The sequence below is a fragment of the Mesorhizobium sp. 1M-11 genome (genome assembly GCF_001303895.1).
Taxonomy (GTDB): domain Bacteria; phylum Pseudomonadota; class Alphaproteobacteria; order Rhizobiales; family Rhizobiaceae; genus Mesorhizobium.
This window is the reverse complement of sequence record NZ_LJSD01000011.1, coordinates 226,595-450,244: the sequence shown is the minus strand read 5'-3', so window position 1 is coordinate 450,244 and position 223,650 is coordinate 226,595. Positions and strand designations below refer to the sequence as shown.

234 protein-coding genes, 2 tRNA genes, 1 pseudogene and 1 riboswitch (2 of these 238 only partly in view) are annotated in these 223,650 nt (G+C 60.9%); of the genes and pseudogenes, 141 read left to right on the top strand and 96 right to left on the bottom strand.

Annotated elements, in window-relative coordinates; translation table 11 throughout:
• Positions 1-22: the 3' end of a class I SAM-dependent methyltransferase gene (locus tag AO692_RS05970; protein ID WP_054309105.1), read on the top strand. The gene continues 995 nt to the left of window position 1, outside the view; the window shows 22 of its 1,017 coding nt (coding positions 996-1,017); its start codon lies beyond the left edge, outside the window; it ends in the stop codon at positions 20-22.
• A gap of 38 nt (positions 23-60) precedes the next feature.
• Here the strand turns inward: AO692_RS05970 and AO692_RS05965 are convergent, their stop codons facing one another.
• From AO692_RS05965 to fabA, 4 genes are all read right to left on the bottom strand, one after another.
• A complete protein-coding gene (locus tag AO692_RS05965; RefSeq protein WP_054309104.1) occupies positions 61-1,620 on the bottom strand; it encodes a bifunctional diguanylate cyclase/phosphodiesterase in 1,560 nt (519 codons plus the stop codon).
• 206 nt (positions 1,621-1,826) lie between these two features.
• Entirely contained in the window at positions 1,827-2,639 is an 813-nt protein-coding gene (fabI, locus tag AO692_RS05960; RefSeq protein ID WP_054309103.1) for an enoyl-ACP reductase FabI, read from the bottom strand.
• Between the two features lie 11 nt (positions 2,640-2,650).
• Entirely contained in the window at positions 2,651-3,874 is a 1,224-nt protein-coding gene (fabB, locus tag AO692_RS05955) for a beta-ketoacyl-ACP synthase I (protein WP_054309102.1), read from the bottom strand.
• 34 nt (positions 3,875-3,908) lie between these two features.
• Positions 3,909-4,424 (bottom strand): 3-hydroxyacyl-[acyl-carrier-protein] dehydratase FabA, encoded by a 516-nt coding sequence (gene fabA / locus AO692_RS05950; protein WP_054309101.1) that lies wholly within the window; start codon positions 4,422-4,424, stop codon positions 3,909-3,911.
• 278 nt (positions 4,425-4,702) lie between these two features.
• On the opposite strand from fabA, the gene irrA reads away from it, so the two are divergent.
• On the top strand, positions 4,703-5,104 hold the full coding sequence (irrA, locus tag AO692_RS05945; RefSeq protein WP_054309462.1) for an iron response transcriptional regulator IrrA: 402 nt from the start codon (positions 4,703-4,705) through the stop codon (positions 5,102-5,104).
• Between the two features lie 77 nt (positions 5,105-5,181).
• Here the strand turns inward: irrA and AO692_RS05940 are convergent, their stop codons facing one another.
• The gene (locus AO692_RS05940; protein WP_054309100.1) at positions 5,182-5,739 is read right to left on the bottom strand and encodes an SH3 domain-containing protein; all 558 of its coding nucleotides are present in this window, start codon (positions 5,737-5,739) and stop codon (positions 5,182-5,184) included.
• A gap of 162 nt (positions 5,740-5,901) precedes the next feature.
• Between AO692_RS05940 and AO692_RS05935 the strand changes: the two genes are divergently transcribed.
• The gene (locus AO692_RS05935; RefSeq protein WP_054309099.1) at positions 5,902-6,903 is read left to right on the top strand and encodes a D-glycerate dehydrogenase; all 1,002 of its coding nucleotides are present in this window, start codon (positions 5,902-5,904) and stop codon (positions 6,901-6,903) included.
• Positions 6,904-6,974: 71 nt separating this feature from the next.
• On the opposite strand, the gene AO692_RS05930 is transcribed toward AO692_RS05935, so the two are convergent.
• The 9 genes from AO692_RS05930 to AO692_RS05890 form a co-directional block, all read right to left on the bottom strand.
• Positions 6,975-7,457, bottom strand: a complete 483-nt coding sequence (locus AO692_RS05930) for a GNAT family N-acetyltransferase (RefSeq protein ID WP_054309098.1) — start codon at positions 7,455-7,457, stop codon at positions 6,975-6,977.
• Complete coding sequence (locus tag AO692_RS05925) at positions 7,454-8,212, bottom strand: molybdopterin-synthase adenylyltransferase MoeB (RefSeq protein WP_054309097.1); 759 nt, start codon at positions 8,210-8,212, stop codon at positions 7,454-7,456. Before AO692_RS05925 ends, AO692_RS05930 begins: the two co-directional genes overlap by 4 nt.
• 31 nt (positions 8,213-8,243) lie before the next feature.
• Positions 8,244-9,419: a DNA replication/repair protein RecF gene (recF, locus tag AO692_RS05920; protein ID WP_054309096.1), complete on the bottom strand. Its 1,176-nt coding sequence runs from the start codon at positions 9,417-9,419 to the stop codon at positions 8,244-8,246.
• Between the two features lie 22 nt (positions 9,420-9,441).
• Entirely contained in the window at positions 9,442-10,560 is a 1,119-nt protein-coding gene (gene dnaN / locus AO692_RS05915) for a DNA polymerase III subunit beta (protein ID WP_054309095.1), read from the bottom strand.
• A 198-nt stretch (positions 10,561-10,758) separates the two neighbouring features.
• Positions 10,759-12,225, bottom strand: a complete 1,467-nt coding sequence (gene dnaA / locus AO692_RS05910) for a chromosomal replication initiator protein DnaA (protein WP_200911709.1) — start codon at positions 12,223-12,225, stop codon at positions 10,759-10,761.
• A gap of 891 nt (positions 12,226-13,116) precedes the next feature.
• A complete protein-coding gene (gene rpsT, locus AO692_RS05905; protein ID WP_054309093.1) occupies positions 13,117-13,383 on the bottom strand; it encodes a 30S ribosomal protein S20 in 267 nt (88 codons plus the stop codon).
• Between the two features lie 167 nt (positions 13,384-13,550).
• Positions 13,551-14,324, bottom strand: coding sequence for an enoyl-CoA hydratase (locus tag AO692_RS05900; RefSeq protein WP_054309092.1), 774 nt, complete (start codon positions 14,322-14,324; stop codon positions 13,551-13,553).
• 36 nt (positions 14,325-14,360) lie between these two features.
• Entirely contained in the window at positions 14,361-15,251 is an 891-nt protein-coding gene (mutM, locus tag AO692_RS05895; RefSeq protein WP_054309091.1) for a bifunctional DNA-formamidopyrimidine glycosylase/DNA-(apurinic or apyrimidinic site) lyase, read from the bottom strand.
• The gene (locus AO692_RS05890) at positions 15,244-16,479 is read right to left on the bottom strand and encodes a phosphopentomutase (RefSeq protein ID WP_054309090.1); all 1,236 of its coding nucleotides are present in this window, start codon (positions 16,477-16,479) and stop codon (positions 15,244-15,246) included. Before AO692_RS05890 ends, mutM begins: the two co-directional genes overlap by 8 nt.
• A gap of 156 nt (positions 16,480-16,635) precedes the next feature.
• Here AO692_RS05890 and AO692_RS05885 point away from each other — a divergent pair, with 156 nt between their 5' ends.
• On the top strand, positions 16,636-17,571 hold the full coding sequence (locus AO692_RS05885) for a PhnD/SsuA/transferrin family substrate-binding protein (protein ID WP_054309461.1): 936 nt from the start codon (positions 16,636-16,638) through the stop codon (positions 17,569-17,571).
• A 10-nt stretch (positions 17,572-17,581) separates the two neighbouring features.
• Here AO692_RS05885 and AO692_RS05880 read toward each other — a convergent pair whose 3' ends face one another.
• The 3 genes from AO692_RS05880 to AO692_RS05870 all read right to left on the bottom strand — a co-directional run bounded on the left by AO692_RS05880 (position 17,582) and on the right by AO692_RS05870 (position 19,392).
• On the bottom strand, positions 17,582-18,196 hold the full coding sequence (locus AO692_RS05880; protein WP_054309089.1) for a TadE/TadG family type IV pilus assembly protein: 615 nt from the start codon (positions 18,194-18,196) through the stop codon (positions 17,582-17,584).
• Between the two features lie 30 nt (positions 18,197-18,226).
• Positions 18,227-18,832 carry a TadE/TadG family type IV pilus assembly protein gene (locus AO692_RS05875; protein WP_054309088.1) on the bottom strand — a complete coding sequence of 202 codons (606 nt, stop codon included), beginning with the start codon at positions 18,830-18,832 and terminating at the stop codon, positions 18,227-18,229.
• 140 nt (positions 18,833-18,972) lie between these two features.
• Complete coding sequence (locus AO692_RS05870) at positions 18,973-19,392, bottom strand: pilus assembly protein N-terminal domain-containing protein (RefSeq protein WP_054309087.1); 420 nt, start codon at positions 19,390-19,392, stop codon at positions 18,973-18,975.
• A 225-nt stretch (positions 19,393-19,617) separates the two neighbouring features.
• Between AO692_RS05870 and AO692_RS05865 the strand changes: the two genes are divergently transcribed.
• The 8 genes from AO692_RS05865 (at position 19,618) to AO692_RS05830 (ending at position 28,249) form a co-directional block, all read left to right on the top strand.
• A complete protein-coding gene (locus tag AO692_RS05865; protein ID WP_054309086.1) occupies positions 19,618-20,136 on the top strand; it encodes a prepilin peptidase in 519 nt (172 codons plus the stop codon).
• 121 nt (positions 20,137-20,257) lie between these two features.
• Positions 20,258-21,073: a Flp pilus assembly protein CpaB gene (cpaB, locus tag AO692_RS05860; RefSeq protein WP_054309085.1), complete on the top strand. Its 816-nt coding sequence runs from the start codon at positions 20,258-20,260 to the stop codon at positions 21,071-21,073.
• Positions 21,070-22,614, top strand: a complete 1,545-nt coding sequence (locus AO692_RS05855; RefSeq protein WP_054309084.1) for a type II and III secretion system protein family protein — start codon at positions 21,070-21,072, stop codon at positions 22,612-22,614. The genes cpaB and AO692_RS05855 overlap by 4 nt, the downstream gene beginning before the upstream one ends.
• A 79-nt stretch (positions 22,615-22,693) precedes the next feature.
• Positions 22,694-23,347 (top strand): CpaD family pilus assembly protein, encoded by a 654-nt coding sequence (locus AO692_RS05850; RefSeq protein ID WP_244483264.1) that lies wholly within the window; start codon positions 22,694-22,696, stop codon positions 23,345-23,347.
• Between the two features lie 28 nt (positions 23,348-23,375).
• Entirely contained in the window at positions 23,376-24,659 is a 1,284-nt protein-coding gene (locus tag AO692_RS05845; RefSeq protein ID WP_054309082.1) for a CpaE family protein, read from the top strand.
• Between the two features lie 29 nt (positions 24,660-24,688).
• Positions 24,689-26,182, top strand: a complete 1,494-nt coding sequence (locus AO692_RS05840; protein WP_054309081.1) for a CpaF family protein — start codon at positions 24,689-24,691, stop codon at positions 26,180-26,182.
• Positions 26,183-26,211: 29 nt separating this feature from the next.
• Entirely contained in the window at positions 26,212-27,225 is a 1,014-nt protein-coding gene (locus AO692_RS05835) for a type II secretion system F family protein (RefSeq protein ID WP_054309080.1), read from the top strand.
• Between the two features lie 4 nt (positions 27,226-27,229).
• A complete protein-coding gene (locus AO692_RS05830; RefSeq protein ID WP_054309079.1) occupies positions 27,230-28,249 on the top strand; it encodes a type II secretion system F family protein in 1,020 nt (339 codons plus the stop codon).
• 52 nt (positions 28,250-28,301) lie between these two features.
• Here AO692_RS05830 and AO692_RS05825 read toward each other — a convergent pair whose 3' ends face one another.
• Positions 28,302-29,138: a tetratricopeptide repeat protein gene (locus AO692_RS05825; RefSeq protein WP_054309078.1), complete on the bottom strand. Its 837-nt coding sequence runs from the start codon at positions 29,136-29,138 to the stop codon at positions 28,302-28,304.
• Between the two features lie 119 nt (positions 29,139-29,257).
• On the opposite strand from AO692_RS05825, the gene AO692_RS05820 reads away from it, so the two are divergent.
• From AO692_RS05820 to AO692_RS05810, 3 genes are read left to right on the top strand one after another with little or no spacing between them, the layout of a single operon-like run.
• Positions 29,258-30,616: a leucyl aminopeptidase family protein gene (locus AO692_RS05820; RefSeq protein ID WP_054309077.1), complete on the top strand. Its 1,359-nt coding sequence runs from the start codon at positions 29,258-29,260 to the stop codon at positions 30,614-30,616.
• 48 nt (positions 30,617-30,664) lie between these two features.
• Positions 30,665-31,015: a MarR family winged helix-turn-helix transcriptional regulator gene (locus AO692_RS05815; protein WP_054309076.1), complete on the top strand. Its 351-nt coding sequence runs from the start codon at positions 30,665-30,667 to the stop codon at positions 31,013-31,015.
• Between the two features lie 24 nt (positions 31,016-31,039).
• Complete coding sequence (locus tag AO692_RS05810; protein WP_054309075.1) at positions 31,040-31,900, top strand: NlpC/P60 family protein; 861 nt, start codon at positions 31,040-31,042, stop codon at positions 31,898-31,900.
• 12 nt (positions 31,901-31,912) lie between these two features.
• Here the strand turns inward: AO692_RS05810 and AO692_RS05805 are convergent, their stop codons facing one another.
• From AO692_RS05805 to AO692_RS05775, 7 genes are all read right to left on the bottom strand, one after another.
• Positions 31,913-32,341, bottom strand: coding sequence for a hypothetical protein (locus AO692_RS05805; protein WP_054309074.1), 429 nt, complete (start codon positions 32,339-32,341; stop codon positions 31,913-31,915).
• Positions 32,342-32,472: 131 nt separating this feature from the next.
• On the bottom strand, positions 32,473-33,021 hold the full coding sequence (moaB, locus tag AO692_RS05800; RefSeq protein WP_054309073.1) for a molybdenum cofactor biosynthesis protein B: 549 nt from the start codon (positions 33,019-33,021) through the stop codon (positions 32,473-32,475).
• The gene (locus tag AO692_RS05795) at positions 33,008-33,934 is read right to left on the bottom strand and encodes a 4-(cytidine 5'-diphospho)-2-C-methyl-D-erythritol kinase (RefSeq protein WP_244483263.1); all 927 of its coding nucleotides are present in this window, start codon (positions 33,932-33,934) and stop codon (positions 33,008-33,010) included. The genes moaB and AO692_RS05795 overlap by 14 nt, the downstream gene beginning before the upstream one ends.
• Positions 33,931-34,116, bottom strand: coding sequence for a hypothetical protein (locus AO692_RS05790; protein ID WP_054309072.1), 186 nt, complete (start codon positions 34,114-34,116; stop codon positions 33,931-33,933). The genes AO692_RS05795 and AO692_RS05790 overlap by 4 nt, the downstream gene beginning before the upstream one ends.
• A gap of 82 nt (positions 34,117-34,198) precedes the next feature.
• A complete protein-coding gene (locus tag AO692_RS05785; RefSeq protein WP_054309071.1) occupies positions 34,199-35,062 on the bottom strand; it encodes a S49 family peptidase in 864 nt (287 codons plus the stop codon).
• Between the two features lie 173 nt (positions 35,063-35,235).
• The gene (locus AO692_RS05780) at positions 35,236-36,027 is read right to left on the bottom strand and encodes a methyltransferase (RefSeq protein ID WP_054309070.1); all 792 of its coding nucleotides are present in this window, start codon (positions 36,025-36,027) and stop codon (positions 35,236-35,238) included.
• Positions 36,024-36,248 (bottom strand): DUF2007 domain-containing protein, encoded by a 225-nt coding sequence (locus AO692_RS05775; RefSeq protein WP_054309459.1) that lies wholly within the window; start codon positions 36,246-36,248, stop codon positions 36,024-36,026. Before AO692_RS05775 ends, AO692_RS05780 begins: the two co-directional genes overlap by 4 nt.
• Positions 36,249-36,401: 153 nt before the next feature.
• Between AO692_RS05775 and AO692_RS05770 the strand changes: the two genes are divergently transcribed.
• From AO692_RS05770 to AO692_RS05760, 3 genes are all read left to right on the top strand, one after another.
• Positions 36,402-37,418, top strand: a complete 1,017-nt coding sequence (locus AO692_RS05770) for a polyprenyl synthetase family protein (protein WP_054309069.1) — start codon at positions 36,402-36,404, stop codon at positions 37,416-37,418.
• 277 nt (positions 37,419-37,695) lie between these two features.
• Complete coding sequence (locus AO692_RS05765) at positions 37,696-39,462, top strand: tetratricopeptide repeat protein (RefSeq protein ID WP_054309068.1); 1,767 nt, start codon at positions 37,696-37,698, stop codon at positions 39,460-39,462.
• 174 nt (positions 39,463-39,636) lie between these two features.
• Positions 39,637-40,581 carry a glycine--tRNA ligase subunit alpha gene (locus AO692_RS05760; RefSeq protein ID WP_054309067.1) on the top strand — a complete coding sequence of 315 codons (945 nt, stop codon included), beginning with the start codon at positions 39,637-39,639 and terminating at the stop codon, positions 40,579-40,581.
• Positions 40,582-40,583: 2 nt separating this feature from the next.
• Here AO692_RS05760 and AO692_RS05755 read toward each other — a convergent pair whose 3' ends face one another.
• Entirely contained in the window at positions 40,584-40,766 is a 183-nt protein-coding gene (locus AO692_RS05755) for a hypothetical protein (protein ID WP_054309066.1), read from the bottom strand.
• A 204-nt stretch (positions 40,767-40,970) separates the two neighbouring features.
• Here AO692_RS05755 and glyS point away from each other — a divergent pair, with 204 nt between their 5' ends.
• A complete protein-coding gene (gene glyS / locus AO692_RS05750) occupies positions 40,971-43,142 on the top strand; it encodes a glycine--tRNA ligase subunit beta (RefSeq protein ID WP_054309065.1) in 2,172 nt (723 codons plus the stop codon).
• Positions 43,143-43,288: 146 nt separating this feature from the next.
• Entirely contained in the window at positions 43,289-43,561 is a 273-nt protein-coding gene (locus AO692_RS33095; protein WP_161808044.1) for a hypothetical protein, read from the top strand.
• Between the two features lie 61 nt (positions 43,562-43,622).
• Here AO692_RS33095 and AO692_RS05740 read toward each other — a convergent pair whose 3' ends face one another.
• Positions 43,623-44,213 (bottom strand): hypothetical protein, encoded by a 591-nt coding sequence (locus tag AO692_RS05740; RefSeq protein ID WP_152979732.1) that lies wholly within the window; start codon positions 44,211-44,213, stop codon positions 43,623-43,625.
• Between AO692_RS05740 and AO692_RS05735 the strand changes: the two genes are divergently transcribed.
• The 3 genes from AO692_RS05735 to AO692_RS05725 all read left to right on the top strand — a co-directional run bounded on the left by AO692_RS05735 (position 44,200) and on the right by AO692_RS05725 (position 47,353).
• Positions 44,200-45,171, top strand: a complete 972-nt coding sequence (locus AO692_RS05735; RefSeq protein WP_054309062.1) for an L-threonylcarbamoyladenylate synthase — start codon at positions 44,200-44,202, stop codon at positions 45,169-45,171. The two genes, AO692_RS05740 and AO692_RS05735, sit on opposite strands and share 14 nt — an antisense overlap.
• Positions 45,172-45,180: 9 nt before the next feature.
• On the top strand, positions 45,181-46,605 hold the full coding sequence (locus tag AO692_RS05730; RefSeq protein ID WP_054309061.1) for an FAD-binding oxidoreductase: 1,425 nt from the start codon (positions 45,181-45,183) through the stop codon (positions 46,603-46,605).
• Between the two features lie 181 nt (positions 46,606-46,786).
• A complete protein-coding gene (locus tag AO692_RS05725) occupies positions 46,787-47,353 on the top strand; it encodes a DUF6101 family protein (RefSeq protein ID WP_054309060.1) in 567 nt (188 codons plus the stop codon).
• An 11-nt stretch (positions 47,354-47,364) separates the two neighbouring features.
• Here AO692_RS05725 and ubiA read toward each other — a convergent pair whose 3' ends face one another.
• Positions 47,365-48,348, bottom strand: coding sequence for a 4-hydroxybenzoate octaprenyltransferase (gene ubiA / locus AO692_RS05720; protein WP_054309059.1), 984 nt, complete (start codon positions 48,346-48,348; stop codon positions 47,365-47,367).
• A gap of 57 nt (positions 48,349-48,405) precedes the next feature.
• Complete coding sequence (locus tag AO692_RS05715) at positions 48,406-48,945, bottom strand: GNAT family N-acetyltransferase (protein ID WP_054309058.1); 540 nt, start codon at positions 48,943-48,945, stop codon at positions 48,406-48,408.
• A 215-nt stretch (positions 48,946-49,160) separates the two neighbouring features.
• Between AO692_RS05715 and purD the strand changes: the two genes are divergently transcribed.
• Both purD and arsC read left to right on the top strand, forming a co-directional pair.
• Positions 49,161-50,438 (top strand): phosphoribosylamine--glycine ligase, encoded by a 1,278-nt coding sequence (gene purD / locus AO692_RS05710; protein WP_054309458.1) that lies wholly within the window; start codon positions 49,161-49,163, stop codon positions 50,436-50,438.
• Positions 50,435-50,848, top strand: coding sequence for an arsenate reductase (glutaredoxin) (gene arsC, locus AO692_RS05705; protein WP_054309057.1), 414 nt, complete (start codon positions 50,435-50,437; stop codon positions 50,846-50,848). Before purD ends, arsC begins: the two co-directional genes overlap by 4 nt.
• 5 nt (positions 50,849-50,853) lie before the next feature.
• Here arsC and AO692_RS05700 read toward each other — a convergent pair whose 3' ends face one another.
• Positions 50,854-51,996, bottom strand: a complete 1,143-nt coding sequence (locus AO692_RS05700) for a GH25 family lysozyme (protein WP_054309457.1) — start codon at positions 51,994-51,996, stop codon at positions 50,854-50,856.
• Positions 51,997-52,118: 122 nt separating this feature from the next.
• Positions 52,119-52,334 carry a hypothetical protein gene (locus AO692_RS05695; protein ID WP_054309056.1) on the bottom strand — a complete coding sequence of 72 codons (216 nt, stop codon included), beginning with the start codon at positions 52,332-52,334 and terminating at the stop codon, positions 52,119-52,121.
• 221 nt (positions 52,335-52,555) lie between these two features.
• Here AO692_RS05695 and AO692_RS05690 point away from each other — a divergent pair, with 221 nt between their 5' ends.
• Positions 52,556-54,325 carry an acyl-CoA dehydrogenase gene (locus AO692_RS05690; protein ID WP_054309055.1) on the top strand — a complete coding sequence of 590 codons (1,770 nt, stop codon included), beginning with the start codon at positions 52,556-52,558 and terminating at the stop codon, positions 54,323-54,325.
• Positions 54,326-54,351: 26 nt separating this feature from the next.
• Positions 54,352-55,107: a crotonase/enoyl-CoA hydratase family protein gene (locus AO692_RS05685; RefSeq protein WP_054309054.1), complete on the top strand. Its 756-nt coding sequence runs from the start codon at positions 54,352-54,354 to the stop codon at positions 55,105-55,107.
• Positions 55,108-55,226: 119 nt separating this feature from the next.
• Here the strand turns inward: AO692_RS05685 and AO692_RS05680 are convergent, their stop codons facing one another.
• A complete protein-coding gene (locus tag AO692_RS05680; RefSeq protein WP_054309053.1) occupies positions 55,227-55,673 on the bottom strand; it encodes a BA14K family protein in 447 nt (148 codons plus the stop codon).
• Between the two features lie 194 nt (positions 55,674-55,867).
• Complete coding sequence (pdxH, locus tag AO692_RS05675; RefSeq protein WP_054309052.1) at positions 55,868-56,485, bottom strand: pyridoxamine 5'-phosphate oxidase; 618 nt, start codon at positions 56,483-56,485, stop codon at positions 55,868-55,870.
• 36 nt (positions 56,486-56,521) lie between these two features.
• Between pdxH and AO692_RS05670 the strand changes: the two genes are divergently transcribed.
• The 5 genes from AO692_RS05670 to AO692_RS05650 all read left to right on the top strand — a co-directional run bounded on the left by AO692_RS05670 (position 56,522) and on the right by AO692_RS05650 (position 60,183).
• Positions 56,522-56,989 carry an RT0821/Lpp0805 family surface protein gene (locus AO692_RS05670; protein WP_054309051.1) on the top strand — a complete coding sequence of 156 codons (468 nt, stop codon included), beginning with the start codon at positions 56,522-56,524 and terminating at the stop codon, positions 56,987-56,989.
• An 85-nt stretch (positions 56,990-57,074) separates the two neighbouring features.
• Positions 57,075-58,013: a DnaJ C-terminal domain-containing protein gene (locus tag AO692_RS05665; protein WP_054309050.1), complete on the top strand. Its 939-nt coding sequence runs from the start codon at positions 57,075-57,077 to the stop codon at positions 58,011-58,013.
• 117 nt (positions 58,014-58,130) lie between these two features.
• Complete coding sequence (locus tag AO692_RS05660; protein ID WP_054309456.1) at positions 58,131-58,592, top strand: GNAT family N-acetyltransferase; 462 nt, start codon at positions 58,131-58,133, stop codon at positions 58,590-58,592.
• A 131-nt stretch (positions 58,593-58,723) separates the two neighbouring features.
• Positions 58,724-59,542: an enoyl-ACP reductase FabI gene (fabI, locus tag AO692_RS05655; protein WP_054309049.1), complete on the top strand. Its 819-nt coding sequence runs from the start codon at positions 58,724-58,726 to the stop codon at positions 59,540-59,542.
• Between the two features lie 50 nt (positions 59,543-59,592).
• Positions 59,593-60,183, top strand: a complete 591-nt coding sequence (locus tag AO692_RS05650; RefSeq protein WP_054309048.1) for a histidine phosphatase family protein — start codon at positions 59,593-59,595, stop codon at positions 60,181-60,183.
• Positions 60,184-60,215: 32 nt separating this feature from the next.
• Here AO692_RS05650 and AO692_RS05645 read toward each other — a convergent pair whose 3' ends face one another.
• Entirely contained in the window at positions 60,216-60,464 is a 249-nt protein-coding gene (locus AO692_RS05645; RefSeq protein WP_054309047.1) for a DUF1344 domain-containing protein, read from the bottom strand.
• A 272-nt stretch (positions 60,465-60,736) separates the two neighbouring features.
• Between AO692_RS05645 and aroC the strand changes: the two genes are divergently transcribed.
• Together aroC and ribB are read left to right on the top strand one after the other, a co-directional pair.
• A complete protein-coding gene (gene aroC / locus AO692_RS05640) occupies positions 60,737-61,834 on the top strand; it encodes a chorismate synthase (protein ID WP_054309046.1) in 1,098 nt (365 codons plus the stop codon).
• Between the two features lie 85 nt (positions 61,835-61,919).
• Positions 61,920-63,023 (top strand): 3,4-dihydroxy-2-butanone-4-phosphate synthase, encoded by a 1,104-nt coding sequence (ribB, locus tag AO692_RS05635; RefSeq protein WP_054309045.1) that lies wholly within the window; start codon positions 61,920-61,922, stop codon positions 63,021-63,023.
• 43 nt (positions 63,024-63,066) lie between these two features.
• Here ribB and AO692_RS05630 read toward each other — a convergent pair whose 3' ends face one another.
• Both AO692_RS05630 and AO692_RS05625 read right to left on the bottom strand, forming a co-directional pair.
• Positions 63,067-64,275, bottom strand: coding sequence for an MFS transporter (locus tag AO692_RS05630; RefSeq protein WP_054309044.1), 1,209 nt, complete (start codon positions 64,273-64,275; stop codon positions 63,067-63,069).
• A 100-nt stretch (positions 64,276-64,375) separates the two neighbouring features.
• Positions 64,376-65,596 (bottom strand): MFS transporter, encoded by a 1,221-nt coding sequence (locus AO692_RS05625; protein ID WP_054309043.1) that lies wholly within the window; start codon positions 65,594-65,596, stop codon positions 64,376-64,378.
• 157 nt (positions 65,597-65,753) lie between these two features.
• Between AO692_RS05625 and AO692_RS05620 the strand changes: the two genes are divergently transcribed.
• A complete protein-coding gene (locus AO692_RS05620; RefSeq protein WP_054309042.1) occupies positions 65,754-66,365 on the top strand; it encodes a TetR/AcrR family transcriptional regulator in 612 nt (203 codons plus the stop codon).
• A 6-nt stretch (positions 66,366-66,371) separates the two neighbouring features.
• Here the strand turns inward: AO692_RS05620 and bluB are convergent, their stop codons facing one another.
• The gene (bluB, locus tag AO692_RS05615) at positions 66,372-67,088 is read right to left on the bottom strand and encodes a 5,6-dimethylbenzimidazole synthase (RefSeq protein ID WP_054309455.1); all 717 of its coding nucleotides are present in this window, start codon (positions 67,086-67,088) and stop codon (positions 66,372-66,374) included.
• A gap of 44 nt (positions 67,089-67,132) precedes the next feature.
• Positions 67,133-67,320, bottom strand: a riboswitch (cobalamin riboswitch).
• Between the two features lie 215 nt (positions 67,321-67,535).
• On the opposite strand from bluB, the gene AO692_RS05610 reads away from it, so the two are divergent.
• From AO692_RS05610 to AO692_RS05575, 8 genes are all read left to right on the top strand, one after another.
• Positions 67,536-68,462, top strand: coding sequence for a histone deacetylase family protein (locus AO692_RS05610; RefSeq protein WP_054309041.1), 927 nt, complete (start codon positions 67,536-67,538; stop codon positions 68,460-68,462).
• A 3-nt stretch (positions 68,463-68,465) separates the two neighbouring features.
• Entirely contained in the window at positions 68,466-68,717 is a 252-nt protein-coding gene (locus AO692_RS05605) for an exodeoxyribonuclease VII small subunit (protein WP_054309040.1), read from the top strand.
• A 163-nt stretch (positions 68,718-68,880) separates the two neighbouring features.
• Entirely contained in the window at positions 68,881-69,168 is a 288-nt protein-coding gene (locus AO692_RS05600) for a DUF2277 domain-containing protein (protein ID WP_054309039.1), read from the top strand.
• A 173-nt stretch (positions 69,169-69,341) separates the two neighbouring features.
• Positions 69,342-70,262, top strand: a complete 921-nt coding sequence (locus AO692_RS05595; RefSeq protein ID WP_054309038.1) for a pirin family protein — start codon at positions 69,342-69,344, stop codon at positions 70,260-70,262.
• A gap of 90 nt (positions 70,263-70,352) precedes the next feature.
• Positions 70,353-72,266 (top strand): 1-deoxy-D-xylulose-5-phosphate synthase, encoded by a 1,914-nt coding sequence (dxs, locus tag AO692_RS05590; protein ID WP_054309037.1) that lies wholly within the window; start codon positions 70,353-70,355, stop codon positions 72,264-72,266.
• Positions 72,267-72,454: 188 nt separating this feature from the next.
• Positions 72,455-72,712, top strand: a complete 258-nt coding sequence (locus tag AO692_RS05585; RefSeq protein ID WP_054309036.1) for a hypothetical protein — start codon at positions 72,455-72,457, stop codon at positions 72,710-72,712.
• Between the two features lie 59 nt (positions 72,713-72,771).
• Positions 72,772-73,536, top strand: coding sequence for a TlyA family RNA methyltransferase (locus tag AO692_RS05580; protein WP_054309035.1), 765 nt, complete (start codon positions 72,772-72,774; stop codon positions 73,534-73,536).
• Between the two features lie 7 nt (positions 73,537-73,543).
• Entirely contained in the window at positions 73,544-74,785 is a 1,242-nt protein-coding gene (locus AO692_RS05575) for a class I SAM-dependent RNA methyltransferase (RefSeq protein ID WP_054309034.1), read from the top strand.
• Between the two features lie 12 nt (positions 74,786-74,797).
• On the opposite strand, the gene AO692_RS05570 is transcribed toward AO692_RS05575, so the two are convergent.
• The 4 genes from AO692_RS05570 to AO692_RS05555 all read right to left on the bottom strand — a co-directional run bounded on the left by AO692_RS05570 (position 74,798) and on the right by AO692_RS05555 (position 77,976).
• Positions 74,798-75,505, bottom strand: a complete 708-nt coding sequence (locus tag AO692_RS05570; protein ID WP_054309033.1) for an NAD-dependent deacylase — start codon at positions 75,503-75,505, stop codon at positions 74,798-74,800.
• A 26-nt stretch (positions 75,506-75,531) separates the two neighbouring features.
• Positions 75,532-75,858, bottom strand: a complete 327-nt coding sequence (locus AO692_RS05565; protein WP_054309032.1) for an antibiotic biosynthesis monooxygenase family protein — start codon at positions 75,856-75,858, stop codon at positions 75,532-75,534.
• 102 nt (positions 75,859-75,960) lie between these two features.
• On the bottom strand, positions 75,961-77,373 hold the full coding sequence (tldD, locus tag AO692_RS05560; protein WP_054309031.1) for a metalloprotease TldD: 1,413 nt from the start codon (positions 77,371-77,373) through the stop codon (positions 75,961-75,963).
• An 81-nt stretch (positions 77,374-77,454) separates the two neighbouring features.
• Entirely contained in the window at positions 77,455-77,976 is a 522-nt protein-coding gene (locus AO692_RS05555; protein WP_054309030.1) for an invasion associated locus B family protein, read from the bottom strand.
• Positions 77,977-78,341: 365 nt separating this feature from the next.
• Between AO692_RS05555 and coxB the strand changes: the two genes are divergently transcribed.
• The 11 genes from coxB to rnhA all read left to right on the top strand — a co-directional run bounded on the left by coxB (position 78,342) and on the right by rnhA (position 87,497).
• Positions 78,342-79,208 (top strand): cytochrome c oxidase subunit II, encoded by an 867-nt coding sequence (coxB, locus tag AO692_RS05550; RefSeq protein WP_244483262.1) that lies wholly within the window; start codon positions 78,342-78,344, stop codon positions 79,206-79,208.
• A gap of 38 nt (positions 79,209-79,246) precedes the next feature.
• Positions 79,247-80,896, top strand: a complete 1,650-nt coding sequence (gene ctaD / locus AO692_RS05545; protein WP_054309029.1) for a cytochrome c oxidase subunit I — start codon at positions 79,247-79,249, stop codon at positions 80,894-80,896.
• A 75-nt stretch (positions 80,897-80,971) separates the two neighbouring features.
• Positions 80,972-81,916 carry a heme o synthase gene (locus tag AO692_RS05540; RefSeq protein WP_054309028.1) on the top strand — a complete coding sequence of 315 codons (945 nt, stop codon included), beginning with the start codon at positions 80,972-80,974 and terminating at the stop codon, positions 81,914-81,916.
• Positions 81,913-82,083, top strand: a complete 171-nt coding sequence (locus tag AO692_RS33365) for a hypothetical protein (protein ID WP_054309027.1) — start codon at positions 81,913-81,915, stop codon at positions 82,081-82,083. Before AO692_RS05540 ends, AO692_RS33365 begins: the two co-directional genes overlap by 4 nt.
• 8 nt (positions 82,084-82,091) lie before the next feature.
• On the top strand, positions 82,092-82,721 hold the full coding sequence (locus AO692_RS05530; RefSeq protein WP_054309026.1) for a cytochrome c oxidase assembly protein: 630 nt from the start codon (positions 82,092-82,094) through the stop codon (positions 82,719-82,721).
• 1 nt (position 82,722) lies between these two features.
• A complete protein-coding gene (locus AO692_RS05525; RefSeq protein ID WP_054309025.1) occupies positions 82,723-83,610 on the top strand; it encodes a cytochrome c oxidase subunit 3 in 888 nt (295 codons plus the stop codon).
• Between the two features lie 106 nt (positions 83,611-83,716).
• Positions 83,717-84,106, top strand: a complete 390-nt coding sequence (locus AO692_RS05520) for a DUF983 domain-containing protein (RefSeq protein ID WP_054309453.1) — start codon at positions 83,717-83,719, stop codon at positions 84,104-84,106.
• Positions 84,106-84,858: an SURF1 family protein gene (locus AO692_RS05515; protein WP_054309024.1), complete on the top strand. Its 753-nt coding sequence runs from the start codon at positions 84,106-84,108 to the stop codon at positions 84,856-84,858. The genes AO692_RS05520 and AO692_RS05515 overlap by 1 nt, the downstream gene beginning before the upstream one ends.
• A 187-nt stretch (positions 84,859-85,045) precedes the next feature.
• Positions 85,046-86,056, top strand: coding sequence for a 4-hydroxy-3-methylbut-2-enyl diphosphate reductase (ispH, locus tag AO692_RS05510; RefSeq protein WP_054309023.1), 1,011 nt, complete (start codon positions 85,046-85,048; stop codon positions 86,054-86,056).
• Entirely contained in the window at positions 86,056-87,018 is a 963-nt protein-coding gene (locus tag AO692_RS05505; RefSeq protein WP_054309022.1) for a homoserine kinase, read from the top strand. The genes ispH and AO692_RS05505 overlap by 1 nt, the downstream gene beginning before the upstream one ends.
• Positions 87,015-87,497 carry a ribonuclease HI gene (gene rnhA, locus AO692_RS05500; RefSeq protein WP_054309021.1) on the top strand — a complete coding sequence of 161 codons (483 nt, stop codon included), beginning with the start codon at positions 87,015-87,017 and terminating at the stop codon, positions 87,495-87,497. Before AO692_RS05505 ends, rnhA begins: the two co-directional genes overlap by 4 nt.
• 17 nt (positions 87,498-87,514) lie before the next feature.
• Here the strand turns inward: rnhA and aac(3) are convergent, their stop codons facing one another.
• The 3 genes from aac(3) to AO692_RS05485 all read right to left on the bottom strand — a co-directional run bounded on the left by aac(3) (position 87,515) and on the right by AO692_RS05485 (position 89,726).
• Entirely contained in the window at positions 87,515-88,330 is an 816-nt protein-coding gene (gene aac(3), locus AO692_RS05495; protein ID WP_054309020.1) for an aminoglycoside 3-N-acetyltransferase, read from the bottom strand.
• Between the two features lie 17 nt (positions 88,331-88,347).
• A complete protein-coding gene (locus AO692_RS05490; RefSeq protein ID WP_054309019.1) occupies positions 88,348-88,833 on the bottom strand; it encodes a peroxiredoxin in 486 nt (161 codons plus the stop codon).
• 89 nt (positions 88,834-88,922) lie between these two features.
• Positions 88,923-89,726 (bottom strand): protein-disulfide reductase DsbD domain-containing protein, encoded by an 804-nt coding sequence (locus AO692_RS05485; RefSeq protein ID WP_054309018.1) that lies wholly within the window; start codon positions 89,724-89,726, stop codon positions 88,923-88,925.
• A 149-nt stretch (positions 89,727-89,875) separates the two neighbouring features.
• Here AO692_RS05485 and AO692_RS05480 point away from each other — a divergent pair, with 149 nt between their 5' ends.
• The gene (locus AO692_RS05480) at positions 89,876-90,484 is read left to right on the top strand and encodes a YqgE/AlgH family protein (RefSeq protein WP_054309017.1); all 609 of its coding nucleotides are present in this window, start codon (positions 89,876-89,878) and stop codon (positions 90,482-90,484) included.
• 165 nt (positions 90,485-90,649) lie between these two features.
• On the opposite strand, the gene AO692_RS05475 is transcribed toward AO692_RS05480, so the two are convergent.
• From AO692_RS05475 to thrC, 4 genes are all read right to left on the bottom strand, one after another.
• Complete coding sequence (locus AO692_RS05475) at positions 90,650-93,487, bottom strand: EAL domain-containing protein (RefSeq protein ID WP_054309016.1); 2,838 nt, start codon at positions 93,485-93,487, stop codon at positions 90,650-90,652.
• A 156-nt stretch (positions 93,488-93,643) separates the two neighbouring features.
• On the bottom strand, positions 93,644-94,240 hold the full coding sequence (locus AO692_RS05470) for a GNAT family protein (protein ID WP_054309015.1): 597 nt from the start codon (positions 94,238-94,240) through the stop codon (positions 93,644-93,646).
• 15 nt (positions 94,241-94,255) lie between these two features.
• The gene (locus AO692_RS05465; protein ID WP_054309014.1) at positions 94,256-95,548 is read right to left on the bottom strand and encodes a pitrilysin family protein; all 1,293 of its coding nucleotides are present in this window, start codon (positions 95,546-95,548) and stop codon (positions 94,256-94,258) included.
• Between the two features lie 14 nt (positions 95,549-95,562).
• Positions 95,563-96,960, bottom strand: coding sequence for a threonine synthase (thrC, locus tag AO692_RS05460; RefSeq protein ID WP_054309013.1), 1,398 nt, complete (start codon positions 96,958-96,960; stop codon positions 95,563-95,565).
• A 140-nt stretch (positions 96,961-97,100) separates the two neighbouring features.
• Here thrC and AO692_RS05455 point away from each other — a divergent pair, with 140 nt between their 5' ends.
• Entirely contained in the window at positions 97,101-97,883 is a 783-nt protein-coding gene (locus AO692_RS05455; RefSeq protein WP_200911708.1) for a hypothetical protein, read from the top strand.
• Positions 97,884-97,953: 70 nt separating this feature from the next.
• Here the strand turns inward: AO692_RS05455 and AO692_RS05450 are convergent, their stop codons facing one another.
• Positions 97,954-98,643 carry an HAD family hydrolase gene (locus AO692_RS05450; RefSeq protein ID WP_054309452.1) on the bottom strand — a complete coding sequence of 230 codons (690 nt, stop codon included), beginning with the start codon at positions 98,641-98,643 and terminating at the stop codon, positions 97,954-97,956.
• 146 nt (positions 98,644-98,789) lie between these two features.
• Between AO692_RS05450 and AO692_RS05445 the strand changes: the two genes are divergently transcribed.
• The gene (locus AO692_RS05445) at positions 98,790-99,923 is read left to right on the top strand and encodes a site-specific DNA-methyltransferase (protein ID WP_054309012.1); all 1,134 of its coding nucleotides are present in this window, start codon (positions 98,790-98,792) and stop codon (positions 99,921-99,923) included.
• A 70-nt stretch (positions 99,924-99,993) separates the two neighbouring features.
• On the opposite strand, the gene AO692_RS05440 is transcribed toward AO692_RS05445, so the two are convergent.
• From AO692_RS05440 to mutY, 3 genes are read right to left on the bottom strand one after another with little or no spacing between them, the layout of a single operon-like run.
• Positions 99,994-100,356: a nuclear transport factor 2 family protein gene (locus AO692_RS05440; protein ID WP_054309011.1), complete on the bottom strand. Its 363-nt coding sequence runs from the start codon at positions 100,354-100,356 to the stop codon at positions 99,994-99,996.
• The gene (locus tag AO692_RS05435; RefSeq protein ID WP_054309010.1) at positions 100,353-100,964 is read right to left on the bottom strand and encodes an HAD family phosphatase; all 612 of its coding nucleotides are present in this window, start codon (positions 100,962-100,964) and stop codon (positions 100,353-100,355) included. Before AO692_RS05435 ends, AO692_RS05440 begins: the two co-directional genes overlap by 4 nt.
• Positions 100,961-102,085: an A/G-specific adenine glycosylase gene (gene mutY / locus AO692_RS05430; RefSeq protein WP_054309009.1), complete on the bottom strand. Its 1,125-nt coding sequence runs from the start codon at positions 102,083-102,085 to the stop codon at positions 100,961-100,963. Before mutY ends, AO692_RS05435 begins: the two co-directional genes overlap by 4 nt.
• Before the next feature lie 51 nt (positions 102,086-102,136).
• On the opposite strand from mutY, the gene AO692_RS05425 reads away from it, so the two are divergent.
• From AO692_RS05425 to AO692_RS32695, 6 genes are all read left to right on the top strand, one after another.
• Complete coding sequence (locus AO692_RS05425) at positions 102,137-102,634, top strand: DUF721 domain-containing protein (protein ID WP_054309008.1); 498 nt, start codon at positions 102,137-102,139, stop codon at positions 102,632-102,634.
• A gap of 142 nt (positions 102,635-102,776) precedes the next feature.
• Positions 102,777-103,517: a DsbA family protein gene (locus tag AO692_RS05420; protein ID WP_054309007.1), complete on the top strand. Its 741-nt coding sequence runs from the start codon at positions 102,777-102,779 to the stop codon at positions 103,515-103,517.
• A 60-nt stretch (positions 103,518-103,577) separates the two neighbouring features.
• Positions 103,578-107,039, top strand: coding sequence for a chromosome segregation protein SMC (gene smc, locus AO692_RS05415; protein WP_054309006.1), 3,462 nt, complete (start codon positions 103,578-103,580; stop codon positions 107,037-107,039).
• A gap of 104 nt (positions 107,040-107,143) precedes the next feature.
• On the top strand, positions 107,144-108,121 hold the full coding sequence (locus AO692_RS05410) for an NAD-dependent epimerase (protein ID WP_054309005.1): 978 nt from the start codon (positions 107,144-107,146) through the stop codon (positions 108,119-108,121).
• 345 nt (positions 108,122-108,466) lie between these two features.
• Positions 108,467-109,123 (top strand): class I SAM-dependent methyltransferase, encoded by a 657-nt coding sequence (locus AO692_RS32165; protein ID WP_082407226.1) that lies wholly within the window; start codon positions 108,467-108,469, stop codon positions 109,121-109,123.
• Between the two features lie 199 nt (positions 109,124-109,322).
• The gene (locus tag AO692_RS32695) at positions 109,323-110,702 is read left to right on the top strand and encodes a hypothetical protein (RefSeq protein WP_152979729.1); all 1,380 of its coding nucleotides are present in this window, start codon (positions 109,323-109,325) and stop codon (positions 110,700-110,702) included.
• A gap of 83 nt (positions 110,703-110,785) precedes the next feature.
• Here AO692_RS32695 and AO692_RS05400 read toward each other — a convergent pair.
• Together AO692_RS05400 and AO692_RS05395 are read right to left on the bottom strand one after the other, a co-directional pair.
• Positions 110,786-110,860 (bottom strand) — tRNA-Gln (locus AO692_RS05400).
• Between the two features lie 124 nt (positions 110,861-110,984).
• Complete coding sequence (locus AO692_RS05395; RefSeq protein WP_054309003.1) at positions 110,985-111,329, bottom strand: VOC family protein; 345 nt, start codon at positions 111,327-111,329, stop codon at positions 110,985-110,987.
• 335 nt (positions 111,330-111,664) lie between these two features.
• On the opposite strand from AO692_RS05395, the gene ppdK reads away from it, so the two are divergent.
• Together ppdK and AO692_RS05385 are read left to right on the top strand one after the other, a co-directional pair.
• Positions 111,665-114,325 carry a pyruvate, phosphate dikinase gene (gene ppdK / locus AO692_RS05390; RefSeq protein ID WP_054309002.1) on the top strand — a complete coding sequence of 887 codons (2,661 nt, stop codon included), beginning with the start codon at positions 111,665-111,667 and terminating at the stop codon, positions 114,323-114,325.
• A 93-nt stretch (positions 114,326-114,418) separates the two neighbouring features.
• Positions 114,419-115,177 (top strand): polysaccharide deacetylase family protein, encoded by a 759-nt coding sequence (locus AO692_RS05385; protein ID WP_054309001.1) that lies wholly within the window; start codon positions 114,419-114,421, stop codon positions 115,175-115,177.
• Positions 115,178-115,215: 38 nt separating this feature from the next.
• On the opposite strand, the gene AO692_RS05380 is transcribed toward AO692_RS05385, so the two are convergent.
• Positions 115,216-115,947 (bottom strand): SDR family oxidoreductase, encoded by a 732-nt coding sequence (locus tag AO692_RS05380; protein WP_054309000.1) that lies wholly within the window; start codon positions 115,945-115,947, stop codon positions 115,216-115,218.
• Between the two features lie 35 nt (positions 115,948-115,982).
• The gene (locus AO692_RS05375) at positions 115,983-116,468 is read right to left on the bottom strand and encodes a VOC family protein (RefSeq protein ID WP_054309451.1); all 486 of its coding nucleotides are present in this window, start codon (positions 116,466-116,468) and stop codon (positions 115,983-115,985) included.
• Between the two features lie 109 nt (positions 116,469-116,577).
• Here AO692_RS05375 and AO692_RS05370 point away from each other — a divergent pair, with 109 nt between their 5' ends.
• Positions 116,578-117,471 carry a transcriptional regulator GcvA gene (locus tag AO692_RS05370; RefSeq protein WP_054308999.1) on the top strand — a complete coding sequence of 298 codons (894 nt, stop codon included), beginning with the start codon at positions 116,578-116,580 and terminating at the stop codon, positions 117,469-117,471.
• A 46-nt stretch (positions 117,472-117,517) separates the two neighbouring features.
• Here the strand turns inward: AO692_RS05370 and AO692_RS05365 are convergent, their stop codons facing one another.
• Both AO692_RS05365 and AO692_RS05360 read right to left on the bottom strand, forming a co-directional pair.
• Positions 117,518-117,907 carry a DUF427 domain-containing protein gene (locus AO692_RS05365; protein ID WP_054308998.1) on the bottom strand — a complete coding sequence of 130 codons (390 nt, stop codon included), beginning with the start codon at positions 117,905-117,907 and terminating at the stop codon, positions 117,518-117,520.
• 80 nt (positions 117,908-117,987) lie between these two features.
• The gene (locus AO692_RS05360) at positions 117,988-118,344 is read right to left on the bottom strand and encodes a hypothetical protein (protein WP_054308997.1); all 357 of its coding nucleotides are present in this window, start codon (positions 118,342-118,344) and stop codon (positions 117,988-117,990) included.
• A gap of 191 nt (positions 118,345-118,535) precedes the next feature.
• Here AO692_RS05360 and AO692_RS05355 point away from each other — a divergent pair, with 191 nt between their 5' ends.
• Together AO692_RS05355 and AO692_RS05350 are read left to right on the top strand one after the other, a co-directional pair.
• On the top strand, positions 118,536-120,164 hold the full coding sequence (locus AO692_RS05355; RefSeq protein WP_054308996.1) for a fatty-acid--CoA ligase: 1,629 nt from the start codon (positions 118,536-118,538) through the stop codon (positions 120,162-120,164).
• A 207-nt stretch (positions 120,165-120,371) separates the two neighbouring features.
• Positions 120,372-121,160, top strand: coding sequence for a DUF1499 domain-containing protein (locus tag AO692_RS05350; protein ID WP_054308995.1), 789 nt, complete (start codon positions 120,372-120,374; stop codon positions 121,158-121,160).
• A 29-nt stretch (positions 121,161-121,189) separates the two neighbouring features.
• Here AO692_RS05350 and AO692_RS05345 read toward each other — a convergent pair whose 3' ends face one another.
• From AO692_RS05345 to AO692_RS33630, 3 genes are all read right to left on the bottom strand, one after another.
• Positions 121,190-122,095, bottom strand: coding sequence for an MBL fold metallo-hydrolase (locus tag AO692_RS05345; protein WP_054308994.1), 906 nt, complete (start codon positions 122,093-122,095; stop codon positions 121,190-121,192).
• Between the two features lie 130 nt (positions 122,096-122,225).
• Positions 122,226-124,166 carry a nucleoside-diphosphate sugar epimerase/dehydratase gene (locus AO692_RS05340; protein WP_244483261.1) on the bottom strand — a complete coding sequence of 647 codons (1,941 nt, stop codon included), beginning with the start codon at positions 124,164-124,166 and terminating at the stop codon, positions 122,226-122,228.
• Between the two features lie 325 nt (positions 124,167-124,491).
• Positions 124,492-125,265 carry a hypothetical protein gene (locus AO692_RS33630; protein ID WP_244483260.1) on the bottom strand — a complete coding sequence of 258 codons (774 nt, stop codon included), beginning with the start codon at positions 125,263-125,265 and terminating at the stop codon, positions 124,492-124,494.
• 386 nt (positions 125,266-125,651) lie between these two features.
• Here AO692_RS33630 and pseB point away from each other — a divergent pair, with 386 nt between their 5' ends.
• The 3 genes from pseB to AO692_RS05315 are packed head-to-tail and all read left to right on the top strand — an operon-like array spanning position 125,652 to position 128,818.
• Positions 125,652-126,677: a UDP-N-acetylglucosamine 4,6-dehydratase (inverting) gene (gene pseB / locus AO692_RS05325; RefSeq protein ID WP_054308991.1), complete on the top strand. Its 1,026-nt coding sequence runs from the start codon at positions 125,652-125,654 to the stop codon at positions 126,675-126,677.
• A 10-nt stretch (positions 126,678-126,687) separates the two neighbouring features.
• Positions 126,688-127,899 (top strand): UDP-4-amino-4,6-dideoxy-N-acetyl-beta-L-altrosamine transaminase, encoded by a 1,212-nt coding sequence (pseC, locus tag AO692_RS05320; RefSeq protein ID WP_054308990.1) that lies wholly within the window; start codon positions 126,688-126,690, stop codon positions 127,897-127,899.
• A 16-nt stretch (positions 127,900-127,915) separates the two neighbouring features.
• Positions 127,916-128,818, top strand: a complete 903-nt coding sequence (locus tag AO692_RS05315; protein WP_054308989.1) for an aldo/keto reductase — start codon at positions 127,916-127,918, stop codon at positions 128,816-128,818.
• A gap of 64 nt (positions 128,819-128,882) precedes the next feature.
• Here AO692_RS05315 and AO692_RS05310 read toward each other — a convergent pair whose 3' ends face one another.
• The 3 genes from AO692_RS05310 to AO692_RS05300 are packed head-to-tail and all read right to left on the bottom strand — an operon-like array spanning position 128,883 to position 131,342.
• Positions 128,883-130,217 (bottom strand): aminotransferase class III-fold pyridoxal phosphate-dependent enzyme, encoded by a 1,335-nt coding sequence (locus AO692_RS05310; RefSeq protein ID WP_244483259.1) that lies wholly within the window; start codon positions 130,215-130,217, stop codon positions 128,883-128,885.
• A gap of 7 nt (positions 130,218-130,224) precedes the next feature.
• Complete coding sequence (locus AO692_RS05305) at positions 130,225-130,611, bottom strand: GNAT family N-acetyltransferase (RefSeq protein WP_054308988.1); 387 nt, start codon at positions 130,609-130,611, stop codon at positions 130,225-130,227.
• The gene (locus tag AO692_RS05300) at positions 130,608-131,342 is read right to left on the bottom strand and encodes a glycosyltransferase family protein (protein ID WP_054308987.1); all 735 of its coding nucleotides are present in this window, start codon (positions 131,340-131,342) and stop codon (positions 130,608-130,610) included. Before AO692_RS05300 ends, AO692_RS05305 begins: the two co-directional genes overlap by 4 nt.
• Positions 131,343-131,483: 141 nt before the next feature.
• On the opposite strand from AO692_RS05300, the gene pseG reads away from it, so the two are divergent.
• From pseG to AO692_RS05275, 5 genes are all read left to right on the top strand, one after another.
• Positions 131,484-132,512, top strand: a complete 1,029-nt coding sequence (gene pseG / locus AO692_RS05295) for a UDP-2,4-diacetamido-2,4,6-trideoxy-beta-L-altropyranose hydrolase (RefSeq protein ID WP_054308986.1) — start codon at positions 131,484-131,486, stop codon at positions 132,510-132,512.
• A 162-nt stretch (positions 132,513-132,674) separates the two neighbouring features.
• Positions 132,675-133,721 carry a pseudaminic acid synthase gene (gene pseI / locus AO692_RS05290; RefSeq protein WP_054308985.1) on the top strand — a complete coding sequence of 349 codons (1,047 nt, stop codon included), beginning with the start codon at positions 132,675-132,677 and terminating at the stop codon, positions 133,719-133,721.
• Positions 133,722-134,040: 319 nt separating this feature from the next.
• Positions 134,041-134,994 carry a UDP-glucuronic acid decarboxylase family protein gene (locus AO692_RS05285; RefSeq protein ID WP_054308984.1) on the top strand — a complete coding sequence of 318 codons (954 nt, stop codon included), beginning with the start codon at positions 134,041-134,043 and terminating at the stop codon, positions 134,992-134,994.
• A gap of 23 nt (positions 134,995-135,017) precedes the next feature.
• The gene (locus tag AO692_RS05280; protein WP_054308983.1) at positions 135,018-135,782 is read left to right on the top strand and encodes a glycosyltransferase family 2 protein; all 765 of its coding nucleotides are present in this window, start codon (positions 135,018-135,020) and stop codon (positions 135,780-135,782) included.
• A gap of 74 nt (positions 135,783-135,856) precedes the next feature.
• On the top strand, positions 135,857-137,200 hold the full coding sequence (locus AO692_RS05275; protein ID WP_054309448.1) for a UDP-glucose/GDP-mannose dehydrogenase family protein: 1,344 nt from the start codon (positions 135,857-135,859) through the stop codon (positions 137,198-137,200).
• A 12-nt stretch (positions 137,201-137,212) separates the two neighbouring features.
• Here the strand turns inward: AO692_RS05275 and AO692_RS05270 are convergent, their stop codons facing one another.
• The gene (locus AO692_RS05270; RefSeq protein ID WP_054308982.1) at positions 137,213-137,767 is read right to left on the bottom strand and encodes a sugar transferase; all 555 of its coding nucleotides are present in this window, start codon (positions 137,765-137,767) and stop codon (positions 137,213-137,215) included.
• 336 nt (positions 137,768-138,103) lie between these two features.
• On the opposite strand from AO692_RS05270, the gene cysD reads away from it, so the two are divergent.
• Genes cysD through cysQ form a run of 3 tightly spaced genes read left to right on the top strand, consistent with a single transcriptional unit; the run spans position 138,104 to position 141,786 of the window.
• Positions 138,104-139,027: a sulfate adenylyltransferase subunit CysD gene (gene cysD, locus AO692_RS05265; RefSeq protein WP_054308981.1), complete on the top strand. Its 924-nt coding sequence runs from the start codon at positions 138,104-138,106 to the stop codon at positions 139,025-139,027.
• Between the two features lie 2 nt (positions 139,028-139,029).
• Entirely contained in the window at positions 139,030-140,967 is a 1,938-nt protein-coding gene (cysN, locus tag AO692_RS05260) for a sulfate adenylyltransferase subunit CysN (protein WP_054308980.1), read from the top strand.
• Positions 140,968-141,012: 45 nt separating this feature from the next.
• Positions 141,013-141,786 carry a 3'(2'),5'-bisphosphate nucleotidase CysQ gene (gene cysQ, locus AO692_RS05255; protein WP_054309447.1) on the top strand — a complete coding sequence of 258 codons (774 nt, stop codon included), beginning with the start codon at positions 141,013-141,015 and terminating at the stop codon, positions 141,784-141,786.
• A gap of 133 nt (positions 141,787-141,919) precedes the next feature.
• Here cysQ and AO692_RS05250 read toward each other — a convergent pair whose 3' ends face one another.
• The 4 genes from AO692_RS05250 to AO692_RS05235 form a co-directional block, all read right to left on the bottom strand.
• Positions 141,920-143,059 carry a DegT/DnrJ/EryC1/StrS aminotransferase family protein gene (locus tag AO692_RS05250; RefSeq protein ID WP_054308979.1) on the bottom strand — a complete coding sequence of 380 codons (1,140 nt, stop codon included), beginning with the start codon at positions 143,057-143,059 and terminating at the stop codon, positions 141,920-141,922.
• 228 nt (positions 143,060-143,287) lie between these two features.
• Positions 143,288-144,232: a carbohydrate kinase gene (locus AO692_RS05245; RefSeq protein WP_054308978.1), complete on the bottom strand. Its 945-nt coding sequence runs from the start codon at positions 144,230-144,232 to the stop codon at positions 143,288-143,290.
• A 4-nt stretch (positions 144,233-144,236) separates the two neighbouring features.
• Positions 144,237-144,674 carry an RbsD/FucU domain-containing protein gene (locus tag AO692_RS05240; RefSeq protein ID WP_054308977.1) on the bottom strand — a complete coding sequence of 146 codons (438 nt, stop codon included), beginning with the start codon at positions 144,672-144,674 and terminating at the stop codon, positions 144,237-144,239.
• Between the two features lie 2 nt (positions 144,675-144,676).
• Positions 144,677-145,903: an ROK family transcriptional regulator gene (locus tag AO692_RS05235; protein ID WP_054308976.1), complete on the bottom strand. Its 1,227-nt coding sequence runs from the start codon at positions 145,901-145,903 to the stop codon at positions 144,677-144,679.
• A 218-nt stretch (positions 145,904-146,121) separates the two neighbouring features.
• Between AO692_RS05235 and AO692_RS05230 the strand changes: the two genes are divergently transcribed.
• The 8 genes and pseudogenes from AO692_RS05230 (at position 146,122) to AO692_RS32685 (ending at position 158,555) form a co-directional block, all read left to right on the top strand.
• Complete coding sequence (locus AO692_RS05230) at positions 146,122-147,153, top strand: sugar ABC transporter substrate-binding protein (RefSeq protein ID WP_054308975.1); 1,032 nt, start codon at positions 146,122-146,124, stop codon at positions 147,151-147,153.
• 162 nt (positions 147,154-147,315) lie between these two features.
• Positions 147,316-148,398 carry an ABC transporter permease gene (locus tag AO692_RS05225; RefSeq protein WP_054308974.1) on the top strand — a complete coding sequence of 361 codons (1,083 nt, stop codon included), beginning with the start codon at positions 147,316-147,318 and terminating at the stop codon, positions 148,396-148,398.
• On the top strand, positions 148,395-149,180 hold the full coding sequence (locus AO692_RS05220; protein WP_054308973.1) for an ATP-binding cassette domain-containing protein: 786 nt from the start codon (positions 148,395-148,397) through the stop codon (positions 149,178-149,180). The genes AO692_RS05225 and AO692_RS05220 overlap by 4 nt, the downstream gene beginning before the upstream one ends.
• Positions 149,181-149,377: 197 nt before the next feature.
• Entirely contained in the window at positions 149,378-151,846 is a 2,469-nt protein-coding gene (locus AO692_RS05215; RefSeq protein WP_054308972.1) for a glycogen/starch/alpha-glucan phosphorylase, read from the top strand.
• 56 nt (positions 151,847-151,902) lie between these two features.
• Positions 151,903-154,101: pseudogene (gene glgB, locus AO692_RS05210) on the top strand (1,4-alpha-glucan branching protein GlgB); the annotation flags it as partial.
• Positions 154,102-154,208: 107 nt separating this feature from the next.
• Positions 154,209-155,474 carry a glucose-1-phosphate adenylyltransferase gene (glgC, locus tag AO692_RS05205; RefSeq protein WP_054308971.1) on the top strand — a complete coding sequence of 422 codons (1,266 nt, stop codon included), beginning with the start codon at positions 154,209-154,211 and terminating at the stop codon, positions 155,472-155,474.
• 3 nt (positions 155,475-155,477) lie between these two features.
• Complete coding sequence (gene glgA / locus AO692_RS32690) at positions 155,478-156,923, top strand: glycogen synthase GlgA (RefSeq protein WP_054308970.1); 1,446 nt, start codon at positions 155,478-155,480, stop codon at positions 156,921-156,923.
• Positions 156,924-156,926: 3 nt separating this feature from the next.
• Positions 156,927-158,555, top strand: a complete 1,629-nt coding sequence (locus AO692_RS32685; RefSeq protein WP_054308969.1) for an alpha-D-glucose phosphate-specific phosphoglucomutase — start codon at positions 156,927-156,929, stop codon at positions 158,553-158,555.
• A gap of 147 nt (positions 158,556-158,702) precedes the next feature.
• Here AO692_RS32685 and AO692_RS05190 read toward each other — a convergent pair whose 3' ends face one another.
• Positions 158,703-159,143: an SRPBCC family protein gene (locus AO692_RS05190; RefSeq protein ID WP_054308968.1), complete on the bottom strand. Its 441-nt coding sequence runs from the start codon at positions 159,141-159,143 to the stop codon at positions 158,703-158,705.
• Positions 159,144-159,302: 159 nt separating this feature from the next.
• On the opposite strand from AO692_RS05190, the gene glgX reads away from it, so the two are divergent.
• A complete protein-coding gene (gene glgX, locus AO692_RS05185) occupies positions 159,303-161,297 on the top strand; it encodes a glycogen debranching protein GlgX (protein WP_054308967.1) in 1,995 nt (664 codons plus the stop codon).
• Entirely contained in the window at positions 161,294-162,922 is a 1,629-nt protein-coding gene (locus AO692_RS05180) for an alpha-glucosidase family protein (protein WP_054308966.1), read from the top strand. Before glgX ends, AO692_RS05180 begins: the two co-directional genes overlap by 4 nt.
• Before the next feature lie 68 nt (positions 162,923-162,990).
• Here the strand turns inward: AO692_RS05180 and AO692_RS05175 are convergent, their stop codons facing one another.
• Together AO692_RS05175 and AO692_RS05170 are read right to left on the bottom strand one after the other, a co-directional pair.
• Complete coding sequence (locus AO692_RS05175) at positions 162,991-164,769, bottom strand: pilus assembly protein TadG-related protein (RefSeq protein ID WP_244483258.1); 1,779 nt, start codon at positions 164,767-164,769, stop codon at positions 162,991-162,993.
• The gene (locus AO692_RS05170; protein WP_082407222.1) at positions 164,769-165,230 is read right to left on the bottom strand and encodes a TadE/TadG family type IV pilus assembly protein; all 462 of its coding nucleotides are present in this window, start codon (positions 165,228-165,230) and stop codon (positions 164,769-164,771) included. The genes AO692_RS05175 and AO692_RS05170 overlap by 1 nt, the downstream gene beginning before the upstream one ends.
• 378 nt (positions 165,231-165,608) lie before the next feature.
• Between AO692_RS05170 and AO692_RS05165 the strand changes: the two genes are divergently transcribed.
• The 4 genes from AO692_RS05165 to AO692_RS05150 all read left to right on the top strand — a co-directional run bounded on the left by AO692_RS05165 (position 165,609) and on the right by AO692_RS05150 (position 171,036).
• Positions 165,609-167,204 (top strand): peptide ABC transporter substrate-binding protein, encoded by a 1,596-nt coding sequence (locus tag AO692_RS05165; protein WP_054308964.1) that lies wholly within the window; start codon positions 165,609-165,611, stop codon positions 167,202-167,204.
• 167 nt (positions 167,205-167,371) lie between these two features.
• A complete protein-coding gene (locus tag AO692_RS05160) occupies positions 167,372-168,295 on the top strand; it encodes an ABC transporter permease subunit (RefSeq protein ID WP_054308963.1) in 924 nt (307 codons plus the stop codon).
• Positions 168,288-169,415: an ABC transporter permease subunit gene (locus AO692_RS05155; protein WP_054308962.1), complete on the top strand. Its 1,128-nt coding sequence runs from the start codon at positions 168,288-168,290 to the stop codon at positions 169,413-169,415. Before AO692_RS05160 ends, AO692_RS05155 begins: the two co-directional genes overlap by 8 nt.
• Position 169,416: 1 nt before the next feature.
• The gene (locus AO692_RS05150; RefSeq protein ID WP_054308961.1) at positions 169,417-171,036 is read left to right on the top strand and encodes an ABC transporter ATP-binding protein; all 1,620 of its coding nucleotides are present in this window, start codon (positions 169,417-169,419) and stop codon (positions 171,034-171,036) included.
• 182 nt (positions 171,037-171,218) lie between these two features.
• Here AO692_RS05150 and AO692_RS05145 read toward each other — a convergent pair whose 3' ends face one another.
• The 18 genes from AO692_RS05145 to AO692_RS05060 all read right to left on the bottom strand — a co-directional run bounded on the left by AO692_RS05145 (position 171,219) and on the right by AO692_RS05060 (position 181,771).
• The gene (locus AO692_RS05145; RefSeq protein WP_054308960.1) at positions 171,219-171,533 is read right to left on the bottom strand and encodes a YMGG-like glycine zipper-containing protein; all 315 of its coding nucleotides are present in this window, start codon (positions 171,531-171,533) and stop codon (positions 171,219-171,221) included.
• A gap of 146 nt (positions 171,534-171,679) precedes the next feature.
• Positions 171,680-172,036, bottom strand: a complete 357-nt coding sequence (locus AO692_RS05140) for a hypothetical protein (RefSeq protein ID WP_054308959.1) — start codon at positions 172,034-172,036, stop codon at positions 171,680-171,682.
• Positions 172,037-172,568: 532 nt separating this feature from the next.
• A complete protein-coding gene (locus tag AO692_RS05135) occupies positions 172,569-172,928 on the bottom strand; it encodes a GIY-YIG nuclease family protein (RefSeq protein ID WP_054308958.1) in 360 nt (119 codons plus the stop codon).
• A 107-nt stretch (positions 172,929-173,035) separates the two neighbouring features.
• On the bottom strand, positions 173,036-174,283 hold the full coding sequence (locus AO692_RS05130; RefSeq protein WP_054308957.1) for a site-specific integrase: 1,248 nt from the start codon (positions 174,281-174,283) through the stop codon (positions 173,036-173,038).
• Between the two features lie 190 nt (positions 174,284-174,473).
• Positions 174,474-174,866, bottom strand: a complete 393-nt coding sequence (locus AO692_RS05125) for an HNH endonuclease signature motif containing protein (RefSeq protein ID WP_082407220.1) — start codon at positions 174,864-174,866, stop codon at positions 174,474-174,476.
• Complete coding sequence (locus AO692_RS05120; protein WP_054308956.1) at positions 174,863-175,093, bottom strand: hypothetical protein; 231 nt, start codon at positions 175,091-175,093, stop codon at positions 174,863-174,865. Before AO692_RS05120 ends, AO692_RS05125 begins: the two co-directional genes overlap by 4 nt.
• Complete coding sequence (locus tag AO692_RS05115; RefSeq protein ID WP_054308955.1) at positions 175,090-175,968, bottom strand: MazG-like family protein; 879 nt, start codon at positions 175,966-175,968, stop codon at positions 175,090-175,092. The genes AO692_RS05120 and AO692_RS05115 overlap by 4 nt, the downstream gene beginning before the upstream one ends.
• A gap of 1 nt (position 175,969) precedes the next feature.
• Positions 175,970-176,332, bottom strand: a complete 363-nt coding sequence (locus AO692_RS05110) for a hypothetical protein (protein WP_054308954.1) — start codon at positions 176,330-176,332, stop codon at positions 175,970-175,972.
• Complete coding sequence (gene ssb, locus AO692_RS05105) at positions 176,332-176,871, bottom strand: single-stranded DNA-binding protein (RefSeq protein ID WP_054308953.1); 540 nt, start codon at positions 176,869-176,871, stop codon at positions 176,332-176,334. Before ssb ends, AO692_RS05110 begins: the two co-directional genes overlap by 1 nt.
• A complete protein-coding gene (locus tag AO692_RS05100; protein ID WP_054308952.1) occupies positions 176,871-177,116 on the bottom strand; it encodes a hypothetical protein in 246 nt (81 codons plus the stop codon). Before AO692_RS05100 ends, ssb begins: the two co-directional genes overlap by 1 nt.
• On the bottom strand, positions 177,116-177,376 hold the full coding sequence (locus tag AO692_RS05095) for a DUF2312 domain-containing protein (protein WP_054308951.1): 261 nt from the start codon (positions 177,374-177,376) through the stop codon (positions 177,116-177,118). Before AO692_RS05095 ends, AO692_RS05100 begins: the two co-directional genes overlap by 1 nt.
• Positions 177,377-177,388: 12 nt before the next feature.
• The gene (locus AO692_RS05090; protein WP_054308950.1) at positions 177,389-178,540 is read right to left on the bottom strand and encodes a hypothetical protein; all 1,152 of its coding nucleotides are present in this window, start codon (positions 178,538-178,540) and stop codon (positions 177,389-177,391) included.
• Complete coding sequence (locus AO692_RS05085; protein WP_054308949.1) at positions 178,537-178,950, bottom strand: hypothetical protein; 414 nt, start codon at positions 178,948-178,950, stop codon at positions 178,537-178,539. Before AO692_RS05085 ends, AO692_RS05090 begins: the two co-directional genes overlap by 4 nt.
• Positions 178,950-179,606, bottom strand: a complete 657-nt coding sequence (locus AO692_RS05080; protein ID WP_054308948.1) for a hypothetical protein — start codon at positions 179,604-179,606, stop codon at positions 178,950-178,952. The genes AO692_RS05085 and AO692_RS05080 overlap by 1 nt, the downstream gene beginning before the upstream one ends.
• The gene (locus tag AO692_RS05075; protein ID WP_054308947.1) at positions 179,603-180,193 is read right to left on the bottom strand and encodes a hypothetical protein; all 591 of its coding nucleotides are present in this window, start codon (positions 180,191-180,193) and stop codon (positions 179,603-179,605) included. The genes AO692_RS05080 and AO692_RS05075 overlap by 4 nt, the downstream gene beginning before the upstream one ends.
• On the bottom strand, positions 180,193-180,429 hold the full coding sequence (locus AO692_RS05070) for a hypothetical protein (RefSeq protein WP_054308946.1): 237 nt from the start codon (positions 180,427-180,429) through the stop codon (positions 180,193-180,195). Before AO692_RS05070 ends, AO692_RS05075 begins: the two co-directional genes overlap by 1 nt.
• On the bottom strand, positions 180,429-180,938 hold the full coding sequence (locus tag AO692_RS32680) for a hypothetical protein (RefSeq protein WP_152979725.1): 510 nt from the start codon (positions 180,936-180,938) through the stop codon (positions 180,429-180,431). Before AO692_RS32680 ends, AO692_RS05070 begins: the two co-directional genes overlap by 1 nt.
• A gap of 89 nt (positions 180,939-181,027) precedes the next feature.
• A complete protein-coding gene (locus AO692_RS05060) occupies positions 181,028-181,771 on the bottom strand; it encodes a S24 family peptidase (protein ID WP_152979724.1) in 744 nt (247 codons plus the stop codon).
• A 5-nt stretch (positions 181,772-181,776) separates the two neighbouring features.
• On the opposite strand from AO692_RS05060, the gene AO692_RS33495 reads away from it, so the two are divergent.
• The 4 genes from AO692_RS33495 to AO692_RS32150 all read left to right on the top strand — a co-directional run bounded on the left by AO692_RS33495 (position 181,777) and on the right by AO692_RS32150 (position 183,725).
• On the top strand, positions 181,777-182,079 hold the full coding sequence (locus AO692_RS33495; protein WP_054308943.1) for a hypothetical protein: 303 nt from the start codon (positions 181,777-181,779) through the stop codon (positions 182,077-182,079).
• Positions 182,076-182,585, top strand: a complete 510-nt coding sequence (locus AO692_RS32670; RefSeq protein ID WP_152979723.1) for a hypothetical protein — start codon at positions 182,076-182,078, stop codon at positions 182,583-182,585. Before AO692_RS33495 ends, AO692_RS32670 begins: the two co-directional genes overlap by 4 nt.
• Positions 182,586-182,691: 106 nt before the next feature.
• Positions 182,692-183,189 carry a hypothetical protein gene (locus AO692_RS05045; RefSeq protein WP_054308941.1) on the top strand — a complete coding sequence of 166 codons (498 nt, stop codon included), beginning with the start codon at positions 182,692-182,694 and terminating at the stop codon, positions 183,187-183,189.
• On the top strand, positions 183,186-183,725 hold the full coding sequence (locus tag AO692_RS32150) for a hypothetical protein (RefSeq protein WP_152979722.1): 540 nt from the start codon (positions 183,186-183,188) through the stop codon (positions 183,723-183,725). Before AO692_RS05045 ends, AO692_RS32150 begins: the two co-directional genes overlap by 4 nt.
• On the opposite strand, the gene AO692_RS05040 is transcribed toward AO692_RS32150, so the two are convergent.
• The gene (locus AO692_RS05040) at positions 183,668-184,996 is read right to left on the bottom strand and encodes an ISL3 family transposase (RefSeq protein ID WP_054308940.1); all 1,329 of its coding nucleotides are present in this window, start codon (positions 184,994-184,996) and stop codon (positions 183,668-183,670) included. The two genes, AO692_RS32150 and AO692_RS05040, sit on opposite strands and share 58 nt — an antisense overlap.
• Positions 184,997-185,061: 65 nt before the next feature.
• Here AO692_RS05040 and dcm point away from each other — a divergent pair, with 65 nt between their 5' ends.
• The 10 genes from dcm (at position 185,062) to AO692_RS04995 (ending at position 193,112) form a co-directional block, all read left to right on the top strand.
• Positions 185,062-185,904, top strand: a complete 843-nt coding sequence (dcm, locus tag AO692_RS05035; protein ID WP_244483257.1) for a DNA (cytosine-5-)-methyltransferase — start codon at positions 185,062-185,064, stop codon at positions 185,902-185,904.
• Between the two features lie 162 nt (positions 185,905-186,066).
• Positions 186,067-187,233: a CHC2 zinc finger domain-containing protein gene (locus AO692_RS05030; RefSeq protein WP_054308938.1), complete on the top strand. Its 1,167-nt coding sequence runs from the start codon at positions 186,067-186,069 to the stop codon at positions 187,231-187,233.
• Positions 187,233-187,694 carry a hypothetical protein gene (locus AO692_RS05025; RefSeq protein WP_054308937.1) on the top strand — a complete coding sequence of 154 codons (462 nt, stop codon included), beginning with the start codon at positions 187,233-187,235 and terminating at the stop codon, positions 187,692-187,694. The genes AO692_RS05030 and AO692_RS05025 overlap by 1 nt, the downstream gene beginning before the upstream one ends.
• Positions 187,691-189,088, top strand: coding sequence for a DEAD/DEAH box helicase (locus AO692_RS05020; protein ID WP_082407218.1), 1,398 nt, complete (start codon positions 187,691-187,693; stop codon positions 189,086-189,088). Before AO692_RS05025 ends, AO692_RS05020 begins: the two co-directional genes overlap by 4 nt.
• The gene (locus tag AO692_RS33090) at positions 189,085-189,261 is read left to right on the top strand and encodes a hypothetical protein (RefSeq protein WP_161808041.1); all 177 of its coding nucleotides are present in this window, start codon (positions 189,085-189,087) and stop codon (positions 189,259-189,261) included. Before AO692_RS05020 ends, AO692_RS33090 begins: the two co-directional genes overlap by 4 nt.
• Positions 189,261-189,626: a hypothetical protein gene (locus tag AO692_RS05015; protein WP_054308936.1), complete on the top strand. Its 366-nt coding sequence runs from the start codon at positions 189,261-189,263 to the stop codon at positions 189,624-189,626. The genes AO692_RS33090 and AO692_RS05015 overlap by 1 nt, the downstream gene beginning before the upstream one ends.
• Positions 189,626-190,648, top strand: coding sequence for a DNA methyltransferase (locus AO692_RS05010; protein WP_054308935.1), 1,023 nt, complete (start codon positions 189,626-189,628; stop codon positions 190,646-190,648). The genes AO692_RS05015 and AO692_RS05010 overlap by 1 nt, the downstream gene beginning before the upstream one ends.
• Positions 190,648-190,989, top strand: a complete 342-nt coding sequence (locus tag AO692_RS05005) for a DUF2116 family Zn-ribbon domain-containing protein (RefSeq protein WP_054308934.1) — start codon at positions 190,648-190,650, stop codon at positions 190,987-190,989. The genes AO692_RS05010 and AO692_RS05005 overlap by 1 nt, the downstream gene beginning before the upstream one ends.
• The gene (locus tag AO692_RS05000; protein WP_200911707.1) at positions 190,986-191,339 is read left to right on the top strand and encodes a DUF2493 domain-containing protein; all 354 of its coding nucleotides are present in this window, start codon (positions 190,986-190,988) and stop codon (positions 191,337-191,339) included. The genes AO692_RS05005 and AO692_RS05000 overlap by 4 nt, the downstream gene beginning before the upstream one ends.
• Positions 191,340-193,112, top strand: a complete 1,773-nt coding sequence (locus AO692_RS04995) for a phage/plasmid primase, P4 family (protein WP_054308933.1) — start codon at positions 191,340-191,342, stop codon at positions 193,110-193,112.
• Positions 193,113-193,120: 8 nt separating this feature from the next.
• Here AO692_RS04995 and AO692_RS33920 read toward each other — a convergent pair whose 3' ends face one another.
• Positions 193,121-193,291 carry a hypothetical protein gene (locus tag AO692_RS33920; RefSeq protein ID WP_348271445.1) on the bottom strand — a complete coding sequence of 57 codons (171 nt, stop codon included), beginning with the start codon at positions 193,289-193,291 and terminating at the stop codon, positions 193,121-193,123.
• Positions 193,292-193,456: 165 nt separating this feature from the next.
• Here AO692_RS33920 and AO692_RS33915 point away from each other — a divergent pair, with 165 nt between their 5' ends.
• From AO692_RS33915 to AO692_RS04845, 32 genes are all read left to right on the top strand, one after another.
• Entirely contained in the window at positions 193,457-193,828 is a 372-nt protein-coding gene (locus AO692_RS33915) for a hypothetical protein (protein WP_348271444.1), read from the top strand.
• 118 nt (positions 193,829-193,946) lie between these two features.
• The gene (locus AO692_RS32665) at positions 193,947-194,219 is read left to right on the top strand and encodes a hypothetical protein (protein ID WP_152979720.1); all 273 of its coding nucleotides are present in this window, start codon (positions 193,947-193,949) and stop codon (positions 194,217-194,219) included.
• 237 nt (positions 194,220-194,456) lie between these two features.
• A complete protein-coding gene (locus tag AO692_RS04985; protein ID WP_152979719.1) occupies positions 194,457-195,560 on the top strand; it encodes a hypothetical protein in 1,104 nt (367 codons plus the stop codon).
• Between the two features lie 96 nt (positions 195,561-195,656).
• The gene (locus AO692_RS04980; RefSeq protein WP_054308931.1) at positions 195,657-196,187 is read left to right on the top strand and encodes a phage tail protein; all 531 of its coding nucleotides are present in this window, start codon (positions 195,657-195,659) and stop codon (positions 196,185-196,187) included.
• 116 nt (positions 196,188-196,303) lie between these two features.
• The gene (locus AO692_RS04975) at positions 196,304-196,933 is read left to right on the top strand and encodes a hypothetical protein (RefSeq protein ID WP_054308930.1); all 630 of its coding nucleotides are present in this window, start codon (positions 196,304-196,306) and stop codon (positions 196,931-196,933) included.
• A 3-nt stretch (positions 196,934-196,936) separates the two neighbouring features.
• Positions 196,937-198,919, top strand: a complete 1,983-nt coding sequence (locus AO692_RS04970; protein ID WP_054308929.1) for a terminase gpA endonuclease subunit — start codon at positions 196,937-196,939, stop codon at positions 198,917-198,919.
• On the top strand, positions 198,919-199,116 hold the full coding sequence (locus tag AO692_RS04965; protein ID WP_054308928.1) for a hypothetical protein: 198 nt from the start codon (positions 198,919-198,921) through the stop codon (positions 199,114-199,116). Before AO692_RS04970 ends, AO692_RS04965 begins: the two co-directional genes overlap by 1 nt.
• On the top strand, positions 199,116-200,591 hold the full coding sequence (locus tag AO692_RS04960; RefSeq protein WP_054308927.1) for a phage portal protein: 1,476 nt from the start codon (positions 199,116-199,118) through the stop codon (positions 200,589-200,591). The genes AO692_RS04965 and AO692_RS04960 overlap by 1 nt, the downstream gene beginning before the upstream one ends.
• Positions 200,588-201,220, top strand: a complete 633-nt coding sequence (locus AO692_RS04955; RefSeq protein ID WP_054308926.1) for an HK97 family phage prohead protease — start codon at positions 200,588-200,590, stop codon at positions 201,218-201,220. Before AO692_RS04960 ends, AO692_RS04955 begins: the two co-directional genes overlap by 4 nt.
• Positions 201,221-201,298: 78 nt before the next feature.
• A complete protein-coding gene (locus AO692_RS04950; RefSeq protein ID WP_054308925.1) occupies positions 201,299-202,795 on the top strand; it encodes a hypothetical protein in 1,497 nt (498 codons plus the stop codon).
• 87 nt (positions 202,796-202,882) lie between these two features.
• Positions 202,883-203,215 carry a DUF2190 family protein gene (locus AO692_RS04945; RefSeq protein WP_054308924.1) on the top strand — a complete coding sequence of 111 codons (333 nt, stop codon included), beginning with the start codon at positions 202,883-202,885 and terminating at the stop codon, positions 203,213-203,215.
• On the top strand, positions 203,215-203,631 hold the full coding sequence (locus AO692_RS04940) for a hypothetical protein (protein ID WP_054308923.1): 417 nt from the start codon (positions 203,215-203,217) through the stop codon (positions 203,629-203,631). Before AO692_RS04945 ends, AO692_RS04940 begins: the two co-directional genes overlap by 1 nt.
• Positions 203,631-204,371: a hypothetical protein gene (locus AO692_RS04935; RefSeq protein WP_054308922.1), complete on the top strand. Its 741-nt coding sequence runs from the start codon at positions 203,631-203,633 to the stop codon at positions 204,369-204,371. Before AO692_RS04940 ends, AO692_RS04935 begins: the two co-directional genes overlap by 1 nt.
• Positions 204,364-204,567, top strand: coding sequence for a hypothetical protein (locus tag AO692_RS04930; protein WP_054308921.1), 204 nt, complete (start codon positions 204,364-204,366; stop codon positions 204,565-204,567). The genes AO692_RS04935 and AO692_RS04930 overlap by 8 nt, the downstream gene beginning before the upstream one ends.
• Positions 204,554-206,068: a phage tail sheath subtilisin-like domain-containing protein gene (locus AO692_RS04925; RefSeq protein WP_082407217.1), complete on the top strand. Its 1,515-nt coding sequence runs from the start codon at positions 204,554-204,556 to the stop codon at positions 206,066-206,068. The genes AO692_RS04930 and AO692_RS04925 overlap by 14 nt, the downstream gene beginning before the upstream one ends.
• 67 nt (positions 206,069-206,135) lie before the next feature.
• Positions 206,136-206,507 carry a phage tail tube protein gene (locus AO692_RS04920; protein WP_054308920.1) on the top strand — a complete coding sequence of 124 codons (372 nt, stop codon included), beginning with the start codon at positions 206,136-206,138 and terminating at the stop codon, positions 206,505-206,507.
• Positions 206,507-206,833 carry a phage tail assembly protein gene (locus AO692_RS04915; RefSeq protein ID WP_054308919.1) on the top strand — a complete coding sequence of 109 codons (327 nt, stop codon included), beginning with the start codon at positions 206,507-206,509 and terminating at the stop codon, positions 206,831-206,833. The genes AO692_RS04920 and AO692_RS04915 overlap by 1 nt, the downstream gene beginning before the upstream one ends.
• Positions 206,834-206,948: 115 nt before the next feature.
• Positions 206,949-209,096: a phage tail tape measure protein gene (locus tag AO692_RS04910; RefSeq protein WP_054308918.1), complete on the top strand. Its 2,148-nt coding sequence runs from the start codon at positions 206,949-206,951 to the stop codon at positions 209,094-209,096.
• Positions 209,096-209,557 carry a DNA circularization N-terminal domain-containing protein gene (locus AO692_RS04905; RefSeq protein WP_054308917.1) on the top strand — a complete coding sequence of 154 codons (462 nt, stop codon included), beginning with the start codon at positions 209,096-209,098 and terminating at the stop codon, positions 209,555-209,557. The genes AO692_RS04910 and AO692_RS04905 overlap by 1 nt, the downstream gene beginning before the upstream one ends.
• Entirely contained in the window at positions 209,554-210,135 is a 582-nt protein-coding gene (locus AO692_RS04900; protein WP_054308916.1) for a hypothetical protein, read from the top strand. Before AO692_RS04905 ends, AO692_RS04900 begins: the two co-directional genes overlap by 4 nt.
• Position 210,136: 1 nt before the next feature.
• Complete coding sequence (locus tag AO692_RS04895; protein WP_054308915.1) at positions 210,137-211,201, top strand: hypothetical protein; 1,065 nt, start codon at positions 210,137-210,139, stop codon at positions 211,199-211,201.
• 4 nt (positions 211,202-211,205) lie between these two features.
• Positions 211,206-211,685 carry a phage baseplate assembly protein gene (locus AO692_RS04890; RefSeq protein WP_054308914.1) on the top strand — a complete coding sequence of 160 codons (480 nt, stop codon included), beginning with the start codon at positions 211,206-211,208 and terminating at the stop codon, positions 211,683-211,685.
• 45 nt (positions 211,686-211,730) lie between these two features.
• On the top strand, positions 211,731-212,231 hold the full coding sequence (locus tag AO692_RS04885; RefSeq protein ID WP_244483255.1) for a phage GP46 family protein: 501 nt from the start codon (positions 211,731-211,733) through the stop codon (positions 212,229-212,231).
• Positions 212,232-212,235: 4 nt separating this feature from the next.
• Positions 212,236-213,249 (top strand): baseplate J/gp47 family protein, encoded by a 1,014-nt coding sequence (locus AO692_RS04880; protein ID WP_054308912.1) that lies wholly within the window; start codon positions 212,236-212,238, stop codon positions 213,247-213,249.
• A gap of 60 nt (positions 213,250-213,309) precedes the next feature.
• Positions 213,310-214,026, top strand: coding sequence for a putative phage tail protein (locus AO692_RS04875; protein WP_082407216.1), 717 nt, complete (start codon positions 213,310-213,312; stop codon positions 214,024-214,026).
• Positions 214,023-215,375 (top strand): DUF2793 domain-containing protein, encoded by a 1,353-nt coding sequence (locus AO692_RS04870; RefSeq protein WP_054308910.1) that lies wholly within the window; start codon positions 214,023-214,025, stop codon positions 215,373-215,375. The genes AO692_RS04875 and AO692_RS04870 overlap by 4 nt, the downstream gene beginning before the upstream one ends.
• Positions 215,368-215,934 (top strand): DUF4376 domain-containing protein, encoded by a 567-nt coding sequence (locus tag AO692_RS04865; protein ID WP_054308909.1) that lies wholly within the window; start codon positions 215,368-215,370, stop codon positions 215,932-215,934. Before AO692_RS04870 ends, AO692_RS04865 begins: the two co-directional genes overlap by 8 nt.
• Before the next feature lie 35 nt (positions 215,935-215,969).
• Positions 215,970-216,644 (top strand): TIGR02594 family protein, encoded by a 675-nt coding sequence (locus AO692_RS04860; protein WP_082407244.1) that lies wholly within the window; start codon positions 215,970-215,972, stop codon positions 216,642-216,644.
• Positions 216,645-216,695: 51 nt separating this feature from the next.
• Positions 216,696-216,956, top strand: coding sequence for a hypothetical protein (locus AO692_RS04855; protein ID WP_054308907.1), 261 nt, complete (start codon positions 216,696-216,698; stop codon positions 216,954-216,956).
• 61 nt (positions 216,957-217,017) lie between these two features.
• Positions 217,018-217,320 (top strand): hypothetical protein, encoded by a 303-nt coding sequence (locus AO692_RS04850; protein ID WP_054308906.1) that lies wholly within the window; start codon positions 217,018-217,020, stop codon positions 217,318-217,320.
• 53 nt (positions 217,321-217,373) lie between these two features.
• Complete coding sequence (locus AO692_RS33360; RefSeq protein WP_162839655.1) at positions 217,374-217,544, top strand: hypothetical protein; 171 nt, start codon at positions 217,374-217,376, stop codon at positions 217,542-217,544.
• A gap of 47 nt (positions 217,545-217,591) precedes the next feature.
• The gene (locus tag AO692_RS04845) at positions 217,592-217,930 is read left to right on the top strand and encodes a hypothetical protein (RefSeq protein WP_054308905.1); all 339 of its coding nucleotides are present in this window, start codon (positions 217,592-217,594) and stop codon (positions 217,928-217,930) included.
• Here AO692_RS04845 and AO692_RS32660 read toward each other — a convergent pair.
• The 3 genes from AO692_RS32660 to AO692_RS04830 form a co-directional block, all read right to left on the bottom strand.
• The gene (locus AO692_RS32660) at positions 217,922-218,401 is read right to left on the bottom strand and encodes a hypothetical protein (protein WP_152979718.1); all 480 of its coding nucleotides are present in this window, start codon (positions 218,399-218,401) and stop codon (positions 217,922-217,924) included. The genes AO692_RS04845 and AO692_RS32660 overlap by 9 nt on opposite strands.
• Positions 218,402-218,419: 18 nt before the next feature.
• The gene (locus AO692_RS32145) at positions 218,420-218,887 is read right to left on the bottom strand and encodes a thermonuclease family protein (RefSeq protein ID WP_244483281.1); all 468 of its coding nucleotides are present in this window, start codon (positions 218,885-218,887) and stop codon (positions 218,420-218,422) included.
• A gap of 98 nt (positions 218,888-218,985) precedes the next feature.
• Positions 218,986-219,062 (bottom strand) — tRNA-Pro (locus tag AO692_RS04830).
• A gap of 211 nt (positions 219,063-219,273) precedes the next feature.
• On the opposite strand from AO692_RS04830, the gene AO692_RS04825 reads away from it, so the two are divergent.
• Positions 219,274-220,794 (top strand): phosphomannomutase/phosphoglucomutase, encoded by a 1,521-nt coding sequence (locus AO692_RS04825; RefSeq protein ID WP_054308902.1) that lies wholly within the window; start codon positions 219,274-219,276, stop codon positions 220,792-220,794.
• A 16-nt stretch (positions 220,795-220,810) separates the two neighbouring features.
• A complete protein-coding gene (locus AO692_RS04820; RefSeq protein WP_054308901.1) occupies positions 220,811-223,063 on the top strand; it encodes a mannose-1-phosphate guanylyltransferase/mannose-6-phosphate isomerase in 2,253 nt (750 codons plus the stop codon).
• Here the strand turns inward: AO692_RS04820 and betB are convergent.
• Positions 223,060-223,650 carry the 3' portion of a betaine-aldehyde dehydrogenase gene (gene betB, locus AO692_RS04815; protein ID WP_054308900.1) on the bottom strand. Its footprint extends 873 nt past the window's final position, so 591 of the gene's 1,464 nt are visible here — the last part of the coding sequence; its start codon lies beyond the right edge, outside the window — the gene reads right to left on this strand; the stop codon is at positions 223,060-223,062. The two genes, AO692_RS04820 and betB, sit on opposite strands and share 4 nt — an antisense overlap.

Genomic DNA, 223,650 nt, shown 5'->3' with positions numbered 1-223,650 from the left:
GGTGCTGCTGGCGCGCCGCTGACCGGATGATACGATGAGAGATAGGGCGATGTCTGCCTGTTAATGCAGGTTCGCCACGCCGCGTTGATTCTGGGCGAACTGGCCGACGCTCTGCGCCTGTCCGCCAATGACCCGCAGAGGCGCCGGCTTACCGAAGAGGTAGCCCTGAACCACCTCGCAGCCCGCAGCTTTCAACATCGTCGCCTGGCTTTCGGTCTCCACGCCCTCGGCGATCGTCGAAACGCCGAGTGCCCGCGACAGACCGACAATGGTCGAGACAACCGCGCCGGAGCCGGAATCGGTATCGATGCGGCTGACGAAGGAGCGGTCGATCTTCAGCTTGTGGAACGAGAAGTCGATCAGGTAGCTGAGGTTGGAATAGCCGGTGCCGAAATCGTCGACGGCCACCGAAATGCCCATGTCCGACAGCTCTTTCAGAATGGCGGCGGCGCGTTCCTTGTCCTGCATCATCGCCGTTTCGGTCACTTCCAGCTCCAGCCGCGACGGCTTGATACCGGTGCTGACGATGGTGTCGCGCACCATGGCCAGGAAATCCCTGGTCATGAACTGTACCGGCGAGATGTTGACGGCAACGAAACAGTCCTCCGGCAAATGACGGGCGTCACTGCATGCCTTGCGCAGTACCCATTGACCGATCGGGCCAATCATGCCGGTTTCTTCCGCCAGTGGAATGAATTCCATCGGTGGGATAGAGCCGCGTTCCGGATGATTCCACCGGATCAGCGCTTCATAGCCGACAATCTTGCCGGCGGCGAGATCGAGCTGCGGCTGATAATGCAGGTCGAAATCGCCGCGCTCGAACGCCGTATGCAATTCTGACTCCACCCACTGCCGATGATCCGCGACCTTGCCCATTTCCGGCTGGAAAATCGACCAGGTGCCGGCTGCGTTGGTCGCCCGGGCGTTTTGCAGGGCGAGATTGGCGCGGCGCAGTACCAGCACGGGATCGATACCGTCCTTTGGCATGGCGACGACACCGACTGAAAGGCTGACCGACTGCTGATGCGTTTTCAACTGATAGGGAGCGATCAGGTCATCGATCAGCTTCTCGACCAGTGCCTCCATCGAACCCAGCAGACGCTTATCCGGGTAGAGAACGGCGAATTCGCCGGGTCCGACACGGCCGATCACGGCTTCGCGCGGCAGAAGCGCTTTCAGGCGCTTGGCAAACAGACGCAGGAGATCGTCAACCTGCGCGTAGCCGATGGCGTCGTTTATCTGGCTGAAGCGATTGATGTCGATGTCGAACAGATAGACAGGCTCGCCGGTCTTGAGCGTGGAGGAAGCAGCTTCTGCAATTTTTCCCACCATCGCGTGCTTGGCCAGCGTCTCCGTCAGCTTGTCGAAATTGGTTTCGGAGAAAACATAGTCAGCTGATTCGTCGACGCCGGCGAAAAAGGACATCGCCGCGCACGCGGCCGCCAGGGCGCAAAGCCCGGCAACGATGGCAACAAGCGTGTTGAGCGGAAGTTCCGTCAAGCTGTCGCCGAGACCGACCTTGAGACCCCACAAGCCAAGGATGAAGCTGCCCATGCCGGCGCTGGCGATGGTGATCAGCCGGAAAAGTGGCGTTCGGCCAGGGTTCTTGTCAGAGGGCATGCGCAGGTTCCCAATCTGCAGGATGTTCTAACCGCCATCCCCTTAAAATAAGTTTCCTGCGATCCGTCGCATTTTACCGGCGACAAAAGTTGACTAACGTTTCATGAAAGTTAGCCAAAAGGCAAGAGCCCACCCTTCGCGGTGAACGACAGGCTCTTTATACTTTGGTGAGGTTAGTCGACGGGGCTAGCGTGAGCCTTGCGGCTTCATTCCTTGCCGCCATCCTGCCGCTTCAGCTCGTCGAGCGTCGGCATCGAGACCACATGATAGCCGGAATCGACATAGTGGATTTCGCCGGTCACGCCCGACGAGAGATCGGAAAGCAGGTAGAGCGCCGAGTTGCCGATTTCGTCGATGCCGACGGTGCGCCGCAACGGCGCGTTGCGCTGTTGATAGGAATACATGTAGCGCGCATCCGAAATGCCGGCGCCTGCAAGGGTGCGCACCGGGCCGGCCGAGAGCCCGTTCACGCGGATGCCGCGCGGGCCATAGTCGTTGGCGAGATAGCGCACGCTGGCCTCGAGACCCGCCTTGGCAACCCCCATGACGTTGTAGTTGGGCATCACCCGCACGGAGCCGGCATAGGTGAGGGTGACCATCGATCCGCCGTCCTGCATCAGCGCCGCGGCGTGGCGGGCGACTTCCGTGAAGGAGTAGCAGGAGATCACCATGGTGCGCACGAAGTTGTCGCGCGTGGTATCGGCATAGAGGCCCTTCAACTCGTTCTTGTCTGAGAAGCCGATGGCGTGGACGATGAAATCGAGCTTGCCCCACTCGCTTTTCAGCGTATCGAAGGTGGCGGCGACCGATGCGCTGTCCTCGACATCGCAAGGCACCACCAGCGAGGCGCCGATCTTTTCGGCCAGCGGTTTAACACGGCGGCCAAAGGCTTCGCCCTGATAGGTAAAAGCCAGTTCGGCGCCCTGTTCAGCCAGTTTCTGAGCGATGCCCCAGGCGATGGAATGATCATTGGCAACGCCCATGATCAGGCCGCGCTTGCCCTTCATCAAACCGTCCATGTGAAAAATCCCTATGCGGAATGGCGCTGGAAGACGAGCGTGGCGTTGGTGCCGCCGAAGCCGAAGGAATTGGACAGAACCGTGTCGATCTTGGCGTTGTCGATACGCTTGCGTACGATCGGCACGCCATCGAATTCGGGGTCGAGTTCCTCGATATGCGCGCTTTCGCCGATGAAACCGCCTTGCATCATCAGGATCGAATAAATCGATTCCTGCACTCCGGCCGCACCCAGCGAATGGCCGGTCAACGACTTGGTGGAGGTAATGTTCGGCAATTTGTCGCCGAAAACTTCGCGGATCGCGCCGATCTCCTTCGAGTCGCCGATAGGCGTCGAGGTGCCATGCGTGTTGATGTAGTCGATCGGTTCTTTCACCGTCGCCAGCGCCTGGCGCATGCAGCGGATAGCGCCTTCGCCGGAAGGAGCGACCATGTCATAGCCATCGGACGTGGCGCCATAACCGGTCAGTTCAGCATAGATCTTGGCACCGCGCGCCTTGGCGCGTTCAAGCTCTTCCAGCACCAGAACGCCGGCGCCGCCCGCGATGACGAAGCCGTCGCGGTTGACGTCATAGGCACGCGAAGCGGTCGCGGCGCGATCGTTGAACTTGGACGACATCGCGCCCATGGCGTCGAAGAGGTTGGACATCGTCCAGTCGAGGTCTTCGTGGCCGCCGGCGAACATGATGTCCTGCTTGCCCCACTGGATCATCTCGGCGGCATTGCCGATGCAGTGCGCCGAGGTCGAACAGGCAGACGAGATCGAATAGTTGACGCCGTGGATCTTGAACCAGGTGGCCAGCGTTGCCGAAGCCGTGGACGACATTGCCTTCGGCACGGCGAACGGCCCGATGCGCTTGGGGCTGCTGTTCTTCAGCGTGATCTCCGAAGCCTCGACGATGGTGCGCGTCGAGGGGCCACCGGAGCCCATGATGATGCCGATGCGCTCATTACCCGAAATCTCGTTTTCTTCGAGCCCGCTGTCGGCGATCGCCTGCTTCATCGCGACATGGTTCCACATGCCGCCTTGCGACAGGAAACGCGCGGCACGGCGGTCGACAAGTTCGGACGTGTCCAGGTTCGGTGCGCCCCAGACCTGGCACTTGAAGCCGTGTTCGGCGAAATCGTTGGAGAAACTGATGCCGGATTTGGCATCGTGGAGAGAGGCGCTGACCTCCTCGGCATTGTTGCCGATGGACGATACGATGCCGAGGCCTGTGACTACGACCCGTCTCATGTTGCGCTCCTCGTTTATCCGTTGAGTGCAGGTGTCAGGCAGCTGACTGTTTTGCCAGGCCCACCCGCAGGTCCGTGGCCGCGTATATGGGTTCGCCGTCGGCCTTCAACCAGCCGTCGGCGATGCCGAGCACCAGTCGGCCACGCATGACGCGTTTGAAATCGACGCCGTACTCCACCTTCTTGACCGAAGGCGTGACCATGCCCTTGAACTTCACTTCACCTGTCGACAACGCCATGCCTTTGCCCGGTTCGCCGAGCCAGCCGAGGAAGAAGCCGGTGAGCTGCCAGAGCGCATCGAGACCCAGGCAACCAGGCATCACGGGATTGTCGATGAAATGGCAGGGAAAGAACCAGAGATCGCGGTGGATGGCGAATTCGGCGCGGACGAAACCCTTGTCGAAAGCGCCGCCGGTCTCGCTGATCTCGGTAATGCGGTCGAACATCAGCATTGGCGGGTAGGGAAGCTGGGCATTGCCGGGGCCAAACAATTCGCCCTTGGCGCAAGCCAGCAGATCGTCGTAGTCGTAACTCGATTTCCGATCCGCCATGTAGTCCTTCCCAGTCGTTGGCCAGGCGATGTGATGCCCATGCCCATTTCTAGTAACACAGTCCGCTTCACGCCGGAAACCGACGCCGGAGATATCGCGCTGGCTCTAGCCTGCCCATTCCCCGGGGTCAATGCGCGCTATTGATCGGATTTGGCCTACAGAATATATCTGGCATAATAAGGGACGTGGATTTCCGCCTGATTTTTGCCGCTGTCGGCGGGCAGTGGCGGGCGGAACATGATGGTGAGTTGGTCGGTTTGGACGATCGGAAAGACGGCATGACTGTGGACAAGCGGGTACGCGAAGCCGGCCTGAGGCCGACTCGTCAGCGCATTGCGTTGGCCGACCTGCTGTTTGCCAAGGGCGACCGCCACCTTTCAGCCGAAGAACTGCATGAGGAAGCGCTGGCTGCGGGCGTGCCGGTTTCTCTGGCTACCGTCTACAATGCGCTGCACCAGTTCACGGAAGCCGGTCTTTTGCGCATCCTCGCCGTCGAGGGCTCGCGCACTTATTTCGACACCAACACCTCCGACCACCATCACTTCTTTGTCGAAGGCGAGAACCGCGTCTTTGATATCGAAAGCGGGCCAGTGACGGTCGGCAATCTTCCGGAACCGCCGGAAGGCATGGAAATCGCGAATGTCGATGTGGTGGTGCGGCTGCGCCCCAAGCGCGACTAGTCTGAACCCGATGCGAGTTTAAACGATCGCGCGCAGTTCAAGCTGCGCGGTGTCGCATCGTGCATCTGACTTGGCGACTATTCGTTGATCTTTTCACCGGGATACGCACCCCACACCAGCGACTGGTTGATCCAGCCGGTGTGGCCGCTCAGGCTCATCTCGCACCATTGGCCGTCACAGGACTTGATCGACCCGATGGCTCCGGGCTCGATCACCGCGACCACGCTGGCGTCCTTGGCTGCGCTCTTCACGAGATTGATGCGTACATCCTTGCCGCGCTGCCATGGTGCGATGATCGCGGTGCGCTTGCCCGAAAGCAGCGCCTGGCTTACCCAGCCTTCGGAACCGTCAGCGTCGCGCACGCGCCGCCAGGTATCGTATTCCTGCACGATCTCCATCGGCAGCCCGGCCCTGGTGTACATCCAGTCGACGGAATAGTTGACGCCCGGACCGACGCGTGAATTCACCCGCGCCGATTTCAGGCTGACGAAGCGCGGCAGCGGCAGGCCACTGGGCCCAAGCGTCACCGTCTGGGCCGGCGCTGCGGCATTTTGCGCGGTCGCGACCGGAGTGAGTGTGAGCAGGCCAAGCATTGTCGCGGAGAGAATCAGACGTAGCGACGCGAAACCAGACACGTTCGTTCCTTTTTCCGGCGCCGTCGGCAATCCTGTGCGCGCCCTTTTTCTTTGTCTTCGGCGGCGCTGCTTGTTACATGAGGCATGGCTACCGAGACCAGTTTGCAGTTTCGCCGGTCTTGGTTAAAGAGGTCTCAACAGCATCCCGGAAACGAGGAAACGATGGCCGGCAAAAAGAAGCCTCTCGTTGTGATCACGCGCAAATTGCCGGACCCCGTCGAGACGCGGATGCGCGAACTGTTTGACGCCCGCCTGAACGTCGAAGACAAGCCGATGTCGCGCGAGGAGCTTGGCGCTGCGCTGCGCGAGGCCGATGTGCTCGTTCCCACCATCACCGACCGAATCGACGCCGAATTGATCGAGCAGGCCGGCCCGAATTTCAAGCTGATCGCCAGCCTTTCCAACGGTGTCGATCACATCGACGTCGCCGCCGCCTCGAAAAAGGGCATCGCCGTCACCAACACGCCGAATGTGCTGACCGAAGACACCGCCGACATGACCGTGGCACTGATGCTTGCCGTACCGCGGCGGCTGGCCGAGGGTTCCAACGTGTTGACCGGCGACAAGAAATGGACCGGCTGGTCACCTACCTGGATGCTTGGCCGGCGTATCTGGGGCAAACGGCTGGGCATCGTCGGCATGGGCCGCATCGGCACCGCGGTTGCCCGCCGTGCCAAGGCTTTCGGCCTCTCCATCCACTACCACAATCGCCACCGTGTCTTGCAAAGCGTCGAGGACGAACTCGAGGCCACCTATTGGGAAAGCCTCGACCAGATGCTGGCTCGAATGGACATCATTTCCGTCAATTGCCCGTCCACGCCGGCCACCTTCCATCTCCTTTCCGCTCGACGGCTCGCGCTGCTGCAGCCCACTGCCTACATCGTCAATACGGCGCGCGGCGACATCATCGACGAGGATGCGCTGATCAAGTTGCTGCAGGAAGGCAAGATCGCCGGCGCGGGTCTCGACGTCTACGAGAACGAGCCGGCCCTGAATACCAAGCTGCTGAGGCTCGCCGCCAAGCACAAGGTCGTGCTGTTGCCGCATATGGGCTCGGCGACCCTGGAAGGTCGCATCGACATGGGCGAGAAGGTCATCATCAATATCCGCACCTTCTTCGACGGACACCGGCCGCCGGATCGCGTGCTGCCATCCCGCGCCTGACCGTCGCACCAGGCTGGCACTCACTCCATCCGGCATCGCGGACCGAGGCGACCGCCCTTGCGTCGACAGGCCTATGACAGCGCCTTGCGCATGGTCACCGATGTCGGCCGGTCGTAGCCGGGATGGGCCGTGCGTTCCGTTTCGACAAAACCCAGGCGGCTGAAAGCCGTCTGATTGCCGGTCAGTTCCACGCGCGCCTGCAATTCGAGCACAGGCTTGCCGGCTGCGCAGGCAAGGGTCTCGGCGGCGCTCATCAATTCGCGCCCGATTTTTCTACCTTGAAGACCCGGCTCGACCGCCAGCTTGCCGACATAGAAGTGCTGCGCGTGTTCGGCAGCGAAAATGCAGCCGACGATCTTGCCGTCCTGCATGGCCAGGAAGCCGGTTTCCTTGCCTGCCTTCTCACGCAAACCATCCACCGTCAGCCGGTGCGCCGAGGAGGGCGGGTCGATCACGCCATCCATGTAGGCGAAGGCGCGCATGATCAAGGTGAGCAGTTCGTCCCAGCGTTCGAAATCGGCAGGCAGGCTGGTCACTGTAATATCGGCGCTCATCCCTGGCTCCGGTAGCGAATGATATCGAAGCGCGCTGCCAGGCCATCGTAAAGCAGCAGGCGTCCGACCAGCGGCTCACCAATGCCTGCGATCAGCTTGATCGTCTCCATCGCCTGCAAGGTGCCGATGACACCGGTCAGTGCTCCGAGCACACCGGCAACCGCGCAGGAAGGCACAAGGCCGGGTGGCGGCGCTTCCGGGAAGAGGTCACGATAAGTTGGGTTCGGACGTCCGTCCGGTCCGGTCTCGAACGGTTTCAGCACGGTGACGGAACCGTCGAAGCGACCGACCGCGGCATGCACCAGCGGCTTCTTCTCGGCTGCGCAGGCGTCAGCGAGCGCATAACGGGTTTCGAAATTGTCGGAACCATCCACCACCACATCGTAGCCACGCACGATATCAGCCGCGTTCTCGGCGGTCAGGCGCAGATCGTGCAACTCCACGGCCACATGCGGATTGATCCGAACAATCGCGGCTCTGGCACTCTTGCCTTTCGAAGTTCCAACGGTGCCCGTGTCATGGATGACCTGGCGCTGCAGGTTGGACAGCGAAACGACATCATCGTCCACGATGCCTAATGTACCGACACCAGCCGCCGCCAGATATTCAAGCACCGGTGCGCCGAGCCCGCCAGCGCCGAGGACGAGCACTCGAGCGCGCTTCAGCTTCTGCTGGCCCGGTCCACCGATTTCCGGCAAAACGACATGGCGCGCATAGCGTTCGAGTTCTTCGTCGGAGAGGGCAGGGGTGCTCATGCGCGGATCATACCGTCCTGCTTGGCAGTTGTCAGGCACCGGCGGTTGGCACAACAGCGCCATGATCGACACTGAGAAACTGCGCGCGACCGCTCAGACTGGAAAACAAGGTGGCGTCAGTGCCGGTCATGAAGGTCTGGCAATTCAAGTCTTCCAGGATGGAAAACAGCGCCGCGCGTCGGCCGGCATCGAGATGTGCTGCGATTTCGTCGAGCAGCAGAATCGGCGTGAGGCCGGACATTTCGCTGGTAAGGCGTGCATGCGAGAGCACCAGTCCAACCAGCAATGCCTTTTGCTCCCCGGTTGAGCAGAGCTCGGCCGGCATGGCTTTCGGGCGATGCCGTACCAGCAGATCCGACCGATGCGGTCCGTCCAGCGTACGGCCGGCGGCGCGGTCGCGGTCGCGACCGTTGGCCAAGGCACGGCGGAACTTTTCCTCGAGCTCCACCGCTGGCATGGTGCCGATTTCGGCTTCCAGCTCTCCGGCCAGTGCGATGTCGGCCTGCGGGAACGGCCCGTCATTGGGCAGTTTCTCGATCATCGCCGACAGAAGCCGCGCCATTTCGCTGCGGGCGGCCGCGATGGCCACGCCGGTTTCAGCCATCTGCGTCTCGATGGCTTCGAACCATGCGCTGTCGCGCGTGCCTTCGGCGAGCAGACGATTGCGGCCGCGCATGGCCTTTTCATAGTCCAGCGCGCGCTGGCCGTGGCTGCCGTCGATCGCCAGCACCAGCCGATCGAGGAAGCGGCGGCGGTCACCGGCGGCGCCCGTGAACAGCGCATCCATGGCCGGTGTCAGCCAGACGACACGCAGCCATTCCAGCATATCTTCGACGGAACGGGCCGTGGCGCCATTGATACGTACGCGCCGCCCACCTTCGCCGGGCGTGTTGCCGCCCGCGATGCCGGTACCGATTTCAGCCTCGCCAGAGGGGCCATCGAGGCGCACATGCAGCGCGAAGCCGCCATCGCCTCCTTCGCGGGCAACATCACCATAGGGGGCGCGGCGTAGGCCGCGTCCCGGTGTGAGAAAGGAAATAGCCTCGAGCAGGTTGGTCTTGCCGGCGCCATTGTCGCCTGTGAAGACGACCGCGCCCGGCTTCAGCTCGAGCGACAGCGCTGCGTAGTTGCGGAAATTGGTGAGCACAAGCCGGGTGAGATGGGTCTGTGCGCGGCTTGCGCCTTCCCGGCTCTCTTCGCTTGTCATGTGATCAAGGCAATGCGCGCGGCTACACGCGCATCGGCATCAGCACGTAGAGCGCGTTCTCGTCGCTGGTGTCGTGGATCAGGGTTGGAGAACCGGCATCCGCCAGCATGAACTTGGCTTCGCCGCCGCTGAGTTGTGCTGCAACATCGAGCAGATAGCGCGCGTTGAAGCCGATCTCGATTGGATCGGCAGTGTAGTCCGCTGCCAGTTCTTCAGTGGCACTGCCGGAATCGGGATTGTTGACCGCCAGCGTCACCTGGCCGTCCGAGATCGTGAGTTTTACCGCGCGTCCGCGCTCGGACGAGATGGTGGAAACACGGTCGACGGCGGCTGCGAAACTCTGCCGGTCGATGACGAGCTTCTTGTCGTTGCCGGTCGGAATGACGCGCTGATAGTCGGGGAAGGTACCGTCGATCAGCTTGGAGGTGAGGACCACGCTACCGATGGTGAGACGTATCTTGGTGTCGGAAAGCTCGGTCGTTACCGCCACATCCGGATCGTCGACCAGCTTCTGCAATTCGCTGACGGTTTTTCTCGGGATGATGATACCTGGCATGCCTTCCGAACCCGCGGGCGCATCCATCTCTGCACGCGCAAGACGATGACCGTCGGTCGCCACCGAACGCAGCTTTAACTTGCCACCCACCTCGTGTGTGTGCAGGAAGATACCGTTCAGATAGTAGCGGGTCTCTTCAGTCGAGATCGCGAACTGGGTCTTGTCGATCAGGCGCTTGAGTGCGGTCGAATCCAGCCGGAAGATGTGCGAGAAGGATCCGGCCGACAGTTCCGGGAAGTCGGCCTGCGGCAGGCACTGCAGCCGGAAGGAAGAACGGCCGGAGATGACGGTCATGGCGTTGCCGTCCTCATCCGTCTTCAGCATCACTTCGGCGCCGTCAGGAAGCTTGCGAACGATGTCGTAGAGCAGATGCGCCGGCACGGTAGTGGCGCCTGACTGTTCCACCTTGGCGGATGCCGCTTCGGTCACCTCCAGATCAAGATCGGTCGCCTTCATTTCCAGGCTGCCGCCCTCTGCCATCAACAGCACGTTGGACAGGATCGGGATGGTGTTGCGGCGCTCGACCACGCGATGAACGTGGTTGAGGGATTTCAGGAGATTGGACCGTTCGAGGATAACACGCATGACGATGAAGGCTCGCTTGAAAGACTTTCGAGGTTCCGCGACGCGGCGCCCGCGAAAGGTCTGAACACATTCAGATTCTGGCCAAGCTGACAGGAAAAACCCCTTGAGCGCAAGTCCGCGGAACCGGCAACAAGCGGTTCCGCGGGCTTTGTCGGGGATAACGGCGGATGCGGGGCGGCTTCGTTGCCGCCCGGCTCGTCAAGCCTGGTCGTTGATCAGCCGGCGGAGCAGTTCGAGCTCCTGCGCCAGCGTGTTGTCGGCACCCGACAAGTCCTCGATCTTGCGGACAGCGTGGAGAACCGTGGTGTGGTCGCGGCCGCCGAACCTGCGGCCGATTTCCGGCAGCGAGCGTGGAGTGAGCACCTTGGAGAGATACATCGCCACTTGCCGCGGCTTGACGATGGTGCGGGTGCGCCGGTTCGACAGGAGTTCCGTCTTCGAGACATTGTAGTGACGCGCCACGATGCGCTGGATGTCCTCGATGCGCACGCGTTTGGGCTCGCCTGTGCGGTAGATATGGCCGAGAATCTCGTCGATGCGGTCGATGGTGATCTGAGGCTCGAACGACTGCCGGAAAAGCAACTGGTTGAAGGCGCCCTCCAGCTCACGGCCGGAGCCTGTCACGGTGCGGGCGACATGGTCGAGGATCTCGTCGGCGATGTTGAGCGAGGTATCGTCCTGCTTGGCGGTAGCCAGACGCTGCTTCAACATGGCGAGCCGCATGGTGTAGTCGGGCGCGGCCATTTCGAGCGCTACCCCGCCATTGAGGCGCGAGCGAACGCGCGGCTCCAGCGATTCCAGCTCGGACGGCGGCCGGTCGGCGGCAACAACCACCTGTTTGGCGCTGTCGAGCAGCATGTTGATGAGGTGGCAGAATTCGTGCTGGATCGATTTGCCCTGCAGGAATTGCATGTCGTCGATGATCAACAGGTCGATATCGCGCAGTTGCTCCTTGAGGGTGAGCGCATTGTTGTCGCGGATAGCGGTGGCGAAACGCCACATGAAATATTCGGCGGTCAGATAAACGACGCGCGACTTCGGATTGTGGCGCAGCGATTCCGCTGCGATCGCTTGCAGAAGATGTGTTTTACCCAGCCCCACGGTGGCATGGAGGAACAGTGGGTTGAAGCGCACGGCACTCGAAGCGGACTCGGCAACGGCACGCGCCGCGGCGAAAGCCACGCGGTTCGACGGGCCTTCGACAAACGAGCCGAAAGTGTAGCGAGGGTCGAGCGGGGAGCCGAGCACGTTCTGGCGGAAGTCCGGCTCGGCAGCCGCGCCGCGCGCCAGCGGGGCACGTTCCTGCTTGCCGGCGCCCAATGTGGTGCCGGAAGACAGCGTGGTCTGCGCTTGTTTGGCGACCTTGCGCAGTGGCGCGGTTTCCAGTTCCGGGGCGGTGTGGCGCGTGGCACTGCGCACCACCACCTCGACCTTGAGGATACCGGCTTCCTCCTGCTTCCACAGCTCGGTGATGACGTCGAGATAGTGGCCGTTGATCCAGGAGCGCAGGAAAGCAGTCGGCACCGACATGCGGGCGACGCCCTTGGAAAGCTCCACAAGCTTCATGCGGCCGAACCAGCTCGAATAGACCTCGCTGCCGAGGCGCGCCTTCAACTGTGCCCTGATGCGCTCGAAACGTTGCTCTGCCTCGTTACCTGCAGCCATGGCGCCTTCTCCGACGATGTCCCCGGAAAAAGGAAAGCCGCCGAGCTCCCTGTTTGTGCCACCGTGTATCATTTAGATCCTCGTTCCTTGTCTGACTTGCACCGGCGGGCCGATCTTCGCAGCCTTCTCCCGGCATCTATACCTCCCACGGTTCCAGCCGCCGCTGGCCGGAAACGCGGTCTAGCGCAGGAGAGGGGCAAACAGCCCCCAGCAATGCAATCCGAGACGACAAGACAAACGAACCCATCTGGCTGAATGCCAGTTACGTCCGACCTGCCATGCCCTGTTAACCCCGGTCCCCACTACGCATCGAAAGGACAGACCTAGCCGTTCGCGGAATTGCTCCCGCGTTGCAGATTTTGCCTGTTTTTGGGCTAGGTCGAGAGCCTAACGGCCCGCCCCTCTCGATGACCAGACATTACAGAAATCGCTGTGGAAAGGGCAAGGCCGCGTCTAACGGATTTTTAACGAATCTGGTTACCATCGAGGGGCATTTCAGCGCCCTTACGCGTGCCTCCCTAGGCAAAGTTCTTGTGATTCAAACCCTTTTCCGGCGAATATGAAAAAGGGTAGCTGGCGCGAAATAATTTTTAAAAAATCGCTTGACATTGAGTTCTTCCTGAAGCCCGGCTGACGATGTGGACAAGCTGTGGAAAATCCCGCCCGGATCTTTGCTAACACACTGAAGTTAAATGATTATTTATGCCGAGAGGAATGAGGCTGCGGTAAAAGTGGCGTATCCGGAACAAAGATGCCGGCAAAAGTTCCCGTCATGTTCAATAACTGCCGTTGCGGCAGTTATCGAACGTTCATTTCAAGTCATTGCCGGCAAACGAAAAAACCCGACGCATGAGCGCCGGGTTCTCAGAATTTCGTGACGCCTAGTGGGGCTTAGGCCGACAGCGTCTTCAGGCGCTGAGCAAGGCGCGAAACCTTGCGGGAGGCCGTGTTCTTGTGCAGCACGCCCTTGGTGGCGGCGCGCATCAATTCCGGCTGAGCGTCCTTGAAAGCGGCCTCGGCAGCAACCTTGTCGCCAGCGGCCAGCGCTTCTTCCATCTTGCGCACATAAGTGCGCACGCGCGAACGGCGGTTCTTGTTGATCGCCGCACGGCGGGCGATCTTGCGCGTAGCCTTCTTGGCCGACGAGGTATTGGCCATACTGCCTCTCTTTTATCTATGTATCTCTATGGTGAGCGCTTGCGGTATACTGCAGGGCGCAAAAAATAAATGGGCAGCCATGGGGCCGCCTCAGTCGTGGCGGCTTATAGTTCAGCTTTTCCTGCGCGTCAACGCCGCCATTACGCATTTTCCATGCATTTGCGGCTTCAGCGGTTGGTGAAATTGGCCTTTCGCTTCTCGGCGAACGCGGCCATGCCTTCCTTTTGGTCATCGAGTGCGAACATCGAATGGAAAACACGCCTTTCGAATCGCAGACCTTCGGCGAGCGTCGTCTCGTAGGAGCGGTTCACCGCTTCCTTTGCCATCATCACGGCCGGCAGGGAGAAATCGGCGATCCTGGCTGCAGCCTTCAATGCCTCGTCGACGAGTTCAGCCGCCGGCACGATGCGTGAGACGAGGCCGCAGCGCTCTGCTTCCGCGGCGTCCATCATGCGCCCCGTCAGCACCATGTCCATGGCCTTGGACTTGCCAACGAAACGCGTCAGCCGCTGCGATCCGCCCATGCCGGGCATGACGCCGAGCGTGATTTCCGGCTGGCCGAACTTGGCGTTGTCGGCGGCGATGATGAAATCGCACATCATGGCAAGCTCGCAGCCGCCACCCAGTGCGTAGCCGGCCACCGCCGCGATGATCGGCTTGCGGGCGCGCGTGAGTTCCTCCCAGCCCACGAAAAAGTCCTGCGTGAAGGCCTCGACATAGGTCTTGGTCTGCATCTCCTTGATGTCGGCACCGGCGGCGAAAGCTTTTTCGGACCCGGTGATGACCACGGCGCCGATATTGGTATCGGTTTCGAAGACCTTCACCGCGTCGAGGATATCGGCGAGCACCTGCGAATTCAGCGCATTCAGTGCCTTCGGCCGATTCAGCGTGATCAGCCCGACCTTGCCGCGGGTTTCGGCGATGATGGTTTCATAGGCCATGGCTCGGTCTCCTCGTTGCGGTGAGACCCGTCTAACCTACTCCTGGCAGGAGCGGCAATAGAAGGTGGAGCGGCCGCTTTGTACGATCCGTTCGATATGGCCGCCACAGCCCGGCTTGGAACACGGTTCGCCCTCGCGGTCATAGACCGCGAAGGAATGCTGGAAATAACCCAGGGAACCGTCGGTCTGTACATAGTCTTTCAGCGACGAGCCGCCGGCGGCAATTGCGTCCGCGATGACCGAGCGCACCGCCTCGGCCAGCTTCGCGCTCCGCTCCTTCGCTTTCCTGCTGGTGCCGGCAATCGTGCCGGCGGCGCGCGTCGGCAACAGGCTGGCACGCCACAACGCTTCCGAGACATAGATATTGCCGAGGCCCGCAATCAGCCGTTGATCGAGCAGCGCTGCTTTAAGCGGCGTTTTGCGGCCTTCGAACAAGGAAGCAAGCAGGGGACCGTCCAGTGCATTGCCGGTTGGCTCGATACCGAGGTCTTTGAGCATGGGGTGCTCGCTGGCGGCACCTTCGCCGAACAGCATGAAGCCGAAGCGACGTGGATCATTGAAAACGACACGAGCCTCGCCGCCGGCGGCCGGCTCGAGATGGAACACGACATGGTCGTGCGCAGCGGCCTTCGAGCGTACGTGGTGAAAGTCGCCGGGGGTCTCTGCGCCGTCTGGCTGTTCGATGCGGAAAGAGCCGGACATGCCGAGATGGCAGATCAACACCGGACCGTCCTCGACATGCACGGTGAGGTATTTGGCGCGTCGGCCGAGCGCGGTGATACGCCTGCCTTGCAGCCGTTCAACGAAACGCTCGGGAAACGGAAAGCGCAGATCCGGGCGGCGGGCTTCCACAGTCGTGATACGGGCGCCTTCCATGACCGGCTGCAGTCCGCGCCGGACGGTTTCGACCTCGGGAAGCTCAGGCATGGCCACCAAGCTCGGCCAAGAAGGATGTGCCATGGCGGCCGGGCGCCAGGCCGAGATGTTCAGCCACCGTCTCTCCGATGTCGGCAAAAGTTGGCCTGAGCCCGATGTCGCCACCCTTGAGGCCGGGAGCAATGCCAATCACCGGGATTCGCTCGCGCGTGTGGTCCGTGCCCCGCCAGGTCGGATCGTTGCCGTGGTCGGCGGTTAGGATGAAGAGGTCGCCGGGCTGCAGCTTGGCCAAGGCCTCAGGAATGCGTTTGTCGAAGGCTTCCAGCGCTGCTGCATAGCCGGCCACGTCACGGCGATGACCGAACTCGGTATCGAAGTCGACGAAATTGGCGAATACAAGATCGCCGTCTCCGGCATCGTCGATGGCGGTAAGTGCCTTGTCGAACATCGCCATATTACCGGCGGCCTTGCGCACTTCCGAAACGCCGCGATGGGCAAAGATATCGCCGATCTTGCCCACGGCGAGGACCTGGCTGCCGCGTTCCGTCAGCCGGTCGAGAAGCGTGTATTCGGGCGGGGGTACGGAAAAGTCGCGACGGTTGGGCGTACGGCTGAACGTGGCTGCCGTTTCGCCGACAAAGGGGCGGGCTATGACGCGCCCGATATTCAGCGGATCGACCAGTCGCCGCACGACCTTGCAGAATTCATAAAGTCGTTCGAGCCCGAAATGCTCTTCATGCGCGGCGATCTGCAGCACGGAATCCACGGACGTGTAGCAGATCGGCATGCCGGTGCGGATGTGTTCCTCGCCAAACTCTTCGATCACGCCGGTACCCGATGCGTGCCGGTTGGCGAGGATGCCCGGCACCTTACCTTCACGGATCATCGCTTCGGTCAGCGAGGCGGGGAAGGTCGGTATGGTGTCTGGAAAGTAGCCCCAGTCGAAACGGACGGGCAGTGCGGCAATCTCCCAATGGCCGGACGGTGTGTCCTTGCCGCTGGAAACTTCCTGCGCTGCGCCATGGAAAGTGCCCTCGTTGGCAGCCGCTTCTGGGAAGGTGAAGCCGGTAGCCGTCCTGGCGGCGCGACCGAGGCCGAGTGCAGCCATGTTGGGCACCGCGAGGGGGCCGCTGCGCAAGCCTTCGCGGTCGGCTTTGCCCTTGGCGCAGGCCTCGGCGATATGGCCGAAAGTATCGGCACCGGCATCGCCGTATTTCTCGGCGTCGGCAGCACCGCCGATGCCGAAGGAATCCAGAACGAAGATGAAAGCGCGCGCCATTCGAGCCTGTCGGTTTGTTTGTCGGCCAAGACATAGGATTGCACAACGGCGTTGGCAATTCGGAAACCAAACGGCAACGGCTTGCGTCGACAATAGCCGACAACGGCTTCCTGGCGAAGCCGGTCGAAACTTTGGAAGATGATCGGTTCCACGTCGATGTCCCGTTATTCTTGCGTCTTGAGCCTTTGGAAGACGGCGGTCGTCACCGTGGCTCTGGCGACCGCCATCTCGTACGCGCGCGCCGATTGGCGTGACGACATCGGCACATTCCGCATCGGCATGATCGCTGAACCAGGCGCCGGAAACACGGTGCCCGGCCTCTCAGCCTTGACCAAGGCTTATTCCATGGCGCTTGGCATGAACGTCGAGTTTCTGGTGGCGCCGGACTACGCGACCCTGATCGAGGCGCAGTCAGCCGGCCGTGTCGAATATGCGATCTATTCCGCGCTCGCCTATACGACTGCATCCGAACGTTGCGGTTGTGTGGAGCCTCTCGTCGCGCCGACGGATGGCGATGGTGCTGTCGGCATCCGTTCGCTCCTGATTACGCGGGATGGGAAGGTGCCATCGCTGCAAGCCATGACCGCGCATCGTATTGCGGTCGGTCCTGCGGAAAGTGTTGCGGGCTGGCTGCTGCCGCTGGCGGACCTCACGCCGAACCAGGTTTCCCTTTCGCAAGCCAGTCCATTTCTCGAACGCGTGTCATCCGTCTCGGCTGCGGAAGCGATGCTGGCGGAGAAAAAGGTCGATGCCGTATTCGGTTGGGCGACGTCTCGCGCTGATGACAGCGAGACCGGCGGTACGATCGCAAGACTGAAAGAAGCTGGCGTGCCGGAAAGCTCACTGCAGGTGATCTGGAGATCCAATCTGCTGCGCTACGGCCCCCATGCCGTGCTGAAAAGTCTCGATCCGGAAGCCAAGCGGAGGCTCCGTGTCTTTCTGGTCAATCTCAAGGGCCAAACGCCTGAAACGTACAATCTGCTGGAACCCTGGCATTCGGGTGGGTTCGTGGCTGTGGCGCATCAGGATTATGAGGCGGCGACACGGATCATGCGCGCCAGCTTGCGGGATCCCGTGCGGGGCCGGGAATGATGGTCCAGGCCTAGCAGTCCGAGCAGGTGAGCTGCGAGACCGTGCGCGGACGCAGCAAATAGGTTTCGCCCATGTTGATGGTTTTGAATGTATTGAGCAGGCCCAGTTGCTCGCCGCCCGCTACCCAGACGATCAGTGGTTCATAGGTCAGATTGCTGTCCACTTTGACCAGGAATGTGCCTTCAATGGCCAGTGCTGATGGTATCGGGAGTTTGTTGTCTTTGGCGAGGCCGGGACCGAAAGTGCCGTTGTTCAGTTTGCGTGACCAAACAACCGTAGCTTCCGGTGCCGAGGATTCCACTCGCAGGCCAGTGACAGTGATCGTAGGCTTTGATCGGGCGTATGGCAGCAGCGTAGTTTGCCCAATATCCATAATGCTTTGGATGGCGGCTTTGTCGATGCTTCCGGGATTTTGCGCGACAAGATCGGCAACCATGCTGCCGAGACGACTGACCTTCTTATTGGTCTCGATTGCCTGCGACGCCTCCATGGTCAGGAAATACATCATCAGCAAGATGGGGGCCAAAAAAGCAAATTCGACGGCCGCGACGCCACGTCGATCCTTGCAGAAGCGGGCTGCTCTCAGTCGCAGCATTCCGAGTCGTTTCAGTGCCTGAGGCAGCATCTCTTTTCCTTTGCGGGTCGCAGTGCCCGATCAACTGCCGTAAGGTTCGTTGAACCAAGTGTTGGTGGCGAAATGCAGCGTGGAATTGCGGCTGCCCTTGAAGTCCAGGCCGGCCATGGATTTTGCCAGGAAGTCGGTGATGACCGGCCATTTGTAGAAGACGCGTAACATGTTGATCGTCTCGGCTCCGCCGGGCTCGGCGACAAACTGTTTCTGGTCTTCCGAAGTGCCCTTCATCAGCACGATCTCACCGTTGGCGATCTTGTAGCTGTAACCGGCGGCCTCGACGTAAGAATCATACTTGCGCAGGTCGACCTTGAGACGGTCTGTGCACTCGTTCGCCATCAGGATTTCGAGTTCGTGGCAGATTTTCTGCTTCAGGGAATCGACGGTGACAACCTTTAGTTGGCCGGTACGCAACTGGCGTGCGATGTCGTCCGTCGCGTTTGTCAGCACCTCCTGGCCGGCGAAGGAAAGGCAGCTTTCCAGGATCGCGAACACGAGCAATGCGAAAGGAATGGCGAGAGCCGCGAACTCGATCGCTGTGCTGCCACGCCGGTCGCGTGCGAAACGGCCCAAAAACCCACGACGTCGCGCCGCGCGCTTCTCGCTGCCGCGTTTGCCTGCCTGCCCCATGACGCCTGGAACCCCTAAGCCGAACCCGCTGGAAGCCTAGACGAAACCCGTTGAGGGCTCGTTTTATTGATCCTTAAAGTAACGGATGAAGTCTTTACCCGCGCTTAACCAGCCTGGACACCGGACGCCGTCCGAGATGTCTATTGACCGGCGTTCATTTCCGACTCGGAAACCTTCTCGGCGTCGGTCTTCGTCGCGCTCTCGCAATAGGGAGTGCACGACATGGTCTGCACTTGCGAGCGCCGATAGATGCGCACGGAACTGACAGCCTGTCGAACGACTGTAACCTGCTCGTCGAGGATAGGGCTGCCCTGATTGTCGAGCGCCACGATATTGGTGACACCGAAACCCTTGCCGGTGAGCACGATCGTCGAGGCATCCTGTACGGCAGCGTCGGCGATGGCAGAATTGCCGATGACAACCGTGTCAGCCGCGCGCGGGAGCTTCACGATCCTGGCCTGGTTCATGGTAACCTCGATGCCAACCTCGGCCTTGCTGGGCAAGGCAAAGATCGCGGCGGCAAATGCCGCGGCCACGATCAGCGGTTTCGACACGGACATCTCGGTCTCCGGCACGGCAAAAAGTCAAAAAGAAGATGAACGAGATTGGTGAACCAAGGGTTAAGTGCCTTCCAGCGCCACCCAGTTGCGGTAGAGCACTAGCCCGCAGACAAGCCGAACTGGCTCCATTCTCATAGAAGGCTGCATTTTCCGGATCTGGCTCATCGATCCTTAACGCAGTTGAAGTAGGTATTGCCGCATCGAAGTTACTTTGTGCGTCAGGCCATGCTCATAGCGCTGATCTTTGTCGTCTTTCCTTTTTGCATGCTGTTCGCTGCGATCTCGGACATTTTGTCGATGACGATCGCCAATCGCGTCTCGGCGTTGCTGGTGGTGACCTTTGTGGCCGTCGCGCCGCTGACCGGCATGGATTGGGCAGCCTTTGGTCTGCATCTCGTGGCCGGCCTTCTTGTTTTAAGCGTGACCTTCGCGCTCTTTGCGCTCGGCGGAATGGGCGGCGGCGACGCCAAGCTGCTCGCTGCCACGTCGGTCTGGATGGGGTTTAATTTTACCCTTCTGCAGTATCTGGTGATTGCATCCATCCTTGGCGGCATACTGACGATCGCCATTCTCGCCTATCGGAAATCGCCCTTGGCAGCGATAACGGGTCAGAATGCGTTCCTGCGCCATTTCGCTGACGAAAAAGTCGGTGTGCCCTACGGTATCGCGTTGGGTTTGGGCGGATTGATCGCATTCCCCGAATCGCCGCTTGCAATGTGGGCGCTGGAAAGGCTTTCGGCTTAATTTATCGGCGCTTTGAGCTCTTCCGCCAGACCAATAAATTAGAACTCCATTAACCATAATTTGACGATTTCCGACGCACAGTCCGACTTGGCTAGGTGGTTTGTCAGGGTGGTATGGGGCGATGCCGGCATCCCGGTTGATTATTTTGAGCGTGGCTGTTGCCGCTGCGGGCGGTGCTGGCTATGTCGCCAAGAACATGGCGGTTCCGCCGGTGCCTCAGATCGTCGAGGCCGGACCCCAGCAGCCGGCGATCGCGCTGGAAGATGTGTTGGTTCTCAGCGCCGATGTTTCAATGGGAAGCCCGTTGGAAACCAGCATCAAGTGGGAAGCATGGCCCGCTGACGGCGTGAATCCCAATTTCATCACCCGCGCTGCCGATCCCGAGGCCGTCGATAAGCTCAAGAGTTCCGTCGCCCGCGTTGCCATGTATGCGGGCGAGCCCGTCCGTCGTTCCAAGCTGATCGGCGAGGGACAGAGTTTCATGTCGTCTATCCTGCCTCCCGGCACACGAGCGGTCGCAACGGCGATCGCCGCGGATACATCCGCGGGCGGCTTCATTCTGCCGAACGATTATGTCGACGTGATCATGACGCGAAAGGCCGATCCGGCGAATGGCGGGGGTGGCGGCTTCACCACCGAAACCATCCTGAAGAACATCCGGGTCCTGGCGATCGACCAGACCATCCAGGAAGACGAGGAAGGCAAGAAGACCCGTGTCGGCCAGACGGCTACGTTGGAGCTGACGCCGCAACAGGCCGAGATCATCACCGTGGCGCAACAGATGGCGGACCGGCTGACGCTTGCGCTGCGCTCGATCAAGGACACTCAGGAGAAGGTGGCGGCTGAAGCCGACTACCTCGTCTCGGGCAACGGACGGCGCGGCACGGTGCGTCTCATCAAATCCGGGGAAGTTTCCGAAGTGGGAGCAAGGAAATGAGGGTGAACGCCAAATCCCGGTTTGCCGCCATCCTCGCCGCCGGCCTCATGCTTGTCGGCGCCGAAGCGATGGGCCCGATTGATGCGCAGGCTGCCGGCAGCAAGGCACGCGTCGGCAACACGGCCGCCGGCCAGCGTGTCAAACTTGGCCTCAACAAATCGATCGTCATCGACTTGCCCAACGACGCTTACGATATCCTCGTGGCCAATCCGGCAGTGGCCGATGCCGTGACGCGAACGTCCCGCCGCATCTATCTTTTCGGCAAGGCGGTCGGCGAGACCAACATCTTCGTCTTCGGTCCGAATGGCGAGCAGATCGTCAGCCTCGATCTGGCTGTCGAACGCGACGTCGCCGGTCTCGAGGATTACCTCAAGCGGTTCATTCCGAATTCCGACGTCAAGGTGGAACTGCTCAACGACAACGTCGTTCTGACCGGCACCGTCGACACACCGCTCGACGCCAAGCGCGCGGTCGATCTGGCCACCATCTTCGTGACGGGCGGTGAGGCGACGACAGGCCAATATTCGCAAACCGCAGTGGGCGGTTCTCGCGACGGTGGGGTGGATATCGATAATCCCGATCAGACCCGCCAGAAGAGCCAGATCGTCAATCTCATCCAAATCATCGGCGATGACCAGGTGACGCTGAAAGTGACGGTCGCTGAGGTGAGCCGAACGGTCATGAAGCAGCTCGGCGTCAATATGGTGGGCAGCGGCGGCTCCAATGGCATCAGCTGGAGCGCGATCGGCGACCCCCTTTCAGGTCTTGGCAAACCCCTCAGCCAATCCAGTCTCGCAATCGGATCGTCATCGCTGCAGGCCTACATCAATGCGATGGAACAGGCGGGCGTCATGAAAACGCTGGCTGAGCCGACCCTGACCGCAGTTTCGGGCGAAAAGGCAACATTCAGGGTTGGTGGCGAGTTCAATCTCGTCACAGGCCAGGATGTCACTGCTGTCGACAATGAGGAGCGAGCAAAAGGAAAGAGGGATAACATTAAGTACACGATCGAGAAACTCGAATACGGAATAGGGCTCGAGTTTCAGCCCGTCGTGCTTTCCCCCGGTCGTATCAGTCTGAAAGTCAGGACTTCTGTTTCTGAACCGACGACGGAAGGTTCCGTCGGTCTTCCGACGGGGCTGAATTATCCAGGCGCCAATTTGCTTTCCATCCGTAAGCGGTTAGCCGATACCACCGTCGAACTGCCGTCCGGTGGTTCGATGATGATCGCTGGCCTTGTGCGTGACGACATCCGCCAGGCGGTCAACGGTTTGCCGGGTCTTTCAAAAATCCCGGTGCTCGGCGCTTTGTTTCGCAGCCGGGATTTCGTCCGCAACGAGACCGAGCTGGTCATTCTCATTACGCCTTATCTGGCTCGGCCGGTCGCGCGCAACGACCTCGCTAAACCTGACGACAATTTCAACGCCGCCAGCGATGGTGCCGGCATGTTCCTTGGTCGCGTCAACCGTGTCTACGGCACCATGCAGACCGACAAACCCGCCGGCCGCTATCATGGCGTCGTCGGTTTCATCTACAAATAAGCGGGGAACGGTTATGTCTCACTCGGCTATCATCGAGGCCCCGCAACCGGCGCTTCGAAGCAGTGTAACGAAGTTGGCGATGCCGGCCTTGCTGGTCGCGGCGGCATTGCTCAGCGGCTGCGCCAACCGCGACAGCATCACGGTGGGCGCGATCCCCGACGACTATCGCACCAATCACCCGATCATGATTTCGCAGCAGGACAAGACGCTGGATATCCCTGTCGGCGCCAGCGACCGCGGCATGACCCGTGCGCAAAGCCAGTCATTGCTCGGATTCCTTGACGGTTACGATCGCAACGCCGCATCGGTGCTGACCATTTCGGTGCCGTCCGGCTCAGCCAACGAGATCGCGGCGCAGTCGGCCGCGCGCGGTTTCGCCAAGGTCGCTGCCGCCAACGGTGTCCGCCGCGACCGCATCGCCTTCATTTCTTATGACGCCGGCGCTGCCGACGTCGCGGCACCCGTGCGCGTGACCTATTCGGCGATGCGGGCGCATACCGACAAATGCGGCCGCTGGTCGGCAGATATCGCAGATACGGCCGAGAACAAACACTACACCAATTTCGGCTGTTCCTATCAGAACAACCTCGCCGCCCAGATCGCCAATCCGACCGACCTCCTGGGACCGCGACAGCAGACACCGGTCGATGCGACGCGGCGCGGAGCGGTTATCGACGGATATCGCAAGGCGCCGTTCTACACGCCGGCGCCGCGCACCGAAGTCAACTACTGATGGTCGAGGATCGCGGAGGGCAAAGAACATGACCAATCTCGCCTACGATCCATCGGCGGATGACGGTGACGTCTCGTATCAGGACATCTCCGCCATGCAGTCGTTGCGGCCTGTTCCGCGTATTTCCGTCCAGGCTTTCTGCGAGACGGACGGGGTGGCCAATCCGATCGAACGCGCCGGCCAGGACCGGCGCATGGCCAAGGCCCATCTGAAAGTCCATATGGGTGGCATTTCGACAGCGATCGACTTCTATCATTCGGCGCCAACCCCCAATCTGATCATTCTGGAAACGCGTGCCGAGCCCAAGGAAATGCTCGAGCAGCTCGGCCAGCTCGCGGAATACTGCGATCCATCGTCGAAGGTGGTCGTGATCGGCCACTACAACGATGTCGGTCTCTATCGGGAACTGATCCGTTCAGGCATTTCGGAATATGTCGTCGCTCCTGTCTCGATGGCCGATGTCGTTGCCGTCATCGCCTCGATCTTCATTGATCCGGAAGCGGAGCCGATCGGCCGTTCCGTCGCCTTCGTCGGCGCCAAAGGCGGCGTCGGCTCTTCCACGATCGCCCACAATGTGGCCTGGGCCGTGTCGTCGCTGTTCAAATCGGAAGTCGTCGTGGCCGATCTGGACCTTGCCTTCGGTACGGCAAACATCAATTTCGATCAGGATCCCGCTCAAGGCATCGCCGAAGCGGTGTTTTCGCCCGAACGTATCGATGAGGTCTATCTCGATCGTCTGCTTGCGCAATGCGCCGAACACCTCTCCCTGCTGGCGGCGCCCTCGACCCTGGACCGCGTCTACGATTTCGAGCCCGAAGCTTTCAGCCAGATCATCGACACCGCGCAGCGCACTGCACCACTTCTGATCCTGGATGTGCCCCACATCTGGAGTGGCTGGAGCAAGAACACGCTGATCAAGGCCGATGAGATCGTCATCACCGCGACGCCGGAACTGGCCAACCTGCGCAACGCCAAGAATATGGTGGACATGCTGAAACGGCTGCGGCCGAACGACCCGGCCCCAAAGCTGATCCTCAATCAAGCTGGCGTTCCCAAGCGCCCCGAAATCTCGGCCAATGACTTCGCCGAGCCGCTCGGCATCACACCGATGGCGGTCATTCCTTTCGAGCCGTTGTTGTTCGGCAATGCTGCCAACAACGGCCGTATGCTGGGCGAAATGGATGCCAAGAATCCGGTCGTCGCCACGATCAAGGAGATCGCTCACGTGCTGACGGGCCGCAGCGAACTCAAGACGAAGAAAAAAGCGAGCCTCGGCAGCATTCTTGGCAAGCTCAGACGTAACAAGAAGTAACCGCCTTGGGGCGGAATGGGTAGCGGATCATGTTCGGTAAGAGAGGCAGTGACGACGGCAGCCGGGCCACGCCGGAATTCCGGCAGCTCGCGCCCGCACCCGCGGAGGTTGCGGTGGCGCCCCGTCCATCCGCGCCGATCGCGCCGCAGCAGACACCGATATCGGCAGCCGCTCCGGTGCGCCGAACGATAGAAGCCCCATCCATCGCGGCGGAAGCCAAACGGGCACCGCGTGAGCGCAGCGAGAGCTATTACGACACCAAAAGCCAGGTTTTCTCGGCACTTATCGATACGATCGATTTGTCGCAACTGGCCAAGCTCGACCCCGAAAGCGCGCGCGAGGAAATCCGCGATATCGTCAACGACATCATCGCGATCAAGAATTTCGCGATGTCGATTGCCGAGCAGGAGGATCTGCTCGAGGATATCTGCAACGACGTCCTGGGCTACGGTCCACTCGAGCCGCTGCTGGCGCGTGACGACATCGCCGATATCATGGTGAACGGCTCCCGCAACGTCTACATCGAAGTCAACGGACGGGTGGAGACGACCGGCATCCGTTTTCGCGACAACCAGCAGCTCCTGAACATCTGTCAGCGCATCGTCTCTCAGGTCGGTCGCCGTGTCGATGAATCCTCGCCGATCTGCGATGCCCGCCTGCCGGACGGCTCGCGCGTCAACGTCATCGCGCCGCCGCTCGCGATCGACGGCACCGCGCTGACGATCCGCAAATTCAAGAAGGACAAACTCACCCTCGACCAGCTCGTCCGTTTCGGCGCGATTTCGCCGGAGGGTGCGGAGGTCCTTAAGATCATCGGCCGCGTTCGGTGCAATGTCGTCATTTCCGGTTCGACGGGTTCAGGCAAGACGACGCTGCTCAACTGCCTGACCAACTATGTCGACCGCGAAGAGCGGGTCATCACCTGCGAGGATTCTGCCGAGCTCCAGCTCCAGCAACCGCATGTGGTGCGGCTGGAGTCCCGCCCGCCCAACCTCGAAGGGGAGGGCGAAGTGACCATGCGCGATCTGGTCAGGAACTGCCTGCGCATGCGGCCAGACCGCATCATCGTGGGCGAGGTGCGCGGGCCGGAAGTCTTTGACCTGCTGCAGGCCATGAATACCGGCCACGACGGATCGATGGGCACGATCCACTCCAACAGCCCCCGCGAATGTCTGAACCGCATGGAATCCATGGTTGCGATGGGCGGCTACACGCTGCCGCAGAAGACGGTGCGCGAAATCATCGTAGGTTCGGTGGATGTCATCATCCAGGCGGCACGCCTGCGCGACGGTTCGCGCCGCATCACCCACATCACCGAAGTGATCGGCATGGAGGGAGACGTGATCATCACGCAGGATCTCGTCCTCTACAACATCAAGGGCGAAGACATGAACGGCAGGCTCATCGGCGAGCATGTGTCGACCGGTATCGGCCGCCCGCATTTCTGGGACCGGGCGCGCTATTACGGAGAGGAACAGCGCCTGGCGGCCGCGCTCGAGGCAATGGAGAAGCGGGCCGAGTAAGGATTCCAGAAGCGCGAGGAAACTTGCCGATGTTCGGTATCGACAGCACCGTTCTGATCTTCATCATTCTGGCTGGCACAAGTGCCGGCGCGATCGCCTATGCCTTGATGTTCAACCGCATGAGTGCCGAGAAACAGGTTGGCAAGCGTCTGGAGGTCATCAAGGCGGCGGAGAGCGACCGCGCGGTCGTAAAAGCTGCCCGCGATAAGATGAACGAGGCTGCCAAGCGCCGCAAATCCCTGCAGGACACGCTGAAGGATCTCGACGAGAAGCAGAAGACAACCACGCGTACGATCAAGAGTCCCCCTCTGCGGATACAGATCCGCCAGGCGGGGCTCACCATGACGATGGAACGCTTCTACGTGTATTCGGCGATCTGTGGTGTCGTGCTTGGCCTGTTGGTTTTTGTCGCCGGCGCACCGCTCTTTGCGGTGCCTGCCGCGGTGCTGGTCGGTGGCCTTGGCCTGCCGCGCTGGTTTATCTCGTTCCGTCGCGCACGCCGTGTCAAAGCCTTCCTCAACGAATTTCCCAATGCGCTGGATGTCATCGTGCGCGCCGTAAAATCCGGCCTGCCGCTCAACGACGGCATTCGCCTGATCGCCAATGAAGCGGCCGAACCTGTGAAGAGCGAGTTCCGTCGCATCGTAGACGCGCAGCAGATGGGCCTGTCGATCCCGGATGCTGCCTCGCGTATGCCCGAGACCATGCCTTGCGCGGAAGCGGGTTTCTTCGGAATTGTCATTCAGATTCAGGCGCAGGCTGGCGGCAACCTCTCCGAAGCACTCGGCAACCTGTCGAGGGTTTTGCGTGATCGCAAGAAGATGAAAGCCAAGGTCCAGGCATTGTCGATGGAGGCCAAGGCTTCTGCAGCAATCATCGGCGCATTGCCTTTCATCGTCGCCTTCCTCGTCTATCTCACCAGCCCGAACTATCTGATGCCGCTGTTCACCACCAGCACGGGTCATTTGGTGCTGGGCGTCTCCGCTGTCTGGATGTCGTTTGGCATCCTTGTGATGCGGCGGATGATGAACATCGAGGTGTAAGACGATGACCGGACAAACCATAAAGACCCTTACAGATCCGGCATTCCTGATCGCCATCCTTGTGGCGATCGCCGTCTTTGCCACCGTATTCACGCTTCTGCCGGCCTTCGCCCGCGACCCTCTCAAGGCGCGAATGAAATCGGTGGCGTTGGAGCGTGAGGAACTGCGCGCCAAGCAGCGCGCCCGGCTGGCCGCGGAAGCTGATCGGCGCCGAAAGGGACTGCGTGAAGAACAGTCGATCGGCATGCGCAACATCGTCGAGCGATTGGACCTGAAGCGTGCATTGGCCGACGAGAGCACGCTGCAGAAACTCAAGATGGCGGGCTTCCGTGGGCAGAACCCACTGACCAAGTTTCTGTTCTTCCGTCTTGTCCTGCCTTTCGCCGGTTTGGTGCTGGCGGGCTTCTACGTTTTCGTGCTCGGCAGCCTCGGAGAGCAACCTTTCGTCGTGAAGTTGTTCGTTTGCGTCGTTGGTGCCTATGTCGGGTTCTATATTCCGGTCCTTTATGTTTCCAATCGCGCCACCAAGCGCAAGCAATCCATTCAGAAAGCCTGGCCCGACGCGCTCGACCTGATGCTGATCTGCGTGGAATCCGGCATGTCTGTCGAAGCCGCGATGCACAAGGTTTCGGACGAGATCGGTTCGCAATCAGCGGAACTGGCCGAGGAGTTCGTGCTCACCAATGCCGAGCTCTCCTATCTGCAGGAACGTCGCCAGGCATACGAGAACCTCGCCGGCCGTACCGGGCTGGATTCGGTGAAATCGGTTTCCCAGGCACTTATCCAGGCCGAGCGCTACGGCACGCCTGTTGCCCAGGCGCTGCGCGTACTGGCCTCGGAAAGCCGCGACATGCGTATGAATGAGGCGGAGAAGAGGGCGGCTGCCCTGCCGCCGAAGCTGACCGTTCCGATGATCCTCTTCTTCCTGCCGGTACTTTTCGCCATCATCCTCGGCCCAGCCGGCATTACCGTCAGCGAGCGTGGCATCTTCGGCGACAAGCAGCAGTCGAGCGAACGGCAGTAGCCGCCGCGTTCGGGAAGCTATTTCTCGAAACGAGTCCGGGCTCGCGACGCGGTCAGTTGACTGCGGTTGCGGTCTGCTTCTTGCCTTTGTCCTGTGCCTTCAATTGGCTCCAGGCATTCTGCTGGGAGAGCATCTGGCGCAGATAGGCGACGTTGGCTTGTGCCTGTTCGGGTGACAGTTCCTGCGAGGCGATCTTTTCCGCCTCGTCGAAACGGCCTTGCAGGCCCACCGCCAGTGCCAGGTTCTGTCTTACGCGGCTGTCCGCATTTGGCTGTGAGGTGGCCGAACGCAGATAGGTTTCCGCCGTGCGCAGATCGCCTTCGAGCAGATAGGACATGCCAAGATTGGACAGGATCGTCGGCTCGTTCGGTTTCAGGTCCTGTGCCTTGCGGTAGAGTTGTCGGGCTTCGTCGCGTTGACCGAGCTGGTCGAGGATAGCACCCTCGGCGGAGACCAGTTTCCAGTCCGGATATTCCGGCGTCTGCGCGCGCCGCACGGCATCGAGCGCCGGCTCGAGCTGGCCGTTGGCGGCGAGCGCCTTGCCATAGGCGGCGAGCACGTCGCGGTCCTTCGGATAGGCGATGGCCAGTTTGCGCATCACCGCCAGCGACTGGTCGGCATCGCCATTCATTTGCAGCACAATGGCATATTTCAGCGCGATGTTCTTGTCATTGGGATTGCGGGCGTAGGATTGGCCGAGCCGCCCGGTCGCATCGCGCAGTTCGCCGGAGGACATCAGTTCCAACGGCTTGCCGGTGCCTCGCCCGATCGAGCCGGTCGACATGCGGTCGGTGGTGCCGCAGCCGGCGACGCTCGCCGCGAGCATGACCAGCAACGCGGCTGTCATCGACCGCTTGCCTGTCCTGCGGGCGGGGAGGGTGATGGGCATGGGGCGGGCTCCATTCTTCCGGGGGCCGTGCGCCGGCCGTCTTCCCTAGCCGAGAAATATTCTGTTAACCCTAACGGATGGTTAAGAGCGCCGAGTCGAGGCGCCTTCGGAGCTAGCAAATGCCGGTCGAACTCGTCGCAAAGAAATCCCGCAAGGCGCTGCCTGTGCACCTCGTTCGCAAGGAAGGGCTGGACGCTGCCCAACTACCGCCCGAGGCGTTCGCCTGGGCCAGGGCCAACGGGTTCTCGGGTGAAGCGGGGCGCACCCTCGTGCTGCCCGGAAAGGATGGCGAAATCGGTGGCGCGCTGTTCGGCTCAGGCGAGGGCGCCCTGCAGACAGGCTCGCTGGCAAAAGCGCTGCCGGCCGGCGATTGGCACTTCGCGCAAACGCCCGCGAATCCGGAACTTTCCGCCCTGGGCCTGGTGCTTGGAGGCTATGTCTTCACGCGTTACGGCAAGAAGCCAGGCAGGGCGTTGCGTTTCGCGTTGCCGGCCGGCGCGGACGCGGATCGCATCGGCCGCGTTGCCGAAGGCGTCTTTCTGGTTCGCGATCTCGTCAACACGCCGACCAGTGATATGGGGCCGGAGGCACTGGAAAAGGCCGTCCGCGTGCTGGCAAAGCGGCATAAGGCAGATATCTTGGTCACCAAGGGCGACGACCTCATCAAGAAGAATTTCCCGATGATCCACGCCGTCGGCCGCGCCTCGGCGGAGGCGCCGCGCCTCATCGACCTTACCTGGGGGCCGAAAGGCGCCCCGAAAGTGACGCTGGTCGGCAAGGGCGTGTGCTTCGACACCGGCGGGCTCGACATCAAGCCGTCGGCCTCGATGCTTCTGATGAAGAAGGACATGGGCGGCGCCGCCAATGTGTTGGGTCTCGCCTCGATGATCATGGCCGCCAACCTGAAGGTCAGGCTGCGTGTTCTGATCCCGGCGGTCGAGAACTCCATCTCGGCCAACGCCTTCCGTCCGGGTGACGTGTTGACCAGCCGCAAGGGCATCACTGTCGAGATCGGCAACACCGACGCCGAAGGCCGCCTGGTGCTGGCCGATGCGCTGGCGCTGGCGGACGATGAGCAGCCGCAGCTGCTGGTGGACATGGCGACGCTGACGGGTGCTGCGCGCGTTGCGCTGGGGCCGGACCTGCCGCCTTTCTATACGGATGACGAAACGCTCGCGGCAGAGCTTTCAGCCGCTTCGGTTGCGGTGGAGGATCCGCTATGGCGCATGCCGCTTTGGAAGCCGTACGATGCCAAGCTGTCGTCCAAGATCGCCGATATGAACAATGTCACCGCCGATAGTTTCGCCGGCTCGATCACGGCGGCTCTGTTTCTCAAACGCTTTGTCGAGAAGACCACGGGTTGGGCGCATTTCGACATCTTCGCCTGGAATCCAGCCGAGCGTCCATATGGTCCGGCTGGCGGCGAGGCGCAGGCCATTCGCGCGTTGGAACAGGTAATCATCGGTCGCTTTGGCTGAGGAGGCGGCTGAAACGGACGCGAAACGATTTTCCGTCATGCTGGACGGATGTCGATCGCTCTGCGTCCCAGCCAGGCCCTGCGACTGTGGCAGCAAGTCATGCTCTCGCAGGTGCGCGGCGATGCCCCCGATCTCACGGCGCGACAACTGGCGATCCTGCTCACCGTGTATCTCGACCCGCCGCCGCACACGGTTCGCGGCCTGGCCACCCGGCTTGACGTCACCAAGCCGGTCATCACGCGTGCGTTGGACACGATGGGGGCACTCAAGCTTGTCTCGCGTCACCGCGACGCACTCGACAAGCGCAACGTCCTGGTCAAACGCACCGTGGAAGGTGCGCTCTATGTCGAGCGGCTTGGCGATGATATCATCGTCAAAGCCCATGATTTGCCACTCTGATTTCCAAAGAGCCGAGTTGCCGCTTTGACTGCCCACGATGCCCGCTTGCATGCCTTCCGCACCGACCTTGCCGATATCCGCCTGAAAGGTGAAGTGACGGCCGAGCGCTTCGTTACCGGCAGGCCGGCGCGGATCGCGGCGTCGGTCGTCGATCTGCGCCGTGCGCCGCGCGCCGATTCCGGAATCGATACGCAATTCCTGTCCGGCGACGATGTTCTGGTGTTCGACGAGGTTGATGGCTGGGCCTGGATACAGGGCGAGCGCGATGGCTATGTCGGCTATGTCCTGGCTGGGGAGCTGGGCGCACGAGCCACGCCGCCCACCCATATCGTCTCGGTGCCGCGCACCTTTGTTTATCCGGGGCCGGACCTGCGCTTTCCACGCAGCGGGCAGTTGTCGATGGGCTCGACCGTAACGGTCACGAGCGCCGCTGAGACCCGCGGCACGCACTATGCCGTGCTGACCTCGGGCGAGGCTGTTATCGCTGGCCATCTGCGACCGGTTGGCGAGCATGCGCCGGATTATGTCTCGGTCGCCGAGACTTTCCTGGGCACGCCTTATCTGTGGGGCGGTGCTTCCGGATTCGGCATCGACTGTTCCGGCCTCGTGCAGCTTTCGATGCGCATGGCCGGGCGCGACGCGCTTCGCGACACCGACATGCAGGTTTCGTCGTTGGGTGAGCTTCTCGAGATCGGCCCGGACCATTCCGGCTTGAAGCGCGGTGACCTCGTATTCTGGAAAGGTCATGTCGCGATCATGACCGATCCCGAAACGATGATCCATGCCAATGGTCACACCATGACGGTGGCGCGAGAGGGATTGAAGGATGCGATTGCCCGCATCGGCTATCTCTATGGCGGCCCTACCGCCTTTCGGCGACCATAACGTCCCAAGAGATTAGAGTATGTCGGCCCAGTTTACCGGCATCCAACGGCTCTGGCGCCTGGCTATGCGCTCGTCGCGGGTTTCGGCATCATAGACTGTGGGTAGCGGCTCTCGCGTGAACTGCTTGCGCTCGTCCAGTGCGTTGACGATGATGATCGCCCGCTGCTCGGCGCTATCGGTGGTGACGGCCGCGACATAGACGCCGCAATCGCGGCAGACCAGATATTCGGCTGTCCTCATCCCGAAAGCATAGCGTGAGAGCAGCGTCTCATTCCCAACGGAGATGGTCAGCAAGCCGTTGGGATCGGAGGCCGCGAGCGAATTGTGCTTGCGGCAGAACGAACACTGACAGGCGCGGAGTTCGGTTTCATCCGGCGCTGTGGTGGTCGTGAACGTCAGTCGGACATTGCCGCAATGGCAGCCACCTTCATGCGTGATCATCGCTGCCTCCCATCCACATGGAGAAGCACGCAGAATAGTCGTTTGATCCCTGTTTAGGAATGTCGATCCAGAGGCCAAACGTCACAAGTGACTGTGAAACGAAGGTACGAATCTGCAACGGCCGTTGAGGCCTATTTACCGCTCCGCCGCAGATGCTCATCCAGCCTGGGCATGATCTCCACGAAATTGCAGGGCATGTGCCGATAGTCGAGCTGGGCTTTCAGGATGCCGTCCCAGGCATCCTTGCATGCGCCGGGCGAGCCCGGCAGCACGAAGACGAAGGTGGCGTTGACGACACCGCCGGTGGCGCGGCTCTGGATCGTGGATGTGCCGATTTTGTCATAGGAGATACGGTGGAACACCTCCGAGAAGCCGTCCATGCGTTTCTCGAAAATCGGCTCCAGCGCTTCCGGCGTGACGTCGCGTCCGGTGAAGCCGGTGCCGCCCGTGGTGATGACGACGTCGACATCTTCGTCCTTCGACCAGGCGAGGACCTTGTCGCGGATCTTGTTCTTGTCGTCGGTGACGATGTCACGGGCGGCCAGGACATGCCCCGCTGCCTCGATGCGGTCGGCCAGTGTCTGGCCGGACTTGTCGTCTGCCAGCTTGCGTGTGTCCGATACGGTCAGCACCGCGATGCGGATGGGAATGAAGGAGCGGCTCGTCTCAGGCGTATTCAACTTCGTGAACCTCCGATGCCATCGACCGCGTTGCGGCGACGAACCAGTCCGGATGCCGCGCGCGGATGCTGGCCGCTGCGCGCTTGGCGACGTTGCCTGTCTCGAACAGGCCGAAACAGGTGGCGCCCGAACCCGACATGCGGGCGAAGGCCGCATCTGCGCGCAGCAGCGCGGCCCGGGCTTTGCCGATCAGCGGCGAGATCGTCTCGGCAGCGGGCTCGAGGTCGTTGCGTGTCGCCTCAAGCCAATCCAGCAGGCTGTGGAAGTCGATGACGTCCGGCAGCGGTGGCAGAACCTCGTTGTCGCGGCGGGCAAGCGATCGGAACACATCGGCGGTAGCGACCGTAACGCCTGGATTGACCATGACCAGTCCGAGCGCCGGGAATTTGGCTACGGTCGAAATCGTCTCGCCCGCACCATGGGCAAGGAGCGGTTGTGCCTTGAGGCACATTGGCAGATCGGCGCCGAGCGAGAAGCCGATCTGCGCCAATTCCATCTCATCGATGTCGAGCTTCCAGATCGAGGCAAGAGCGCGCAATGCCGCCGCAGCATCGCTTGATCCGCCGCCGATACCGGAAGCTACGGGCAGGTTCTTTTCGAGCGAAATCGCTACCGCTGGTGCATTCTTCGGGTCGGCGTGGCGGCGCAACGCGTCGCGTGCCTTGAGGATCAGGTTGGTTTCGTCGGTCGGCACGAGCCCGGCAAAACGGCCCGAGACGATGAAACGATCCTCATCCGCCCTGTGTGCTTCGATACGATCCCCAAAACGGGTGAACACGGCGAGACTTTCGATCGTGTGAAAGCCGTCGGCTCGCAAGCCGGTGACATGAAGGGCGAGATTGACCTTCGCGGGCGCCAGGCGGGCGTCCACGGCATGGTCGGCAGATTCGGGGTCGAGTGCCGTGGAGCTCAATCCTTGGCCAGCCGGTATTCGCCGGTCTTGGGGTCTTTCACCAGCGTCCCCATCGTACCGTTGGCGCGTTGCTGCTCGGTGCGCCGCACCTTGGCGGTCACGCGTTCAGCCTCCTTGATGAAGGAGCGGTATCCAACATAAGCGACGACGCCGATGACGATGAAGAAGATGATCTGTGGCATATCGAAACTCCTCCCTCAATGGTCCTCGGTGGCAGACGTTCGGGTCGGGCAAGTCATCATCGTAGACCGTTCTCGTGGCTTTTCAAAGACCGAAACGGCTCCACAGAGCGCGTTCTTCCGCCGCATCGAAAAGCGCATCGACACCGGCGGCGGCCAAAGCTGGAGCGGTGAAGCCGCCGGATGAGCCGAACAGGCCGAAACGGCTGAACAGCCCGCGTGACTGGGTGACGAGCTTGAGTTGCGTCTTCGGGCCGAAACGCTCCCTGAGCGTACTGCGCATGTCACCGAGCCCGTCGACGAGACCCAGTTCAAAGCCCTTCTTGCCGGTCCAGAACAAGCCGGTGAACAGATCCGGGTCATCCTTCAACCTTGCGCCGCGCCGTTCCTTGACCAGATCGATGAACGTCTCGTGCAGTTCCAGCATCAGCATTTTCAGCCGTTCGACGTCTTCCTTCTTTTCGGGCTGGAATGGATCCATCGAAGATTTGTTTTTGCCGGCGGTGTGCACACGGCGCTCCACGCCGATCTTCTTTATCAGGTCGGTGAAGCCGAATGTGCCGGAAATGACACCGATCGAACCGACGATCGAGGAAGGATCGGCGATGATCTCGTCGGCGGCGACGGCGATCATGTAGCCGCCGGAAGCAGCCACGTCCTCCACGAACACAAAGACCTTCTTGTTTTTCTCCGTGGCCAGGTCACGAATGCGCTTGTGGATCAGCCGCGACTGCACGGGGGAACCGCCGGGTGAGTTGATCGAGATCGCAACGGCGGGGCCAGAAAAGGAAAAGGCCTTTTCGATCAAGCCGACCGTGGAAGCCAGCGAAAGGTTCTGCCTGAGCGGGCTGCCGCTGGCCATGATCGTGCCATGCAGCCGGATAACGGGTACGACGACATCGGTGGAGCGCCAGGATCTCGGCAGGATGCGGTTGAAAAGGCGACGCACGGGATGTGGTTCTCCGGTTGGGCTAGCGCATGACCCCGAAAATCGGAACCGATTTTCGGAAAGGATCATACGCAAATTCAAAGTGTTAGAGCGTCCTTTGCGCGTCCAAAAGGACGCGCGGCGCTCTAATGGCATGTAGGCATTCGCCGCAAGACGGCAATGGTGAATGAAGGTCAATCTCCGAAAAGCGTGGCGGTTCCGTTGCTGATGGCGTCGGCCCGCGGCAAAAGACCTTTGGCAGTGGCCTCGTGCAGGATGAGCGGCGGCCTTAACGCCAGCTTGCCGCGCGCGCCGAGAAAGCCACGGACGACGATACGGATGGCCGGCTGATCGGCGCGCGGATGCACCGGCACGATATCCGCGTTGCCGAAACGGCCGGCCAAGGCCTCGAGGATCGCTGCCAGGGATTCTGGCCGCGCGATGATCGCGATGCCGCCACGCGGCTTGACCACGGCGGCGGCGCTACGCACCCAGGCTTCAAACAGTCCGTCTGCCATGACATGCGCCTCGCGCCGCAACGCATTGGGCGTCGCGCGGTCCTCGCCGGCATTGAAGGGCGGATTCATGATGATGAAGTCGAATCGATTGTCGGGGAGCCCGGCAGCTCCTCTCTCTTTGCCGGTCAGCGTGACGTCGGCGCGCAGCACTGTCACCCGGTCGCTGAGATGCTGGTTGGCCGGATGCGCCAGGGATGCTTCCGCGAAGGCTGCCATTTCGGGCGAACGTTCGACCAAGGTCGCCTTCGCGCTCTCGCAACGCGAAACAACAGCGAGCCCGGCAGCGCCGGCACCGGCGCCGAAATCGGCAAGCAGGCCGGCAAAACCTGTCGGCACGGCGGCGGCCAGCATCATGGCGTCCATGCCGGCGCGGTGTCCGCCATCGGCCGGTTGCACCAGCCAGAAGCGGCCGCGATGGAAGGCGTCGATCGTATGCCTGGGCGCGGCCGCCGGTTCAGCCGCTGTCATGTCCGGCGGATTTCGTGGGCGATGCCGGCGTCAGTAAGGATGCGGCGGGCTTCCTCGATCTGCTCGTCATCGACCAATATCCGACGAGGCAGGATGCCGATCGAACCGTCCAGCACACTCATGTTCTGATCGGCGGTGAGAAAGCCTATGCCGGCATCGCGCATCAGCGATTCGACAAAGGAGATGACAACGGCATCGTTGGTGCGGATGAGCTCGATCATGGCGGCAAAATCGCAGCTTGGATCAACGATGTAAACGGTTTGCTCGAGCACCCTCTTGCGCAATCCGCGCCAATTCGCCACTTGCCGTATGCGCTCGCGCCGCTAGAGTCCAATCAAGGCAGCGTGCGTGACGCGGCGGACGGGAGTTTTGGCGTGGGTGTTGTTCTCAACCTCGAAGGCGGAAAGCGGGAAGCTGCTTCGATCAAGGACCTGATTGATCTGACGGCGTCGGACATGGGTCGCGTCAACGAGTTGATCCTTTCCAAGGCCGGCTCCGACGTGCAGATGATCCCGGAGGTTGCCAATCACCTGATTTCGTCAGGCGGCAAGCGGCTGAGGCCGATGCTGACGCTCGCCGCAGCCCAGATGTTCGGATATTCCGGTGACGGTCACGTCAAGCTGGCGACCAGCGTCGAGTTCATGCACACCGCCACCCTTCTGCACGACGACGTTGTCGACGAAAGCGGCATGCGGCGCGGCAAGAAGACGGCGCGCATGATCTGGGGCAACCAGGCAAGCGTGCTGGTCGGCGACTTCCTGCTCGGCCAGGCTTTTCGCATGATGGTCGATGTCGGCTCGCTGGATGCGCTTGATATCCTCTCCTCGGCGGCTTCGATCATCGCGGAGGGTGAGGTCATGCAGCTTGCTGCCGCCAAGAATCTCGACACCACCGAGGACGAGCATTTCTCTGTCATCAAGGCGAAGACCGCCGCGCTGTTCTCGGCCGCGGCCGAGGTCGGTCCGGTGATCGCAGGAGCTTCGCGTACCGATCGTGCCGCGCTGCGTTCCTATGGCATGAATCTCGGGCTTGCCTTCCAGCTTATCGACGATGCGCTGGACTATGGCGGCTCCTCGAAGGACCTCGGCAAGAATGTCGGCGACGATTTCCGCGAAGGCAAGGTGACGCTGCCGGTGATCCTTGCCTATCGGCGGGGTACCTCGACCGAGCGAGCCTTCTGGAAGCGCGCCATCGAGGAGAACGTGGCTGACGATGCCGGTCTCGAAAAGGCGATCGGTCTGATGACACGCCATGGCGCTATCTCCGACACGATTGGCCGCGCCCGTCACTTCGGCGAGATCGCCCGCGATGCGCTGGCGCCGCTTGAGGAAACCCCTCAGAAGACGGCGCTGATCGACGTCATCGATTTCTGCATCAGCCGCGTGAATTGAGCCGACGGTTGAATTGACGGCCCTGAAGGCTGCGAACAGAGCCTCACGTGATTTATTTCATGGTAAGCGCGGCAACCGCATGCGACGATCGCCGGCGCGGCAGCCATTCCTCAGTACGAGCGACCTCATCGGCAGCCATGCTTTGTTAAGGCGATGTCCGCATTGTGACCGCGATCCGGATTGATGCGCGACCCCAAAAAGGCCATGCTTTGCCGGAAAGAAGGATTCTTGGCGATCCCCGCTTAAGCAGGGGAGGCGCCCGCCAGAAAGGAATACGATGCGGCAAAGACGTGCTCGCTGGCTTTCGAGCCTGGCCATTCTCGCTGGCCTTGCGGCCCAGACGCAGTCCGGGTTTGCTGCGCAGGCATCGGCACCTGTCGAAATCAACTCCTTTTCCGGGGCCTATCTGTCGGCCAGGGTCGCCGAAAACGACAACGATCTCGACAACGCCATCAACTATTACAAGCAGGCGCTGGCCTTCGCGCCCGAGGATACGCAGCTTCAGCAAAGCCTGATGCTCTCACTGATCGCCCAGGGCCGCTTCGAGGAATCGCTGCCCTATGCCGACAAGCTGAAGGAAGTGCCGGACATCGAGCGCTTCTCACGTCTGGCGCTGGCGGTCGACAGCTTCAAGAAGAAGGACTTCGCCAAGGCACAGTATTGGCTGAAGCTTTCGCTTGGCGCGGATCTCGACAAGCTGATCTGTGGCGTCATGACCGGCTGGGCCATGCAGGGTGCCGGCCAGGGCACCGACGCCATGGACTATGTCGGCAAGCTGGAAGGGCCGGAATGGTTCGACCTGTTCAAGGCCTATCATCGTGCGCTGATCGCCGACGCGGCAGGGCAGACCGATAAGGCTGACGCCGCCTACGCCGAGGCGATCGGCAACACCTCTGCCGGGGGAGCCGCACCTGAAACCTGGATGCGCGCTGCGCAGGCCTACGCAACCTTCCTTGCCCGCAAGGGTGACAAGGACAAGGCGCTTTCGGTGCTGAAACAGGCGGAAGAGTTCGGCCCGGGCAAGATCGAGATCGTCTCGCTGCGCGACAAGATCAGCAAGGGCGAGAAGCCGGAGCCGCTGGTTGCGAATCCGTCGGAAGGCTCATCCGAGATCCTGCTCAACCTGGCCACCGCGCTCAACCGCGGTGGCGGCGAACCTTTCGTGCGCCTGTATCTCGAATATGCGCTGGCACTGAAGCCCGACAGCGACGTGGTTCTGGTGCAATTGGCCGCTGTGGCCGAGCAACTGAAGGACGGCGATCGCGCCATCGATTTCTACCGCCGCATCCCCGCTTCCTCGCCGCTGAAGGAAGTCTCGGAGCTGCAGACCGGCCTGAACCTGGCCGATCTCGGCCGCAATGACGAAGCGATCAAGCAACTGAAGGTTCTCGTCGAGGCCAATCCGGAAGACATGCGCGGTTATCTGGCTCTGGGCGGCGTTTACGCTTCCAAGCAGGATTTCCGATCGGCCGCGGAGCTCTTCGACAAGGCGGTCGCGGTATTGAAAACGCCGACCAAGGCTGACTGGAACATCTTCTATCAGCGCGGTATCGCCTATGAACGGATCAAGGAATGGCCGAAGGCCGAGCCGAATTTCCGTAAGGCGCTGGAGCTCTATCCGAACCAGCCGCAGGTGCTGAACTACCTGGGTTATTCCTGGGTGGACATGGGCACCAACCTCAAGGAAGCGCTGAACATGATCAAGAAGGCCGCGGAACTGCGGCCGAGCGACGGCTACATCGTCGATTCTCTGGGCTGGGCGTACTACAAGCTTGGCCGCTACGACGACGCCGTGCGCGAAATGGAGCGCGCCGTGCAGCTGAAGCCGGAAGATCCGGTGCTGAACGACCATCTGGGCGACGTCTACTGGCGTGTCGGCCGCAAGCTGGAAGCGACCTTCCAGTGGCGTCACGCGCGCGACCTGAAGCCCGAGCCCGATGTGCTGGCCTCCGTCGAGCAGAAACTGCTCAAGGGCCTGCCGCCGCTCGAGAACAAGACCGCCCAGGAAGCGCCGAAACCCAAGCCGATAGCCCCGAAGGGCTGAGCTGGGTCGGCACAGCGAATTGGAAGGCCTCGTGCGGGCCTTCCAAGAGGTGGCCCTGTTCCGATCGCATCGTCTCTTTGACTTCCAGTGTCTTGTAACTGGCTCGTCGCCTTGACGCCCTCCCCCCTCGGCACTAGGGAGTGGCGCATCCTGCAGCTCCCTGTCGAGGCCGCCGTGACCGCCGAACTTCCCGCCAATCTGGACCCCAAGCGCTCGTTCCAGGGTCTGATCCTGACGTTGCATAACTATTGGGCTGCGCATGGCTGCGTCATCCTGCAGCCATACGACATGGAAGTGGGGGCAGGTACCTTCCATCCGGCCACGACACTGCGTGCGCTCGGACCGCGCCGCTGGAATGCCGCCTATGTGCAGCCGTCGCGTCGCCCGAAGGATGGCCGTTATGGCGAGAACCCGAACCGGCTGCAGCATTATTACCAGTATCAGGTCATCCTGAAGCCGAATCCGTCGAACCTGCAGGAGCTCTACCTCGGCTCGCTGAAGGCGATCGGCATCGATCCGCTGCTGCACGATATCCGCTTCGTCGAGGACGATTGGGAAAGTCCGACGCTGGGCGCCTGGGGGCTCGGCTGGGAGTGCTGGTGCGACGGCATGGAAGTGTCGCAGTTCACCTATTTTCAGCAGGTCTGCGGCATCGAATGCGCGCCGGTCGCCGGCGAACTGACCTACGGGTTGGAGCGGCTTGCCATGTATGTGCAGGGCGTCGACAACGTCTACGACCTGAACTTCAACGGCATGGAAGGACCGGAGCGCGTTTCTTATGGCGAGGTCTTCCTGCAGGCCGAGCAGGAATATTCGCGGCACAATTTCGAGCATGCCAATACGGCCATGTTGCTGCGCCATTTCGAGGATGCGGAAGCCGAGTGCAAGGCGTTGCTGGACGCCGGCGCGCCTGGCGCCAACGCCAATGTCGCCATGCACAGGATGGTGTTCCCGGCTTATGATCAATGCATCAAGGCCAGCCACGTCTTCAACCTGCTCGACGCGCGCGGCGTGATCTCGGTCACCGAACGCCAGAGCTACATCCTGCGCGTGCGCAATCTGGCCAAGGCTTGCGGCGAGGCGTTCCTGCTGACCGAGGCTGGAGGGCTGGCCGCCTGATCTTACATCTCGTCGACCAGCTCGGCATCGACGACTGCTGCAAATAGCGACTGGCGATCCGGCCCGGCGATGGTTTTCAAGGCTTGGCGCACGCCGGGCATCCGGAATTCGGCTGGCGCTTCGACCTGATTGACGAAGCAGGCGCTGAGCGCGATGACCTGAAGCAATGTCGATGCCGTTCTCATGGTTTTCGGCCAATAGTTTCCCGTCTGAGCGTCGACCGCTTCAGCGCTGTGTTTCGATGATGTCGTTGTGCTCCTAGGACGGGTGAGTGGGCCGCATCCCGACATGGCCATCGAAATTTTCATTCGCCCGTTGTTTCGTACTAAGGGTGACAGCGCGCGGGCGACTTGCTATTGCCGCGCCAGCTTTCCCGTTTGAGACCGACCATGCCCGATCTGCTTCTTGAACTACGTTCCGAGGAAATCCCTGCTCGCATGCAGAGGAAGGCCGCCGGTGATCTGAAGAAGATGCTGACCGACGGTCTGGTCGAGGCGGGTCTCACCTATGAGGCGGCACGCGAATATTGGACGCCGCGACGTCTGGCGCTCGACATCCGTGGGCTCACCGCGCGCTCCAAGGATGTGCGCGAGGAGATCAAGGGCCCGTCCACGAAGGCGCCGGAACAGGCAATCCAGGGGTTCCTGCGCAAGGCGGGCCTGGCCTCTGTCGCCGACGCGCATGTCCATGCCGATCCGAAGAAGGGCGATTTCTATGTCGCCCATATCTCCAAGCCAGGTCGCGCCGCGGAAGAAGTGATCGCCGAGCTGGTGCCGGCAATCATCCGCGGCTTTCCCTGGCCTAAGTCGATGCGCTGGGGACCAGCATCGGCCAAGCCCGGTTCGCTGCGCTGGGTTCGCCCGTTGCAGTCCATCGTCTGCACCTTCGGGCCGGAAACCGAGGAGCCGGTGGTGGTCGATTTCGAGGTCGACGGCATCCGCTCCGGCAATATCACCTACGGCCACCGCTTCCATGCGCCCGGGGTCATTACGGTCAAACGCTTCGACGACTATTCGGCGAAGCTTGAGAGCGCCAAGGTCGTCATCGACGCCGAACGCCGCAAGGAGATCATTCTGGCCGATGCCCGCAACCTGGCCTTCGCCAACGGGCTGGATCTGGTCGAGGACGAAGGGCTGCTCGAGGAAGTCTCGGGCCTGGTCGAATGGCCGGTCGTGCTGATGGGCGCATTCGAACAGGCTTTCCTGGCGATCCCACCCGAGGTGATCCGCCTGACCATTCGCGCCAACCAGAAGTGTTTCGTCACCCGTCCGCAGGGCGAGGCGGAAAACCTCTCCAGCCGCTTCATCCTCACCGCCAACATCGAGGCGAAGGACGGCGGTGCCGAAATCGCGCATGGCAACGGCAAGGTGGTGCGCGCGCGCCTGTCGGACGCGCTCTATTTCTGGAACACCGACCAGGGCGACCTGCCGGACCTCGGCGCCCTGGAGGGCTCGGCAGCGAAGTTCGCTCTCGATTTGGCCAAGCCGCTCGACCAGCGCATGGCACGACTGGACCATCTCGATGTCACCTTCCATGCCAAGCTGGGCACGCAGGGCGAGCGCGTCGCGCGCATCCGCAAGCTTGCGCGCGAAATAGCACCGGCGGTCGGCGCTGACCCCGCGTTGGCCGGGCGTGCTGCCGTTTTGGCCAAGGCCGATCTGCAGACCGAGGTGGTGGGCGAATTCCCTGAGCTGCAGGGTGCGATGGGGCGCAAATACGCACTGCTGCAGGGTGAGAACGCCTCCGTCGCGGCAGCGATCGAGGAGCACTACAAGCCGCAGGGACCGTCCGACCGCGTGCCGATCGACCCGGTTTCGGTTTCGGTGGCGCTGGCCGACAAGCTCGACACGCTTGTCGGGTTCTGGGCTATCGACGAGAAGCCGACGGGCTCCAAGGACCCTTATGCTTTGCGCCGCGCAGCTCTGGGCGTAATCAGGATTCTGATCGAAAATGGAGCACGATTGGGACTTCGCAAGGCCTTTGCGGAAGCTAACAGAGCCAGGGCAACTGGCACGACGCCGGATTTGGCTGACAACTGGGCCTCGGACCTTCTTTCCTTCTTCCACGACCGCCTGAAGGTCTATCTGCGTGACCAGGGCGCACGGCACGATCTGATCGATGCCGTCATCACGCCGGATGCCGACGACCTGCTGACCGTCGTGCGCCGTGTCGAGGCGCTCGGCAAGCTGCTCGACACCGAGGACGGCAAGAACCTGCTCGCCGGCACCAAGCGCGCCGCCAACATTCTCGCCGCCGAGGAAAAGAAGGGCACGGCTGTGGCTGCTGCCGTCGATCCGACGCTGTTCCGCGACGATGCGGAGAAAACACTGTTCGGCGCGATCGGCCAGGCCGAAGCCCAGGCTGGCGAAGCCATTGGCAAGGAAGACTTTTCCGGCGCCATGGTGGCGCTGAGCACCCTGCGCGAGCCGGTCGACACCTTCTTCGATAAGGTGCTGGTCAATGATGACGACGCGGCCGTCCGGGCGAACCGGCTGGCGCTGCTTTCGCGCATACGCGCGGCCACGGATCGCGTCGCCGATTTTTCGAAGATCGCCGGCTGATCGCCGAAATTGGAGCGCCTAAAACGCGCTCCAACGAACTATTTCAGGGGCTTGTGAAATAGCCGGTCGAGCCGGCTTACAGTCATATGGCGATGATGTCGACGTGGGACAAATCGGGTGTTCACTCGAACTCCACGGAGGCTTTCATGACATTCGTTGCCGAACCCGAAATGATTGAAGACACCCTGGCCTCTGACGAGGCGCTGCTTGAAGCAACTCCCGAATACGAACTCGAAGCCCGTGATGATGACGAGGTCGTGCTTTCGGACGACGAAGACGAACAGGACGACGACGGCGAGGAAGCCGAAGACGAGTCCGACGATGAAGATGAATCCGAGGATGGTGAAGAGACCGCCGAGGATGAAGAGTCGGACAATGAGGACGACGGCGAGGAAGACGAAGCCAAGGCCGCGGCCTGAGCCGGTTTTGCCGCGCGGGCAGGGCGGCTGTTGCCGTCCTGCCCGCGCGGACGGCTGGTTTTTAGCGCGCCGTGTCGGGTTTCGATCCTTTCGCCAGGCCGTCCTCTCCAGCTTTCGCGGACACTTCCGTTGCCGGTTGTTTGCCGTTTGCCACCACCGGCTTGGCCATGTGGCGCGGCAATGCAGCGCCCACCACACCATCGCGGATCACCATCGTCGCACGTGCCGGCCCGCTTCGATCCGGAATGGCCGAAACCTTTTCTTGGGTCACCGGCATCTCGGCTTCACCCGCCAGAATGACTGAAGCGCCCCGCATCTGGCCGGCAGCCGATTGCACACTTGGATCCACGTTTTGTCCGGCTGCTGCGGGCGCGACCACCGAAGGTGTCGACGCCGGTTCGACATCGCTGAAATAGATCAGTGACGATGCCTGTGCGGTGCCTGCCATGCACAGGCCGAAAAATGCCATCACCATGCTACGCATGAAGATATCCCCTTGCCCGATTTTCCCATTCGGCACTTTAGGGCAATCGTCTTGATGCCGGCTTACGGCGGTCACGGGCATTTTAGCGATCGCGCTTGAGGCTTGCCCACGGCTGCGCAGCGTATTACGCAGCCGCTTCAATAAGGTTGTAACCGTGGCCGACATCATACCCGCACCTGAAGCGCTGGAACCGGCGCTGGCTTTGCTTGAAGCCGGCGAGGTCGTCGCCATTCCGACCGAGACCGTCTATGGCCTCGCCGGCGATGCCACCAACGGCCAGGCAGTTGCCCGGATCTTCGAAGCCAAAGGCCGGCCGCGCTTCAACCCGCTGATCGCCCATGTCGCCGATATGGCGATGGCCGAGCGTATCGCGATTTTCGACCCGCTGTCGCGCAGGCTGGCCGAAGCCTTCTGGCCGGGGCCACTGACCCTCGTGTTGCCGTTGCGCCAGGAAGCCGGCATCCACCCGCTGGTAAGCGCCGGTCTGGATACGATCGCGCTGCGTATGCCCAAGGGGTTCGGTGGCGAACTGATTCGTCGCCTCGGTCGCCCCTTGGCAGCACCGTCGGCCAATTCGTCGGGCAGGATCAGCGCCACGACCGCGCGTGCGGTGGCGGATGATCTGGGTGCCCGCATAAAGCTTGTCGTCGACGGCGGCGCAACGCCCGTCGGGCTGGAATCGACCATCGTCAAGGTGGAGCAGGGAGGCCTGCGCCTCCTGCGTCCCGGCGGTATCGCTGCGACCGACATCGAGGCCGTTGCTGGTGTTCTGCTCCTGCGCGGTGCCGTGGGCATCCAGGCTCCGGGCATGCTGGCCTCGCACTATGCGCCGGGCGCGGCAATGCGGCTCAGCGTCGAGAGGATAGTGAAAGGTGAGGCGCTGCTTGCCTTTGGCCCGAAACGCACCGCAGGCTGGCAAGATGCCGTTGCCGTGAAAAACCTGTCGGAGCGTGGCGATCTCACCGAAGCGGCAGCCAATCTGTTCTCTTTCATGCAGGCACTCGACCGCTCGGGCGCTGCGGTCATTGCCGTCGAACCGGTGCCTCAGGATGGGCTCGGCGAGGCGATCAACGATCGGCTTGCGCGCGCCGCAGCACCGCGTGACAAACCTCTCGTGGAGACCTAGTCCTTGGCCATGACCGACACCGATCTTTCGCCTGACCTTCTCCAGCGCTTTGCCGATATCGTTGGCGACAGATATGCGTTGCGCGATCAGGCCGACATCGCTCCTTACCTGATCGAGCGGCGTGGGCTGTGGCATGGCCACACCCCACTGGTGCTGCGGCCCGGCAGCGTCGAGGAAGTCAGCCGTATCCTGCGGCTTGCCACCGAAACGCGCACTCCGATCGTGCCGCAGAGCGGCAATACCGGCTTGGTCGGCGCGCAGGTGCCGGATGCTTCCGGACATCAGATCGTGCTTTCGCTGTCGAGGCTGAACCGCATTCGTGAGATCGACGTGCAGTCGAACACGGCAACTGTCGAAGCCGGCGTCATCCTGCAGACGCTGCAGGAAGCGGCCGATGCCGCCGACCGGCTGTTTCCGCTGTCGCTGGCCGCCCAGGGGTCATGTCAGATCGGCGGCAACCTTTCTTCGAATGCCGGCGGCACGGGCGTTCTCGCCTACGGCAACACGCGCGAGCTTTGCCTCGGCGTCGAGGTCGTGCTGCCGACCGGCGAGGTCTTCGACGATCTGCGCAAATTGAAGAAGGACAATACCGGTTACGATCTGAAGAACCTGTTCGTTGGTGCCGAAGGCACGCTGGGTGTCATCACCGCCGCCGTCATGAAGCTGTTTCCGAAGCCGAAGGGGCGCGAAGTCGCTTTTGTCGGCCTGTCGTCGCCGCAAGCAGCTCTCGATCTTTTCAATCTGGCGGAAGATCGCGCCGGCCCGGCGCTGACTGCCTTCGAGCTGATCGCCAGGACACCTTACGATTTCACGCTGCGCCACGGCGCCGGTGTGATCCGCCCGTTAGCCGATGACTGGCCCTGGTATGTGTTGATGCAGGTTTCCTCCGGCCGCTCTGCCGAGGACGCCAGGGCGCTGATCGAGGACATCCTGTCGGAGGGGCTGGAAAAAGGCCTTGCGGATGACGCGGTGATTGCCGCTAGCCTTGGCCAGGCCGATGCCTTCTGGAACTTCCGTGAAACGCTGCCGGAAACGCAGAAGGCCGAAGGCGCTTCGATCAAGCACGACATTTCCGTGCCGATCGCCGCGGTCCCTACGTTCATCGAAAGCGCCGCCAAGGCTGTGGCCTCGGTCAGTGCAGGCGCCCGTGTCGTCTGCTTCGGTCATATGGGCGACGGCAACCTGCACTACAACATTTCCCGGCCTGTCGATGGCGACGACAAGACCTTCCTCGATCTCTACCGCCCCATGAACAAGGCCGTGCACGATGTCGTGCGCTCGCTGAACGGCTCCATCTCGGCTGAGCACGGCATCGGCCAGTTGAAGCGCGACGAACTGATCGCTACGGCGCCGCCGATGGCCATCGACCTGATGCGCCGGGTGAAGACTGCTTTCGATCCCGCCGGAATCATGAATCCTGGTAAGGTTATCTGATCGTTTCGAAAGTCCCCGCTGGTGGGATTCCGATAACCATCTGGAAGATCAGCAAAATTTAACCGACTTTTTTAAGCGGGCCGGTAAGGAGCCGCCGCTAGTCTTTCCCCATAACGAGGCGGGAAAACCCGCACGGAGAAGACCGGGATACCCGGCTCTCAGGAGAGACAGGAAGGCATCCATGAACACCGGACTGAAGCCAGTCTGGGCTGGGCGCAACATGCGCCTCGACCCGTTTCGCCTGCCGCAGGTGGTGAGCTACGCCGCCCGCGACGATTCTGGCGACATCACCCTCACCATCGATCGGCGCGGCGCTATCATGCGCCGCAAGCTGCAGATGAGTGGCATGCCCGTCGTTATCGCCCTCCCGGCCAAGGCGTTCAGCGGCGTTGCCGCACGCGCCATGGAGGACGAGGACGGCAATGTCACGGTGACGCTGGAACTGCTGCACACGGATCCGATGTTGTCGGTACCGCTGCTGGTTGCCGACGACCTCGACGACATCGCTGCCGACTGGCGTGCCTGGGCGGAAGCGTTCGGCCTGCCGATGCTGCTGGTCGAGGCGGACGGCGTCGCCCGTACGCTGGAAGAGTCGCTCGGTGCTGCGATCAAGACGCAGCCGCCGCGCGCACGCCGCAAGGGTCGCATTTCCACAACCCGCCGCCCACGCTTCCTGGCCCGCCGCCGCACCGGCGACCTCGGCCTCAGGCTGGTCATCGGCGGCGAGGAGATTATCGCGCGAGAGTAGAAAGAAGTCGCCTAGAGCAGCGGCTTCACCGCTACCCAGACAGCTCCGCCGATCAGGCCGATGAAGATCAGCCAGCCGACCTGGTTGTTCGATCTGAACAGCTTGAGGCACTGCTCCGGATTGTCGATGTCCAGCGTCACGATCTGCCTGGCCATGTGCGCGCCGGCGGCGATCAAGCCCGCCAGCGCCACGACTGGCGCCTGCGCCGAGGCAAAGGCAACGGCGAAGCACATCAGCGCGCCGGCATAGAGACCGGCTAGCCAGGACTTGGTGTGTTCGCCGAAAAGGCGGGCGGTGGAGCGCACGCCGACGATGGCGTCGTCTTCCTTGTCCTGGTGGGCATAGATGGTGTCGTAACCGATCACCCAGAGGATCGAGCCGATATAAAGCAGGAAGGCCGGTGCATCGAGATCGGCGAACTCGCTTGCCCAGCCCATCAGCGCGCCCCACGAGAAAGCGAGGCCGAGCCCGAACTGCGGCCAGTTGGTGAAGCGCTTCATGAATGGATAGATCGCCACGACCGCGAGCGAGCAGATGCCGAGCAGGATGGCGAAGCCGTTGAACTGGACGAGCACCACCAGCCCGACGAGAGCTTGCAGGATGAGGAAGGTCCGGGCCTGCCTGCGGCTGACCTTGCCGGATGGCAGCGGGCGTGAGCGGGTGCGCTCCACCTGATTGTCGATGTCGTGGTCGACGAGATCGTTGTAGGTGCAGCCGGCGCCGCGCATGGCGATCGCACCGAGCAGGAACAGGATCAGCGTCGAGGGCAGGGGCAGCAGCGAAAGCAGGCTGTCTTCGGGCCGGGCATAGGCGCTGGCTGCAAGTGCGGCCGACCACAAGCATGGCCACAGGAGCAGTTGCCAGCCAATCGGCCGGTCCCAGCGCGCGAGCTGCGCATAGGGCCATAGCCAGCGCGGCAGCACGCGATAGACCCAGTGCCCGCTCGGCGCGTCGGCGACACGTCCCTGGGCCGATTTCGACTGTATGGTTTCCATGGGCTTGGAGTGGCAGGCCGCGGCGTGGGCGTCAAGCAGACATGGTGTCCCGCCAGCTCAGATTTGTGGCGCGAACGGCAGGTACCAGAACAGCGCGATCTCGCGGGTGCCGGGATGAAGTCCGCGATAGAAGAAGCGGTCGATGCCGCCGAGCTGGAAACCCTGCCGTTCATAGAAGCGGCACGCGGTGAGATTGTTGTTCTGGGTTTCCAGCGAAAGCCCTGGCAGGCCTTGCTCCCGCGCCCAACCTTTGGCGCGGTCGAGCAATCGGCTTCCGATGCCGGCAGCTCTGTGCGGGCGGTCGACACCGAAATGGTCGAGCAAGCCATAGCCGTTCCAGTTGCGAGTGACGGAAAGCCGCCCGATGGGCGCGTCGTCCAGCATGGCGACGAACAAAGCGCTGTCCTCGTCCCATTCTCCGGCGTCTTCGTCGGTCTTGCCGTAGCTTTTCACATAGGGCTCAGTCGTGATGCGCTGCCATTCGCAGACCGGTGTGTCGAAAGCGGGTTCCAGATAGGCATCGACCTCGAAGCTGAAGTCGGCTTTGCCGGCTGCGTCGAAGAGGAGGGGGGCGGCGCGTTCGATGGTGACGGTCATGACAAATCCTGCAGCAGCTTGGCCCCGAACCGAAGGTCAGCGAAGCAAAAAGTTGAAAACTTTTCGGACAAGGATCAAAGACTCTTCGGGTCGCAGATAGGCAGCCGTCTGCCAGCCCGCAATGCCGTAGCGGTTGATATGGGTGATCTCGCCTTGACCTGTCGCGTCATCGCCAATAGCCAGAGCTGGCTATACGGATGGGCGAGGTTTCCGACATGAATGTTCTTCTCCTCGGTTCCGGTGGGCGCGAACATGCGCTGGCCTGGAAGCTCGCTGCCTCGCCTTTGCTCACCAAGCTTTATGCTGCGCCTGGCAATCCAGGCATTGCCGAACAGGCGGAGCTCGTCGCGCTCGACATCGCCAACCATGCTGCTGTTGCCGCCTTCTGCCGCGACATGAAGATCGATCTCGTCGTTGTCGGTCCGGAAGCGCCGTTGGTCGCCGGTATCGGCGATGATCTGCGCGCCGCCGGCATCCGCGTTTTCGGGCCATCCAAGGCGGCGGCGCGGCTGGAGGGATCGAAGGGCTTCACCAAGGATCTGTGCGCCCGCTTCAACATCCCGACCGCCGCTTATGGTCGTTTCGACAATCTGGCGGCAGCGCGCGCCTATGTCGAAAAGGTCGGGGCGCCGATCGTCATCAAGGCCGACGGGTTGGCTGCGGGCAAAGGCGTTACGGTTGCTATGACGCTGCCGGAGGCGCTGGACGCGCTGAGCGCCTGTTTTGACGGCTCTTTCGGCAGTGCTGGCGCCGAAGTGGTTGTCGAGGAGTTCATGACCGGTGAGGAGGCCAGTTTCTTCTGCCTGTGCGATGGCACGACGGCGCTGCCCTTTGGAACAGCGCAGGATCACAAGCGCGTCGGCGACGGCGATGTCGGCCCCAACACCGGCGGCATGGGCGCTTATTCGCCGGCCCCCGTGATGACGCCTGAAATGGTCGATCGCACCATGCGCGAAATCATCGAACCGACCATGCGCGGCATGGCCGAACTCGGTTCGCCTTTCGCGGGTGTGCTCTTTGCCGGGCTGATGATCACCGACCAGGGACCCAGGCTGATCGAATACAACACCCGCTTCGGCGATCCCGAATGCCAGGTGCTGATGATGCGGCTGAAGGACGATCTGCTCGTGCTGCTGAATGCCGCCGCTGATGGTCAGCTCGGTCACATGTCGGTGCGCTGGCTGGACGAGGCAGCGCTTACCGTGGTGATGGCGGCGGCCGGGTATCCAGGCGCGCCGGAAAAGGGATCGGTCATTCGCGGCATCGATGCGGCTCGCGCCGAGGGCGCCGAGGTTTTCCATGCCGGCACTGCGGTCAATGCGGGCGCCTTGGTTGCCAATGGCGGGCGCGTACTCAATGTCTCGGCCACCGGCCGTACGGTGGGCGAGGCGCAAAAGCGCGCCTATGCCGCGGTCGACCGTATCGACTGGCCGCAGGGCTTCTGCCGCCGTGACATCGGTTGGCGTGCGGTCGAGCGCGAAGAGGGGCGATGAGCGTCACCATCTACCACAATCCCGGCTGCGGCACCTCGCGCAACGCGCTGGCCATGATCCGCGCTTCCGGCGAGGAGCCCGAGATCATCGAATATCTGAAGACGCCTCCGTCGCGCGCCAGACTGGTTGAATTGCTCCGCCTCATGGGCATGAAGCCAAAGCAGCTGCTGCGCCAGAAGGATACACCCTATACGGAGTTGCGGCTCTACGATCCGCGCTTCAGCGACGAGGAAATCCTCAATTTCATGATGGAGTACCCAGTCCTCATCAACCGGCCGATCGTGGTGACGAAAAAGGGCGTCGTCCTGGCCCGGCCTTCTGAGCGTGTGCTGGAAGTGCTCGCCAATCCCGACATTGGTGATTTCATCAAGGAAGACGGCGAGGTGGTGCACACCTCCATCCGCCGTTAGAACGATCAGCGGTCTGCCAGAGTGGTGGTGGCCCGGACCGGCTTGATCGATCCTGTTGCAACAGGATCGATGCCAGGCGGTGGCGTGCCCTGCGATACCAGCACAGCCTGAGTTTTCTGCCGGACAGCGGCTACATAGCCGGCAATGCCGCGCATCTGTTTGGCCACCAGCAAAGGCGGACGGCGGAAGGCGTTGCGCAATGCAACCCAGCGCGCCTTCAGCGCAGCCCCCAGTTCGTCCAACGTTGGTGGCGCAGCGACCGCGGCATAGGTGACGCGTTCTCCGCGCATGCCGGCTTCCCGCGACAGCGGTACCGGCACACTTGCCAGATAGTCGACTGGCACGTCGATGAGGGCGCCGAAGGGCCATTGGCTACGCAGTTCGGCCGCATTCATCGGCGCGACATTGATGTCGATGTCGTTGGGCGTGCCTGCAGCGCGATAGGGACAGGAGAGGCGGCCGCAATTGGCCTGCGCGGCGAATTGCCAAAGCGCATACCCGCTCCAGTGGCCCTTGGGAAAGCTGGCGCCGACCTCCGGCTTGTAGCGCGCATACCAGAGCGGCAGCCGGGACAGGAGCCGGTAGCGATAGCGGTTGGCGGCGATATGGCTGGCCGTGACCTCATTTGTGTAGAGGATGGGGAAGCGGCCGACACGGCGGTGCACCTGCCGCACGAACTCTTCGGCGTCCTCCAGCGACATCCATTTCTCGGGGTCGTTGTCTTCGATATCGAGCGCAAGCAGGTCGTCAGGTCCCGGTTCGACGAAATCGACGAAATTGTCGGCTTGCTCGACGGGATTGCCCGGACGGGCGAGATGATAAGCTCCCCATTCCAACCCCAGTGCCTTCGCAACCACCTTGCGCGTCTGGAACAGTTCGCGCGTCACGGCATGGCGCTTCCATAGGGCCTTGCAGAGCCGCTGCTCGGTTTCTGTTCCGTTGCAGGAGTAAGGTGGTGGTATGCCGTCCGAGGCTTTGTTGATGAAGCCGACAATGCGCTTGTCGGAAGCAAGCGCATTCCAGTTGATGGGATTGTATTCATAAGCGTCGATGACAAGCGCGCGGTCTTCTTTTTTCCATGGCTCGGAAAAGTCAGATGCCGCGGCCACACCCGTCACCGCCGCCAGGCCCGCTGCCAGCGTTGTCATGCGGAAGAACTGTCGCGTGCGGCCGTTCAAGGGCGTATCCCGCTCAATAACCGTCGATCCTGAACGGCTATGGTTAATGAACGGTTTTTGCCGGCGAGATCGTTTCTTGGCTGAGCCTGCTATCAGATAAACGGATCCGGCGCTGGTTTCTCCGGCAGCGTGCCCTCGGCTTCGCGGCGCCGGTAGTGGGCAAGCGAACATTGCGGCGAGCACAAAACGCCACGGTCCGACCAATAGGCCGCGCCATGCTCGATCCTGCCGCTATGGTAGTGAAACCCTTCGTCACGATAAGGCAGGCCGCATTCGATGCAGCGAAAGGCGTCGGGTCCGGCCAGCATTCGAGTGCTCCTTTGCAGTGTTCTTATACCTGCAGCAGTGAAAATGTCAGGCCTAAGCCTGTATCGCCTTCGCGGCAGGGGCTATTTCGAATGTCTGCAAAATCCACGTGACAAAATTTGACGTTTACGTAAAAGTATATTTATCGGCGTTGCACCATCGCACTGTTGCATTGCAATAGCGGCACGCGGCAGGATCGCGCGGTAGCAGAGGAGGAGACGGCATGTATCGGGCACCGGTCGCGGATATCGCCTTTACGCTGAAACATGTCGCCGGGTTGAAGCCAGCTCTCGATGCGGGGGCATTCGGTGAACTCGGCGAGGATCTGGTCGACGCGGTGCTGGAAGAGGCGGGTCGTTTCGCAACCGACGAGGTCGCGCCGCTGTACAAGATCGGCGACGAGACCGGCGCGGTGCTGAAGGATGCCGTCGTGACCATGCCCGCCGGCTGGAAGGATCTCTATCGCCGTTGGATCGAAGGCGGCTGGAACGGCCTGTCGGCCCCCGAGGAGTTCGGCGGCCAGGCGCTGCCGACCATGCTGGGGGTTGCTGCGCTCGAAATGTGGAACTCGGCCGCCATGGCCTTCGGCATCGGCCCGACGCTCACCATGGGCGCGGTCGAGGCGCTGCACAAACATGCCTCCGACGAGCTCAAGGCAAAATATCTCGCCAGGCTGGTATCAGGCGAATGGATGGGCACGATGAACCTGACCGAGCCTCAGGCGGGTTCCGATCTTGCGGCTCTGCGCTCCCGCGCCGAGCCGGCTGGAGATGGCACCTACCGCATCTTTGGCCAGAAAATCTTCATCACCTATGGCGAGCACGATTTCACCGACAACATCGTGCATCTGGTGCTGGCGCGCCTGCCTGACGCGCCGGCCGGCACGCGCGGCATCTCGTTGTTCCTGGTGCCGAAGTTCCTGGTCAACGACGACGGTTCGCTTGGCGCCCGCAACGATGTGTTCTGTTCCGGCATCGAGCACAAGCTCGGCATCCATGCCTCGCCCACATGCACCATGATTTACGGTGACGGCTTTGGTGATGCTGCACCCGGCGCCATCGGCTGGTTGATCGGCGAGGAGAACAAGGGCCTCGCCTGCATGTTCACCATGATGAACAATGCCCGTCTCGCTGTCGGCATGCAGGGCGTGGCGGTGGCCGAAGCCGCGTACCAGAAGGCACTCGCCTATGCCAATGAACGCAGGCAAGGCAAGGCGGCCGGCTATGCCGGCGATGGTATGGCACCGATCGTCCATCACGCCGACGTGCAGCGCAACCTGCTTAGCATGAAGGCGTTGACCGAGATCGCGCGCTCGATCAGCTATTCCTGCGCGCATGCGCTGGATATGGCGCATGTCTCGGAAGGCGAGGCGGCCAGTCATTGGCGCGATCGCGCCAATCTGCTCACCCCGCTGGCCAAGGCCTTTTCCACGGATGCCGGCGTCGATGTCGCTTCGCTCGGCGTTCAGATCCACGGCGGCATGGGCTTCATCGAGGAAACGGGGGCTGCAGCCTATTATCGCGATGCCCGCATCGCGCCGATCTATGAGGGCACCAACGGCATCCAGGCGATCGACCTGGTGACACGCAAGCTGCCGCTGGGCGACGGCCGGCATGTCCATGGCTATATCGATGAGCTGAAGGCGGTGGCCGCCGATGTGCGGGCATCGAACCGTCCCGGTTTCGGCCGCACGGCCGACCTGCTCGACCGCGCGCTGACCGATCTCGCGGAAGCGACGAATTTCCTGCAGGCGCGCCTGGCCGATGGCGAGCAGGAAGCAGTTCTGGCAGGTGCCACGCCCTATCTCAAGCTGATTTCGCTTGCCGCCGGCGGTGCCTATCTGGCGCGCGGTGCGCTCGTCTCCGAGCAGCGCCTGCCGCTTTGCCGCTTCTATGCCGAGAACATGCTGGGCGAGACCGCCGCGCTCAAGGAACGCGTGCTCGGTGGCGCTGAAAGCCTGGCTGAAGCCGGCAAGGCGCTGATCTCGGCCTGACCATTCTACAACGAAGGAAGAAAAGCGTGACGGATCACATCGTAGTCGAGCGCAGGGGCGCGGTTCAGGTCATCCGCATGAACCGGGCCGACAAGAAGAACGCGCTGACACGCGCCATGTATGCGGCGATGGCGGCGGCGCTTACCGAGGCGGATGCCGATCCGCTGGTGCGTGCCACTGTCTTCTTCGGCCTGCCCGGCGCTTTTTCGGCTGGCAATGATCTCGCCGACTTCCTGACCGTTGCCACCGGCGGCGAGGGCGGCCGCGAGGTGTGGGACTTTCTCCTGGCTCTGGCGCGGGCACAAAAGCCGTTGCTGTCGGGGGTCGATGGCATTGCGGTGGGCATCGGCACCACGCTCAACCTGCATTGCGACCTGACCTTCGCCACGCCGCGCACCATCTTCCGCACGCCTTTCGTCGATCTCGGCCTGGTGCCGGAAGCCGCATCCAGCCTGCTCGTGCCGCGCATCGTCGGCCGCCAGGATGCGTTCGCGCTGCTCGGACTGGGCGAGGGCTTCTCGGCGGAACGCGCCAAAGCCGCTGGATTGATCTACGCGATCGTTGCGGAGGATACTCTCGAGCCGGCGGTGCTTGCCAAGGCCGAGGAGATTGCGGCCAAGCCGCCAGAGGCGCTGAAGATCGCACGGGACCTGATGCTGGGTTCGCGCGAGGAAGTCGTCGCACGCATCGAGGAAGAGGGGCGGCATTTCGGCGAACGCCTCAAGTCCGACGAGGCTCGTGCCGCTTTCGTGGCCTTCATGAACCGCAAGAAGGCGGGCTGACCGCGCTGCACATCGGAGCGCAAAGACAGCCTGACATTTTGGATCCACGTTGAATCTACGCATCGGCCCGAAAATCGATTCCGATTTTCGGGCCGATGCGTAGACATCAGATTGTCTGCTTACCGGTAGGGCGAGATGCACTGCTGACGCGGCCCGTAGTTGGGCTGGAAGGTGTTGTCCGACACGCGGTAGGAGCGGTAGCGGTCGTAGCACCAGCGCACATGCGCATTGCTGAGCCGCACGGGATAGGCCGGACGATAGGCAGGCCGACCCTGATTGGCGATCGCGCCGCCGACGATGGCGCCGGCAATGAAGGCCGCTGGCGGGAACCAAACACCATTGTGGCGCTTCCAGCCCGGCCGTGCGTGGCGGTAGCCGCGGTGGCCGTTGTAGTAATAACGGTCGCCATTGCGATAGAAGCCACGCCGGTTCTGTACCTGCACGATATCGCTGCTCGTTTCGACGGTTGGCCTTGGCATCGGAGCAGCCTGGCCGGGCGTCACCGAAGTGGCGACGCTGGTGAGCACGGTCGCTGCCGCGCAAAGGGTGGAAAGAAGCTTTTTCATCGCATTCCTCGTTTTGGTTGAAAACTTCGGACGCAGCGAGCTTCGCAGTCCAGGCGTGAACCGAAACTGAACGATTGCATTAAATATTTGTAATGTCAGGACAAACCGGAGCGCCAAATCAAGGTGCCGGAGCGTCCTTTGCGTGTGACGCAAACGGGCGCGGTGCCCAGTCGATTCGCTCCGCCGGCCGCCGGTTAAGGATAAAGGCGGGTCTTGTCCCAACCGCCTTCGGCGTTGCGGCTGAACACGATGCGGTCGTGCAGGCGGAACGGACGATCGTGCCAGAATTCGATCGTCTGCGGCAGGATGCGGAAGCCGGACCAATGGCTGGGGCGCGGAATATCGCCGATGGCATAGCGGGCGGTGTATTCCGCGACCGCCTTTTCCAGGGCGAAGCGGCTTTCCAGTGGGCGTGACTGCTTCGAGGCCCAGGCACCGATCCGGCTGCCGCGCGGGCGTGATGCGTAATAGGCATCGGCTTCCGCGTCGGAGACGATCTCGACCGGCCCGCGCACGCGCACCTGGCGGCGCAGCGACTTCCAGTGGAAGCACATCGCCGCCTTCATATTGCCCAGGATCTCCCGGCCCTTGGCGCTTTCGAAATTCGTGTAGAAGACAAATCCGTGCTCGTCGAACCCCTTGAGCAGCACCATGCGTACGTCCGGCATGCCGTCGGCGTCGACGGTGGCCAGTGCCACGCCATTGGGGTCGTTGGGTTCGGACTTGGAGGCATCGTCCAACCAGGCGGCGAACAGCCGGAAAGGCTCCGCGCTCTCTGTAAAGTCACCTGTTGTTAAGACTGTCTCGTTCATAGTTTTTCCGATGTGAACTGGCCGAGGATTTGCCGATTGTCGCGCATCGCGCACCGTTTTGACAGCCGGCCAGTGGGCACTTTCGTTTCGTCCTGTCTCAGGGCGGCGGCACCCTGTGTGTTGCTTGTCCTTGCTGGCTGTGGCGCGGGTGGCTTCAGTCTGGAAAAGGCCGAGGTCGACCGTTCCATCGTCACGGGTTCGATTTCCTCGGGCGCGAGCAACAATACCGATGCCGGCATGGCTTCCGACGAGACAACGATCCGCAACGCCGCGTCTTCCGCCGATTTGCAGGGCCTGGCCAATCAGGCTGTTCCCTGGGCCAATTCCGCCACCGGCTCGCGTGGCGCCATCACCGCGCTGGCGGAGACCGGTGACACAATCAGGGGGCGCTGCCGCCAGTTCGACGTTTCGCGTGAAAGCTATGATGGCGTGACCATGTACAAGGGGTCGATTTGCATGACGCCAACCGGTGCGTGGAAGACGCAGGATTTCAAGGCGCTCTGATTTTCCCCGCCGCCACTGGAATTTCTTCCTATCAAGGCGCATATAGGAAACAACTCTGAATTTACCCATTCGATGAGCAGGATTGATGCGCGACCCCTATGAGGTGCTGGGAGTTGCCAGGAACGCCTCGTCCAAGGACATCAAGTCGGCGTTTCGGAAACTCGCCAAGAAGCACCACCCGGACCAGAACCCGAATGACCCCAAGGCCAAGGACCGATTTTCCGCGGCCAATCAGGCCTATGAGATTCTCGGCGACGAAAAGGCCCGTGCGGCCTTCGACCGTGGTGAGATAGACGCCGATGGTAAGCCGCGCTTCCAGGGCTTCGAGAACGCCGGCGGCGATCCCTTCGCCGGTTTCCGTCGCCAGCAGGGGCCGGGTGCATCGCATTTCGAGTTCCGTTCGTCCGGCGGTGGTCCGTTCGGGGATGGTGCAGGCGACATCTTCAGTCAGATATTCGGCGACGCCTTCAGCCAGCAGCGTCCGGGCGGCGCGGGCACGGGTGGAATGGGTGGTGAGCGTCGCAGGCAGGCACCGGCCGGCGGAGATATCAACGTGACGTTGGATGTCACGATCGAGGAAGCTGCGACCGCCGAAAAAGTGACGGCCATCTTCCCTGACGGTCGCAAGATCGCGGTGAAATTGCCGACCTATGTGGAAGACGGCCAGACGATCCGTCTCAAGGGCCAGGGGGAGCAGGGATACGGTCAGCCGGGCGATGCGCTGGTCAAGGTCAGGTTCCGCCGCCACCCGCGCTATCGCGTGGAGGGACGCGATCTGCACGCCGACCTCCCGGTGTCGCTGCATGATGCGGTTGTCGGCGCCAAGGTGGCGGTCGAAACCCCGACCGGTCGTATCGCGCTTAATGTGCCGGCCTGGTCGAGCTCCGACAAGGTGCTCCGCATCAAGGGGCGCGGGCTGCCGGAAAAGGCCGGTGGTCACGCGGATCTCTATGCTCATGTCCGCATCATGCTGCCGGAAGGTGGCGATCCGGAACTGGAAGCACTCGTCAAGAAGCAAGGCTGAGCGCGGCTTTTCTGCGACGGCATTCGTCTGGCCCAAAGGATTGGGTCAGGCGATCCATTGCCGGGACCGTGCCTGTGGGTAGCAATGCCGCTGTCATTCACAGCAGCGGCATCTGTCATGTCTTCGCAAATCATCATCCGCCCGGTCGTTCGCCAGGATTTCGACCGCTGGCTGCCGCTCTGGGACGGCTATAACGCTTTCTACGGACGTTCCGGTCCCACCGCGCTCGCCGAAGCCGTCACGCAGATGACCTGGTCGCGGTTCTTCGATGCCTATGAGCCGGTTCATGCAATGGTTGCCGAAAGCGGTGATCGATTGCTTGGCTTGACGCATTATCTTTTCCATCGCTCGACCACGGCCATCGAGCCGAACTGCTATCTGCAGGATCTGTTCACCTCACAGGATGCGCGCGGCAAGGGGATAGGCAAGGCGCTGATCGAAGGGGTCTACGACCGCGCCCGCGAAGCCGGCTCGAAGCGGGTGTACTGGCAAACCCACGAAACCAACCAGACGGCGATGCGGCTTTACGATCAGGTCGCGGAACGCTCCGGCTTCGTGGTTTATCGCCGGCTTTTCTGATCCGGACAGATTTGCCTGCCGGTTAAACGTGACCGGCAAGTACAGCCGGCCCATGTCATCATCGCTTGAAGGCATCAAGCGCCTGTGCGATAGGGCAGTTCAAAGCGGATCAGTATGCGGAGAGCGCTCATATGGTGGGTGGACAAGGCCTGATGGCCGGCAAGCGCGGCCTTATCCTGGGTGTCGCCAACAACCGTTCGATTGCCTACGGCATTGCCAAGGCCTGTGTGGATCACGGCGCCGAGGTTGCGCTGACCTATCAGGGCGAAGCGTTCAAGAAGCGCGTCGAGCCATTGGCGGCCGAACTTGGCGCCGAGGTCGTCGGCCATTGCGACGTCACCGATCCGGAAAGCCTGGACACGGTGTTCGAAAATGTCAGCAAATTGTGGGGTCGGCTCGACTTCCTGGTGCATGCCATCGCCTTCTCCGACAAGGAGGAACTGACGGGCCGTTATGTCGAGACGACACGCGACAATTTCCTGCGCACCATGGATATCTCGGTCTTCTCCTTCACCACCGTTGCCAAGCGCGCCGAGCCGCTGATGACCAATGGCGGTTCGCTGCTGACGCTGACCTATTACGGTGCCGAAAAGGTGATGCCGCACTACAACGTCATGGGTGTCGCCAAGGCGGCGCTCGAGGCTTCGGTGCGTTATCTGGCAGTCGATCTCGGTGCCAAGGGCATCCGCGTCAACGCCATTTCAGCCGGCCCGATCAAGACGCTCGCGGCGTCCGGCATCGGCGACTTCCGCTACATTCTGAAGTGGAACGAATACAACGCCCCGCTGAAGCGCACGGTGTCACCTGAGGAAGTGGGCGATTCGGGCCTCTATTTCCTGTCGGACCTGTCGCGCGGCGTCACCGGCGAAGTCCATCATGTCGATTCGGGTTATCACGTCGTCGGCATGAAGGCTGTCGACGCCCCGGACATCTCCGTTCTCAAGGACTGAGGCTGCCGCCCGGCATTTTCCCGCATCGTACCGGAGGTCGTTCGCGCACCATGTCTGCGCTTATCTATGTCGTGCGCCACGGCCAGACCGATTGGAATGCCGAGCATCGTCTGCAGGGGCAGGCCGATACTGATCTCAATGACGTCGGTCGCCGCCAGGCGTCGGAGAATGGGCGCAAGCTCGCGGGTCTCATCGGCGACGCGAAGGCTACCTTCGATTATGTCTCCAGCCCGATGCTGCGCACGTGCGAGACCATGGAACTGCTGCGCTCAGCCATGGGGCAGGACCCGGCCGGCTACCGAACCGACGATCGTCTGGTCGAACTTAATTTCGGCGACTGGCAGGGTTTCACCTATCCCGAACTCGAAACCCGCTATCCGGGGGCGAGCCGTGCGCGTGGCGAGGACAAATGGGATTTCACCCCGCCGGGTTCCGGCGCGGAAAGCTACCAGAAGCTGCTATCCCGCATCCAGCCGGTGTTCCAGGCTATGGAACGCGACACGATCTGCGTCACTCACGGCGGCGTGGTGCGCTGCCTGTTTCGGATGATTGCGGGTTTTTCGAAGGATGAAGCGGCTTCACTGGAAATTCCGCAAGACCGCGTCCTGAGGGTGCAGGGTCGCCGTCTGGAATGGCTGTAGAGCCTCACGGCGGCGACCATCGTTGACTTGCCTTACTGCGGCAGTTCCATGTCGGTGATGACATTCTCGCCATTGCTGACGTCGTAGGCAATGACGATGTCCGTGCCAGGCTTCAACGCTTCAAGGTCCATTTCGGCATTCAGCTTGTAGGCCTTGCCGTCATCGAGCGTCAGCGTCAGCGTTTCCTTGTCGACCTTCTTGATCTTGCCCTCTGCCTGGCCCGCGAAAGCGGCGGTAACGATAAGCATAGTGGCTGCAATGGCGCCGAGCAGGGTACGCATTGATGGTCCTCATTGTTTGTTGTTCTGCGCCGTTCCCATGCGGCGGCCGTATGCGGCGACGGAAACAAACAGAAACCAGCCGAATGTGTCAAACCTAAGTCACCTCCCGTGGACAACAGGGGCGTAACCTCCCTCGGAGGGCTCCTTCTGTCGGTCTGATGCTTGTAATCGAAGCGTGTATCAGCACGGGTTTGCCCCTGTTTGACCACTGCGGAAAACGCTAATAGAAGGCAGGCCATGCCGGGGTCAGACCCGTGCGAGGGCTGCTACAGATGTCGCATAATACCTTCGGTCATCTTTTCCGGGTAACCACCTGGGGCGAAAGCCACGGTGCGGCCTTGGGCTGCGTCGTGGATGGCTGTCCGCCCGGCATCCGCTTCACCCGAGAGGACATCCAGGCCGAGCTTGACCGTCGCAGGCCGGGCCAGTCGCGCTTCGTCACGCAACGCCGCGAGCCGGACGAGGTCAAGGTATTGTCGGGTTTCGTCATGGACGAGGACGGCGTTACCATGATCACCACGGGCACGCCCGTGTCGATGCTGATCGAGAATGTCGACCAGCGCTCGAAGGATTATGGCGAGATCGCTCGCCAGTACCGGCCGGGTCATGCCGACTATGCTTATGAGGTCAAATACGGCATCCGCGATCATCGTGGTGGCGGCCGTTCCTCGGCGCGCGAGACCGCGGCCCGCGTCGCAGCCGGCGCGCTTGCCCGCAAGGTCGTTCCGGGCCTTGTCGTGCGCGGCGCATTGATCTCGATGGGCGAGAAGGAAATCGACCGCGCCAACTGGAACTGGAATTTCATCGGCGATGCCGAAAACCCGTTCTTCACGCCGGATCCGCAGTCAGTGCCTGTGTTCGCGGCCTATCTGGACGGCATCCGCAAGGCGGGTTCGTCCGTGGGCGCGGTGATCGAGGTCGTTGCGGACGGTGTGCCGGCAGGGCTGGGGGCGCCGATCTATGCCAAGCTCGATCAGGATATTGCTTCGAACCTCATGTCGATCAACGCAGTCAAGGGCGTCGAGATCGGCAATGGTTTCGAAGCCGCCAGGATCACAGGCGAACAGAACGCCGACGAGATGCGCATGGGCAACGACGGCAAGCCGGTGTTCCTCTCCAACAACGCCGGCGGCATCCTTGGCGGCATTTCGACAGGTCAGCCGGTCATCGCACGTTTCGCCGTCAAGCCGACCTCGTCGATCCTCAATCCGCGCAAATCCATCGATCGCGACGGCAAGGACGTCGATGTCGTCACCAAGGGCCGCCACGACCCCTGTGTCGGCATCCGTGCCGTGCCGATCGGCGAAGCGATGGTGGCCTGTGCCATTGCCGACCACTATCTGCGCCATCGGGGCCAAACGGGAAGATGAGTGAATAGCGAGTAGTGAGTAGCGAATAGAGTGAAAAAACACTACTCACTATTCGCTACTCACTATTCGCTACCGAAAGAGCCCCATGCCTTACGATCAGAAGAGAATTGTCGAAGCCTTGCGCGCCTTCGAGCGCGGCGAGATCGTTGTCGTCATGGACGATGACGGTCGCGAGAATGAGGGTGACCTGATCGTCGCGGCCGTTCACTGTACGCCGGAGAAGATGGCTTTCATCGTGCGCCACACCTCCGGCATCGTCTGCACGCCGATGCCGCGCGAGGAAGCCAAGCGGCTCAATCTGGCGCCGATGGTGGCCGACAACGATTCCGCCCATACGACCGCCTTCACGGTCAGCGTCGACTTCAAGCATGGCACGACGACCGGCATTTCCGCAGAGGATCGCACGCTTACCGTGCGTAACCTGGCCAATGGCAACGTCGCAGGCAGCGATTTCGTGCGGCCCGGCCACATCTTTCCGCTGATCGCACGGGAAGGCGGCGTGCTGATGCGCTCCGGCCATACGGAAGCCGCGGTCGATCTGTGCAAATTGGCCGGCCTGCCGCCGGTCGGGGTCATTTCCGAACTGGTCAATGACGATGGCACCGTCAAGCGCGGGCCTGAAGTGGCAGCCTTCGCCGAGGAGCATGGGCTGAAGCAGGTCTCGGTGGCCGATCTCATTGCCTACCGCCAGCGCAAGGAAACGTTGGTCGAGCGCGTCGCCTGCTCGGACATCGACACGCCTGGGGGCAAGGCAACCGCGATCGCTTATTCGCTGCCCTGGGAAGCGATGCATCATCTGGCAATCGTCTACGGCGACATTCGTGACGGCGAGGAAGTGCCGGTGCGCCTGCATCTGGAAGATGTCACGACGGACGTCTTCGGCACGCACACAGTTCTTGCCGACATCATGAAGGCGCTCGGAGAGCGCAAGCGCGGGGTCATCGTTTATCTGCGCGAGGGATCCACCGGCGTCGGTAGCCATGGTGGCCGCAACCGGCAGGCAGGCGCAGAGCGCGAGGACCACGAGGAAGCGCGCCGGCGCGAGAACGAATGGCGCGAGATCGGACTTGGCGCGCAGATACTCAAGGATCTCGGCATTTCATCGATCAATCTGATTGCTTCGCGCGAGCGGCATTATGTCGGCCTGGAAGGCTTCGGCATCCGCATCGCCAGGACGGAAATTCTCTGATCGGCAACAGGGCGCCATATCGCGTCCGTTTCGATGAAGCCGCTCAAGCCAAAACCGGGGCGGTCGTGTCGTGCACAGAATGTTGCAGGTTGCGCTGACCGGCCAGTGCGACAATCAAGGCGACAACGCCAGCCGTGATCGAAACCAGGAAGCCGCTGGTCGGACCGTAGGCGTCGATCACCCAGCCTGCGGCCGCTGAACCTGCGGCCATGCCGATACCGATGCCGGTGATCGCCCAGGTCATGCCTTCGGTGAGCTTGGAGGACGGTACCAGTTTTTCAACCAGCGCCATCGAGGTGATGATGGTCGGCGAAACGGCGACGCCCGCGACGAAAAACACCAGTGAAAGCATGGGGATGCTGCCCACGATGAGCAGCGGCAAAGTGGTGAGGGCCGCCAGCGCTATCGTGACGAGCAATTGCCGGGCAAGCGGCAGCTTGAGCTTCAACATGCCGAAGGCAAGGCCGGCAACGAGTGAGCCGGCCGCATAGGCCGACAGGGTAAGGCTGGCGGCCGCTTTGTTGCCTTGGGCTTCCGCGAAGGCGACTGCAGCCACTTCGGCCGTGCCGAAGATCGCGCCGATGGACGCCAGGGTCAGCACGATGATCTGCAGCGAACCGAGGCGGATGACGGAGCGACCGCCGTTGCTCTCCCGCGCATGGATTGGTGGCTCGGTGGATCTCTGGGCAGCAAACAGCAAGCTGCCGACAAGAAGAAAGATCGTGGCGGCCAATGGTCCGGCTTCGGGGAAGATGGTGACGCTCAGACCGATCGCGAGGATCGGACCGACCATGAACATGACTTCGTCGACCACGGATTCAAAGGCAAACGCCGCGTGCAGCTTCGAGGTGCCGCGGTAAAGCTCGGTCCACCGCGCCCTGACGAAGGAACTGAAGCTCGGTATCGCGCCGCTGAGGATCGCGAAAAGAAACAGCGTCCAGTTGGGCGCCTTCAAATGGGTAGCCACCATCAGGCCAATCAGTGCCGAAACGGCGATCAGCGTCGCGGGCACAAGAACACGGCGCTGGCCGTGCCGGTCGACAAGCCGTGACACCTGCGGCGCGATCAAGCCGCTTGCCAGCGCGAAGGTGGCCGAGACTGCGCCAGCAAGCCAGTATTCGCCATGTGTTTCCGACAGCATCGTCACGATGCCGAGCGTGATCATGGAGAGCGGAAAGCGGGCAACGAAGCCGGCCGCGGAAAACGCCTTGGCGCCGGGTGCCTGGAAAATTTCGCTGTAAGGGTTACGCATGGCCGTCACCGGGAATAGTTGAGATTTCAAAGACAGTCGAGCCGCCTGAGAAGGCGGCTCGTTGGTCCTGTTGGGTCGTTGTCCTGAAGGTCGGCGAATGTCACTCCGCTGCCTGCGGAGCAGCTTGCGATAATTCGCTTTCCGTCTCGCCGGCGAGCGCCTTCTGGCCGAGAAGCACGATCACGAAGGCGATCGTGCCAGCCGCCACCGAGACCCAGAAACCGTTCTGTGCGCCATAATTGTCGACCACCCAGCCCGCCACGAATGCACCCAGCGCCATGCCGATGCCGATGCCGGTCATCACCCAGGTGATGCCTTCGGTCAGCATGGCTTCGGGTACGCGCCGCTCGATCAAGCCGAAGGCCATGATGAAGGTGGGCGAGATCGCCACGCCGCTGACGAAGACAGCGAGCGCCAGCAGCGGAACGGTGTTGGCGACGAGCAACGGCAGAGTGGTCAATGCAACGATGGCGATCGAAAGGGCGAGCAGGCGCTGTTTCGGAGCCTGAAGGTTCAACGCGCCGACGATGAGACCGACGATGAAGGAACCGGCCGCGTAGACACCGATGACGAGGCTGGCGGCGGTCGGCTGGCCGAGTTCCTTGGTGATGGCCACCGAGCTTACCTCGGCCGTGGCGAAGATCGCGCCGACGAAGACAAGCGCCAGCGTTATGATCTGGACGGGACGCAGCATGATCGCCGAGCCGCCACTGCCGTGTTCGGGCTGTCTGATCTTGGGTTCGCTGGCGCGTTGCAGGATGAAGGCGGCCATGCCGAAGGCCAGGAGAAGCGTGCTGGCCAGCATGCCGGCTTCCGGGAAGAGAGCCACGCTGAGGCCCACCGAAAGCGAGGCGCCGGCGATATAGACCAGTTCGTCGGCAACCGACTCGAAAGCGAAGGCCGTGTTGAGTTCCGGACGATCGCGGAACTTTTCCGTCCAGCGCGCCCGCACCATGGCCGGCACGCTGGGCATTGCAGCCGCCAGGAATGCCGAAGCGAACAGCGTCCAGCTCGGCCAGTCATAGTGGGTGGCTGCGAGCAGGGCGATGAAGGCGATGACAGAGATGATCGTCGTGGGAGCCGCCACGGCGGTCTGACCGAGCCGGTCGATCCATCGCGAGATCTGCGGGGCGGCAAAAGCGTTGGTCAAGGCGAAGGTAGCTGATACCGCACCCGCCAACCAATATTCGCCGCGTGCCTGGGAGAGCATCGCGACAATGCCGATGGGCGCCATGGCGATAGGCAGCCGGGCAATGAAGGCCGCGGCGGCGAAGCCCTTGGCTCCGGGGACTCTGAAGATTTCACCATAAGGATTGCGCATGGGAGCACTCCTGGAAATTTGAGGGTGCGCCACTTACATACGTGGCGTATGCGAATGAGATAATTGCATACGCCACGTATGTCAATTAATATACGGTGCGTATGTAAAAAAATATACGCGACGTATGTGGAAAGCGAAGCGGCAAAAGGAAAAAACGATGAGGACTGCCCACAAACCTCGTAGCGAGATGATTGCCGAAACGCGGGCAAAGCTGATCGCGGCTGCGCGCCGGGCGTTTGCGACGGTCGGTTATGCGAACGCATCGATGGATGATTTCACCGCGGAGGCAGGGCTGACGCGGGGCGCTCTTTATCACCATTTCGGCGACAAGAAGGGGCTGTTCGAGGCCGTCGTCGCCCAGATCGACACTGAGATGTGCACGCGCCTCAATGCCATCTCGGCCAAAGCCAAGACACGCTGGCAAGGCTTCCTGGACGAGAACATCGGCTATGTGGAAATGGCGCTGGACCCGGAAGTCCAGCGCATCGTCCTGCGCGACGGCCCGGCTGTACTCGGCGACCCGGCGCTTTGGCCCAATGCCAATAACTGTATCTCATCCCTAACAAGGAACCTTGCTGCCTTGAAAGAGGAGGGGGTTGTCCGCGAGATGGATCCGGAAGCCATGGCTCGACTGATCAGCGGTGCCTCGCTCTATGCCGCGCAGTGGGTTGCCAACTCCGACGATCCTGGCGCGACCTCCATCAAGGCGATCAAGGCCTTCCGCGCGCTCATGGAAGGCTTGCTGGCGGACGGCAAGGTTTCCGCCTGAACTCTTTTACCCTTGGCTGGCACTGGCCGCAGCTTTCAGGGCATCCTCGCCGACGCCAGCATAAGTCTCGCTCATGATGAGGTCTGAGAGTGGCAGGCGTGGTGCCCAGCCTTTGCGCTCGAGATCTGGCCTTGCGGCGAATTCCGAGACATGGCCGACGCAAAGATAGGCGACGGGCACGACATGATCGGGAATACCGAGCAATTGTTTGAGCGCGTCGGCGTCGAGGATGCTCACCCAGCCAACTCCGATCCCTTCAGCCCGCGCGGCGAGCCAGAAATTCTGTACGGCGCAGACCGTGCTGAAGATATCCATCTGGGGGTTGTGCCACCGGCCGAGCGGCGAGCCTTCGCTGCGCCGCCGATCGCAGGTGATGCATAGGTTGAGCGCGCTTTCGCAGATGCCCTCCAGCCTGAGCTTACGGTAGAGCGCCTGCCGTTCCTCTGCGATATGAGGCAGTTCCTGGGATCGGGCAGTCAGGAAAAGATCACGCACGGCTTCGCGTCGTGCCTGATCCCGAATGACGATGAAGTTCCAGGGCTGCATGAAACCGACCGATGGGGCGTGGTGCGCAGCGGTAAGCAGGCGGGCAAGCACCGCGTCGTCTATCGGATCTGGCTGGAAATGGCTGCGTACGTCGCGGCGCGTGAAGATGGCGCGGTAAATGGCTTCGCGTTCAAAGTCGCCGAAGGCATGGCAGGTATGGTTGCGGACGGCGTCCATCGCGTTCCCCTTGCGATCGAAACAGCATCTCCGCCCGTCCATGCGGATGACCATTCCTGCCTGGCCGGTCTTCTGGCTTGGGTTCATCCCGCTTGCCGGCGCCTTCCCGTCCTACTTGCGGACAGTGGCTCTTGCCGAGCGGTCCCCCTTACAGCGTTGGGCACGCCACGGATTTTCACCGTGTTCCCGATTCTCCCGCCTCGTGGCAGGCACCTGACAGTGCGGCGAACATAGCCCGGTTCGAGAGCAAAGGCAGCCCTGATCCCGACGTCGGATGCCGTCTTTTCCCCAACAGGCTGGCGCAATTCCAGCAAAAGTGCGCAGCGGTTTTGCGTCCGGAATTGCGTTAAAACAAAAAATCGGAGCGTTTCCGTATTTCCGTGAAAAACGGAAATGCTCCAATGCTTGTCGCGTGGCCATCATCGCCATTGCTGATAAGGTGGCTCCATGACGACCCGCCTCTACACGCATCCGATTTTCCTGGAACACATCACGCCCGCCGGCCATCCGGAGCGGCCGGACAGGCTGCGTGCCATCGAGCGGGTTCTGGATGACGAGGCCTTCGTCGCTCTCGATCGGCGCGAGGCGCCGATGGGCGACGAAGCGACCATTCTCTATTGTCACCCGAAGGATTTCGTCGAGCGCGTGCGCAAGGCAATCCCGAAAGACGGCATTGCCGTCATCGATTCCGACACGGTAGCGAGCCCAAAAAGCTGGCAAGCGGCGCTGACCGCCATCGGCGCGGCCAATGTGGCTGTCGACGATGTCTTTGCCGGCCAGGCCGACAACGTCTTCGTGGCGGCACGCCCGCCGGGGCATCACGCCGAGAAAACCACGGCCATGGGGTTCTGCCTGTTCAACACGGCGGCCATAGCCGCACGCTACGCGCAGGAGAGGCACGGCGCCGAGCGTGTCGCCATCGTCGACTGGGATGTGCATCACGGCAACGGTACGCAGGACATCTTCTGGGACGATCCATCGGTGCTCTATTGTTCCACGCACCAGATGCCGCTTTATCCGGGCACGGGCGCCAAAAGCGAGACCGGTGCCGGCAACATCGTCAACGCGCCGCTGGCCCCGGCGACAGGCAGCGACATCTTTCGCGAGGCGTTCAACACACGTGTGCTGCCGGCGATTGATTCTTTCGCGCCAGACCTGATCATCATCTCGGCCGGCTTTGATGCGCACCACCGCGATCCGCTGGCCGAGATCAATCTTGTCGAGGACGATTTCGACTGGGCGACCGGGCAGTTGATGGATCGCGCCCGCCGCCATAGTTCAAACAGGCTGGTCAGCCTGCTGGAAGGCGGTTACGACCTGCACGGATTGGCATTTTCGGTCGCAGCGCATGTCGGCCGCCTGATGAAAGGATGAGCCATGGCTGAGGAAGCGAACGAAGACGTCAAGGCGATGAGCTTCGAACAGGCGTTGGACGCGCTGGAGAAGATCGTCGATGACCTGGAGCGCGGCGACGTGCCGCTCGACCAGTCGATTCGTATCTACGAGCGCGGCGAGGCGCTGAAGGCGCACTGCGACCGCCTGCTGAAGGCGGCCGAGGACAAGGTGGAAAAGATCAGGCTCGCCCGCGACGGCAAGCCGGTCGCCACCGAACCACTGGATGGGGAATAAGGGCCGCGAGGCCCCTGGAGCGTTTCCGGTTTTCCGAAACGCGGAAACGCTCTAACTTTTGTTTTCGCGCAATTCAGGACGGTAAACTGCTACGCACCTTTCCTGGAATTGCTCCAACCGGAACGAGGGACAAAGCCGGACATACCAAACGGGAGAAATATCCATGTGTCGCAACATCAAGCCGCTCTTCAACTTCGAACCGTCGGCGACGGATGCCGAAATTCATGAGGCGGCGCTGCAGTTCGTGCGCAAGATCAGTGGCTCCAACAAGCCCTCCATGCGTAACAAGGACGTTTTCGACCACGCGGTGCGCACCATCGCCCATGCCGCGCATGACCTGCTTGTCGCGCTCGAAACCACTCAGCCGCCGCGCAACCGCGAGGAGGTGGCGGCAAAAGCTCGCGCCAAATCGGCCCTGCGATTTGGACCCAAGCCGGTAGCTGCCCAATAGTCTTGTGAGAGCTGATCGGCCAGGCGTGCCGAAATCCGCAGGCCGCGGCGTTGAACCATTGCTTCGTGAATTGAGGTGATCGGTGAACGGATCGTCGCCGCATCGCCGGTTTGCCGGAAGGGAACGGAGGTATAACTTCCGATCTGCAAGTCATCAGCAGATGGAGCAGTCCGATGAGCTTCTTTCCCGGAAACGATCCCGAACCCGGTGACGCCTTTTCCTGCGACGCCATCGAGTTGATGGTGGTCGCCAACGCCAAGGACATCGGCGGGTTCGAGGTGCGTCGCGCGTTGCCAACCGCCAGGCGCCGGCTGGTTGGTCCCTTCATCTTCTTCGATCGCATGGGACCGGCCATCCTGCGTGCCGGCAAGGCGCTGGACGTACGCCCGCACCCGCATATCGGTTTGTCCACTGTCACCTACCTGTTCGACGGCAGGATCAGGCACCGCGATTCGCTCGGCACCGAGATGGTGATTTCACCGGGCGACGTGAATTTGATGACAGCCGGTCGTGGCATTGTTCATTCCGAGCGCACGCCGGAAGAATTGCGCGGCGCACCGATGTCGATGTCCGGGCTGCAGACGTGGATCGCGCTGCCAGACAGGCAGGAAGAAATGACGCCGGTCTTCGAAAACACCGCGAGCGCCGAACTGCCGGAGTTCAGCGCCGATGGCGTTTCGGGCCGTCTCATCATCGGTGAGTTGGAAGGCCGCCGCGCGCCGGTGACCACCTATCACGATACGCTTTATGCCGACATCCGGCTGGAGCCCGGCGCGAAGTACCGCATTGCAGCCGAAGCCGAGGAGCGCGCCATCTATGTGCTCGACGGGCTTGTCACCATTTCCGGCGACAGTTTTCCCGAGAACCGCCTTCTGGTGTTTCGCCCCGGCGACGAAATAGTCGTTTCGTCGGAATCGGGTGCGCATTTCATGCTGTTTGGCGGCGCTTCGCTGGGGTCTCCACGTTACATCTGGTGGAATTTCGTTTCCTCGTCGAAAGAACGCATTGAACAGGCCAAGCAGGAATGGAGGACCGGTCGCTTCGACATCGTTCCGGGCGATGAAAAGGAATTCATTCCATTGCCCGACAAATGAACGTGTCATTGCGGCACATTTACTTTCCGTGGTCGGAGGCCTATTCGATTTTTTGAATATTCTTGAACGCGAGCTTGAACGGGCCAGCCATTGATCGCCAGACCCCAGACGCCGCTTCTCGACAAGGTCCGCATTCCTGCGGATTTGAAGAAGCTTTCCGAAAGCGACCTGCCGCAACTCGCGGAAGAGTTGCGCACCGAACTGGTCGACGCCGTCTCGCAGACGGGCGGGCATCTCGGCGCAGGTCTCGGCGTGGTCGAGCTGACGGTGGCGCTGCACTACGTTTTCGACACGCCGGACGACAGGATCATTTGGGATGTCGGCCACCAGGCCTATCCGCACAAGATCCTGACAGGCAGGCGCGACCGCATTCGCACATTGCGCCAGGAGAACGGGCTTTCCGGTTTCACCAGGCGGACCGAGAGCGAATACGATCCGTTCGGCGCCGCTCATTCCTCCACCTCCATCTCGGCCGGTCTCGGCATGGCCGTGGCGCGCGATCTTTCCGGCGGCAAGAACAATGTCATCGCCGTGATCGGCGATGGCGCGATGTCGGCTGGCATGGCCTTCGAAGCATTGAACAACGCTGGGGCGCTTGATGCGCGCCTCATCGTCATCCTCAACGACAACGACATGTCGATCGCTCCGCCGACCGGCGCCATGAGCGCCTATCTGGCTCGACTCGGCTCGGGCAAGGCCTATCTTGGCCTGCGCGATTTCGGCAAGAAACTGACGTCCTACCTCGGCAAGCGCGCCGACCGCGCCATCACCCGCGCCGTCGAGCATGCAAGGGGCTATGTCACCGGCGGCACGCTGTTCGAGGAGCTCGGTTTTTTCCATATCGGCCCGATCGATGGCCACAATCTCGAGCATCTCATCCCGGTACTCAAGAATGTGCGCGACAACGGCAAGGGCCCGGTCCTGATCCATGTCGTTACGCAAAAGGGCAAGGGCTACGCGCCTGCCGAGGCGGCCGCCGACAAATATCATGGCGTCAACCGGTTCGATGTCATCACCGGCGCGCAGGCGAAAGCTCCGGCCAATGCGCCGACCTATACCAATGTCTTTGCCGAAAGCCTGATCCGCGAAGCCTGCGAGGATGACCGTATCGTCGCCGTCACCGCCGCCATGCCGACCGGCACCGGACTCGATCTGTTCGGCGAAGTGTTCCCGAACCGCACCTTCGATGTCGGTATCGCCGAACAGCATGCGGTGACCTTTGCGGCGGGACTCGCGACAGAGGGCTACAGACCGTTCGCGGCGATCTACTCGACCTTCCTGCAGCGCGCCTACGATCAGGTCGTGCACGACGTCGCCATCCAGAAGCTGCCGGTGCGTTTTCCGATCGACCGCGCCGGCTACGTCGGTGCCGACGGCGCAACCCATTGCGGCGCCTTCGACACCACCTTCCTTGCCTCGCTGCCAGATTTCGTCGTCATGGCGGCAAGCGACGAGGTGGAACTGCGCCATATGGTGCGCACCGCTGCCGAATACGACGAGGGGCCGATCTCCTTCCGTTATCCGCGCGGCAACGGTGTCGGTATCGATATGCCCGAGCGCGGTTCGCCGCTGGAGATCGGCAAGGGCCGCGTCGTGCGCGAAGGCACCAAGGTGGCGCTGCTTTCCTTCGGAACGCGCCTGCAGGACTGCCTTGCGGCGGCTGATGAACTGACCGCCGCCGGTCTCTCGACGACCGTGGCCGATGCGCGTTTCGCCAAGCCGCTCGACCATGACCTCATCCGCCGTCTGGCCCGTTCGCACGAGATCCTGGTGACCGTGGAAGAGGGCGCCATCGGCGGTTTTGCCACGCAGGTGCTGCACTTCCTCGCCCATGAAGGCCTGCTGGAGAGCGGGCTCAAGGTGCGCCCGCTGGTCCTGCCGGATGCTTTCACCGACCACGCCAAGCCGGAGAAGATGTATGCCGATGCCGGACTCGATGCGAACGGCATCGTGCGTACGGTGTTTGCAGCACTAGGCCATGTGGCCAGCGCGCAGCGCGCCTGAGTCAAAACATCAACAACTTGAATCAGCCTGTGAACGGATTGAATCGCCGTCTCAACATGCGGAATCTCTTTGTCGAGAAGCCCTGTTAACCTATTGTTCAGGTTGCTTTTTGGCGCTTCGCTTACCTTCTCTCTTGCCCCTTTCTCAACGGCGCACTGCTAGGAAAATCCCAGGCAGGGAGAACAACAATGAGAGCGCTTCTGTTCAGCGCGACCAGCATGCTTTTGCTGGCTGGCCGGGTGACGGCCGAACCGCAATATGACCGCGTTCTCGAACAGGCGGCGATCGACATCGTGGCGGCCAACATCGGGACATTGCGCGGTGGCTTCGCATACAATCAGGTACCGCAGATGATTGTCGCGCAGGAAGCGCCGCCGCCGCGCCGGGCCCCCGCCGATGGGCTGGTGCCTGCCGTCGAACGTCCGCCGGCCAGCCAGCTTTTCTAGGACAAGGCCTCTATCAGTCCCGACTTGCCTTCGGGCGCGGCTTTCGCCAATGAAGGCAGATGCGTTCCCACCAGCCAGCCAATCAGCGCCAGCGGCTCGACGACCTGCTCGTCGTGCGTGGCCTGTTCGCCAGCCGCTCGCGCGCCCGCGATGCGGTTGAGCGTGGCACTGTCTCGGTTGATGGAACGGTGGTGACGAAACCCGGCCAGAACGTATCCTCTGGTGCCGAGTTGGTGGTGGACGATCCTGCACGCGGCTATGTCTCGCGCGCAGCGCTGAAGCTGATCGCCGGGCTCGACCATTTCGGGCTTGATCCGTCCGGTTTGGAGGCGCTCGACATTGGCGCTTCGACAGGTGGCTTCACGCAGGTGCTGCTCGAACGGGGTGCCACCCACGTCACCGCCATCGATGTCGGCCATGGCCAGATGCACGCTTCGATCGAAAGCGATGCGCGTGTGACTTCAGTCGAGGGCTTGAACGCGCGGGATCTTTCGATGGCGAATCTCGGCGGTCGCGTGCCGGATTTCATCGTCTCCGACGTTTCCTTCATCTCACTGAAGCTGGCGCTGCCACCTGCTCTCAGCCTGGCGAAAGCCGGCGCATATGCGCTGTTGCTGGTCAAGCCGCAATTCGAGGCCGGCCGTGAAGCGATCGGCAAGGGCGGGTTGCTCAGAAACCCCGCCGAGGCCGAGGCCGTCGCCGCTGATTTGTATCGCTGGCTGGATGGGCTTCCCGGCTGGCGCGCGCTTGGCCACCACCCGTCGCCGATCGAAGGTGGCGACGGCAACCGCGAATTCCTCCTGGCCGGAATGAAGGACAAGTGAAAGATCGATGAGCGCTCGTTTTCAGATCGCACGGCTCGGCGCCCAGGGGGATGGCGTCGTCGACGCCGATGGCAGCCATGTTTTCATCCCCTTTGCGTTGCCAGGCGAAGTGGTGACGGCTGCGCGCGAAAAGGACCGGGCACAGCTGCTTGCAGTGCTGGAGCCGTCGCCTGAGCGCATCAAGCCGGCCTGCAGGCATTTCACCGAATGCGGCGGCTGTGCCATCCAACATCTCGAAGAGGGGGCTTATCGTGCCTGGAAGCGCGGTCTTGTCGTCCATGCGCTGAAGGCTAGGGGTGTCGAGGCAGATGTCGCCGATCTCGTTGCCTGTGCGCCGCACAGCCGTCGCCGCGCAGCCTTCACGGCCCGCAACACCGACACCGGATTGCATCTCGGTTACAACCAGGCGTTCTCCAACATCCTTGTCGATATAGAGGAATGCCCGGTTCTCCTGCCGGCCATCGTCGAGGCGGCCGGTGTCCTGCGGCATCTTGCCAGCATCGTCGCAAACACCTCGAAACCCTTCAGGTTCCTGGTCACCGCCACGGCGTCGGGATTCGACGTTGCAGCCTCCGATTGCGGCAAGCCTACCGAAGCAATCCGCCGTGCCGCCACGGATTTCGTCATCAAGTCTGGCATCGCCAGACTTTCCATCGATGGCGAGATCATCGTCGAGGCTATCAAGCCGACGCTCAGCTTCGGCTCGGCAACTGTGACGCCTCCACCAGGAGCCTTCGTTCAGGCCGTCGCCGAAGCTGAGGTTGCCATGGCAAACCTTGTCACCGCGCATGTGCGCAAGGCAAAGAGGGTTGCCGATCTCTATTCAGGATGCGGAACCTTTGCGCTGAGGCTAGCGGCCAATGCCGAGGTTCTCGCTGTGGAAAATGATGGGCCGGCGCTCGCGGCACTCGACAGGGGCTTTCGTTTTGCCGGCGGCCTGAAGCGCGTGACGGTTGAACGCCGCGATCTCGATCGCCGGCCGCTGACCTTCAAGGAGTTGGCCGCCGTCGACGCTGTCGTGTTCGACCCACCGCGCGCCGGTGCCGAGGATCAGTCCAAACAGATCGCCCGTTCGGACGTGCCGCTCGTCGCTGCCGTTTCCTGCAATCCCGTCACGCTGGCGCGTGACCTGCGCATTCTGATCGATGGTGGCTATCAGTTGAAGAGCGTGACACCGATCGACCAGTTTCTGTGGTCGCCGCATGTCGAAGCTGTGGCGCTGCTGGAGAAGCCGCGGAAGCGGCGCTGAAGTTGGCGGTACTCAGCGGCCTGCGAGCATTCTATCGACAAAGGCCGGGACGATTTCCGTCGCTTTGCCGAGCACGGCCTCGTCGAAGCTGCTGTGTCCGTCCGAGGGTTCGAGGTTGAGCTCGACCGTATGTGCGCCATTGAGCTGCGCCTCTTCGACGAACCCGGCCGCCGGATAGACATTGCCGCTGGTGCCCACAGAGACGAACAGGTCGCAGTCGGTCAGCGCTGCATAGATGCGGTCCATCTGGTAGGGCATCTCACCGAACCAGACGACGTCAGGGCGAAGATAGCCGACGGCGCCGCAGGCTGGACACTGCGAAAGCGCCGACATGTCCTTCGACCAGGGCGAACGTTGTTCGCAGGCCTGGCACAGGGTCTTGCCGAGTTCGCCATGCATGTGGATGAGATTGGTCGAGCCCGCCCGCTCGTGGAGATCGTCGATGTTCTGCGTGACCAGCAGGACGGAGCCGGAAAATTCCCGCTCCAGCCGTGCCAGCGCGAGATGGGCGGCGTTTGGCTTCACCTTGGCCATGCCCTGCCGACGCTGGTTGTAGAATTCATGCACCGTGGCGGCATCGCGCATGAACCCTTCCGGCGTTGCCACGTCGCGATAGTCGACCTTCGACCAGATGCCGTCCTTGTCCCGGAACGTGTCCACGCCCGACTCCGCCGAAATGCCTGCGCCGGTGAGGATGACGATGGATTTGTATGGGGGCATGATGGACGGACTGGGGATGGGATTTCTCAATTGTCGGTGTTCGAGAGGGTATGCACGACCTCATACTGGCCCGGTGTGACGGTGCCGAGTTGCGTGTTGCGCTGGATATAGCCTCCGGCCAGCAGGTGGCGCGTCACCCGTTGCGCCGCATCATGGCTTTCGAACTGCACGTAATTCACGACCTGCCGGCCGTCGAAGCTGCGATGGATGCTGGCCGAGATCCAGCCCGGTACTTCGCTGGCCGCCCGCACCGTCTCGGCGAGTGAATCGACCAGAGCCTGCTGTCTCTCCGGCGTTGTCGTGAACATGTTGATATGGGTGACGATGCCGTTGCCGGCTTCGATGATCGCCATGGCTCCCTCCCATTTGTCGGCGGGGAGGGACGTTAGGCCCTTCTGCGACATCCGGGCAAGCTGCCTGCCCGGTCAGGCAGGCCGGCGTTTTTACAAACATGCCTAGACCTGAGTGCCGCCGACCGTCATCTGGTTCATGCGCAGGTGCGGCTGGCCGACGCCAACGGGTACGCCCTGGCCGGCCTTGCCGCACATGCCGATGCCGGTGTCGAGCTTCATGTCGTTGCCGACCATGGTGACGCGATGCATCGCATCCGGCCCGTTGCCGATCAGCATCGCGCCCTTGATCGGTTGGGTGACCTTGCCATCCTCGATCAGATAGGCCTCGGTGCAGCCGAACACGAACTTGCCCGACGTGATGTCGACCTGGCCGCCGCCGAAGGAAACGGCATAGACGCCTTTCTTCACTGAAGAGATGATCTCTTCCGGCGTGTGGTCGCCTGCGGTCATGTAGGTGTTGGTCATGCGCGGCATCGGCTGGTGCGCATAGGATTCGCGCCTGCCGTTGCCCGTGGCGGCCATACCCATCAGTCGTGCGTTCTGCCGGTCCTGCATGTACCCCACCAGCTTGCCGTCCTCGATCAGCACGGTGCGGTTGGTTGGCGTACCTTCGTCGTCTACGGTCAGTGAGCCGCGCCGTTCGGCGATCGTGCCGTCGTCGACGACGGTGACACCCTTGGCGGCGACCTGCTGGCCAAGCAGACCTGCGAAGGCCGACGTCTTCTTGCGGTTGAAGTCGCCTTCCAATCCGTGGCCGACCGCTTCGTGCAGCATCACGCCCGGCCAGCCGCTGGACAACACGATGTCGAACGTACCGGCTGGTGCGGGAATGGCCTCGAGGTTTACCAGTGCCTGGCGCAGCGCTTCCTTGGCGGCGTATTTCCAACTGTGTTCGACCAGGAATTCGCCGAAGCCGGTTCTGCCGCCCATGCCGTAGGAGCCGGTTTCCTGCCGGTCGCCATCGCCGACCATGACGGAGATGTTGAGACGAACCAGAGGCCGGATGTCTCGCACCAACTGCCCGTCTGCGCGCAGGATCTCGACCTGCTGCCAGGAGGCGGCCAGCGATGCAGTCACCTGCCGCACGCGCGGGTCTTCGGCGCGCGTCCAGGCATCGATCTCCTGCAGCAGCTTGGCCTTGGCTTCGAAGCCGGGTGAGGGGATCGGGTTCTCGTCACCGTAGAGACGGCGGTTGGTGCGCGGCGGCGCATCCGCCAGCGTGCCCGAATAACCGGCCTTCACCGTCGCGACGGCACCGGCGGCACGCAGCAGCGCCGCTTCCGACAGATCGCCGGCATGAGCGTAGCCGCTTGCCTCGCCGGCAACCACACGCAGCCCAAATCCCTGGTCGGTGTTGAAATTGGCCGTCTTGAGCCGGCCATTGTCGAACATCAGCGCTTCGCTTTCGCTGTATTCGAGGAAAAGTTCGCCGTCATCCGCACCCTTGATGGTGTCTGCGACGATTTTCTTGATCCGCTCTTCGGAAATGTCGAATCGGCCGATGAGGCTGCTCATGGTGCGCATCCTTGAAAGAAGTGTTGATCCCGATGTAGGCGCCGGAGCGCCTTTCGGCAATGCGCGACAGGTTCCCTTGGATCAGGGCAGGGCGTTGAAGCCGTCGGCGAAGCCCTTGAGATCGACCGGAATGCCGATGCCTTCCTCCGGGGTCTGGAAGACGATGAAGGTCGCGGCCTTGCCTGATTTCAGCGTGTCAAGCAGCGGCTTTTCCAGGATCACTTCGGCGTAGCAGCCATCCTGGAAACAGCGCACGAAATAGGCGCGGCCGATATCCTTGCCGTCGACATTGAGGCCAAGGCCATTGGGAAGCAGGACGCCAAGCGGCGCCAGCACGCGCAGGATCTCGGCCTTGTTGTCGGCGGTGCGCAGCACGACGACTGAAAGGCCCATCTCGGGACGGTCTTCAGCCACGACGTTCTGCATCATCACGCATTGTTCGGAGGTCGCGCCTGCCGGCGTGTCGCAGATGATCGACCAGGCGCCATGGGTGGACTTTACATTGCCGCTCGGCTGCTGCGCAGCGGCCATTGCCTGTCCGGCACTGGCAAGGGTGGCGAGAAAGATGACCTTCGCCAAGGTTCTCGAAACCCAAAAGTTCATGTCGGCTCCATTCCCGAATCACGCCACTTTAAGCCCCGGCACCGCTTAGGAAAAGCGTGAGGGCGACGCGCAATCCCTTTCAACTGCGGCAACAATACGATTTTCAAGCGCAAATAGCTCAATTTGCCACGATTGTCTCTGGCACGGCTATGCGACAGCAGCTTGATTGTCGTGCTGCCTGTGCATGCGGCTGCAATCAATCAAGGCGCGCGCAAAAATGCCGCATGGTTTTGACCGCTCCTTTCTTGCGGCGGGAAAGAGAGTATGGTTTGAACCAATCTGGACCGTCCGGGATTCCCTGTCCCGGCGTTATATCGTATTCCTGCCACCTGTTGCAGGACGGGGACTGGGAGATGAAGAGGGCGATGAAGAAGTTTCTTGCTGGCGCTGGTGCCGCATCGATGGTTTTCGCCGGGTCTGTCGCCCAGGCCGCGCAACCGCAGCCGTGGGAAATGACCTTCCAGCCGGCCGCGACCGCAATCATGAGCCAGATCACCTGGTTCGAGCGTTATACGCTCTGGTTCATCGTGCCGATCACGCTGTTCGTGCTCTTCCTGCTGGCCTGGTGCATTCTGAAGTACCGCGCAAGCGTCAATCCGACGCCGTCCAAGACCAGCCACAACACGCTGATCGAGGTTGCCTGGACGCTGGGTCCTGTTCTGGTGTTGCTGGCCATCGCCGTGCCGTCCTTCCAGCTGCTGACCGCTCAGTACAGCCCGCCGGAAGAGCCGAAGCTGACCGTCAAGGCCACCGGCAACCAGTGGAACTGGGACTATGAGTATCAGTTCGCGGAGCCGTTCTCCTTCAACTCGGCGATCCTTGCTGACGGTGACCGTGCCGGTCTGGGCAAGGAAGACAAGGCGAAATATCCGCGTCTCCTGGCGGTCGACAACGAGATGGTCGTGCCGGTCGGTGTCGTGGTGCGCGTCCTCGTTACTGGTGCGGACGTGATTCACGCTTATGCCATGCCGGCCTTCGGCATCAAGGTCGACGCCGTGCCGGGCCGCATCAACGAGACCTGGTTCAAGGCCGAGAAGGAAGGCCTCTATTACGGCCAGTGCTCGGAACTGTGCGGCAAGGATCACGCCTTCATGCCGATCGCCGTGCGTGTCGTATCGGAAAAGCAATATGAGACTTGGCTGGCTGCGGCCAAGACCGACCTGCCGGGTGCCAACAAGGCACTGATGGCCGAGGTCGATGGTACCAACAAGGTTGCGTCCGCCGGCAACTGATGCCGCGGTCGAAACAAGGATAGGGAACGGAGCGGAACATGGCGCAGGCAGCGGCTCACGACGATCACGACCATAAGCCTAAAGGCTGGGTCCGCTGGGTCTATTCGACCAACCACAAGGACATCGGTACGCTGTACCTGATCTTCGCGATCATGGCCGGCATCATCGGTGGCTTCCTGTCGATCATGATGCGTTGGGAGCTCGCCGAGCCGGGCATCCAGATTTTCCCGGGTCTTGCATCCATGGTTTACGGTGTGAACGGCGATGCCGCGCTCGATGCCGGCAAGTCGATGTTCAACGCCTTCACCACGGCCCACGCGCTGATCATGATCTTCTTCATGGTCATGCCGGCGCTGATCGGTGGCTTCGCCAACTGGATGGTGCCGATCATGATCGGTGCACCCGACATGGCGTTCCCGCGCATGAACAACGTGTCCTTCTGGCTGCTGCCGCCGGCATTCATCCTGCTGCTCACCTCGATGTTTGTGCCGAGTGCGCCCGGCGCCTACGGCGTCGGTGGTGGCTGGACGATCTATCCGCCGATGTCGACTTCCGGTCAGCCCGGCCCGGCCATGGATCTGGCTATCCTGTCGATCCACATCGCCGGTGCTTCCTCGATTCTCGGTGCCATCAACTTCATCACCACCATCTTCAACATGCGTGCTCCGGGCATGACGCTGCACAAGATGCCGCTGTTTGCCTGGTCGGTTCTGGTCACCGCCTTCCTGCTGCTGCTGTCGCTGCCGGTTCTGGCTGGCGCCATCACCATGCTGCTCACCGACCGTAACTTCGGCACCTCCTTCTTCGTGCCCGAAAATGGTGGTGATCCGATCCTGTTCCAGCACCTGTTCTGGTTCTTCGGTCATCCGGAAGTGTACATCCTGATCCTGCCGGGCTTCGGCATTGTCAGCCACATCATCGCGACCTTCTCGCGCAAGCCGGTGTTCGGTTATCTCGGCATGGCCTATGCCATGGTCGCGATCGGTGCCGTCGGCTTCGTCGTGTGGGCGCACCACATGTACACCACCGGTATCTCGCTCAACGCGCAGCGCTACTTCGTGTTCGCCACGATGGTCATCGCTGTGCCGACCGGCATCAAGATCTTCTCGTGGATCGCCACCATGTGGGGCGGCTCGATCTCCTTCCGCACGCCGATGCTCTGGGCTGTGGGCTTCATTTTCCTGTTCACGGTTGGCGGCGTCACCGGCGTCCAGCTCGCCAATGCCGGTCTCGACCGTTCGCTGCAGGACACTTACTATGTCGTGGCGCACTTCCATTACGTGCTGTCGCTCGGCGCCGTCTTCGCGATCTTCGCCGGCTGGTACTACTGGTTCCCGAAGATGACCGGCTACATGTACTCGCCCTTCATCGCGCGTGCCCATTTCTGGATCATGTTCGTGGGCGTGAACCTGGTGTTCTTCCCGCAGCACTTCCTTGGTCTCTCGGGTATGCCGCGCCGTTACATCGACTATCCTGATGCGTTCGCCGGTTGGAACTACGTCTCGTCGGTCGGTTCCTACATCTCCGGCATCAGCGTCCTGATCTTCCTCTACGGCGTCTTCGAGGCGTTCCGGAAGAAGCGTGTCGCCGGCGCCAACCCATGGGGCGAAGGCGCCACCACGCTGGAATGGCAGCTGCCTTCGCCGCCGCCTTACCATCAGTGGGAACAGCTGCCCAAGGTCAAGTAAGGCAGCTTCAAGTTCGAAACCGCCGGCCCGGCCGGCGGTTTTGGCCAAACGGAATGAGTGGACTTCAAGTACGCAATGGCCCTGGTTGACAATTCACACATGGAGCAAGTGGGCTCCCGCATGTCGGAAGCGACAGCGGGTGATTATTTTGCGCTGCTCAAGCCGCGTGTGATGTCGCTTGTGGTCTTCACCGCCTTTGTTGGGTTGGTGGCGGCTCCCGTCACCATCAATCCGCTGATCGCGGTCATCGCCATCCTGGCAATCGCTATCGGCGCCGGCGCATCGGGCGCGCTTAACATGTGGTACGACGCCGACATTGACGCCGTCATGACCCGCACTGCCAGCCGCCCGGTTCCATCCGGCCGGGTCTTGCCCGGCGAGGCATTGAGTTTCGGCCTTGTGTTGTCAGCGCTTTCCGTGATGACCATCGGCGTGCTGGTCAACTGGCTCTCGGCCGCGCTTCTCGCCTTCACCATCTTTTTCTATGCTGTCATCTACACAATGTGGTTGAAGCGCTGGACACCGCAGAACATCGTCATCGGCGGCGCTGCCGGTGCCTTCCCGCCGGTGATCGGCTGGGCGGCTGCGACCGGCACTGTCAGCCTGGAAAGCATTATCCTCTTCCTCATCATCTTCCTGTGGACGCCGCCGCACTTCTGGGCGCTGGCGCTGTTCAAGTCGGGCGACTATGAGCGCGCCGGCATCCCGATGATGCCGAATGTCGCCGGCGAGGCTTCAACTCGCCGTCAGATCTTCGCTTATGCCGTCATCCTGGCGCCGATCGGCGTGCTGCCCTGGGCACTCGGCTATACGTCGGCGATCTACGGCATTCCGGCTACGCTTCTTGGCGTCGGGTTCGTCTGGTATTCCTGGGTAGTGCTGCGCATGCCCGACAGCGATCGTGTCATGAAGCCGGCCAAGGCGCTGTTCGGCTACTCGTTGCTTTATCTGTTCGCCATCTTCGCCGCTTATCTTGCCGACAGCGTTTTTGCCCGTGTTCTGGTTCTGGGTGGGGCATGAGTGCGATGGATGAAAAGCTCGAACTGGTCACGCTGACCGAACGCCAGAAGAAGGCGCGCCGCAGCCGTTCGGTTGCGATCGCGGTGGCGCTTGGCGTGCTTGTCGTCATCTTCTACGTGGCGACGATCGTGAAGTTCGGTGCTCCTGTCATCAATCGGCCGATGTGAGGCTGATGATGGACCAGCAAAAGACAGTCGCCGATGAGAAGAAGCACAGAACCAACCTGGCTGTGGCCGGTGCTTGCGTGGCTTTCTTCGGCGCCATGGTCGGCATGGCTTATGCGGCAGTGCCGCTCTACGCCATGTTCTGTCAGGTCACCGGTTACGGCGGCACCACGCAGCGCGTAACGCAGTATTCCAATCGGGTTCTGGACCGCGAGATCACCATCCGCTTCGACGCCAACACCGCTGGTGTTCCCTGGGAATTCGAGCCGGTGCAGCGCGAAGTCACCATCAAGCTCGGCGAAACCAAGCAGGTTGCCTACAAGGCCACCAACAAATTCAGCGCGCCGACCACCGGCCGCGCGACTTTCAATGTGACGCCGGAACTGGCTGGCGCATATTTCAACAAGGTGGAATGTTTCTGTTTCACCAACCAGACGCTGAAGGCGGGCGAAACGGTCGATATGCCGATCGTCTTCTACGTGGATCCGGACATTCTCGATGTGCCGGAACTGAAGAACATCAAGACCATCACGCTTTCCTACACCATGTTCCTGGCTGACAAGAACAAGCCGGTCGCGGCCGTGGAGACCAGGGAAAGCGGCAAGGCAATTTCCAATACCGAAGCAAATCTCGGGGGATGACATGGCAGACGGACACGCCAAACCAAACCACGACTACCACATCATAGATCCGAGCCCGTGGCCCTTCCTGGGTTCCGTCGGCGCTCTGGTCATGGCGTTCGGTGGCGTCTTCTACATGCAGTACCTGAAGGGTACGCCATTTCATCTGTTTGGCATCGACGTTGCCAAGGCGCACTTCTGGGTGCTGCTGATCGGCTTGGTGATCGTGCTCTACACCATGTACGCCTGGTGGTCGGATACCATCAAGGAAGCGCATGAGGGGCATCACACCAAGGTGGTGTCGCTTCACCTGCGCTACGGCATGATCATGTTCATCGCCTCCGAGGTGATGTTCTTCGTGGCTTGGTTCTGGGCTTATTTCGATGCCAGCCTGTTCCCGAACGAGGCTGTGCAGGCGGCGCGCGCCACCTTCACCGGCGGTGTCTGGCCTCCCAAGGGCATGGAAGTCCTCGATCCTTTCCACCTGCCGCTGTACAACACCGTCATCCTGCTTCTGTCGGGCACGACGGTGACCTGGGCGCACCATTCGCTGATCCATGGCGACCGCAAGGGCCTGATCAACGGACTCGTGCTGACCGTCGGTCTCGGCATGCTGTTCACGATGGTGCAGGCCTACGAGTACATTCACGCTCCGTTCGGCTTCAAGGACTCCATCTACGGCGCCACCTTCTTCATGGCGACCGGCTTTCACGGTTTTCACGTCATCATCGGCACCATCTTCCTCCTGGTCTGCCTTGTCCGCGCGATGAAGGGTGACTTCACCCCGAAGCAGCATTTCGGCTTCGAGGCTGCCGCCTGGTACTGGCACTTCGTTGACGTGGTGTGGCTGTTCCTGTTCGCCTCGATCTATGTCTGGGGCTCTGCCGGCGCAGTCATTGAAGGCCACTGACTTCTTCGGCAACCGGTTTCGAAAAGAGGCGGCTGCGGCAACGTAGCCGCCTCTTTCTTTTGGGGCAGGCGTTCAATTCGCTCCTGAAACGCTCTAAAAGATGAACATGAGCGAAGATGAAGACAAGGCAATCTGGCCGCCGGTCGATCCAATCCAGGCTGGCCTGAAGGGGCGCTGCCCGCGGTGCGGTGAAGGACGCCTGTTTTCGGGTTTCCTGACGGTCGGCAAGCGCTGCTTCAATTGCGGCCTCGACTATTCCTATGCCGATGCCGGTGACGGGCCAGCGGTTTTCGTCATCCTCATCATCGGGTTTATCGTCGTTGGCCTTGCACTGTGGCTCGAGGTCACTTTCGCACCCTCGCTCTGGGTCCACTTCCTGTTGTGGATACCGTTGACGCTGGTCCTGTGCCTGACTGCGCTGCGGCTCATAAAAGGTGTCCTGCTCACCTTGCAGTACCGCAACAAGGCCGCAGAAGGCAGGCTGGACCGGCCGTAATGACTGCCGCTTCACATCCGGCCCGGAGTGGTGCGCCGCGCAAGGCGCTGGCGCTTGGTCTTGGCCTGATTGCTTTCCTTGCGTTGATTGGTCTTGGCACCTGGCAGGTGGAGCGACTGGCTTGGAAGGAAGGGTTGATCGAGACGATCGACCGCCGCATGAATGCGACCCCTGTGCCCCTGGCGGAAGTCGAGGAGCAGTTCGCGGCCTCCGGCGATGTCGACTATGTTGCCGTGACACTGAACGGCACCTTCCTGCATCAGGGCGAGCGTCATTTCTTCACCACATGGGATGGCAAGACGGGCTACAGCGTCTACACGCCCTTGAGGCTCGCCGACGGGCGCTTTGTCTTCGTCAATCGAGGTTTCGTGCCTTACGAATTGAAGGATCCGGCAAAGCGGGCACAGGGCGAGATCCCCGGCGACGTCACGGTCACCGGTCTCGCCCGTAACCCGTTGCCTGGCAAGCCGTCGATGATGGTTCCGGACAACGACATCGCGAAGAACATCTTCTATTGGAAGGACCGCGATGCCATGGCCGCGTCCGCCGCGTTGCCTGCCAACGCCGTGGTGCTGCCTTTCTTCGTTGATGCCGGCAAGACGCTCAATCCGGGGGGGCTACCGGTTGGCGGCACAACCATGGTCGACCTGCCCAACAACCATCTGCAGTACGCGCTGACCTGGTACGGTCTCGCGGCGGCGCTCGTCGGTGTCGTGGCGGTGTGGCTGCGGAAGAACCGAAAGGCTGGCTGAGAGAGTTCGTTCGAACCGGTCCACGCCCTTGACATACAGGGGTGGCGGACATCATGTCCGCACAGGAGTGCCGCGCGTCCATTCGGACGCGCAAAGGACGCTCCAGCACTTTGGTCCTGCGCATCGTGCTTTCCGAAAATCGATTCCGATTTTCGGGCCGGTGCGCGTGTCCAGCCAATGGGAAAGCATGTTGAACAAAGCCGTAAAACCACCGCTCACGATCAGGCTCTGCCAGCCGCGCGGCTTCTGCGCCGGTGTCGACCGGGCCATCCAGATCGTCGTGCTGGCTCTGAAGAAATACGGCGCGCCGGTCTATGTCCGCCACGAGATCGTGCACAACCGCTATGTGGTCGAAGGGCTGCAGAACCTTGGCGCCGTCTTCATCGAGGAGCTTTCCGAGATCCCGGAAGAGCACAAGCAGTCTCCGGTGGTCTTTTCTGCGCATGGCGTGCCGAAGTCGGTGCCGGCCGATGCCGTGGCGCGCAATCTCTTCTACCTCGACGCCACCTGTCCGCTGGTTTCCAAGGTGCACAAGCAGGCCATGCGCCATCAGCGCCTGGGTCGCCATGTGCTTCTGATCGGCCATGCCGGCCACCCCGAAGTGATCGGCACGATGGGGCAACTGCCCGACGGCGCGGTGACACTGATCGAAACCGAGGCCGACGCCGCTTCGTTCCAGCCAGCTGATCCCGAGGCTCTGGGTTTTGTCACCCAGACGACGCTCTCGGTGGAAGATACCGCCGGCATCATCCGCGCCCTGGGGGAACGGTTTCCAGCGCTGCAGGCGCCCGCTGCCGAATCGATCTGTTACGCGACGACCAATCGGCAGGATGCGGTGAAGGAAACCGCGCCCGGCTGCGATCTCTATCTGGTCGTCGGCGCGCCCAATTCCTCCAATTCGCGTCGTCTTGTCGAAGTGGCGGAGCGCGCGGGAGCCGCGATGTCGCTTCTCGTGCAGCGCGCTTCCGAAATTCCGTGGGATGAGATCGGCTCGATCTCGACGCTCGGCCTCTCCGCAGGGGCCTCTGCACCGGAGATCATTGTCGATGAGATCATCGATGCCTTCCGCCAGCGCTTCGACGTCTCGGTCGATCTGGCGGTGACGGCGACGGAAACGGAGGATTTCCCGGTGATGCGGGCGCTGCGCGATGTCGAACTGACCCCGGCCGACATGGCCTTCGTTAACGGGACCGTGTGATGGCGGTCTACACCGATGTAGGTGAGGGCGAGCTTGCAGCTTTCCTGAAGGACTATCCGGCCGGCGAATTGCTCTCCTACAAGGGCATCGCCGAAGGAACGGAAAACTCCAACTTCCTGCTGCACACGACGGCGGGCTCCTTCATCCTGACGCTCTACGAAAAGCGTGTGGAAAAGGCGGATCTGCCTTTCTTCCTCGGACTGATGGATCATCTCGCCAAGAAGGGTATCTCCTGTCCGCTGCCTGTGCAGCGCCATGACGGTTCCATGATCGGCACGCTGGCGGGCCGTCCGGCTGTCATCATCACCTTCCTGGAAGGCATGTGGCTGCGCAAGCCGGGCGTCGCGCATTGCCGCGAAGTCGGCAAGGCACTTGCCGAGCTGCATCTGGCCGGCGCCGATTTTACCATGCATCGCGACAACGCGCTGGCGATCGACGGCTGGCGCAAGCTTTGGGAGGCGTCACGCGCCCGCGCCGATGAGGTCGAGCCGGGCCTTGCGGCCGAGGTGGACGAGGATTTCGCCGATTTCGAGCGCAACTGGCCGAAAGGCCTGCCTGCCGGTATCATCCATGCCGATCTCTTCCCGGACAATGTTTTCTTCCTCGGCGAGAAGCTGTCCGGCCTGATCGACTTCTATTTCGCTTGTGACGACTTCTACGCCTATGACCTCGCCACCTGTCTCAATGCCTGGTGCTTCGAAAAAGACTTTTCCTTCAACCTCACCAAGGGCACGGCGCTGCTGGCCGGTTACCAGAGCGTGCGGCCGCTGCACGCAACGGAGCGGGAAGCTCTGCCGATGCTGGCACGCGGTTCGGCATTGCGTTTCATGCTGACGCGTCTCTACGACTGGCTGACCGTCCCCGACAGTGGTCTGGTCATCAAGCGTGATCCAACCGAATATATCCGCCGCATGCGCTTCCATCGCGCTATCGGCTCAGCTTCCGAGTACGGCCTGAAATGAAGCATGTCGAGATTTTCACCGATGGTGCCTGTTCCGGTAATCCTGGACCAGGCGGTTGGGGTGCTATCCTGCGCTTCAATGGCTCAACCAAGGAGTTGTCGGGTGGTGAGGCGGATACCACCAACAACCGCATGGAGTTGCTCGCGGCGATCTCCGGCCTGAATGCGCTGAAGGAAGCGTGCAAGGTCGACCTTCACACCGACAGCAAATATGTCATGGACGGCATCTCCAAATGGATCCATGGCTGGAAGCGCAATGGCTGGAAAACCGCCGATAAGAAGCCGGTGAAGAACGGCGAGCTCTGGCAGGCCCTGGACGAGGCCAACCGGCGCCACGATGTGACGTGGCATTGGGTAAAGGGGCACGCCGGCCATCCGGAAAATGAGCGGGCCGACGAACTGGCGCGCGAGGGCATGGCTCCCTTCAAGAGGAAGTTTTCAGGTACCGCCGCATTGAAGAAGGAAATAGCCGGCGGCTGATGCAGCTTGATCGGAATTCAGCGTTTCGCGTTGCCGAATCGCGCTTCGAGCCAGTCCACGCCATGACGGACAATCTTCGGTGCTGAAACCAGCACGGAATCGGCATCGCCGACCCTGCCGCGATGACCTCCGCCCGCTTTGAGAAAGTCTTCGACAACCGTTGCGAAATAGTCGCCCGGCAGCCCATCGACGATCGGCTCCGTTGTGTCGAACTCCTCCCAACAATGCCATTCCGTCCGGCCGTCGATCAGGAGCGGCGCTTCAAAATGCGCTATGCGCTTGCCGGACAGGTCAGCCAGATGTTCGGCATGATGCAGAATGGACATGGCCTCGAGCGGCGCACCTATCAACAACACCTTGCCGTTGACTTCGACAAGTTTGTCAAAAGGAGATCCAGCTCCATAGCCGTATTCCAGCGGATGGTCGCTGGTAAGCCACGGGGCTTTTGCACCGACGGCCGCGCAGGAAGCGCCGGGGTTCGCGCTGCGCACCGCGCCTGGAAAGGTGCGCACGAATTCGGCGATCGCGCCATTGTCACGTCGCGCCCGTGACGACGCAGGATCAAAGGGCACGATGTGTTCGCGCAACGCCGCCGGGATGCGGCCATCGTCGTCCAGCAATTCGTGATAATCGTCGTCCCAGTCCGTGTAGACCATCACGGTCCCGCCGGAACCGGTTGTATCGAGCAGGGCGCGGATAAGGCTGTCGGGCCCGCCGAGAATGTGCCCGACCGACCGCAGCCCTGCATGGACCATCACCGTATCGCCCGCCACCAGACCGAGCGCGCGTAGCTGCGCGCCCAGACCCGTTCTGGTGTGGAATTGCCGAAACATCGATCCGGCGCGCGCTGTTACAGCTGTTCGAGCAGCTTTGCGGCGCCAGAATCCACAGCCTGGCCCGGGTTGCCTTCGATGTTGAGTGTCGTCACCGCGCCATTTTCGACGATCATCGAAAAGCGCTTGGAACGCAGTCCGAGGCCGTTGGCGCTGAGGTCGATATCAAGGCCTGCCGCCTTTGCGAAATCGCCGCTGCCGTCAGCCAGGAACAGGATCTTGCCTTCGCCACCGGTAAAGCGTGCCCAGGCGCCCATCACGAACGGATCGTTGACCGCCACAACCGCGATCTGGTCGACGCCGCGCGACAGGATGGCATCGCGGTTCTCGAGATAACCCGGCAGGTGATTGTTGTTGCAGGTCGGCGTGAATGCGCCCGGAACGCCGAACAACACTACCTTCTTGCCGGAAAAGACGTCGGCGGTGGTCAGCGCCTTGGCGCCGTCGTCGGTCATGGTCTTGAAGGTGGCCTCAGGCAGCTTGTCGCCAACGGCAATGGTCATGGCAGTCCTCTTTGTTTGGGAGGGAAGGAAGAGTGCAAAGCGATAGCGCCTTCCTTGGCACCTCGCAATGTAGCCAGCCCCTGCAATTGTCACGGATAGGGCAATAGACCTTCAACCGCTCCGGACGAAGTGGTCAGCGTATAGGGAAGGCCGTGGCCTTCAGCTGCCTTGCCGGGACGTCCGAGGATCGGGATCGAAAAGACGACTTTGCCGTCCTGTTCGGCGCGTGTCGGCGCGCCGAACAGATAACCTTGCTCGCCGGCAACGAAGAGGTCGATGCTTTTGGCTTCAGCCGGTGCGGTCGCCTCGACAACCAATTTGTCCTTCTCTCCCGACAGCGTCTTCGCACCGAAAGCGTCGGTTGATTTCTGTGGCAGGGAAGCCAGGGCAGCTTGCACCAGTTGGGCATCCTCGGCATTGCCCGCGTCTTCGGCCGGATCGACCTTCAGTTGTGCCTGCAGCGGAATGCAGATCGTCTGGCAGATTCCGAGAAAGACGCCAGCATCGATGACTGCGTTTTCCTGGGGCTTTGCCAGCGTGAACTTTATCGGCAGCGCGACTGTATGATCATAGCCGGCCCATCCGCCATAGCCATCATCATGGCGGCCGGGAGCAGGGTAGGACAATTCGGCCTTGGCGACGTTGATCGCCTTAGTGACATCGATCTGCGGCGGTACGCCGCTGGCGCCGGGATCGCGCCAGTAGGTTTTCCAGCCGGGCTTCAATTCGATATGAAGTGCCCCGGTGAGTTGGCCGGAAGCGTCAGGAATCCCGGTGGTTACCAGCCGCACGCGCCCGCCCTCGCTGTCCGCCCAGACGGATGAGGACGCGGAAGCCGGCATGGAGGTGGTCATCAAGACGGCAAGGCAGAGCGAAAGTCTCAAGCGATCCATGCCGCTGATTTGAAGGGTCAAATGTGGCTACGCAACCGCTTTCGGGCGATGTGATCCATCATTTTTGCGTGAGTCCTACGCACTAAGGCACCCGCGAATTGCACCAATGGCATCTTTCAAGCGTCCCGGAAACGCGTTACCCTTTGCTTATGGACCTTTTACGCCACAAAAATGCGGCCGGTAAAAGTGGCTTTCTCGACGACCAGTTCGTGATCGCCATGCCTGGCATGAAGGACGAACGATTCGCGCGTGCGGTCATCTACATCTGTGCGCACTCGGACGAAGGTGCGATGGGGCTGATCATCAACCAGACCCAGCAGATGCTGTTCCCCGACCTTCTGGTGCAACTTGGCATCATGAACGAGCAGGAGGCGATCCGCCTGCCGAGGCAGACCCGTGACTTCATCGTGCGCAATGGCGGACCGGTGGACCGCAGCCGCGGCTTTGTCCTGCACACTGGCGACTACCGCGTGGAATCCTCACTGCCGGTCTCGGACGACATATGCCTGACTGCAACGGTTGACATCCTGCGTGCCATTTCTGCTGGGCGCGGACCTCGCCAGGCGCTGATGACGCTCGGTTATTCTGGCTGGGGTGCCGGCCAGCTTGAAGGCGAAATCGCTGAGAATGGCTGGCTCACCTGCCCGGCGACGCCGGAGCTTCTGTTCGATCCCGACATCGAAGGCAAATATAGCCGGGCTCTCGCGTCGATCGGCATCGACCTCGCGCGTTTCAGCCAAGCCGCCGGCCACGCCTAGTCATTCTTTCCTCGCCCCGCTTGCGGGGAGAGGATGTCGGCGAAGCCGACAGCTGAGGGGCTGCGCCATCGTCGGCGGGAATACCCACGTCCCTTCAAACATCGAGCCGCCCCTCATCCGCCCTTCGGGCACCTTCTCTCCGTGAATGGGAGAAGGGAAGTAGGCCTATGCCTGCGTCAGCGGATATTGTTCGCGCAGCAGCTTGACCACGGCTTCGCCGTTCATCGGTGCGCCGAACATGAAGCTCTGCACATATTCGCAGCCCATCTGGCGCAATTCCAGCGCATCGCTCTGGTCAGAAATGCCTTCGGCCACCACGGCGAGACCCAGTTCATGCGCCATGTTGACCATGGAACGCAGCAACACAGCGCGTTTGGGCGACGTGTCGTCGATGAAGCTCTTGTCGATCTTGATCGTGTCGAAGGGGAAACGGGTGAGGTACGACAGTGACGAGTAGCCGGTGCCGAAATCGTCGAGCGACAGGCCGATACCCAGCTGTTTCAGCTTGGTCAGCACATGGGCGGCTTGTTCGGGGTTGTCCATGACCAGCGATTCGGTGAGCTCGAGGCGCAGGCATCGCGGCTTCAGGCCGGCGCGTGCAATCACCGAGCGAACATCTGTGACGAGATCGCGGCGGATAAGCTGGCGGCTTGAGAGGTTGACCGAAACCGATAGCGGCGTGTCGCCGATGTGCTTCTGCCAGCCTGCCAGGTCTTCTGCCGCTTTCTGCATCGCGAACAGTCCGAGCTGCACGATGAGACCGCAGCTCTCTGCCACCGGAATGAAGTCGGCGGGCGGGATCATGCCGCGGCGGGGATGATCCCAGCGTAGCAAGGCCTCGAAACCGGCGACACTATAGTCTTCCAACCGAACGATCGGCTGATAGGCGAGGGTGAATTCGCGCCGCTCGATGGCCCGGCGCAGATCGGATTCGAACTGCAGCCGATCGGTGCCGACGGTGCGGAATGCAGGGCGGAACGGTTCAATACGATCGCCACCGAAGCGCTTGGCCTGATGCATGGCGAGTTCCGCATCCTTGACGAGGTCCTCGGCGGAGGTCTGGTCGGATGTCCAGGTGATCAGCCCGACGGAGGCGGTCAGCACGATCTCCCGCTTGGCGAAGGTGATCGGCGAGCTGATCGCATGTTTGATGGCATCGGCCATGGCGGCGATACGAGCCGGGTCCTGCTCGGAGAGCAGCATCAGCGCGAACTGGTCGCCGGCGAAACGCGACAGTGAGTCCTTCGGCTTGAGCAGGCGGTGCAGACGCCGCGCCACGGTCAGCAGGATGGTGTCGCCGGCTGAAATACCCAACCCGTCATTGACCTGCTTGAAGCGGTCGATGTCGATGACGAAGACCGTCGGCCGGACCTTGTCCTCGGTGCGGGCGATCGAGATGATCGCCTCCAGCCGGTTCATGAACAGTTCGCGGTTCGGCAGACCGGTCAGGTTGTCGTGCACGGCGTCGTGCAGAAGGCGTTCTTCCGATTTCTTCTGCTCGGTCACGTCGACCATCGTGCCGACGCAGCGGATGACCTCGCCGTCGGAGCCGATCACCGGCCGAGCCCGCAAAGCGAACCAGTGATAGTGGCCGTCGGCGCCGCGAAGGCGGAAATTCTGTGCCACGCGGCCGCGTCGATGCTCCAGCACCACGTCAAGCGTCGTGCGGAATGTGTCGCGATCGTCCGAATGCAGAACCGGCAGCCAGTTGCGGGCCGCGCCGCCGAGGCTGCCAGGGGCAAGGCCGAGCTGCAGGCTGACGTCGGGGCGCGTGACGATACGGTCGCGCAGGACATCCCAGTCCCAGACCGTGTCACCGGAGCCGGCGACTGCCAGTGCCTGGCGCTCGAGATCGGAGAAAAGACCCTGATGCAGCGCGCCGCCGGCAAAGGCATGCTGCATGACCGTAAAGCCGATCAACAGGATCACCAGGATCAGCCCGCCGCCGAGTGCTGGCTGCACGATGTCGTTGTCGAGCAGGCCGGTGATCGCCATCCAGGAACCCGTGGCCCAGAGCAGCACCATCACCCAGCTTGGGATCAGCATGATGGCGCGATCGTAGCCGCGCAGGCCAAGGAAGACGATGAGGCCAAGGCCGGTGACGGCGGTAGCGGCAAACGAGATACGGGCAATGCCGGCCGCGATCGCCGGATCGATGATGGCGATGCCGGCAATTGCGGCAAGACCCAGCACCCACACCACCGCGCCATAACTGAAATGGCCGTGCCAACGGTTGAGGTTCAAATAGGTGAACAGGAAGACGACGAAGGTCGTTGCGAGTGCAACTTCGGCGCCGGCGCGCCAGACCTGCTCGGAACCTGGTGCTACCTGAATGATCTTGGCCAGGAAGCCGAAGTCGATGCAGATATAGGCAAGCACAGCCCACGCCAATGCCGCTGTTGCCGGAAACAGTGAAGTACCCTTGACCACGAACAGGATCGTCAGGAACAGCGCCAGAAGTCCGGCGATGCCGATGACGATGCCGCGATAGAGCGTGTAGGAATTGACGGTGTCCTTGTAGGCCTCCGGTTCCCACAGATAGACCTGCGGCAGCTTCGGCGAGGCGAGTTCGGCGATAAAGGTAACGACCGAGCCGGGGTTCAGCGTCACGCGAAAAACGTCAGCATCCGGGCTCGCCTGCTTGTCGAGCGCGAAGCCCTCCGACGGGGTGATCGCGGTGATGCGCGTCGAGCCGAGGTCCGGCCAGAAGATGCCTGATTTCACCAGCCGGAAATGCGGCGCGACGATAAGGCGGTCGATGACGTCGTCGGTGGTGTTGGCAAGCGCAAAGACGGCCCAATCGCCGGTCGAGCGGGCATCGTTGGCCTCTACCTCGATGCGCCGGACGATGCCATCGGAACCGGGGGCCGTCGATACCTGAAAATTCTCGCCCTGGTTGCGGTAGATTTCGACCGCACCCGAAAGGTCGAGCGCGACGTCGTCGCGGGAAATCTTGATCGGTTCCACGGCGTAGGCGGAAGCGGCGGCGAAAAGGGTCACCATCGTCGCAACGACGAAAGCGAGAGCAATTCCAGGAAAAGTGTGTAACGGTTTTCCGTCCGGAATTGCGTAAAAACAAAGAGTTAGAGCGTTTCCGCGTTTCCGTGAAAAACGGAAACGCTCTAACATCGATCCGTTTCGCGGGAATTTCGTCAAAAATCAGCCCTTCGTAGCGGATGCCGGCGGATCGTCGGCGATCCGGGCATAAAGATAGTGGTCTTGCCACGCTCCATTGATGCGAAGATAGGAGCGCGCCAGTCCTTCACGCTGGAATCCGGCTTTTTCAAGCACACGGATCGAACGAATGTTGTCGGGAATACAGGCTGCTTCGATCCGGTGCAACTTGAGTGTGTCGAAGGCGAAACGCACCACGAGGTTAACGGCGTCGGTCATCATGCCGCGACCGGCATAGCGCTCCCCGATCCAGTAGCCGATGTGGCCGCTTTGCGCGACACCATGACGGATATTGCCCAGCGTGATGCCGCCCGCCAGCTTGCCGGAGCTCCGGTCGAAGATGAAGAAGGCGATCGCCGTGCCTTGCGCGTAGTCTTCACGGTAACGGCCGATACGATGGCGCCAGGCGGAGCGGTCGAGTTCGTCTGGCGCCCAGCGCGGTTCCCAGCGCTCCAGAAACGCCCGGCTTTCTCCACGCAGTGCCGCCCATTCGCGATGATCGTTCGCCATGGGCACGCGCAACAGGACTTTCTCGCCCTTCAGCGCCGGCAGATCTCGCCGAAAGAAAGGGAGCGCGAACACGGCTGTCGGCCAGGATCAGACGGCAAGCTTCCGGGCTGTAACCTCGATGCCCGGGAGCTGGTCGAGAACGGCCTCGTAGGGCGCCAGCGTGCCGACGGGGCCAACGGCGGCCAGTGTCGGCCGCGTTGAGAACAGGCGTGACGACAGGTCGGTCAGGCGCTCCGTGGTCAGAGCTCCGAGCCGTTCCATCAGTTCCTCCTTCGGGATCGGCCGACCGAACAAGAGCAACTGACGTGCGATCTGGGATGCCCGGCTGGCCGGGCTTTCCGCAGACATGATCAACCCCGCACGGTACTGCGCCCGAGCTCGGTCGAGTTCTTCCTGGGAGATATCCTCACCCGCGCGCTGCAGTTCGCGCACGATCACCGGTACCAGTTCGGCGATATCGTTCTGACCGGTGGCGGCATGGACACCGAACACGCCCGTATCCGAGAAGCCCCAATGAAAGGCATAGACCGAATAGCAGAGACCGCGCTTTTCGCGCACCTCCTGGAACAGGCGCGACGACATCCCGCCGCCGAGGATCATCGACAGCACCTGCGAGGCGTAGAAGTCACGCACGTGATAGGCGCGGCCCTCGAAGCCGAGCACGATCTGCGCGTCCATCAGGTCGCGGTCCTCGCGGAAATCGCCGCCGACATATTGGGCATATTGCGGAGCGGTGTTCTCGGCCTTTGAACGGAAGGAACCGAGTTTATTTTCCACCTCTCGCACGAAATCGTCATGTTTCACGTCGCCGGCCGCAACCATGACCATGCGCTCTGCGCCGTATTGGCGCTCCATGAAATTGTGCAATTGCTTGGAAGTGAAGGATTTTACCGTTTCCGGCGTTCCCAGGATCGAGCGGCCGATGGTCTGGTGACGAAAAGCGGTTTCGGTGAACCGGTCGAAGACGACGTCGTCGGGCGTGTCATGAGCGGCGCCGATCTCCTGCAGGATGACGTTTTGCTCGCGCTCCAGTTCCTCGGGATCGAATTCCGATTCCTGCAGGATATCGGCCAGGATATCGACCGCCAGCGGCACGTCGTCGGACAAGACACGGGCGTAGAAGGATGTCGTCTCGACGCTGGTGGCGGCGTTGATCTCGCCGCCGACATTCTCGATTTCCGAGGCGATCTCGAAGGCCGAGCGCCTCTTCGTGCCCTTGAATGCCATGTGTTCGAGCAGGTGGGCCATTCCGTGCTCATCATCGCGCTCGTTACGGGCCCCGGACTTGACCCAGGCGCCGAGAGCAACGGATTCGATGCTTGGAAGGGTTTCGGTGGCGACTGTCAGGCCGTTCGACAGACGGCTTACCTCAACACCCATATAGCTAAAACTCCCTAACGCGCCGCCCGGGAGCGGCGACGAACATAATCTTCCACCATTTTCAGGTCCGATGGAAGTACCGCATATTTTTCCTCCGAATTCATTAAGTCGGCAAGCCATGAAGGCAGTGCAGGGTGGATTCCGCTTGCTTCTTCGACGGCGGCCGGGAATTTCGCGGGATGCGCGGTACCCAGAACGATCATCGGGGTGTTGCTGGCAGATTGCAAGGCCGCGACATGAACACCTGACGCCGTATGGGGATCGAGCAGGTAGTTCGAACGGGCCAGCGTGGCGCGGATTGTCTCTGCGAGGTCAGCCTGAGTCGCACGCCCAGCGTCGAACTCGGCACGGATGCGGGCAAGCCCTTCCGTCTCGATGGTGAAGGCACCGGACTGCTTCAGCGAATTCATGTAGCGACGCACCGTCTCGGCATTGCGTCCCGAGACCTCGAACAGCAACCGCTCGAAATTCGAGGACACCTGGATGTCCATCGACGGCGAGGTCGTCGCGACGACCCCTTTCATGCGGTATTCGCCGCTGGAAAGCGTACGCGCCAGGATATCGTTGTCGTTGGTGGCGATCACCAGGCGCTCGATCGGAAGACCCATCCGCTTGGCCGCGTATCCTGCGAAGATATCGCCGAAATTACCGGTCGGCACGGTAAAGGACACCGGCCGATCAGGCGCGCCGAGCGACAGTGCCGACGAGAAGTAATAGACGATCTGGGCCATGATGCGCGCCCAGTTGATCGAATTCACGCCCGACAACGAGACCGCGTCGCGGAAGCCGTGGTCGTTGAACATGTCTTTCAGCAGGCCCTGGCAGTCGTCGAAATTGCCCTCGATTGCCAGCGCATGAACGTTGGCGGCGGTTGAAGTCGTCATCTGCCGCTGCTGCACGGGTGAAACACGCCCGTTCGGAAACAGGATGACGATGTCGGTACGCTCGCGTCCGGCAAAGGCCTCGATGGCTGCACCACCTGTGTCGCCCGATGTGGCGCCGACGATGGTTGCACGATCGCCGCGCTCCGAAAGCACGTGGTCCATCAGCCGGGCGAGCAACTGCATGGCCACATCCTTGAAAGCGAGCGTCGGGCCATGAAAGAGTTCGAGCACGAAAGTGTTGGAACCGGTCTGGACCAGCGGGCAAACCGCTTCGTGACGGAAGGTCGCATAAGCCTCGCGCACCAGCTTCTCGAACACGGCAGGCGCGATTTCGCCGCCGAGGAAGGGTGTCAGCACGCGAATGGCGAGATCCGCATAGGAAAGGCCACGCATGGCTTTGATTTCGGCGGGCGAGAAATGCGGCCAGGTTTCGGGCACATAAAGTCCGCCGTCGCGCGCCAGGCCGGCCAGCACGGCATCCGAAAATCCGAGCTCGGGGGCCTCTCCGCGGGTACTTACATAGCGCATTGTAGACTTTCCATTTCAGCTGCCATTTCGCCCGATTGCCCTCGTTTTGGGCTAAGGCGTGGATTTGTGCGCGTCCTCAGTCGCATTTTTGCCGTCTCGTTGCTATAGGTCGCCTGCTTCGCGTGAGGGAACTGCTTTTTATGGTGTTTCGTTCGTCCAACAACCGCCTTGTCGCGGGTTTCATGTCCATGGGCTTTATGCTGATCGTCGCAGGCTGCCAATCGAGCGACGGCAGTGGTTCCGGTGGCGGTTTCCTGGGGGTGGGCAAGAAGGATGATGCCGCCATCAATGCCGATGTCGCCAAGGCAAAGGCTTCCGATTTGAGAGCCTATTGTCCGAAGGTGACCCTGCGTGAAGGCACTGCCGTCTACAACACCTACGGTAAGGCCGGAGCAAAGCCGAAGGCTCCAAAGGACCAGGATCCGGCCCTCGCAACTGATACGGCGCAGGATGATTCAGCCCGCCTTTCCTACCAGGCCTCGATCGGCGACGTGACGCGCGACTGCAACCGCGACAACGGCATGCTGAACATGAAGATCGCCGTGGCCGGGCGCATCGTTCCAGGCCCGACAGCGGTACCGGGCACCGTCACCCTGCCGATCCGCGTGGCCGTGGTTGAGGGCGACAAAGTGCTCTATTCACAGATCTATCAGCACAAAGTGCAGATTTCCGACACGTCCACAGCCACCCAGTTCGTGTTGAACGATTCCAACATCTCCATCCCCCAGCCGTCTGCCGCGACCTACCAGGCCTTTGCCGGTTTCGACGAGGGGCCGAAGAAGGTACAGAAGTCGGATGAAGATCAGCCAGTGAAGCGGCGTGTCCGCAGGCCTAAGCCGAAGGCGGCTCCGGTGGCGAATGCGCCGGCCGCTCCTGCACCTGCAAAGGGGAGCCAGACGACGATCTCGGATATCCCGCGCTAAGGCGCGGGTCCAAAAGAGAGGCATTAAAAAGGGGCGTACGCCCCTTTTTCTTTTGGCAGGGACGCCGGTCTCAAGCGTCCTGCGACCATTCCGATAGCGCTGCAAGCACGCCCTTCAGATCCGACCAGCGGTTGATCACCGTTTCGGCGCCTGCCTCGGTCAGGATGTCGGCGTGGCCGGGATAGCTGTGCGCCGCGCCAGTGAAACCGATCACGCGCATGCCGGCCGCGCGGGCGCCATGGATGCCGTGAGCGGAATCCTCGATCACGAAGGTGTTCGCGGGATTTGCCTTCAGCACCTGCGCTGCATGCAGGAAGACGTCAGGCGCCGGTTTGGTTTTCTTCGTCGGTGTTTCGAGTGCTGAGAAGATGCGACCTTCGAACAGCGGCAGGAGCCTTATCTTCTCAAGCATGAAGGCAATGCGCTCCGAGCGTGAATTGGAGCAGATGCAGCGCGGCGCCGTGACCGACGCGACGGCCTGGTGCACGCCGTCGATGGCGCGAACGTCGGAGCGCAGCTTGCGGTCGACCAGTTCTTCGGCGCGTGTGATCAGCGATGCCTGGAAGGGAATGTTCGCCTTGTGCTCGATCGCCATCATGATGTCTTTGAAGGTGAGACCGGCGTAGGTTTCGGCGATCTCCTCGGCGCTGATTTCGAAGCCCGCTTCGGTGATCAGCTCGGCCTCGACGCGTGCGGCGATGATTTCGGAATCGACGAGCACGCCGTCGCAATCGAAAATGACAAGGTCTGGTTGGGGCATTTCGGTCCATCTACGGAAGGGGAGGGCCGGCGCGGCATACACCAAGCACCGGCGAGCGGCAAATCACGCCTCCGCTTCATCAAATATTTACTGAGAACGGTAACCATAACGGCTGGTAAATGTAACGCGTATCCTGGGTAATCAGCATGTCTGCCGTGCGTCTTCTCGACGAACTTTCCCAAACTCCCCAGCAGTCCGAATGGCTGGATACGATCCTCAAGGGCGATTGCGTTGCCGCGCTCGACCGGCTGCCGGAAAAATCGGTGGACGTGATCTTTGCCGATCCGCCCTATAATCTGCAGCTCGAAGGTACCCTGCATCGGCCCGACCAATCCAAGGTCGACGCAGTGGACGACCATTGGGACCAGTTCGAGAGTTTCGAAGCTTACGATGCTTTCACTCGCGCCTGGTTGCTGGCCGCGCGCCGTGTTCTGAAGCCGAACGGCACCATCTGGGTGATCGGCTCCTATCACAATATCTTCCGCGTCGGTGCCAAGATGCAGGATCTCGGCTTCTGGATCCTCAACGATGTCGTCTGGCGCAAGACCAATCCGATGCCGAATTTCCGCGGCCGACGCTTCCAGAATGCCCATGAGACGATGATCTGGGCATCGCGCGACCAGAAGGCCAAGAGCTACACCTTCAACTACGAAGCGCTGAAAGCCGCCAATGACGACGTGCAGATGCGCTCGGATTGGCTCTTCCCGATCTGCACCGGCGGGGAGCGGCTGAAGGACGATAACGGCGACAAGCTGCATCCGACGCAAAAGCCGGAAGCCTTGCTGGCGCGCATCATGCTGGCTTCGACCAAACCGGGTGATGTCGTGCTCGACCCATTCTTCGGCTCCGGCACTACGGGCGCCGTGGCCAAACGCCTCGGACGCCACTTCGTCGGTATCGAACGCGAGCAGTCCTATATCGACGCGGCCTATGAGCGTATAGCCGCGGTAAAGCCGCTCGAAGGCACGGATCTGACGATCCTTGCCGGCAAGCGGGCGGAGCCGCGCGTCGCCTTCATCAGCCTGATAGATAACGGGTTGGTGAAACCCGGCACCACGCTTTACGACGCCAAGCGCCGCTGGTCAGCCAAGGTGCGCGCCGACGGCACGCTTGCCATCGGTCAGAGTGCCGGTTCCATCCACAAGGTCGGCGCCGAAGTGCAGGGGCTCGACGCCTGCAACGGCTGGACCTTCTGGCACTACGAGCGTGCCGGCGGACTTACCCCGATCGACGAACTGCGCAAGATAGCGCGGCTCGGTATGGAACGCGCCGGAGCGTGATCCCGAACCGAAGGTCAGCAAAAGCTGCGGACTTTCGGGCAAAGATCGTGCGACGAAACAAAAAGAGGGCTTAGCCCTCGACGTCCACTCGGATTATCAGGCCATCATCGTCAAGGGTGATGGTCTCGGCGCCGTGCCGTTCCCGCCACACGCCGGTCTTTGTGCTGGTTCCGGTGAGCGACCATTCGGAACGCGCGCTGTTGGGCGACAGCGCTTCCAGCTTCTTGTCTTTCGCGTCCTGGTCCGGATATTCCTCGAAATAGGTGCGGAAGGCCGCCATGACGGCATCCCGGCCTTCGATGCGTCCGCCAACTCCTTGCGAAACATAGACAACTTCAGGCGCGAACATCGCCTCGATTGCGGCGAAGTCTTGCGCGTTGGTTACTTCGTGGAATCGGGCGAGTGTCTTGGCCGGCTCGTGAATGACGCTCATGCTTTTATTCCCCGCTCCGCCAGATCGCGTTTCAGCGTCGCGGCATCGGTGAACAGCACCGCCTCCCAGCCAGCCTCCTTGGCGCCGTCGACATTCTTCTGGCTGTCGTCAATGAACAGTGTTGCCGACGGCTCAAGATCGAAAGATTTGATGTGATGGTCGTAGATGGCACGGTCGGGCTTGATGAGTTTCACGTCGCCCGAAACAGTCACGCCGCGCGGCCGTTTCAGGAAGATGAAACGCTCCTGTGCTTCCCGGAACGTGTCGGAAGCGAAGTTGGTCAGCATGGTGACGTCATGGCCGTCATCGATCAGGCCTTCCATCAGCGCGACGCTGTCATCATAGGCGTGCGGCACCATCTCATGCCAATGGCGGCGGAAATTGCGGATGTTCTCGGCATGATCCGGGTGTCGGTCGAGCAGCAGGCCTTCCGCCTCTTCCCATGTGCGGCCGCGATCCTGCTCCACATTCCAGTCGCTCGTGCAGACATTGTCGAAGAACCACTGACGTTCCGCTGCGTCCGGGATCAGCCGGTTGAAAGGCAGATTGGGGTCGTAGTGCAACAGCACCTTGCCGATGTCGAAGACTATGTGGCGGATTTCGGTCATGCTGTCCTCTTGTGCGGACCTTTTTGGGTCGAGCCGGGCATAGCTGCTTCGATTGCCTTTTTCATGACAGTGGGCAAGGCCTCGTCATTGATCCAGCCGGGTCGCGACCAGAAGAAACCTTGCGGGGCGGCGGTGATATCGACGCTCGCCATATAGACGCTGAGTTCCAGCGCAAAATGCGTGAACACGTGGTTGATGGTGCCACAAGGGCGCCAGTTTGCTGGAAACGGCGCGGCATCCGTGCCGGTTGCGCCGTCCACACGCGCGGTCCAGCCTGTAGTCGGTACCTCGCTCATGCCGCCGAGCAGGCCTTTTTCAGGGCGCTTGCGCAGGAGGACAGCGCCATCGTTGCGGATCGCGACGAAGGCGGCACCGCGCCGTGACGGCTTTTCCGGCTTGGCGAGTTTCACCGGATAGAATTCCGGATCTCCGGAAAGGATCGCACTGCAGTCCTGCCGCAGCGGGCACAACATGCAGCGGGGCCTGCGCGGCGTGCAGATGGTGGCGCCGAGATCCATCATTGCCTGAGCGAAGTCGCCGGGCCTGCCTTGCGGCACCATTTTTTCGACATGGGCGCGGATTCCCGGCTTTGCCAGCGGCAAGGGAGTATCGATCGAAAACAGCCGTGAAACGACGCGCTCGACATTGCCGTCAACGACCGCGGCAGGACGGTTGAAGGCGATAGCGGCAATCGCCGCGGCGGTGTAGGCTCCAATGCCGGGCAGGGCGCGCAGGCCATCCTCGGTGTCTGGAAAGCGGCCGCCTTGCGCTGCGATCTGGTCCGCGCAAGCTTTCAGGTTGCGCGCTCGCGAATAATAGCCGAGCCCGGCCCAGGCTTTCATGACGTCGTCGGCATTCGCCGCGCCGAGTGCCTGTATGGTGGGCCAACGCTCCAGGAAAGCCTGGAAATAGGCTTTGACCGCCTCGACGGTGGTCTGCTGCAACATTACTTCCGAGAGCCAGATGCGGTAAGGGTCTGGTTGAGTGCCTCTGGCAAGGTCGCGCGGCGCCACGCGCCAGGGCAGATCGCGATGATGCGCGTCATACCAGCCAAGCAGGCGGGAGGCGATGTCGATCCCGCTGTCATATGCGGGCTTGCGGGTCTGGTCGGGCGGTGTCATTGATCGTTTCGGGATGCGGTTCAGCCGGTCCTGCTGTCTGACGGAGAACGCATGACAGGGAAAGCCCCTTACAGCAATCCCGTGCCGGTCAGTGATCTTGCAACCGGCATCTTGGACCCGGTACTGCGCAAGCGCGCCGGCATCTCGATCGGTCTCGTCCAATCCTGGGAGGAGATCGTTGGACCGCGGCTCGCCGGCACATCGAGGCCGGAGCGGATCCAGTGGCCACGACGCATGCATGAGGATGATCCGTTCGAGCCCGCCGCCCTCGTCGTTGCTTGCCAGGGGGTGGCAGCACTTCATCTCCAGCACCAGGCCGACGAGATCATCGGTCGCGTGAATGCGTTCCTGGGTTTCCGGGCCGTCGGCCGCATCCGCATCGTGCAGAAGCCGCTGACGGAGACCAAACGCCGCACTGCCCAACCGGCCAGGCCGTTGACGCCGCTGGAGAAGTCACGCCTCGAACGCGTAGTCGGCGGCGTGGAAGACGAGGCATTGCGTGCTTCGCTGGAGAGATTGGGCGCCACCATCATCGGTCAGCGCAAATAGACTTCACCACGCTCTCGCGTTTTCGTGATCGTTTCAACCGGTTTTCGCGATTGGACTTGGGCCCCGCAATGCCTTAATTCCCGCGAACTCTCGCTTTTCCTTGGCTATCCATTGCAAAATCAAATCCTGATCAGGTGATTCGATGAACCGTCTTCTGTCCCGCAGATCCATTCTGACCACGCTGGCCGTCGCACCGGCGGCGCTGGCGCTCGCGGCCTGCAATAAGGTGGGTGAGGCCGAAGCCGAGACCGCCAAGCCGGCAGAGACCACCAAGCCTGCAGATGCGATGAAGCCGGCTGGGGCCGACAAGCCGGCGGCGGCTGCGCCGCAGTCGTCCGGATCCGTCGACATGACAGCGCTCCTGAAGCCTGGCGAGTTGCCGGAAAGGCAGCTTGGCGAGGATGATGCCAAGGTCACTATCGTCGAATACGCTTCCATGACCTGCCCGCACTGCGCGCATTTCCATGAAACGACGCTGCCGGAGCTGAAGACCAAATATATCGATACAGGCAAGGCGCGATTGATCTTCCGCGAGTTCCCGTTTGATCCGCGTGCCGAGGCCGGTTTCATGCTGGCGCGCTGTGCCGGCGACAACTATTTCCCGATGGTGGATGTCCTCTTCAAACAGCAGCAAAACTGGGCCGTGGCAGAAAACGTCAAGGATGCCATGTTCCAATTGTCCAAACTGGCCGGTTTTACACAGGAGAGCTTCAACGCCTGCTTGACGGACCAGAAACTTCTGGACCAAGTCAGATCAGTGCAGAAGCGCGGCGCGGACGAATTCAAGGTCGACTCAACGCCGACCTTCTTCATCAACGGTCAAACCTACAAGGGTGCGTTGTCGATTGAGGAACTGTCGGCCATCATCGACCCTCTGCTCTGACGTTCCGGCAGCGCCGGGGCGGCAGCGGCTCGGCGCGAGCCCCCGTACGGGGCTGCGCGAATGAAATTCTCGCGGCTGCGCCTGCTCGGTTTCAAATCCTTCGTCGAACCCGGTGAGTTCGTTATCGAACGCGGCCTCACCGGTATCGTGGGGCCGAACGGCTGCGGCAAGTCCAACCTGGTGGAAGCGCTCCGCTGGGTGATGGGCGAAAGCTCCTACAAGAACATGCGCGCGTCCGGCATGGACGACGTCATTTTCTCGGGCTCCAACACGCGGCCGGCCCGCAACACCGCCGAAGTCACGCTTTTCCTCGACAATGTCGACCGTACCGCGCCATCCGCCTTCAACGATGCCGACGAACTACAGGTTTCGCGCCGCATCGAGCGCGAGGCAGGTTCGGTCTATCGCATCAACGGCAAGGAAGCGCGCGCCAAGGACGTGCAGCTTCTCTTTGCCGATCAGTCTACCGGCGCTCGCTCACCCTCGATGGTCGGGCAGGGCCGCATCGGCGAACTCATCCAGGCCAAACCCCAGGCGCGTCGCGCTTTGCTGGAAGAAGCGGCAGGCATTTCCGGCCTGCACACACGCCGCCATGAAGCGGAACTGCGGCTGAAAGGTGCCGAGCAAAATCTCGAGCGGCTGGACGATGTCGTCGGTGAGCTGGAAAGCCAGATCGAGAGCCTAAAGCGTCAGGCGCGTCAGGCTTCGCGTTTCAAGAACCTCTCAGCCGATATCCGCAAGGCGGAAGCCACCCTGCTGCATCTGCGCTGGACGCTTGCCAAGGCGCAGGAAGCCGAGGCGCGCTCGGCACTGGCAACGGCGACCGCGCTCGTCGGCGACCGCGCCTCTTCCCAGATGAATGCCGCCAAGGAACAGGCGATCAGCGCGCACCGCTTGCCGGATCTGCGCGATGCGGAAGCCAAGGCCGCGGCTGCCTTCCAGCGCCTGTCGATCGCCAAGTCGCAGATCGAGGAAGAGGCAGGTCGTATCAGTGCCCGCCAGACGGAACTCGACCGGCGCCTGCAGCAGCTCGACGCCGACATCGAGCGCGAAGAGCGCATGGTGCGCGACAATGCCGCCGTGCTGGAGCGGCTGGCGGCGGAAGAGACGACACTGAATGCTGAAAACGCTGGCGCGGCCGAGCGGGAAGCCAACACCCGCGCTGCCTTCGAGCAGGCGACGGCCACACTGGCGGCCAGCGAAGAAAAACTGGCCAAGCTGACAGCGGAACGCGCGGAGGCCGCCGCCGGACGTAACCAGATCGAGCGCACCTTGCGTGAGGCCGCTGAACGGCGTGACCGTTTCGCCCGCCAGCTTGCCGATGCCGATCGCGAACTCGCTGAAATTGGTCAGCGCATCGCCGCCCTTGCCGATCCGGCGGAGAAAAAGATCCTGGTCGAGGAAGCGACCGAAACGCTTGCTACCACCGAGACGGCAGCGCTCGAATCCGAGCAGCGGGTGGTCGAGGCGCGTGGGGCAGAGGCTGCAGCGCGTGGTCCGCTGCAGGAGGCCAAGGCAGAACTTGCCCGGGTCGAGACCGAAGCACGCACACTGGCCAAGATCCTGAACTCAGTCGGTGGCGGAGACCTTTTCCCTGCCGTCTTGGAACAGATCAGCGTCGAACGGGGCTTTGAGACGGCGCTGGGTGCGGCTCTTGGCGAAGACCTCGACGTGCCGCTCGACCGCAGCGCTCCCGTACACTGGGGAGATGGTGAGGTGCAGGCCGGCGACCCGGCATTGCCGGAAGGCACGTGCAGCTTGGCCAGCGTCGTCAAGGCGCCGGGACAACTGGCGCGTCGCCTGGCGCAAATCGGCATCGTCGAAGCGGGCGACGGCAAGCGGTTGCAAGCGTTGCTGCTGCCCGGCCAGAGGCTGGTGAGCCGCGAAGGAGCTCTCTGGCGTTGGGACGGTTTCACGGCGAGCGCCGATGCGCCAACGCCGGCCGCGCAACGCCTCGCACAGAAGAACCGGTTGGCCGAACTCGACGCCGAGGCGATTGCCGCAACGCGTGTCGTGCGGGCGGCCGAGGAGGCCCTTGCCAAGGCGGAAGCTGGGCTGCGTGCCGCTGTCGAGGCCGAAAAGGGAGCACGCCAGGCCTGGCGCGAAGCGCAGCATGCGCTCGATGCGGCGCACAATGCGCTGGTTCAGGCGGAAAGAGCGGCTGGTGAGTTCACGACGCGGCGGGCTGCCCTGACCGAATCCCGTGCTCGGGTGGTCGAGGCCCATGAAGAAGCCTCCGCCATCCACGTCGAGGCGGAAGAGCAGTTGAAAGATGCTCCCGATCTTGCCGACCTGCAGTCCAGGCTCGAACAGGCAGCCGCCCATGTGTCGCGCGATCGCGCAGCACTTGCCGATGCCCGCGCCGTCCATGAGGGGCTGAAGCGCGAAGCGGAGGCGCGCATACGCCGCCTGGAAGCCATTCAAGGAGAGCGCAACAACTGGCTGTCGCGGGCTGAGAATGCGTCCGCCCAGATAGCCTCGCTTGGTGAACGCAAGGCCGAGGCTGCCGCCGAACGCGAGCAACTGGCCGATGCGCCCGATGAACTCGACCAGCGCCGTCGCGCTTTGCTGTCGCAGCTTTCGGAAGCCGAGACGCTGCGCAAGAACGCTGCCGACCGCTTGCAGGAAGCCGAAAACCGCCAGGCCGAGCTCGACAAGGCGGCCACCGCCGCCATCACCACGCTTGCCGAAGCACGCGAGGCACGCGTGCGCGCCGAGGAGCGGCTGACCGCCGCCGACGAGCGCCGGCTGGAAGTCGAAGCCCGCATCCAGGAAGCGCTCAACACGCCGCCGCATCTGGTCATCCGCCACACCGGGCTGGAGGCTGACAGCCCGATGCCCGACATGGGCGAAATCGAGCGTCAGCTGGAGCGGCTGAAGATCGAACGCGAGCGGCTCGGTGCCGTCAACCTGCGCGCCGAGGAAGAGCAGCGCGAGCTGTCGGAGCGGCTGGAGACCATCGTTTCCGAGCGTGAAGACGTCATCGAGGCGATCCGCAAGCTGCGCCAGGCCATCCAGAGCCTCAATCGTGAAGGCCGTGAGCGGCTGCTTGCCGCTTTTGACGTCGTGAACAGCCATTTCCAACGGCTGTTCACGCATCTGTTCGGGGGCGGTACAGCCGAACTGCAATTGATCGAGTCGGAAGATCCTCTTGAGGCCGGCCTCGAGATTCTTGCCCGTCCACCCGGCAAGAAGCCGCAGACCATGACGCTTTTGTCTGGCGGCGAGCAGGCGCTGACTGCGATGTCGCTGATCTTCGCCGTTTTCCTCACCAATCCGGCACCGATCTGCGTGCTGGACGAGGTCGATGCGCCGCTCGACGACCACAACGTCGAACGTTTCTGCAACCTGATGGATGAAATGTCGGCGTCGACGGAGACGCGCTTCGTCGTCATCACCCACAATCCGATCACCATGGCGCGCATGGACCGCCTGTTCGGTGTCACCATGGCTGAGCAGGGTGTCAGCCAGTTGGTCTCGGTCGACCTGCAGGCTGCGGAAGCGATGCGCGAGGCAAGCTGACCTTCGTCGCCATCTGTGCTGTTGAACTTTCCACGATCTCGGTGATAGCACTCAAATCGCCGGCCGGCTTGCTTGGTCGCAGTCTGCGGTCACGGAGAACGCCCTTGCCCATACTCGTCACCGGCGCAGCCGGCTTCATCGGCAGCCATGTCTGCCACCGCCTGCTCGACCGGGGTGAGGAGGTTATCGGCGTCGACAATCTGAATGACTATTACGATCCGGCGCTGAAGCAGGCGCGCCTTGAGCGGCTTTCCCCGCGCAGCCACTTCTCGTTCCACAAGCTCGACATAGCGGATGAGAACGCACTGTCTTCACTGTCGAGCCGTGGCATCAAGCGTATCGTGCATCTCGCGGCTCAGGCCGGCGTGCGCCACTCGCTCGACAATCCACGCGCCTACATACGCTCCAACATTGCGGGGCATCTAGAAGTGCTGGAGTTCTGCCGGGCGCAGCCTGGTTTCGAGCACTTGGTCTATGCCTCGTCGAGTTCGGTCTATGGCGGCAACCAAAAGGTACCGTTTTCGGAGGCCGACAAGGTAGACACCCCGGTTTCGCTTTATGCGGCCACCAAGAAGGCCGACGAGCTGATGAGCCACACCTACGCTCATCTTTACTCCATTCCACTTACGGGCCTGCGTTTCTTCACGGTTTACGGGCCGTGGGGCAGGCCAGACATGGCCTATTGGCTTTTTACCAAGGCCATCCTTTCCGGCAAGCCGATCCGTGTTTTCAACCAAGGCGAGATGTGGCGCGATTTCACCTATGTCGATGACGTCGTGGAAGCCGTGGTGAAGGTATTGGACAATCCGCCGGCCGGCGAGACGCCGCCGGTACGGCTCTACAACATAGGCAACAACAGTCCGGTCCGGCTGGGTGATTTCATCGACACGCTGGAGCATCTGATCGGTATTGAGGCCAGGCGGCAATACGAGCCGATGCAGCCTGGCGATGTCGAGCGCACCTTTGCCGATGTCACCGAACTCGACCGTGCCATCGGCTTCAAGCCCAACACCTCCATTGAGGATGGGTTGCGAAAGTTTGTCGACTGGTATCGTGATGAGTGGCAGGGGCGAGATAATTAGCGAGCCCGGAAGCGGCGGTTGCCCCGATGTTTGCTGGAGATGAGATCGGGATGGTGCGCTGACCTATCCACGATCGTTGCGCATGGCCCCTAAACGGCGTCCAAATGACACTGCCTTGATTGCTGTCGGCAACAATGTATTACGTACTTTCCGCTAAGGTGCAGAAGCTGCCGTATCTTAGCAGGGCGGAAAAGCTAAATTTGATCCACGGGCCTGGCGCAAGATTTTGAAACACAGGCTTTGTGTGGTTGACTCAGCGAGCTAAGAGAAAGTGCTTCTGGCCTCTGACGGTGGCTTGCCTGCGTAGTTATATCCGACTCAACTTTACAACCGAGCCCGTTCAACATGACTTCTCAAAAATCGATTTTTCTCTCTGGAGAAGGTGACGCTTGGTTCGAGCGCAATCTTTCAGCGCTTAGACGCAAGGAACAGGATCTCGTTGTAAATGAGTTGCTGAGCCTGCAGGTTCAGCCAAAATTTGTTGCGGAAGTTGGTTGTGGGGAAGGGGAGCGCCTGTCACTTCTTCGTAAGAAATTCGGATCGACGTGCTGGGGATTTGATCCGTCGACCAAGGCTGTTGACCATGCTCGCTCAACATATGCCGATATTACGTTTGAAATCGGAACGGCCGATAAAATTGACCTTCCGGATTCCAGTATTGATACCCTTATTTTTGGGTTCTGCTTGTATTTAGCAGATCCAAAAGACTATTTTAAGATAGCTGCAGAGGCAGATCGCGTTCTGGTTGATGGTGGTCTAGTGGTTATTTTGGATTTTAGTCCGAGACACTTTTTCAAGAACCCATATTCCCACAAGCCTGGGGTATTTGCTCATAAAATGGACTTCTCTGGGCTTTTTACTTGGAATCCAGCGTATCGGCTAATTAATCGGCGATATACAGAGCATGGTCCTAAATTTACGTACGACGAAAATGAATCAATTTGTCTCGATTTTATAAAGAAAGATTGGACGAAAGCGTTCCCAAAATCCTTGCAGTATTGAGGTAGACGTGCGCGTCGGCTTCTCATCGATATATTCGTGGCGCCCTCACGTTGAGCATTTGATCTTTCTTGCAAGGTTGATGCGGTCGGCAGGGCACGAGGTTAGGTTTCTCACTTGCGATTCTGACCTGCCCACCTGTTACACTCGCGAATTGCGCCCTTATGCGCGGACAAATTGTCTTAGTTGTCGAGCCGGCGGAGTGCGTTCTTTCGAGCGTCTCGATGTTTCATCTATACATTCATTCGCAAAGACCATTCAGGATCAGAACTCATCAGAATGGGCAAGATCGAGCGCTAGCACCATTGGTCGCTTCGAGTCTAATGCAGATTACGATAGTCAACATTACAAAGAGCTAGTCGCTAAAATCGCTCCTGCGGTGGCGGTTGCATATTCGGCAGCCCTGTCGTGGATCGAACGTGAGAAACTTGATGCTGTTTGTGTCTTTAACGGGCGCATGGACGCCACAAGGGCTATCTCTGAGGCTGCGAAAGCGGCTGGAATTCGATTTGTATCGCTTGAACGAACTTGGTTCGGAGATGGCCTGCAACTTCTGCCGGATGAAAGCTGCCTTGGACTCGCGTCTGTGGATCGAATTGTAGCTGAGTGGCGGGATGTACCGCTATTGTTGAACCAGGCCACCCGGGCAGCCGGCCATGTTGCTTCCCGGTTTCTTCACAGCAATGTTAAAGAATGGCAGGCGTACAATGTTGGCGCCACTACTCTCCAATGGCCAGCGAGCGGTCATCGGCGCGTGCTAATCCTGCCGAGCAGCCGAAACGAATTTTACGGCCACCCGGATTGGGAGAGTGCTTGGCCGGAAGTGACAGCTGCCTACGACGCGCTCATTGATCGTCTTTGCCTCAAACCTGAGGATATCGTACTCCGATGTCATCCAAACTGGGCGCGATACATTGGGCAAAACGATGGAAGTTTGTCCACGAGCTACTATCGCGAATGGGCGAAACGACGAGGGGTAACGTTTATTGAGCCGTCTGCGCCTGCCAGCACACTCGACTTGATTGAGCAAGCGGAAGTTATCGTCGTCGGAGGTAGCAGCGCGAGCTTGGAAGCAGGCATATTGGGAAAGCAGGTGGTCGCAATTGCTCCATCGACCTATCAAGCTGCCGGTTTCCAAATCCGCGCCTATTCTCAGGAGGAGGTGGATAGGTTGGTTCTCCCCTCGGATCCTGGCGAGTCTGATCGCGTTGCTCGCTTAACATTGCGGTATGCCTATTCGATGTTTTACCGGCTTCCTCAGTATGTTCCGTTCGTACGCAGTCAGACGACAACAAGATACTTATATCGCAATGGTGCAGACCCTGATCGTTTCGCCGATCTCTGCAGAAATGGTGTGCTGAAGCCTGATGATTTATCTTTTGCCAGCAATGATGCCGACGAGGACGCAGTGCTCTCACTCATCAAGCGTGGCCAATGGGAGAATCTAATCGATCGGTTCAGAGTTCTTGAAACTCAAGACCTGGGCGAAGAGCTGAGCAGACGTCCATTCTTTCAGGCAATTGATCGTATGCGTAACCTCATGCCCTTGGGGCATGATTGGCGCAAGATTGCAGGCAATTAGTTGTGAATTGGCTCTTGCGAGATCGCCGCGCAGGTTGGTTTCAGCACTCCAGTCTGGAATGAGGCGGCTACCGATCTTGCCTATGGCTGGGGCGCCAGGATTCGAACCTGGGAATGTCGGTACCAAAAACCGATGCCTTACCGCTTGGCGACGCCCCAACAATCGATCGCGTGAATCGAGCGTGAGCGGCCTTATAGGCAGAGCCGGCCAAAAGCACAATCGCCAATAGCAGACCAAAATCCACGCACGGACCCCAGAAAGGCTCGGGCCGTCGAGCAGCCGCTATTCGCCCCAAACCGCCAGTTCATTGCCGGCCGGATCGGCGAAGTGAAAGCGCCTGCCGCCGGGAAACGAGAAGATCGGCTTCACGATTGTGCCGCCGGCGTTGGTTACTGCATCGAGTGTCTCTTCCAGGTTTTCCGAATAGAGCACCGGCAGCGGCTTGGCCGCGGCTGCAGAGGCGTCGGCGTCAAAACCACCATCCAGCCCTTCGCTGAAAGCCGAATATGTCGGGCCGTAGTCCGTGAACGACCAGGAGAAAGCCGCGCTGTAGAAAGCCTTGACGTTGTCGAGCTTGCCATTCGTGGCCGGCATTTCGATATAGTCGAGCTTGCCCGTCTTCCGCATCGCTGTGCTCCTTGTTCTTTGTATGTTCTCTTTATCGCACAAAACCCGGCAAAGGCTCAAGGGGCGGTATACTGAGCCCCGAGAGCCGTTGGCAGCTCGGTTGCTGATTCCCCTCTCGCTTCAAGACGGGGTCCGGATACACCGCTCGGCCATCCTTATGGGTGGGATGTTCTGCCCGATTTCCGACACATCGCTCACCCCTAAAATGGCTTAATCGATTGTAGGCACGGGCGAATGTTTCAAGCGCTTGCCTTTCGCAGCGCAGCATCCTAGGCAGGCCGCGAGGCTTACCCTGGGGCAAGAGCCCTGAGGCAAAACCAGGCTGAGGAGCAAGCATGACCAAGTGGGTCTACACCTTTGGCGACGGAGCGGCCGAGGGCCGCGCCGGAGATAAAAATCTGCTGGGCGGCAAGGGAGCCAATCTGGCCGAGATGTGCAGCCTGGGCCTGCCGGTGCCGCCAGGTTTTACGATTACCACTGATGCTTGCAATCACTATTATGCCAATGGCCGCGCCTATCCGGACACGCTCGAAGCCGACGTGGATGAGGCATTGGGACATATAGGCCGGATCACCGGCCGCAGCTTCGGCGATCCCGCCAAACTGCTTCTTGTTTCGGTGCGTTCTGGCGCCCGCGCGTCGATGCCCGGCATGATGGATACGGTGCTCAACCTTGGGCTCAACGACGAGACGGTCGAGGCACTGGCGACCGATTCCGGCGATGCGCGTTTTGCCTATGACAGCTATCGCCGCTTCATCCAGATGTATTCCGATGTCGTCATGGGGCTCGACCACGAGGTCTTCGAGGAAATCCTGGAAGACCAGAAAGCAAGCTTGGGCTACGAACTCGACACGGAACTTTCGGCCATCGAATGGCAAGGTGTGATCGCACTCTACAAGGCCAAGGTTGAGGAAGAACTCGGCAAGCCGTTCCCCCAGAATCCACGCGAACAGCTCTGGGGCGCTATTGGCGCCGTCTTTTCCAGTTGGATGAATGCGCGCGCCATCACCTACCGCCGGCTGCACGATATTCCTGAGGCCTGGGGAACCGCTGTTAATGTCCAAGCCATGGTTTTCGGCAATATGGGCGAGACCTCGGCCACCGGCGTTGCCTTCACCCGCAATCCTTCGACCGGCGAGAAGGTGCTTTACGGCGAGTTCCTGGTGAACGCGCAGGGCGAGGACGTGGTGGCCGGTATCCGCACGCCGCAGAACATCACCGAAGCTGCCCGCATCGCCGCCGGCTCGGACAAGCCCTCGCTGCAAAAGCTGATGCCCGAGGCCTTCGCCAACTTCGTCGCGATCTCGGACAAGCTCGAAAAACACTACCGCGATATGCAGGACCTCGAATTCACGATCGAGCGCGGCAAATTGTGGATGCTGCAGACGCGCTCCGGCAAGCGCACTGCCAAGGCCGCGCTGAAGATCGCGGTTGATATGGCTCATGAAGGGCTGATCACCAAGGAACAGGCTGTGGCTCGTATCGATCCGGCTTCGCTTGATCAGCTCCTGCATCCGACTATCGATCCCCGTGCCGAGCGCAACGTCATCGGCGTCGGCCTGCCGGCATCGCCCGGTGCAGCCACCGGCGAGATCGTGTTCTCTTCCGATGAGGCCGAGGAACTGAAGTCTCAGGGGCGCAAGGCGATCCTGGTGCGCGTCGAAACCTCGCCTGAAGACATCCATGGCATGCATGCCGCCGAAGGCATCCTTACCACTCGCGGCGGCATGACCAGCCATGCTGCGGTGGTGGCACGCGGCATGGGCAAGCCTTGCGTCTCGGGCGCCGGTTCGCTGCGCGTCGACCACAAGGCCGGCGTTCTGATTGCACTCGGCGCTACCTTCAAGAAAGGCGATGTCATCACCATCGATGGCGGCAACGGCCAGGTGCTGAAGGGTTCTGTGCCGATGCTGCAGCCGGAGCTTTCAGGCGATTTCGCCGCCATCATGGAATGGGCTGATGGCGCGCGCCGCATGAAGGTGCGTACCAATGCCGAGACGCCGGCCGATGCACGCATGGCCCGGTCGTTCGGTGCCGAGGGTATTGGGCTCTGCCGCACCGAGCACATGTTCTTCGACGGCGCCCGCATCGTCGCCATGCGCGAAATGATCCTGGCCGATACCGAGAAGGACCGTCGTGCCGCGCTTGCGAAGCTTCTGCCGATGCAGCGCTCGGACTTCCTGGAACTGTTCGAAATCATGGCCGGCCTGCCGGTGACCATCCGTCTGCTCGACCCGCCGTTGCACGAGTTCCTGCCCAAGACCGAGGAGGAGGTGGCCGAGGTTGCTGCTGCGATGAATGTCTCGGCAGACAAGCTGCGGCAACGCACCGAAGCTCTGCACGAATTCAACCCTATGCTCGGCCATCGCGGTTGCCGCCTGGCGGTTTCCTATCCGGAGATCGCCGAAATGCAGGCTCGCGCCATCTTCGAGGCGGCGGTCGAAGCCGGTCGCAAGGCCGGTGCGCTGGTGGTGCCGGAGATCATGGTGCCGCTGGTCGGAATTGTGAAGGAACTCGACTATGTCAAGGCGCGCATCGACCAGGTGGCGAAGGCCGTCATGGATGAGAGCGGTGTCAAGATCGACTATCTCACCGGTACCATGATCGAGCTGCCGCGAGCGGCGATCCGCGCCCATGTCATTGCCGAGACTGCGGAATTCTTTTCCTTTGGCACGAATGACCTCACGCAGACCACTTTCGGCATTTCTCGCGACGATGCTGCCTCCTTCCTGGAAACCTATCGCCAGAAAGGCATCATCGAGCAGGATCCGTTCGTGTCGCTCGACAGGGACGGCGTTGGCGAACTGGTGCGCATGGCCGCTGAAAAGGGCAAGGGCACGCGTCCGTCGATCAAGCTCGGCATCTGCGGCGAGCACGGTGGCGATCCGGCCTCGATCCGCTTCTGCGAGGAAGTGGGGCTGGACTATGTATCCTGTTCGCCCTTCCGTGTGCCGATCGCCCGTCTGGCGGCGGCACAGGCGGCGGTCGCAAAGTAACAGGGGAACGTCCGGCGATCTTGTGTCTGTCGTCGCAAGATCGCCGTTTTCGCCATCCAGGGACAGCGAAAAACAAGTTCCCCGAAAGTTGCGATGCGTATTTTTGCTGCCTTTGCCCTGACGGCGACGCTACTGACCGGTCAAGCCCTGGCTGTCCCGTCCGAACACCTTGTCGAACCAACCTTGCACATTGCACCGGGCGGCAAGGAAACGCCACGTGTGGCGCTGACCTTCGACGCATGTATGGGCAAGGCTGACCGCCGCATCCTGTCCGTGCTGATCGACAACCGCGTGCCGGCGACGATCTTCGTCACCAGCCGCTGGCTGAAGCACAATAAAGATGTGCTTGCCGAGTTGCAGGCGCATCCGGATCTGTTCGAAATCGAGGATCACGGCGCCATGCACGTGCCGGCGGTCGATCGGCCGACCCGTATCTTCGGCATTGCCGCCGCCGGCTCGCCCGCGGCGGTCGACCAGGAGGTGCGAGGTGGCGCTGAAGCGATCGAGGTGGCCGGTGTGACGGCGCCACGCTGGTTTCGCGGTGCGACAGCGCGTTATAGCAAGAGCGCCATCGAGCAGATCCGCAAACTCGGCCTGCGTGTCGCCGGCTACTCTGTGAACGGGGACGGCGGTTCGTTGCTCGGCGCAGCAACAACAGAAAAGCGCATTGCCGCTTCCCGTGATGGGGATGTGATCATCGCTCATATCAACCAGCCGACCCACATGGCTGGCGAAGGGGTGGCCAAAGGTATCCTCGCGCTCAAGGCCAAGGGGTTTTCCTTCGTGAAATTGTCGGATGTGCCTGCTGAGGGGTCGGACGGCACAACCGTTGAGACGGTTGCAGGTTACTGAAAGCCTTCCTCGGCCTGAGTGGGATTTGCGCTAAATCGCTAGATCAGCCGTTGTCCGCCGTCGATGTGTAATGTCTCGCCGGTCGTGAACTCGCTTTCCATGAGGTAGAGATAGGCAGGTGCGATGTCAGCCGGCGTCGCGACCTTTCTTGCAGGCAATCGAGAACCGATATCGGCAAAGAAGCCGGATTTGGCCTCTCCGACGAGTTCGTCCCACATTGGCGTATCGACCCAACCCGGGGATACGATATTGACGCGCGTCGGCGCGAGTTCCAGCGCGAGCGCCTTGGAAAAATAGCTGAAAGAACCGGCGATGGCGGACACGACCGAACCTCCGGGAACTGGCGGCCGATCTTTGTTGATACCGGAGGTGAAGGTCATGGACCCTCCGCTGATCAGCGTTCGAGCTGCATGTTTGGCGAGCATGACCGCACCGATAAGCTTGTTGTCGACGAAGCGTCGTACGAAATCCATATCAGTATCGTTGATCGGGTAATTCGGCGGCGGTGTCCCAGCGGTCGAAACGAGATGGTCGAATGGTCCGATGTTCCCGAACAGCCGGCTGACCTCTGTTTCCTCTGTCATATCGGTCGCAATGCTTCTTACGGTGCTGCTTGCACCAAGTGATCGTAGTGCAGCCTGTAGTTTTTCATGCGAACGGCCGACGATTGTGACACTGGCGCCATTTTGAAGGGCCGCCGCCGCGACACCGAGCCCGATGCCGGAACTGCCTCCGACGACGACGACCTTCTTGCCCTGGAGCGATGCCATGGGAGCCTCTGCTTCTCGATGATTGCTGTAAGGGATCACGCCTTTCCGGCGTAGGCTGCTTCCAGGTCCGAGACGATGATCTTGTTCATCTTGTACATGGCCTGTCTTGCCCGATGCGCTTTTTCGCGATCCGGGTCGGTCATGAGTTTCAGCGCGATCTCGGGAATGACCTGCCAGTAGACGCCGAATTTGTCCTGCAGCCAGCCGCATGGCTTTTCAGAGCCCCCGTCTGCGGTGAGCGCGTTGTAATAGTAGTCGGTCTCTTCCTGGTCTTTGGTCTCGATGTAGAGCGAAAGCCATTCATTGAAGTGCGGCATCGATCCGGCGTTGAGCGCCGTGAGCTTCAGGCCTTCGAGTTCGAAGTCGAAGATGGCATGTGGAACGGTTTCGCCCGCTTTCGAAAAACCGTCGGTGAATTGCCGGGTCCCTAGCGTTTTCGAATTCTTGAAAACGGACAGGTAGAAATCCCGTGCGTCTTCCGAATTTCCATTGAACCAGAGGAAAGGGTGAATGGTCGCCATGCTGACCTCGTGAGCGTTGATCACATATTCCATGGAATTTGATCAGCAATGGCTTGACGTACAAACCATTAGTTGGCACCAATTTGTGAAGATTGCTCACAAATTGGCCATGGCCCGAAAGCTTCCTCCACTCAATGCATTGCCGAGTTTCGAGGCTGCGGCGCGGCACTTGAGCTTCACCAGGGCGGCTGAAGAGCTCAATGTCACGCACGGGGCCATCAGCAGGGCGATCAAGAATCTCGAGGATCAACTCGGCGTTCTGTTGTTCGAGCGAGCAACGCGGTCGGTACGGCTCACTGCTATTGGCGAGCCTTATGCGCGGGCCATCCGAGACGTGCTCGATCAACTGGCGGTAGCCACGGCTTCTGCAACGGCCCGCCATTCGAACACGACGCTGAATGTCAGCACTTCTGACGGTTTCGCCGGCAGATGGCTTGTGCCGCGGCTCTACCGCTTCCACCGCGCTCACAGCGATATCGACGTGCGGGTTTCAACGACCGGCAAGCTGACCAACTTCCGCGGTGACGGCATCGATATCGCCATCCGCTACGGCAGCGGTAACTATGCTGGCTTGACGTCCGAATTCCTGGCCGGCGAAGAGGTTTTTCCCGTGTGCAGCCCCAAGCTTCTGGCGGGCGATCATCCGCTTCGCAAGCCGGAGGATCTCAGGTACCACCCACTGATCCATGACGGTTATCCGATCGACTGGGCAACCTGGCTTGCCAGTGCTGGCGTGGCAGGCGTGGATCCGAAAAGTGGATTGACATTCGACTCTGCCAGCTTTGCGATCGAGTCCGCCGTACAGGGGGAGGGGGTCGTGCTCGGTCGCTCGATGCTTGTCGCAGCCGATCTGGCCGCAGGGAGGCTGGTGCGGCCTTTTGAGCATGCATTGAAGTCGGTCTCCAGCTTCTACGTCGTCTATCCCACGGACGCTATTCGCCAACGCAAGGTGAAAGCCTTTCGAGACTGGCTCCTTTCGGAGATCGAACCACTCAGGACTTGAAGGGTTGCTTCTGGCAAAGCAGAGGTAGGCGCACCCAAGGGCCTAATCAGGCCGGCGTTGCTTCGATGGCGACGCGGTCGGGATAGAAGGCACCGTGATCCCTGATCACGAGCATTTCGTCATAGGGCGCTTTATAGGCCCACATCACGTCCTTGCGTGTTTCGCCGCCGGTATCGGCGCTCCAATAGCTGGCGTCGCCCTTGTAGGGACAATGGGTGGATGTGTCACTCGGCTTCAGTGCTTCGAAGCGGATGTCGGCGAAGGGCACATAAAGCACCGGTGGATAGCTGGCTTCCTGCAGAAGCTGCGCGCGGCTGGAGGCCGCGATCACAATGCCGCCGAAACTGACGGTGACCGTACCATCGAACGGTTGGATGGTAATGGTGTGGGCTGGGTTGCGTTTGAAACCGGGCGCAGGGTTGGCTTTCTGGTCCATGAGGCTTCTCCGTTGCTGATCCCAATATAGGATCAGCAGCGCCTATGGCCAGCAGCCTGCTGACAAACTGACCCGTGTGGCTAGGCGGCGACCTTCAGCGCATCCATCAGCCCGGCATAGGCTTCAGCGATACGGGCGGCCGGGTTGCTGCTTTTGGAGGCGGTTTCCACTTTCAGGGAGCCACCTGCGGCGGGCAATGACAGCAGCAGATATTGGCGGTTCTCGCCATCGCCGACCGACGCGGCGGCAACGTACTCATCGGCGCCCTCATTCAGCACACACATGCTGAACAGCAGTTTGCCGCTCACGGCTTCCAATGCGCCGTCAACAACGGTTGCGAATTCTTCCCTGGAGACTGCCTTGGCTACCGGTGTCAGCTCGCCGAGGCTTTCCTCAAGCGCGGTTTCAAGGGCTTCATCGTCGATCTGCGGGTCCATCGCGAACCTCATCCATCTCGCCTGTCACACCCCGCCATCTTGAAAATATGCAGACTTTGGTCGGCTTGACAATGGTTGGTTGCAGATTCGCCGCGCAATGCGCGTACAAAGGGTCTTTCCTCACCTTGCGGTAGTCTGGACTTTCCTGGCGTTCCTTTCAGAATGCGAAAAAATACAAGAGGAGGAACACGATGCTCGGACTGATGCAGCAATGGCCCTTGCTGTGCCACAAGATCCTGGACAATGCCGCGATCCAGCACGGCAGACGTGAAGTCGTGTCGCGCTCCTGCGAGGGGCCGATCGTGCGCCTGAGCTATGCCGAACTCAGGCAGCGTTCGTTGAAGGTCGCGCAGCGCTTGGAGCGAGACGGCTTCAAACTGGGTGACCGTATCGCAACGCTCGCCTGGAATACCGCCCGCCACCTCGAGGCCTGGTACGGCATCATGGGCATCGGTGCTGTCTACCATACGTTGAACCCGCGCCTTTTTCCCGAGCAGATCGTCTGGATCATGAACCACGCCGAGGATCAGGCCGTCTTCGTCGATCTCACTTTCATGCCGCTGGTCGAGAAGATCGCGAGTGCGGTTAAATCGCTGAAGAAGATCATCGTCCTGACTGACAAGGCGCATATGCCGGAAACCAGCCTGCCCAATGTCATAGCCTATGAGGAATGGCTGGCCGAAGCCGATGGCGACTTCAATTGGGCAAGCGTCGACGAGAGCACTGCCGCTGGCATGTGCTACACGTCCGGCACAACGGGTGACCCTAAAGGAGTGCTCTACAGCCACCGTTCCAATGTGCTTCACGCCATGATCGCCGCCATGCCCGATGCGATGGGTATTTCTTCGCGCGACGTCGTGCTGCCGGTGGTGCCAATGTTCCACGCCAATGCCTGGGGACTCGGTCAGTCCGGGCCAATGATCGGCGCCAAGATGGTGATGCCCGGCGGCAAGATGGACGGCGCCTCCATCTATGAACTGCTCGACACCGAGCAGGTGAGCTTCACCGCAGCGGTTCCGACCGTGTGGCTTATGCTGTTGCAATATCTGGAGGAGACCGGCAAGAAACTGCCCTATCTGAAGAAGGTGGTGATCGGCGGTTCGGCCTGTCCGCGCGCCATCACCCAGAAATTCCAGGATGATTACGATGTGCAGGTCATCCACGCCTGGGGAATGACCGAAATGAGCCCGCTCGGAACACTGGGCACACTGAAGCCGGAATACGCCGGACTGACCGGGGATGCACGGCTCGACGTGCAGCAGACACAAGGTTTCGCGCCCTTCGGCGTCGAAATGAAGGTCACCGACGACAATGACAACGCTCATCCTTGGGATGGCAAGACCTTCGGTCGCTTGAAGGTACGCGGCCCGGCAGTCGCCAGCGCCTATTATGGTGGCGCGGGAGCCGAGCAGTTCGACGCCGCCGGCTGGTTCGACACCGGTGACGTCGCCCATATCGACCCCAACGGCTACATGCAGATCACCGATCGCGCCAAGGACGTCATCAAGTCCGGTGGCGAATGGATCTCCACCATAGAACTCGAGAACCTGGCTGTTGGTCACCCGGATGTGGCGGAAGCCGCGGCGATCGGTATCCGCCATTCCAAATGGGATGAGCGGCCGTTGCTTGTGGTGGTGAAGAAACCGGGCAAGGAGCTCTCGCGAGACGATGTCCTTGGTTTCATGAGCGGCAAGATCGCCAAATGGTGGATGCCGGACGACGTCGCCTTCGTAGCTGAAATCCCGCACACAGCGACCGGAAAGATCCAGAAAAGCGCGTTGCGCGCGCAGTTTCGCGACTATCGCCTGCCGACGGACTAGCGCATGCCCCGAAATCGGAATGATTTTCGGAAAGGATCATGCGCCAATCGAAAGTGTTAGGGCGTCTCTGCGCGTTCGAATGGACGCGTGGCACTCCAAAAGGCCATCAATTCCGCAGCCGAAAGGCGGCGGTGATTGCCGCCTTTCGGCTTCAATCCAACGTCGAAACACTCTAATGCTTTGGCCGGACTTGGGAAATCGGTGGCGATGACGGTATATCCCGAACGGCAGGTGGCAAGAGCGGCGGGCTGGTCGCGGCGAACAGGCGCTTTCTCGGCGGTGCTTCTGTTGACGGCATGGATCGGCCATCACTATGGCCTTGTCGAGACTGGCGGCTTTCTTTGGGTGCTGGCATTGGTGGCTTTGCTGGCGCTTCTTGCTTTGCTGTTTTCAGGATTTGCACTGGCCAGGCTGTGGAACCATGGCGCTATCGGCGGGCGTGACGTTTCCGTCGGCGCGCTTCTGGCCGTTCTGGTGCTGGTGCCTTACGGTGTCGTCGGCTACGGCATCGCCGCCTATCCGGCGCTGCGTGACATCTCAACCGATCTCGACAATCCGCCCCGGTTCGAGGGTAGCTCCCGCACGACCGGCATGAATGTTCTTGCTCCCCTGACACCGGGGGAGGAGCGCCTGCAGGCCCAAATCTATCCCCTGGTGACCGGCCACCGCTACGACTTGCCTCTCGATGAGACCTTGGCGGCTGTACACACCGTGCTCGACCGCCGCGGCTGGACGGTCGTCGGCGACACGGCTGAGCCGCAGGAAGGACAGAACGAAACGACCATCACTGTGCTGGCCACGTCCTTCGTGCTGGAGCTGCCCGTCGATGTGGCGATCCGTGTCACCACCGACGGTGAGACGACGCTGGTTGATATGCGCTCTGCTTCGCGCTACGGCCGCCATGATCTCGGCGACAATGCTGAGAGGATCATCGCGTTCCTCGCCGAACTTGACCAGGAAGTTTCAGCGCAGATCGGCACGACAGCCGCGCAGTAGGTCCTTCAGGCGGCTAGTCTGGAGTCACTCTAAGCGGGAAAGAACACACCGTCGATCGAAGGCTCGCCCTCGGTGCCGGCCAAGCCCCGCGCAACGAGATCTTCGAGATGCGCCAGAACCGAAAGCCCTGCGGCCCCGTGCAGTCTCGGATCGGTCTCGCGATAGATAGCCTCAACGATCGTCTTGATGTTGCGGTCGCCGAGTTTCAGTCGCTCCAGCACGGCGCGCTCGCGCATCTTGCGGTGCGCCTTCAACCCGCGCATGAACGTTTTCGGCGCGGTCACCGGCCCGCCATGGCCGGGCAGCAAAATACGGTCTTCGCGCTCCAGCAGCCGGTCGAGCGAGCGCATGTAGTCTGCCATGGCGCCGTCGGGCGGCGCCACGATGCTGGTCGCCCAGGCCATGACATGATCGGCTGAAAAGAGGATGCCGCTGCCTTCCAGTGCGAAGGCGGCATGATTGGCGGCGTGGCCAGGCGTGAGCACTGTGCGGATCGTCCAGCCGTCGCCGGTGATGAGGGAATCGTCGGGGAGGGCGATATCGGGACGAAATTCGGTGTCAGCGCTGGCATCGAGCGGATTGGTCTCGCCGATCCTGAGCGGCCGGGCGGGGCGATGCGGCCCCTCAGCCAGAACAGTGGCCTCCGTAGCCGACTTCAGTCTGGCGGTGAGTGGCGAGTGATCGCGATGGGTGTGACTGACAAAGATATGGCTGACCGGTCGCCCGGCAATGGCCGCGATCAGCGTGTTGAAATGCGCCTCGTTTTCAGGCCCAGGATCGACCACCGCCAACGTGTCGTGGCCAATAATGTAGGAATTGGTGCCGTGGAAGGTGAAAGGGCTCGGATTTTGCGCCGTGACACGCAGGACGCCCGGCGCCATTTCAATTGCTGAACCGTAGGCAGGTTCGAACCGAGCATCGAATTTGAGGGTCATGATGATGCATGACTCCGTTTTATGTTCGCCAAAGGTGTTTGCTGGTGAGTTCAGATGGCGGTCGATAGAAAAAACGAAAGGTGCAGAACCATTTCTTCGACGCCCTAAGTCGCGCGAACCGTTGAAATAACTAGCTCTCCTCCACGAATTCCGCTTCTACGTCCATGTCATCCGCGGATTTGTATTCAGGGACAATTTTTGAGAGCAGCGTCAAAGCCTCGACGTCATCTTCCGCTTCGATTGCACGTTCCAAGGCAGCCAGCGTCAAGTTAAGCACGTCTTTATCGATGATACGCGGGGAAGCCACTACATATCCATCCCCGGTTCTACCGTCTTGCACTTCAGACGGGTCGAACAGTTCTTCATATAATTTCTCCCCCGGGCGTAATCCGGTGAAGACGATTTCAATATCCGTACGTGGTTTATAGCCGGCAAGCTGAATCATGCGCTCTGCCAGGTCGACGATCCGGACAGGTTTGCCCATATCCAGTACCATGATCTTGCCGCGTTGGACGTGATCGCGCTGACCGTGAGCGGTGGCATTCAAAACCAGCCGAACTGCTTCTGGGATGGTCATAAAAAAACGAACGATATGGGGGTGAGTGACGGTGACAGGCCCCCCTGCTGCTATTTGCTCCTGAAAACGTGGTACCACCGATCCGTTTGAGCCGAGTACATTGCCGAAACGGACAGTCTTGAAGCTCGTCCGCTGGTTCTCAAGGTCGAGGGTTTGACAGTAAGCCTCCGCGGCGCGTTTGGTTGCTCCCATTACATTTGTTGGATTTACAGCCTTGTCGGTCGAGATCATAACAAATGTTGCGGCACCATTGTGTAATGCCGCATTGGCAACATTGCGAGTTCCAAGGACATTCGTCTTTACACCCTCACAGATATTGTACTCGACCAAGGGCACATGCTTAAGTGCAGCGGCATGAAAAACGACGTGGGGCCTGAATTCTTCGAAAATCGAATTAACGCGAAATAAGTCACGAACGTTCATGATCCGCGTGACTATGGGTAAATCGGGATGGTCGGCCCTCAGTTCCTTATCGAGCATATAGATATTATGTTCGGAACTGTCGGTAATGATGAGTTGCTGCGGCTTTAGCATGGCTATTTGCCGGCACAGTTCTGAGCCGATCGAACCGCCAGCTCCAGTCGCCAGAACGACCCGTCCCTCTATCAAATGAGAAACGCCGCTGACATCAGCGGTCACCTCTGGGCGCCCGAGCAGGTCCCCGAGTTCAATTGGCTTTGGTTCCAGAAGAAAGTTCGAAGTAATTGATGATGTCGACGTTACCTCGGGAATCCTGGTAACACGCACGCCAACAGTGGTTGCTACTTCGACAATGTCACTGAGCCTTTTCCGGCTTGGCATATGCTCGGTAACAATCAACTCGTCGATCTGGCTGCCATGTAGTCGGCTGCGCTCGCAGAATTTGGGTAATTGATCAAGACCGCCGATAATCTTCACACCTTGTATGAGACGGGATCGATTGAGTTCGGTCTCATCGATGATGCCCGCGACAAAGATGTCCTTTGAAATGCGCTTCGCAGCGCGGATGTAGCTCTCTGCCCCGTGTGAAAGGCCAACAAGGACGACATTGCGTCTGTCTTTGCCTGATCTCGAAATGCCAGGGATAAGCCCCATGTCCCAGCCGCCATCGATGACGATGCGATAAGCAAGCCGGATTGCGCATAGAAAACCGACGAGAAAGAGCAGGGTGAGAATGGGCACACTGCGCGGTACATTGTCGCCGCGTGAAACAAGAAAGGCAGCGAGTAGATAGATGATGACAGCGGCCACCGAAGCTTTGATTAGCGCGACCAGGTCGGGGATCGACGCATAGCGCCAAGAGGCTCGGTCGACCCCAAAGAACAGGATGCAGGCGCCGCAGATTGCGGTAAATGCGCCTGTCTTCTGATAAATGCCGGGTACGTAAGTAAACTGAGGATAACCATGAACGATTGCATAGGCCGCAAGGAAGGCGGTCGAGGCTGCCAACAAGTCCACCAGTAGCGCTGCGAGACGCCGCAGCACCATAAGGCTTGTTGGGAGGTCTCCAAACATCTACTGATTTCCATGATTCCGAGTTGGCCGCTTGATACAGCGGCGTTTGATGTTCCGCAAACCTATTCTCATGTGGCCAAATACCCATGTCATCCTTGCGTCACCTTTGCCAGAATGACTGTCGTTCCGCCTTATTTGGACAGCGGAAGGCCCCAGAACAGTGAGGATTCTCGTTACAGGCAGTACCGGTTTCTTGGGCAAGCCAATCGTTGAGCGCCTCATACAAGAAGGACATCACGTCGTGTCCTCCCACCGCGCTGCATACAGTGGTGGCGGACGAGCTGAGGTTGCCGTGGTAGGCAAGATTGACAGCGCGACTGACTGGTCAGCTGCGCTGCGTGGATGCGAGGCGGTGATACATCTTGCCGCCCAACTGCCTGCCCGAGGTGTACCCGATGATGTTTTCGTCGAAACCAATGATCGTGGAACTGCTCGGCTTACCGAGCAGGCCGCTGCCGCCGGTGTAACGCTTTTCATTTATGTATCGAGCATCGGCGCCGTCGTAGGTCATTCTGCACAAGGCCCAATTACCGACGATGCCACAACAATCGGTCCAACCATTTATGGGCGCAGCAAATTGAGGGCGGAAATTCATGTTTCGGATTTTGCGGCGGCGGGGCGATGCGGGATCAGTTTGCGGCCGCCAATTTTGTACGGGTCTGGCGCTAAGGGGAACTGGCATTTGATGCTCCGCTTGGCTGCGTCCGGACTGCCGTTGCCGTTTGCTTCCGTGAACAATTGTCGCCACATGATGGCGGCTCACAATCTGGTTGAGGCAATCTGTCATTTGATTGCCAAAAATCCACCTGCCGGGTTCTCGGGTGCTTACGGGATTGCCGATCGGGAGGCGGTTGGTCTTGCCCACGTTCTGCGCGTTCTTCGGGTGGAAATGGGGTTGAGTTCGCGACTTTTTCCCGTGCCGGTCCGCCTTCTTCAGGCGGCATTTCGAATGATTGGTCAGAATAGCATAGCCGATAGCCTCTTGGGAGATCTTGAGATTAACTCCCAGCGGTTCTGCGAAACTTTCGACTGGCAGCCGGCTTTGAGTGTCGAAACGGCTGTGCGGCAGTCGGCTCGAGATTTCATCGATCGAAAACATCTATCTGGATGAGTGTGTGGCTGGATGGTTTGTAAAGATATTTTAAAATACATCCTTCTTGAGCTTTTTGAGTTTCAGGTATATACTTAATATCTTATAGATACATTGAATAATGGGGTAAATCAGGTTGATAGATTTGATTCATTCAAAATCAAACTTACGCCTTTACACCCTGGCGTCATTCCAGTATGGCACGCCTGCGTTGAGATCGCCGTCACTCTCCTCGGGGAGACGTTCGCCAATTTTTGACCACATGTCGTCGTTCTAGCCGGCATTTCGTAGGGATTGGTCGAGCGAGCTGCGATTGAAAAGTCGGTACGCGATATGGTGTCTTAGCTTCGGCCCGAAATCTCCATCTCAAAGACAATTTCCTGGAAACATCTAAAATGATCCGCAGTTTTCTTGAGCCCGCGCCGAATCTGGACGGCAAATCGATCCTCATTACCGGTGGCACCGGCTCTTTCGGCAAGGCTTTCGTGCGTACGGTTCTGCAGCGCTACAAACCTGCCCGCCTTGTTATCTTCTCACGCGATGAGTTGAAGCAATATGAGATGAATCAGGAGCTCAATGATCAAGAGCATCCTTGTCTACGCTATTTCATCGGTGACGTCCGCGACCAGGCTCGGTTGGAAATGGCAATGGCAGGCATCGACTATGTCGTCCATGCTGCAGCCCTCAAACACGTTCCGATTGCCGAATACAATCCTTTCGAATGTGTACAGACGAATATCATCGGTGCAGAAAATGTGGTGCGTGCAGCCTTGAACAAGGGCGTAAAGAAGATTGTGGCCTTGTCTACGGACAAGGCTGCCAACCCGATCAATCTTTACGGCGCTTCGAAGCTTGCCTCGGACAAGATCTTCATCGCAGCGAACAACATTTCTGGCGCTTCCGGTCTCCGAATCTCAGTTGTCCGCTACGGCAATGTCATGGGGTCGCGCGGCAGTGTCTTGCCGTTCTTCCGCAAGCTGGTTGCAAACCAGGCGGACCGGATCCCTATCACTCATCCCGAAATGACCCGTTTCTGGATTACCCTAGAGCAGGGCATCAACATGGTGCTGTCCTCGTTTGACCTTATGAAGGGCGGCGAGATTTTTGTGCCGAAAATTCCGTCGATGAAAGTAGTCGATCTTGCCAATGCGATAGCACCAGGCATCCCGCATGAGATCGTCGGCATTCGCCCCGGCGAAAAGCTACATGAGGTCATGGTGACTGGCGATGATGCACGTATGACAGTTGATCTTGGCGACCGCTATGCGATCCTGCCCGTCTTCCGTTTCTGGGCGAAAGATGAGGATACCTCAGCCGGTGTGAGAAGGGTGCCCGACAATTTCAGCTATTCGAGCGATATCAATGATGAATGGCTCGACGAGGTCGGTTTCAACGAATTGGTGGCACGCACTGGCATCTGAGGCCCAAGTTATGCCCGAAAGCTTTCTGCCTTACGGCCGCCATTGGATCGATGAGGACGACATCGCTGCAGTTGCGGAGTGCCTGCGCGGTGACTGGTTGACCACCGGTCCAGCGGTCGAGGCATTCGAAGCAGCGTTCGCTGAAGTCGTTGGTGCTCGTTATGCTGTTGTCGTCTCCAATGGAACCGTGGCTCTGCATCTGGCTGCGCTGGCCGCGCATGTGGGCGCGAGTGACGTTGGCATTGCGCCGACCATGTCCTTTTTGGCCTCTGCCAACGGTATGCGTTATACGGGCGCCCAGATCGTCTTTGCTGATGCAAATCCGAGAACTGGCCTGATCACGCCCGAAACCTTCAGAGTAGCCATTGAGCGTGCCGCAAAGCCTGTGAAAATGGCTGTTGTTGTGCATCTCAACGGTAATCCCGTGAACATGCCCGAAATCGCCCGCATCGCTGCGGAACGCAACATCATCCTGGTGGAAGATGCCTGCCACGCTTTGGGGACAACTTATCGGGGCGAGACGGGCGACGCGGTCAAGGTTGGTGCCTGCCGCCATTCAGCGATGACGGTTTTCTCGCTTCACCCGGTAAAGACGATCACCATGGGCGAGGGCGGCGTTGTCACCACCAGTGATCCGGCTCTCTATGAACGATTGAAGCTGTTGCGCTCACACGGAATGGTAAGGTCTCCAGAGAAATTCCTGGATAGGGATCTCGCTTTCGCAAGTGCCGGCGACGCCAATCCTTGGTACTACGAGATGCAAGAGTTGGGCTTCAATTACCGGGCACCGGATTTTGCCTGTGTTCTCGCCCATTCGCAGCTCAAAAAATTGTCAATGTTTGCTGAACGGCGCGCTCGGATCAAGGAAATCTACGACCTGCATTTCGGGGATGTTGGTGATCTTGTGGAGCCGCTTCGGATCGAAACTTCCATAGAGCCAGTGTTGCATCTGTATCCGCTGCTCATTGATTTCGCCGCGCTAGGCAAGGAGCGGGCACGCGTCATGGCTGATCTGCGGGAACAAGGGGTCGGTACGCAGGTTCACTATATTCCAATTCATCGCCAGCCCTATTATGTCGAACAGTCGGGAGCTGTCGATCTGCCGGGGGCCGACGCCTACTATGCTAAAGCACTTTCTATCCCCTATTATCCGCTGATGACCGATCGCGACGCTGAACGTGTAGCCAAGACGATCAAAAGCGTTTTGGGTATTAACGGCTAGCGGGAACCGGGCCTCCATGCTTTCCGCTGCAACTCGTCTTGGCCTAGGCACTGTTCAGTTCGGACTTGCATATGGCGTTACCAATCAGGGTGGCCAGGTCGGCGTGGAGGAGGCTGCTTCCATCCTTCGCTTCGCGCACGACAACGACATCACCACGATCGATACAGCCGCCCTCTACGGTAACAGCGAGGCCACCATTGGCCAGGCGGCCGCAGGAACTGCGTTCGATATTGTAACCAAGACAGTCAAAGTCAGCAGCGAAATGAGCGCAGACACTGCTGTGGACGCCATCATTTTGCGTTTCGAACGATCGATCCGCGATCTCCGGGTCGCTCATGTCGACGCTCTTATGGTTCACGATGCTGGAGACTTGCTCGGCCGCTATGGTGACAGGGTGTGGCGGTGTCTGCACAGCATCAAGGCGTCCGGATTGGCCCACAAAATCGGTGCCTCGGTCTATTCCGGCAAGGAGGTCGACGAACTGCTTGATCGCTATGATATCGATATCGTCCAGCTTCCCATCAATGCCCTGGATCTGCGGCTGGTGGATGGTGGGCAACTTGATCGCTTGGCGACACGCAAGGTCGAGATTCACGCTCGCTCGATCTTTCTCCAAGGGTTGCTATTGTTGCCGCCGGAACAACTGCCAGCGAAGTTCGCGGGGCTTGCGCCATCTCTGCTCCAGATGCGGCAAGCCTTTGCTCAAGTCGGTCTGACTGTCATGGAGGGGCTTTTTGCCTCTGTCTTTCGGCATGAAATGATCGATCGCGTGATTGTCGGGGCCGCGAGTCTTCGTGAGTTTCGGGAAATCGTTTCAACGATAAACCGGTCAGATGCGCGCCAAATCGACCATGCCTCTTGGCGTTGGCCGATTTCGAATGAGCGCCTGTTAAATCCAGCACTATGGGGGAGCTTGTGAAAGACGCTCCCTTTGATGGACAGCCAAGGCTCCGGCGCTAAGGTCTCAGTCGAAGCGTCTATGGTTACCTCAACCGAAACAGCGGCACTAACGGTTCGCAGCGAAGATATTGCCGGATAGCCTTGTTTTCCACGGCGTCGCGCAAGAGCGGAAATATCTCGTCATACGCGTTGAGCAGCTTTGCAACATCCGCATCGCTGTGCGCGAAGCTGACATTGTGTGTGCCGACCGAAATGAGGCCTCGCGCCAGGATTTCCTGCATCCAAAGGGTTTTGATCTCAAACGACGTGCTGCCGTTGGCATCATTCATGGTCAGGAATGACCATGTCGGATGCCCTGCGAAACCGAGGAAGTTTTCGCAGCCGTGCTTGACGATCAAGGCCTTGACGCCGTCGGCAATCTTATTGCCTGTCGCGTTGAGTTTTTCGATCACATTGTGGCTACGGATCTTCTTCAAGCTGGCTTGGGCCGCAGCCAGTGACATCGCCTCTCCGCCCATGGTGAAGGAGAAGAATATCTCGGCAAACTCGGCCATGACATCCGCTCGTCCGGCCACCGCTGAAAGTGGATAGCCGTTGGCCAGACCCTTGCCGAAACAAGCGAGATCAGGTTTCACGCCGAAGAGCTGCTGTGCGCCGCCTTCGCTATAACGAAAACCAGTAATGGTCTCGTCAAAGATCGCAATCGCACCGTGTTTGTGAGCCAGGTCGATCATTCCCTGGAGGTAACCCTCCTTCGGGAAAGTCGTATTCATCGGTTCGAGGATGACCGCTGCAAACTCACCGGGGTGGGATGAGAGTACTTTGTCAAGCGCTTCCAAGTCATTGTACGGGAAGACGTGGGAGAGCTCGCGGATCGCCTTCGGCACTCCTTTGTTGCGGGCGGTTGACCCGATATACCAGTCCTGCCAGCCGTGATAGCCGCACATGGCAACACGCTCTCTTCCGGTGAAGGCCCGCGCCGCCCTTATGGCGCCCGATGTCGCATCGGACCCGTTCTTGCCGAAGCGCACCATCTCAGCCGACGGCACCATCTCGATGATGAGTTCTGCCACTATCGTCTCGAGCGGATGCGCCAATGGGAAAGAGATGCCATCCTTCAGTTGCTCAAGGACGGCGGCGTTTACGTCGGCATCGGCGTGGCCGAGCGTGACGGAGCACAGGCCGTTGTTGAAATCGGTATAAGAGTTGCCGTCGACATCCCAGACGACGGAGCCATCGCCACGCTGTATGAAGAAGGGCGAGACGCCGCGCGGGTATTGGGTCAGGCTTTTGGAAAAAGTCTGCGAGCCAAGCGGAATGATCCTGAGTGCCTCGTCCAGCATCTCCTCGGAAGTCCGATAGCGGCCGCCTGCGGTGTGAGAGGGGCTCATTTCCTGTCTTGGGCTGGCATTGGACATTGCGACTTCAATCCTTGATATATTCAACTGTGTGGCCGGCGGCAGTTGCGGCTTTCGCCGAAGCTTCATTGCCCCGTTTTACCTTGGCGCGTTTCGGGCCGAAATGGTGTCGTGCCAGTACCAGCATTTTGGTAGCCAAGCCCTTGCCCCGAAAGTTTACGTCGACGATATAGCTGATTTCGTCATCGTCGATACGCACCATGCCGCACAGGCTGCCGTCATTTTCGCAGATGTATAGCCCGGGCTCTGACCGAGCCAATCTTGCCGACAACCATTTCAAGTGGATTTCCCACCCGACCGGTTCGGTATTTACCGACATCGCTCGGGTAAGCGGTTCGTTACGCCAATCGAGCAGCAACTGCGCGTCGTCGATAGTCGCAGGCCGCAGCTTCATTCGCTTTTGAACCCTTCGTTTCGTGCGAATCCCGAGTTAAGCGAGGAAAGCGCGGGATTCTTTCCCAGATAGGCGAGAATAGCAGCGCTATCGAAGGCGGGGTTTTCCGGATAGAGGGCTTCATAGACGGATTCTACAAATGTAAAATCCGCAGCTTCGTCAACCGTCCAGCGCAACGCGGACAGATCCTCTGCATTTCTATAGTTTCCCAGCTTGAAACGATCCGACTGGCGGTGAAGGAACGGCATCACATGTTCTCGGTCGGATTTTGTTGTCGCCTCCTTCCAGGCGGTTTGAAGTGCTTGGAAGGTAGCAACCTCGACATCCAATCCATCTGGGAAGGTTGGTTGAATTGTGTTCGAAGCATAATCGTAATTGCCATCGATCCCGAAGCGGGCAACTTCATCAATGATACTCGGATCCGCCAGTGGGCAGTCGCCGGTCAATCGCACCACGTGTGACGGCGTGAACGGTTTGGCTGCGTGGTAGAAGCGATCAAGGACATCTTCAAGGCTGCCACGATAGACATCGATGCCTGCATTTCGGCCGATATCCGCCACTGCGTCATCGTCGGGGTTGCGGCTGGTTGCCAATACCAACCGCTGAGGCACTCTCGCGCGTTGGATGCGCTCGATTTGGTGATGCAGCATCGGCTTTCCGAGAATGGGTTTGAGCACTTTGCCTGGAAGTCGGCTGGAGGATGCTCTTGCTTGCAGCACTACAATAATCATCTGTGGGTCCGGTCAGCGCTGTAAGATTGCCCGATCTGTTGCGCTTCTATAGTGAATGGGCACCAGAGCGGCAATATCCAGCTGCCTTATCAAGGCCTTTGCCCCTCTCTTATGCAATTAAAACGTCAATGGGGATGTTGGATGCAGGCGGTGATCCGATGCGATGCGGGATCAGTCATTGGGGGAGGGCATCTGGTCCGTTGTGGTGCGTTGGGAGCGGCACTAAAGCGAGAGGGTGTCGATGTTGCCTTTGCAGTCTCTGATGAAACCGTGACGACCCTCCCACGACTGTTCGTCGATTTTCCCGACGTTCTAAAAGGCATGACAACTGCTGAAGGTGACGTCGACCGCATGATCTCGCGGTGGCCGTCCGGCGTCGAACTTGCTGTCGTCGATCACTACAGCCTAGGCGAAGATTTTGAAAAGGCGCTGGCAGGCTGGGCCAGGAAAGTGCTGGTTATTGATGATGCGCCTTTGCGACGTCACATTTGTACCCATTTGGTTGACACCACTTTTCGACGGCGCTCGGAGGAATATCGCGAGCAGGTCGATATTGGCACCATGCTGCTTTGCGGCAGCGATTTTGCGATGCTGCGCCAAGCTTTCCAGACAGAACGACATGGTGCGCTTGAACGAGCGCCAAGTGCGGTACGGCGCATTTTGATCTCCATGGGATTAAGCGACAACGTGAATGCTACCCAAGCTGTGTTGAAGGGGATTTTTGACGCTGGGGGCGAGTTTGAGGTGGATTGCGTTCTCGGTTCGGCAGCTCCCCATCTCCACGCTGTACGAACCGCACTTTCTGCCGGTGGTCGCAGATGGCGCCTTCACACCGACGCCGACGCTGAGATGATGGCTGCGCTCACAGGAAAGGCCGATATAGTCGTGGGCGCACCGGGCAGTGCCAGCTACGAACGCTGCTGTCTGGGCCGGCCAACCCTCTTGCTCGTCGTTGCCGATAATCAGCTGCACAATGCGGCGGCTTTGCAGGACGCTGGTGCTGCAATCGTCATCGGAAAGTTCTCGCACGATACGTCTGGCCGTGTGGCCAACTCTATACGGGGGATGGTTGAAGACCCATCCAAACTGCACGACATGCATCTCGCGGCTGCGGCTATATGCGATGGGGGTGGTGCCAACCGTGTCGTGCGAGCGGTGCTGGACTCCTGAGCGCGGGCAGCCTCGCCGACAAAGAAGCCGAGCGGCGTACCTTGACATATTCAGTGAAGTTCAGGAGATGACCTGTCGACTTCGTTTCTCAATGCTACGAGCAGTCTGAATTCTACCGCGGCCAGTGCAGGCAAGAATTAGGCTGTCGGAAAGGAAGATGCTGTGAAAATCGGCAATCGTGAAATCGGTCTCGGTCATCGCCCCTATTTGATCGCGGAAATGTCCGGAAATCACAACCAGTCGCTCGACAGAGCGCTGGAAATTGTGGATGCAGCTGCTCGCTCAGGCGCGGATGCCATCAAGCTCCAGACCTACACCGCTGATACGATGACGTTGAACATCCGCGCGCCTGGCTTCGTGATCGAAGACAAGGGAAGTCTCTGGGCCGGCCGGCAACTCTACGAACTCTATCAAGAAGCGCACACGCCTTGGGAGTGGCACAAGCCGATCATGGAGCGCGCGGCCAGCCACGGCATTCACTGCTTTTCGACACCCTTCGATGATACTGCTACGGATTTCCTAGGATCACTTGACGTCCCCGCTTTCAAGATCGCGTCATTCGAATGCACGGATCTGCCCTTGATCCAGAAGGTGGCGGCCGCAGGCAAGCCCATGATCATCTCCACGGGCATGGCTACGCTGGCCGAAATTGACGACGCCGTGCGTACCGCTCGGCAAGGGGGCTGTAAGGATATCGTGTTGCTCAAATGCACAAGCACCTATCCCGCAACGCCAGAAAATACCAATGTTCTCACCATTCCACATTTGCGAGAAGCGTTTCCCGGCTGCGAGATCGGCCTTTCCGACCATACGATGGGATGCGGGGCTTCAGCCGCTGCGGTAGCACACGGCGCGGTACTCATTGAAAAGCATTTCACGCTGCGTCGAAGCGACGGTGGCGTCGATTCGAGTTTTTCGCTCGAACCGGAAGAGTTCATGCAACTCCGTGTCGAAACCGAGCGGGCGTGGCAGTCTTTGGGCGTTGTCAGGTATGGAACACAACCGGCGGAAGAGAAGTCTACTGCTTTCCGACGCTCTCTCTACATTTCGAGTGATGTGAAGGCCGGCGATGTACTTTCCACGGAAAATGTCCGCATCATTCGTCCAGGTTTCGGACTGCCCCCCAAATTCTACGATGTCGTGATTGGCAAACGAGTGAGCCGGGATGCCCCGATGGGCACGCCAATCGGCTGGGATCTTGTTGGTTGACTTAACTGCTCGGATTGCAAATCGACTACGTGAAATGCGGCTATCTGAATTACCAACCGTGTCCGTAATCAGCTGCCGCCTTTAATGTTTGCTTGCTCCTGGTTGTGGGTAGGAGTTGGACAGGTCGCATCCCTTTCCGCAAGCGTGATGATGCCAGAGGCGATTGAGTTATTGATCAGCCTTTGTGGCAAAAGTAATACAACGTACTGTGTCATCGGTTGACTTTTGTAGCAGCTCAATTGAGAACGCCCGCCATCCGGCCAAATTTCGTCTACTAAGGCCGATGTGAACGTAAGAAGTGCTATCGTGGGACGATCGAGTGAAGAATTATTTTCAGAAGAATCGTGTTCTTGTTACCGGTGGCGCCGGATTTCTTGGTTCTCATCTATGCGAAAGGCTTCTCGAGCGCGGTAGTGTCGTTATCTGCCTCGACAATTTTTTCACTGGCTCGCGCGCAAACGTCGCGCACCTCATGCAGAATCCTGACTTCGAAGTGATCCGCCACGATGTTGTCGATCCGATCCGATTGGAGGTCGATCAGATCTACAATTTGGCATGTCCGGCATCGCCAGTGCACTATCAGCATGATCCCATCAAGACGCTGCAGACGAGCGTATGGGGCGGCCTCAATATGCTGGAATTGGCTTTGCAAAATGGGGCTCGCATCCTGCAAGCTTCCACCAGCGAGGTCTATGGCGACCCATCCGTGCACCCTCAGCCGGAAAGTTACTGGGGATACGTGAATCCTATCGGTCTTCGCAGCTGCTACGACGAGGGCAAACGCTGCGCCGAAACCCTGTTCTTCGACTATCATCGTCGCAAGGGCGCCGATATTCGCATCGTGCGCATTTTCAATACCTACGGCCCGCGTATGCATCCCAATGACGGGCGTGTGGTCAGCAACTTCATCGTTCAGGCATTGCGTGGCCAAGACCTGACTGTTTTCGGCGATGGTACTCAGACGCGTAGCTTCTGTTATGTGGATGACCTGATTGGCGCTATGATCGCGGTGATGAATCACGAGCGTCAGGAGGAGCCGGAACCTTTCAACATCGGCAATCCAGAAGAGCACACGATGCTCGATCTCGCGGAGATGGTGATCAAGTTGACCAAGTCGTCAAGTCGTATCTCATTCCTGCCACTGCCGTCGGATGATCCACGTCAGCGCCGCCCTGACATTTCCGCTGTTGGTACCAAGGTGGGCTGGAAGCCCGTGGTTGATGTCGAAAGTGGCCTTAGGCGTTCCATAGAATACTTCCGCACCATCATCTGACACCCTCAACTGGTGTGATAACGATGAGCGGCTTCGAAAACGAACTGGTGTCTATTGTAACGCCCGCTTTCCGGGCGGAAGCCCTAGTTGGCGACACGATCCGTTCTGTGATCGATCAGACCTATCCGCATTGGGAAATGCTGATTGTTGATGACTGCTCGCCTGACAATACAAGAGCAGTCATAAGGGAATGGTGCGCACAGGATTCGAGGGTCAAGCTGATCGAGCATGTCACGAACGGCGGGCCCGCCGCCGCGCGTAATACAGCCATCAATGCAGCGAGAGGACGTTGGCTCGCTTATCTCGATAGCGATGATCTCTGGCTATCGGAAAAACTTGAGCGCACGCTTGCTTATGCAAAAGCCAATGAAGCACCTCTAATCTTCACGGGTTTTCGCCGTATAAGCGCTGACGCTCAGGATGTTGGCCGCTACATTGGTGTGCCGAAACATGTTTCTTACAACCAGCTTCTGCGCAACAATGTCATTGCCACCTCCACGGTGGTGATCGATCGCACCAGGGTCGGCCCTGTCGTGATGAAGAAGACCTACTATGATGATTTCGCCTGCTGGCTGGAAATCCTGAAATCTGGTAGACGAGCTCATGGACTCGACGCGGATCTCATGCGCTATCGTGTTGTCAACAATTCGGTTTCGCGCAACAAGAAGAAGTCTGCGATGAGGGTGTGGCAGAGCTACCGTGAAATCGAGAAATTGAGCCTACCTGTTTCTGCCTGGAACTTCATGCACTATGCAGTAAACGGTATAATGAAATACCGTCAGTTCTGACGGATGAGCCCGCAAGACCAAGGCATATGGTTGCCTCAAGCGTCAGGCGGCGATCGATGGGATTTCTGCCAATCATGAAGGTCACTGTTGTCGGCACGGGTTATGTCGGGCTGGTTGCCGGTACATGCTTCTCGCACATCGGCATAGATGTGATGTGCCTGGACGTTGATGCCAGGAAGATCGATCTCCTCAGCAGTGGCGGTATTCCGATTTTTGAACCGGGTCTGGATGCACTGGTTCGAGACGGCCGGGAAGCTGGCAAACTGCATTTCACGACCAGCTACGACGAAGCAGTTGAGCACGGCGAGATCGTTTTCATCGCAGTCGGCACGCCGCCTGGCGAAGACGGTAGCGCCGATCTGCAATATGTGCTCGGGGTCGCTGGAGAGGTGGGGAGGCGGATCACCCGTCCGACTATCATTGTCAACAAATCCACAGTTCCCGTCGGCACGGCCGAAAAGGTTCGCCAGGTGGTCTCGGATGCACTGAAAGAGCGCAACCTTTCCATGGAATTCGCAGTGGTTAGCAACCCGGAGTTCCTGCGGGAGGGGGTGGCTATCCGCGATTTCATGGAACCAGACCGCATCGTTGTCGGTGGTGATGTTGATTGGGCGGTCGAGAAAATGCGTCGTCTATACGCGCCGCTGAATCATGATCGCGACAACATCATGGTGATGGATACCAAAAGTGCAGAACTAACCAAATATGCCGCCAATGCCATGTTGGCGACGCGCATCAGCTTTATGAACGAACTGGCAGGTCTTTCGGCCAGACTTGGTGCGGATATCGAAGCCGTCCGGCGTGGCATCGGTAGTGATCCACGCATAGGCCCGCATTTCCTCTATCCTGGTTGTGGCTACGGGGGCAGCTGCTTCCCGAAAGACGTTCAGGCCCTGATCCAAATGGCGGGCCAGAACAATGTAGACTTGGGTATCCTTGAGGCGACCGAGCGCGCGAACGAACGGCAGAAACGCGTGCTGTTTGAAATGCTATCTTCGTTCTACAAGGCAAAGGGCGGATTGAGCGGACGTACGATCGCTGTTTGGGGAATTGCGTTCAAGCCGAACACCGACGACGTACGAGAGGCACCGAGTCGGGTCCTGATCGGCGAATTGATCCAGGCTGGGGCAAAGGTTCGGGTCTATGATCCGGAAGCAGGCGGGCAGGGGGAACTTTTGTTTCCGGACCGTAGTTCGGTAGTGATCGCCAGGTCTGCGGAGGATGCCATAGAGGGCGCCGACGCTCTCGCTATTGTCACGGAGTGGGCAGAATTCCGGAACCCGAGCTTTGCAGGCCTTGCACGTACATTGAGGGACCGCGCGATCTTCGATGGTCGCAACATGTATCGCCTCGAGGAAGTAGAAGCAGCTGGTTTATCTTATTTCCAGATTGGACGCGGCCCTCGCATCGCGGCTTGAGCGAGAAAGCGGCTATCGGATGCGGTCACCACTGCCTTCTCCGCGGAAAACGGTTCGGAAGATGATGGCGAAGTCGCCAAAAAAAGTACGTGTCTGGAGGTACTCAGCGTCCTTGTCTGCCAGCCTTATCGGATCCGACATGTCGATGTCGTTGATTTGCGCAAGGCCGGTGATGCCGGGGCGCAAAGTCATGACGCCACGGCGCCGGCGTTCTTCGACCAACTCGATCTGAGACGGCAGGCAAGGGCGCGGGCCTACGAAACTCATTTCGCCCTTAAGTACGTTCCAGAGCTGCGGCAATTCATCGAGCTTGGTCTTGCGAATGAAATGTCCAACTGGCGTTATCTGCCCCGCGGTTGCGTGATGAGATGGGACGTTGGGGGTATCGGCGCGCATCGAACGAAGTTTGTGGCACCGAAACGGCTTGCAATCTCGGCCAACGCGTACTTGCGAGAATATCCCGGGGCCTTCCGAGCCGCGTTTAATGATGAAAACCAATATCAGCAATACCGGCCATAAGACCGCCAGGCCAAGGGCGGCGGCTACAAAATCGAAAATTCTCTTCATCGGGCCGAATGTGTCTGGAAATCTGAAATAGTCTTAGACGTGCGTGCGGGATATCTGCATTTTCGTAACCTGTCCACAGCGCTCAACAAGTTGGACTCAAAGGGCGAACCGCTCGATAGATATAGGTGTGATTGACACTTTCCCAGGAAGGGCTCGGACACTAAGAACCCTCACTGGGAGAATATGATGTCGGGAAATGGCGTTTTGCTGGAAGTTTCATCCCGTTCGCCCGGGTTGATTGGAGGCACCCCTCTTGAGTTCGAGCGGAAACAAGACGATTTTGTGCGCCGCAACCAGATGCAGCCGGCTCCTGCAGCAACAATGTGTGCTCATTAGATGTCCCAACTCCAAATCCGTTCGGCCACGCTGACCCACCTCCAGCGGTTGGAAGCCGAGTCCATTCATATCTTCCGTGAGGTTGCGGCCAATTTCTCCAAGCCGGTGATGCTCTATTCCGTCGGCAAGGACTCCTCTGTGCTGATGCATCTGGCGATGAAGGCCTTCTATCCGGCCAAGCCGCCGTTTCCGTTCCTGCATGTCGACACCACCTGGAAGTTCCGCGAGATGATCGCGTTTCGTGATCAGATGGCGGAGAAGCTGGGCTTCGACCTTTTGGTGCACGTCAACGAGGACGGCGTGCGCGACAACATCAACCCATTCGACCACGGCTCGAATGTGCACACCCATGTCATGAAGACGGTGGGTCTGCGCCAGGCGCTCGACAAATATGGTTTCGATGCCGCTTTCGGTGGTGCCCGTCGCGATGAGGAGAAGTCGCGCGCCAAGGAACGCATCTTCTCCTTCCGCAATGCGAGCCATGCCTGGGATCCGAAGAACCAGCGGCCCGAGATGTGGAATATCTACAATACCCGCATCGCCGCCGGTGAATCGATTCGCGTCTTTCCGCTCTCCAACTGGACCGAGCTCGATATCTGGCAGTACATTTTGCAGGAAGACATCCCGATCGTGCCGCTCTACTTCGCCAAGGAGCGACCGGTGGTCGAGCGCGACGGCATGCTGATCCTGAAGGACGACGACCGCATGAAATTGCGCTCCGATGAGGTGGTCGAAAACCGGCTGGTGCGCTTCCGCACGTTGGGCTGCTACCCGCTCACCGGTGCCATCGAGTCCAGCGCCGACACGCTGGAGGCTATCGTCGGCGAAATGCTGACAGCGCGCACGTCAGAGCGGCAAGGTCGGCTGATCGATCGCGACGAAGCCGGTTCGATGGAAAAGAAGAAGCGCGAGGGATATTTTTGAGAATGCGCCATGTTCCGGCAAAGACCCTCGAGCCGAGCAACGAGGTGCGCGACTATCTGGCCGCGCAGGAGAAGAAGTCGCTGCTGCGCTTCCTCACCTGCGGTTCGGTCGACGACGGCAAGTCGACGCTGATCGGCCGGCTGCTGTCCGATACCAAGCAGATATTCGAGGACCAGCTGGCAGCTCTCGAACGCGATTCCCGCAAGCACGGCACGACTGGCGAGGACGTCGATTTCGCGTTGCTGGTCGATGGTCTCGAGGCTGAACGCGAACAGGGCATCACCATCGACGTTGCCTATCGCTTCTTCGCCACGCCGAAGCGCAAGTTCATTGTCGCAGACACGCCGGGCCACGAGCAATACACCCGCAACATGGCGACCGGCGCTTCCACCGCCGATCTTGCCATTGTGCTGATAGATGCGCGCCAGGGCGTTCTGCGTCAAACAAGGCGCCATTCCATCATCGCTTCGCTTCTCGGCATCCGCCACATCGCGCTGGCCGTGAACAAGATCGATCTGGTTGGCTTCGACCGGGTTACTTTCGACCGCATCGTTGCGGAGTATCGGGATTTCGCGCGTGATCTCGGCTTTGAAAGCGTCGTGCCGATCCCGATGTCGGCGCGCTACGGCGACAATGTCTCGGTGCGTTCGGAGCGCCTGGCCTGGTATCAAGGTCCGACACTGATCGAACATCTGGAAACCGTTCCGATCGACAGCGCCTCTGTCGAACGGCCATTCCGTTTCCCCGTGCAGTATGTGAACCGGCCGAACCTCGATTTCCGCGGCTTTGCCGGCACTGTCGCATCGGGGTCGGTGTCGCGTGGCGACGAGGTAGTGGTGGCGAAGTCCGGCCGCTCCGCGCATGTCAAACGCATTGTCTCCCATGGCGGCGATCTTCAGACGGCCGTTGCAGGCCAGGCTGTAACGCTTGTGCTGGACGAGGAAGTCGAGGTTTCGCGGGGCAATATGCTGGTGCAGCCGGATGCCCGCCCGCAGGTGTCTGATCAGTTCGCCGCCAAGCTGGTGTGGTTCGACGAGCAGGCGCTGTTGCCAGGCCGCTCCTATATCCTGCGCACGGAGACGGACGAGGCGAGCGCGACCATCACCGAACTGAAGCACCGTCTCAACATCAATGATTTCGCGGAGGAGGCGGCGAAGTCGCTGGAGATGAACGAGGTTGGTGTCGTCAACATCTCGACCCGAACGCCGATCGCCTTCGATGGGTTTGCTGAAAACCGTTCGACCGGCGCCTTCATCCTGATCGATCGCATCACCAATGCGACGGTTGGTGCCGGCATGATCCAGCATGCGCTGCGCCGCGCCGAGAACATCCACTGGCAGTCGCTCGACGTCGACAAGCGTGCGCGTGCCGACATGAAACATCAGCGGCCGGCTGTGTTCTGGTTCACCGGCCTTTCAGGCTCGGGCAAGTCGACGATCGCCAACCTGCTCGAAAAGAAGCTTGCCGCTACCGGTCGCCACACCTATCTGCTCGACGGCGACAATGTGCGCCATGGCCTCAACCGCGATCTCGGCTTCACCGATGCCGACCGCGTTGAGAATATCCGCCGCGTCGCCGAGGTGGCCAAGCTGATGGCGGATGCCGGCCTGATCGTGCTGGTCTCCTTCATTTCACCCTTCCGCGCAGAGCGGCGTTTGGCGCGAGAGCTGATGGCCGGTGGTGAATTCGTCGAAGTGTTCGTGGATACGCCGTTCGAGGAGTGCGCGCGCCGCGATCCGAAGGGCCTCTATGCACGGGCATTGCGCGGCGAGATCAAGAATTTCACCGGCGTCGATTCCCCCTACGAGCCGCCGGAGAACCCGGAGATCCGTCTCCAAACGATCGGCAGAACGGTCGAAGAGATGGTGGATATTCTGGACGACTGGTTGGCCGAGCGCGACAAGGCAGAGACGCAGTACGAAAGCGGTGGCGGCATCTAGATGAGTGTCGCCCAGATCCCGGCGGATATGGCCGCTGATGCTGCAATGGTTGCCGTTTTCGAAAAGCTGTCATTGGCTGCCGGCAGCGCCATCATGCGCATCTTCCACGAAGGCTGTGCGGTAGATGCCAAGGCGGATGCCTCGCCGGTAACGGAAGCCGACCGGCAGGCTGAGCGGATCATCCTGGCTGGCCTTCGTGAAATCTATCCACATATCCCTTGCGTTGCCGAAGAGGAGGCCAGTGCCGGCATCCTGCCGGTCTCGCTGGGCGAAGCCTTCTTCCTGATAGATCCGCTCGACGGCACGAAAGAGTTCGTCAAACGTGGTAACGACTTCACCGTCAACATCGCGCTCGTGCGCCAGGGTGTGCCGGAGGTCGGCGTTGTCTTTGCTCCATGCTCCGGGAAGCTCTATTCAGGGTGGCCGGGTAGGGCAGAAGCCGCAGACGTCGATGCCAGTCTCGGCGTGGTTGCACGCAGGGCGATTACGACACGCATAGCCGTTTCCCCACTCGCCGTCGTCGCCAGCCGTTCACACCGTACAGTGGAAACTGACGACTATATTGCGACGCTCGGTCAGACGGAGATCGTCTCGATTGGCTCGTCGCTGAAGTTCTGCCTGCTGGCGGAAGCCGTAGCCGATATCTATCCGCGTTTCGGCCGCACCATGGAGTGGGATACGGCGGCGGGCGACGCTGTGTTGCGGGCCGCCGGCGGCAGCACCTCGACGCTTGATGGTGCGCCGCTCACCTATGGCAAGCGAAACCAGGCGCACGACGCCGATTTCGCCAATCCGTTCTTTATTGCCAAGGGCAGGTGAGGGGGCTTTCCTTCTCCCGTTCACGGGGAGAAGGTGCCCGAAGGGCGGATGAGGGGCTGACCAATCGATAGCAAATAAAGGCGCGCCGCCCGTGACGCCTCACTTTCCCCGTATAAGCGGGGCGAGGGTAGGCTTACTCCGCCGCCTGGGCCGAGTTCGAGCCGATGTAATTGCGGATCGTCTCAATCACGCGATCCTGGTCTTCTTCGCTGAGATAGGGGTGCATCGGCAGGCACAGGATCCGATTGGGCAGGCCTTCCGACACTGCCAGACCCGTGGGTGTGCGCGGGAAATGGCGATAGGCAACCTGCCCGTGCAGTGGCTTGACGTAGTAGATGACGGATGGAATGCCCTTTTCCTGCAGATGCGCCTTCAGTCCATCGCGTTTCGGCGTCTCGATGGCGTACTGCGCCCACGCCGAACGGGTACCGTCGAGGTTGCGTGCTGCGGTGACAATGTCGCCAAGGCCGTCGGCATAACGCGCAGCCACCTTCTGGCGGGCAACCATCTCATCTTCCAGGATCGCCAGCTTCTCGATCAGGATCGCTGCCTGCAGCGTGTCGAGGCGCGAATTGATGCCGACATGGACGTTGTCGTACTGCGTCTCGCCCTTGCCATGGAAGGCGAAGGAACGCAGCTTTTCCGCAAGCGCCGCATCATTGGTGAACATCGCGCCACCGTCACCATAGCAGCCCAGCGGCTTCGCCGGGTAGAACGAGGTGCCGGCTACATGGCCGAAAGCGCCGCATTTGGCGTCGTTGGTGGTGCCGCCGATTGATTGGGCCGCGTCCTCGATAACCAGCAGGTTCTCGCGCTTGGCGATCGCCATGATGGCGTCGTAGTCGGCGGCAAGGCCGAACAGATCGACAGGGATGATCGCCCTCGGCTTCAGGCGACCCTCGGCCTTGACCATGGCGATGGCCGCTTCAAGGCTGTCGATATCGATGTTGTAGGTCTTGGCATCGACGTCGACGAAGATCGGCTCGGCCTTGGCCAAGGCTACAACTTCTGCGGTGGCGGCGAACGTGAAGCTTGGTACGAACACTGCATCACCGGGCCCGATGCCGGAAGCATAGAGCGGCAGCAGCAGCGCATCGGTACCGTTGGCGCAAGCCACGACATGTTTGACACCGACATAGTCGGCCAGCTTGGCTTCGAATTCGGCCACCTGCGGTCCCAGGATATAGCGGCCTTCCTCGACGACGCGGTCCATGGCCGCTTTCAACCTGTCGTGGATGCGTGCGCGTTGCGCGCCTAGATCGATGAACTGCATGTCGGCCCCGAATTTTGCCTGATAACGCGCCGCTGGTACCAGAGTTGCAAGGCAGGCGAAAGATTTGCAGCCAGACTGCGGCCTTAGGCAGCGGAGATCCTCGTTACCGACAACTATCGATTGGCTTGCAGGAAAAGCCGCAAAGCCAAGCTTTTGCTGTGTTTTTTCTGCTGTTGGCCGCGCCGACGTCGCAACCGGCGAAACATAATGTGATCGTGATGGTGCCCGTTAGCCGGCAATGGCGGCTGTCCCAGCCAGCTCACTTCGCCAGGGTGGATTGGCGCCTGCGCGGGAAACGGTGATGGCGGCGGCCTCGGCGCTGAAGGCGAGCACCGCGCGGATCTGACTTTCGGAAAGGCCGGCAATCGCCTGCTTCGAGAGCAGCCCCTGGTCGCGCAGCGAGGCAAGGATCCCGGCGTTGATCGTGTCGCCGGCACCAACGGTATCGACAACCTTCACTGGTGGGGCTGGCACAGAAACCGTATGTTTCCTGGAGAGGGCCACCAGGCCCTTGGCGCCCTGCGTCACCACCATCAGGCTCGGGCCGAGATCGAGCCACCGTTCTGCTATGTCGTGCAGGGAACCCGTTTCGCCGAACCAATCCAGATCCTCATCCGACAACTTTACGATGTCTGCGAGCGCCAGCATGCGCTTCATGCGGGCAAGGTGCTTTGACTTGTCTGCGATGAAATTCTTGCGGATGTTGGGGTCGAACATCATCACCCGTTTGCCGTGTTCGCGGCGCATCAGCGCTTCGTATGTCGAACCGCAAGGTTCGGGCACGAGGCTCATGCAGGAGAAATGCATCGCTTCGACATCATCTCCGACAGCGGGGTGATCCGTCTCGTAGAGCATGCGTCCGGCAGTGTTTTCATCATAGAACAGATAGCTGGCATGACCCTCGACCAGGCGCACCAACGCCAGCGTTGTCGGCAGCGGTGAAAATTTGATGAGGTCCAGTTTGACGTTGCTGTCTGTCAGCGCCGCGCTCAGCATACCGCCGAAAAAATCCGTCGACAGGCCCGTGAAAAAACTTACAGGAAGGTTGAGCCGCCCGAGCGCTACGGCTGTGTTGAACACCGCGCCGCCAACATAGGGGGCAAACGCGGCCTCGCCTGCGGTTGTCTCGCGCGGCAACATGTCGATCAGGGCTTCGCCGCAGCACAGGATCATGGTTTCAGGCTCCTGCCGGATAGATGACGCCCTTGCGGACGATGATGTTGGCATAGAGCCGGGGTTCGGATGTTTGCACGATGGCGTGGGCGGCCTTCACCTTGGCGTAGAAGTCAGCGCCGGGCAGGGCAACCACCTTGCGGCCAGGTGCGCGCTTGACGCAGATCGCCTCGATCTCTCCATGTACGGGGTCAACCAGTCTTGGGTCGCCCTTTTTCGAGGAACGGAACAGCGCTTCGTCGACAAAATCGTCCACCGGGAGAACCGAAAGGACAGCATCCAGCATCGGTACCAGGTCGACACCGTCGGCACGGATCAGACGTTTGGCCTGTTCTTCCGCGGGATAGTTGCCGTCGACGATGGCGATTTCGTCGCCATGACCCATGGCGCGCAGCACGGCGAGAAGTTCAGGTCCAAGCAGGGGAGAAATGCCGATCAGCATGGTCAGAGCGTTCCGGATGCGGACGTGGGGCCGACGAGGAAGCGGTCGGAGAGTGGCAGGCTGGCGCCGCCAAGAGCACGGGCGTGGATGCCGACCGTGCCTTCGCGCACGGCGGGTAGTTTGAGCCCTTCGGCGTCGACCTCATCCAGAGCGTTGGCGACTGCTTTCACGAGGCGGGCGCGGATCGCGATGGGCATCCAGCCGTCGATCACCGCATCTTGGAAATCGATTACTGACGATGCCGCGACGATGGCGTAGGCCAGTGCGTTCGCCGCGTTCGTGATCCAGCGGTCGAGCTCCGGTCCGATGTCGCCCCACTCCTCGGGTGAAGTCCAAAGATGTTGCGCGTCGACGCCGCGTTCGGCCAGCGCCTTTTCCAGCGCAGCGATCGAGGCGACGTCGATGAGCTGGATTGGCCTGCCGTCCGGTCCGGGCACGGGCATCGAACCGAGCGCGCCGGCATTGCCGGTCGGCCCGCTGTAGATGCGGCCGTTGAGCACGATGCCGCCACCGGCAAAGGCGCCGATGTAGAAATAGACGAAGTCGCGCACGTCCAGCGCATTGCCGAAGACAAGCTCGGCACCGCAGGCCGCGGTCGCGTCATTTTGCAGATAGACAGGGAAATCACACAGTGCCTGGATGTCGGCGCGGATGTCGCGGTGGCGCCATTCCTCCATGATCGAGCGCGGTGCGCCTGCGGCGTCGGCCCAGCTCCACAACTCGAATGGCACGGCGATGCCGAGACCGGCGACGCGTCGGTCTTGCGCAGGCGTCAGCTCTGATCTCAGCTTGGCGACGCCGGCAGCGACAAAATCCACCGTCTCCGATGGCGCTGGATAGCGATAGGAATGGTGCAGCATCGCCCGCACCTTGCCGAGGAAGTCGATAAGCACCAGTTCGGCACTGCGGCGGCCGATCTTGAGGCCGATGAAGAATGCTCCCTCCGGGTTGAGCGCCATGGGAATGGAAGGCTGGCCGATGCGTCCACGCAGCGGCTCACGCCTGAGCAGAAGGCCCTCGTCTTCCAGTTCGCGCATGATGACGGAGACGGTCTGTGCCGAAAGGCCGGTCATGCGGGCAATGTCCGATTTCGCAAGGCCGCCATGCTGGCGCACGAGCGAAAGCACGAGCCGCTCATTGTGGTCGCGCATGCCACTCTGGTTCGTGCCACGGTGGAGACGGCTGGCCGCCGGCTCGCCCGAACCGTGCTTTTGAACGCCGTCGTCCAACAGCTTCCTCCCTCCCATGATTTCTTGTCTGACTTTTGGCCGAGAATGAGCCGGCTCCGCAAGTGTGTCAATAATAAATAAGAGTGATTTAATTATTGACACAAGATTGCGATTGGTGTTTCGTTTGTGCCGAGGTGCTCACCGGGAAAAGCAGACGGGCACTTCGGCGGAAGGCAAGCTGGCCGGCCGCGATCTTTGGTTCTGGGAGGAGTACCTCGATGCGATTTTCTGTTCTCAAGACGTCCGTATTCGGTGCTGCTGTCGCGGCACTCGCAAGCTTTGCCGCGCCTGCTTCGGCAGCCGACGTCGGCGCATGCCTGATCACCAAGACCGATACCAATCCGTTCTTCGTCAAGATGAAGGAAGGTGCCACCGCCAAGGCGAAGGAACTCGGCGTCAGCCTGAAGACTTACGCCGGCAAGATCGACGGCGACACCGAAAGCCAGGTCGCGGCGATCGAGAGCTGCATTGCCGACGGCGCCAAAGGCATCCTGATCACGGCTTCGGACACCAAGGGTATCGTGCCGACCATCAAGAAGGCGCGCGATGCCGGCATCCTGGTGATCGCGCTCGACACGCCGCTGGAGCCGGCCGACGCTGCGGATGCCACCTTCGCCACCGACAATCTGCTGGCTGGCAAGCTGATCGGCCAGTGGGCCGCTGCCACGCTGGGTGACAAGGCGAAGGACGCCAAGATTGCTTTCCTCGACCTTACCCCTTCGCAGCCAACCGTCGATGTGTTGCGGGACCAGGGTTTCATGATCGGCTTCGGTATCGATCCGAAGGACGCCAACAAGATCGGCGACGAGGACGATCCGCGCATTGTTGGTCATGACATCACCAACGGCAATGAGGAAGGTGGCCGCAAGGCGATGGAGAACCTCTTGCAAAAGGATCCTTCCATCAACGTTGTGCACACCATCAATGAGCCGGCCGCGGCGGGTGCCTATGAGGCGCTGAAAGCCGTCGGCATGGAAAAGAACGTGCTGATCGTATCGGTCGATGGTGGCTGCCCGGGCGTGAAGAATGTCGAAGGTGGCGTTATTGGCGCCACGTCGCAGCAATATCCACTGTTGATGGCGTCGCTCGGCGTCGAGGCGATCAAGAAGTTCGCTGACAGCGGCGAGAAGCCGAAGCCGACGGAAGGCAAGAGCTTCGTCGACACCGGCGTGGCGCTGGTCACCGACAAGCCGGCCAACGGCGTCGAATCCATCGACGTCAAGACCGGCCTTTCCAAGTGCTGGGGTTGATCTGAACCCGTAACGGCGTGACATTCACCGAGTGGGTGCTCTCTTGGCGGAGCACCTTCTCTTCCGGCAGTCATTCGGCTGGGGAGGGGGCATCGGCGCGCCGGCGAGACATCACCTTGGGCGTATGACGGGGCGTCAATTCCCCGATCGGGAGGAGCCGACATGACCGACGCTTCGGCGGATGCCAGGCGACCGCAGGAATTCGAGAAAGTGCTGACTGGAGCCGACACGGCGGTGGCGGACTTCGACACGCACACGCGTTCGACCCTGGAAAAGATACAGCATTTCCTGCATTCCAACCCCGCCGCCGTGCCATTGATCGTGCTGGTGGTTTCAGTGCTGGTGTTCGGCCTGATCATCGGCGGCAAGTTCTTCTCCGCCTTCTCGATGACGTTGATCCTGCAACAGGTCGCCATCACCGGCGTGATCGGCGCTGCGCAGACGCTCGTCATCCTCACCGCCGGCATCGACCTTTCGGTAGGCGCCATCATGGTGCTGTCATCGGTGGTGATGGGCCAGTTCACCTTCCGCTATGGCTTGCCGCCCTCAATCGCTATTCTTTGCGGCTTCGCCGTCGGGGCGCTGTGCGGCTGGATCAACGGCGCGCTCGTTGCCTATATGAAGCTGCCGCCCTTCATCGTAACGCTTGGCATGTGGCAGATCGTTCTGGCCTCGAATTTCCTCTATTCGGCCAATGAGACTATCCGCGCCCAAGACATTGAAACACAGGCGCCGATCCTGCAGTTCTTCGGCAACAATTTTCGCATGGGCAACGCTGTCTTCACCTATGGCGTCGTCGCCATGGTGCTGCTGGTGGCCATTCTCTGGTACGTGTTGAACCACACCGCCTGGGGCCGTCACGTCTACGCGATCGGCGACGATCCGGACGCAGCTGAGCTGTCGGGCGTACGTGTCACCCGCATGCTGCTGTCGGTCTATGTGTTGTCGGGGCTGATCTGTGCACTGGGCGGCTGGCTGCTCATCGGCCGCATCGGTTCGGTTTCGCCGACCGCCGGTCAATTCGCCAACATCGAATCCATCACCGCGGTGGTGATTGGCGGCATCTCTTTGTTCGGCGGGCGTGGATCCATCCTTGGCATGCTTTTCGGGGCGCTGATCGTTGGCGTCTTTTCGCTCGGGCTGCGCCTCATCGGCACGGACCCGCAATGGACCTATCTGTTGATTGGCGTGCTGATCATCAGCGCCGTCGCCATCGACCAATGGATCAGGAAGGTCGCAGGATGACCACGGAACCCATTCTCACCGCGCGCGGGCTCGTCAAACGTTATGGCCGTGTCACGGCACTCAACAACGCCGATTTCGACCTCTATCCGGGCGAGATCCTGGCGGTTATCGGCGACAACGGCGCCGGCAAGTCTTCGCTGATCAAGGCGATTTCCGGCGCCGTCACACCGGACGAGGGCGAAATCCGCCTTCAGGGCAGCCCGGTGTTGTTCAAGTCTCCGATGGAGGCACGCGCCGCCGGTATTGAGACCGTGTATCAGAACCTTGCTTTGTCGCCGGCACTATCGATCGCCGACAACATGTTTCTCGGCCGCGAAATCCGCAAACCCGGCATTCTTGGCTCCTGGTTCCGTATGCTCGACCGCACGGCTATGGAAAAGCGGGCGCGCGAGAAACTCACTGAACTCGGCCTGATGACAATCCAGAATATCGGCCAGGCCGTCGAGACATTGTCGGGTGGCCAGCGCCAGGGCGTGGCCGTTGCACGTGCGGCAGCTTTTGGCAGCCGCGTCGTTATCATGGACGAGCCGACAGCGGCACTCGGGGTCAAGGAAAGCCGCCGTGTGCTGGAATTGATTCTCGATGTGAAGCGGCGCGGGCTGCCGATCGTGCTCATTTCCCACAACATGCCGCATGTCTTCGAGGTGGCGGACCGCATCCATATCCACCGGCTTGGCCGACGTCTCACTGTCATCGATCCGAAGGAGTATTCGATGTCGGACGCGGTCGCCTTCATGACTGGGGCAAAGGCTCCACCAGAGGCTGCCGCGGTCGCCGCCTGATCTGGTGATTGCACCCGGAGTGCGTTGCGATAAACTCTGGGTGCAATGCGGAATATTAGCGATATTAAATCGATTGAAAATTTCTGGTCGGCTGTCTAGCTTGGGTTGGAACGTCCTGCTATGCATGCCTTTTGAAAGGCAAAATCGGTTTCCCGGCGAGATGGATAGGCCTGATTGCCGGTCGTGCGAGAGGCAAGATGACACGCACCAAGACGCCTAGTGCTTCGCTGCCCGATCTCGATCATCCCGACCCGCAGACGCTCGCGTCCGAGGTCCTGATGGCCCTTAAATATCGGGTCGGCAAGGACGTGACGGTCGCAACGCCCTACGATTGGCTGACCGCCTCGATCAAGGTGGTGCGCGACCGCATCATCGATCACTGGATCAGCGCCACCAAGGAGACATACGAGCAGCAGGAAAAGCGTGTCTATTATCTGTCGCTTGAGTTCCTCATCGGCCGGCTGATGCGCGACGCCTTTTCCAATCTCGACATCATGGAGGCGATGCGCGAGGCACTGTCTTCGCTGGGTGTCGACCTCGACGAGATCGCCACGCTGGAGCCGGATGCAGCCCTCGGCAATGGTGGCTTGGGCCGGCTCGCCGCCTGTTTCATGGAATCGATGGCGACCGTCGATGTGCCGGCCCACGGCTACGGCATCCGCTACGCCAACGGCATGTTCCGCCAGGAAATCCAGGACGGCTGGCAGGTGGAACTGCCCGAGACTTGGCTCGATCATGGCAATTCATGGGAGTTCGAGCGTCGTGAGCGTTCCTTCGAAGTCGGTTTCGGTGGTTCGGTGGAATCCGTCACCGCCAACGACGGGCGGCTTGAGCGGCATGTCTGGAAGCCGATGGAGCATGTGCTGGCGGTTGCCTACGACACGCCCGTGGTCGGCTGGAAGGCCAAGCGCGTCAACACGCTGCGGCTCTGGTCCGGTATGCCTGTCGACCCGATCCTGCTCGACAAGTTCAATGCCGGCGACCACATCGGCGCGCTGGCCGAGAGCAACAAGGCGGATGCGCTGTCGCGCGTGCTCTATCCCGCGGACTCGCACAAGGCCGGTCAGGAGCTGCGGCTGCGGCAGGAATATTTCTTTTCGACCGCTTCGTTGCAGGACATCCTGCAGCGTCATCTCAGCCAGTATGGCGAGCTGGAATCCTTGCCGGACAAGGCCGCCATCCATCTCAACGACACCCATCCGGCTGTTGCCGTGCCGGAATTGATGCGGCTGCTGATGGACGTCCACGGCATGGATTTCGCCAGGGCCTGGGACATTACCAGGCGAACCTTCGCTTACACCAACCACACACTTCTGCCGGAGGCGCTGGAAAGCTGGCCGGTGCCGCTGTTCGAGCGGTTGCTGCCGCGGCACATGCAGATCGTCTACGCCATCAATGCCGAGGTGTTGCAGGAAGCGCGTTCGACAGGCCGCTTTTCCGGCGACCAGATCGCTTCTATCTCATTGATCCAGGAAAACGGCGACCGCCGCGTGCGCATGGGCAATCTCGCCTTCGTCGGTTCGCATTCGATCAACGGCGTGTCGGCGCTGCACACCGAGTTGATGAAGCAGACAGTGTTCGCCGACCTGCATCAGCTCTATCCGGATCGGATCAACAACAAGACCAACGGTATCACGCCACGGCGTTGGTTGATCCAGTGTAACCCTGGCCTGACGGCCCTGACACGCGAAGCGATCGGCGATCGTTTCCTCGACGACATCGAGGCCATCAAGGATTTGGATCGCTTCGCGGAAGATGCGGCATTCCGCAAGAAGTTCGCCGCCGTCAAACGCGCCAACAAGGTGCGGCTGGCGAATCTGGTTGCCGACCGGCTGGGCATCCGGGTCGATCCGTCCGCATTGTTCGACATCCAGATCAAGCGTATTCACGAATACAAGCGCCAGTTGCTCAACATCCTGGAGGCGGTGGCGCTCTACGACCAGATCCGCTCGCATCCGGAGAAGGACTGGACACCGCGTGTGAAGTTCTTCGGCGGCAAGGCGGCGCCCAGCTACCACAACGCCAAGCTGATCATCAAACTGGCCAATGACGTCGCCAAGGTCATCAATGGCGATCCCGCCGTGCGCGGTCTGCTCAAGGTCGTGTTCGTCCCCAACTACAATGTCAGCGCTGCCGAAATCATGATGCCGGCCGCCGATCTGTCGGAGCAGATCTCGACTGCCGGTATGGAAGCGTCGGGTACGGGAAACATGAAGTTCGGGCTGAACGGGGCGCTGACCATCGGCACGCTCGACGGCGCCAATGTCGAAATGAAGGAACATGTCGGTGACGACAACATCTTCATATTCGGCTTGAAAGCCGATGAGGTCGCCGAACGTCGCCGCAACGGTTACCAGCCACGTGCCGTCATCGAAGGTTCGCCGGAACTGGCGCAGGCCATTTCGGCGATCTCGTCCGGTGTGTTCTCACCGCATGACCCGGATCGCTATCGCGATTTGATGAACGGTCTCTACGACAGCGACTGGTTCATGGTCGCCGCCGATTTTGACGCCTACGCCGCCAAGCAGCGCGAGGTGGATGCGGTTTGGAAGGACAGCGCGGACTGGAACGCCCGGGCTATCCGCAATGTTGCGCGCATGGGCTGGTTCTCGTCGGACCGGACGATCCGTCAATATGCGAAAGAAATCTGGAACGTACCTGTGTGATGTGATTGCATGAAGGCCACGACGACCGTGGCCGTGGACCCAGGGAGGGGTACCGCTTGACAAAAAAGCCGCGCGCGACCGCGACGAGCGAAGCTGACGGGTTGGCTTCAGCCAGCGACGTCAAGGCGATCGTGGCGGGTACGCATGGCAATCCCTTTTCAATCCTGGGCGTCCAGGAAGACGGAAAAGGCTTCGTCGCACGGTGCTTCATTCCCGGTGCCCAAACCGTTGCGGTCTCCACGCTGGCCGGCAAGGCAGTTGGCGAGCTTTCCCGTCGCGGCGAGGCCGGCTTCTTCGAGGGGCCGATCGGGGTCACCAAACGCCAGCCTGTGAAATACCATGCACGCAATGCAGGTGGCGACTGGTGGATCACCGATCCTTATTCCTTCGGGCCGGTTCTCGGGCCGATCGACGATTACTACATGGCCGAAGGCTCGCATCTGCGCCTTTTCGACAAGCTGGGCGCGCATCTCATCGATCATGAGGGGGCGAGCGGCGTGCATTTCGCCGTCTGGGCCCCCAACGCCAAACGCGTTTCCGTCGTTGGCGATTTCAACGCATGGGACGGCCGCCGCCATTCCATGCGGCTGCGGCGAGACAGCGGTATCTGGGAGATATTCATTCCCGACCTTGGCGAGGGACGGCCCTACAAATATGAGATCGTCGGTGCCAAGGGCGTTCGCCTGCCGCTCAAGGCCGATCCCTTTGCTTTCCGCTCGGAATTGCGTCCTGCGACGGCCTCGGTGACGGTCGCTCCTTCGGGGCATGAATGGGGCGATGCCGCGCACCGCAAGTTCTGGCGCGAGGCGGAAGCGCGCCGTCAGCCCATTTCCATCTACGAAGTCCATGCCGGATCCTGGCAGCGCAACGAGGATGGGACTTTCCTAACCTGGGACGAACTGGCGGAGCGATTGATCCCCTATGTCGTCGATACCGGCTTCACTCATATTGAGCTGTTGCCGATCTCCGAGCATCCCTACGATCCTTCCTGGGGGTATCAGACCACAGGGCTCTACGCACCGACCGCTCGTTTCGGCGACCCCGAAGGTTTCGCCCGCTTCGTTGACGGCGCCCACAGGGCGGGTATCGGCGTCATCCTCGACTGGGTGCCGGCGCATTTTCCGACCGACGAGTTCGGGCTCGCCAAGTTTGACGGCACCGCACTTTATGAGCATGCGGACCCACGCAAAGGTTATCAGCCCGACTGGAACACGCTCGTCTACAATTTCGGTCGACGCGAGGTGCTGTCCTTCCTCGTCAACAACGCCCTTTATTGGGCCGAGAAATACCATCTCGACGGGTTGCGCGTGGATGCGGTCGCTTCGATGCTCTACCTCGACTATTCACGCAAGGCCGGCGAATGGATCCCCAACGAGAAGGGCGGGCGCGAGAATCTCGAGGCTGTCGCCTTCCTGCAGCGCATGAACAAGGAACTCTATGGCATCCATCCCGGCATCATGACCATTGCCGAGGAGTCCACATCCTGGCCGAAGGTTTCGCATCCTGTGCACGAGGGGGGGCTGGGTTTCGGCTTCAAGTGGAACATGGGTTTCATGCACGACACGCTGGAGTACCTTGCCCGCGAGCCGATCTTCCGCAAACACCATCACAACCAGATCACCTTCGGGCTGACATACGCCTTCACCGAGAATTTCGTGCTGCCGCTCTCGCATGACGAGGTGGTGCACGGAAAGTCGACGCTGATCGGCAAGATGGCCGGCGATGACTGGCAGAAATTCGCAACGCTGCGCGCGTACTACGCGTTCATGTGGGGTTACCCCGGCAAGAAACTGTTGTTCATGGGACAGGAGTTCGCCCAGCGCCGCGAATGGAACGAGGCGCGCGCGCTCGACTGGGATTTGCTGCAGCACGCTCCGCATCGCGGCGTGCGCGACGTCGTATGCGATTTGAACCGCCTTTATCGCGAGAAGCCGGCGCTGCATGCACGCGACTGCGAGCCGGAAGGTTTCGAATGGCTGATCGTCGACGACGCAGAGAATTCGGTATTTGCCTGGCTGCGCCGCGCGCCGGGTGCCAATCCGGTCGCCGTCATTTCCAATTTCACGCCGGTTCCCCGCGAAAATTATCGTGTTCCGTTGCCCGAGGCGGGCACGTGGCGCGAGATCATCAACACGGATGCCGTCGTCTATGGCGGCTCGGGCAAGGGCAATGGCGGCGTTGTGGAAGCGCGCACGGAGGGCGATCGCGCTTCCGTGCTGATGGTGCTGCCGCCGTTGGCGACGGTGATGCTGGAATTCGTGCCGGCGACTGAAGGCAACAAGGTCGTGGGACGCACAAGATCAGTTGCAGGGCCGCGTACGGGGAAAACCGCGGCTCGAAAGACAAAGCTGGGAGGCTGAGAATGGCGGACTTCAAACGGACGCAACCGCTGGCACGCGACGCGATGGCCTATGTACTGGCCGGCGGACGTGGCAGTCGCCTCAAGGAGTTGACCGACAGGCGTGCCAAACCCGCAGTCTATTTCGGCGGCAAGACCCGCATCATAGACTTCGCACTCTCCAACGCCTTGAACTCCGGCATCCGCCGCCTGGGCGTGGCCACCCAATACAAGGCTCACTCGCTGATCCGCCACCTGCAGCGCGGCTGGAACTTCCTGAGGCCGGAGCGAAACGAGAGTTTCGATATCCTGCCAGCCAGCCAGCGCGTTTCGGAAACGCAGTGGTATGAAGGCACGGCCGACGCCGTCTACCAGAATATCGACATCATCGAGGCCTATGGGCCGGAATACATGGTGATCCTGGCTGGCGACCACATCTACAAGATGGACTACGAACTGATGCTGCGCCAGCATGTCGATGCCGGTGCCGACGTCACGGTGGGGTGTCTCGAAGTGCCCCGCATGGAAGCGACCGGCTTTGGGGTCATGCATGTCGACACCAAGGACAACATCATCTCCTTCATCGAGAAACCGGCCGACCCGCCCGGCATCCCCGACAAGCCGGACTACGCGCTGGCCTCGATGGGCATCTATGTCTTCAAAACCAAGTTCCTGATGGAACAGCTGCGCCGCGACGCCGCCGAGCCGGAGTCCAGCCGCGATTTCGGCAAGGACATCATCCCCTACATCGTCCAGCACGGAAAGGCCGTGGCGCACCGCTTCGCCAAGTCATGCGTGCGTTCAACGGCGGAGGCTGGACCTTATTGGCGCGATGTCGGCACCATCGACGCGTATTGGGAAGCCAATATCGATCTGACCGACATCACGCCCGAGCTCGACCTTTACGATCGCGACTGGCCGATCTGGACCTATGCGGAACTGAAGCCGCCGGCGAAGTTCGTGCACGACGACGAGGGACGGCGCGGCATGGCGGTTTCGTCTCTGGTATCGGGTGACTGCATCGTGTCGGGCGCTTCGCTCAAGCGCAGCCTGATCTTCACCGGCGCGCGCATCAATTCCTATTCCAGCCTCGACCACGTCGTCATGCTGCCGGACTGTCACGTCGGTCGCAATGCGCGACTGACCAATGTCGTCATCGACCATGGTGTGCACATTCCTGAGGGCCTCATTGTCGGCGAGGACCAGGACCTCGATCGCAAGCGCTTCCGGGTTTCGGAACGGGGCATTGTTCTGATAACGCAGGACATGATCGACAGGTTGGGAACGTAACGCATGCAGGTTCTGTCCGTCACGCCGGAGATTTTCCCGCTGGTCAAGACCGGCGGGCTGGCCGACGTCGCCGGCGCCCTGCCGGTTGCGCTGGCCGGCAAGGGGGTGGCCATGCGCTCCCTCGTGCCGGGCTATCCGGTGGTGATGGACACGCTGAAGAAAAAAAAGACGGCGGCAACCTATCAGGCGCTGTATGGCGGCAAGGCCACTGTCCAGGCAGCGCAAGTCGACGGGCTCGATCTCCTTGTGCTCGATGCCCCACACCTTTTCGATCGGATTGGCGGGCCCTATGGCGACAGCAATGGTCGTGACTGGCAGGACAACTGGCGCCGCTTCGCCGCGTTGAGCCGTGTCGGTGGTGACATCGCCGGCGGTGTCATCAACGGCTACGAACCGGATATCGTGCATGCGCATGACTGGCAGGCTGCGATGACGTTGGCCTATATGCGCTACGGCAAGGCGGCCCGTACGCCATCGCTGATAACCGTGCACAATCTCGCCTTTCAGGGCCAGTTCGGCGCGGGCGTCTTCGGCGAGCTTGGATTGCCGGCGGAAGCCATGAGCCTGGACGGCGTCGAATATTATGGCGGTGTCGGCTACCTGAAAGCTGGCCTGCAGGCCGCCTGGGCGATCACCACCGTCAGCCCGACCTACGCACAGGAAATCCGTGTCCCTGAATTCGGCATGGGATTGGACGGGCTGATCAATCTGCGGGCGGCCGATCTCCATGGCATCGTCAACGGCATCGATGTCGACATCTGGAATCCCGCTACCGACAAACATCTGGTGTCGACCTATGCGGCGGAGACCCTAGACAAGCGCGCAGCAAACCGCGCCGCGGTTGAAGAGCGCTTCAATCTCGCCAAGGACGATAGCCCGATCATCTGTGTGGTCAGCCGCCTCACCTGGCAAAAGGGTATCGACATTCTCGCTGCCATGGCCGACGGCATTGTCGCCGCCGGTGCAAGGCTCGCCGTACTGGGCTCCGGCGACCCGGGCCTCGAAGGCGCGTTGCTGGCCGCCGCCGCTCGCCATCGTGGCCGCATCGGTACAGTGATCGGCTATGACGAGGCACTGTCGCACACCATGCAAGGCGGCTGTGATGCCATCATCATTCCTTCGCGCTTCGAGCCGTGCGGCCTGACCCAGCTCTATGGTCTGCGTTACGGCTGCGTTCCGATGGTGGCGCGCACCGGCGGACTGGCCGACACGATCATCGACGCCAATGAGGCGGCGGTGGCCGCCGGCGTAGCCACGGGGTTCCAGTTCGCCGCCAACAGCGGCGACGCGTTGCTGCACGCTGTTCATCGGTTGATGCAGGCGCACGGTAACGCCGGCGTCTGGACCTCGATCCAGCGACAAGGCATGAAGGCTGATGTGTCCTGGGACCGCAGTGCCGGGAAATATGTCGAGCTCTATCGCTCGCTGCTTGCAAGGAAGGTTGCCTGAACGATGATCCGTACCGTCGCCACCAAGCCCTTTGACGATCAAAAGCCCGGTACTTCGGGCCTGCGCAAGAAGGTGCCGGTGTTTCAGCAGGAGAACTATGTCGAGAATTTCGTCCAGTCGATTTTCGACTCGCTGGATGGCTTCCGGGGCAAGACGCTCGTGCTGGGCGGTGATGGCCGTTTCTACAATCGCGAGGTGGCGCAGAAGGTGATCGCCATTGCCGCAGCCAACGGTTTCGGCAAGGTCATGGTCGGGCACGGCGGCATTCTGTCGACGCCGGCCGCTTCCAACGTCATTCGCAAATACAAGGCCTTCGGCGGCATCATTCTGTCGGCGTCGCACAATCCCGGTGGTCCGCACGAGGATTTCGGCATCAAGTACAATGCCGAGAACGGTGGCCCGGCACCCGAAAAGCTGACTGACGCCATGTATGCGCGCACCAAGTCAATCACCGAATACAAGATCGCCGATATCGCACCCGTCGATCTCGACACGATCGGTACGGTGAAGGCGGGCGACATGACGGTGGAGGTGATCGATTCCGTTGCCGACTATGCCGAATTGATGGAAGCGCTGTTCGACTTCGATGCGTTGCGCAAACTGTTCAAATCCGGCTTTCGGATGCGCTTCGATGCCATGCATGCAGTGACCGGTCCATATGCCAAGGAAATCCTGGAAAACCAGCTCGGCGCAGCTGCTGGCACGTGCCGTAATTTCAAGCCGCTGCCGGATTTCGGCGGCCATCATCCCGATCCGAATCTTGTCCACGCCAAACATCTCTACGACGAGATGATGGGGCCGGACGCGCCGGATTTCGGTGCGGCGTCCGATGGCGATGGCGACCGCAATCTGATTATCGGCAAGGGCATTTTCGTCACGCCGTCGGATTCCGTTGCGATGCTGGCAGCCAACGCGCATCTGGCGCCAGGCTATAAGGACGGTCTCAAAGGCATAGCGCGTTCCATGCCGACCAGCGGCGCGGCTGACCGCGTGGCCGAGAAGCTTGGCATCGGCATCTACGAGACGCCGACCGGCTGGAAGTTCTTCGGCAATCTGCTCGATGCCGGCATGGCCACGATCTGCGGCGAGGAGAGTGCCGGCACCGGTTCCAACCATGTGCGTGAGAAAGATGGCCTATGGGCCGTTCTGTTGTGGCTGTCGATCCTGGCTGCGCGGGGAGAAAGCGCCATGGAGATCGTCGCCAAACACTGGGCGGAATATGGTCGCAACTATTATTCCCGTCACGACTACGAAGAGGTCGACAGCGCCCGCGCCAATGCGCTGGTCGACGAGCTGCGCGCCAAGCTGGGCTCGCTTGCGGGAACAGCTGTGCGAGGCCTGAAGATCGCCGCGGCCGATGACTTTTCTTATCACGATCCGGTCGACGGTTCCGTCAGCCAGAAGCAGGGCATCCGCATCCTGTTCGAGGGGGGCTCGCGCGTGGTGCTGCGGCTTTCCGGCACCGGCACGTCGGGTGCGACGCTGCGTGTCTATATCGAACGCTACGAGCCGGATCAGTCCAAGCACGGTCTCGATACCCAAGAGGCTTTGGCCGATCTCATCGCTGCCGCAGACGATATAGCTGGAATCAAGCACCATACCGGTCGCGACAAGCCAAGTGTGATCACCTGAGCCTTCTCGCCCTGCGGGAGCGGTATTCTCAATCCCACAGGGCGGAGTTGTGGCTAGAGCGTTTCCGTTTTTCACGGAAACGCTCTAAGTTTTTGTTTTCGCTGCATTTTTGTAACGCCAAGTGATCCCACTTGGCTACAAAATGCTCTAGGGAATGTTGGGCTCGACCAGGTTGGCGAGCTGCAGTAGCGAATCCTGCCAGCCGAGATAGCAGCCGGCTTCCGGGATCACATCCGGCACACCGGCTTGCACGATCTTGAGATCGGTGCCGCAAAATACTTCGGTGAGTTCGACCGTAACCGTGATCTCTCCGGCAAGGTTCGGATCGTCGAAGCGGTCAGTGTAGACGAGTTTGCGATTGGGCTCGAGTTCCAGAAATTCGCCGCCGAAAGAATGTGTGTTGCCGGTCGTATAGTTCTTGAACGCCATGTGGAATGTTCCACCAACCTTGGCGTCAATATGTTCGACGCTGCATAGGAAACCGTAAGGCGGAAGCCAACGGCACAAGGCATTGGCATCGAGGAAGGCGCGATAGACTTTTTCAGGCGGAGCTTTCAGGACACGGTGCAAGCGGATGGTGTAGGGCACGACTTACTCCTCATCGGTTGCCGGTAGGAAATTCTGGTGAACTGCTGGTATCGACTTTCTGAAGTAGGGTGATCAAACGCACGGTTTCGCCTTGTGGCAAGCTTGCTATTGTTGCCTGCCAGAGAGTCGCAGACAACACCGGATTCATTGCAGGAGCGCATGGCCCCCGCCACACTCGGAGCATGGCCCGACAAATCAGGCACCGAATTTGCGGTCTGGTCCAGCCGTGCCGGCAAGATCGAACTCTGCCTCTTCGATGCCAATGATCGCGAGATCACGCGCCTGCCGATGGCGCGCGGAGAGGGCGGCGTTTTCCAGCTGCATGTGAAGGACGTCAGGGCGAGCATGCGCTATGGCTACCGGGCCGATGGCGACTACGATCCTGCACGAGGCCTTTGGTTCGATCCGGATAAGCTCCTGGTCGATCCATATGCCGTCGCGATCGATCGCCCTTACATCTATGATGCCAGGCTTGTCACGCGACGCGGCGAGGGCGGCGATACAGCGTCGTTGATGCCCAAGGCGGTTGTTACTGCCTTGTCCGAAGCGTTGCCGATAGCGCCGCTGCTGTTCCAGCCGGGCGGATCGATCTACGAGCTGCCTGTGCGGGCCTTCTCCATGCGCCACCCCGATGTGCCGAAGAAGGATCGCGGTACCCTGCGCGCGCTCTCCCATCCTGCCGTCATAGATCACCTGAGGAAAATCGGCGTTTCTGCTGTCGAACTGATGCCGGTTACTGCCAAGATCGATGAACGCCATTTGCCGCCGCTTGGTCTGACCAACGCCTGGGGCTACAACCCTGTCACCTTCATGGCGCTGGACCCATATTTGGCACCTGGAGGCATCGCCGATCTGCGCGCGGCCACCGATGCCTTGCGCAAGGCAGGCATCGGCGTGATCCTCGATCTGGTCTTCAATCATACCGGCGAGAGCGACGAACACGGCCCGACGCTGTCATTGCGCGGCCTGGACAACCTTGCCTACTACCGCCACGAACCCGACGGTCGGCTGGTCAACGACACCGGCACCGGCAACACGCTTGCCTGCGACCATCCGGCAGTGCGCGATCTGGTGCTAGCCAGCTTGCGTCACTTCGTGCGTCAAGCGGGCGTCGACGGCTTCCGTTTCGACCTTGCCCCAGTGCTGGGGCGTGACGGCGAAGGTTTCGACGCAAACGCGCAACTGCTCGCCGCCATGCGCATCGATCCGGTTCTCTCAAGCCGGATCCTGATTGCCGAGCCGTGGGACATCGGTCCGGGAGGCTATCAACTCGGACGGTTCGGTTCCCCGTTTCTCGAATGGAACGACAAATATCGCGACGACGTCCGCCGGTTCTGGCGCGGCGATAGCGGTATGGTCGGGCGGTTGGCAACGCGTCTGGCCGGTTCTTCGGATATCTTCGCAGATGAACAGCAAAGCCGCAGCGTCAACTTTATCGCCGCCCACGACGGCATGACGCTCGCCGACGTTGTGCGGTACGAGAAAAAACACAACGAAGCGAACGGCGAGCGTAACCGTGATGGCCACGACGAGAATCTGTCGTGGAACCACGGTGTCGAGGGCGAAAGCGCCGAACCTCGTATCGTGGGTGAACGCGTGGGCGATCAGCGGGCGTTGCTGGCAACGCTGTTTGCCTCACGCGGCGCCATCATGTTGACCGCCGGCGACGAATTCGGCCGCAGCCAATGTGGCAACAACAACGCCTATGCGCAGGATAACGAGCTCACTTGGCTGGATTGGGACGAACGCGACGAGACTCTGGAAAACTATGTCGCCGCGCTGTCGGCCTTGCGCCGCAACTCGTCTGCGCTGCGTGATACGACGTTCCTGACCGGACAGCCGCGCGATGGCGACGGCTCGGCCGACGTCGCCTGGATGATGGAAACCGGGCTGCCTATGGACGAAACGGCCTGGAATGATCCCGACCGGCGCCGTTTAACGATGGTTTTGGCCAGCATGGCTGGTGTCGGCCGGATCGCCGTTCTGGTCAATGGCGACCGGCGCTCGTCGACATTCGTGTTGCCGCTGCGCGACGGCTATCGTTGGTTCGATGCCCTTGATCAGGACGCATCTGCCGAGGGCTGGCGCCTGGTCGAGGGCAGGGCAGTGGCGTTCATGATCGAACGCGAGGCGGACGCAGGAGAGGCGAGATGACCAATCCCGGAACCGAATGGTGGCGCGGCTGCGTTATTTACCAGATCTATCCTCGATCCTTTCAGGATACGACCGGTGATGGCAGCGGCGACCTCAGGGGCGTTACGGCGCGGCTTGCCCATGTCGCCTCGCTCGGCGTCGATGCAATCTGGCTCTCACCGTTCTTCAAGTCGCCGATGGCCGATATGGGCTACGATGTCTCCGATTATCGAGCCGTTGATCCCATCTTCGGCTCATTGGACGATTTCGACGCGCTGCTGGCCGAAGCGCACCGGCTGGGATTGAAGGTGATCATCGATCAGGTGCTGTCGCATACTTCCGATCAGCATGATTGGTTTCGGGAAAGCCGTTCCAGCCGCGATAACGAAAAGGCGGACTGGTACGTCTGGGCCGATGCAAAGCCGGATGGCTCGCCTCCCAACAACTGGCTGTCGGTGTTTGGTGGCCCGGCCTGGGAATGGGACGCGACGCGGCGGCAGTACTACATGCACAATTTCCTCGCCGCGCAGCCAGATCTCAACTTTCACAACCCGGCGGTGCAGGATGCGCTTCTGGACAGCGTACGATTCTGGCTGGAGCGCGGCGTCGACGGTTTTCGCCTCGATACGGTGAACTACTATGTTCACGATCGTTGGCTTCGTTCCAATCCGCCCTTGCCAGCGAGCCTTGCCGGCACGCTGACCGAAACCAATCCCTATCTTTTCCAGGAGCATCTGTTCGACAAGACGCGGCCGGAAAATCTCGAATTCCTGAAGCGTTTCCGAGGCTTGATCGATGAATATGGCGACCGCGCCGTGGTCGGCGAAGTGGGTGATGAGGGCCGCTCGCTGCAGACCATGGCGGCCTATACGTCGGGCAACGACCGCCTCAACATGTGCTACACCTTCGACCTCCTCGGACAGGGCTTTTCGGCTGCGCATGTGCGCGGCTGCGTTGAAGCGTTTGAGGCCGCCGCACCGGAGGGGTGGGCCTGCTGGGCTTTTTCGAACCACGATGTCGTTCGTCATGTCAGCCGCTGGACGCCTCCCGGCGGAGACGCCGACGCGGTGGCGAAATTCGCCTTCCGATTGATCGCCTGCCTGCGCGGCTCAATCTGTCTCTACCAGGGCGAGGAGCTTGGACTGACCGAGACTGAGCTTGCCTTCGAGGATCTGCGCGATCCCTACGGCATCCGCTTCTGGCCAGGTTTCAAGGGACGCGACGGCTGCCGTACGCCGATGCCTTGGGAGGCTGGTTCCGAGAATGCAGGCTTTTCAACAGCAAAGCCGTGGCTCCCCGTGCCGGATGAGCACAGCGCTCGCGCCGTTGATGTCCAGAACGGCAGCGATGCCAGCGTGCTTGCCGTGTATCGCGCGGTGTTGGCGTTGCGGCGAGAGCATCCGGTACTAGCGACAGGCTCGATCCGTTTCCTTGATACGGAGGGCGATGTGCTCGCCTTCGTGAGAGAAGTGGCAGGCGAGACGCTGTTATGTGTCTTCAACTTTGCTCATGCGAGCACTGTCTGGCCGTTGCCGAGCGGAATCGAAATCGGCGAGGTGCTAAATTTTGCGGGAGCGCCGCTGGTGCTCGTCGAGGGGGGCATGTCGCTGACGCCGTTAGGTGCGTTTCTCGGTAAGCTGGCCTGATCAAAACAACAGGCGGAAAACTTCTTCAGGTCTTCCGCCTGTTGTCGCGTGTCGGCGAAGAAGCGCGTCTACTGCACAAGAACCGATTGTCCGCAACTGGCACCGGTGACGCGGACATCGGCTTCGCCGAGACCTATGCCGAGGGACGAGAGCAATCCTGCGAGTAGGTTGTCCAGTGGCGTGGTTACCAACTGCAATACAGGAACAAGTGCCGGGAGAACTGTTCCGGTAAGGAGGTTTGTTATCGCTCCCAGATCAAGCCCTAGGGCACTTGCACTAAGACTCAGATTTCCAAGCAGTGAAGAGGTTGCTGAATTCGTGAAATTTGTGGATTTTACATTCTTTGCTATCTTCAGGGTTATATCGTTGTTGTTGAAGCTTAGCGGTGTTGTTATTGTGTTTCCTATATCGATATTCGCGTAAGCATTTACCTTTAAAACGCCGAGCTGGATGAACAACAGTTTGATGCTGAGGTCGACAAGCGGAGTGGGGGTGAAGCTCTGCGGCTTTGTAAAGTCGGCGAACCCCGTTCCATCGGTCTCAGCGATCTTAACTTTACCAATACCGGGCCGCGCTGCGATCGCGACTGTGCGGCTTGATGGCTGTCCCGTGGGGCAGTTGATGTCGGTAAGGGTTGCCTCGGCATAGGCAAGTTCGACATGGACAGGCAGGGTGATCACCGACTTGCTGCTTCCCACAAGGGTAACACCCGTGTCGATCTCGTTAGAGGGCGGAAGAAGCTTGACGACCAGTTTAAGCCGCGTCTGGGCGGTGCGTACCACTGAGCCCTTTTGTCCAACTCTGAACCAGGGGCTCGATTGAGGGGGTTCACCGACTGCAAGAAGAACAGAGATGCTCAACACGTTGGGAATATTGACGAGCGTAGCGAGATCGATCTGTTTGCCGCCGTTTGCCAATTCGGCCGCGGCCGAGATCAGGTCGAACACGCCGGCATCGACGGTCAGGCCCGCGGGGCGTTGGCCGACGCCGAGGCGCCCGACATTGCCGAGGTCGACAAGCGTCTTGAGCGGTATCTCGATTGAATTGGTTGCGCCCGCCGCAAGCGTTTTCAGCGCAAGCTGACTGCGCGAATCCAGCCCCGGTACGCTGGCCAACGCACCAAGGATCTGTCCGATGGTGACTTTGGTGCTCAGAACGTCCGAATAGCTGACGCCGGTGAGGTTGAGCTTGATAGCGAGTTGGTCGAGAAACGACAGAACATTCACGTCGGCGGCAAGCAGCGAATTGTAATCCATTGCATTCAGCGCAACATTGGTGCCAAGCAGCTTGCCGAGCAACGTGTTGAGCAACGGGCTCTTGCTGGTGTCCACAGAAGCCAGCCTCGAGCCGATCGAAAATGCGGCTTGTGGCGTAGTGGACGCAATTGCGGTGGTCCCGATTGTGGGGGCGCTCATAAAGGCAGTGCCGAAATACATCGTTCCGATCCTGCGCACCGAAACGGAAACCGCGTTGTAGGGTTGCTCGCCAGCCTGAAAGCGCTGGCCGACGGCCGCCGTCGGCGTGTAGCGACCGCGTACGACATTCGCCACCGGCTTGCCGGGCGTCGGCGCTCCGGTGCCGACAGTGGAGCCAGTCAATCCATTGTCGTTCAACGTATTCAGCACAGCCTGCTCGGCCTTGGCGATATTGGAGCCGGCAGCAATCGCGGCAAGGTCGGTGATCGATTGTGTTTCGCGCCGCTCGGTATAAAGCGAGCCCTCATCGATCGCGACTGCCATGAGCGCCAGCGCTACCGGCGTGCACAATGCCGTCATGACAGCAAAGTTCGCGCTGCGGTCCGGCAGGAAACGCCGGCTCACAGCGATCAAGCTGGAAAGGATGCGCATCATATGCCCCCGACGCGGATCGTGGATTGGCGCGCGATGTTGGTGCCCGGCAACGGCAGGCCGGACAGGAGATTCCAGATCGGCAGGTTGCGCGCATCATAGGTGACGGAGACCACGAACTGGCTACCATCGGCTGTGCTGTCCTTGGCGACCACCGTAAGTTTGCTGGCATCGACAAACGGATAGCCGGCCGCGTTGTTGGCCAGGAACGTGGTAACGAGCGACTGACGCTCGGTCTGGTTCAGCCCGGCGACCGCGGTACGGGCTGCATCCGCCGCGATCTGCTGGACGGAATGGCTGGCACCAAAATAAATGCCGTATGCAACCATTCCGAGCAAAAAGAGAATGAACAGCGGCGCAAGCAAAGCAAATTCAATTGCCGAAGTTCCGTCGTCATTATCTTTCCATCTCGAAATTTTCGAGCAGATAGGGAAAGTTGAGCTTCCTCGTATACTATGCATGTTTTCTCCCGCCTAAAAAGAAAAGCCTACAAAAGTACATTCGAAAGTAACCGGGGGTTGCTTAATGTCACATTAATATTTTAGGCGAGTGTCAAACAAGCTGGGTTTTTGCAACGATAAGCCAAATAATGGTTAGCTATGGGTTACGTATTTGATTTTATTAATCTTTCGAAACATCTGCACAACTATCCCTGACGGATGACGTTGGGGAAGGTTTAAGGTGTGTTGAAATAAAAATTCGCGGCGTTAGTGTCTCCCCATCTGCTGCGGAGAGGGAACCGCGGCTCGCCCCAGGAGAGGTCGGTGAACGGCCTGCGGGCGTCAACGTCCCGCGGGCCAGGCAAAGCCGGTCCGCATGAGAAAGGGAGAATTGATTCCATGCTGAAAACCATGCTGAAGGCGACGGTGTTCGCCTCTACGCTCGCCTTGGCGAGCGGCGCCTTCCATTCGGCGGCCTTCGCCGAAGTGGTCTATAATCGCGGCAGCGCCGCCGAGCCGGAAACGGTCGATCCGCACAAGACGTCGACGGTCTATGAAGCCCACGTGCTGCGCGATCTGTTCGAAGGCTTGGTCATGCAGGACGCCAAGGCCGACCTCATCCCGGGTGCCGCGGAAAGCTGGACGATCTCCGACGACGGCAAGACGTACACTTTCAAGCTGCGCAAGGATGCCGTCTGGTCCGACGGTAGCCCAGTGACGGCGGATGATTTCGTCTATGCCTTCCACCGTCTCGAAGACCCGGCGACTGGTGCTGAATACGCCTCGATGCTGTATCCGGTCGTCAAGGCCGAAGACGTCAACAAAGGCAAGGCCAAGCCCGAAGAGATGGGCATCAAGGCCGTCGATCCGCAGACCCTCGAGGTCAAGCTCAACGCGCCGACGCCTTATTTCCTCGAAATGCTGACACACCAGGCGGCCTATCCGGTCAACAAGGCCTCTATCGAAAAGCTGGGTGCGGAGTGGGTCAAGCCGGGCAAGCTGGTTTCCAACGGCGCCTACACGCTGGCCGAATGGGTGCCGAACGACCACATCAAGATGGTCAAGAACCCGAAATTCCACGATGCCGCCAACGTCAAGATCGACGTGGTCAACTTCATCCCGACCGAAGACCGCTCCTCGGCGATGAAGCGCTTCGAAGCCGGCGAGATGGATAGCTACGACGATCTGCCGACCGAGCAGTTGCCTGACCTCAAGGCGAAGTTCGGCGATCAGATCCGCGTCGCGCCTTATCTCGGCACCTATTATTACGCGATCAAGACCGACAAGAAGCCTTGGGACAATGTGGAACTGCGCAACGCCGTTTCCGAGGCCATCGACCGCGACTTCCTGGCTGAGAAGGTCTGGAACAATTCAATGTTCCCCGGCTATTCGATGGTGCCTCCTGGCATCAAGGGCTACACGCCAGCCATGGCCACGTTCGCGGAAAAGTCGCAGATTGACCGGGAGGACGAAGCCAAGAAGGTCCTGGAGAAGCTCGGCTACGGTCCGAGCAATCCGTTGAAAATGGAAATCCGCTACAACACCTCCGAGAACCATAAGAACACGGCGGTCGCCATCCAGGAACAGTTGAAACCGCTGGGCATCGAGGTGACGCTGCTCAACACCGACACCAAGACCCACTACGGCTTCCTCGAGCAGAAGGGCAACTACGACGTTGCCCGCGCCGCCTGGATCGCCGATTATCAGGATCCGGAAACCTTCCTGGGCATCACGCGCAAGGACAGCGGCAACAACTATTCGAGCTACAACAGCCCGAAATTCGAAGAAGCCATGAACAAGGCTGCCGCCGCTGGCGGCAATCCGGAAGAACGTATGAAGCTGCTCAGTGAAGCCGAGCGCGTTCTGATCGACGAAGTTGGTCAGATTCCGCTGCTCTACTACAGCTTCCACAACATCGTCTCCCCGAAGTTGCACGGTTTTGAAGACAACGTCATGGACGTGCATCCTTCGCGCTTCATCAGCAAAGACCAATAATCTGAGTGGGCCGCCGTCTCCGACAGGAGGCGGCGGTTTTCTCTCGCTGGAGCAATTCCAGGAAAAGTGCGTAGCGGTTTTCCGTCCGGAATTGCGAAAAAACAACGAGTTAGAGCGTTTCCGCGTTTCCGTGAAAAACGGAAACGCTCTAGTGAGGTCTGGCGACAATGTTGATTTATGTCTTCCGGCGGCTTTTGACCGCCATCCCAACGCTATTCGTGATCGTTACGCTGGCGTTCTTCCTGATCCGGGTGGCACCCGGAGGCCCCTTCAACCAGGAGCGCGGGCTGAGCCCCGTCATCAAGGCCAATCTTGAGGCCCAGTTCGGTCTCAATGATCCGCTCTGGAAACAATATCTGAACTATCTCAACAACTTGCTGCATGGCAGTTTCGGCCCGAGCTACAATCTGCCTGATTTCACCGTGGGCGAGCTGTTCTGGAAGGGCCTGCCGATCTCGGTTCAGCTCGGCGCTTCTGCTTTGATCTTGGCACTGATCCTGGGCTCCATCCTCGGTGTGGTGGCCGCGCTCAACCAGAACAAGGCTGGCGACTACGCCGTCATCGCGGTCGCAACAGCCGGATCCACCATTCCGACCTTCGTGATCGCGCCTTTGATCCAGCTTGTCTTTGGGCTGAGCTGGAAGCTGCTACCCATCGGGGGCTGGGGTGATGGCGCCTTGATCAACAAAATTGGCCCGGTGCTCACGCTGGCCTTGCCCCAGATCGCCATCGTGGCGCGCCTGATGCGCGGCTCTATGATCGAATCCCTGCGATCGCATCACATCCGAACGGCACGCGCGCTTGGTCTTTCCGATTGGTCGGTGGTGGTCAAGCACGCCTTGCGCGGTGCGCTTTTGCCGATCGTCTCGTATGCTGGACCTGCCGCGGCGGCGTTGCTCACCGGCTCCATTGTCGTGGAAACGATCTTCTCGATCCCCGGTGTAGGCCGCTACTTCGTCGATGCCGCACTCAACCGCGACTACACGCTGGTGATGGGCACTGTGGTGGTGATCGCCATCTTCACCATCCTCTTCAACTTGATCGTCGATATTCTCTACGCCGTGGTTGACCCAAGGGTGCGCTATGACTGAGATCGCAGCCACCTCCGCTCCCCCAACGGTCGCAGGTCGTTCGCTCTGGGGCGATGCCTGGGCACGGTTGAAAGCAAACCGTGCCGCCATGATCAGCCTCTGCTATCTCATCCTGATGGGACTGGTCTGCATCGTCGGTCCATGGTTCGTACCGCACCAGTACACAACGATCTATTCCGACTATGTGCGCACCCCGCCCAGCTTTTCCGCCTATCCCAAGGAGGAAATGATCAAGACGGCGCTGGACGACGTGGTCCGGCGGATGCGTGTCGACGTCAAGGACGTGAAACAGGATGGTGGCAACCTCACCATCACGCTGATGTCGTCCAAGCCGATCGATGAACGGTATCTGCGCTATCTCGACCGCTCCGATACGTTCGACGGTGCGCAGGTCCTGAGCAAGTCGCCGGAAGGCAACGAACTCGTCATCGGCACGACGGTGCGGCAGGCATACTTCTTCTTCGGAACGGACAATATCGGCCGTGATCTTTTGTCCCGCACCTTGGTGGCAGGGCGCATTTCTCTGGCCATCGGCCTGCTCGCCGGCGTCGTCGCCGTTGTCATCGGCGTGCTCTATGGCGCCACGGCAGGTTTCGCCGGCGGCAAGGTCGACGAAGTGATGATGCGCATTGTCGATGTGCTTTATTCGCTACCCTTCATCTTCTTCGTCATCATGCTGGTGGTTTTCTTCGGGCGAAACTTCGTACTGATGTTCCTGGCGGTCGGCGCGGTGCTGTGGCTGGATATGGCTCGCATCGTGCGCGGACAGGCATTGTCGATCCGCCGGCAGGAATATGTGCAAGCGGCTGAGGCACTGGGTGTTGGCCAGCGCGGCATTCTTCTGCGTCATGTCATTCCCAATCTGCTTGGCCCCGTGGTCATCTATATGACGCTGCTGGTGCCGCAGGTCATCATCCTGGAAAGCTTCCTGTCTTTCCTGGGGCTGGGCGTGCAGGAGCCGATGACCAGCTGGGGGGTGCTGATCTCCGCGGGCGCCAAGAACATCGGCACCGCCAACTGGCTGCTTTTGTTCCCCGCCTTCTTTCTCGTCTCGACGCTGTTCGCTCTGAACTTCGTCGGTGATGGCCTGCGCGATGCGCTCGACCCGAAGGATCGTTGAGATGGCTGCTGCAGAAACCGTCCTCGATGTTCGCGACCTCAAGGTTCGTTTCCGCACGCTCGATGGTGCGGTGGAAGCCGTGAAGGGCATCAACATCAACGTGAAAGCTGGCGAGACCGTCGCCGTCGTCGGTGAATCGGGCTCCGGCAAAAGCCAGACCATGATGGCTGCGATGGGACTGCTTGCCTCCAATGGCGAAGCGACTGGCGCTGTCGACTATCGAGGCTCGAACTTGCTCGCCATGAGCAAGCGCGAACTCAACAAGATACGTGGCCGCAAGATCAGCATGATCTTCCAGGAGCCGATGACCTCGCTCGACCCGCTTTACACGATCGGCAACCAACTGATGGAGCCGATCCGACGGCATCGAGGTTTGAGCGCGGAGGCAGCGCGCGAGGAGGCGCTGAAGCTCTTGCGCCTCGTTCACATTCCCGATCCCGAGCGGCGGTTGAAGTCCTATCCGCACGAGATGTCGGGCGGCCAGCGCCAACGCGTGATGATCGCAATGGCGCTCGCCAACGATCCGGATATCCTGATTGCCGACGAGCCGACGACGGCGCTGGATGTCACCATCCAGGCCCAGATCCTGGTGTTGCTGGCCGAACTGCAGAAGAAGCTCGGCATGGCCATCGTCTTCATCACCCATGATCTCGGCATCGTGCGCCGCTTCGCCGACCGCGTCTATGTGATGCGCTCCGGCGAGGTGGTGGAAGAAGGCGAGGCGACGACGCTCTTTGCCAACCCTCAGCACCCTTATACCAAGATGCTGCTGGCGGCAGAGCCAACAGGCCACAAGGCGCCACCGGCGCCCGATGCTCCGGTTCTCCTGGAAGGGCGCAAGGTCGAGGTTACCTTCAAGATCGGCGGCGGGTTCCTTGCCGGCGATCCTGTCATCCTGCGTGCCGTCGACGACATTTCCATTCGTCTCAGACGCAACCAGACCATCGGCATCGTCGGTGAATCCGGTTCCGGCAAGTCGACGCTCGGACGTGCTCTGCTGCGGCTTTTGCCGAGCGACGGACAGATCCGCTTCGGCGACAACGATATTTCTCGTGCCGACAAACGGGCGATGCGGCCGCTGCGCCGCGAATTGCAGCTGGTGTTCCAGGATCCCTTCGGTTCGCTGTCGCCGCGCATGACTGTCGGCCAGATCATCACCGAGGGGCTTCTGGTGCATGAACCCGCACTGTCCTCCAAGGAACGGGACAAGCGTGCGATAGAGGCGTTGAAGGAGGTGGGTCTCGATCCGGTGATGCGCAACCGCTATCCGCATGAATTTTCAGGCGGCCAGCGCCAGCGTATCGCAATCGCCCGCGCGATGATCCTGAAGCCCAAAGTGGTGGTTCTGGACGAGCCGACCTCGGCGCTTGATCGTTCGGTGCAGAAGCAGATCGTGGAATTGCTGCGCAAACTGCAGGCCGGTCACGACCTGTCCTACCTGTTCATCAGCCACGACCTTGCGGTGGTGCGGGCGATGGCTGACTACATCATCGTCATGAAACAGGGCAAGATCGTCGAGGAAGGGCCAACGGATGCAATCTTCGATCACCCACGCGAGAAGTATACGCAGACGCTGATGGCCGCGGCAATCGACTCGACCCGCTTCAGGGCAAGTGCCTGACCTAATCCTGGCGGCTAGCCGATAGGAAAAACCCCGGTCCCTGATGGAACCGGGGTTTTTCTGTTGTTGCATAAGGCTCAGTTTCCGAATTGAACCTCGGCACTGCAAAGTGCAGCTGAGGCTGCGGAGGGTAGCCTCATGCCAAGTCAATGCAGGCGCCGCCTGGCTTCGAAAGATCGGCCTCAGTAATCGCCGTTGTAATATCGCTCGTCGCAAGGCGCAGTGTAGACCCGGCCGTAGCGATCCTGGTAACGGCACATCTCCTGGCCGCGGCGCTTCGGCGTCGTCGCGCTGCCCACGGCCGCGCCCAGCAGCGCACCGGCGCCGGCACCGATCAATGTGCTCTTGGTGTCTCGGCCGATCGCCTGGCCAACCAATGCACCGCCGGCGCCGCCGACAAGGGCGCCCGTTCCGGCTCGCTGGCCTTGTTCAGACGTTTCGCAGCCTGCGAGCGCGACTGCCATGAGAATGGCGGCGATGGATGTATGAAGTCGCATCGAAAAATCCTCTCCGTGAAGCCCCTCCGTTGCCCTGATAGGCCATTGCGGCGGAACAGGGGCAGAAAATCATGTCGTGACCGGCGGCAATGGAACGTGATCGAAGTCGGCAATTTGCTCTGAATGGCCGAGGCCTCGACTTCCGATCATCTCAAATTGCGTCTGGCGCGTCGTCCTTCTTCGACACCAAGACGATATGCAGTTCGCTTCAACCATTCGTCGGCCCTGGCTTTACCGTGGATCTGCACCCGTCTGCGATATTCCGGTTCGACCTGGCGCATCAATTGCCGCATGCGTGCTGGTGAAATGCCCGGTCGTGAAGACTGTGGCCGCTGCCGGTACGTCCCGAGCCGCTGTTGGTGCCGCCGGGTGTTGTCGTAGCGCTGGGATTCGAGTTTTGGTGTCAGCCAGTCCATCTGCGCATGCGCTGACGGAACGCCTGCGCCCGGAAGTGGATTGAAGAACAGGGTGAGTCCGGCCAGAAGCAATGCTGTTCTTTTCATGCGTCATTTCCTCGATGCCGCTTTGTGAGCGCCGAGGGTAATCGGATATCGGCCGCGCCGACAATGAAATGTTGCTCTCGCGGTCGGCACTGACATGTCGGATTCGCTGCGAACGGACGAGGTCGAGCATCCCGGGGATATCGTCGCGCATCGAAGGTGATCTGCAAGCTGATCTTCGCCAGGATGAAACTACTGTGGCAAGTCCGCGACAAGCCGCACGCGATGACGGCGCAGATTTCGGATCTACCGAGTCGAGCGTTGTGAACAACGGCAGAACGCCCAGCGTCACACGTTCCCGTATCGTTCTTTTTACCGGAAAGCCTAACCCGCTGTCTTTGCTGGAAAAACAGGGAAGGCGGGAAAGAGAGAGGCTGGTCGGAGTGGCAGGATTCGAACCTGCGACCCCATCGTCCCGAACGGGCGAGTGTTCGAGGAAAGCCGCAGATTTCCGGGGTTTTCTATCGCGTCTGTCGGTTGATGTTCACCTTTATTTCCGCCGTATCTGTGGGGAGTTGTGGGGTACGTGGATATGTCAGGCAGCCAGTCCTTCAGATGCTGCCGTATCAATGTAGGCAAGCAGTTCGGGCGCACGCAGAAACCATTCACCGCGCAACCTCAAATGCGCGAATTGACGATGCAAGCGTCGCTCCAGCAATGGATCATCTGTAGGCATGACGGCGAGGATCTTAAGTTCGTAGGGTAGTGCATTTTGCAGTGACAGAAACCTGAGTGTCCGATTTGTGGATATGCCAATCTTAATCGGATAGTCAGCGGCTTCCGCTGTGACGAAATAGACGAAGAAGGATTTCTGTTCCTGGCGACCAGCCAAATATTCGGTTAGCGCTGTTTGAGCCTTCGCGCTTTCATCTTTGCCAAATCCGGTACTGATCATCTTCGAGCCGTCGCGTATAATCCAAACGCCGGGTTCGCGATTGCCTCGCGTAGAGTGAATTCTCTCAGGCCGAAACCACAGTCTTGGTCCTAGTGATTTCCGTCCCATCATGCTCTCCGTTTGAGTTGCACAACGTTTTTAGGCAGGCGTCGAGTGCGCGCTTTCGACGTGATGGCATCGGCAGCGTCGGCCTGGAAGTCGGGATGATGATGCCCGTATGTCTCGATCAGCACATCGACGGTCATGCCCAGGAAACCTGCGGCCGCCCATACGTCGGCGCCCTGTTGCATCAACCAGGTCGCGGCGGTGTGCCGGAACACGTGAGGCGTCACATCGGTCTTGAAGACCGGCTTTCCGTCCTTGTCGTCTTCATACCAGCCGAGGCCGGCAGCCTCGACGGCCGAGCGGAAACCCTTCTTAACGGACGTAACGGGGGCGCCGTTCCACTCGACAACGTAGTCCTGCGAGATCATGCGGCCGATGTTCTTGCTCTTGCCGCGCCCCTTGGTCTTGATTTCGAGCGGTGTAGAGGCCCAACGGCGCAGGTGGGCGATCAGGCGATCGGGCAGCTTGACGGGCGGCTGGCGCTTCTTGGTGCGCCTGGCGCCTTCGGCCCGCCGATAGAAAATACCGCGATCGAGGTCGACGTGGCCCTGGCCCTCGGTCGGGCGGATCGCAGCGCCGCAGATCGCGGCCGATCGCGTTCCACTGTACAGGGCGACAAGAATGAAGCGGGCGATATGCCGGCCGGTGCGGCGGTCGCTTGGCTGACCCTTCCAAGTCTGGCGCATTCGCCATGCAGCCCACAGCAGGCGCGCGGCCTCGCTGCGATCCAGCCAACGCTGGCGTGCTTCCGGCTTCTCGGGAAGGGTGATGGCCGGCGCCGAAGTGGCGTAGCCTTCTTTCCAGTAGTAGTTCACGGCCGCGCGAAGATCCTCCAGCTGGCGGCGCGCCGCGGCACCGTTGCCGTGGGCCTTGGCATAGTCACGGCAGAACTTTCCGGTGACATCGGCGAAAGTGCTTTCGCCACACCACTCCAGCACCGTCACGAGACGGGAGGCGGTTTCCTTCGGCTTCTCGTGGTTTGGGGCTTTGTCGGTCAGATAGACGTTGACGGCGTCAGCTATCTTGACGGAAGCGGGATCACGGCCGCGCTCTCGCGACGGCTGGTATTTTTCGGTGATATGGGCTGCGAGCGCGATTTCAGCGCGTTCGCGGTCGCCAGTGCCGCCGCAAGCGCTGATGAAGGTTGCGCCGTCGCGGATGAACCAGCCGGCGCGGTTGCGTAGCGATCCGTCTGCCTTGCGGCTTTCGTCGCGCCAGACGAGGCGGGCACCTTTCGAAGTCCTTGGCATAGTTTCCTCATCTCGGCGATCGCGGCCAAGGTGACGTATTCCTTTCCGGCAATCAACTCCGTCACCAGCCTGCCGGCGTCACGTTCCTTGCGAAGGCCGTGCGCGCCCATGGTTCCATCAGGAAAGGCGAGGGCAGCGGCGACGCTCAGTCGCAGGGGCATGTCATCGGTGACGTTGTCGGGGACGCGCATCAGTCATTCCCCTTGTCCGCGTGTACCCGCAGCGCCTTCCCTGCCTTGCGCCGCCGCTTTTGCGGCCGGCGCCGGCCATTGGCTTCCTCGCGGCGTATGGCGTTGCGCTTCTGTGTGACAAGCTCGGTATGCTCGGGGTCCGGATTGACGCAGCGGCGGTTGCGGCACTTGTGGTCCAGTTGCTTCTTGCCGGGGATGTAACCGTGCACGTTGGTCCACATGACGAGATGCACCGCAACCGTCTGCCCCCCCAAGGACATGCGCGGATAATCCTTGCCGCGTCCGGTGCTGCCGGATGTCGGTCCGGTCCACAGCCAACAACCGGTCACCGGGTCGATTTCGACGCGGGCCATGATCTTGGCTTCGATGTCGGCGCGGCGATCGAGCTTCATGATTTCGCCTTGTTCGCGGCGAATCGGTCCGTGGCTTGCTGGATGGCCATCTCTACCATCTCGACGCATCCCTCTGGAGAAAGGCCATATACGCGCCGGGAAATAAGCATGGTGGCGAGAATGGTACTCTCAATGACGACCATCAGTTCCGAGTGATCGGAGGTTTGCCCTGCGACCGTGTCGACGAACATGCCGGCGAGGCGGTTGTGTGTCTCACTGGCGTTCATTTCTGCTCTCCCTGCTGGGAGAGGACTTCAAAGCGGCCATCCTCGAATTCTTCGCGAGGACGTGCCCACAGCGAGTCGTCATCGACGCTGCGATAGATGGCGACTTCACGCAGATCGACCAAGGCCGTCTCGTCTTCGTCAACGGAGATATCGCGCCAGTGCTCGGCCTGCATCTTACCGATGCCAAGCAGCACGTATTTCGTGCCGCGCTTCACATGGCGATGCGTCGGCGTTTGAACCGAGGCTTGCGCCTGCCGGAAGTTCGCGGCGACCTCACCGAAAACAGCGGCATGGGCGAACACCCATTCGTAAAGCTCGTCTTTCTGGTCCTTGTCGCCAAGTTCGTACTCGACACGCATCCTCAAGAATTCGCGATGCTTCATCGCTACCCATTCTTCGAAGCTGTCCATGTCGCGGACGCCAGTGTGCGCCATCCACCTTGCGAGAGGCGTCTTGCCGGCGAGAAGATCGGACAGCGGGATCATCCCTGCCGCCTTCATGCGCTCGTCCAGGCTGGTTTCCGGCTCTATCGGCTCCAGTGCCGAGAGGCGGAAGGAAAGGCCGTTTTTCTCGGAAGTGGAATTGAACTTGGCGATTGTTGCCGGCTCAATGTCGATGCCGGCCGTGATCGCGCAAAGGACGGCCGTGTGGATCACGTCAGCCAATTCCTCGGCCAGCTGCTCCTTGGTAGCGCGTGAACCTCGCCAGCCGTGGCGTTCCCGCTCCAGCTTCTTGATGACGTTGCAAGCTTCGCCGGTCTCGCCGGCCATCTCATTGCCACGGAAAGACAGGTCTGGAACCTGATCGGGGCACCATTCCTTCTGGCGCTCGATATGGGCTTGCTGCAAAGCGTGCAGTGTGAGGGCGTTAGACATTTCACTTGCCCTCCAGTTCGGCCTTCAGGCGCTTTTTGATGATGGCTTTGAGATCGCCCATCATTTCGACGGCGTCGGGAGAGGTGACGACCTGGGCGCCGGCCTCGGATGCGGCGATCATGTAGATGGTCTTCGACGATGGCAGGAGCCATGCACCACCCAACGATAGGATCGTGATCGGCAGCCAGAATAAGAAGGCGACGACTGGATATCGAAGTTTGCCGCCCTCGGCGAGGGTTCCTATAAAAGCGACCAGAAGCGCCGCACCGCCAATGATGCCTATGACGAACGTGATGAAAACGCAGGCCTCTTGAATGCGCTCCGAAACCTCGGCGGCATAGATGAGCCAGGAAAGGTTGTTCATCATCCCCTCCATTCCGGCGCGAAGGGGATTTCGTCATCCAGTTCACGGCTACCGAAGGTGCCGCCGCCGCCACCGAAACGGGTCTGCTGGTTGCGGGTGCGCTCCTCGACCTGACGGCGTTGATCGGCGTCGCGCGTCGTACCGTAGCTTTCGGGACTGTCGGATTCCGGCGGTCGGTTCGACGGCAACTTGTCGAGGATCTGCAATTCGCCACGGAAGCGGTTCAGGACGGTCTCGGTCGTGTAGCGCTCGATCCCGTCGTTGCCGGTCCACTTGCGGGTCTGCTGCTGGCCCTCGACATAGACCTTCATGCCCTTCTTCAGGTACTGCTCGGCGACCTTGGCGATCTGCTCGTTGAACACGACCACCGTATGCCACTCGGTCTTTTCCTTGCGCTCGCCGCTTTCCTTGTCGCGCCAGGTCTCAGAGGTGGTGAGGCGGAACGACACGACGAGCTGATCGGTCCGTTGGGTGCGGCGGATGTCCGGCTCGGCGCCGAGGTTGCCGACGAGAATGACTTTGTTGACGGAGCCAGCCATTACGGTTCGATCCCCATTGCGGTCAGGGTGGAATTGATGACGGCGATCTGCTGGTCGAGCGAAGCTTTCACGTCGCCGACGATGCCGCCGAGATAGGAGGGAGAAAGCGCGACAGTGCCGGCCGTGGCGCCGTCGCCGACCATCAGGCGCACCGGCTCGCTGTCGAGGCGGGAGCGCATCGCCATGGCGGTCTTGCGCTCCTCGAACAGCTTCAGCGCGCGGTTGAGGTCCTGATGGTTCAGCATCAGGCCATCCCCATCGCGGCCTTGTAGAGGTCGAGGATCGATTCCGCTTCCTGGCGTTCGGCCTGATCCTGCTTGCGCAAGGCGACAATGGCGCGGATAGCCTTGGTGTCGAAGCCGGTGCCCTTGGCCTCGGCATAGACATCCTTGATGTCGTCGCCGATCGTCTTCTTTTCTTCCTCCAGCCGCTCGATGCGCTCGATCAGGCTGCGCAGCTGGCCGGCGGCGACGGTCTGGCTGGTTTCGGTGATTTCGTCGAACATGGAAAAACTCCTCTAGAAGCGACGTGGGCCGATCAGGAAGGTCGCGCCTTCGCTGCCGACGACGTGGAAGAACCGGCCGATTTCGGGCGGCATGTGGATGGCGATTTCCTTGGACCTCGCGGCGTCGATCGCGTCGCGCAGGTAGTGGGCGGCAAAGGCGACCTCCGAGCCGGCCGGCGTGCTGCCGGTGTCGGCGTCCACCAGGTCTTCGGCGTCGCCGTTGTCGCCGCGCCCGAAGAGTTCGATGGCGCCGTCGCGCACCGTCATCCTGATGGTGCGGATGGCTTCGCGCTTGCCCTTGCCGTCCGTCTTCGGTGCGACCAGCAGGCCGTCGATCGCGCGCTGCATGGCCTCGGCCGAGACGCGCACGACGAGGTCGCTCAGCTCCGGCAGCTTGTCGGGATAGTCGAAGAAGGTGGCGTCGATCAGCTTCGAGACGATGCGGATGCGCTCGGCATCGATCGTGATCGTGTTTTCGTTGCCGGAAAGGGTAATGGCACTTTCGTCGCCGCCAAAGATGCGCAGCACTTCCTTGACCGTCTTCGGCGGGATGATCACGCCTGGCAGGCTCGTGCCGTCGCGTGTCGGAAGCTCGCCGGTCATCTCGGGATCGTCCATGTCGACGATGTGGATGTGGTATCCATCCGCCGCGATGACGCGCAGCTGGCCGTCGAACTGGTGCAGGAACGGGCCATGCAGCATGATGCGGTTCAGGTCGGTGCTGACCGCCCGTTCGGTGCGGGACAGCACGTCGCACAGCTCGTGCGCCAGCAGCTTGATCGACCAGCTGGCCTCGCTGCCATGCAAATGCGGGAACATATCGGCCGGCAGGATGGCCTGCGTGAGGCGCGCCTTGCCGTGGCGGGCGGTGACGTTGCGCAGATCCTCGTCGAATTCCAGCGTGCCGGTTTCGTCGCCCTTGCCGGCGTGCAGGATGAAGAATTCGAGGATCGATCGCGGGATCGCGGTGCTGACTTCGGCGTCCGCCTTGCACTCGACGATGACGCGGGCTTCGACATCCATATCGGACATGGTCAGCTTCAGCGATGTCCTGTCGGCGTCGAGCAGGGCGTGGTCGAGGATCTCGAAGTCGCGCGATCCTGCCGGCACGTTGCGGATGGCCTTGGCCGCTTCGGCGAAGGCGGAGACGTTGAAGCTGATCATAGCGACAGGCTCCGCTGCCCGGAATGCAGCTGTGCCAGCATCTTGGCTGCGGCCGGCGACAGGACATCCGGACCCGGCACCATCTCGTGCAGTTGCGCCAGCGCTTCATCCACACGGCATTCCGCGATGAGGCGTTGCAGATGTTCGGCCTCGGTGCGGAAGTTGCTGACCCACTCCGGTTCAAACTCCTCCGGCAGACGACCGAGGGCATGAGCGCGCGCGGCCATGATATCCATGAACTTGGTGCCGCTGTCCGTCAGTTGAGCCTTGCCATGAATCTCGGGCAGCTTCTTGTCGGCAAGCGCATCGATCAGATCGTCGGCAGCCGATTGCTCGACCAGCGGCGCAAACAGACGCCTGCGCGATTCGTCATCGAGAACCCTGGCGATATGGGCAATGTTCTGACCCATCACATCCTCCTGGCGTTTGGGCAAAGGCGGTCAAGCCGGATGCGGAATTCCTCGACGGCCTTGGCGACCGGCCATGCCGTCAGCTTGCCGCGCAGCCGGATCGGCTTGGCGTTCTCGACATCGTCGCCCCAGCTGGCGGGCGGCTGCATCAACAGGTGGCGCCGCTCGGTGGCGAGCATGCGCACATCAAATTCCTTGACGCGCTCCCAGTAGGTCTTTCCGGGCTGCGGCAAGCCGGCAGCGCGCCAGATCGCCCAGTCCAGTTTTGATTTGGCGATAGCCAGGACGGTGCGAACGATATCGCGCGAGCCGAACGTCTCCAGTTCGATGCCGGCAAGCCAGTTCACCACAGGCGTGGTCTGGTCGCCGATGATGTGTTCGTGCAGATCGTGCGCAAGGAAGTAAGCCGCCAGCAGGGCGTCGCCGGTTTCTTCAAGAGCGGCGTCGGCGCCGACGACGCTGTGCTGGAGAACCGAATAGGCGTTGCCCGGCACATGGCCGCCGAAGCGGCAGACGCGCGCCAGGCTTTCGGCGACATCGCCATAGAGGTCGATGTCGAGCGCCGAGAAGGCGGTGAGCGGGAAGGCGCGACCGCTGATGGTCTGCTGCCAGGGCTTGCTGGCGTCGATGACGAAGCCGGAGGGATGGACGGTCATCGTACCGGCCTCCCTTCTGTCTTCTGCTTGGCGGCGAGTGCGTAGACGACGCGGTTGCGTTCACGCTCCAGCAAAGGCAGGCGCACGAGGAAGGCTTCCAGCAGCTTCAGGCACCGCTCGCCCTGGCTGACCCATGGATCGAGCTTCCAGGCTGCACGTGCCGTGCAATAGCGGCGCCAAGCGATGCCGGCATCCTCCTCGAATTCCGGTTCGAGGCCGGCGGTCTTCGGCATGTTGTGCGAGGCTGCCGCCAGCGCCTTGGTGATGATGTCGGGCACGCGGTCGCCGGGCGGATCGACGCGGCGCACCCAGCTTTCCGACACGATCAGCGTGGCGGTCGGCAGGTGCTCGACGATCTCGGCCATGGTGAAGCCGCGGCCGCGCAGCTCGGCTTCGCTGGCGCTGCCGTCGACGCCGGCCAGTTCGCGCAGCATGTCGGCGAGTTCGACCGCACGATGGTGCAGCTTCTGTTCGCCGGCAGGATGATCGGACCGGACCTGATTGGATGCGCGCTGGCCGGGCTTGCCGGCGAGGCTGGAGGCGATGGGGTGCGACATGGCACCGCCGCTGCGGACTTCTGTCAGCATCAGTAGACCCTCGTGGAAAGTGTAGTGGAAGGGGCGATCCGCTCGAATTCGGCATAGGCACCGACAAAGCCGGGCAATCTTGCCTGCCCGGTTCGCTTCAGCTCACCAGCGAATTCGTCAAGTTCTTCGGTGGAGAACGCGTTGGCATTTGCGGATAGGATATCTTCCAGAGGGAAGATGCCGACGAAGTTCCTCGAACCGGAACTGGCGGAACATTCGAACATTTTCACGCGCATCAGTAGACCCTCGTGAAGAGGGATACGGCGTAGAGAAAGACGGTGATGGCCAGCAGCGAGCAAAGGGCGCGCGCCGTGCTGCAGTCCTCGTCGAAGCCGCGCGTGTTCCGCTTGCGTTCGCCTTCGAACGTGCCAAGATGGCTGGTCATCGGTGGGAGGGGTTTATGCGTCGAGCGATAGCCGTTGCGATCGTATTGGTCGCTTGGGTGTCCAATGCTATTGCCGCTGAAGAGCAGGTGATACTTGGCCGTGCCGAGATGAGCACAGTTTATGTTTGGCGTGATCACGCCGCTTTTCGTGAGGCTGTCAAACTTATCGAAGCCAAGGTCAACGAAACCAATCCCAGTTTGGTTTCCAGGCTTCTCGCCTGCACAGCCAAGCCGGGCGATCATGCCGTTATTGTGGAACGAGGCGTGGCGTCCCACACGATAGTCGTCGTCGACGGAACGTCCGCTGGTTGTCGCGGATTTGTCACGGACGAGGATGTCAATAAATTGTAAGCGGGACAAATTCGGAAGCTCCACCGGTTCAAGGGCGATGGAGCGGAATTAAGTACGGAAATTATTCCGTGTCAATACGGAGTACGGAAATTATTCCGTCATGCCGTTTCGGCGTCTGTGGCGATTCGGTGCAGTTTGAGTATCGACTTTGCGGGTATTTCGATCTCCGCAGGCGGATTGAGTTTGCCGAGTTTGATTGTTTCGCCGCGAGTGTTGAGGTGTCCGATCATGGCTTCGGGGCCGATCTCAGGATCTTTGATGAACTCGATCACTACACTGTCGCCGACGCGAGGTGGAATGCCGGGGGTCACAAAACGGATTGCGCCTGGCTTATGTTCCGGCCACATCGAATCGTTGATCACAACCAGTGCATAAACACCTGTTTGTTTTTTCAGTCCTCGGGGTAGGGGAGCGTAACCAATAGCATTGTCAAACAGCTGGATCGCCCCGTGGTCATGCGATCCTGCTGCTGTGGCCTTAATCTCAACCTCTTCAACATGCGGCGGCGAAAGAGTTTCCTCGCTGCCTTCCGCGCTTCGGGATGCCTGTTTTTCATCCGGGCCTGATATCAGCCATTGCTCCGTAGTCTTTAGAGCCCGCGCCAGCCCCGTTAGGCTGTCGCCACGTGGAAGGCCTGCGCCGTCCTTGAGCATCTTGCCCACCGCGTCGGCGGATAGGTCGGCCGCCAGGGAAGTTGCCCTTGCGGACAAATTTAGCTCAGCCATGCGGATTCGCACGCGCATTTGGAAATCTGTTGGCATGTGAGGAATTTTATCCGCAAATCGACTTTCTGTATCGCGGAAAACAATCCGTTGACGATAAGGAAAAAGTTCCGTATCCATGTCGCATGAACCTGAAACAGCAGCTTGTCGTGGTGGGTGACGTCTATGCCGACGCGGTCGGCCTCAGCCGTGCGCGTATCTCAACAATCGTTCTCAATCGCGGTGCAACATTGGGTGCAATTGCAGAAGGTCGCGCCGATGTAACAACCTCGACTTTCGAAGCTGCCATGCAGTGGTTCTCCGATAATTGGCCCGCACTCTTGGCGTGGCCCGACACCATCACGCGGCCCGAGCCTAAGCGGTCCGCCACCCTTGACCATCACCACGTCGCCGCCTTGCGGCTTCCTGCGCAGGAGGCGGCGGAATGACTGGCCGTCAGTTCCCCATTCCGGTGGCTGTGCTCCACCGGTATCGGTATGAGATCGATGTGGATTTTCGTCCAATCCTCGGACGGAAACCGGAAGATCGGGCAGGCCTATTGCGTCCCGCCACCACCTTCGTGCCGTCTCATCTCCAGCAGACGAGCTTCGACGTCGTTCACATGTTCCAGAGATCGTCGCGCAATGCGCTGTTGCGACGGATCGCCGGTCTTGTTCGCTTTCTCCAGGCCAAGATGAAGATTGGTTCGAACATCGGCCATCGTCAGCCGGACGCTGGCATCCGGATCGTCGGTAAGGCTGGCAAGGAGACGGACAACCTGCGACTGCATGGCTTCCAGTACCCCATTCCGTGCGAGCAGCTCTTCCGTCAACGCTTCGAGTTCGATCCGTTCTTCGGCTTTCATCTGTTTCCTCCCGATGGACCCGACCATTCGAGCAAGTCCGACGAAGGCTTGCAACGAGATTTGAAAGGAACTGCATGCGGACCTCCGTAACGTTCTGACCTGACGACAACACACCTTTCGAACCGTTCTCACCACGAGAAAAAGCGTCCGCTTTTCTCGTGAGGAGAAAGCTTTTGCCCTTTGGGAGCTTTCGCCCATGACCGTCGCCAATGCAGACCAGCGACACTACCGCATCAAGGCCGCGCAGCGTGACCTGATCGCTGCGTGCGGCGGCATCCAGCGTGCCGCTGTAATCGTCGATTTCTCCGACGCACAGGTCGGCCGGTGGAACAATGGCGCGCAGCCCGACATGATGCCGGTGCATGTGGCGCTGGCGCTCGAAGGCGAGTGCGGCATGCCGCTCGTCACCTCCGCGATGGCGTCGCTGAACAATCGCCGGCTGGCCGATCCTGACGGCGCGGTCGAGGCGGCAAACGGCGTCATGCGCTCCTATGCCGATGTCGTTCGCCAGGTCGGCGAAGTGATGACCGCCGCCGCCCTGCATCTCTCCGATGGCCAGATCACGCCCGCCGAGGCGAACGAGCAGGACAAGCTGATGGCGCATCTCGAGCGCGTTCTCAGCGATCACCGCAAGTCGCTCGCCCAGGTGAAGGCCGTTGGCGGGTTCACGGTTGTGAACGGGGGCGCGGCATGAGCTGGGGGCTCTTGGGTCGGCAGACGATATATGGTCATGGCGAACATACGAGCCCTTACCTCACGCGGTTTTGGTTCGGGCGCCTTCGCCTTCACGTCTTTCATCGTGGCGATATCGATCCGGATTGCCATGATCACCCTTGGGATTTCTGGACGTTTCCGCTGACTTCGTATGTCGAGGAAGTAGCCACGCCTGACACCAAGGGCCTTTGCTACATGGAGGCGCTTTTTTGCGGGCCGGAGAAATACAAACTTCACCGCCAAGTGGTTCGCGCCTTCCGTCTATCTTATCGGCCCGCAACGCATTGCCACCGGGTCATCGGTCGTTATGCAGGCGACGTGGTCGGCAACATCCCGCAGGCCGACAGCCGGAAAATCATCACGCTGGTTTGGCGCGGCAATTCAAACCGCAGGTGGGGTTTCCTTCGCAACCGTGACGGCAACTGGTGCTGGGGCTATCCGACTTTCACGGTTGGAACTCACCAGAACGCACCTGCTCTCAAATCGCGCTCAAAGGTTGACAGGCTGATCCCATGACCAATCGACGTACCCAAAATTTCCTCCCGTTCTTCCGGGCTGATCTTCCACAGATCGTAGGTGTAGATGTCGATCAGCCGCTTCACGTCGCCGTACTTCAGAAGCGCCTTGTATCGAAGCGTTTCGAGATCGTAGCCGCGACCGCCTCGGTTAATTTCGTCCAGAAGCCCGTTCAGGCCTTCGATGTATCCGTTCGTGTAGCGGTGATCGAAGTAGTTGAAGATGTACCGTCGCCAGCGGCTCTCCCGCATGAAGGAAAATATCTTGCTGAATGGTCCCTTCATGTCGTCGGGGATCAGTCGTCGCCACGCCTCATAATCGTTCTCAGCTTCTTCCCGCGTTTTGCAGTGGTAGATTTTGTAGAACCATTCCTTGAGCGTGTAGGCTTCCTCGATCTTCGGATGCTTTTTGAACAACCGCTCCATCTCCGCCTTCTCTTCGTCCTTGAGCTTCTGCGGGCGGGTCTGGAACAGCTCCATCTTGTCCTTCAGCTCGATGCGGTCCTCATTGATCGCGCCCTCCTGAATTTTCTGGCGGACCTTGCTCACCGCCCAGTCGGCGTATCGGACAACGTGGAAGCGATCGATTACGATCGTCGAGGCCTTGAAGTATTGCTCATTGAGCGTCTTGTAGCCCCAGTACATGTCCTGAGTGATGACCTCGACCTTCATCCGGTCGGCGTGGCTCCACTGCTTGAAGTAGGGGACCAAGTCCTCCTTCTTGCGGGACTCGGTGATGTCCAGCAGCAGGCGGTTCTCAACGTCGCCGATGACAAATCGAGGGGAGCCGCCAATCACCTTCTCGTCCATACCGAGAATGCGGGGAAGATCGAAGGTGTAGGTCTGAAAACGCTTCCGGGCCTCTTCCTTGAACGTCCGACGCACCAGGCTTTCTTTCACCCCGTTGATGTCGCCGCCCAACCTGAACTTCATCTCGATGCCATCCTTGAAGAGTTGGTCTCGAAATCGGGCGGTCATCCTCTTGTCGTCGTCGATGAACGGCAGGCGCTCAAGGAGGATGGAAGCACAGCTTCGGCATCGATAGCGCTGGCGCGTGATGCGCAGGTACGTTTCCTGCCGCTGGATCGGGAAGTCACGGAAGTGAACGACGCGCTTCCCATGCTTCACCACGTCAGGAGCATCGCAGGCGCACCGCGGTTTCTCCGGCTTCAATGCCTGGGTGTCAACGTACAACTTCCCCTCAAGCTCTTCGACTTCCATGGCCATGTAGCCGTCCAGTCGAAGAAGATCGAAACTAATCAAACCCTTCATGCCCGTCCCCTTCGGGCCGGACATTACCGGGACCGCGTCACCAGTCAATTAATGGTGGCGGCATGATGAAGGTTCTCGACCTCTTCAGCGGCGTTGGCGGCTTCAGTCTTGGACTGGAACGAACCGGAGGCTTCGAGACCGTCGCCTTCTGTGAAATCGACGCGTTCCCGCGCAGCATCCTACAGCGGCACTGGCCAAAGGTTCCTTGCTATCATGACATCAGATCCATCAGCGCGGACGTCCTGGAACGCGACAACATCAATGTCGATGTTATCTGCGGAGGCTTCCCCTGCCAAGACGTGTCAATTGCAGGACGAGGAGCCGGAATTGACGGCTCCAGAACAGGCCTCTGGCGGGAAGTCATTAGGCTCGCTGAAGAGATCAATCCGCGATACCTCATCCTCGAAAATGTCTCAAAAATTCGGTCTCGCGGACTGGAGCACCTGCTCATTGCACTCGATGAGATCGGGTACGATGCGGAGTGGCATTGTATCCCCGCTGCCCATGTTGGCGCGCCTCACCGTCGTGACCGTCTCTGGATCATCGCTCACCGGAAAAGCGACGCACTCGGTCCCGACACCCACTTCCTCAGACCATATCCGTCGAACATGCACATCGACGGAGGCACTGAACTTCGAGACCAACAAGAGCGTGTCCCTGGATCGTTGGCTTGGTGGAGTTCCGAACCCGCCGTGGAGCGAGTGGTTGATGGGGTACCGAGCAAACTGGACGTTGCCCGATTGAAGGCGATCGGGAACGCCGTCGTGCCGTTCATCCCGCAAATGATCGGAATGGCCATCCTCAAAGCTAAAGCCGAAGGGGAGACTCACAGCCCGTCCGATCGATCCGCTCCGAGTATTGGGTCCACTCCACGGATCGATCGGACTAGCGACGGAGCAAGGGAGTGAACAGTGACCGTATCAACCTCGGAAGACGAAAGCAGGAGGGGACCCCCAAATGTCAGATCAACCTCAGAAATCGCAAAGCCGGTGCTGGACGCCATGGAAGGAATACGTCTTCGGCGGTGGTAAGCATGCTCCTTGTGAGCCGCATCGCAACGGGGACGTGTCATGATCCCCGCCGAGACCGTCGCGCAAGCTCATTCTGCCTCGATCCTCGCTACCGCCTATCTGTGCGGCGCCTCGGCGACGACGCTGAAGCGCAAGGGCAGCGAACTTAATGGCCCTTGCCCCGCCTGCGGCGGACGCGACCGGTTCTGGCTGAACGAAGCCGAGAATGTCTTTTTGTGCCGCGCTTCAGGCGAGGCCGGCGACGCTATCGTGCTGATCCGCCACAAGCATGGATGCAGTTTCGCCGAGGCGGTCGAGATGCTGACCGGCGAGCGCCCGGTGCCTGCGGCAACGCATGCGCCGGTTTCAAAGGACGAAGACAACAAGTTCCGCGAACGGGCGCGCAGGGATGCCTGGGATATCTGGCGGTCCGGAAGGTCACATGATCCGTCACGTGGCGGCCATCTCGTCGTTCGCTATCTGGCCATCCGTGGCATCGCCATGCCGGACTGGCACATCAGGACGCTGCGCGAAGTCGAGAACCTTGCCTATTGGCATAAGCGGAAAGGCGACCAGCACAGCACGATCATCCATCGCGGTCCCGCCATGCTGGCGGCGATCACCGGTCCGGACGGCCATTTCATCGGCGTGCATCGCACCTGGCTCGACCTCTCTCGGCCGAATGGCAAGGCGGTCATCGCCAACCCGGATACCGGCGAAGTGCTGGACGCGAAGAAAGTGAAAGGCACGCAGCGGGGCGGCAAGATCGTGCTGCGGGATGGCGAACCCGGCACCGGACTGGCGACGGGGGAGGGCATCGAAACGGTGTTCTCCTGGCGCGAGCTGCGCGACGACCGGACTTCGACGCTGTGGTGCGGCATCAACCTCGACAACATCTCCGGCAAGGCGACGGGCCAGATCCCGCACCCTTCGCTGACCATCAAGGACACGCTTGGCCGGGTGCGCAAGGCGAAAGTCGGCAGCCATGAACCCGACCTGACCGACGCGCGATGCCTGACACTGCCGGCCGGCATATTCAGCCGCCTGACGCTGATCGGCGACGGCGACAGCGACCGCTTCTCAACGCAGGCGGCGATGCTGCGCGCCCGAAAGCGCCATGCGCTCACCGTTCCGGATTGCCGGATCGATTGGGCCGACGACGGCGCGGACTTCAACGACATGTTGCGCCGGTTGCGTGAGCGCCGGCCGGATAGGGCGGTGGCGTGATGAGTATTTCCGGCTTTGAGACACCAAGCGCGTTCGAACCCGTCTATCGATATTCGGTCAAGTGCGACCGCGAGACCAATCTGGCGATCGAGCGTGCGGCGCGCGTCGCCGGCATCAGCTCGAACGAATTCGTCCAAAGCCATTTCGAAGGCATTCTGGAGGTGACGCTCACTGTCCAGCCCGAGCCGGACAATACGGCGGCCGAACTGGCGTTGGCCCGGTCGGTCGGCATCACCGTGACGCAACTGCGCGTTCATACGGCCATGAAGGCGCAGGCCAGCCCGCGCGGCACCTTCTCCGGCGGCGTCACCGCCATCCATCAGGCCACGAACATCCCCGTGCCGACGATCCGGGTGATGTTGCACAAACTGATCAAGATCGGGCTGGTGCGCCGCCTGAAAAGCGCCGTTGGCGGCGCCGTCTCTTCCTATCACGTCGTTTCGCTGGGAGACGACCGTTGACCATCCACGCCTATCACCAGTTCCTCGACGCCAAGCGCCAGGTCGATCCCGACAGCGGTATGGAGAAGGTGCGGGACCTGCCCGACTTCCTGTTCCCGCACCAGCGCGACATCACCCGGTGGGCATTGCACCGCGGCCGGGCCGCCATCTTCGCCGGCACAGGCCTTGGCAAGACATTGATGGAACTGGTGTGGGGGCAGGAGGTCGCGCACTTCACCGACAAGCCGTCCCTGATCTTCGCCCCGCTCGCCGTCGCGCCGCAGCATGTCGACGAAGGAGCCGAACGCGGCATCCAGGCAACCATCGTCACGAAGTCCGGCGTCGACGATGTCTTGCAGCTCACCAATTATCAGAAGCTCGACCATTTCGAACTGGATCGGTTCGGTGGCGTCGCGCTGGACGAAAGCTCGATCCTCAAAAGCCATGACGGTCACTACCGGACACGATTGATTGCCGGCGTGCAGCGGCATCGTTTCCGGCTGGCGGCGACGGCAACGCCTGCGCCGAACGATTTCATGGAGCTTGGCAATCACGCCGAATTCCTCGGCATCATGTCGCATTTCGCCATGCTGGCGACCTTCTTCACGCATGACGGGTCCGACACCAAGGCGTGGCGGCTGAAGGGACACGCGGAAGACGACTTCTGGCGCTGGATGGCGTCATGGGCGGTGATGCTGCGCAAGCCGAGCGATCTCGGTTATCCCGACGACGGCTATGACCTGCCGCCGCTGATCAAGCGGCTGCATGTGGTGCCGACCGAAGGCAGCCATTGGACGCCTGACGGTCAGTTCTCCATGCTGCCGGTACAGGCCAAGACCCTTGCCGAACGCGGCCATGCCCGCCGCTCTTCGCTCGAAGCGCGCATCGCCAAGGCGGTGGCGCTCACGCCGCCCGATGAACCTTACGTCTGGTGGGGCAATCTCAATGCGGAGACCGAAGGGGTAGCCAAAGCCATTCCAGGCGCTGTCGAAGTGCGCGGCACCGACCATGACGACTGGAAGGAAGAGAAGCTTAGGGACTTCAAGGCCGGCAAGATCCGCGTGCTGGTGACCAAGGCCTCGATCTGCGGTTTCGGCATGAACTGGCAACACTGCCGCCGCACCGGCCTGATCGGCATGAACGACAGCTGGGAGCAGGTCTATCAGATCATCCGCCGTTTCTGGCGTTTCGGCCAGCGGCTACCGGTGACGGCCGACTTCATCGCCGCCGACACCGAGGGCGCGGTGATCGCCAACCACGACCGCAAGGAACGTGACGCCGACCGCATGGCAGAAGCCATGGTCCGGCACATGGCCGATCTCTCCAGCCTCGCCGTGCGCGGCGCTGCCCTGGAGCGTCACGACTATCAACCGAAACAGAAACTCATCCTGCCGGCATGGGAGGAATTCGCGTGATCACCCCTTTAATCCTGATTGCGGGCTGGATGGCCGGAGCCGTCCTGTTCGCGCGCTACCTGATGCGGTTTGCGGGCAAGCCGGTCAACTCGATCGAAGTCGGCGCGCTCTGCTTTGTGTCGGCGCTCTGGCCAGTGCTTTGGCCATGCATCGCCTGGATGCGGAGGATCTGATGGGGCGCGATATTTTTGTTTTCGGCTCCAATCTGGCGGGCCGACACGGCAAGGGCGCGGCCCTGTGGGCAAGGGATAACTGCGGCGCAGTCTACGGACAAGCCGAGGGCCTTCAGGGTGACAGCTACGCCATTCCGACGAAGGACGAGCGGCTTGCAACGCTCCCTTTGTTTCGCATCCGCAACCATGTCCACCGGTTCAAGCGCTTCGCACGCGAGAACCCGGAACTGGTGTTTCGGCTGACGCCTATCGGGTGCGGTTTGGCGGGATACAGGCCGGCCGACATTGCCCCGATGTTCGACGACGCGCCGTCCAATGTGGTGCTGCCTGCCGATTTCACCGCCGTCATCGGGAGCGCAGGCTGATGCGCACACTTCCCACCATCAACGCCGTCGACCAGGACGTGACGGACCGCTACGCGATCTATCATGGCGATTCATGCGAGCTGATCCGGGCCATTCCCGACGACAGTGTCCAGTTCGGCGTGCACTCGCCGCCCTTCGAAGGCCTGTACAAATTCAGCGGCTCCGAGCGCGATCTTTCCAACTCGGAAGGCGGCGACTTCTGGACGCATTATCACTTCCTGATCGCCGAGATGCTGCGCATCACCATGCCCGGTCGCATCCAGGCCGTGCATGTCATGCAATTGCCGGCCTCTAAAATCCGCGATGGCCATATCGGCATGAAGGATTTTCGCGGCGAGGTCATCCGGGCATGGCAGGATGCCGGATGGGTCTTCCATTCCGAAACGATGATCCGCAAAGACCCGGTTGCGGCACAGCATCGCTCGAAGTCACACCGCCTCCTGCACAAGCAGTTGGTGAAGGATTCGACGATCGTCGGCTCGACGCTGGCCGACTACATCGTTGCCTTCCGCAAGCCGGGCGTAAATCCCGAGCCGGTCGCCGGCTGCCTGAAGCGTTATGTCGGCGCCGGTACCGGCCCGGATCAGGCCAAGTACACCACCGATCATGACAACCGGAACTGGTATTCGATCGAGGTCTGGCAGCGCTATGCCGAAACCGTGTGGATGGACATCCGCCAGCAGCGCACGCTTCAGTACCTGACGGCGCGTGACGGCAACGACGAGGCGCATATCTCGCCGCTCCAGCTCGACGTGATCGAGCGTTGCATCGATCTCTGGTCTAACCCTGGCGACATCGTGTTCACGCCGTTCCTCGGCATCGGTTCCGAAGTGTGGGCGGCGGTCCAGTCCGGCCGGCGCGGCATCGGCTTCGAGCTGAAGGACAAGTATTTCCGGCAGGCGCGCGTGAACATGCGGCGCGATCCCGAGAAGGTCGAGGCCGACGCGCTGGCGTCGATAGGCGCGACATCGGATGCCGAGCAGCCGGACGACGCCGGCAATGACGTGGAGGCCGCTTCCTGATGGCCCGTGTACACGCTTGCCTTGAATGCGCCAACCCCCGGCCGGAACGCAGCGAATTCTGTTCGACGCGCTGCCGCCAGAAGTTCAACAACCGGCGCAAGCTGCGCGGTGCCGAGCTTTATGACCTCTACATGGCACTTCGCTTCGAGCGCGACGAGGCAAAGCGTCTCGGTGTCTTCCAGCTGATCAACCGCATGGCTTCGAACTTCCGGCAGGAAGACAAGGCCGAGCGTGACGGCCGGCGCTCATGGCGCAAGACGCAGGCGGTGATCGAGGAGCGGCCCTATCTGCGCGCCGTCGTCACCCATGTTCGTATCGGCAGACCGGGGGCGGCACGATGATGCGCGTCCTCGTTTGCGGCGGCCGAGATTATACAAACCGCATTCTGGTGTGGCGTACGCTCGACGGTCTTCAGGCGATCCACGGGCGCCTGACGATCATTCAGGGTGGTGCGTCGGGCGCCGACCAGCTTGCGCGTCATTGGTGTTATCGCAAAGCGCACTCCGTGCTGATGATCAATGAACCGGCCGATTGGCGGCGTCGCGGCCGCGCCGCTGGCCCGATCCGCAATCAACGCATGATCGACGAGCATCGACCGGAACTGGTCATCGCTTTTCCGGGCGGCAATGGCACGGCCGACATGGTTGAGCGCGCGAAAGCGGCCGGTATCCCAATTCAGGAGATCAGGTAAATGGACGGTTACAGCTCTCCGGCTGACATCGAGCCCGATCCCGAGGAAGCGAAACAGCAACTGCTCTTGGCCTGCTCCAAAGAACCGGAGACCGACATCGGCAACGGTCGCCGGCTGCGGCGTCGCTTCGGCGACCTTGCCGAGCAGCATCTCGGTGCCGCCAGCCATATCGCCATCCATGTCGCCAATATCGGCTGGCACATCTATGACGGAAGCCGCTGGAAAGAGGATGTCGACGAATCGCTGGTGCGCCGGCTGGTGCATCGCGCGGCCGAGGCGATCCGCAAGGAAGCCGAGCTGATCGAGGCGACCGAGGAAGAGCTTGCCGTCATCAGTGCCGGCGAAGTGGCATCCGAGGCGCTTGAAAGCTTCCTGTCGAAGGGCAAGAAAAAGAAGCTTCCGACGCCGGACGATCAGCGCTTCGTTAAGGATCAGCAAGAGGCGATCAAGGCGGCCGAGGCCGTCTATGGCCTGATCGAAGATCGCCGGTCGGCGCGGCGCCGGCACGCGAAGTCGACTGCAGGCTCGTCGAAGCTCACCAACATGATGTCGGAGGCGCAGCCCTATGTATCGCGTCTGGTCAGCGACCTGAACCCCGATCCCCTTTTCGTCAACTGCCGCAACGGCACTATCGAGTTTCGCCAGGTCGAGGTCGAGGATCAGGAAAGCGAGCCGGACGATCCGCGCATGATCACGGTCTGGAAGGCCTTCCTGCGCGAACACCGCCAGGAAGACATGATCACGAAGCTGATCGAGGCCGAGTGGCAGGACGGTGTGCGGCCGTCGACGGAGGAATTCGACAAGTTCCTGATGAAAGTGCAGCCGGACGCGGAAATACGGCACTTCCTCCAGCGCTTCGCCGGATACCTGTTGACCGGCCTGACCGTCGAGCAGGTGATGCTGTTCTTCTACGGCGCCGGTCGCAACGGCAAGTCGACCTTCCTCGACCTGCTGTGCTTCATCCTCGGCGACTATGCCGTCACGCTGTCGATCGAAAGCTTCAGCGGTGACAACAAGCGCGGCGGCGGCGAGGCGACGCCAGACCTTGCCCGCCTGCCTGGCGCGCGCCTTGTGTCGGCTTCTGAGCCGGAAGCCAACGTCAAGCTGAAGGATGCCCTGATCAAGACGCTGACCGGTGGCGAGAAGATCCCCGTCCGGCGCCTGCACAAGGACTTCTTCGAGGTCGAGCCGCACTTCAAGATCATCCTGTCCGGCAACCACAAGCCGCGCGTCGACGACGATTCGGACGGCATCTGGCGCCGCCTGCTTTTGGTGCCGTGGCTGATCCAGATCGACAAGGCGGCGGTCGACAAGATGCTGTCTTCCAAGCTGCGCAAGGAGGCTGCCGGCGTCTTCGCCTGGATGGTCGAAGGGGCGCTGGAATACCTCAACCACGGTCTGAACACGCCGAAGCAGGTGACGGCCGCCAGCGAGGAATACCGGCAGGAGAGTGACGGCATCGGCACGTTCATCCGTCTCGCCTGCGTGGTGACCGGTGACACCAAGGACCACGAAGAGCCGTTCGATCTCTACGTCGCCTTCGAGAATTTCGCCGACAGGGAAGGCGTGTTCAAGGTGACGCGCTCGACCTTCGAGAAGCGCTTTTCAAAGGCGACCGAGCGCGCCTTCGAAGGGCCGGACGGCCAGATGCGGCAATTCAAGCGGCACCGCTCGAACGGCAAGACCGTCTATCAGGGGATCACCATCCATCCCGATTGGCGACCTGGGGCAGGGGATGGCTCGCATCATCATCCGCATGAGGATGAGCGTTGATGCGTCATCTAGTTCCGCCCGCTGGCTACCCGATTGCTGGTCAGCCAGTTGCGGCGCAGCGGCTTAGAATTCTCATCGGCTGCGAAACGAGCGGTATCGCTCGACGCGCCTTCGCCGCGCGCGGCCATGATGTTTGGTCCTGCGACATCGAACGCGCCGAAGACGGAAGCAACCGACACATCATTTGCGACATCCGCGATGGAATTCTGAACGAAGGATGGGACTTGCTTGCGGTGATGCATCCGCCCTGCACCCGGCTTTGTCGGTCTGGTCGCCGATGGATGAGTGGGCCGGGGGCATGGACGCCCCCAAAACGTCTGCCGTCCGGCCGCACATGGGAAAGCATGAAGGAAGAATTCGAGGAAGGCGTTTCCATCTTCACGACGTGCTGGGAAGCTCCAATCGAGCGAATTGCCCTTGAAAATCCGGAGATGAACGATCTGGCACGCGCGCGCATGCCGGATGACCTGCCCGCCGCGCATATCGTGCAACCCTATTGGTTCGGTCATCCCGAATTCAAGGCGACGGGCTGGTATCTGCGCAATCTTCGCGAGTTGCGACCGACTGAGATGCTGGAGAAGCCGGAACGGGACACTGCCGAGTGGCGACAGTGGAACCGCGTCCACCGAATGTCGCCAGGTCCAGAACGCGCACGCCTGCGCAGCCGATCCTTTCCGGGGATGATGGCTGCCGCTGCAATTCAGTGGGGCGGATGATGAGAAAGCGGCGCTCCGGTAGGGATTGGGGAGCAGTATCGGGTGCCAAACTACGCTCGCTCTGCATTCACTCCCATTCGCGCGTGCTGAAGATATCGCAATGCATGGAGGCGCTGCTGTGAGAGACGATCCCTGCTTTCGTTGTACTCTGCCGGAATGTGACGCTGCTTCAGCGCAGTGCCAGCTTCGCAAGCTGAGCAATCATTACAGCCGCAAGCTTCATAGGGGTGAGCATGCACTCATTACCGATCAGGAGCGCGAAGCCGCAAACGAGATTTTTCATATCTGGCATCTCGACCGCTCGGCCGAGGCGGCCGAAGGCGGTCGTCCTTACAAGCGGTGGGAACGTGAGAGCCGCATTCGGCGCGGCCGTGAGGATGCCAGCGCATGAACGGCGACCTTATCACCTCGGTTTCCCTCTCCCCATTTTCAGGCTGGCGTGCCTGGATCGCGCTTTCCTGCACTTTTTGGCAGGGCAGCAAGTGCCGATGCCGCTTACCTGCTTTCGGATGTGCACTTCAAAAGGGTTGGGAAATCAATGGTTTGTGCCGTTAGTGCCGATAGTGCCGATGACTGCGCCTCACATGTGCGCGTGATGTGAACAGGGGATAGGGGACTGCATGCCTTCATGTGCGTTGCCGTTGGTCATCCGCACTATCGGCACTTGCGGCCCTATCCCTTCTTTTTTGCTTGCGAAAGCAAGCAGTTAAATTCTGAAAGGACAGTGCAGATGTCAAAAAACAGTGCAGATAGTGCAGAACCCGGTTTTGTGAGGAGCAAATTGCCGTTTCTGCCGCGCAATGCGGCAGGAAAACGCTATGGCCCGGTCGAGGATGTGATTGCCTGGGCATGGCGCGAGGAGCTGCCGAAGACCGGACCGCATCTGAACGGCCCCATGCCCTACGGTTCCAGTTGGGCGAAGACCGACCGCTTTGCCGAATATCTCACGCTCGTTGACAGCTACGGCATCGTTCCCGATTTCTCGGCAGGGGAGTGGCCACACCACGACGCGGTGCTGATCGGCGGTGCTGTCATGGCGCTGGATGAACTGGTGCTGGAGCTTCCCGAGGATTGGCGCCCCGCTCCGGAACTGGACGCGTTCGGCGGCCTTGGTGCCAAGGCGGTATCCGATGCATGGCGAAAGATGACCGTCGAGCGCGAAGGCGGCGCAATGGCGCTGCGGCTGAAGCCATCGGAATTGATCATCCGCCGCGCGATCATGGGCTACGACACCGAGGCCATGAAGATCGACGATGTCGAAAAGCGGCACGAGGCGTTTGGCAGCGGTCAGGACAAGTGGTTTGTCCGCAGGCATCAGACTGTTCTCGATGGCGTCAATGCCGATGGCACCGAGCGGACGAAGATCGTAAACGTCGAGGTGGACGGATGGAGCAGCCGGACGCGCCGTCCTCTTCCCGGTGCATACCGTAAGCCATACCTCGATCCCGAGCCGGTTGCCGCGATCATCGCTCGTGCCGAACACGAAATCTGGCTATCGGCACTATCGCTGGTAGTCGATGACATCGCGCGGCAACTTAGCGATGTGGTGATGATGTCAACTGCCGTACCCGCAGCGCCGTGGCTGGTTGTGAACAAGGCACGCTCGCTTCCCGATCTGGTGACGGCTGCACGCCTGGAGCAGGAGGAGCGTGAGCGCCACGAAGCCGCTCTTGCGGCGCGCTTTCCACGCTGGTTTCGGCGGCTTCAAAAAATCACCCCTGCGCCCGCTTGACTGCGACCGAGATTTGGAGGATCACTTGTCACGGATAAAAAGATTGATCACCCGCTTCGGCAACGAGGCGGGTTTTTCATTTCAGGAGGTACGGCGATGTTTCAGGCTGATGCTTCCGACTTCCTGCATCTGAGCAGGGCAATCGCCAAGCTGCCGGATGAGATCAAGGCCAAGGCCTTTGCCCGTGCCGCATCCCGCGTATCGGAGACTGCCCGTTCGCGGTTGATCAAACGGCAGGCGCCCCGGCTGAAGTTGCCGCAGCATCTGATCCGTGAGCGGACCACCGCGAAATTCAACGCTGGTGGCAACACCGCCGAGGTGGTCCAGAGATCGAACTGGATCAGCCTTTACAAGCTGGGTGCACGGCAGAATGCCAAGGGCGTTGCGGTTCGTGCACGCGGTTCGTACCGCCACGCCTTCATCGCCAAGATGGCCAGCGGACATGCAGGCGTCATGATGCGGGAAGGCAGCGAGCGCCTACCGATCCGCGAGTTGTTCGGACCGAACCCGGCTCACGACATCACCAACAACGAGAGCGTCTATCTCAAGCTGTTGGCCGAGGTGATCGAGGAGACCTTGATGCCTCGCTTCCTTCATGAGCTTGGGCGCCTTCTGCCCTCGGCCTAGACCGCCCGACCCAACGGGTCCTTCCCCGCCACCGCCCCCTTACGGGCCGGGGCGACCCCGAAATCTCGCTAGTCAGCCCCCTCAAAAAGCTGACCTGACAAACCTGACGGAAGACCATGACGACCTTACAACCAGCCGGAAGCGATGGATCGCTGCCGCCGGCTGGCGGCGGCGTGTGGATTTCGATCTCGGACCTTGCCAAGCGCAAGGGCATCCATCGCCAGTCCGCCAAGGAGAGGGTCGATCGCCTCGTCGAGCGCGGCGTGCTGGAAACGCGTTTCCAGGGCCGTTCGCGCATGGTCGATCTCGCTGCTTTCGACCGTGCAGTCGGGCAGGTCGGCGACAGCGCCAAAGAGCAGGCCGAGGAGACGAAGCGGCAGATCAACATCGAAGAGACGCCGCCGCGTCTGCGCGACGCCCAAACCGAGCGCGCCCAATACGAGGCCCGGCTAAAGGCCCTCGACCTGGCTGAACGCCAAGGCGAGCTTGTGCCGATCAAGGACCTCGATCGTGCCTTGGTCCGCGCGGCCACGGCCATCACGCGGGTTCTGGATCAGTCGCTCAGCTGGAGTTCGGACCTCGCCGAAGCTGCGGCGAACGGCGGACAGCCTGCGGTCAGCCGGGTGCTGCGGCAAAAGGGTCAAGCGCAGCGGCAAGCCGTTGCCAAGGCACTCGCAGACCTGGTTGAGGCCGGCAAGCTCGAAGAGGCCGAAGGCGGCACTGAAACAGAGCTGTTCGAGGAATAGCCGATGCGCGTGCGTTTCCCGCGATCCGCTCTGGCTATCGTGGCCGGTGCGCTTGCCGCCGTCATCTCGCCTTCGGAGCGTCTTGCTCCTTCGGCTTGGGCGCAGGAACATCTGGTTGTTCCGGACGGCCCGAAGGCCGGTGAAATCTGGGATGCGGGCCTCACGCCTTACATCCTTGAACCGCTTGACATGCTCGGCATGGACAGCGGCGTCAACGAGATCGCGGTGAGGAAGTCGGCGCAGACCGGCTTCACCATGATGCTGCTGGCATCGACGGCGCACTACATCGATCAAGATCCTTGTCGGATCATGATCGTCCAGCCTACCAGCGGCGCACTGGCTGACTTCAACCGCGAGAAACTCTCGCTGGTCATCGAGAAGTCGGAACCGCTCAAGAGCAAGGTTCACAGCCAGACATCGCGGCAGGCCGGCGCTTCGACCGGAACGTCGAAGGTCTACCCCGGCGGCTCGCTGACGCTGGCCATCGCCACCTCGGCGGCGGACCTGCGCAGTAAGACGATCAAGGTCGCGCTGCTCGACGAGATCGACGAATACCCGGACGATCTCGACAATCAGGGCGACCCGCTCGTCATGGTCGAGGCCCGTCAGGAGTCGTTCCTGATGTCGGGCGACTGGAAGCGCGCCAAGGTCTCGACGCCGACGATCAAGGGCGATTCCAAGATCGATCAGGCCTTCGAAGCTGGCGATCAGCGATACTGGTTCATGCCTTGCCCCGGTTGCGGCGAGCAGTTCCACTTCGTCTTCGACCGCAAGCATTTCAAGTTCGAAGAGGTCTACCCGTTCAAGGCGCACTACGTAACGCCGTGCTGCGGCTCGATCGTGGAAAGCCACGAGAAGGTCGCCCTGATGAAGAAGGGGCGGTGGATCGCCACCGCCGCGCGTCCCGGCGCCTATCCGAGCTATCATTTCGATGCTCTGACATCGCCGTTCGTGCCTTGGGAAAAGATCGCGCAGCGCTTCGTCGAGGCATCCGGCGATCCGAAGAAGCTGAAGGCGTTCTATAACCTGACGCTCGGTCTAGCCTTCGACGTGAAGGGCGATGCACCCGATCATGTGCAGCTGATGGCCCGCCGCTCGCCGGAGCTGAAGAAGGGCCACATCCCGCCGCTCGGGCTGGTGCTGGTCGGTTCCGCCGACGTGCAGATGAATGGCATCTGGTATGTCATCAAAGCCTATGGGCCGGACCGCCAGTCATGGCGCGTCGATGCTGGTTACATTGCCGGCGCGACCGACGATCCCTTTTCGGGTGCGTTCTCTGCGCTGGAGGAAATACGCCAGCGCCGCTGGCCCGACGCCTTCGGCGGAACGCGGCAGGTCGATGCCTTCGGCGTGGACAGCGGCTATCGCAGCCATGTCGTCTACACATGGGTTCGCGGCAAGGCGGCGACTTTCGCCCTGAAGGGTCTCGACGGCTGGTCGCGGCCTGCGCTCGGGCAGCCGACGCCGGTCGATATCGACTTCAACGGCAAGCGCATCCGTAGCGGTGCCATGGTCTGGGGCGTCGGCACATGGTCGCTGAAGGCGGCATTCTATGCCGACCTCGCGAAGCAAGGCGGCGCCGATGGCATGCAGCTGACATTCCCTGCAGGCTATTGCCACTTCGGGGGCTGGATGGATGAAGTCTACTTCCGCCAGATCACGTCCGAATATCTCGGCAACGAGAACTATCGCGGTCGCATCCGTCGCGTCTGGTTGGTCCGGAGTGGCGAGGAAAACCACCTGCTCGATTGCGAAATCTACGGTGCGGCACTGGCCGATTACCTGGGCATCTCGCGCATGACGGAAGAGCAGTGGCGCACGCTGATCGCCGATCGCGGTGTGCCGGACGAAGTGAAGCTGCCTGACATGTTCGCTCCGGCGCCAATGAAGGCGCAGACCAGCGCGCAGCCGGCGGACACAATGAAGAGCGAACGGGCACACGATAGCGGCGACGGCGTCGCGGATAGCTGGTGGAACAACGACTGATGGCCTGGACACAAGACGATCTCACAGCGATCAGCGCCGCCATCGCCACAGGCGCGCGCAAGGTGCGCTTCCAGACACACGAGACGGAATTCCGTTCGCTCGATGAGATGCTGCGCATCCGCGACCAGATCAAGGCGGAAATCGACGGCACCACGACCGGCGGCCTGATCGTCGTCGAATACCAGAGCGGTACCTGATGAACATCCTCGACAAGACCATCGCGGTCTTCGCGCCTGGGATGGGCCTGAAGCGCGCCAATGCCAGAGCGATGCTGGATCAATACCGCGAGCGCGACTATGCGGCAGCCCGCAATGGTCGTCGCAATCGCGGCTGGCGCTCCCGCTCGACCTCGGCGAATGTCGAGATCGCCGGGGCGCTTTCGTCGCTGCGCGATCGTGCCCGCGAATTCGTTCGCGATAGCTGGCAGGGGCAGCGCATTCTTGATGTGCTGGTCTCGCACGCCGTCGGCACCGGCATCACGGTTGTACCGAACACCGGCTCCGACCGTGCAGACAACCGCTTCCGCATGCTGTGGCAAGACTGGCTCGGCGGCGCCGATGCGGAAGGCGTCATGGACTTCGGAGCCATGCAGGCGCTTGCCGTTCGCTCCATGATCGAAGGTGGCGAATCCGTGCTGCGCTTCATCGATCCCAACATCGATCAAGCTGGCGGCCTTGTGCCGCTCTGGCTCCAGGGCCTGGAAGGAGACCAGATCGACAGCACCAAGGATCGCGGCCTGTCGGGCGACAACTTCAGGCTTGGCGTCGAGCTTGGCGACTATCACAGGCGGCAGGCCTTGTGGCTGCATCCCGAGCATCCCGGCGACATGACGCTTGCCGGCGCCCGCAATTCCACGCGCGTGCCGTGGAACGATCTCTGCCACCTCTATCGCCCGTTGCGGTGGGGACAGATAAGGGGGGTCTCGTGGTTTTCCGCCATCCTTCTCACCGGCAAGGAAGATCAGGATCTGATCGAGGCAGCCATCGTCCAGGCGCGCACGCAGGCAAGCTTCGCCGGTTTCCTGAAGCGGCAGCCCGGCGGCGTGAACGTACTGGCTGCCAAAAAGGATGAAGACGGCAAGAAGATCACCAAGATCGAGCCGGGCACTATTGCCGACATCGGCGATTCCGACATCGCTTTTGCCAATCCGTCATCGCAGTCGTCGTTTCAGGAAATCCACGTCGCGGCCATGCAGGGCATGGCGGCCGGCGCCTGGATGACTTACGACCAGCTGACCGGCGACCTGACACGCGCCAACTATTCGTCATTGCGGGCCGGCAAGATCGAATTCCGCCGCCTCGTCGAGCAATTGCAGTGGGGCATCCTGGCGCCGCGCATGGTCATGCCGACCGTCCGCCGCTTCACAGGCCGCGCCCTGCTGGCCGGCATGCTGCCGCAGCGCAGGGGCGGCTATCCTGTCGATCTCATCATGCCGGCGAACGAGCCGATCGATCCGAAGAAGGACATGGAAGCCGACATCCTGGCAGTCCGAAGCGGGCGCATGTCGCCGCAGGAATTCATGTCTTCCTGGGGTGTCGACTGGCGCAAGAGCCTCGAAGACGCGGCGGCCTTTTTCGCCGCGGCCGACAAAGCCAAGGTCACACTGGATATCGATCCGCGCCGGCCGGCGCAGGGTGGCCCGCAACGCGTGGAAATGGAGCAACAGCCATGAGCACGATCATCCGACTGCCGCAGATGATGCGCGACGCCGAGGTCCGCGCAGGATCGTTCGACGAAGTCGCTTCCACCGTGGAAGTCATCTGGACCACAGGTGCCACCTTCCGCCGTGTGACTTGGGAAGACGGCGAGTTCGACGAGGAGTTGATCGTCAACGCGAAAAGTGTCCGCCTCGATCGCCTCAATGCCGGCGCGCCGCTGCTCGACACCCATAGCAAATGGAGCCTTGCCGATGTGCTTGGCTCCGTCGTTCCCGGTTCTGCACGCATCGAAGGCGGCAAGGGCTTTGCCCGTGTCCAGCTATCGAATTCGCCCGACGCCGCCGACCGCGTAGCTAAGATCAAGGAAGGCGTGGTGCGAAATATCTCGGTCGGCTACCGCATCCATGCCGTCGAGAAGAAGGAGCGCGCCGGTCAGATCGCCGTGCATCGGGTGATCGATTGGGAGCCATGGGAATTGTCCGCCGTCCCGGTCCCGGCCGATGCCGGCGCGCAGTTCCGCAGCGCGGATGCTGAAACAGGCCTCTTCGCCTGCAGGGTCGACGCCGATCCTGACACGATCAATGCCAATCAGCGCCTGCGCCGCGAAATGCGCATGCGCTCTTATGGAATGGGCAACCGCTAGCCGGTTGCTCAATCGCCGCCTTTTGGCGGATGCCCGACAATCTGCCTTCTCGGGCGAGGCGCACTCTGGAGACACATCATGAGAAAGCTGCTGGAGAAACTCCGCAGGCTGGAGGCGCGCGCCGCCGCAAAGCTTGCCGAGATCAAGGACGATACGAGCGCCGACGCCGCACGCGCGATCGAAGATGAGCATAAAGCCATCCTCGACCAGATCGGCGCTGTGCGCAGTGCGATGGATCGCCTCGCCGAGGTCGACGAGGAAGACGACACGGAAGAGGAAGACAACAACCGTCAGCGCACTGGCGGCGCCGATGACCTCTCCACGCGCGCTGCCGACATCGTCGGTATCGCGGCACTTGCCCGCCGCCAGGGCGTGGAGCTGACGACCGAGGAAGAGCAGACAGCAATCCGCTCCGGCACTTCGCCGCAGGCGTTCCGTGCACAGCTGTTCGATCGCTTGGCCGAACGCTCCCGCTCGACGCAGACGACCCCCGGCGCGCAGATCGGCCAGGACGAAACCGAAACGCGTCGTTCTGCCCAGATCGAGGCATTGGCCTATCGTTTCGGCGCACCGCTGCCGCAGGCCGGTCCAAGCCAGCAGGCGCGCCAGTACATGGAACGCGGTCTGGTCGATATCGCAGCCGACGCGGTCAACTTCCGTGGCGGCCGCATGCTCAATGCCCGCCAGGTCGACGATCTGTTCTCGCGTGCCGGCTCGCTGTCGACTTCCGACTTCCCCATCATCTTCGAAGGCGCCATCAACCGCACCCTCGAAGGCCGTTACGCTCTGGCGCAACCGACCTACCGCCGCATTGCGCGGCAGCGCAACTTCCGTGACTTCCGTCCGGCATCCGTGGTCAAGGTCGGTGATTTCCCGCTGCTCCAGCGCGTGCTGGAAACCGGCGAAATCAAGTATGGCGCCTTCAAGGAAGGCAAGGAAACCGTGCAGGCGTTCTCCTATGCCATCGCGTTGCGCGTTTCCCGCAACATGCTGATCAACGATGACATCGGCGCCATTGCCGACATGTTGTCGAGCTATGGGGATACTGTCGCGCTCTTCGAGGAAATCACCTTCTACACGGGTGCCTTCAACGGCAATCTGGCTGACGGCAAGGCGGTATTCCATGCCGATCACAGCAACCTTGCTGCGGCCGGCACCGTGATTGACGTCGATAATGTCGGCAAGGGTCGCGCCGCAATGTCGAAGCAGAAGAGCATCGGCGACAATCCGCTGTTGCAGAACCGTGCCCGCATCCTGCTCGTCGGTCCGGACAAGCTGACGGAGGCGGAAAAGCTGGTCGCGTCGATCACGCCGGCAACCGTGTCGAACGTCAATATCTTCTCCGGTCGCCTGGAGCCGATCGAGACGGGCATGATCACCGGCAATGCCTGGCATCTGTTTGCCGATCCCGCAACCGGTTCCAACTATCGTTGGGGCTATCTGGACGGATACGAGGCACCGCGCGTCCGCACGGATGAGCCTTTCGGCCAGCAGGGTTTCGCCATGTCGGTCGAGCACGACTTCGGCGTCGGCGCCACCGACTTCCGCTTCGGCTGGAAGAACCCCGGCGCATAACCCGCCTCTATCGATCTTGCCGGCACGCCGCGCGCCGTGCCGGCAATCATCGTTCGGCGCGCGTTTCCGTTTTCAAGGATCTGACCCATGAAGAACTTCGTTCAACCGGGTGATGCCATCGACATCACCGTGCCGGCCGGCGGCGTTGTCTCCGGCACGCCTTTCATTTCGGGCGGTCTCGTCGGCATTCCCGGCGTGACGGCGGCAGCTGGCGCCCTGGCAACCATCCACCTCGAAGGCGTCTATGATCTGCCCAAGGTGCAGGCGCAGGCCTGGACCCTCGGCGCCAAGGTCTATTGGGACGCCGCAGCCTCGCTGGCAACCACCGTCGCCACCGGCAACACGCTGCTCGGCTATGCCGCCGATGTGGCAGCCAATCCTTCGAACACTGGTCGTGTTCGCCTCGGTACGCCGGTCTGATGATGGCAGCCCTCTTTCGACGGCTGGCTGACGTTTCGCGGTCAGTCGTCGAAACCGTAAACGGAGACGAATGCACGGTTCGTCCCGTCGACAAGGTCGGCGGCCCGAACGGCAAGCCGGCGTGGTCGACGGAACGGCCGTCCTATGAGGTCAAGGCCTGTTTCTATCAGGATAGCGATAGCCAGCGCCTCGACGATCCCCGCCCGATGATGCGGCCGGGGCTTCAGGTCACGACCAACCGGGCTGGGCCGATCAGGGCCTCGATCCGGCTGTACGATCCGGCGAAGCTGCGCACCGACGACATATTGCACCGGCACTTCGACGCCGCGTTCTTTGAAGTTACCGCGATCGATCCCGATGGCCTCGGCGGCGCCATGCTGACGCTGGCGGTCGCAAAACAGATCGGACCACTCTGATGCTTTCCGCAGAAGCCGCGCGGCTCGCCGCGATAGAGGTGTTGTGCCCGACTGCATCGCTGGCGAGCAATTCCGACTATCCGACGCTTGCCGGACGCAATGTCCTCGACTCGCGTTCCACGGCACTCCAGGACCTGGACAGGGACCGCGAGTACACGCCGACCGTTGCGCTGCACACCAGATCGTCATCGGTGTCACGCCGGGGCGATGCCGCCGACGCAGCCGACAGCGAATGCAGCACCGAAATCGAGATCGTCTGCGAACTGGCAATCGCGGCTCGTGACGAAGGCGGTCCGGACTATGCCGACGCCATGGCGGGGGACGATCCCGACGCGCGGCTCGTCCTTGCGGCGCTGACCAGCCAGGTCCGCAACCTGCTGGAATTCAGCCAGGGCGGCTTCCTGTTTCGCGACACCATCATCGGCATCCGGAAGATCGAGGAAGAAGCGTTCGGCGTGCCGGAATTGGGCCTGCGCTGGCAGCGCACGACGATGCGTCTTTCCGCTGTGATCGAGGACGATCGTTTCGATCAGCAGCACGGCGGCATGCCGGAGCCGATGGCGACCCTGTTCAAAAAGCTGCCAGACACTTCCTATGCCAAGCACAAGCTTGCGCAGCTGGCCGGTATCTTTGCCGCCGACCCACGTCCGCCGCTTGCCGGCGTTGCGGCATTCGACAACCCGGCCGCCGATCCGGCGACCGACAACCCCATTCTTTGGACAGGAGCGCCCCATGCTTGAACGCTACAGGCTCGCCAGCGACGCGCTGAAAGTGCCGATGCCGGACAGGAACGGCAGGCTTTTCAGCACCGATGGGGAGACCGTCGACACCGAACATCCCTTCTACGCGGCGCTGATCGCGGACGGAGACATCGTCAAGGAACCACAGCCCGCCGCTGGCGGCCAACGCAAAGGGAAAGACAATGGCCCTGTTTAATACCATCCCCGGCAACATCGTCGCGCCGATCGTCACCTTCGAGGTGAACAGCGGCGGCCAGTTCGAGAACAGTTCGCGGCTTCTCTTGATCGGCCACAAGGTGGCGGCCGGCACCGCGACGCTCGACCAGCCAGTCGCGTGCCCATCGACCATCGAAGCGCGTGCCTTGTTCGGCGCCGGCTCCATGCTCGACGACATGGTACGGATCGCCCGCCGCAACGCGCCGGCACAGGAAATCTGGTGCCTGCCGGTGACGGAGACGGGCACGGCCGAGGTTCGCACCATCACCGTGGCGAACGTGCCGGCAAACGGTGGTGTCGGCGTGATCGAGATTGCCGGCGAGCCTTTGGCCATCACCATCGCAGCCGGCGATACGGTCAACAGTGTCGCGGCCGCGCTTGCCGCTGCGATCAACGGGTATTTCGATCCGTTGACGGAGGCATCCTTGCCCTTCACGGCGGTTGCTGCCGCCGCAGTCGTGACGCTGACCGCTCGCCACAAAGGGCTGGTGATTACGGATGTCGATGTCTTCGTCCCGGTGCTGACCGGTACGAACGCTTTCGCGGGAGCCGCCTTGACGTTTGCGACGACCACGCCCGGCGCCGGCTCGCCCGATCTGTCGGCGGGCCTTGCCGCGCTCGGCGACGATCCCTTCGACTGGATCGCCTCGCCCTTCGCCGACGCCAACAATGTCGGGCGCTACAAGGCGCTGCTGTCCGATATCTCCGGCCGCTGGGCGTGGAACCGGCAGGTTTATGGCCATGTCGTCTATCCGATCACCGATACGGTTGCGAACATCACCACGGCCGGTCTCGCGCAGGATGATCGCCACATCACCGCCTTGCCGCGTCCTGCCTCTGGCGGCAACGCGGAACCGTCCTGGCAGTGGGTTGCCGGCGTCCTGGCCCGCATCACGCCGTGGCTGGCCGACGGTGCCAACGGCAACGTGTCGCGCAACCAGACCGGCCTTGTCGTCGAAGGTCTTTCGCCGCCGCGTGACCGCTCGAAGTGGTACGGCTACGCCACGCGAGACTCCTTCCTCCGGTCCGGCATCTCGACATGGTCTGTCGATCAGGCGGGGCGGGTACTGGTCGACAAGATCATCACCATGCAGCGCACCACGCTCGGCGTGACGGATACGACCTTCCGCGACCTCCAGAAGATCGGCCAGCTGGTCTATGCGCTGCGCAAGTTCCGCACCGCGCTCACCATCGAACACGGTCAGAAGGCCATCGCCGACGACAACCCCGGCAACGTCCAGGCGATTTCGACGCCGCGCGATATCCAGGCGACCTTCGTGCACACATACCAGGAGATGGTCCTGACAGGTGTGCTGGAAAACCTTGACATGGCGGCGCGTCAGCTGCGCGTGCAGCGCAATGCCGACAACCCGAACCGCGTCGACATCTACGCGCCGCTGGACATGGTCAACCCGCTCGACGTGATCGCCACCAATGCGGTGATCTATTCGCAGTTCCGCGCCGCAGCTGCTGCCGCGTAAGGCCTGCTGCTGCATCAAATCGGCCGGCTATGCCGGCCATCCCCTCACAACCTGAAAGGACACTTCCATGGCCGGACGCGATTTCGGCGGCAAGATCAGGGTAACCGGCTCGACCGGTTACAACCTCTCGCTGCGTGGAACCATCACCATTCTCGGCGCGCATCAGTCGAACGATGCCGTCACCAATCAGGACGGCCGCGCCGACCGGATCATCACGCCGGATGCGCCGAGGGCCGAACTGGTCTTCGCCGATGATGGCCTGGACTTCGACGATCTGCTCAACGCCGACCGCCACAACATCACGATCGTCGAGGAAAAGACGGGCGTGACGCATCTGTTCACCTCGGCATTCTGGACCGGAAAGCCTTCGTCCAATCGCATCAATGGCGAGCTTTCGCAGCTCGGCATCTGTGCGGACAGCTATCAGAGGCTTGGCTGATGGCTGACAAATCCGTTCCGCTGTCGAAAAAGTATCAGGTTCACGGTGTCGCTTTCGACAGCCTAACGGTCCGCGAGCCGACCGGCGCTGAATACTGGTCGATCGGACCGATTGCCGAGTGGCAACCGACCGGGGATGGAACCGTCATGGTTTCACACCGGGATGCGCTTCGCTCCTATGCCGAACGTCTTGTCGAGGCGCCTGCCGGAGCGACCGCACCGGCCATCCTCGCCGTCCTTTCATTGGCGGACACACTCCGCATCGAGGGTGCGCTGAAGGGTTTTTTTACCGAAGCGGTACGGTTGAACGAGCCGCCGACCTCCTGATCTGGCGCGCGCAAAAGGGCATAGGCGACGTCGGCGCCTTGCCCCTTTCTCTCATCATCATGCAGGCCGGCCGCTACGTGGCCTGGGTGCAGGATCAACCCAAGGGTACACGTTGATGTCCAATCGCGAGATTGAAGCGATCCTGCGCATCTCGTCCAAGCTCGGCAACATGCGGGCCTTGGAGACGTTGCAGACCAAGCTGGCGCAGGTGGATCGTTCCGCCAAGGCGTTCAACAGGTCTCAGACCGCACTGGCCAGGACCCAGACCGCCGCCTACAAGCAAACCGTCAGCACGCTCGCGGCCACTGCTCGCTACCTTGCGCCGGCAGCCATCGCGATGGGCGTGCAGCGTTCGGTTGTCGCTTACGCGGCCGTCGAACGTCGCCTCAACCGCATCGCCATCAATGCCGACCAAGGCAAGGAAGCGGTCGGCGGCATGCTGAAGACCGTCAACCAGATCAGTTACGAATACGCCATCGCGCAGGACGACGTGACGACCGGTCTGGAAACATTGGTTGCAGCCGGGCGGTCAGCCGATGATGCCATGAAGTTCCTGCCTGCGGTGACTGCTACTGCTCAGGCTGCAGGAGCAGAGATAGCGGACATCGCCACCACCGCCGACGCTGTAGCTGGTTCTTTCGACATTGCCGGCGACAAGATGCAGCACGCGTTCGACATCCTTGTTACCTCCGGCAAGCAGGGAAAGTTCGAACTGAAGGACATGGCGCAGTATCTCCCGTCCATGGCCCCAGCCTTTGCGGCGCTCGGATACAAGGGCGAGAAGGGTTTGGGGAAGCTTGCGGCGATGCTCCAGACCATTCGCCAACGCACAGGCTCAGCTGGCGAAGCGGCGACCGCCGCGCAGAACATCTTCCAAAAGATGGAGAGCGAAGAGACAGTCAAGAAGTTTGCCAAGTTCGGCGTCGATCTGCGCGCCGAACTTGCCAAGGCACGCAAGGAAGGCCGTGATCTGGTCGATACTTTTCTCGACCTCTCGGAGAAAGCAACCAAAGGCGACCTTTCGAAGATCCCGCAGCTCTTCACTGATGCGCAGTTTCAGGTCGGCATGCGCGCCCTGTTGCAGGGGCGCAAGGATATGGAGGGATTTCAGCGAGCCCTGGCGAACGTCGACGGCGCTACTATGCGTGACGTGAACAAGGTTCTTGCCGACACAGAGACGAAGCTTGATCGCATGGCGTCGTCATGGACACGCTTCAGCACATCCTTCGGAAATACGATAGCGCCGCCCGTCACCGGCTTGCTGGACAGCGCTACCGGCTTTCTCGATTTCGATCAGGCAATCACCGAAGGCCTCAACAAGCGCGGACTGACGCCGCAACAGCAGCAGACCTGGCGAGCGCGCAACTGGTTCGACAAGGAAGCGCGTGGCCTCGCTGCCTTCGAAGGTGGCTGGCGTTCGCCTGAAGGTAAGATAGCTGAAAAAGGCGCTCTGGCACTTTCGCCTGAACTGCCCTCGCGTCGCCAGGACGCGCCTGTGGTCGACAGAAAGGCGCATGGATTGCCGGCAACCATGGTGGTTCCTGCCGGGCGTTCTGACCTCGACTTCCCCCTGCCGGACCTGAAATATGACCGCTTCGTCGCGCCGTCGCCTGAAGGTATGCGCCAGAGGAAGGCGGACGAACGCCGCGCCAGGCGAACTGCTTTGGCCGCGTTGCCTGCCGCGTCCAGTGGCGATGCGTCGTTCGACGAGTTCCGGCATGCGGCGGGCGGTGGACAGCTTCTGGCTGGCGACTTCGGAGCTGCGCCGTCCGCCGGCCAATCCTCGATAGCTTCGTCGATCGCGCAGGCGATTGGCGAACTGCCGGGCGCCATCAGGGCTGGAATGCAGGACCTGCTGGCGCCGACCAGAAGTCCCGACTTCGCGCTGCCGCCAGCAGGCGGCGCCAGCTTCCGTGAAAGCGAGGAAGCTTCCATGAAACTTCTGCGCAGCGACGCATCCGGCATCTCGAACGAGATCGAAAGCTCCCTGAATTCTGGCGGCAGCGGCGCGGCGCAGTCGATCCGCGAAGCGGCCGAGGCGGTCAATCGGGCGGGCGGAGAGGCTGGTAGCGTCTTCAAGCAAATGGTTGCCGGCATCGGCGCCCAGATCGGGCAGGAAGCTGCTCAATCCTTCAGGGCAAGCATCGGCACCGTTACGGTCAATGCCAATGTCCGCACATCGTCGGTCGGCTCGTTGGCGCCAGCAACCGGCGACAAGGGCCGCACCATGCCCAACGCTGGCGGGCTTCGCGAGAAGATCTGATGCGCAATTGGCTCAAGCTTCGGCCTGCCTCGTTCCGGGGCGTGCCTTTCCATGTCGAAGACGATGGCCCCATGCGCGGCCGCCGCGTTGTCGTTCACGACATCTCGGGCGGCGAGCGTCCTCTTACCGAGGATATGGGCCGCATGGCGACGGCCATTTCGGTCAGCGCCTATGTCGCGACCGATGCCGCCGACGCTATCGGACATGTGCTGGAACGCGCCTGCGATGCGCCTGGGCCGGCACTCCTCGTGCTGCCGATCGACCCCGCCAGAATGATGCACTGCATCGGGTGCGAGCGTGAACGCCGCAAGGATCGCGCGGGATACATCGCCTATCGCCTCTCTTTCGTGGAAGCCGGCGCCGGGGCATCGGCTTCGATTGGCGGCATCTCTGCGCTGCGCGACATCTTTGACGCCGGCATTGTATTTGTCAGCGGCGCAATCGGGAGCCTGTTCAAATGATTTCATGGCTTTTCCACTTGTGTGACCGGCTCATCGCCGACGCCGACGATCGCATTCTGGTGCAGCAAAGGCAGGCCGTGATCGCGGCAGGTGGTGACACCGCCGCGACCGCCTACCTCGAACTATGCCGCCTTGTCGGCGAGGCTGCCGATCCTTCTGCGACATTGATCGCCCTCGACGATGTCGAGGATGCCGCGCCGGTCGACTTGCTTGGCCGGCTTGTCGTTCACGCCTTCGCCGTCATGCGCGCTTCATATCCCGCGCAACCCGATGCCGCCGCCGCGAGGGTGCGTCTCGCTGCTCAGGCAGAGATTGCCTATCCAGTGGTCGGAGACGCGCTTGGTCACATCGTTCTCGATTTTGCGGTGAGGCTTATCGGGGAGGCGACAGTCCAGCTTTCGCGGTTGGCCGCGAATGCTGCGCCGATCGTCCGTGTGGAAACCGGCATTTCCCTGCCGTCATCCCTGATCGCGTTCGATCTCTACGGGCAGGCGTCGCGCGGTGCGGAAATCATGGAGCGCAATGGAACCGGCACGCCGATGCTGATGCCGTCGCCGCTGAAGGCGCTTGCATACTGACATGTTCGAAACAGTCGTTTTCAACGTTGCCGGCAAGCCATTGTCGCACAAGGCCTGCCGCCTGTCAGCTAGTGCCGAGGGGGCGGTCCGCGAGGCCTCCTTCACCGTCGCCCATACCGGCGATGGCGTGCCTTGCCAGCCTGACGACCCCGCCACGATAACGGTCTCCGGCGACCTGTGGGGCGCCGGTTTCGTGCGCGATGTTCGCGGCAGCCACGGCGAGGCGGACCGGTCCTATGAGGTGACGTTCGTGTCGCGCACGATCGATGCCGTCGAGTGTTCGATCGATCATCCGAGCGGGTACAAGAAGGATTGCGATCTGCTCGACATCGCCAGGGAATTCGACACGCTCGGCATCGGCGTCGAAGGAAATCCCAAAACCGAGCGCAAGGCTAGGCACAAGGTTGTCCCCGGCGAAAGCCTTTTCCAGACCCTGGAGACCGATGCACGCGCGCAAGGGGTGCTGATACAGGACACCGAAAAGGGAAAGCTGAAGCTTGCCGACAAGCCGGAGGGGCGTCACGCTGGCGGTCTCGTTCGCGGGAAGAATATCAAGCAAGCCGAAGCGCAGATCACGGGAGCCGGCCGGTTTTCATCCGTCAAGGTGCGCGGCCAGAATTCGACCGGCGTCACGGCACCGGCCTTGCGGTCGGAAGGATCTGCAAACGATGCCGGGGTCAAGCGTAACCGGCCGCGTATCCTGACCTATGAGGGCGAAGCGACATCGGCACGCCTGAAGAAGCGCGCCAAATGGGAAGCGCAGCGCGGTGCCGGCAACGGCACGTCCTGCTCGATCGTCACACCCGGATGGCGCGACGGAGCAGGGCGCCTCTGGACACGCAATTTTCTTGTGGCGGTCGACGACAGTTGGCTTGGCATCAATCAGGACATGGTGATCGCCGAAGTCGCCCTGGAGCAGGGCGCCGATGAAAACGAAGGCACCAGGGCGACGCTGTCCCTGAAGGATCCTCGCGCGCTTGGCGGCGACAATCCGCGCGGCAGTTCGGCGAGCGGGTGGGGCGCGCCTTCGGCATCCGATCCGGCATACCGCGACGAGGGGGAGTAGCGTCATGTTCGATAGCCACCTCACGCGCTTCCAGCTTGACGGGAAAGTCGAGCACAAGGACGGACAGCAGTTCATCGGCGGCAAGGGTTTTGCCGGTGACAGGTTCGAACGGGTTCACCGCCCCGAGCCGCATGGTTTTGCCTCGCATCCCGTCAAGGGCGGGATCGGCGTTGCCATGTCGGCACGCGGCAATCGCGACTCCGCCTATGTCTTCGGCGGTGAAAATCCGTCGCTTCGCCCGGATATCGCCATGGGCGGCACGGCGATCTACGATCACACCGGCAACATCGTGTCGGTGGTGCAGGCCGATCTGCGCATCGTGCATGCGACCGTCATCCACATGATCGCGCCGACGATCATCCTCGAAGGCCAGGTCAAGCTTGGGGGTCCCAATGCTGACAGGCCAGTATCGGCGCAGGGCACGATCGACAGCGATGGCGATGTCGACACCAGCAATTTCGCCAACGGCGTCCTGACAACCTGAAAGACAGACATGCGTATCATTGCGCTCGACGGGCCGGCAACGCCGATGCTCGATCCCGATGTCGTGTGGAACGGCATAATAGGCGATCTGGAAATCTCCGTGACTGACGATCCTGTCAATCCAGCCGGGTTGCGTGCAGGTCAATCGTTGGCGACGGCCGTCCTGATCTGCCTGATGACGGATTGCCGCGTCGAGGTGTCCGAGCTGCGCGACGGAGATGCCAATCGTGGTTGGCCCGGCGATAGTTTCGATCTTGAACCGGGTGAAGTGCCGCTTGGGTCTCGCCTCTGGCTACTGCGTCGTCGCGCACTGACAGAGGATCTTGAGCTTGAGGCGCAGGACTATGCCCGTGCAGCGCTGCAACCTTTGATCGACGATGGTGCATTCGCCCGTTTCGATGTGACGGCTTTCGCGAATCGGACCCAGAATCGGCTCGATCTCGATGTGCGCGGCTACGGCAATGCCGGCGAGCAGCGTTTCTCGCAACGCTTCGCGCTGCTCTGGGGAACCCTGGCGCGCGATCCCTTAACGCCTTCGATCAGGTGACAGAATGGCCTTTCCGCTTCGCTCGCTCGACGAGATATCGCGCACCGTGCGCGGTGCCTTCAGGCAGTATATGCCGGGCACCGATGCCAGCCTGCGCATCAACATCACCTATGTCATCGCCAAGGCGATCTCCCTGCTGGCACGTGAATATGAGCTGCGCTTCGGCTGGCTCCACCGCAACATGTTCCTGTGGTCTGCCGACAACGCCGAGTGGGTTTCGCTGCTGGCCGCCGATATCGGCATCTGGACCAAGCCCGCATCGGCCGCCTCTGGCGTCGTAACGGGAACGGGGGCTGCCAACCAGGTCTATCCTGCGGGCATTCGCTTTTCGAGCGGCGGCCAGACCTTTGTCACCACGGCCGCTGTCACCGCAGACGATGCTGGCGCGCTCGCTTTTCCTGTCCTGTGTGAACAGACCGGCGCCTCGACAAACCGCGACGTCGGCGCCGTGTTGATGCTGGCCGATCCTTCGCTTGAGCCGACGCTTTCGCAGGAATTCACCGTGGCCACAGGCGGGCTGGGCGGCGGCGCAGATGCCGAGACGCTGGAAGCGCTGCGCTCACGCGCATTGCAACGCAAGCGCAATCCGCCGCGTGCCGGTGCCTTGAGCGATTACGAAGAGATCGCCCTGTCGGTTGCCGGCGTCGTCAAGGCGTGGGCCTTCCGTGTGCCGGCTTCGCCCGGAGCTGTAACGGTGCTGTTTCTCTTCGCGGGCCGCGCCAATTCCATTCCGTTAGCGGGCGATGTTGCCGCCGTGCAGGCGGCGATCGACGCGCGGCGCCTGATCCGGGTCGACGCCAGTGAGCATCCGCCCCGGTTTCGCTGCCGATCAACGTCTCGATTTCCGGCCTTAGCCAGGACACGGCGGAAATTCGGGCTGCCGTCGAGACCTCGATCCGGGCAATGCTTGTCAGCCGATGCCGCCCTGGAATTGCGGGGAACACCTTTACCGTCTCCAGAAGCTGGATTTCGGAAGCGATCTCGGCCGCTTCCGGTGAAGACCGGCACATTTTGTTGACACCGGCGAGCGACATAACGCTGACCGGTGGACAGTTCCCGGTCCTTGGGGTCGTTACCTATGCGTGATGCCGGTCTCAACACGGTCACGCGCGATCCTTCGCCCGATCAAGTACGCCAGCCTGTCGCGACGCCGTTCGATGTCCTGGCCGATCCGGATGTCGAACAGCTTCTGCCGGCAGCTTTGAACTTCTGGCCGCGTGGTGCGGTCTTCGGTTCGCCGGACGGTCTCGCTGTCGATACGTCGTCGAACTGGGCGAAGCTGACTCAGGTGCTGCTGTCTCCGTTTGTGACGCTCTATCGGCGAGCATTCTTGCTTGCGCTGGAAGCGAGCCCCGCCACCTTCGACCAGACGCTTGAAGATTGGGAAACCGAATATGGTTTGCCGGACAGTTGCGTCCAGGCCGAACAGACCCGTGCCGAACGCATTGCCGCCGTCGTGGCCAAGGTCAATGCCGCTCCGTTGATCACGCCGGGAGACTTCGTCCGCCTCGCGCTCGACTATGGTTTTGTCGTCGAGATCGAGGAGCCTGCCGTCTTCGAATGCGGCTTTTCCGAATGCGGCGGCGAGCATGCGACCGGTGCATGGTCTCAGGAAATCTACTGGATCGTCCGCGTGAGCGAAGTCGCCGTCTTCTACTTCAGGACCGGCGAGGGTGAATGCGGCGCCGATCCCCTCTTCTCCTTTGGCGATGCCGAAAGGCTGCTCTGCATCCTCATGCGGCTATCGCCTGCCTGGACCATTCCCGTTCTCGAAATAGTGGAGCCCAACCCATGAAATATCAGGCGCCGTTTGGATCGCCGGACCCGAATGCCGGGTATGTCGACAAGAATGTTCCGGGTGCCGTTGCTGGCTCCAAAGTGCCGGCGAAAGCCGTCGAACAGCCGCAGCGTGAACTCCTGTACGTTCTCACTCAGGCTGGATTGGTGCCTAGCGACAACGATTTGACGCAGCTCTGGCAAGCTCTGAACCTGATGCTGCTGCCAGGCTTCGCCGGGCGTCTCGCATGGATGCCGGTTCTGTCCGTCACCACAATCGTGCCGCCAGGGGCGCCGGTCATGGGCGATGCTTATATCGTGCCTGCCGGTGCTGCCGGCGCTTGGGCTGGCAATTCGCAAAAACTGGCGATCTGGACAGGCTCATCCTGGGCACTCATCCAGACAAAGGACGGCCATGGTGTCTGTTTGCCGGATAGCCGCCTGTTCGTCCGGGCTGCCGGTATCTACATCGAGTTTTTCGCGACCGATACGCGCGCAGGACTGGTCAAGACGGCGACGACGCAGGACGTGAAGGATGCCGTGGGAACAGGCGTCGTGCGGGCTCAGGATCTGGCCAGCTATATCCTGCGTCCGGACACCGCCACTCTGACGCTCTATGTCCGACCTGATGGCAACGATCTGAATGACGGTAGCGCAAACGATGCGGCTCACGCCTTCAAGACGCTCGCCGCAGCAGTCGATCGTATCCAGAACCGTTATGCATTTGCCGGCCGCAAGGCGATCCTCAAGCTCGGCACTCCTGGGACCTATGATACCGTCTCCATCAACAGCGTTGCGGGTGCTATCGAGATCACGGGAGACAAGGCGAACCGCAGCGGTTACGTGCTTACTGGCACACGCGGCGTGACGATCGTTGCCTCGACTGTTTCGTTGATTGGTCTCTCCTTGACCTATGGGGTTGGCGCCGTTCAGCACAACCTGCAGGTTGGCAAAGCGGGGGTCGCGACAATCGACGGCGTCATCTTCAACGGTTCGGCGCAAGCGACATGGTCGCATATGTTTGCGACCGACAGCGGCGGTATCGTCCTGCAATCGGGTCTCGCGGCCGAAGTCAGAAGTGATGCCTATGCAGCCCTCTATGCGGCGACTGGCGGAACCATCGCGGCTTCGACGGGGGCACAGATGCTGATCACTTCAAACAATCCATCGTTCGCCGACGCGACTGCGGTCGCCCGTACCGGTGGCGTCATCGAAATCGCAGCCCTTACCTTCCAGGCCGGCGGCGGCGGTTTGGGCCGAAGATACCATGCTTCGCTGAATGGCGTGATCAACACCAACAACAGCGGCCCGAACTTCATTCCTGGCAATTCGGCCGGCCTTATCGAGACGGGAGGTCAATATGCGTGACTTCGATATCCGCGATTGGTACTGGCTCTCCGACGACGGCCGCCTGTACAGTTCGGCGCGACAGTCGCTCGTCGCCGACGTCGAAACCGATGTGGCTTACGCCGCTTGGCTCGACAACGAAGGGCATCCGACATGCTGGCCCGCCGACGATGAGGGGGAGCAGACAGAAGCGGCGCTCGCGGCTGTGCTGGCGTCCCTCGGTCTCACTCTGTGGCCTCTGCCGCTCAAGGCGCAGCTCTCTGCCTACGCAGCGGAAAAACGCTGGCGGATCGAGACTGGCGGCATCACGGTCGGCGGCGCGCGCCTCGATACGAGCCGTGAGAGCCAGTCCATGATCACTGGTGCCTACGCCTACTCGCAGGCCAATCCCGAAATGTCGATCAGCTACAAGGCCGCTTCGGGTTGGGTTGTCATGAACGCCGCCACTCTGGCCACGATCGCCACAGCCGTTGGCACCCACGTCCAGGCTTGCTTTGCTGCCGAGGCAGAAGTGGCTTCCGCCATCGAGGCTGGCACCATAACCACGCAGGCGGCGATAGACGCGGCGAACTGGCCGTAACCCGGCACAAATCCCAACAATCAAGGATCATGAACATGACGACGACGCTGGATATTCAGCGGCGGCTGAAAGAACTTGGCTATCAGCCCGGCGATCTGGATGGCATTCCGGGCCGCCAGACGGCCGCGGCCGTCAAGCAGTTTCAGCGCGCCCGAAACTTGGATGCCGACGGTATCGTCGGACCGGTGACAACGGCCGCGCTGTTCCCGCGCAAGCCTGAAGGCGATGCCGTTGCCCCATGGCTGGAACTGGCACGGGCCAAGATTGGACTGCACGAGAAACTGAACAACAAGACGCTGCGCGACTGGCTGAAAAGCGACGGCAACACGCTTGGCGACCCGGCGCAATTGCCATGGTGCGGCGACTTCATGGAAACCTGCATCGCCCTGACGCTGCCGGACGAGGTGTTACCGTCCAACCCATACTACGCCTTGAACTGGCGTAACTTCGGCGTGCCGCTGAAGATCGTCGCGGCCGGCGCCGTCGCGCCGTTCTCCCGGCCCGGGGGCGGGCACATCGCCATGGTAGTCGGGCATGACCGTGAGACATTCCACGTCCTCGGCGGCAACCAGTCCAACGCCGTGACCATCACGCGCATCGCCAAGAGCCGCCTTGCCGGTCCGTTGCGCTGGCCGAAGGCCTTCCCGATGCCATCGATCGAGCTGCCGTTTTCGACGCTCGACGCCACGGTCTCGCAAAACGAGGCCTGACCGATCCCGCGCCGGCCGGGTTCGCCGGTAATTCATAAAAGGAGAAGACCGATGACGGTCCGAGCAATGTTCTATGTCAAGGAAATCAACCACCGCACTACCGCCGATGCCACGTCGGTCAATGTGGAGGTGAAGATGGGCGCCGCCTTCGGCAGCTATCTGAAAGGCCTGCCGGAGGGCAACGGCGATTGGTCGAAATGGACGCCTTCCGGCGATCTGTCGATCACAATCACCAACCCTGCGGCCGTCGAACAGTTCGAGATCGGTGAGGTCTACGAACTGACCTTCGACAGGGCCGCCAAGGCTTCCTGACGATCCACCCGAGCCCGGCCGGGTGAGCCGGGCATCCCTCACACACAAGGAAAAATGACAAATGCGACTGCTGCTATGCATGGCAGCGGCGATGCTTGCGCTCGCCGGCTGCACGACTGTCGAGATCGACCAGTCGATCCGCAGGAACCTTCCGCAAATCTGCAAGGCCTCGGCCGATGCGCACGGCCTCTATCTGGTGGCCGTCGCCTTCGGAAAGGTTTCGGAACGCAACCAGCAACGGGTCGACGGTGCCTGGAATTCACTGGTGCCGCTTTGCAAGGACCCATCCAGCCAGACCACGGCCGGCGTGCTGACCGCCGCCTTCACCGCCTACCTGACGATATCGAGCTACGCACGCGAATAGCGCGTCGTTCCTCGATCCCCTCTCACTCAATGTAAAGATGAAGGAACACCGATATGGGTAATTACAGCAAGCTTATCGGCTCGATAGTCGGCGGCACAGCGGGCCTGCTTGTGGCGCGCGGACTGTTGCCGGCCGAGTGGGCGACACCGGAAATCCAGGGCGCCATCGTCGTCCTGCTTTCGGCGGCCGCGACGTTCGCTTTTCCCGCGAACAAACAGAGCTGACGCCACATCCCTGCCTGCACTGCCTTCACTCGCACATCGAGGCCGATATGAGCTTCCACGACTTCCTCACCACCATCGGCCTCGATCCAGCGATCCTGGGTGCCGGCGCGGCGGGCGGGCTACTCCGATCCCTCTCACGGAAGAGGTTCAAAGTGCGCGAGGTCTTCCTTTCTCCTGTCTGCGGCACGCTTGCCGCAGGCTACCTGACGCCTTGGGCGGTTCACATCGTGCGTTATTATGGCTGGCCGCCCATGCCGACCGACGCGTCGGCGGTCTACGCCATGGCGTTTCTGATCGGCACCATTGCCATGTGGATCAGCGACCTCGTATTCGAAGCCATCGTGCGGCGCATCAAAGGCGATGCGCCTCCTTCCGAATTACCGTGACCCGCCGCCAGCCCCGCACCCGTAAGCCCTGATCACGATATTGGCTTTTCCCCGGCAGTCATAACAGGGGTCGGCGCATCGATTGATCTCGCCACGCTTGCAGATCATCAGGGCGATGTCGTCGCGCGTTGGCTTCTCGTGGCACGTGCTGAGATGGCGCGCTACGACATGCGCGGTAGCCGGCGACAGGAACACCGTCTTGCCCATGGCCGCACGTTCAGAGATCCAGCACGACAACTCGAACAGATCGCGCCAACGGCGGTCTTCCGGCGCCGGCATCTCCTTTACGATCGATGCTGAGATGCGCGCGACCTCTTCCGGCTTTAAGCCTGGCTCTCGTCTTGGATTGTGGCTCATCGCAGCCAAAAACACTCCCGGCGGCGCCTCTCGCGCGCATCCCGACGCATGAAATGATGAATGGCCGGTCGCCCAGCGTGTTCTTAAAATGTTCTCATGCTCGACGGCAGTCAAGCAAAAAGGAATGTGTTCCTATTCTCGCAACGTAATGCCGATCAATTCGGCGCCGTCGTGATCCGCTCGCCACTCCCATGGTCGAGCAAAGGAGCCCGCCCACATGCCGCGTTCGGCCGCTCTGGCGTCTCGCTCGGCCGGGGCATATGCGCCGTCACTGTAGCGCGGCCAGTCGAGCGCATGGCCTTGCCTGACCATCCATTCGGCGATGTCGTGCCCGCCGGCAGTGCAAACGGCAACGGCACGTCGGTAGCGATCTCGGTCAACCTCGACGCACGATGTCGGCCGATGCGCGTCGAGGAAGTCAGACAGCGCAAGTGCGGCCTTTTGCCCACAGCGGTATTTCTTGCCTCCAGCATCGAGGCAAAGCTGCCGGCTTTCAGGTGCGTCGATTCCGTTGAGGCGGATACGCTGGCCGTGGATTTCGATTGTGTCGCCGTCGACTACTGAGGCGACGCCGACAATGGGTTCGGCCGCCGCAGTCATCGGCGGTGAGAACATGCCAATGTGGAAAAGAACGGCGGAAACTGTGGGGATAACTGTGGGGTGCATTCGGGAGAACAAGGGCAACCCTTTGATTTTTCTGGTCGGAGTGGCAGGATTCGAACCTGCGACCCCATCGTCCCGAACGATGTGCGCTACCAGGCTGCGCTACACTCCGTGACCAGACGGCGGGCTTATAGCTGCCGCGTCCCGTTCCTGCAAGCGGGTATGGCGCTGTTCCGGTCGCATTTCGTTAGCTTTGTCGGCGCATGGCTCGCTTGGATAAGGTTCCTGTTAGGCAGATGTGCTAAAACCGCTGCGCGTAACGGCGATCCGGAACGTTTCATGTCGCCGCAAACAGGCTTTGGCCTTATAGGAGCTCCGCTGTCTTGACCTTCAAGATCGTCGCCGAAGCCAAGCCCAATACTTTCGCTTTCGAGACCGCGGCGCTCGTCAAGCCGTCGGGTTTCCGCGAATATGACGCGCGCTGGTGGTTTGGCCATCCGGCTTCTGCACAGCCGCCCGAACTGAACCTCGTCGGTGTTCAGGCGCTGGGAATGGGGCTGGGAACGCTGATTCGCCGTCTGGGCGTTGGTCCCGGCATCGTCACCGGTCATGATTTCCGATCTTATTCTCTGTCGATCAAGCTGGCGCTGGTTTCCGGCCTGATGGCCACTGGCGCCAGGGTCAAGGATATCGGCCTGGCGCTTTCGCCGATGGCTTATTTCGCCCAGTTCGCGCTCGACGTTCCGTCCGTCGCCATGGTCACCGCTTCACACAACGAGAACGGCTGGACGGGCGTGAAAATGGGCGCGCAGCGGCCGCTGACCTTTGGTCCTGAAGAGATGGCGTCGCTGAGAGACATCGTGCTCGGTGGGGATTTCGATCTCACCGATGGTGGCAGCTACGAGTTCGTTCCGGACTTTCGGCAAACTTATGTCAACGATCTGGTTTCCAGCGGAAGCATTTCCCGAAAATTGAAGGTGGTTGCTGCCTGTGGCAACGGCACCGCGGGCGCCTTCGCGCCTGAGGTACTGGAGCGCATCGGCTGCGAAGTGATCCCGCTCGACGTGGAACTCGACCATACTTTCCCGCGCTACAATCCCAACCCCGAAGACATGAAGATGCTGCACGCCATCCGCGACAAGGTGCTGGAGACCGGCGCCGATGTCGGCCTGGGGTTTGATGGCGATGGCGACCGCTGCGGCGTGGTCGACAATGAGGGCAACGAAATCTTCGCCGACAAGGTCGGCGTGATGCTTGCCCGCGACATTTCCAGTCAGCATTCCGGTTCGGTTTTTGTCGTCGACGTGAAATCAACCGGTCTGTTCAACACTGATGACGTGCTCCGTGCCAACGATGCAAAGACAGACTATTGGAAGACCGGCCATTCCTACATCAAGCGCCGGGTTGCCGAGCTAGGTGCCATCGCCGGCTTCGAGAAGTCGGGGCATTTCTTTTTCAACCCGCCTATCGGGCGCGGCTACGACGATGGGCTTGTCACGGCGATCGCCGTCTGCCGCATGCTCGACCGCAATCCCGAAAAATCGATGGCCGATCTCTATCGCGACCTGCCGCTGACCTTTGGCACGCCGACCATGTCGCCGCATTGCGACGACGACAAGAAATATGGCGTCGTCGAGCGCGTCGTTGCCGACTTCCAGGCGCTGAAGCAACGCGGCGAGGTCTTTGCCGGCCAGAAGATCGTTGACCTCGTGACCGTCAACGGTGTGCGTGTGGTCGCCGAGGATGGCACCTGGGGGCTGGTAAGAGCCTCGTCGAACAAGCCGGAGCTGGTCGTGGTGGTGGAAAGCCCGGTTTCCGCCGAGCGGCGGCAGCAGATGTTCGAAGGTGTCGATGCCGTGCTGCGGCGCAGCCCGGATGTCGGGCCTTATAATCAGACGTTTTGAATGTGCGTGGGGCGGTATGAACGAGCGCATCGTCGGTTTTGTGATGAGCGGCGGCGTCGGTTCGCGGCTGTGGCCGCTATCGCGCGAGGACAATCCCAAGCAGTTCCATGATCTGTCCGGTGACGGCTCGATGCTGGTCAAGACGCTGCAGCGGCTGACCGCGCGCGTTGGAGGGGAGACGCCGGTCTTCCTGATCGCCTCAGAGCGTCATGCCGAGCGAGTCAGCGCCGACCTTGCCGGCATCGATCTTCGTGGTGGAGGCGCATTGTTCGAGCCCGTTGGCTGCAACACAGCCGCCGCCGTGGCGTTGGCAACGTTGCGTACGCTTGCCGAATTCGACGATGCGCTGATGCTGGTGGTGCCGTCCGATCACGAGATTTCGACCACGGCGCAGTTCTGGCAGACCGTGGAGGCCGGCGTTCCGGCTGCCCGAGCCGGCAGGCTGGTCGTATTCGGCGTAAAACCGACCCAGCCCGAAACAGGCTATGGCTATATCGAAGTCGGAACGGAGCAGGGTGGCGTGTTCGATGTCTCGCGTTTCGTTGAAAAACCAGATCTTGCCACGGCCGAAACCTATCTCGCGGCAGGCAATTTCTACTGGAATGCCGGCATCTTCCTGTTTCGTGCCAGCGCCATGCGGGATGCCTTCCTGTCGTTTCGACCGGAGATCTGGCAGGCCACTGAGACTGCCTTCAAGGCAGCGACCAGCGACGTGTCCGGCCTCTACATGGTGCAGGATCTCTACGAAGCCATTCCCTCGATTTCGATCGACTATGCCGTCATGGAGCGGGCGAGCGACATCGCCATGGTTCCAGCGGGTTTCCGCTGGAACGATCTCGGCTCATGGCAGTCGCTGCTCGACGTCGGCCCCGCCGACAAGGATGGCAATGTCGTCATTGGTGACGTTGTCGCCATCGATTGCCAGGATTCCTACATCCGCAGCCAGGGTCGCTTGCTCTCGGCGGTCGGCCTGAAGGACATCGCCATCGTCTCGACCGCCGACGCGACTTTTGTCGCGCCCGTGAGCCACAGCCAGAATGTGCGCAAGATTGTCGAGCAGCTCGAGAAGAGTGGACGCCTGGAAACCAAATTCACGCCGGCGCATGACCGCGTCATCGAGAATGGCTCCTGGCGCAAGCGTGTGCGCCATTGGCTGTTCGAGGAAACCATGCCGTTATGGTCGACCGTTGGCGTGGATGATCGCCATGGCGGTTTTCACGAAGCTTTGGGTTTCGACGCGTCTCCTCTGATGAAGCCCAAGCGCATGCGCACAATGGCTCGCCAGGTCTATGCCTTCGCGGTGGCCAAGGTGCGTGGCTGGGATGGGCCCGCCGATCGGCTTATCGCACATGGTATCGACTTCATGGCGCGTTATGGCCGTACCGACAATGGCGGCTGGGTGCGCACGATGAATGTGGACGGCAGCATCGCCGATCCTGCGGAGGACGCCTACGACCACTCCTGCGTCCTGCTGGCGCTGGCGCATGCGCATATGTGCGGCAATCCTGATGCGTTGCGTTTGGGGCAGGAGACGTTCTCTTTCCTCGATGCGCACCTGGAAGACGAACGCCTGACCGGCTTCCTGGAGATATCGGGCGGCAAGGGAGAGCGTCGTTCCAACCCGCATATGCATCTGCTGGAGGCGTTCCTGGCATGGCATTTGGCTACCGGCGACCGCACCTATCTGCGCCGCTCCGCGAGGCTGGTAGACCTCTTCCGTAGCCATTTCTTCGACCGCGAAAGCTGGACGCTCGGCGAGTATTTCGATGACGAGTGGAAACCGGCGTTGAGTGAGCGCGGCGAATGGACCGAGCCCGGTCATCATTTCGAATGGGCTTCGCTGCTGGTCGATTTTGCCGAGCGCAGCGGCCAGGCCGATCTCGCTGGCTATGCGCGCAAGCTCTACGCCTCGGCCATCGCCAATGGCTTGAACCGTGCCACGGGGCTGGCTTACGGTGCCGTCTCGCGTGACGGCCTGCCGCTCGACAGCATTTCACGCAGTTGGCCACAAACCGAAGCGATCAAGGCAGCAATCGCGTTGGACGGCACGGGGGGGCCGGATCTGAAACCGGAGATCGAGGCCCGTGTCGGGCGTCTGTTCCGCTGGCACATCGATCCAGCGCCGGTCGGCCTGTGGATCGATCGCATCGACGAACGTGGCCGCTCACAGGCCACGGAAGTGCCGGCAAGCATCTTCTATCATCTTGTCACGGCACTCACGCAATATCTCGACAAGACAGAAGAAACAGGGAAGGGGAGACCGGCCTAGTACGGGCTCGCCACGTCACCTGTTTCCACATAGACCGACTTCTCCTGTGAGTAGAGTGCCAGTGCTGACAGCGAGTTCTCGCGGCCGATGCCCGACTGCTTGAAGCCGCCGAACGGCATCTCGACCGGCGACAGGTTATAGTTGTTGATCCAGCAGGTGCCTGCCTGCAATTCTGCGATCACGCGATGCGCGCGCGGCAGGTCGCGGGTGAAGACGCCGGCAGAGAGGCCGAATTCGGTATCGTTGGCGCGGTCGATCACTTCGTCTTCGTCATTGAAGGACAGCACGCTCATCACGGGCCCGAAGATCTCCTCGCGCGCGATGCGCATCTGGTCCGTGACATTGGTGAAGATGGTCGGTTCGATGAAGAAGCCGTTTTCGAAACCCTGCAGCTTCGGCTCGCCGCCGCCGTAATGGAGCGACGCGCCGTCGGTCTTGCCGACGCCGATATAAGACATCACCTTGTCGTGCTGTGCCTTGTTGATCAATGGGCCCATCTGCGTTTCAGGATCGAGCGGGTCGCCGATGCGTATTGCCTTGGTACGCTCCGTCAGCCGTTCGACGAAACGGTCATGCAGAGCTTTCTG

Bases quoted from the DNA above. Each gene is read 5' to 3' on its own strand.
- AO692_RS05145 (WP_054308960.1), bottom strand. From the start codon at position 171,533: ATGCGACTTCATACATCCATCGCCGCCATTCTCATGGCAGTCGCGCTC.
- AO692_RS05485 (WP_054309018.1), bottom strand. From the start codon at position 89,726: ATGGATCGCTTGAGACTTTCGCTCTGCCTTGCCGTCTTGATGACCACC.
- AO692_RS05030 (WP_054308938.1), top strand. From the start codon at position 186,067: ATGATCCCCGCCGAGACCGTCGCGCAAGCTCATTCTGCCTCGATCCTC.
- mutY (WP_054309009.1), bottom strand. From the start codon at position 102,085: ATGACACCGCCCGACCAGACCCGCAAGCCCGCATATGACAGCGGGATC.
- AO692_RS05240 (WP_054308977.1), bottom strand. From the start codon at position 144,674: ATGCTGATCGGCATTTCTCCCCTGCTTGGACCTGAACTTCTCGCCGTG.
- AO692_RS05475 (WP_054309016.1), bottom strand. From the start codon at position 93,487: ATGGTGACCCTTTTCGCCGCCGCTTCCGCCTACGCCGTGGAACCGATC.
- AO692_RS05695 (WP_054309056.1), bottom strand. From the start codon at position 52,334: ATGCTGGCCGGACCCGACGCCTTTCGCTGCATCGAATGCGGCCTGCCT.
- AO692_RS05365 (WP_054308998.1), bottom strand. From the start codon at position 117,907: ATGGACCAGAAAGCCAACCCTGCGCCCGGTTTCAAACGCAACCCAGCC.
- AO692_RS04875 (WP_082407216.1), top strand. From the start codon at position 213,310: ATGCGTGATGCCGGTCTCAACACGGTCACGCGCGATCCTTCGCCCGAT.
- AO692_RS05870 (WP_054309087.1), bottom strand. From the start codon at position 19,392: ATGTCCGTGTCGAAACCGCTGATCGTGGCCGCGGCATTTGCCGCCGCG.
- irrA (WP_054309462.1), top strand. From the start codon at position 4,703: ATGACTGTGGACAAGCGGGTACGCGAAGCCGGCCTGAGGCCGACTCGT.
- AO692_RS05815 (WP_054309076.1), top strand. From the start codon at position 30,665: ATGTCGATCGCTCTGCGTCCCAGCCAGGCCCTGCGACTGTGGCAGCAA.
- AO692_RS33365 (WP_054309027.1), top strand. From the start codon at position 81,913: ATGAGTGCGATGGATGAAAAGCTCGAACTGGTCACGCTGACCGAACGC.
- AO692_RS05010 (WP_054308935.1), top strand. From the start codon at position 189,626: ATGCGCACACTTCCCACCATCAACGCCGTCGACCAGGACGTGACGGAC.
- AO692_RS05965 (WP_054309104.1), bottom strand. From the start codon at position 1,620: ATGCCCTCTGACAAGAACCCTGGCCGAACGCCACTTTTCCGGCTGATC.
- AO692_RS05570 (WP_054309033.1), bottom strand. From the start codon at position 75,505: ATGCCCCCATACAAATCCATCGTCATCCTCACCGGCGCAGGCATTTCG.
- AO692_RS05740 (WP_152979732.1), bottom strand. From the start codon at position 44,213: ATGATGTCGGCCACGGTTACAACCTTATTGAAGCGGCTGCGTAATACG.
- AO692_RS05555 (WP_054309030.1), bottom strand. From the start codon at position 77,976: ATGAACTTTTGGGTTTCGAGAACCTTGGCGAAGGTCATCTTTCTCGCC.
- AO692_RS05280 (WP_054308983.1), top strand. From the start codon at position 135,018: ATGAGCGGCTTCGAAAACGAACTGGTGTCTATTGTAACGCCCGCTTTC.
- AO692_RS04820 (WP_054308901.1), top strand. From the start codon at position 220,811: ATGAACGAGCGCATCGTCGGTTTTGTGATGAGCGGCGGCGTCGGTTCG.
- AO692_RS05835 (WP_054309080.1), top strand. From the start codon at position 26,212: ATGTTCGGTATCGACAGCACCGTTCTGATCTTCATCATTCTGGCTGGC.
- AO692_RS05480 (WP_054309017.1), top strand. From the start codon at position 89,876: ATGGACCTTTTACGCCACAAAAATGCGGCCGGTAAAAGTGGCTTTCTC.
- AO692_RS05820 (WP_054309077.1), top strand. From the start codon at position 29,258: ATGCCGGTCGAACTCGTCGCAAAGAAATCCCGCAAGGCGCTGCCTGTG.
- AO692_RS05175 (WP_244483258.1), bottom strand. From the start codon at position 164,769: ATGCGCATCCTTTCCAGCTTGATCGCTGTGAGCCGGCGTTTCCTGCCG.
- AO692_RS33095 (WP_161808044.1), top strand. From the start codon at position 43,289: ATGACATTCGTTGCCGAACCCGAAATGATTGAAGACACCCTGGCCTCT.
- AO692_RS05885 (WP_054309461.1), top strand. From the start codon at position 16,636: ATGTCCCGTTATTCTTGCGTCTTGAGCCTTTGGAAGACGGCGGTCGTC.
- recF (WP_054309096.1), bottom strand. From the start codon at position 9,419: ATGACAAGCGAAGAGAGCCGGGAAGGCGCAAGCCGCGCACAGACCCAT.
- AO692_RS05600 (WP_054309039.1), top strand. From the start codon at position 68,881: ATGTGTCGCAACATCAAGCCGCTCTTCAACTTCGAACCGTCGGCGACG.
- AO692_RS05625 (WP_054309043.1), bottom strand. From the start codon at position 65,596: ATGCGCAATCCTTATGGTGAAATCTTCAGAGTCCCCGGAGCCAAGGGC.
- pdxH (WP_054309052.1), bottom strand. From the start codon at position 56,485: ATGAACGAGACAGTCTTAACAACAGGTGACTTTACAGAGAGCGCGGAG.
- AO692_RS05650 (WP_054309048.1), top strand. From the start codon at position 59,593: ATGTCTGCGCTTATCTATGTCGTGCGCCACGGCCAGACCGATTGGAAT.
- cysD (WP_054308981.1), top strand. From the start codon at position 138,104: ATGTCCCAACTCCAAATCCGTTCGGCCACGCTGACCCACCTCCAGCGG.
- ubiA (WP_054309059.1), bottom strand. From the start codon at position 48,348: ATGGAAACCATACAGTCGAAATCGGCCCAGGGACGTGTCGCCGACGCG.
- pseC (WP_054308990.1), top strand. From the start codon at position 126,688: ATGCCCGAAAGCTTTCTGCCTTACGGCCGCCATTGGATCGATGAGGAC.
- AO692_RS05450 (WP_054309452.1), bottom strand. From the start codon at position 98,643: ATGCCCCAACCAGACCTTGTCATTTTCGATTGCGACGGCGTGCTCGTC.
- AO692_RS05825 (WP_054309078.1), bottom strand. From the start codon at position 29,138: ATGCCCATCACCCTCCCCGCCCGCAGGACAGGCAAGCGGTCGATGACA.
- AO692_RS05890 (WP_054309090.1), bottom strand. From the start codon at position 16,479: ATGGCGCGCGCTTTCATCTTCGTTCTGGATTCCTTCGGCATCGGCGGT.
- AO692_RS05005 (WP_054308934.1), top strand. From the start codon at position 190,648: ATGGCCCGTGTACACGCTTGCCTTGAATGCGCCAACCCCCGGCCGGAA.
- AO692_RS32670 (WP_152979723.1), top strand. From the start codon at position 182,076: ATGACTGGCCGTCAGTTCCCCATTCCGGTGGCTGTGCTCCACCGGTAT.
- AO692_RS05215 (WP_054308972.1), top strand. From the start codon at position 149,378: ATGACACGCACCAAGACGCCTAGTGCTTCGCTGCCCGATCTCGATCAT.
- AO692_RS32150 (WP_152979722.1), top strand. From the start codon at position 183,186: ATGAGCTGGGGGCTCTTGGGTCGGCAGACGATATATGGTCATGGCGAA.
- AO692_RS04890 (WP_054308914.1), top strand. From the start codon at position 211,206: ATGTTCGATAGCCACCTCACGCGCTTCCAGCTTGACGGGAAAGTCGAG.
- AO692_RS05680 (WP_054309053.1), bottom strand. From the start codon at position 55,673: ATGAAAAAGCTTCTTTCCACCCTTTGCGCGGCAGCGACCGTGCTCACC.
- AO692_RS05440 (WP_054309011.1), bottom strand. From the start codon at position 100,356: ATGAGCGTCATTCACGAGCCGGCCAAGACACTCGCCCGATTCCACGAA.
- AO692_RS05445 (WP_054309012.1), top strand. From the start codon at position 98,790: ATGTCTGCCGTGCGTCTTCTCGACGAACTTTCCCAAACTCCCCAGCAG.
- AO692_RS32685 (WP_054308969.1), top strand. From the start codon at position 156,927: ATGATCCGTACCGTCGCCACCAAGCCCTTTGACGATCAAAAGCCCGGT.
- AO692_RS05355 (WP_054308996.1), top strand. From the start codon at position 118,536: ATGCTCGGACTGATGCAGCAATGGCCCTTGCTGTGCCACAAGATCCTG.
- cysN (WP_054308980.1), top strand. From the start codon at position 139,030: ATGCGCCATGTTCCGGCAAAGACCCTCGAGCCGAGCAACGAGGTGCGC.
- cysQ (WP_054309447.1), top strand. From the start codon at position 141,013: ATGGTTGCCGTTTTCGAAAAGCTGTCATTGGCTGCCGGCAGCGCCATC.
- AO692_RS05180 (WP_054308966.1), top strand. From the start codon at position 161,294: ATGACCAATCCCGGAACCGAATGGTGGCGCGGCTGCGTTATTTACCAG.
- AO692_RS04860 (WP_082407244.1), top strand. From the start codon at position 215,970: ATGACGACGACGCTGGATATTCAGCGGCGGCTGAAAGAACTTGGCTAT.
- AO692_RS05160 (WP_054308963.1), top strand. From the start codon at position 167,372: ATGTTGATTTATGTCTTCCGGCGGCTTTTGACCGCCATCCCAACGCTA.
- AO692_RS05850 (WP_244483264.1), top strand. From the start codon at position 22,694: ATGCCGGCCTTGCTGGTCGCGGCGGCATTGCTCAGCGGCTGCGCCAAC.
- AO692_RS05875 (WP_054309088.1), bottom strand. From the start codon at position 18,832: ATGGGGCAGGCAGGCAAACGCGGCAGCGAGAAGCGCGCGGCGCGACGT.
- fabI (WP_054309049.1), top strand. From the start codon at position 58,724: ATGGTGGGTGGACAAGGCCTGATGGCCGGCAAGCGCGGCCTTATCCTG.
- AO692_RS05305 (WP_054308988.1), bottom strand. From the start codon at position 130,611: ATGAAGCTGCGGCCTGCGACTATCGACGACGCGCAGTTGCTGCTCGAT.
- AO692_RS05455 (WP_200911708.1), top strand. From the start codon at position 97,101: ATGGTGTTTCGTTCGTCCAACAACCGCCTTGTCGCGGGTTTCATGTCC.
- AO692_RS04880 (WP_054308912.1), top strand. From the start codon at position 212,236: ATGGCCTTTCCGCTTCGCTCGCTCGACGAGATATCGCGCACCGTGCGC.
- AO692_RS05360 (WP_054308997.1), bottom strand. From the start codon at position 118,344: ATGGACCCGCAGATCGACGATGAAGCCCTTGAAACCGCGCTTGAGGAA.
- AO692_RS05620 (WP_054309042.1), top strand. From the start codon at position 65,754: ATGAGGACTGCCCACAAACCTCGTAGCGAGATGATTGCCGAAACGCGG.
- smc (WP_054309006.1), top strand. From the start codon at position 103,578: ATGAAATTCTCGCGGCTGCGCCTGCTCGGTTTCAAATCCTTCGTCGAA.
- AO692_RS05165 (WP_054308964.1), top strand. From the start codon at position 165,609: ATGCTGAAAACCATGCTGAAGGCGACGGTGTTCGCCTCTACGCTCGCC.
- AO692_RS04970 (WP_054308929.1), top strand. From the start codon at position 196,937: ATGCGCGTGCGTTTCCCGCGATCCGCTCTGGCTATCGTGGCCGGTGCG.
- coxB (WP_244483262.1), top strand. From the start codon at position 78,342: ATGAAGAAGTTTCTTGCTGGCGCTGGTGCCGCATCGATGGTTTTCGCC.
- AO692_RS05045 (WP_054308941.1), top strand. From the start codon at position 182,692: ATGACCGTCGCCAATGCAGACCAGCGACACTACCGCATCAAGGCCGCG.
- AO692_RS05040 (WP_054308940.1), bottom strand. From the start codon at position 184,996: ATGAAGGGTTTGATTAGTTTCGATCTTCTTCGACTGGACGGCTACATG.
- AO692_RS05140 (WP_054308959.1), bottom strand. From the start codon at position 172,036: ATGAAAAGAACAGCATTGCTTCTGGCCGGACTCACCCTGTTCTTCAAT.
- AO692_RS05110 (WP_054308954.1), bottom strand. From the start codon at position 176,332: ATGAACAACCTTTCCTGGCTCATCTATGCCGCCGAGGTTTCGGAGCGC.
- AO692_RS05845 (WP_054309082.1), top strand. From the start codon at position 23,376: ATGACCAATCTCGCCTACGATCCATCGGCGGATGACGGTGACGTCTCG.
- glgX (WP_054308967.1), top strand. From the start codon at position 159,303: ATGGCCCCCGCCACACTCGGAGCATGGCCCGACAAATCAGGCACCGAA.
- AO692_RS05385 (WP_054309001.1), top strand. From the start codon at position 114,419: ATGCGTATTTTTGCTGCCTTTGCCCTGACGGCGACGCTACTGACCGGT.
- rnhA (WP_054309021.1), top strand. From the start codon at position 87,015: ATGAAGCATGTCGAGATTTTCACCGATGGTGCCTGTTCCGGTAATCCT.
- AO692_RS05025 (WP_054308937.1), top strand. From the start codon at position 187,233: ATGAGTATTTCCGGCTTTGAGACACCAAGCGCGTTCGAACCCGTCTAT.
- dnaA (WP_200911709.1), bottom strand. From the start codon at position 12,225: ATGGCTGCAGGTAACGAGGCAGAGCAACGTTTCGAGCGCATCAGGGCA.
- fabA (WP_054309101.1), bottom strand. From the start codon at position 4,424: ATGGCGGATCGGAAATCGAGTTACGACTACGACGATCTGCTGGCTTGC.
- AO692_RS05805 (WP_054309074.1), bottom strand. From the start codon at position 32,341: ATGATCACGCATGAAGGTGGCTGCCATTGCGGCAATGTCCGACTGACG.
- AO692_RS32165 (WP_082407226.1), top strand. From the start codon at position 108,467: ATGACTTCTCAAAAATCGATTTTTCTCTCTGGAGAAGGTGACGCTTGG.
- AO692_RS05170 (WP_082407222.1), bottom strand. From the start codon at position 165,230: ATGCATAGTATACGAGGAAGCTCAACTTTCCCTATCTGCTCGAAAATT.
- tldD (WP_054309031.1), bottom strand. From the start codon at position 77,373: ATGAGCAGCCTCATCGGCCGATTCGACATTTCCGAAGAGCGGATCAAG.
- AO692_RS05900 (WP_054309092.1), bottom strand. From the start codon at position 14,324: ATGGCCTATGAAACCATCATCGCCGAAACCCGCGGCAAGGTCGGGCTG.
- ppdK (WP_054309002.1), top strand. From the start codon at position 111,665: ATGACCAAGTGGGTCTACACCTTTGGCGACGGAGCGGCCGAGGGCCGC.
- AO692_RS05645 (WP_054309047.1), bottom strand. From the start codon at position 60,464: ATGCGTACCCTGCTCGGCGCCATTGCAGCCACTATGCTTATCGTTACC.
- pseG (WP_054308986.1), top strand. From the start codon at position 131,484: ATGCAGGCGGTGATCCGATGCGATGCGGGATCAGTCATTGGGGGAGGG.
- AO692_RS05880 (WP_054309089.1), bottom strand. From the start codon at position 18,196: ATGCTGCCTCAGGCACTGAAACGACTCGGAATGCTGCGACTGAGAGCA.
- AO692_RS05665 (WP_054309050.1), top strand. From the start codon at position 57,075: ATGCGCGACCCCTATGAGGTGCTGGGAGTTGCCAGGAACGCCTCGTCC.
- pseB (WP_054308991.1), top strand. From the start codon at position 125,652: ATGATCCGCAGTTTTCTTGAGCCCGCGCCGAATCTGGACGGCAAATCG.
- AO692_RS05595 (WP_054309038.1), top strand. From the start codon at position 69,342: ATGAGCTTCTTTCCCGGAAACGATCCCGAACCCGGTGACGCCTTTTCC.
- AO692_RS05060 (WP_152979724.1), bottom strand. From the start codon at position 181,771: ATGGATACGGAACTTTTTCCTTATCGTCAACGGATTGTTTTCCGCGAT.
- AO692_RS05520 (WP_054309453.1), top strand. From the start codon at position 83,717: ATGAGCGAAGATGAAGACAAGGCAATCTGGCCGCCGGTCGATCCAATC.
- ispH (WP_054309023.1), top strand. From the start codon at position 85,046: ATGTTGAACAAAGCCGTAAAACCACCGCTCACGATCAGGCTCTGCCAG.
- AO692_RS05135 (WP_054308958.1), bottom strand. From the start codon at position 172,928: ATGATCAGTACCGGATTTGGCAAAGATGAAAGCGCGAAGGCTCAAACA.
- AO692_RS04885 (WP_244483255.1), top strand. From the start codon at position 211,731: ATGCTCGATCCCGATGTCGTGTGGAACGGCATAATAGGCGATCTGGAA.
- AO692_RS05000 (WP_200911707.1), top strand. From the start codon at position 190,986: ATGATGCGCGTCCTCGTTTGCGGCGGCCGAGATTATACAAACCGCATT.
- mutM (WP_054309091.1), bottom strand. From the start codon at position 15,251: ATGCCTGAGCTTCCCGAGGTCGAAACCGTCCGGCGCGGACTGCAGCCG.
- AO692_RS05765 (WP_054309068.1), top strand. From the start codon at position 37,696: ATGCGGCAAAGACGTGCTCGCTGGCTTTCGAGCCTGGCCATTCTCGCT.
- AO692_RS05100 (WP_054308952.1), bottom strand. From the start codon at position 177,116: ATGCTGAACCATCAGGACCTCAACCGCGCGCTGAAGCTGTTCGAGGAG.
- AO692_RS05865 (WP_054309086.1), top strand. From the start codon at position 19,618: ATGCTCATAGCGCTGATCTTTGTCGTCTTTCCTTTTTGCATGCTGTTC.
- AO692_RS05300 (WP_054308987.1), bottom strand. From the start codon at position 131,342: ATGATTATTGTAGTGCTGCAAGCAAGAGCATCCTCCAGCCGACTTCCA.
- AO692_RS33360 (WP_162839655.1), top strand. From the start codon at position 217,374: ATGGGTAATTACAGCAAGCTTATCGGCTCGATAGTCGGCGGCACAGCG.
- AO692_RS05155 (WP_054308962.1), top strand. From the start codon at position 168,288: ATGACTGAGATCGCAGCCACCTCCGCTCCCCCAACGGTCGCAGGTCGT.
- AO692_RS04945 (WP_054308924.1), top strand. From the start codon at position 202,883: ATGAAGAACTTCGTTCAACCGGGTGATGCCATCGACATCACCGTGCCG.
- AO692_RS04845 (WP_054308905.1), top strand. From the start codon at position 217,592: ATGAGCTTCCACGACTTCCTCACCACCATCGGCCTCGATCCAGCGATC.
- AO692_RS05340 (WP_244483261.1), bottom strand. From the start codon at position 124,166: ATGTTTGGAGACCTCCCAACAAGCCTTATGGTGCTGCGGCGTCTCGCA.
- AO692_RS05120 (WP_054308956.1), bottom strand. From the start codon at position 175,093: ATGAACGCCAGTGAGACACACAACCGCCTCGCCGGCATGTTCGTCGAC.
- AO692_RS05350 (WP_054308995.1), top strand. From the start codon at position 120,372: ATGACGGTATATCCCGAACGGCAGGTGGCAAGAGCGGCGGGCTGGTCG.
- AO692_RS05245 (WP_054308978.1), bottom strand. From the start codon at position 144,232: ATGATCCTGTGCTGCGGCGAAGCCCTGATCGACATGTTGCCGCGCGAG.
- AO692_RS04935 (WP_054308922.1), top strand. From the start codon at position 203,631: ATGCTTTCCGCAGAAGCCGCGCGGCTCGCCGCGATAGAGGTGTTGTGC.
- AO692_RS05515 (WP_054309024.1), top strand. From the start codon at position 84,106: ATGACTGCCGCTTCACATCCGGCCCGGAGTGGTGCGCCGCGCAAGGCG.
- AO692_RS05220 (WP_054308973.1), top strand. From the start codon at position 148,395: ATGACCACGGAACCCATTCTCACCGCGCGCGGGCTCGTCAAACGTTAT.
- AO692_RS05425 (WP_054309008.1), top strand. From the start codon at position 102,137: ATGACAGGGAAAGCCCCTTACAGCAATCCCGTGCCGGTCAGTGATCTT.
- glgA (WP_054308970.1), top strand. From the start codon at position 155,478: ATGCAGGTTCTGTCCGTCACGCCGGAGATTTTCCCGCTGGTCAAGACC.
- AO692_RS05080 (WP_054308948.1), bottom strand. From the start codon at position 179,606: ATGACCGTCCATCCCTCCGGCTTCGTCATCGACGCCAGCAAGCCCTGG.
- AO692_RS05420 (WP_054309007.1), top strand. From the start codon at position 102,777: ATGAACCGTCTTCTGTCCCGCAGATCCATTCTGACCACGCTGGCCGTC.
- AO692_RS05070 (WP_054308946.1), bottom strand. From the start codon at position 180,429: ATGCGCGTGAAAATGTTCGAATGTTCCGCCAGTTCCGGTTCGAGGAAC.
- AO692_RS04955 (WP_054308926.1), top strand. From the start codon at position 200,588: ATGAGCACGATCATCCGACTGCCGCAGATGATGCGCGACGCCGAGGTC.
- AO692_RS05660 (WP_054309456.1), top strand. From the start codon at position 58,131: ATGTCTTCGCAAATCATCATCCGCCCGGTCGTTCGCCAGGATTTCGAC.
- AO692_RS05370 (WP_054308999.1), top strand. From the start codon at position 116,578: ATGGCCCGAAAGCTTCCTCCACTCAATGCATTGCCGAGTTTCGAGGCT.
- AO692_RS05130 (WP_054308957.1), bottom strand. From the start codon at position 174,283: ATGCCAAGGACTTCGAAAGGTGCCCGCCTCGTCTGGCGCGACGAAAGC.
- AO692_RS05505 (WP_054309022.1), top strand. From the start codon at position 86,056: ATGGCGGTCTACACCGATGTAGGTGAGGGCGAGCTTGCAGCTTTCCTG.
- AO692_RS04995 (WP_054308933.1), top strand. From the start codon at position 191,340: ATGGACGGTTACAGCTCTCCGGCTGACATCGAGCCCGATCCCGAGGAA.
- dcm (WP_244483257.1), top strand. From the start codon at position 185,062: ATGAAGGTTCTCGACCTCTTCAGCGGCGTTGGCGGCTTCAGTCTTGGA.
- AO692_RS04925 (WP_082407217.1), top strand. From the start codon at position 204,554: ATGGCCCTGTTTAATACCATCCCCGGCAACATCGTCGCGCCGATCGTC.
- AO692_RS05925 (WP_054309097.1), bottom strand. From the start codon at position 8,212: ATGAGCACCCCTGCCCTCTCCGACGAAGAACTCGAACGCTATGCGCGC.
- AO692_RS05585 (WP_054309036.1), top strand. From the start codon at position 72,455: ATGAGAGCGCTTCTGTTCAGCGCGACCAGCATGCTTTTGCTGGCTGGC.
- AO692_RS05465 (WP_054309014.1), bottom strand. From the start codon at position 95,548: ATGGGTGTTGAGGTAAGCCGTCTGTCGAACGGCCTGACAGTCGCCACC.
- AO692_RS04910 (WP_054308918.1), top strand. From the start codon at position 206,949: ATGTCCAATCGCGAGATTGAAGCGATCCTGCGCATCTCGTCCAAGCTC.
- AO692_RS04960 (WP_054308927.1), top strand. From the start codon at position 199,116: ATGAACATCCTCGACAAGACCATCGCGGTCTTCGCGCCTGGGATGGGC.
- AO692_RS05225 (WP_054308974.1), top strand. From the start codon at position 147,316: ATGACCGACGCTTCGGCGGATGCCAGGCGACCGCAGGAATTCGAGAAA.
- ribB (WP_054309045.1), top strand. From the start codon at position 61,920: ATGCCTTACGATCAGAAGAGAATTGTCGAAGCCTTGCGCGCCTTCGAG.
- AO692_RS33915 (WP_348271444.1), top strand. From the start codon at position 193,457: ATGAAGGAAGAATTCGAGGAAGGCGTTTCCATCTTCACGACGTGCTGG.
- glgC (WP_054308971.1), top strand. From the start codon at position 154,209: ATGGCGGACTTCAAACGGACGCAACCGCTGGCACGCGACGCGATGGCC.
- AO692_RS05090 (WP_054308950.1), bottom strand. From the start codon at position 178,540: ATGATCAGCTTCAACGTCTCCGCCTTCGCCGAAGCGGCCAAGGCCATC.
- AO692_RS04920 (WP_054308920.1), top strand. From the start codon at position 206,136: ATGGCCGGACGCGATTTCGGCGGCAAGATCAGGGTAACCGGCTCGACC.
- AO692_RS05395 (WP_054309003.1), bottom strand. From the start codon at position 111,329: ATGCGGAAGACGGGCAAGCTCGACTATATCGAAATGCCGGCCACGAAT.
- AO692_RS05540 (WP_054309028.1), top strand. From the start codon at position 80,972: ATGGCCCTGGTTGACAATTCACACATGGAGCAAGTGGGCTCCCGCATG.
- AO692_RS05125 (WP_082407220.1), bottom strand. From the start codon at position 174,866: ATGAAGCTCGATCGCCGCGCCGACATCGAAGCCAAGATCATGGCCCGC.
- AO692_RS05315 (WP_054308989.1), top strand. From the start codon at position 127,916: ATGCTTTCCGCTGCAACTCGTCTTGGCCTAGGCACTGTTCAGTTCGGA.
- dnaN (WP_054309095.1), bottom strand. From the start codon at position 10,560: ATGCGTGTTATCCTCGAACGGTCCAATCTCCTGAAATCCCTCAACCAC.
- AO692_RS05565 (WP_054309032.1), bottom strand. From the start codon at position 75,858: ATGGCGATCATCGAAGCCGGCAACGGCATCGTCACCCATATCAACATG.
- AO692_RS04865 (WP_054308909.1), top strand. From the start codon at position 215,368: ATGCGTGACTTCGATATCCGCGATTGGTACTGGCTCTCCGACGACGGC.
- AO692_RS05630 (WP_054309044.1), bottom strand. From the start codon at position 64,275: ATGCGTAACCCTTACAGCGAAATTTTCCAGGCACCCGGCGCCAAGGCG.
- AO692_RS04915 (WP_054308919.1), top strand. From the start codon at position 206,507: ATGGCTGACAAATCCGTTCCGCTGTCGAAAAAGTATCAGGTTCACGGT.
- arsC (WP_054309057.1), top strand. From the start codon at position 50,435: ATGAGCGTCACCATCTACCACAATCCCGGCTGCGGCACCTCGCGCAAC.
- AO692_RS05830 (WP_054309079.1), top strand. From the start codon at position 27,230: ATGACCGGACAAACCATAAAGACCCTTACAGATCCGGCATTCCTGATC.
- AO692_RS05015 (WP_054308936.1), top strand. From the start codon at position 189,261: ATGGGGCGCGATATTTTTGTTTTCGGCTCCAATCTGGCGGGCCGACAC.
- AO692_RS05525 (WP_054309025.1), top strand. From the start codon at position 82,723: ATGGCAGACGGACACGCCAAACCAAACCACGACTACCACATCATAGAT.
- AO692_RS05580 (WP_054309035.1), top strand. From the start codon at position 72,772: ATGCGTTCCCACCAGCCAGCCAATCAGCGCCAGCGGCTCGACGACCTG.
- AO692_RS05435 (WP_054309010.1), bottom strand. From the start codon at position 100,964: ATGACCGAAATCCGCCACATAGTCTTCGACATCGGCAAGGTGCTGTTG.
- AO692_RS05775 (WP_054309459.1), bottom strand. From the start codon at position 36,248: ATGATCGAGCTCATCCGCACCAACGATGCCGTTGTCATCTCCTTTGTC.
- bluB (WP_054309455.1), bottom strand. From the start codon at position 67,088: ATGGACGCCGTCCGCAACCATACCTGCCATGCCTTCGGCGACTTTGAA.
- AO692_RS05375 (WP_054309451.1), bottom strand. From the start codon at position 116,468: ATGGCGACCATTCACCCTTTCCTCTGGTTCAATGGAAATTCGGAAGAC.
- AO692_RS04855 (WP_054308907.1), top strand. From the start codon at position 216,696: ATGACGGTCCGAGCAATGTTCTATGTCAAGGAAATCAACCACCGCACT.
- AO692_RS33495 (WP_054308943.1), top strand. From the start codon at position 181,777: ATGAACCTGAAACAGCAGCTTGTCGTGGTGGGTGACGTCTATGCCGAC.
- AO692_RS05855 (WP_054309084.1), top strand. From the start codon at position 21,070: ATGAGGGTGAACGCCAAATCCCGGTTTGCCGCCATCCTCGCCGCCGGC.
- AO692_RS05575 (WP_054309034.1), top strand. From the start codon at position 73,544: ATGAGCGCTCGTTTTCAGATCGCACGGCTCGGCGCCCAGGGGGATGGC.
- AO692_RS05230 (WP_054308975.1), top strand. From the start codon at position 146,122: ATGCGATTTTCTGTTCTCAAGACGTCCGTATTCGGTGCTGCTGTCGCG.
- AO692_RS05085 (WP_054308949.1), bottom strand. From the start codon at position 178,950: ATGGGTCAGAACATTGCCCATATCGCCAGGGTTCTCGATGACGAATCG.
- thrC (WP_054309013.1), bottom strand. From the start codon at position 96,960: ATGCGCTATGTAAGTACCCGCGGAGAGGCCCCCGAGCTCGGATTTTCG.
- AO692_RS05605 (WP_054309040.1), top strand. From the start codon at position 68,466: ATGGCTGAGGAAGCGAACGAAGACGTCAAGGCGATGAGCTTCGAACAG.
- AO692_RS32145 (WP_244483281.1), bottom strand. From the start codon at position 218,887: ATGACTGCGGCGGCCGAACCCATTGTCGGCGTCGCCTCAGTAGTCGAC.
- AO692_RS05790 (WP_054309072.1), bottom strand. From the start codon at position 34,116: ATGCCACAGATCATCTTCTTCATCGTCATCGGCGTCGTCGCTTATGTT.
- ssb (WP_054308953.1), bottom strand. From the start codon at position 176,871: ATGGCTGGCTCCGTCAACAAAGTCATTCTCGTCGGCAACCTCGGCGCC.
- AO692_RS04950 (WP_054308925.1), top strand. From the start codon at position 201,299: ATGAGAAAGCTGCTGGAGAAACTCCGCAGGCTGGAGGCGCGCGCCGCC.
- glyS (WP_054309065.1), top strand. From the start codon at position 40,971: ATGCCCGATCTGCTTCTTGAACTACGTTCCGAGGAAATCCCTGCTCGC.
- AO692_RS05930 (WP_054309098.1), bottom strand. From the start codon at position 7,457: ATGAGCGCCGATATTACAGTGACCAGCCTGCCTGCCGATTTCGAACGC.
- AO692_RS05150 (WP_054308961.1), top strand. From the start codon at position 169,417: ATGGCTGCTGCAGAAACCGTCCTCGATGTTCGCGACCTCAAGGTTCGT.
- AO692_RS05380 (WP_054309000.1), bottom strand. From the start codon at position 115,947: ATGGCATCGCTCCAGGGCAAGAAGGTCGTCGTCGTCGGAGGCAGTTCC.
- AO692_RS05075 (WP_054308947.1), bottom strand. From the start codon at position 180,193: ATGCTGACAGAAGTCCGCAGCGGCGGTGCCATGTCGCACCCCATCGCC.
- cpaB (WP_054309085.1), top strand. From the start codon at position 20,258: ATGCCGGCATCCCGGTTGATTATTTTGAGCGTGGCTGTTGCCGCTGCG.
- AO692_RS05690 (WP_054309055.1), top strand. From the start codon at position 52,556: ATGTATCGGGCACCGGTCGCGGATATCGCCTTTACGCTGAAACATGTC.
- AO692_RS04895 (WP_054308915.1), top strand. From the start codon at position 210,137: ATGTTCGAAACAGTCGTTTTCAACGTTGCCGGCAAGCCATTGTCGCAC.
- AO692_RS04975 (WP_054308930.1), top strand. From the start codon at position 196,304: ATGACGACCTTACAACCAGCCGGAAGCGATGGATCGCTGCCGCCGGCT.
- AO692_RS05715 (WP_054309058.1), bottom strand. From the start codon at position 48,945: ATGACCGTCACCATCGAACGCGCCGCCCCCCTCCTCTTCGACGCAGCC.
- rpsT (WP_054309093.1), bottom strand. From the start codon at position 13,383: ATGGCCAATACCTCGTCGGCCAAGAAGGCTACGCGCAAGATCGCCCGC.
- AO692_RS33630 (WP_244483260.1), bottom strand. From the start codon at position 125,265: ATGTTTTCGATCGATGAAATCTCGAGCCGACTGCCGCACAGCCGTTTC.
- fabI (WP_054309103.1), bottom strand. From the start codon at position 2,639: ATGGACGGTTTGATGAAGGGCAAGCGCGGCCTGATCATGGGCGTTGCC.
- AO692_RS05610 (WP_054309041.1), top strand. From the start codon at position 67,536: ATGACGACCCGCCTCTACACGCATCCGATTTTCCTGGAACACATCACG.
- AO692_RS04985 (WP_152979719.1), top strand. From the start codon at position 194,457: ATGTGCGTTGCCGTTGGTCATCCGCACTATCGGCACTTGCGGCCCTAT.
- AO692_RS04905 (WP_054308917.1), top strand. From the start codon at position 209,096: ATGCGCAATTGGCTCAAGCTTCGGCCTGCCTCGTTCCGGGGCGTGCCT.
- AO692_RS05935 (WP_054309099.1), top strand. From the start codon at position 5,902: ATGGCCGGCAAAAAGAAGCCTCTCGTTGTGATCACGCGCAAATTGCCG.
- AO692_RS05530 (WP_054309026.1), top strand. From the start codon at position 82,092: ATGGACCAGCAAAAGACAGTCGCCGATGAGAAGAAGCACAGAACCAAC.
- AO692_RS04900 (WP_054308916.1), top strand. From the start codon at position 209,554: ATGATTTCATGGCTTTTCCACTTGTGTGACCGGCTCATCGCCGACGCC.
- AO692_RS05840 (WP_054309081.1), top strand. From the start codon at position 24,689: ATGTTCGGTAAGAGAGGCAGTGACGACGGCAGCCGGGCCACGCCGGAA.
- AO692_RS05250 (WP_054308979.1), bottom strand. From the start codon at position 143,059: ATGCAGTTCATCGATCTAGGCGCGCAACGCGCACGCATCCACGACAGG.
- AO692_RS05700 (WP_054309457.1), bottom strand. From the start codon at position 51,996: ATGACAACGCTGGCAGCGGGCCTGGCGGCGGTGACGGGTGTGGCCGCG.
- purD (WP_054309458.1), top strand. From the start codon at position 49,161: ATGAATGTTCTTCTCCTCGGTTCCGGTGGGCGCGAACATGCGCTGGCC.
- AO692_RS04870 (WP_054308910.1), top strand. From the start codon at position 214,023: ATGAAATATCAGGCGCCGTTTGGATCGCCGGACCCGAATGCCGGGTAT.
- AO692_RS05270 (WP_054308982.1), bottom strand. From the start codon at position 137,767: ATGAAGAGAATTTTCGATTTTGTAGCCGCCGCCCTTGGCCTGGCGGTC.
- AO692_RS04940 (WP_054308923.1), top strand. From the start codon at position 203,215: ATGATGGCAGCCCTCTTTCGACGGCTGGCTGACGTTTCGCGGTCAGTC.
- AO692_RS05780 (WP_054309070.1), bottom strand. From the start codon at position 36,027: ATGACAGCGGCTGAACCGGCGGCCGCGCCCAGGCATACGATCGACGCC.
- AO692_RS05345 (WP_054308994.1), bottom strand. From the start codon at position 122,095: ATGACCCTCAAATTCGATGCTCGGTTCGAACCTGCCTACGGTTCAGCA.
- ctaD (WP_054309029.1), top strand. From the start codon at position 79,247: ATGGCGCAGGCAGCGGCTCACGACGATCACGACCATAAGCCTAAAGGC.
- AO692_RS04850 (WP_054308906.1), top strand. From the start codon at position 217,018: ATGCGACTGCTGCTATGCATGGCAGCGGCGATGCTTGCGCTCGCCGGC.
- AO692_RS05310 (WP_244483259.1), bottom strand. From the start codon at position 130,217: ATGTCCAATGCCAGCCCAAGACAGGAAATGAGCCCCTCTCACACCGCA.
- AO692_RS05275 (WP_054309448.1), top strand. From the start codon at position 135,857: ATGAAGGTCACTGTTGTCGGCACGGGTTATGTCGGGCTGGTTGCCGGT.
- fabB (WP_054309102.1), bottom strand. From the start codon at position 3,874: ATGAGACGGGTCGTAGTCACAGGCCTCGGCATCGTATCGTCCATCGGC.
- AO692_RS05755 (WP_054309066.1), bottom strand. From the start codon at position 40,766: ATGAGAACGGCATCGACATTGCTTCAGGTCATCGCGCTCAGCGCCTGC.
- AO692_RS04980 (WP_054308931.1), top strand. From the start codon at position 195,657: ATGTTTCAGGCTGATGCTTCCGACTTCCTGCATCTGAGCAGGGCAATC.
- AO692_RS05730 (WP_054309061.1), top strand. From the start codon at position 45,181: ATGACCGACACCGATCTTTCGCCTGACCTTCTCCAGCGCTTTGCCGAT.
- aroC (WP_054309046.1), top strand. From the start codon at position 60,737: ATGTCGCATAATACCTTCGGTCATCTTTTCCGGGTAACCACCTGGGGC.
- AO692_RS04965 (WP_054308928.1), top strand. From the start codon at position 198,919: ATGGCCTGGACACAAGACGATCTCACAGCGATCAGCGCCGCCATCGCC.
- AO692_RS05725 (WP_054309060.1), top strand. From the start codon at position 46,787: ATGAACACCGGACTGAAGCCAGTCTGGGCTGGGCGCAACATGCGCCTC.
- AO692_RS05115 (WP_054308955.1), bottom strand. From the start codon at position 175,968: ATGTCTAACGCCCTCACACTGCACGCTTTGCAGCAAGCCCATATCGAG.
- AO692_RS05095 (WP_054308951.1), bottom strand. From the start codon at position 177,376: ATGTTCGACGAAATCACCGAAACCAGCCAGACCGTCGCCGCCGGCCAG.
- AO692_RS04930 (WP_054308921.1), top strand. From the start codon at position 204,364: ATGCTTGAACGCTACAGGCTCGCCAGCGACGCGCTGAAAGTGCCGATG.
- AO692_RS05490 (WP_054309019.1), bottom strand. From the start codon at position 88,833: ATGACCATTGCCGTTGGCGACAAGCTGCCTGAGGCCACCTTCAAGACC.